Annotated in this window: 191 protein-coding genes and 8 pseudogenes (1 of these 199 running past the window's edge); 155 read left to right on the plus strand and 44 right to left on the minus strand. The window is 41.4% G+C overall.

The genetic code is table 11. The annotated features are described in order from the left end of the window. Positions 1 to 11: 11 nt before the first annotated feature. From uvsE to MUO15_RS17440, 5 genes and pseudogenes are all read right to left on the minus strand, one after another. Positions 12 to 979: pseudogene (gene uvsE / locus MUO15_RS17420) on the minus strand (UV DNA damage repair endonuclease UvsE). Between the two features lie 202 nt (positions 980 to 1,181). After that, on the minus strand, positions 1,182 to 2,153 hold the full coding sequence (locus MUO15_RS17425; RefSeq protein ID WP_245031306.1) for a nucleoside hydrolase: 972 nt from the start codon (positions 2,151 to 2,153) through the stop codon (positions 1,182 to 1,184). Between the two features lie 650 nt (positions 2,154 to 2,803). Further along, positions 2,804 to 3,853, minus strand: a complete 1,050-nt coding sequence (locus tag MUO15_RS17430; protein WP_245031307.1) for a C45 family autoproteolytic acyltransferase/hydrolase — start codon at positions 3,851 to 3,853, stop codon at positions 2,804 to 2,806. Positions 3,854 to 3,870: 17 nt separating this feature from the next. Continuing rightward, a complete protein-coding gene (locus tag MUO15_RS17435; protein ID WP_245031308.1) occupies positions 3,871 to 5,016 on the minus strand; it encodes a M20 peptidase aminoacylase family protein in 1,146 nt (381 codons plus the stop codon). A 23-nt stretch (positions 5,017 to 5,039) separates the two neighbouring features. After that, the gene (locus MUO15_RS17440) at positions 5,040 to 5,876 is read right to left on the minus strand and encodes a MurR/RpiR family transcriptional regulator (protein WP_245031309.1); all 837 of its coding nucleotides are present in this window, start codon (positions 5,874 to 5,876) and stop codon (positions 5,040 to 5,042) included. 195 nt (positions 5,877 to 6,071) lie between these two features. Between MUO15_RS17440 and MUO15_RS17445 the strand changes: the two genes are divergently transcribed. From MUO15_RS17445 to MUO15_RS17480, 8 genes are all read left to right on the plus strand, one after another. Next, the gene (locus tag MUO15_RS17445) at positions 6,072 to 7,517 is read left to right on the plus strand and encodes a YfcC family protein (protein ID WP_245031310.1); all 1,446 of its coding nucleotides are present in this window, start codon (positions 6,072 to 6,074) and stop codon (positions 7,515 to 7,517) included. A gap of 315 nt (positions 7,518 to 7,832) precedes the next feature. Further along, on the plus strand, positions 7,833 to 8,588 hold the full coding sequence (locus MUO15_RS17450; RefSeq protein WP_245031311.1) for a fumarylacetoacetate hydrolase family protein: 756 nt from the start codon (positions 7,833 to 7,835) through the stop codon (positions 8,586 to 8,588). Positions 8,589 to 8,599: 11 nt separating this feature from the next. Then, positions 8,600 to 9,355, plus strand: coding sequence for an HpcH/HpaI aldolase family protein (locus MUO15_RS17455; RefSeq protein ID WP_245031312.1), 756 nt, complete (start codon positions 8,600 to 8,602; stop codon positions 9,353 to 9,355). 162 nt (positions 9,356 to 9,517) lie between these two features. Continuing rightward, positions 9,518 to 10,381 (plus strand): DctP family TRAP transporter solute-binding subunit, encoded by an 864-nt coding sequence (locus MUO15_RS17460; protein WP_256464195.1) that lies wholly within the window; start codon positions 9,518 to 9,520, stop codon positions 10,379 to 10,381. Between the two features lie 30 nt (positions 10,382 to 10,411). Next, positions 10,412 to 10,897, plus strand: coding sequence for a TRAP transporter small permease (locus MUO15_RS17465; protein WP_245031314.1), 486 nt, complete (start codon positions 10,412 to 10,414; stop codon positions 10,895 to 10,897). Continuing rightward, the gene (locus MUO15_RS17470) at positions 10,894 to 12,162 is read left to right on the plus strand and encodes a TRAP transporter large permease (protein WP_245031315.1); all 1,269 of its coding nucleotides are present in this window, start codon (positions 10,894 to 10,896) and stop codon (positions 12,160 to 12,162) included. Before MUO15_RS17465 ends, MUO15_RS17470 begins: the two co-directional genes overlap by 4 nt. 33 nt (positions 12,163 to 12,195) lie before the next feature. After that, on the plus strand, positions 12,196 to 12,933 hold the full coding sequence (locus MUO15_RS17475; protein WP_245031316.1) for a FadR/GntR family transcriptional regulator: 738 nt from the start codon (positions 12,196 to 12,198) through the stop codon (positions 12,931 to 12,933). A 15-nt stretch (positions 12,934 to 12,948) separates the two neighbouring features. Beyond that, a complete protein-coding gene (locus MUO15_RS17480; RefSeq protein WP_245031317.1) occupies positions 12,949 to 13,992 on the plus strand; it encodes an Ldh family oxidoreductase in 1,044 nt (347 codons plus the stop codon). Between the two features lie 33 nt (positions 13,993 to 14,025). On the opposite strand, the gene MUO15_RS17485 is transcribed toward MUO15_RS17480, so the two are convergent. Beyond that, a complete protein-coding gene (locus MUO15_RS17485) occupies positions 14,026 to 14,175 on the minus strand; it encodes a hypothetical protein (protein ID WP_245031318.1) in 150 nt (49 codons plus the stop codon). A gap of 478 nt (positions 14,176 to 14,653) precedes the next feature. On the opposite strand from MUO15_RS17485, the gene MUO15_RS17490 reads away from it, so the two are divergent. The 3 genes from MUO15_RS17490 to MUO15_RS17500 all read left to right on the plus strand — a co-directional run bounded on the left by MUO15_RS17490 (position 14,654) and on the right by MUO15_RS17500 (position 17,315). Continuing rightward, complete coding sequence (locus tag MUO15_RS17490) at positions 14,654 to 14,833, plus strand: hypothetical protein (RefSeq protein ID WP_245031319.1); 180 nt, start codon at positions 14,654 to 14,656, stop codon at positions 14,831 to 14,833. Positions 14,834 to 15,299: 466 nt separating this feature from the next. Further along, a complete protein-coding gene (locus MUO15_RS17495) occupies positions 15,300 to 16,061 on the plus strand; it encodes a class II aldolase/adducin family protein (protein ID WP_245031320.1) in 762 nt (253 codons plus the stop codon). Positions 16,062 to 16,574: 513 nt separating this feature from the next. Beyond that, positions 16,575 to 17,315: an SDR family NAD(P)-dependent oxidoreductase gene (locus tag MUO15_RS17500; protein ID WP_245031321.1), complete on the plus strand. Its 741-nt coding sequence runs from the start codon at positions 16,575 to 16,577 to the stop codon at positions 17,313 to 17,315. A gap of 720 nt (positions 17,316 to 18,035) precedes the next feature. Here MUO15_RS17500 and MUO15_RS17505 read toward each other — a convergent pair. Continuing rightward, positions 18,036 to 18,194: a hypothetical protein gene (locus MUO15_RS17505; RefSeq protein ID WP_245031322.1), complete on the minus strand. Its 159-nt coding sequence runs from the start codon at positions 18,192 to 18,194 to the stop codon at positions 18,036 to 18,038. A 772-nt stretch (positions 18,195 to 18,966) separates the two neighbouring features. Between MUO15_RS17505 and dcuS the strand changes: the two genes are divergently transcribed. The 5 genes from dcuS to MUO15_RS17530 all read left to right on the plus strand — a co-directional run bounded on the left by dcuS (position 18,967) and on the right by MUO15_RS17530 (position 24,969). Then, positions 18,967 to 20,574 carry a DcuS/MalK family sensor histidine kinase gene (gene dcuS / locus MUO15_RS17510; RefSeq protein WP_256464145.1) on the plus strand — a complete coding sequence of 536 codons (1,608 nt, stop codon included), beginning with the start codon at positions 18,967 to 18,969 and terminating at the stop codon, positions 20,572 to 20,574. Next, entirely contained in the window at positions 20,571 to 21,284 is a 714-nt protein-coding gene (locus MUO15_RS17515; RefSeq protein WP_245031323.1) for a response regulator, read from the plus strand. Before dcuS ends, MUO15_RS17515 begins: the two co-directional genes overlap by 4 nt. A gap of 166 nt (positions 21,285 to 21,450) precedes the next feature. After that, positions 21,451 to 22,779, plus strand: a complete 1,329-nt coding sequence (locus MUO15_RS17520; protein ID WP_245031324.1) for a 2-hydroxycarboxylate transporter family protein — start codon at positions 21,451 to 21,453, stop codon at positions 22,777 to 22,779. Between the two features lie 119 nt (positions 22,780 to 22,898). Beyond that, entirely contained in the window at positions 22,899 to 24,050 is a 1,152-nt protein-coding gene (locus tag MUO15_RS17525; protein ID WP_245031325.1) for a CaiB/BaiF CoA transferase family protein, read from the plus strand. Positions 24,051 to 24,126: 76 nt separating this feature from the next. Next, a complete protein-coding gene (locus MUO15_RS17530; protein ID WP_245031326.1) occupies positions 24,127 to 24,969 on the plus strand; it encodes an HpcH/HpaI aldolase/citrate lyase family protein in 843 nt (280 codons plus the stop codon). 156 nt (positions 24,970 to 25,125) lie between these two features. Here MUO15_RS17530 and MUO15_RS17535 read toward each other — a convergent pair whose 3' ends face one another. Next, positions 25,126 to 25,692: a glycerol-3-phosphate responsive antiterminator gene (locus MUO15_RS17535; RefSeq protein ID WP_245031327.1), complete on the minus strand. Its 567-nt coding sequence runs from the start codon at positions 25,690 to 25,692 to the stop codon at positions 25,126 to 25,128. A gap of 304 nt (positions 25,693 to 25,996) precedes the next feature. Between MUO15_RS17535 and MUO15_RS17540 the strand changes: the two genes are divergently transcribed. The 18 genes from MUO15_RS17540 (at position 25,997) to MUO15_RS17625 (ending at position 44,838) form a co-directional block, all read left to right on the plus strand. After that, positions 25,997 to 26,773 (plus strand): SDR family oxidoreductase, encoded by a 777-nt coding sequence (locus tag MUO15_RS17540; protein ID WP_245031328.1) that lies wholly within the window; start codon positions 25,997 to 25,999, stop codon positions 26,771 to 26,773. A gap of 43 nt (positions 26,774 to 26,816) precedes the next feature. Further along, on the plus strand, positions 26,817 to 28,265 hold the full coding sequence (locus tag MUO15_RS17545; protein ID WP_245031329.1) for an FGGY-family carbohydrate kinase: 1,449 nt from the start codon (positions 26,817 to 26,819) through the stop codon (positions 28,263 to 28,265). Between the two features lie 48 nt (positions 28,266 to 28,313). After that, positions 28,314 to 29,756 (plus strand): FAD-binding oxidoreductase, encoded by a 1,443-nt coding sequence (locus MUO15_RS17550; protein WP_245031330.1) that lies wholly within the window; start codon positions 28,314 to 28,316, stop codon positions 29,754 to 29,756. A 289-nt stretch (positions 29,757 to 30,045) separates the two neighbouring features. After that, positions 30,046 to 30,705 (plus strand): ABC transporter permease, encoded by a 660-nt coding sequence (locus MUO15_RS17555; protein WP_305853252.1) that lies wholly within the window; start codon positions 30,046 to 30,048, stop codon positions 30,703 to 30,705. Between the two features lie 27 nt (positions 30,706 to 30,732). Beyond that, complete coding sequence (locus tag MUO15_RS17560) at positions 30,733 to 31,704, plus strand: ABC transporter ATP-binding protein (protein WP_245031331.1); 972 nt, start codon at positions 30,733 to 30,735, stop codon at positions 31,702 to 31,704. Positions 31,705 to 31,718: 14 nt separating this feature from the next. Then, positions 31,719 to 32,471: an ABC transporter permease gene (locus tag MUO15_RS17565; protein ID WP_245031332.1), complete on the plus strand. Its 753-nt coding sequence runs from the start codon at positions 31,719 to 31,721 to the stop codon at positions 32,469 to 32,471. A gap of 22 nt (positions 32,472 to 32,493) precedes the next feature. Continuing rightward, positions 32,494 to 33,399, plus strand: coding sequence for an ABC transporter substrate-binding protein (locus MUO15_RS17570; protein ID WP_245031333.1), 906 nt, complete (start codon positions 32,494 to 32,496; stop codon positions 33,397 to 33,399). A gap of 146 nt (positions 33,400 to 33,545) precedes the next feature. After that, complete coding sequence (gene asnB, locus MUO15_RS17575; protein WP_245031334.1) at positions 33,546 to 35,057, plus strand: asparagine synthase B; 1,512 nt, start codon at positions 33,546 to 33,548, stop codon at positions 35,055 to 35,057. A 518-nt stretch (positions 35,058 to 35,575) separates the two neighbouring features. Then, positions 35,576 to 36,127, plus strand: coding sequence for a DUF3231 family protein (locus MUO15_RS17580; protein WP_245031335.1), 552 nt, complete (start codon positions 35,576 to 35,578; stop codon positions 36,125 to 36,127). Between the two features lie 713 nt (positions 36,128 to 36,840). Continuing rightward, positions 36,841 to 37,137, plus strand: coding sequence for a hypothetical protein (locus MUO15_RS17585; RefSeq protein ID WP_245031336.1), 297 nt, complete (start codon positions 36,841 to 36,843; stop codon positions 37,135 to 37,137). Then, positions 37,138 to 37,881, plus strand: a complete 744-nt coding sequence (locus tag MUO15_RS17590; protein ID WP_245031337.1) for a DnaD domain-containing protein — start codon at positions 37,138 to 37,140, stop codon at positions 37,879 to 37,881. It abuts the gene before it with no gap. After that, the gene (locus MUO15_RS17595) at positions 37,860 to 38,081 is read left to right on the plus strand and encodes a replicative helicase loader/inhibitor (protein ID WP_245031338.1); all 222 of its coding nucleotides are present in this window, start codon (positions 37,860 to 37,862) and stop codon (positions 38,079 to 38,081) included. The genes MUO15_RS17590 and MUO15_RS17595 overlap by 22 nt, the downstream gene beginning before the upstream one ends. 99 nt (positions 38,082 to 38,180) lie before the next feature. Further along, positions 38,181 to 39,452 (plus strand): replicative DNA helicase, encoded by a 1,272-nt coding sequence (dnaB, locus tag MUO15_RS17600; RefSeq protein WP_245031339.1) that lies wholly within the window; start codon positions 38,181 to 38,183, stop codon positions 39,450 to 39,452. Between the two features lie 438 nt (positions 39,453 to 39,890). Continuing rightward, the gene (locus MUO15_RS17605) at positions 39,891 to 40,052 is read left to right on the plus strand and encodes an aspartyl-phosphate phosphatase Spo0E family protein (protein ID WP_245031340.1); all 162 of its coding nucleotides are present in this window, start codon (positions 39,891 to 39,893) and stop codon (positions 40,050 to 40,052) included. 110 nt (positions 40,053 to 40,162) lie between these two features. Further along, a complete protein-coding gene (locus MUO15_RS17610; RefSeq protein WP_245031341.1) occupies positions 40,163 to 42,259 on the plus strand; it encodes a putative bifunctional diguanylate cyclase/phosphodiesterase in 2,097 nt (698 codons plus the stop codon). 72 nt (positions 42,260 to 42,331) lie between these two features. Further along, the gene (locus MUO15_RS17615) at positions 42,332 to 43,018 is read left to right on the plus strand and encodes a Na-translocating system protein MpsC family protein (RefSeq protein ID WP_245031342.1); all 687 of its coding nucleotides are present in this window, start codon (positions 42,332 to 42,334) and stop codon (positions 43,016 to 43,018) included. 141 nt (positions 43,019 to 43,159) lie between these two features. Continuing rightward, positions 43,160 to 43,330: a hypothetical protein gene (locus MUO15_RS17620; protein WP_245031343.1), complete on the plus strand. Its 171-nt coding sequence runs from the start codon at positions 43,160 to 43,162 to the stop codon at positions 43,328 to 43,330. A 122-nt stretch (positions 43,331 to 43,452) separates the two neighbouring features. Beyond that, complete coding sequence (locus tag MUO15_RS17625) at positions 43,453 to 44,838, plus strand: DUF2254 domain-containing protein (RefSeq protein ID WP_245031344.1); 1,386 nt, start codon at positions 43,453 to 43,455, stop codon at positions 44,836 to 44,838. A gap of 302 nt (positions 44,839 to 45,140) precedes the next feature. Here the strand turns inward: MUO15_RS17625 and MUO15_RS17630 are convergent, their stop codons facing one another. Further along, positions 45,141 to 45,461 (minus strand): hypothetical protein, encoded by a 321-nt coding sequence (locus MUO15_RS17630; protein WP_245031345.1) that lies wholly within the window; start codon positions 45,459 to 45,461, stop codon positions 45,141 to 45,143. A 389-nt stretch (positions 45,462 to 45,850) separates the two neighbouring features. On the opposite strand from MUO15_RS17630, the gene cls reads away from it, so the two are divergent. From cls to MUO15_RS17650, 4 genes are all read left to right on the plus strand, one after another. Further along, positions 45,851 to 47,353: a cardiolipin synthase gene (gene cls, locus MUO15_RS17635; protein WP_245031346.1), complete on the plus strand. Its 1,503-nt coding sequence runs from the start codon at positions 45,851 to 45,853 to the stop codon at positions 47,351 to 47,353. 49 nt (positions 47,354 to 47,402) lie between these two features. Continuing rightward, entirely contained in the window at positions 47,403 to 48,194 is a 792-nt protein-coding gene (locus tag MUO15_RS17640) for an alpha/beta hydrolase (RefSeq protein WP_245031347.1), read from the plus strand. Between the two features lie 122 nt (positions 48,195 to 48,316). Then, a complete protein-coding gene (locus tag MUO15_RS17645; RefSeq protein ID WP_245031348.1) occupies positions 48,317 to 49,018 on the plus strand; it encodes a TVP38/TMEM64 family protein in 702 nt (233 codons plus the stop codon). 164 nt (positions 49,019 to 49,182) lie between these two features. After that, positions 49,183 to 50,163, plus strand: coding sequence for an MBL fold metallo-hydrolase (locus tag MUO15_RS17650; protein ID WP_245031349.1), 981 nt, complete (start codon positions 49,183 to 49,185; stop codon positions 50,161 to 50,163). Between the two features lie 329 nt (positions 50,164 to 50,492). Here the strand turns inward: MUO15_RS17650 and MUO15_RS17655 are convergent, their stop codons facing one another. Continuing rightward, entirely contained in the window at positions 50,493 to 52,739 is a 2,247-nt protein-coding gene (locus MUO15_RS17655) for an MMPL family transporter (protein WP_396266266.1), read from the minus strand. A gap of 184 nt (positions 52,740 to 52,923) precedes the next feature. Here MUO15_RS17655 and MUO15_RS17660 point away from each other — a divergent pair, with 184 nt between their 5' ends. The 4 genes from MUO15_RS17660 to MUO15_RS17675 all read left to right on the plus strand — a co-directional run bounded on the left by MUO15_RS17660 (position 52,924) and on the right by MUO15_RS17675 (position 55,958). Continuing rightward, on the plus strand, positions 52,924 to 53,562 hold the full coding sequence (locus tag MUO15_RS17660; RefSeq protein ID WP_245031350.1) for a TetR/AcrR family transcriptional regulator: 639 nt from the start codon (positions 52,924 to 52,926) through the stop codon (positions 53,560 to 53,562). A gap of 640 nt (positions 53,563 to 54,202) precedes the next feature. Next, positions 54,203 to 55,225 carry a DUF3231 family protein gene (locus MUO15_RS17665; RefSeq protein ID WP_245031351.1) on the plus strand — a complete coding sequence of 341 codons (1,023 nt, stop codon included), beginning with the start codon at positions 54,203 to 54,205 and terminating at the stop codon, positions 55,223 to 55,225. 248 nt (positions 55,226 to 55,473) lie between these two features. Further along, a complete protein-coding gene (locus MUO15_RS17670) occupies positions 55,474 to 55,632 on the plus strand; it encodes a hypothetical protein (RefSeq protein ID WP_245031352.1) in 159 nt (52 codons plus the stop codon). Between the two features lie 53 nt (positions 55,633 to 55,685). Further along, positions 55,686 to 55,958, plus strand: coding sequence for an HU family DNA-binding protein (locus MUO15_RS17675; RefSeq protein WP_245031353.1), 273 nt, complete (start codon positions 55,686 to 55,688; stop codon positions 55,956 to 55,958). Positions 55,959 to 56,081: 123 nt separating this feature from the next. Here MUO15_RS17675 and ppdK read toward each other — a convergent pair whose 3' ends face one another. Together ppdK and MUO15_RS17685 are read right to left on the minus strand one after the other, a co-directional pair. Further along, positions 56,082 to 58,748: a pyruvate, phosphate dikinase gene (gene ppdK, locus MUO15_RS17680; protein WP_245031354.1), complete on the minus strand. Its 2,667-nt coding sequence runs from the start codon at positions 58,746 to 58,748 to the stop codon at positions 56,082 to 56,084. Then, positions 58,741 to 59,565, minus strand: a complete 825-nt coding sequence (locus MUO15_RS17685) for a pyruvate, water dikinase regulatory protein (RefSeq protein ID WP_245031355.1) — start codon at positions 59,563 to 59,565, stop codon at positions 58,741 to 58,743. Before MUO15_RS17685 ends, ppdK begins: the two co-directional genes overlap by 8 nt. 488 nt (positions 59,566 to 60,053) lie before the next feature. Here MUO15_RS17685 and gltB point away from each other — a divergent pair, with 488 nt between their 5' ends. Together gltB and MUO15_RS17695 are read left to right on the plus strand one after the other, a co-directional pair. After that, positions 60,054 to 64,664: a glutamate synthase large subunit gene (gltB, locus tag MUO15_RS17690; protein WP_245031356.1), complete on the plus strand. Its 4,611-nt coding sequence runs from the start codon at positions 60,054 to 60,056 to the stop codon at positions 64,662 to 64,664. 19 nt (positions 64,665 to 64,683) lie between these two features. Beyond that, on the plus strand, positions 64,684 to 66,168 hold the full coding sequence (locus MUO15_RS17695; RefSeq protein ID WP_245031357.1) for a glutamate synthase subunit beta: 1,485 nt from the start codon (positions 64,684 to 64,686) through the stop codon (positions 66,166 to 66,168). 179 nt (positions 66,169 to 66,347) lie between these two features. Here the strand turns inward: MUO15_RS17695 and MUO15_RS17700 are convergent, their stop codons facing one another. Beyond that, entirely contained in the window at positions 66,348 to 67,559 is a 1,212-nt protein-coding gene (locus tag MUO15_RS17700; RefSeq protein ID WP_245031358.1) for a M20 metallopeptidase family protein, read from the minus strand. 157 nt (positions 67,560 to 67,716) lie between these two features. Here MUO15_RS17700 and MUO15_RS17705 point away from each other — a divergent pair, with 157 nt between their 5' ends. From MUO15_RS17705 to MUO15_RS17745, 9 genes are all read left to right on the plus strand, one after another. Then, positions 67,717 to 69,138: a YfcC family protein gene (locus MUO15_RS17705; RefSeq protein WP_245031359.1), complete on the plus strand. Its 1,422-nt coding sequence runs from the start codon at positions 67,717 to 67,719 to the stop codon at positions 69,136 to 69,138. A gap of 272 nt (positions 69,139 to 69,410) precedes the next feature. Continuing rightward, positions 69,411 to 71,468, plus strand: a complete 2,058-nt coding sequence (locus MUO15_RS17710; RefSeq protein WP_245031360.1) for a BglG family transcription antiterminator — start codon at positions 69,411 to 69,413, stop codon at positions 71,466 to 71,468. A 39-nt stretch (positions 71,469 to 71,507) separates the two neighbouring features. Further along, a complete protein-coding gene (locus tag MUO15_RS17715) occupies positions 71,508 to 71,993 on the plus strand; it encodes a PTS sugar transporter subunit IIA (protein ID WP_245031361.1) in 486 nt (161 codons plus the stop codon). Between the two features lie 2 nt (positions 71,994 to 71,995). Then, positions 71,996 to 72,280 (plus strand): PTS sugar transporter subunit IIB, encoded by a 285-nt coding sequence (locus MUO15_RS17720; RefSeq protein ID WP_245031362.1) that lies wholly within the window; start codon positions 71,996 to 71,998, stop codon positions 72,278 to 72,280. Between the two features lie 77 nt (positions 72,281 to 72,357). Then, positions 72,358 to 72,642, plus strand: a complete 285-nt coding sequence (locus MUO15_RS17725) for a PTS sugar transporter subunit IIB (RefSeq protein ID WP_245031363.1) — start codon at positions 72,358 to 72,360, stop codon at positions 72,640 to 72,642. A 57-nt stretch (positions 72,643 to 72,699) separates the two neighbouring features. Further along, on the plus strand, positions 72,700 to 73,959 hold the full coding sequence (locus MUO15_RS17730) for a galactitol-specific PTS transporter subunit IIC (protein WP_245031364.1): 1,260 nt from the start codon (positions 72,700 to 72,702) through the stop codon (positions 73,957 to 73,959). Between the two features lie 43 nt (positions 73,960 to 74,002). Continuing rightward, on the plus strand, positions 74,003 to 75,034 hold the full coding sequence (locus MUO15_RS17735) for a zinc-binding dehydrogenase (protein WP_245031365.1): 1,032 nt from the start codon (positions 74,003 to 74,005) through the stop codon (positions 75,032 to 75,034). A gap of 28 nt (positions 75,035 to 75,062) precedes the next feature. Then, entirely contained in the window at positions 75,063 to 75,221 is a 159-nt protein-coding gene (locus tag MUO15_RS17740) for a hypothetical protein (protein WP_245031366.1), read from the plus strand. A 28-nt stretch (positions 75,222 to 75,249) separates the two neighbouring features. Further along, positions 75,250 to 76,302, plus strand: coding sequence for a galactitol-1-phosphate 5-dehydrogenase (locus MUO15_RS17745; protein ID WP_245031367.1), 1,053 nt, complete (start codon positions 75,250 to 75,252; stop codon positions 76,300 to 76,302). Positions 76,303 to 76,367: 65 nt separating this feature from the next. On the opposite strand, the gene MUO15_RS17750 is transcribed toward MUO15_RS17745, so the two are convergent. Then, positions 76,368 to 77,249, minus strand: a complete 882-nt coding sequence (locus MUO15_RS17750) for a coiled-coil domain-containing protein (protein WP_245031368.1) — start codon at positions 77,247 to 77,249, stop codon at positions 76,368 to 76,370. Between the two features lie 464 nt (positions 77,250 to 77,713). Between MUO15_RS17750 and MUO15_RS17755 the strand changes: the two genes are divergently transcribed. Together MUO15_RS17755 and MUO15_RS17760 are read left to right on the plus strand one after the other, a co-directional pair. Continuing rightward, complete coding sequence (locus MUO15_RS17755; RefSeq protein ID WP_245031369.1) at positions 77,714 to 79,273, plus strand: BCCT family transporter; 1,560 nt, start codon at positions 77,714 to 77,716, stop codon at positions 79,271 to 79,273. Between the two features lie 586 nt (positions 79,274 to 79,859). Beyond that, positions 79,860 to 80,609, plus strand: coding sequence for a DUF6904 family protein (locus tag MUO15_RS17760; protein WP_245031370.1), 750 nt, complete (start codon positions 79,860 to 79,862; stop codon positions 80,607 to 80,609). Positions 80,610 to 80,782: 173 nt separating this feature from the next. Here the strand turns inward: MUO15_RS17760 and MUO15_RS17765 are convergent, their stop codons facing one another. The 4 genes from MUO15_RS17765 to MUO15_RS17780 all read right to left on the minus strand — a co-directional run bounded on the left by MUO15_RS17765 (position 80,783) and on the right by MUO15_RS17780 (position 85,713). After that, positions 80,783 to 81,706: a nucleoside hydrolase gene (locus tag MUO15_RS17765; RefSeq protein WP_245031371.1), complete on the minus strand. Its 924-nt coding sequence runs from the start codon at positions 81,704 to 81,706 to the stop codon at positions 80,783 to 80,785. A gap of 39 nt (positions 81,707 to 81,745) precedes the next feature. Beyond that, on the minus strand, positions 81,746 to 82,690 hold the full coding sequence (rbsK, locus tag MUO15_RS17770; protein ID WP_245031372.1) for a ribokinase: 945 nt from the start codon (positions 82,688 to 82,690) through the stop codon (positions 81,746 to 81,748). Between the two features lie 452 nt (positions 82,691 to 83,142). After that, the gene (locus tag MUO15_RS17775) at positions 83,143 to 84,267 is read right to left on the minus strand and encodes a M20 family metallopeptidase (RefSeq protein WP_245031373.1); all 1,125 of its coding nucleotides are present in this window, start codon (positions 84,265 to 84,267) and stop codon (positions 83,143 to 83,145) included. 18 nt (positions 84,268 to 84,285) lie between these two features. After that, positions 84,286 to 85,713 carry a YfcC family protein gene (locus MUO15_RS17780; RefSeq protein ID WP_245031374.1) on the minus strand — a complete coding sequence of 476 codons (1,428 nt, stop codon included), beginning with the start codon at positions 85,711 to 85,713 and terminating at the stop codon, positions 84,286 to 84,288. Positions 85,714 to 86,064: 351 nt separating this feature from the next. On the opposite strand from MUO15_RS17780, the gene MUO15_RS17785 reads away from it, so the two are divergent. The 9 genes from MUO15_RS17785 to xylE all read left to right on the plus strand — a co-directional run bounded on the left by MUO15_RS17785 (position 86,065) and on the right by xylE (position 97,379). Further along, positions 86,065 to 88,326, plus strand: coding sequence for a glycosyltransferase family 2 protein (locus tag MUO15_RS17785; RefSeq protein WP_245031375.1), 2,262 nt, complete (start codon positions 86,065 to 86,067; stop codon positions 88,324 to 88,326). A 293-nt stretch (positions 88,327 to 88,619) separates the two neighbouring features. Then, positions 88,620 to 89,015: a DUF2512 family protein gene (locus MUO15_RS17790; protein WP_245031376.1), complete on the plus strand. Its 396-nt coding sequence runs from the start codon at positions 88,620 to 88,622 to the stop codon at positions 89,013 to 89,015. Between the two features lie 142 nt (positions 89,016 to 89,157). Beyond that, positions 89,158 to 89,520 (plus strand): nucleotidyltransferase family protein, encoded by a 363-nt coding sequence (locus MUO15_RS17795; RefSeq protein ID WP_245031377.1) that lies wholly within the window; start codon positions 89,158 to 89,160, stop codon positions 89,518 to 89,520. A gap of 15 nt (positions 89,521 to 89,535) precedes the next feature. After that, positions 89,536 to 89,706, plus strand: a complete 171-nt coding sequence (locus MUO15_RS21735) for a nucleotidyltransferase substrate binding protein (protein WP_256464146.1) — start codon at positions 89,536 to 89,538, stop codon at positions 89,704 to 89,706. Beyond that, positions 89,694 to 89,939 (plus strand): nucleotidyltransferase substrate binding protein, encoded by a 246-nt coding sequence (locus MUO15_RS22245; protein ID WP_396266267.1) that lies wholly within the window; start codon positions 89,694 to 89,696, stop codon positions 89,937 to 89,939. The genes MUO15_RS21735 and MUO15_RS22245 overlap by 13 nt, the downstream gene beginning before the upstream one ends. A gap of 176 nt (positions 89,940 to 90,115) precedes the next feature. Next, entirely contained in the window at positions 90,116 to 92,029 is a 1,914-nt protein-coding gene (locus MUO15_RS17805; protein WP_245031378.1) for a BglG family transcription antiterminator, read from the plus strand. A 99-nt stretch (positions 92,030 to 92,128) separates the two neighbouring features. Continuing rightward, positions 92,129 to 94,081, plus strand: coding sequence for a PTS fructose transporter subunit IIABC (locus MUO15_RS17810; RefSeq protein WP_245031379.1), 1,953 nt, complete (start codon positions 92,129 to 92,131; stop codon positions 94,079 to 94,081). A 443-nt stretch (positions 94,082 to 94,524) separates the two neighbouring features. Then, entirely contained in the window at positions 94,525 to 95,688 is a 1,164-nt protein-coding gene (locus MUO15_RS17815; protein ID WP_245031380.1) for an endo-1,4-beta-xylanase, read from the plus strand. 266 nt (positions 95,689 to 95,954) lie between these two features. Continuing rightward, positions 95,955 to 97,379: a D-xylose transporter XylE gene (gene xylE / locus MUO15_RS17820; RefSeq protein WP_245031381.1), complete on the plus strand. Its 1,425-nt coding sequence runs from the start codon at positions 95,955 to 95,957 to the stop codon at positions 97,377 to 97,379. A gap of 58 nt (positions 97,380 to 97,437) precedes the next feature. On the opposite strand, the gene MUO15_RS17825 is transcribed toward xylE, so the two are convergent. From MUO15_RS17825 to MUO15_RS17835, 3 genes are all read right to left on the minus strand, one after another. Further along, complete coding sequence (locus tag MUO15_RS17825) at positions 97,438 to 98,595, minus strand: ROK family transcriptional regulator (protein WP_245031382.1); 1,158 nt, start codon at positions 98,593 to 98,595, stop codon at positions 97,438 to 97,440. A gap of 209 nt (positions 98,596 to 98,804) precedes the next feature. Next, positions 98,805 to 100,421: a glycoside hydrolase family 43 protein gene (locus tag MUO15_RS17830; RefSeq protein ID WP_245031383.1), complete on the minus strand. Its 1,617-nt coding sequence runs from the start codon at positions 100,419 to 100,421 to the stop codon at positions 98,805 to 98,807. 27 nt (positions 100,422 to 100,448) lie between these two features. After that, positions 100,449 to 101,660, minus strand: coding sequence for an ROK family transcriptional regulator (locus MUO15_RS17835; protein WP_245031384.1), 1,212 nt, complete (start codon positions 101,658 to 101,660; stop codon positions 100,449 to 100,451). Positions 101,661 to 101,788: 128 nt separating this feature from the next. On the opposite strand from MUO15_RS17835, the gene MUO15_RS17840 reads away from it, so the two are divergent. The 3 genes from MUO15_RS17840 to MUO15_RS17850 all read left to right on the plus strand — a co-directional run bounded on the left by MUO15_RS17840 (position 101,789) and on the right by MUO15_RS17850 (position 104,881). Next, a complete protein-coding gene (locus MUO15_RS17840; protein WP_245031385.1) occupies positions 101,789 to 103,087 on the plus strand; it encodes an ABC transporter substrate-binding protein in 1,299 nt (432 codons plus the stop codon). A 78-nt stretch (positions 103,088 to 103,165) separates the two neighbouring features. Next, positions 103,166 to 104,044, plus strand: a complete 879-nt coding sequence (locus MUO15_RS17845) for a carbohydrate ABC transporter permease (RefSeq protein ID WP_245031386.1) — start codon at positions 103,166 to 103,168, stop codon at positions 104,042 to 104,044. Between the two features lie 15 nt (positions 104,045 to 104,059). Beyond that, the gene (locus MUO15_RS17850) at positions 104,060 to 104,881 is read left to right on the plus strand and encodes a carbohydrate ABC transporter permease (protein WP_245031387.1); all 822 of its coding nucleotides are present in this window, start codon (positions 104,060 to 104,062) and stop codon (positions 104,879 to 104,881) included. A 16-nt stretch (positions 104,882 to 104,897) separates the two neighbouring features. On the opposite strand, the gene MUO15_RS17855 is transcribed toward MUO15_RS17850, so the two are convergent. Next, positions 104,898 to 105,527, minus strand: coding sequence for a YesL family protein (locus MUO15_RS17855; protein ID WP_245031388.1), 630 nt, complete (start codon positions 105,525 to 105,527; stop codon positions 104,898 to 104,900). Between the two features lie 128 nt (positions 105,528 to 105,655). On the opposite strand from MUO15_RS17855, the gene xylA reads away from it, so the two are divergent. The 3 genes and pseudogenes from xylA to MUO15_RS17870 all read left to right on the plus strand — a co-directional run bounded on the left by xylA (position 105,656) and on the right by MUO15_RS17870 (position 109,533). Then, positions 105,656 to 106,981, plus strand: coding sequence for a xylose isomerase (gene xylA, locus MUO15_RS17860; RefSeq protein ID WP_245031389.1), 1,326 nt, complete (start codon positions 105,656 to 105,658; stop codon positions 106,979 to 106,981). Between the two features lie 5 nt (positions 106,982 to 106,986). Then, positions 106,987 to 108,485, plus strand: a pseudogene (gene xylB / locus MUO15_RS17865) (xylulokinase). Positions 108,486 to 108,549: 64 nt separating this feature from the next. Continuing rightward, entirely contained in the window at positions 108,550 to 109,533 is a 984-nt protein-coding gene (locus tag MUO15_RS17870; protein WP_245031390.1) for an aldo/keto reductase, read from the plus strand. A gap of 49 nt (positions 109,534 to 109,582) precedes the next feature. On the opposite strand, the pseudogene MUO15_RS17875 reads toward MUO15_RS17870, so the two are convergent. Then, a pseudogene (locus MUO15_RS17875) lies at positions 109,583 to 110,700 on the minus strand (aldose epimerase family protein). A gap of 321 nt (positions 110,701 to 111,021) precedes the next feature. Between MUO15_RS17875 and MUO15_RS17880 the strand changes: the two are divergent. Beyond that, a complete protein-coding gene (locus MUO15_RS17880; protein ID WP_245031392.1) occupies positions 111,022 to 111,432 on the plus strand; it encodes an acyl-CoA thioesterase in 411 nt (136 codons plus the stop codon). 98 nt (positions 111,433 to 111,530) lie between these two features. Then, positions 111,531 to 112,703 (plus strand): iron-containing alcohol dehydrogenase, encoded by a 1,173-nt coding sequence (locus MUO15_RS17885; RefSeq protein ID WP_245031400.1) that lies wholly within the window; start codon positions 111,531 to 111,533, stop codon positions 112,701 to 112,703. A gap of 295 nt (positions 112,704 to 112,998) precedes the next feature. On the opposite strand, the gene MUO15_RS17890 is transcribed toward MUO15_RS17885, so the two are convergent. Both MUO15_RS17890 and MUO15_RS17895 read right to left on the minus strand, forming a co-directional pair. After that, entirely contained in the window at positions 112,999 to 113,550 is a 552-nt protein-coding gene (locus MUO15_RS17890; RefSeq protein WP_245031402.1) for a hypothetical protein, read from the minus strand. Positions 113,551 to 113,682: 132 nt separating this feature from the next. Then, on the minus strand, positions 113,683 to 114,105 hold the full coding sequence (locus MUO15_RS17895; protein WP_245031404.1) for a hypothetical protein: 423 nt from the start codon (positions 114,103 to 114,105) through the stop codon (positions 113,683 to 113,685). Between the two features lie 333 nt (positions 114,106 to 114,438). Between MUO15_RS17895 and MUO15_RS17900 the strand changes: the two genes are divergently transcribed. Next, positions 114,439 to 115,953, plus strand: a complete 1,515-nt coding sequence (locus MUO15_RS17900) for an AbgT family transporter (RefSeq protein ID WP_245031407.1) — start codon at positions 114,439 to 114,441, stop codon at positions 115,951 to 115,953. A 288-nt stretch (positions 115,954 to 116,241) separates the two neighbouring features. Further along, positions 116,242 to 116,358 carry a YjcZ family sporulation protein gene (locus MUO15_RS22010; protein ID WP_318036171.1) on the plus strand — a complete coding sequence of 39 codons (117 nt, stop codon included), beginning with the start codon at positions 116,242 to 116,244 and terminating at the stop codon, positions 116,356 to 116,358. 175 nt (positions 116,359 to 116,533) lie between these two features. On the opposite strand, the gene MUO15_RS17910 is transcribed toward MUO15_RS22010, so the two are convergent. Further along, entirely contained in the window at positions 116,534 to 117,379 is an 846-nt protein-coding gene (locus tag MUO15_RS17910) for a protein-glutamine gamma-glutamyltransferase (protein WP_245031409.1), read from the minus strand. Positions 117,380 to 117,853: 474 nt separating this feature from the next. Here MUO15_RS17910 and MUO15_RS17915 point away from each other — a divergent pair, with 474 nt between their 5' ends. From MUO15_RS17915 to MUO15_RS17955, 9 genes are all read left to right on the plus strand, one after another. Next, positions 117,854 to 118,603: a DeoR/GlpR family DNA-binding transcription regulator gene (locus MUO15_RS17915; RefSeq protein WP_245031411.1), complete on the plus strand. Its 750-nt coding sequence runs from the start codon at positions 117,854 to 117,856 to the stop codon at positions 118,601 to 118,603. A gap of 13 nt (positions 118,604 to 118,616) precedes the next feature. Continuing rightward, positions 118,617 to 119,900 (plus strand): four-carbon acid sugar kinase family protein, encoded by a 1,284-nt coding sequence (locus MUO15_RS17920; RefSeq protein WP_245031413.1) that lies wholly within the window; start codon positions 118,617 to 118,619, stop codon positions 119,898 to 119,900. 19 nt (positions 119,901 to 119,919) lie between these two features. Further along, complete coding sequence (gene pdxA / locus MUO15_RS17925) at positions 119,920 to 120,930, plus strand: 4-hydroxythreonine-4-phosphate dehydrogenase PdxA (protein ID WP_245031415.1); 1,011 nt, start codon at positions 119,920 to 119,922, stop codon at positions 120,928 to 120,930. A gap of 27 nt (positions 120,931 to 120,957) precedes the next feature. Then, complete coding sequence (locus tag MUO15_RS17930) at positions 120,958 to 122,328, plus strand: GntP family permease (protein ID WP_245031417.1); 1,371 nt, start codon at positions 120,958 to 120,960, stop codon at positions 122,326 to 122,328. A 530-nt stretch (positions 122,329 to 122,858) separates the two neighbouring features. Continuing rightward, complete coding sequence (locus MUO15_RS17935; RefSeq protein WP_245031419.1) at positions 122,859 to 124,676, plus strand: sigma-54-dependent Fis family transcriptional regulator; 1,818 nt, start codon at positions 122,859 to 122,861, stop codon at positions 124,674 to 124,676. A 135-nt stretch (positions 124,677 to 124,811) separates the two neighbouring features. After that, positions 124,812 to 126,008 (plus strand): iron-containing alcohol dehydrogenase, encoded by a 1,197-nt coding sequence (locus MUO15_RS17940; RefSeq protein ID WP_245031421.1) that lies wholly within the window; start codon positions 124,812 to 124,814, stop codon positions 126,006 to 126,008. A gap of 25 nt (positions 126,009 to 126,033) precedes the next feature. Then, on the plus strand, positions 126,034 to 127,386 hold the full coding sequence (locus MUO15_RS17945; RefSeq protein ID WP_245031423.1) for a GntP family permease: 1,353 nt from the start codon (positions 126,034 to 126,036) through the stop codon (positions 127,384 to 127,386). Between the two features lie 22 nt (positions 127,387 to 127,408). Further along, positions 127,409 to 128,869: a CoA-acylating methylmalonate-semialdehyde dehydrogenase gene (locus MUO15_RS17950; protein WP_245031425.1), complete on the plus strand. Its 1,461-nt coding sequence runs from the start codon at positions 127,409 to 127,411 to the stop codon at positions 128,867 to 128,869. Positions 128,870 to 129,195: 326 nt separating this feature from the next. Further along, positions 129,196 to 129,417, plus strand: coding sequence for a YczF family membrane protein (locus tag MUO15_RS17955; RefSeq protein ID WP_245031427.1), 222 nt, complete (start codon positions 129,196 to 129,198; stop codon positions 129,415 to 129,417). Here the strand turns inward: MUO15_RS17955 and MUO15_RS17960 are convergent. The 3 genes from MUO15_RS17960 to MUO15_RS17970 are packed head-to-tail and all read right to left on the minus strand — an operon-like array spanning position 129,414 to position 133,335. Continuing rightward, positions 129,414 to 130,508, minus strand: coding sequence for a GerAB/ArcD/ProY family transporter (locus tag MUO15_RS17960; RefSeq protein ID WP_245031429.1), 1,095 nt, complete (start codon positions 130,506 to 130,508; stop codon positions 129,414 to 129,416). The genes MUO15_RS17955 and MUO15_RS17960 overlap by 4 nt on opposite strands. Before the next feature lie 17 nt (positions 130,509 to 130,525). Beyond that, entirely contained in the window at positions 130,526 to 131,734 is a 1,209-nt protein-coding gene (locus MUO15_RS17965) for a Ger(x)C family spore germination protein (RefSeq protein ID WP_245031431.1), read from the minus strand. A gap of 23 nt (positions 131,735 to 131,757) precedes the next feature. Beyond that, positions 131,758 to 133,335 (minus strand): spore germination protein, encoded by a 1,578-nt coding sequence (locus MUO15_RS17970; protein WP_245031438.1) that lies wholly within the window; start codon positions 133,333 to 133,335, stop codon positions 131,758 to 131,760. A gap of 389 nt (positions 133,336 to 133,724) precedes the next feature. On the opposite strand from MUO15_RS17970, the gene MUO15_RS17975 reads away from it, so the two are divergent. The 22 genes from MUO15_RS17975 (at position 133,725) to MUO15_RS18080 (ending at position 155,792) form a co-directional block, all read left to right on the plus strand. Next, positions 133,725 to 134,642, plus strand: coding sequence for a proline dehydrogenase family protein (locus MUO15_RS17975; protein WP_318036172.1), 918 nt, complete (start codon positions 133,725 to 133,727; stop codon positions 134,640 to 134,642). 30 nt (positions 134,643 to 134,672) lie between these two features. Further along, on the plus strand, positions 134,673 to 136,220 hold the full coding sequence (gene pruA / locus MUO15_RS17980) for an L-glutamate gamma-semialdehyde dehydrogenase (protein WP_245031440.1): 1,548 nt from the start codon (positions 134,673 to 134,675) through the stop codon (positions 136,218 to 136,220). A 48-nt stretch (positions 136,221 to 136,268) separates the two neighbouring features. Beyond that, complete coding sequence (locus MUO15_RS17985) at positions 136,269 to 136,607, plus strand: hypothetical protein (RefSeq protein WP_245031442.1); 339 nt, start codon at positions 136,269 to 136,271, stop codon at positions 136,605 to 136,607. 125 nt (positions 136,608 to 136,732) lie between these two features. Beyond that, positions 136,733 to 137,995, plus strand: coding sequence for a PucR family transcriptional regulator (locus MUO15_RS17990; protein WP_245031444.1), 1,263 nt, complete (start codon positions 136,733 to 136,735; stop codon positions 137,993 to 137,995). A gap of 255 nt (positions 137,996 to 138,250) precedes the next feature. Beyond that, positions 138,251 to 139,867 (plus strand): aryl-sulfate sulfotransferase, encoded by a 1,617-nt coding sequence (locus MUO15_RS17995; protein ID WP_245031446.1) that lies wholly within the window; start codon positions 138,251 to 138,253, stop codon positions 139,865 to 139,867. A 188-nt stretch (positions 139,868 to 140,055) separates the two neighbouring features. Next, on the plus strand, positions 140,056 to 140,517 hold the full coding sequence (locus MUO15_RS18000) for a hypothetical protein (protein ID WP_245031448.1): 462 nt from the start codon (positions 140,056 to 140,058) through the stop codon (positions 140,515 to 140,517). A gap of 343 nt (positions 140,518 to 140,860) precedes the next feature. Beyond that, positions 140,861 to 142,030 (plus strand): acyl-CoA dehydrogenase family protein, encoded by a 1,170-nt coding sequence (locus tag MUO15_RS18005; protein ID WP_245031450.1) that lies wholly within the window; start codon positions 140,861 to 140,863, stop codon positions 142,028 to 142,030. A gap of 75 nt (positions 142,031 to 142,105) precedes the next feature. Then, the gene (gene fabG / locus MUO15_RS18010) at positions 142,106 to 142,870 is read left to right on the plus strand and encodes a 3-oxoacyl-ACP reductase FabG (RefSeq protein ID WP_245031452.1); all 765 of its coding nucleotides are present in this window, start codon (positions 142,106 to 142,108) and stop codon (positions 142,868 to 142,870) included. Between the two features lie 74 nt (positions 142,871 to 142,944). Continuing rightward, a complete protein-coding gene (locus tag MUO15_RS18015; RefSeq protein ID WP_245031454.1) occupies positions 142,945 to 143,394 on the plus strand; it encodes a MaoC family dehydratase N-terminal domain-containing protein in 450 nt (149 codons plus the stop codon). Then, positions 143,391 to 143,792 (plus strand): MaoC/PaaZ C-terminal domain-containing protein, encoded by a 402-nt coding sequence (locus MUO15_RS18020; protein ID WP_245031456.1) that lies wholly within the window; start codon positions 143,391 to 143,393, stop codon positions 143,790 to 143,792. The genes MUO15_RS18015 and MUO15_RS18020 overlap by 4 nt, the downstream gene beginning before the upstream one ends. Before the next feature lie 51 nt (positions 143,793 to 143,843). After that, on the plus strand, positions 143,844 to 145,049 hold the full coding sequence (locus tag MUO15_RS18025; RefSeq protein ID WP_245031459.1) for an acyl-CoA dehydrogenase: 1,206 nt from the start codon (positions 143,844 to 143,846) through the stop codon (positions 145,047 to 145,049). Between the two features lie 19 nt (positions 145,050 to 145,068). Next, positions 145,069 to 145,842, plus strand: coding sequence for an SDR family oxidoreductase (locus MUO15_RS18030; protein ID WP_245031462.1), 774 nt, complete (start codon positions 145,069 to 145,071; stop codon positions 145,840 to 145,842). A 36-nt stretch (positions 145,843 to 145,878) separates the two neighbouring features. Beyond that, positions 145,879 to 147,048, plus strand: a complete 1,170-nt coding sequence (locus tag MUO15_RS18035; protein WP_245031464.1) for a thiolase family protein — start codon at positions 145,879 to 145,881, stop codon at positions 147,046 to 147,048. 78 nt (positions 147,049 to 147,126) lie between these two features. Further along, a complete protein-coding gene (locus MUO15_RS18040) occupies positions 147,127 to 147,696 on the plus strand; it encodes a TetR/AcrR family transcriptional regulator (protein WP_245031466.1) in 570 nt (189 codons plus the stop codon). A gap of 84 nt (positions 147,697 to 147,780) precedes the next feature. After that, a complete protein-coding gene (locus MUO15_RS18045) occupies positions 147,781 to 148,182 on the plus strand; it encodes an acyl-CoA thioesterase (RefSeq protein WP_245031468.1) in 402 nt (133 codons plus the stop codon). A gap of 60 nt (positions 148,183 to 148,242) precedes the next feature. Beyond that, on the plus strand, positions 148,243 to 149,031 hold the full coding sequence (locus MUO15_RS18050) for an SDR family NAD(P)-dependent oxidoreductase (protein WP_245031470.1): 789 nt from the start codon (positions 148,243 to 148,245) through the stop codon (positions 149,029 to 149,031). A gap of 268 nt (positions 149,032 to 149,299) precedes the next feature. Continuing rightward, positions 149,300 to 150,979, plus strand: coding sequence for a long-chain-fatty-acid--CoA ligase (locus MUO15_RS18055; protein WP_245031472.1), 1,680 nt, complete (start codon positions 149,300 to 149,302; stop codon positions 150,977 to 150,979). Between the two features lie 131 nt (positions 150,980 to 151,110). Beyond that, complete coding sequence (locus tag MUO15_RS18060; RefSeq protein ID WP_245031474.1) at positions 151,111 to 151,974, plus strand: branched-chain amino acid ABC transporter permease; 864 nt, start codon at positions 151,111 to 151,113, stop codon at positions 151,972 to 151,974. After that, entirely contained in the window at positions 151,975 to 153,012 is a 1,038-nt protein-coding gene (locus MUO15_RS18065) for a branched-chain amino acid ABC transporter permease (RefSeq protein ID WP_245031477.1), read from the plus strand. Between the two features lie 3 nt (positions 153,013 to 153,015). Continuing rightward, positions 153,016 to 153,780, plus strand: a complete 765-nt coding sequence (locus tag MUO15_RS18070; protein WP_245031479.1) for an ABC transporter ATP-binding protein — start codon at positions 153,016 to 153,018, stop codon at positions 153,778 to 153,780. Then, on the plus strand, positions 153,773 to 154,480 hold the full coding sequence (locus tag MUO15_RS18075) for an ABC transporter ATP-binding protein (protein WP_245031481.1): 708 nt from the start codon (positions 153,773 to 153,775) through the stop codon (positions 154,478 to 154,480). The genes MUO15_RS18070 and MUO15_RS18075 overlap by 8 nt, the downstream gene beginning before the upstream one ends. 88 nt (positions 154,481 to 154,568) lie before the next feature. Further along, on the plus strand, positions 154,569 to 155,792 hold the full coding sequence (locus MUO15_RS18080) for an ABC transporter substrate-binding protein (RefSeq protein ID WP_245031483.1): 1,224 nt from the start codon (positions 154,569 to 154,571) through the stop codon (positions 155,790 to 155,792). A 421-nt stretch (positions 155,793 to 156,213) separates the two neighbouring features. Here the strand turns inward: MUO15_RS18080 and MUO15_RS18085 are convergent, their stop codons facing one another. Genes MUO15_RS18085 through MUO15_RS18095 form a run of 3 tightly spaced genes read right to left on the minus strand, consistent with a single transcriptional unit; the run spans position 156,214 to position 159,884 of the window. Then, complete coding sequence (locus MUO15_RS18085; RefSeq protein ID WP_245031485.1) at positions 156,214 to 157,416, minus strand: iron-containing alcohol dehydrogenase; 1,203 nt, start codon at positions 157,414 to 157,416, stop codon at positions 156,214 to 156,216. A 37-nt stretch (positions 157,417 to 157,453) separates the two neighbouring features. Beyond that, positions 157,454 to 158,983 carry an aldehyde dehydrogenase family protein gene (locus tag MUO15_RS18090; RefSeq protein ID WP_245031487.1) on the minus strand — a complete coding sequence of 510 codons (1,530 nt, stop codon included), beginning with the start codon at positions 158,981 to 158,983 and terminating at the stop codon, positions 157,454 to 157,456. A gap of 31 nt (positions 158,984 to 159,014) precedes the next feature. Then, on the minus strand, positions 159,015 to 159,884 hold the full coding sequence (locus MUO15_RS18095; RefSeq protein WP_245031489.1) for a R2-like ligand-binding oxidase: 870 nt from the start codon (positions 159,882 to 159,884) through the stop codon (positions 159,015 to 159,017). A gap of 124 nt (positions 159,885 to 160,008) precedes the next feature. Between MUO15_RS18095 and MUO15_RS18100 the strand changes: the two genes are divergently transcribed. Beyond that, a complete protein-coding gene (locus MUO15_RS18100) occupies positions 160,009 to 160,695 on the plus strand; it encodes a helix-turn-helix domain-containing protein (RefSeq protein ID WP_245031491.1) in 687 nt (228 codons plus the stop codon). 182 nt (positions 160,696 to 160,877) lie between these two features. On the opposite strand, the gene MUO15_RS18105 is transcribed toward MUO15_RS18100, so the two are convergent. Beyond that, the gene (locus MUO15_RS18105) at positions 160,878 to 161,291 is read right to left on the minus strand and encodes a hypothetical protein (protein WP_245031493.1); all 414 of its coding nucleotides are present in this window, start codon (positions 161,289 to 161,291) and stop codon (positions 160,878 to 160,880) included. Positions 161,292 to 161,437: 146 nt separating this feature from the next. Then, a complete protein-coding gene (gene rpoN / locus MUO15_RS18110) occupies positions 161,438 to 162,748 on the minus strand; it encodes an RNA polymerase factor sigma-54 (protein WP_245031497.1) in 1,311 nt (436 codons plus the stop codon). Positions 162,749 to 163,161: 413 nt separating this feature from the next. On the opposite strand from rpoN, the gene MUO15_RS18115 reads away from it, so the two are divergent. From MUO15_RS18115 to MUO15_RS18200, 18 genes and pseudogenes are all read left to right on the plus strand, one after another. Then, a complete protein-coding gene (locus MUO15_RS18115; protein WP_245036081.1) occupies positions 163,162 to 164,373 on the plus strand; it encodes an acyl-CoA dehydrogenase family protein in 1,212 nt (403 codons plus the stop codon). Between the two features lie 114 nt (positions 164,374 to 164,487). Then, positions 164,488 to 164,820: a DUF3870 domain-containing protein gene (locus MUO15_RS18120; RefSeq protein ID WP_245031500.1), complete on the plus strand. Its 333-nt coding sequence runs from the start codon at positions 164,488 to 164,490 to the stop codon at positions 164,818 to 164,820. A gap of 240 nt (positions 164,821 to 165,060) precedes the next feature. Continuing rightward, on the plus strand, positions 165,061 to 166,332 hold the full coding sequence (locus tag MUO15_RS18125) for a hypothetical protein (protein ID WP_245031502.1): 1,272 nt from the start codon (positions 165,061 to 165,063) through the stop codon (positions 166,330 to 166,332). A gap of 51 nt (positions 166,333 to 166,383) precedes the next feature. Next, positions 166,384 to 168,081, plus strand: a complete 1,698-nt coding sequence (locus tag MUO15_RS18130; protein ID WP_245031511.1) for a sigma-54 interaction domain-containing protein — start codon at positions 166,384 to 166,386, stop codon at positions 168,079 to 168,081. After that, positions 168,078 to 169,001 carry a ketopantoate reductase family protein gene (locus MUO15_RS18135; RefSeq protein ID WP_245031513.1) on the plus strand — a complete coding sequence of 308 codons (924 nt, stop codon included), beginning with the start codon at positions 168,078 to 168,080 and terminating at the stop codon, positions 168,999 to 169,001. The genes MUO15_RS18130 and MUO15_RS18135 overlap by 4 nt, the downstream gene beginning before the upstream one ends. Before the next feature lie 258 nt (positions 169,002 to 169,259). Continuing rightward, positions 169,260 to 170,408 (plus strand): acyl-CoA dehydrogenase family protein, encoded by a 1,149-nt coding sequence (locus tag MUO15_RS18140; RefSeq protein WP_245031515.1) that lies wholly within the window; start codon positions 169,260 to 169,262, stop codon positions 170,406 to 170,408. A gap of 4 nt (positions 170,409 to 170,412) precedes the next feature. After that, a pseudogene (locus MUO15_RS18145) lies at positions 170,413 to 171,182 on the plus strand (SDR family NAD(P)-dependent oxidoreductase); the annotation flags it as partial. A gap of 38 nt (positions 171,183 to 171,220) precedes the next feature. After that, the gene (locus MUO15_RS18150) at positions 171,221 to 173,185 is read left to right on the plus strand and encodes a TRAP transporter permease (RefSeq protein ID WP_245031517.1); all 1,965 of its coding nucleotides are present in this window, start codon (positions 171,221 to 171,223) and stop codon (positions 173,183 to 173,185) included. A gap of 17 nt (positions 173,186 to 173,202) precedes the next feature. Continuing rightward, positions 173,203 to 174,216, plus strand: coding sequence for a TAXI family TRAP transporter solute-binding subunit (locus tag MUO15_RS18155; RefSeq protein WP_245031519.1), 1,014 nt, complete (start codon positions 173,203 to 173,205; stop codon positions 174,214 to 174,216). Between the two features lie 32 nt (positions 174,217 to 174,248). Continuing rightward, entirely contained in the window at positions 174,249 to 175,874 is a 1,626-nt protein-coding gene (locus tag MUO15_RS18160) for a long-chain-fatty-acid--CoA ligase (RefSeq protein ID WP_245031521.1), read from the plus strand. Next, positions 175,861 to 176,724 carry a 3-hydroxyacyl-CoA dehydrogenase family protein gene (locus MUO15_RS18165; protein ID WP_245031523.1) on the plus strand — a complete coding sequence of 288 codons (864 nt, stop codon included), beginning with the start codon at positions 175,861 to 175,863 and terminating at the stop codon, positions 176,722 to 176,724. Before MUO15_RS18160 ends, MUO15_RS18165 begins: the two co-directional genes overlap by 14 nt. Before the next feature lie 24 nt (positions 176,725 to 176,748). Next, a complete protein-coding gene (locus MUO15_RS18170; RefSeq protein ID WP_245031525.1) occupies positions 176,749 to 177,522 on the plus strand; it encodes an electron transfer flavoprotein subunit beta/FixA family protein in 774 nt (257 codons plus the stop codon). A gap of 18 nt (positions 177,523 to 177,540) precedes the next feature. Beyond that, positions 177,541 to 178,518, plus strand: a complete 978-nt coding sequence (locus MUO15_RS18175) for an electron transfer flavoprotein subunit alpha/FixB family protein (RefSeq protein WP_245031527.1) — start codon at positions 177,541 to 177,543, stop codon at positions 178,516 to 178,518. Positions 178,519 to 178,524: 6 nt separating this feature from the next. Further along, the gene (locus MUO15_RS18180) at positions 178,525 to 179,370 is read left to right on the plus strand and encodes a 3-hydroxyacyl-CoA dehydrogenase family protein (protein WP_245036082.1); all 846 of its coding nucleotides are present in this window, start codon (positions 178,525 to 178,527) and stop codon (positions 179,368 to 179,370) included. Between the two features lie 449 nt (positions 179,371 to 179,819). Continuing rightward, complete coding sequence (locus MUO15_RS18185; RefSeq protein WP_245031534.1) at positions 179,820 to 180,968, plus strand: acyl-CoA dehydrogenase family protein; 1,149 nt, start codon at positions 179,820 to 179,822, stop codon at positions 180,966 to 180,968. Between the two features lie 12 nt (positions 180,969 to 180,980). Further along, positions 180,981 to 182,165: a thiolase family protein gene (locus MUO15_RS18190; RefSeq protein WP_245031536.1), complete on the plus strand. Its 1,185-nt coding sequence runs from the start codon at positions 180,981 to 180,983 to the stop codon at positions 182,163 to 182,165. A 251-nt stretch (positions 182,166 to 182,416) separates the two neighbouring features. Further along, the gene (locus tag MUO15_RS18195) at positions 182,417 to 183,196 is read left to right on the plus strand and encodes an enoyl-CoA hydratase/isomerase family protein (protein WP_245031538.1); all 780 of its coding nucleotides are present in this window, start codon (positions 182,417 to 182,419) and stop codon (positions 183,194 to 183,196) included. Between the two features lie 15 nt (positions 183,197 to 183,211). Then, a complete protein-coding gene (locus tag MUO15_RS18200) occupies positions 183,212 to 183,616 on the plus strand; it encodes a PaaI family thioesterase (RefSeq protein ID WP_245031540.1) in 405 nt (134 codons plus the stop codon). Positions 183,617 to 183,891: 275 nt separating this feature from the next. On the opposite strand, the gene MUO15_RS18205 is transcribed toward MUO15_RS18200, so the two are convergent. Beyond that, complete coding sequence (locus MUO15_RS18205; RefSeq protein WP_245031542.1) at positions 183,892 to 184,131, minus strand: hypothetical protein; 240 nt, start codon at positions 184,129 to 184,131, stop codon at positions 183,892 to 183,894. Between the two features lie 327 nt (positions 184,132 to 184,458). Here MUO15_RS18205 and MUO15_RS18210 point away from each other — a divergent pair, with 327 nt between their 5' ends. From MUO15_RS18210 to MUO15_RS18225, 4 genes are all read left to right on the plus strand, one after another. Continuing rightward, on the plus strand, positions 184,459 to 185,448 hold the full coding sequence (locus MUO15_RS18210; RefSeq protein ID WP_245031544.1) for a LacI family DNA-binding transcriptional regulator: 990 nt from the start codon (positions 184,459 to 184,461) through the stop codon (positions 185,446 to 185,448). A gap of 183 nt (positions 185,449 to 185,631) precedes the next feature. Beyond that, the gene (locus MUO15_RS18215; RefSeq protein WP_245031546.1) at positions 185,632 to 187,032 is read left to right on the plus strand and encodes a sucrose-specific PTS transporter subunit IIBC; all 1,401 of its coding nucleotides are present in this window, start codon (positions 185,632 to 185,634) and stop codon (positions 187,030 to 187,032) included. 63 nt (positions 187,033 to 187,095) lie between these two features. Beyond that, complete coding sequence (locus tag MUO15_RS18220; protein WP_245031548.1) at positions 187,096 to 188,538, plus strand: sucrose-6-phosphate hydrolase; 1,443 nt, start codon at positions 187,096 to 187,098, stop codon at positions 188,536 to 188,538. A gap of 18 nt (positions 188,539 to 188,556) precedes the next feature. Then, entirely contained in the window at positions 188,557 to 189,423 is an 867-nt protein-coding gene (locus MUO15_RS18225; protein WP_245031550.1) for an ROK family protein, read from the plus strand. Positions 189,424 to 189,475: 52 nt separating this feature from the next. On the opposite strand, the gene manA is transcribed toward MUO15_RS18225, so the two are convergent. Next, a complete protein-coding gene (manA, locus tag MUO15_RS18230) occupies positions 189,476 to 190,321 on the minus strand; it encodes a mannose-6-phosphate isomerase, class I (RefSeq protein ID WP_318036173.1) in 846 nt (281 codons plus the stop codon). 263 nt (positions 190,322 to 190,584) lie between these two features. Here manA and MUO15_RS18235 point away from each other — a divergent pair, with 263 nt between their 5' ends. The 4 genes from MUO15_RS18235 to MUO15_RS18250 all read left to right on the plus strand — a co-directional run bounded on the left by MUO15_RS18235 (position 190,585) and on the right by MUO15_RS18250 (position 197,281). Continuing rightward, the gene (locus MUO15_RS18235; protein WP_245031552.1) at positions 190,585 to 191,313 is read left to right on the plus strand and encodes a MurR/RpiR family transcriptional regulator; all 729 of its coding nucleotides are present in this window, start codon (positions 190,585 to 190,587) and stop codon (positions 191,311 to 191,313) included. Between the two features lie 130 nt (positions 191,314 to 191,443). Beyond that, positions 191,444 to 193,402, plus strand: coding sequence for a PTS 2-O-a-mannosyl-D-glycerate transporter subunit IIABC (gene mngA / locus MUO15_RS18240; RefSeq protein WP_245031554.1), 1,959 nt, complete (start codon positions 191,444 to 191,446; stop codon positions 193,400 to 193,402). 23 nt (positions 193,403 to 193,425) lie between these two features. Beyond that, on the plus strand, positions 193,426 to 196,041 hold the full coding sequence (gene mngB, locus MUO15_RS18245) for a mannosylglycerate hydrolase (RefSeq protein WP_245031556.1): 2,616 nt from the start codon (positions 193,426 to 193,428) through the stop codon (positions 196,039 to 196,041). A gap of 481 nt (positions 196,042 to 196,522) precedes the next feature. After that, positions 196,523 to 197,281, plus strand: a complete 759-nt coding sequence (locus MUO15_RS18250; protein ID WP_245031558.1) for a putative hydro-lyase — start codon at positions 196,523 to 196,525, stop codon at positions 197,279 to 197,281. A gap of 46 nt (positions 197,282 to 197,327) precedes the next feature. Here MUO15_RS18250 and MUO15_RS18255 read toward each other — a convergent pair whose 3' ends face one another. From MUO15_RS18255 to MUO15_RS18280, 6 genes are all read right to left on the minus strand, one after another. Next, positions 197,328 to 198,515, minus strand: coding sequence for an NRAMP family divalent metal transporter (locus MUO15_RS18255; protein WP_245031560.1), 1,188 nt, complete (start codon positions 198,513 to 198,515; stop codon positions 197,328 to 197,330). Positions 198,516 to 198,539: 24 nt separating this feature from the next. Further along, a complete protein-coding gene (locus tag MUO15_RS18260; RefSeq protein ID WP_245031561.1) occupies positions 198,540 to 199,310 on the minus strand; it encodes a LamB/YcsF family protein in 771 nt (256 codons plus the stop codon). Beyond that, entirely contained in the window at positions 199,311 to 200,321 is a 1,011-nt protein-coding gene (locus tag MUO15_RS18265) for a 5-oxoprolinase subunit C family protein (protein WP_245031563.1), read from the minus strand. Continuing rightward, positions 200,305 to 201,006, minus strand: a complete 702-nt coding sequence (pxpB, locus tag MUO15_RS18270; RefSeq protein ID WP_245036083.1) for a 5-oxoprolinase subunit PxpB — start codon at positions 201,004 to 201,006, stop codon at positions 200,305 to 200,307. The genes MUO15_RS18265 and pxpB overlap by 17 nt, the downstream gene beginning before the upstream one ends. A 308-nt stretch (positions 201,007 to 201,314) precedes the next feature. Continuing rightward, positions 201,315 to 203,231, minus strand: coding sequence for a TRAP transporter permease (locus MUO15_RS18275; RefSeq protein WP_245036084.1), 1,917 nt, complete (start codon positions 203,229 to 203,231; stop codon positions 201,315 to 201,317). A gap of 123 nt (positions 203,232 to 203,354) precedes the next feature. Beyond that, on the minus strand, positions 203,355 to 204,380 hold the full coding sequence (locus tag MUO15_RS18280) for a TAXI family TRAP transporter solute-binding subunit (protein ID WP_245031564.1): 1,026 nt from the start codon (positions 204,378 to 204,380) through the stop codon (positions 203,355 to 203,357). A 518-nt stretch (positions 204,381 to 204,898) separates the two neighbouring features. Between MUO15_RS18280 and MUO15_RS18285 the strand changes: the two are divergent. From MUO15_RS18285 to MUO15_RS18355, 14 genes and pseudogenes are all read left to right on the plus strand, one after another. Then, positions 204,899 to 206,430, plus strand: a pseudogene (locus MUO15_RS18285) (PrpR N-terminal domain-containing protein); the annotation flags it as partial. A gap of 66 nt (positions 206,431 to 206,496) precedes the next feature. Next, positions 206,497 to 206,610 (plus strand): helix-turn-helix domain-containing protein, encoded by a 114-nt coding sequence (locus tag MUO15_RS21740; protein WP_256464196.1) that lies wholly within the window; start codon positions 206,497 to 206,499, stop codon positions 206,608 to 206,610. 192 nt (positions 206,611 to 206,802) lie between these two features. Next, a pseudogene (locus MUO15_RS18295) lies at positions 206,803 to 207,806 on the plus strand (2-keto-3-deoxygluconate permease). A 31-nt stretch (positions 207,807 to 207,837) separates the two neighbouring features. Then, positions 207,838 to 208,379: pseudogene (locus tag MUO15_RS18300) on the plus strand (four-carbon acid sugar kinase family protein). Between the two features lie 20 nt (positions 208,380 to 208,399). Then, positions 208,400 to 209,167 (plus strand): four-carbon acid sugar kinase family protein, encoded by a 768-nt coding sequence (locus MUO15_RS18310; RefSeq protein ID WP_396266360.1) that lies wholly within the window; start codon positions 208,400 to 208,402, stop codon positions 209,165 to 209,167. Then, positions 209,130 to 210,125 (plus strand): 4-hydroxythreonine-4-phosphate dehydrogenase PdxA, encoded by a 996-nt coding sequence (gene pdxA / locus MUO15_RS18315; RefSeq protein ID WP_245031570.1) that lies wholly within the window; start codon positions 209,130 to 209,132, stop codon positions 210,123 to 210,125. Before MUO15_RS18310 ends, pdxA (MUO15_RS18315) begins: the two co-directional genes overlap by 38 nt. 251 nt (positions 210,126 to 210,376) lie before the next feature. Next, a complete protein-coding gene (locus tag MUO15_RS18320) occupies positions 210,377 to 211,393 on the plus strand; it encodes an asparaginase (protein ID WP_245031572.1) in 1,017 nt (338 codons plus the stop codon). A gap of 281 nt (positions 211,394 to 211,674) precedes the next feature. Beyond that, complete coding sequence (locus tag MUO15_RS18325) at positions 211,675 to 212,418, plus strand: IclR family transcriptional regulator (protein WP_245031574.1); 744 nt, start codon at positions 211,675 to 211,677, stop codon at positions 212,416 to 212,418. A 16-nt stretch (positions 212,419 to 212,434) separates the two neighbouring features. After that, positions 212,435 to 213,388 (plus strand): sugar kinase, encoded by a 954-nt coding sequence (locus MUO15_RS18330; protein WP_245031576.1) that lies wholly within the window; start codon positions 212,435 to 212,437, stop codon positions 213,386 to 213,388. Between the two features lie 13 nt (positions 213,389 to 213,401). Then, the gene (locus tag MUO15_RS18335) at positions 213,402 to 214,037 is read left to right on the plus strand and encodes a bifunctional 4-hydroxy-2-oxoglutarate aldolase/2-dehydro-3-deoxy-phosphogluconate aldolase (RefSeq protein ID WP_245031578.1); all 636 of its coding nucleotides are present in this window, start codon (positions 213,402 to 213,404) and stop codon (positions 214,035 to 214,037) included. A 5-nt stretch (positions 214,038 to 214,042) separates the two neighbouring features. Then, positions 214,043 to 215,191 (plus strand): galactonate dehydratase, encoded by a 1,149-nt coding sequence (gene dgoD, locus MUO15_RS18340; RefSeq protein WP_245031580.1) that lies wholly within the window; start codon positions 214,043 to 214,045, stop codon positions 215,189 to 215,191. A 97-nt stretch (positions 215,192 to 215,288) separates the two neighbouring features. After that, positions 215,289 to 216,647 (plus strand): GntP family permease, encoded by a 1,359-nt coding sequence (locus MUO15_RS18345; protein WP_245031582.1) that lies wholly within the window; start codon positions 215,289 to 215,291, stop codon positions 216,645 to 216,647. Positions 216,648 to 216,828: 181 nt separating this feature from the next. After that, entirely contained in the window at positions 216,829 to 218,154 is a 1,326-nt protein-coding gene (locus tag MUO15_RS18350; RefSeq protein ID WP_245036087.1) for a D-serine ammonia-lyase, read from the plus strand. A 226-nt stretch (positions 218,155 to 218,380) separates the two neighbouring features. Continuing rightward, positions 218,381 to 219,022: a YczE/YyaS/YitT family protein gene (locus MUO15_RS18355; RefSeq protein WP_245031584.1), complete on the plus strand. Its 642-nt coding sequence runs from the start codon at positions 218,381 to 218,383 to the stop codon at positions 219,020 to 219,022. Positions 219,023 to 219,118: 96 nt separating this feature from the next. On the opposite strand, the gene chbG is transcribed toward MUO15_RS18355, so the two are convergent. Both chbG and MUO15_RS18365 read right to left on the minus strand, forming a co-directional pair. Then, positions 219,119 to 219,856: a chitin disaccharide deacetylase gene (gene chbG / locus MUO15_RS18360; RefSeq protein ID WP_245031586.1), complete on the minus strand. Its 738-nt coding sequence runs from the start codon at positions 219,854 to 219,856 to the stop codon at positions 219,119 to 219,121. A gap of 17 nt (positions 219,857 to 219,873) precedes the next feature. Beyond that, positions 219,874 to 220,590: a GntR family transcriptional regulator gene (locus MUO15_RS18365; protein WP_245031588.1), complete on the minus strand. Its 717-nt coding sequence runs from the start codon at positions 220,588 to 220,590 to the stop codon at positions 219,874 to 219,876. Positions 220,591 to 220,768: 178 nt separating this feature from the next. Here MUO15_RS18365 and MUO15_RS18370 point away from each other — a divergent pair, with 178 nt between their 5' ends. From MUO15_RS18370 to MUO15_RS18410, 9 genes and pseudogenes are all read left to right on the plus strand, one after another. After that, entirely contained in the window at positions 220,769 to 222,094 is a 1,326-nt protein-coding gene (locus MUO15_RS18370) for a 6-phospho-beta-glucosidase (protein ID WP_245031590.1), read from the plus strand. Then, positions 222,091 to 223,427 (plus strand): annotated as a pseudogene (gene celB, locus MUO15_RS18375) (PTS cellobiose transporter subunit IIC). The gene MUO15_RS18370 and the pseudogene celB overlap by 4 nt, the downstream one beginning before the upstream one ends. After that, complete coding sequence (locus MUO15_RS18380; protein ID WP_245031592.1) at positions 223,424 to 223,753, plus strand: PTS sugar transporter subunit IIA; 330 nt, start codon at positions 223,424 to 223,426, stop codon at positions 223,751 to 223,753. The pseudogene celB and the gene MUO15_RS18380 overlap by 4 nt, the downstream one beginning before the upstream one ends. Continuing rightward, positions 223,753 to 224,055, plus strand: a complete 303-nt coding sequence (locus MUO15_RS18385; RefSeq protein ID WP_245036088.1) for a PTS sugar transporter subunit IIB — start codon at positions 223,753 to 223,755, stop codon at positions 224,053 to 224,055. The genes MUO15_RS18380 and MUO15_RS18385 overlap by 1 nt, the downstream gene beginning before the upstream one ends. A 152-nt stretch (positions 224,056 to 224,207) precedes the next feature. Beyond that, on the plus strand, positions 224,208 to 225,989 hold the full coding sequence (locus MUO15_RS18390; RefSeq protein WP_245031594.1) for a helix-turn-helix domain-containing protein: 1,782 nt from the start codon (positions 224,208 to 224,210) through the stop codon (positions 225,987 to 225,989). A gap of 126 nt (positions 225,990 to 226,115) precedes the next feature. Next, positions 226,116 to 227,282 carry a hypothetical protein gene (locus MUO15_RS18395; protein WP_245031596.1) on the plus strand — a complete coding sequence of 389 codons (1,167 nt, stop codon included), beginning with the start codon at positions 226,116 to 226,118 and terminating at the stop codon, positions 227,280 to 227,282. A 17-nt stretch (positions 227,283 to 227,299) separates the two neighbouring features. Further along, a complete protein-coding gene (locus MUO15_RS18400; protein WP_245031598.1) occupies positions 227,300 to 228,559 on the plus strand; it encodes a metal-dependent hydrolase family protein in 1,260 nt (419 codons plus the stop codon). Next, complete coding sequence (locus MUO15_RS18405) at positions 228,552 to 229,850, plus strand: M20 family metallo-hydrolase (RefSeq protein ID WP_245031600.1); 1,299 nt, start codon at positions 228,552 to 228,554, stop codon at positions 229,848 to 229,850. The genes MUO15_RS18400 and MUO15_RS18405 overlap by 8 nt, the downstream gene beginning before the upstream one ends. Positions 229,851 to 229,931: 81 nt before the next feature. Next, positions 229,932 to 230,686 carry the 5' portion of a DUF3100 domain-containing protein gene (locus MUO15_RS18410; RefSeq protein ID WP_245031602.1) on the plus strand. The gene runs 64 nt beyond the window's last position, so only the first 755 of its 819 coding nucleotides appear in the window; it begins with the start codon at positions 229,932 to 229,934; its stop codon lies off the right edge, out of view.

Consider the following 230,686-nt stretch of genomic DNA (forward strand, 5'->3'; position numbering starts at 1 on the left):
CCTTGTTTTCTCTATTCTCTCCATGTAAATGAGCTTGCGGTCTGCATAACAATATTTGGGTGCCTTCGTAGATCTTCAACCAATTTAAACAATGCCTCGTCCTTTTTTTTCGCTTCAATCATACAATCGATTTGTTCTGTTGTTCCGTTCGTCCTTTTCACAAAATCTAAGAACAGATCCATATCGATAAAATCAGCATGACTCTTGAATTCATATTCATTTTTGGGGCTTGAAATATGCATTTTTACCGGCAAGGGAGAGTAAGACCATGTGTTGAGAACACGCTCCCAATGGTTTTTCCAACTATCCTCATCATGGTTCGCCAAATGATGATGGAGATCAAAAACCTGCGGAATATTTAATTTTTCACATACATATAAGCAGTCCTCCAAGGTGTAGGAGGTATCATCATTTTCAATCATCACCAATTTCTGAATTCCCTTGGGTACCAAAGACCAATTGTCGATAAAGCGTTCTAGTGATTTCTCTTTATTTTGGTAGCGGCCTCCTAAATGAAGCACACAACGATGAGTTGGGGGATACCCATCTTATTAAGCAAAAGGTAGTGATATTTTAATGCTTTAAGAGATGTTTTAAAAATCTTTTTATCGGGAGAATTAAGAACGACAAAATGGTCTGGATGAAAATCCAACCGCATCCCTGCTACTTTGGAAAAGGATCCTAGTTCAATAAGGTCCTCCTTGATTTCTGATAAGTAATCCCACTCTTCTAAATCTTCGTGAGTGGCAAGTGGAATTAGTCGAGAGCTCAATCTAAAAAAATAAATCTCATTTGCTTTATTATGCTTTAATAACCGTAAACAGTTGTGAATATTCGATTTAGCAATTCTTTCAAGCTTTCTCACAGCTGCTTCTTTATCACGAATTTGTTTAAATCTCTTGTAAGTCATGGTTTGAGAAGGAGAGGCATTTTGGAGGTTTGTACTCATGGCTACATACCCAAGCCGAAACAATGTCATTTAGAATCACCTGGTCCATTTTTTCCTTAGTATAAACAGAGTGGGTTTTAGTTATGTAACCTCTAATAATAGATACTTGATCAAGAAAATTAAGGCTCTTGCTATCAAAGAACCAATAGATAATCGCAGCAAATCAATGCGTAAATGAACTCCCAAATAAAACTGAGAGGTCATCTATTAAAATGGATTATCAAATACCCAATCATTCCGGCAGCATAACCTTACTAAATTCTTCTATAAATGATTCGTAATGAAGTTTGATGGCAATACGCGTTTTTCCTGTTTTACTTGTTGGTCGAATGTCAATATAGGACATCCCCTTTGCTTCTATACCTTCAATCACATTTGCATCATAGTATATGTAATCAACGATGGTAGGATTTTTAATAAGTATGATGGTAAGAAGATCGTGAATAGGCGCACCTGGAATACCTGGTACAGTTTTTTTATAAAATTCGTAGTAGTACTCAAAGACAGGCGCCATCATGGAGGCATAGATATTCTTCCTGTTTTTGGAAATGGTGTCCACGATATCCGGAGTGATAACGGCAAATTGAGTGACATTTAACGGAGTTATCGTCAGGTTATGTGCAAACTTAAGAACAAAATTAGATGAAGTCGGATCTCCAAAGAAATTTGCTTCCGCCAATGCTGTTACGTTACCTGGAAAAAAGAATGCCCCACCCATTACATAAAAGGAATGAACCATTTTTATTTGATCTGGAAATAGGGCAAATGCAGTTGCTAAAGTAGTCGAACGGCCTGTGTCTACAATGATGATCTCATTTCTATATCTTTCTATGATGAGACGAATGGTGTCAAAAGGATAAATCTGATATTGCATATTACTAGGAGGTTGTATCGGACCGATTCCTTCCTCACCGTGAATTTCCGGGTAAAACGTCACACCCTCCCGTTGAATTGGCTGGGAAGCACCAGGAATAATAGGAATATCGTTTCTACCCGCTAATTGCACCAAATAAGCAGCATTGGCTGTAGCCTGGTCTTTAGTCACATTACCATAACTGGTGACGATACCAACCAGTTCGATTTCAGGATCCAGCATGGTGTACATAATTGCCAAAGAATCATCAATTCCAGGATCACAAAATAAAAGAATTTTTTTCTTAATAGGAAGCCCCCCTTTTCTATTCTGTATATTCCAAGACTCCATGAATCATGCCTGAAACAGGGGGGCAGTGATGAGCAGGGGCGGTTCGAGATCAATGAAAAAGTCTTAGCCCCCATTAAATTAAGAGAGTATGACTTAAAGGTTACACTCTCTTTTTCTTCAAAATTTAATAGCCCACTATATAATTAGAATTCTTCAAGGGGAATGTGAAAATTTCTCAACCTTAAATTGCGGATTTTTAAACAAAAGGAACGTACGTTCTGATATAATGGCTTTAGAGAAGGAAGGCATATTTTTCATTTTGTGATCTCCCCTGAAAAATCAAAATTACTACAGATCCTTCCTTCTCTCCTTCTACTTAATGTGTTGACTTGATTACACACTGTATAGATAAAATGAAATTCTGTAATGGGGGTATTTACATAGGTTTATATAGGTACTTGACTATCTTCAAAAAAATCACTAATTAAACGTCATGAGCAGAATTGTTATATAGGGAGTTATTACTTTACTATAAATGGGGGATGGATTAACCTAATACAGAAGTAAATATCATGATGATACTAAGGTTTTTTTGGAACAAAATTCATAAGGTGGAGGGCGAAATATGAAAAATATAACTATATTAGAACAGTTAATGTTCACATACTGCCTGCCACTCAAACAATTAGGTGGCAGGCACTTAAGTTTTTTCAGAATTGTTCACAGGGTCTTCCTTCACTCCAGAAAAGTTCATGATCAGTTAGGTTCATTACAATACTGAAAACGGTATCTATATTTTGACGTCCTGATTGATGAGGCAAACTGTGACGGCAGATAGAATCAGGGAAATGATCATGGTTAGAAAGAATATGAAATAGATCATTTTTTGTGATGTTTTCACCTTCCAGTTGTTCTAGTAGGCTATCAATGGTTGTGAGTCGAGTAAAGGAATTCGAAAGCGCATCTTCTAAAATTATTTCTTTCAGGTCTGCCGAGCAAATGTGATTGGTGTGAGTTACTACTCCTTTTTCAGAATTTATCTTGCCCGTGAATACAGGTGAAACTTCCATCCCTATCGTTTCTTCTGATTTGGAAGCAATCAAGAAATGAGCAGCTGATGCCATTTGGTTATGATCAACTTTTGAAATGGCTTCTTTTAATGAATAGGATTCGAGTACTGCTCTCAAACCTAAATGAATTGGTGTTTTAGGCTCCCAGGCATCTGTTACAAGTGCGTTGAGACAGACACCAATCCCTTCGCTATTACTGCCGATTTTTCCAATGATGCCAGCTTCGGTAATCATTTGTATGGAGGGGAATCCTTCTTGTTCAATATCGAGTTGAACAAGTGCATCGATTTGGGAACCTTTCCAATCCCAATTCTGAGCTAGCCACGTTTTGGATGTTTTTGGATTTGTTAACCCAAAGGAAGTGCAACCGTCTGGACCCGTTATTAGTGCAATTTCGCTTCTTGCGTTAATGGCTAAAATATCTTCAAAGCTTACACTGGCTCCTTTAGCCAATCCTTCCATTTCCTCAAGGTAATTTGAATTGTATTTCTCAATTGCTTTTAAGTGGAGTAACGCTTTTTCTTTTGAGTCTTTCCATGACATATTTGAGTATTGGTGGAACATCTTTTCATATGTCTGTAGTGTGGTATGGACTTTCTCTTTAGCTTTTTCACCATGTTTGAAGCCAATCTCATAGGATGATCCACTTAATTTTAGAATTTGCTTCCTGTCCTGGAACTTCTCATTCATAAACAAATTCACTCCTATTACGATTTTAGATTATGTGAGTTAGCTAGGTGGGCTAGGGTTTCTAAAACTGTATTGGTCAAAATTTGCACACCTGGCATTAACATTTGATGATCAAATGACATATTTGGATGATGTAATCCTGGTTTCAAATCACAACCTAGTCCAAGAACGGATGCTTTGATATGGTTCTTTTTCAATGTGTAAAAGTGAAAGTCTTCGCTGCCAGTTGTGGTTACAGGGTCTACTAAGTTCTCTTCTCCGAGGACTTTCCTTATCGAATCTGCCATAAATTCCTGTGCTTCTGGATCGACAATGGCCGATGCCATCATGGATTCTAATGATAAATTAATCGGTACATGATAATAATCCGAGATCGATTTGACAGCATCCTCAACAGATGTAGTTAATTTCTCAATCATGTCATTGGTTTGGGCACGTAAATCAATACTGAAGGTTGCATTCCCCGGAATGATGTTCGCACTTTCGCCGCCAGCCTGAAATTTAGTGAACTTTACCGAGTGTGGAATCATAGGATCTGCATGAATATGGTTTAACCTCTGAACTAATTCTGCACCGATTTCGATCGCATTCACACCGAGATGGGGGCGTGCTCCGTGTGTGTCCTCTCCTAGAACTTCACCAGTTATATGTCTTGCTGCACCGTGAAACAGTGCAGGTGTTGCCATACCACTTCTAACTTCCTGAATAGGGCGTAGGTGGACCCCATACAAAAAATCAACATCATCAACAACGTTTTCTTCAACCATCTTTAGTGCACCCGTACCTTTTTCCTCAGCGGGTTGAAAGATAAAACGAATCGTTCCATTAGGGATGTCTGCCATTTCTTTAATGGACAAGAGCACTCCAAGCACCATTGTCATGTGGGAGTCGTGGCCGCAAGAATGATTCGCTTGAAACTTTCCATCCACCTCTTGCCAGAGAGCATCCATGTCTGCGCGAATAGCCACAACTGGTTTTCCCTCTCCGATTTCTCCAATTACCCCTGTACAGTCGACAAAAGTACGGACGTTACAGCCACTTTCAACTAAAATATTTTTAAGATATTCGGTTGTTTCTGTTTCTTTCCAACTTATTTCAGGATGTGTATGCAGGTGTTCAAAAATTTTCATTATCCTTGATTCTATATTCCTTACTTCCACCATGATCAATTCTCCTTTACTAATGATTACAATTTAAATGTTTGCTTTAGTCGCTTTTCTTCCATTTTTAGTTTACTTTGCCTGGTTCGTTCTGGTTCTTGAAGTGATATGCCTGAAACAAGCGCATTCATAAACGAAAACACAATCGGTGCTGTTTCTGAATGGTTTCCTTTTGAAAAATAAACAGGAAACAAAATGTCAGCATAATTAGAAATAGGTGCAATTCCAGAATCGGTAATACCGATAATCACCCAGCCTCGCCGTTTAGCTTCTTCAGCTAGCATTAAGGTTTCAGTCGAATAAGCGTGAAAAGAGAAAACAATAAATACATGTTTTTGAGATCCGAATTCAAGATGTGCATCTAAATCAGGACGATATAATTTGGCATTAGTACCTATTGATTGAAGGGCATATGTTAGCCAGTGAGCCATCGAAAAATTATAACGCAGGCCCGAAATAAGTACATGTTCTGCGTTTGTTAAATACGTAACAGCCTCATTAAACTGATCTTCTCCTATATTTTTAGAAGTTGATTGGATGTTAACTTGATCATGCAACATGACTTGTTCATGAAAGGGACGCTCTTTATCATCTTCATTAGACAACGAATATTCTTCAAAGTTTCGTTTCTGGTTAAATACATACTCACGTACTTCTTTTTGAAGTTGACTGTACCCCTCATATCCCAAAGTAAGACAAAAACGGGTGATCATTGATTCACTAACCCCAAGAGACTCTCCAACCTTTTTGGCCGGGTTTGCTGCAAAGGCCGTTGGTTCCTCCAGTAAAAGGGTAGCTACTTTTTTTAATCCTTTTGATAGATCATCATAGGATCGTTCTACTTTCTTAAATAAATCGTCCACAAGCGTCCTCCTAATAAATAAAGGATAAATTTCAAAAATATATTGATTTAAAAGAAATACTTCATTATAATCTATCATAACTTGACAATTTTCACAATATTTTTACTTTTGTGAAGAGGATGTTGTTAAAGGAATAATGCTGAGGGGAGGATAATCGAGGAAAAACAGATTTTATATAAGGGAGGAGCTTGCTACATGGCTATTGAGAATAATACTTCTGAAATGCAAAACAATGAACTTCCTAAAAAAGGAAGGAAGAAATTTGCGATGCCAGATGCCTATATCATTATGTTGCTAATCATGCTTTTGGCAGCGCTTGCAACATATATCTTGCCTTCTGGCGTATTTGATCGAGTGGAACAGGGAGACATTACGGTTGTGGTTCCAGACAGCTTTCATACTGTTGATGGGAATCCCACGGGAGTCATGGATTTCTTTTTATCCATCCAAAATGGGTTGGTCGAAACAGCTGGTATCATTTTTTTAGTTTTAATTATAGGTGGAACATTTGCAGTGATAGAATCGACTGGGGCGATCAATGCTTCCATTATGAAGGCAGTCAATAAGACAAAGAACCGCGAACATCTACTCGTCATTTTTGTTGGGATTTTGCTTGCCATTGGGGGACTCACAGGGGCAATTTCGAATGCTGTTATAGCCTTTATTCCAATAGGGATCGTACTAGCAAAGGCGTTAGATTTAGATGCTATCGCAGGCGTTGCAATCATTAAATTAACAGCATATGTCGGATTTAATACGTCATTCATGAGTCCTTTTACAGTACTAATTGCACAGGACATTGCAGGACTTCCTTTATATTCAGGAATTATGTTCAGATCGATTATGACAGTGGTTATATTTGCTGTTACGATCGCTTATATTCTTTGGTATGTAAAAAGAGTAAAAAATGACCCATCGAAAAGTCTTATGGGGGCAAATCGGTTTCCAAAAGGCGAAGAGAACGTCGGTAAAGATGTCCAACTGGATTTTACCGGAAAGCATAAACTTATTCTGTCGTTCGTGGTCTTAGCCATTGTATTCTACATTGTAGGAGCACTTCAATTTGGCTGGTCACTTAACCACATGGCCGCCATTTTCCTGATTATAACGGTCGGAACCGGTATTATTGCCAAAATGTCACCAAATTTTGTTGTCAAAGAATTTATGGGCGGGGCAAAAAATTTAGTTTACGGGGCATTAATCATTGGGTTAGCCAGGGCAATCGTACTGGTTATGCAGAATGGGATGATTCTGGATACAATTGTCCATTGGCTAGCAGTAGCGATGGAACCCTTCTCCTCGGTTTTTGGCGCTATTGCCATGTTTATTGGAAATTCCCTTTTCGCGTTACTTGTATCCTCGGGTAGTGGGAATGCGGTTGTTATGATGCCAATCTTGACGCCATTAGCTGACTTGATGGAAGTACCTAGACAGGTTGCGGTTACAGCCTATCAGTTGTCTGATGGATTTATGAATAGTATTACACCTGCTTCTGGTGTGTTGTTAGCTTGTCTTGCTATTGGTGGGGTTCCATGGACGAAATGGGTTAGGTTCATGATGCCATTAATCGCTATGTGGTATGTATTATCTATGGTATTTCTGGCGATTGGTGTAATGATCGGTTGGGGGCCGAATTACTGATTGGATTGACTCTGGTGTCTATACCTAAACAGCCAGGATGAATTGTGTTCTAACTTGAGTAAGTAATAAAAGGATCCGATAACTCAGGGATAAATCCCTGTTATCGGATCCTTTTGAAATCTTTAATATTCTCCCTTATACATACTAGGGTATAGCATCGGTGTTCCCGACAGAAAATTAAAGGGATGTCAGTGTTTTATATACTTATTTTTTAAAATAAATTAAGAAGTTTTCTGAAAACTATTGTAATTATTCAAGCAGTCGAATACAATGGACCCATGGTCAGACCATCATACCTAAAAGGAGGATTTTATTATGTTTGTTAGATTCGAGAGTAATAATAAAGAAAGTTACGGGGTGTTGGAGGGTGAATCCATTAAGGCTATTAACGGCGATATTTTTGAAAGCGATTACTCGGTTTCGGATGAGACGTATTATGTCAATGAAGTTACTCTATTAGCCCCTTGCCGACCATCAAAAATTGTTTGTGTAGGTCTGAATTATAAGGATCATGCTGAAGAGGTGAGTCTTCCATTACCAGAACAACCACTATTATTCTTAAAGCCCAATACAACATTAATTGGTCCAAATGATGTCGTTAAATATCCTAAGCAAAGTGAACAAATAGATTATGAGGGAGAGCTAGCAATAGTTATAGGTGAAAAGGCAAAAGATGTGAAGCCAACTGAGGCCAATAATTACATTTTAGGTTTTACCTGTGCAAATGACGTAACTGCCAGAGACATTCAATTTGGTGATGGGCAATGGACAAGAGGAAAGTCTTTCGATACATTCCTTCCACTAGGGCCCGGTATAGTTGAAAATGTTAATCTTGAGGATTCAAATATTCAATTAACAGTAAATGGTGAGGTTAAACAAAAATCCAACTTAAATCAACTGATTTTTAAAGTGGATGAGCTAGTTAGTTATATAAGTGAAATCATGACTCTACTACCAGGAGATGTAATTATAACCGGTACCCCTCATGGTGTAGGCCCAGTAAATTCGGGAGATGTAATGAAAGTCAGCATCGATGGAATCGGCGAACTTGAAAATAAAATACTAGATTAAGAGGAGGATATATGAATAATTCGGATATTATTCAGTTAGGTACCTGGGTGCAAATAAACAATTCAACGGTTGTTGAGATATTAGGCAATAGTGGATTTGATTTCGCGGTTATCGACCTGGAACATGGCAATATTTCTCTTGAGACTCTAGAACATATGATTAGAGCAGCGGAAGTTTCATCGATTAAACCAATTGTCCGCGTTAATGAAAATAATGCATCCTTAATAACAAAGGTATTAGATTTAGGCCCAGACGGGATTGTCATCCCAAATATATCAACAAAAGAGGATGCCGTAAGAGCTGTAAACCATTCTAAATACCCTCCATTAGGAAATAGGGGATCTTGTCCTTGTATTCGAGAAGCCGGGCATATGAACAAGGACTGGAACACCTTTATGAAAGAAAGTAACCATAATAAAACAGTCATCGCTTTAGTGGAAGGTAAGGATGGGATAAATAATTTCGAAGAGATCGCTAGTGTAGAGGGGATAGATTTTCTAATGATTGGTCCCTTTGATCTATCGGTTTCCTTGGGAATACCTGGGGATTTTGAAAATCCTTTAATAGAGAGTAAGTATAACGATTTGATAGCAATAGCAAGAAAGTACGATAAAGATATTGTCGGAGTCGATTTTTCCACAGGCCTGGAAGAGATAAGAAGAGGGATCGATAAGTGGAAAGAACGAGATATTTCAACAATCATGACAGGTATAGATAAGTTAATACTTAGCCAAGTGGCAAAGCAGATCTCTAATCTTAAACATTAATTGGGGGCAGTGATAAATGAGAAAATTATTTATTTTAATGACTATAGTTAGTTTGTTTTTTGTAAGCGCTTGCTCAAGTGAAAGCTCCAGTGGGGACTCTAGTGGAACGGAAAACGTAGACCTAATTTTTGCTCATATATTTCCTGAGACTCATCCAGGGGGATATTCTTAGATAAGCTTGCTGAGGAAATGGAAACCAGAACAGATGGTGCGGTTACGATTCAGGTCAATCATAACGCTGTTTTAGGTAGTGAGGCGGACGAAATTCAACAGATTAGAGCAGGTAGTCTAGATGGTGCACTATTTTATGGTATCTCTAATTTCCAATCAATTGATCCAGTATTTGGAGTAGAAGAATTACCATTTATATTCTCTGGAACAGAACATGCTAGAAATGCTTTTGATGGTGAATTTGGAGATGAGATTGCTTCAATGTTGAGTGAACATCAATTTGAGGTTCTATCTTTTTGGGAGAATGGATTCAGGCATTTCACGAATAACATACGTCCTATAGTAGAACCAGCTGATATGGAAGGTATCAAGTTTAGAAGTGCAGAAATTCCACTGAGACTTAAAATGTTTGATTTATTAGATGCAGTTGCAATTCCAATGGGATTTAATGAATTATTTACTGCGCTTCAGCAGGGTACAGTTGATGGACAGGAAAATCCTCTATCCACAATCAATTCATCTAAGTTCTATGAAGTGCAAGATTATCTATCTCTTTCTGGGCATATTTATAATTCGGCTCCTCTTATTATTAGCCCACAGTCATTAGAAAAATTAAGTGATGAGCAACAAACCATACTAAAGGAATTAGCAGAGGAATTAAAAGTTGAACAAAGAAGCAAGCTTGATGAACAAAATCAGGAATTGGAAACATTCTTAAGTGAACAGGGAATGGAAGTTAACGAGATTAACCGTGAAGCATTTTTACAAGAAGTTCAGCCACTTTGGGAGACTTTCGCTGAAGAAAACGGAGAAAAAGTAAACGAGTTGGTAGAACTTATTAATAAGGCAGAGTAGTGATGTGATCTCAAAAGGGGTTGGGGAAGAATGAGGAGATTACTCGACTGGTCCGAGAAGAGTGTGAGTTTCTTAACGATTATATTATTTATTGCTATGACAATAATGGTTTTCACCCAGGTAGTTTTAAGGTTTGTTTTTGATTCAAGTATCATTTGGGCTGAAGAGTTTTCAAGGTATGCCATGGTTTGGTTAGCTTTCCTTGGAGCTACTATCGGTATTAGACATGAAGAGCATACAAGAATAGACTTTTTCTTGAAACTGCTACCCAAAAAACTCAAAAAGTTAATGGAAATAGTAAACAAAATATTATGCGTAATTTTTTTAGGGGTAATAACTTATTATTCTATCATCATGTTTGAGAGCACTTTCAGTCTGTTAACGCCAGCCATGAAGATTCCGATTGGATTAGTCCATTCTATTCTTCCGGCTACAGGTATTATTATGATTGTGTACATCTTAATTCAAATTGTAGATATCATTAAATTTGAAAAGGAAGGTGACCAAACAGTATGATTATATTCCTAATATTAGGACTGCTGTTAATTATGGGCCTTCCGGTAAGTTTTGCAATCGGTCTTTCCTGTTTAGTATTTATATTTACTCAGGATATAACTGTTACGGCAAGTATTATCTCACAGAGAATGATCAGTGGTGTAGATTCTTTCCCTTTACTAGCATTGCCTTTCTTTCTTCTAGCAGGAAACTTAATGGTTTATGGTACGACTCCAAGATTAATGAGCTTTGCTAATGCTTTACTTGGGTTTATCAAAGGAGGATTGGCGGGTGTCTCAGTTGTAGCCTCGGCGTTCTTTGGAGCAATATCTGGTTCAGGGGTTGCTACAGTAGCCGCTATAGGTTCTGTAGTTACTCCTGAAATGATCAAGAAGGGTTATGGTAGAGGCTTTGTAGCACCGCTAATAGCTGGTGCTGGTGTACTTGGAATGGTTATTCCACCGAGTATGGCAATGGTGGTTTTCGGTGTAAGCTCGGGGGTATCGATAGGAGACCTTTTCTTAGCAGGTATTATACCGGGATTATTAGTTTCCGTTTTCTTAATAGTATTTGGAATTGTTATTTCAAATAAAAGAAACTATGGGGGCGACGCGGAACAATTCGATCCAAAAGAGCTAGCTGTATCATTCAAGTCTGCTATTCTTCCATTACTATTGCCAATCATTATACTAGGTGGGGTTATGTCAGGTATATTCACTCCGACAGAGTCTGCTGTGGTAGCGGTAGTTTATGCTTTAATTCTGGCGACTGTAGTATATAGGGAGCTGCCAATTAAGAAGTTATTTTCTGTTATTAAAGAATCCGCAGTTAATAGCTCCATAATATTATTTATTATAGCGGCTGCTACACCATTTGGTTGGATCTTAACTACACAACAGATTCCAAATCAAATAGCTAATGTTATTACAAATGCGACTTCCAGTGGGTTTGTTATACTTCTGTTAATCAGTTTAATTCTGTTGGTAATGGGAACATTTATGGAGACAATTGCAACAATTATCATTATGACGCCGATTCTTTTTCCAATAGCTATGCAAGCTGGAATAGAGCCCCTACATTTTGGTGTGATTATGATGGTAAACCTTGCAATTGGTGGAGTTACTCCGCCTCTAGCAGTCGGTTTATTTATCTCAGCCAAAATAGCAGATATATCCGTTGAAAAAACGTTTCCTGATGTTTTATATGTTTTACTAGTAATGATACTCTCCTATGCAGTAATCGTTCTAGTACCGGCATTATCACTATGGATACCGAGTCACTTTTAGTAGGAAACTTAACAAAACAGAAGAGGTGCAGACATGGAATTCAAGCCAATAAAAAAGACATCACTGTCTGATTATGTAGTATCTCAGATCAAAGGCATGATTATAAAAAATGAAATTAAAATTGGAGATAAACTTCCTAATGAAAGAGAACTTAGTACACTATTTGATGTAAGTCGTTCTTCGGTAAGAGAGGCTTTAAGAGTATTAGAACTGCAAGGCTTAATGCGCAGGAGTAATTCGGGGACGTTTGTTACAGCCAATTTTTCAGAAATTATTGGAGAGTCCTTGACGTTACAAATCTTGCTTAATAGTGCAACCTACAAAGATATTCAGCAAACCCGAGTTATGTTAGAAAGAGAACTGGTTAGTTCAGCTTCTATTAAGCGTTCTGAAGAAGCACTCAATCGTATGAAGGAACAGCTTGAAAATATGGAACAATCTATAGCAACAAAAGATAAAGAAATGTTTATTTCAGCAGATATATCATTCCACAATGAAATTGCAGAGGCTGCAGATAATTCAGTATTAGTATTTCTTTATAATACCATCATTGACTTGATCTATAAGGTCCAAAGAAGAGTTGCCTATGACCAAGATGTATTGAATGCATCAGTAAACTATCATACGAAAATATATGAAGCCATTGCAGAAAGAAGTGTTAGGGAAGCTGAACAAGCATTAGTAGAGCATTTGGAGGATGTAGAGAAGAGGCTTCTAAGACTTAATGAAATGGATAAGATCGTTAAAGAGGAACTAAACAGCAAAATCTGAGACGGAGGGACTATCATGTACGTAGATGCTAAGAAGTTATATGATTTTTCAGTTAAATGTTTTAACCAGGCAGGAATGAGTAGTGAAGATGCTAAAACGGTTACTGATACAATGATAGTTGCCGACTCTCGAGGGATCCATAGTCACGGGTTTCTGAGACTACCTATATATATTGAACGAATAAAAAAAGGTTTTATTACGACGGATACTGAAATGGAAGTAGTAAAAGATCAAAACTCTATTTCGGTATTAGATGGTAAATTTGCTGCCGGCCAAGTAGTTGGTAAAAAAGCGATGGAAACCTCAATCGAAAAAGCTAGGGAAACTGGAATGGGGCTCTCAGTTGTAAGAAATAGTAACCATTTCGGAATTGCTGCCTATTACGCCTCGATGGCAGCTGAACAAAACATGATTGGAATTGCCATAAGTAATGTGGAACCTTTAATGCCAGCCATTGGTGGCGCGGAAAAGATCATTGGCAATAACCCAATTGCTATTGCTGCTCCTAGTAAGGAAGGGGAAAATCCCATTGTGTTAGATATGGCCTTGAGTAATGTACCACTCGGTAAAATCTTAGTGGCTAGTACAAAGGGAGAATCTATCCCCGAGGGCTGGGGTGTTGACCGTAAAGGCGAACCAACGACAGACCCCAATGATGTAAAAGACGGTGGTTTTCTTTATCCGGTAGGAGGACCAAAAGGATTTGGCTTGGCACTTCTTACAGAAATCCTAACGGGAGTGATATCAGATGGTCAATACTCTAAAAACATTCCTTCCATGTACAATCTAGAAGAAAAGCAATCTATCTCCCACTTTATGTTAGCCATTGATGTCTCTGTTTTCTTGGGCCCAGAGAACTATGCCGAAAAAATAGAAAATGTCATCTCGTTTGTAAAGGATTCGAAGAAAGCGCCTGGGGTAGAAGAAACATTTTTACCAGGGGAAATTGAATTCAAGCGGGAGGAAGCTAATAAAGATCAAGGTGTGCCGATGAGTGAAGAAGTATTTGCACAGCTTCTTAAACTATCCGGAGAGGTAAATATCCCTTTAAATGTTTAGTTTTGGTTAATACTAACTTATAGGGAAGCAAAGCTATGTGAGCCTGTCATAGCTTTGCTTTTTTGTTGCTACGATATCAGGGGTTGAAGAATTCATGTCGAGGGAGAAGATGATAGACATTGCAAAGGAAGTGAATGTTGTAATCGATTCTTCCATATTTGGAAGAGATGGGCTTTTCGCCATTGCCCCCCTTTCAAAAGTAGATCGCGCATTATAACTGATAACAGAATACCTAAAATATATTGAATTTTGTGTGTCAAAAGAAATTCAATTGCATGTTTCAAGTGAAAATGACGTAATAGTTTTTAATGAAAAAGAGGAAAGGAGTGAGTCCCTTGGATGGGTTTTACGACCCGGCTGTTTATAATTTTACTCCTTTGGAATTCATATCACAGGACGAATACATTATAGCAATCTACTTTCTGGTGTGTTGTTAGCTTGTCTGTCGATTGGTGTAATGGTTGGTGGGGCCGAATTACTGATTATAACTTGAAGATCATAATATCCACTTCTTTTTTGAAAGGGTTTTCGTCCGAGGCTTCGAGAGAGTAAAACCTGGTCTCAACTTAAAAGTGTTCGTTCAGCGGATGCTACTAATGCTTAACACGAGGTATAATTCATGGGTCGTTCATACAAATTATGATAAAGGAGGATGAACCCTATGCCTAAAGATTCAGAGAACACCCATTCCGAAACCACACCACATCGTGATGGTCAAAGAGAGCAGATCATCAATGATGATAGTGGAAAACAAATAGGTGTCACTGACGGTCGAGAGAAGCCCATTGAATTAGTAGCCGACGAGAAGATGAGGGAGTTCAAACGAAATATGGAGAAATAACCAGAAGATCAAAGTGACGTAATTCCGCAGTAAACCTTTTTTCTTTAACAATGAGTGAGATTTAATTCACCCCAAAAAACTAAGATCATGGGAAAAGCGTCTGAGCAAATGAAGCTCAGACGCTTTTTTGACATATTTCTTCTAAAAGTTATGATAATTTCCCGGAAATATCTATTCCAACATCCTTCGACGACAGACGTTGCCAATCGATTTGGGTGATTAGTTAGAGTGTTGATTTTTAAAAATGTATGTAAAAGCATTTATCTAATTTTAATAGAAACATGATATTGACTTACCAAAAATATACTGTAGGATATAACGTGTAAGTCAATTATTCAAAATATTTAGAATAGTAATGTTGGACGATACTTGGCCGCTGATGCCGTCGACAATGGTACTTAACTGCAAGTGATTTATCATGGTCAGCTTTCTATTGGCCAAGCCAGAAGAATAGGGGAGGAAAAGTATGACGACAAAAGATCTTAGTAAGCAACCGACGTTCGGTTCTGTTGATGAAGAACGTCAACATCTCAAACAACGTCTAGCGGGCGCCTTTCGTTTGTTCTCCAAATTTGGATTTGATGAAGGGGTAGCTGGGCATATTACGGCAAGAGATCCGGGTGAAAAAGATCACTTCTGGGTGAACCCATTCGGTATGCATTTTAGCCAAATTAAGGCTTCTGATCTTATTCTAGTTAACCATGATGGAGATGTTGTGGAAGGGGACCAACCTGTTAATCGGGCAGCATTTGCGATTCACTCGCAAGTACATGCTGCCCGTCCAGATGTGATTGCTGCAGCTCACTCCCATTCCATATACGGAAAAACGTGGTCTACACTGGGGCGTAAGCTAGATCCAATCACCCAGGATGCCTGTGCATTTTACAATGATCACTCGGTGTTTGATGATTATACGGGAGTGGTGCATGACCTTGAAGAAGGAAGACGCATTGGTAAAGCACTTGCTTCTCATAAGGCGGTCATTTTGCGCAATCACGGTTTACTTACTGTCGGGGAGACCGTAGATGAGTGTGCATGGTGGTTCATTACGATGGAACGTTCCTGTCAGGCACAGATTTTGGCAGAATCTGTTGGTAAACCTGTACTCATTGATGAAGAACATGCGGAGCGTACGAGTAAATATGTGGGATCATCTAAATCGGGCTGGTTCCAGTTTCAGCCTCTCTGGGATCGAATCGTGAAAGAACAACCTGATTTATTGGAGTAATCCTGCCTTAATCAGCCGCTCAAGAACGATTTATCAGCGCTCAGAAGCGATTTATCAGCGCTCAGGAGAGATTTATCAGCGCTCAGGAGCGATTTAACGGCGCTCAGGAGCGATTTAACGGCGCTTAGGAGCGATTTAACGGCGCTTAGGAGCGATTTAACGGCGCTTAGGAGCGATTTAACGGCGCTTAGGAGCGATTTAACGGCGCTTAGGAGCGATTTAACGGCGCTTAGGAGCGATTTAACGGCGCTCAGGAGAGATTTATCAGCGCTCAGGAGCGATTTAACGGCGCTCAGGAGAGATTTATCAGCGCTCAAGAACGATTTATCAGCGCTCAGGAGCAGTGTGGTCATCTTCTAGGAGAAAATGGTTTCTTTTTCTAGAGTAGTGTGCCCATTTTGATTATGGGCATTGGTGGCAGTGAGCTTTTTTAAAAGTCACTGTGAGAGATTGTGTACTGGGTTCGGTCTTTGTCTATACGTACAAGGAAATGTAATGGAGAGGGGGAAACCTATGTCTTTAAAAGGAAAGGTTGCACTTGTCACAGGATCTGGTACAGGGATAGGTCGTGCGGTTGCTATTGATCTTGCAAAAAAGGGCGCATCGGTCGTAGTCAATTATTCTAAGTCGGAAAAAGAAGCTCATCAAACTTGTGAGGAAATTAAAAATCTAGGAGTAGACTGTATGGTTTACCAGGCAGAAGTAAACGATGATGGGCAAGTGCGTAAAATGATCAATGCTGTGGTTGAGCATTTTGGGCAGCTCGATATTTTGGTGAACAATGCAGGTGTGACGTCATTTGTCGCACATGACGATCTTGAGGGTTTAAAGGAAGAGCACTGGGATCAAGTGATGGACGTAAACGTTAAGGGCTTATTTTTTACTTGCCGGGCTGCAGCTGAAGAACTCAAGAAAAACAAAGGTTGCATCGTTAACATTACTTCTGTTGCTGGTCTGACAGGTCGCGGCAGTTCGATTGCCTATTCGGCTTCGAAAGCAGCTGCTGTCAGTGTAACAAAATCGCTTGCCCGTGTGTTGGCACCCGAGGTACGTGTGAATAGTGTCGCACCCGGGGTTGTTTTAACGCGATGGATGGATGGTCAGGATGCATTCGTGGAAAAACATTCGAAGCGAACACCACTCCAAAGGACAGCACAACCGGAAGACGTTTCGGAGGTGGTCTTGTCTCTTATTTCTGGTGCAAGCTTTGTCACCGGGCAAACTGTAGTTGTCGACGGTGGAAATTACATTTGATTTTAGTAACACGAGGTTCTGCTAAACACGTAGAAAGTTATAAAGTAGTAGGAAATTTGCGATCCCCTTAGATAGTTGCTCCTGATTAGGGAAAGGTTATTCGTTGAAAATAGACACTCCCCGTTTTGGTTGACAGGGTGTCTATTTTCTTCTGTGGAAAATTTCAACACACTAAGGCATCATCGAGTGGGATGTGTAGGTCTGGTAGAAACGGTATCTAACCGCTTTAGCGTTATTAGAGATGAATCATTTGCTTCATTAAATATAGTTTTCAAATATCAGTAGTTTTAGATATCCTTTTGTGTGATGAAGTTTTTCGTAATCGCCTTGGCCCTAAGAGCACTAGGCTGGGAGAAAGGACTTGTGGCTGTCTCAATAATAGGTCGGGGATATGTTAACACTGTCAGCAGTGAATCTATGTTTAGGATTATTGATGGTTAGAGTTAGGCTATTATTTAGCTAAGGAGTTTGTACAAGATATAGGAAATTAGACTGTACGTGTGTGTAACTGGTAGGCTTTTAGGATTTGTCTAGGAGTACAGAATAGGTGGGATTGCCAGATAGGTCTAGGGATGAGGGAATACATTACATACAGAGCTACAGAATTTATTGTAATAGGTGGAGACTCTTAGAGGTCATGTTTGGAAAATACATTTGTTTATAAAGGTAAACATTTTGGCTTGCTATTGATACAGCTACATCAACTATTAACTAGAACATTTAACTAATTTTAGATGATTTAGGCTCCTGTTTTACATGGTCATATTCACAATAATGTTTTATTGCCATCCACTTAATGAGATCCCTTTCATCTTTGGTTAAATCCCTATCCAATTTTTGCTGAAACTCCTCAACTAAGTTCTGCTCTATATTTTTCATATGGATTAAACCTCCCCAATGGCTTTTAATTCATTATACCTAATTTTACTGAAAAATCAAACAACTATTTACTGTAAGTGTATTTACACATGGATATAAATTTTGCTTGTATTTAAACTTAGCTCTTTAAGTACAGTTACCTGACTGTTACATAGATTATAAGAGAGTAAGGCAGCAAAGTCCAACTTATATAAGCTGTTGCGTTCTGTAGCGGAATGAGTGGTGATCCAAATAAAGGGTATTCCAACACGTCAGCTACTCCTGGCTGTTCTGAACCAATACGTAACTTACTATCTCATTTAACTTTTGTAAAGGACATGGTATAATTAGCCAGAGATAGGCTGCACACAAGAAAAGGAGATCACTGCTCTAACTGCGATCCCCTTAGATAGTTGCTCTTGATTAGGGCAAGGCTATTCGTTAAAAATAGACACTTCCCGTTAGGTTGACAGGGTGTCTATTTTCTTTTGCGTGAAATGACCACAACTAAGGCAATCAACGATACATATCAGGTGCTATAAAGGCTATAGCACTATCAATGCTTCATAATGCTCCCATGGATTACTTTGGCTCTCTATAATAGGATCTGCATAATTAAATGGAATCGGCGGTGTTCCAAGCAGTCTAAATTATCTGAGTATTAACTGAATTTAGATTCTTTCCTTTTTAAAATCTTAAACGTTGTAAATCCGCATTTTCCTAATCCCACCCGAAATACATATAAAGTCTTTTAACCTGTAATCTATTAACTTCTAACCAGAGGTGAAACATAGTGCGCCAACCACGATTTAAGTTAAGTACCATCATTATGCTATTGGTCTGTCTCGTTGTGTTAGTGTCTTTGCTAATTACCGACCTTCTTATTACGGACTCGACGAGTGAAAATATCCACAATCAATTAGAGGAGAAAGCTTCAATCGTCTCCCGTACAGTTGCCCAATCTCAAATTGTGAAAAAAGGTTTGCAGGGTGAGGTAGATCAGGATAGGATCCAAGAGTATGCCGTGACGATACAGGAGGAAGCAAATGTCCTATTTGTTGTGGTAATGGATATGAACGGAATTCGCCTATCGCACCCTGAGCCTGATCGAATTGGGAGGCATTTTGTAGGTGGGGACGAGGGGCGTGTGCTTCAGGGGGAGGAGTATACCTCTTCTTCAACTGGAACGTTAGGGAAGTCTTTAAGGGCCTTCACCCCAATCTATGATCAGAGTCAAAATCAAATTGGTGCTGTTGCTGTTGGCATTTCTTTACAGGCTGTCCAAGAGTCGATTCAACAAAGCCATAAAAGGGTGATCATTGGTTCGATTGTTGGTGTGCTGGTGGGGATCATAGGGGCGTTTCTATTAGCTGACTATATTAAGAACAGCCTTTTTGGTCTTGAACCACATGCGATTGCGCGTATTCATGAAGAACGAAACCGGATGCTGCATTCTGTTCGTGAAGGAATCATAGCGATTGATAAAGAGGCCACGATTGTCCTCGTGAACAAGTCGGCTCGGCAAATTTTTCAAAAGGCAGGGTTGATGGATCAGGAGCCGGTAGGAATGAAGATCAATGACTTTTTACCAGGTACGATGCTGCAGCATGTGTTAGAAGAAGAAGTAACTGAATTAGATGAGGAGCAAACGATTAATGGTGTGTCGATTATCACGAACCGTGTTCCGTTAGTGGTGAAAGATCGAGTGGTTGGAGCGATTGCTACTTTCCGTGATAAAACGGAGGTAAATCAGTTAGCGGAACAGCTGACTGGTGTTCAGATGTATGCGGATACACTAAGGGCGCAGTCTCATGAGTTCATGAATCAACTGCACGTGTTACTCGGTTTAATTAAGATGGAGGATTATGATGAAGTGAACCAGTTCATTAGTAAATTGGTGAATCATCAAGCACATGAAGTGGGAAATGTCACGCGGCATATAAAGGATCCAGCTCTTGCTGGATTTATGATTGGTAAAATGAGTGCATCTAGAGAATCACATGTTCAGTTGACCATCGAATGTGAAACCGAGATTCCGCAGCCGAAAGATCTTGAGGTGACACATGAGTTGATCACGATACTTGGGAACATCATTGATAATGCGATTGACAGTGTATGGGAGAGTAATCAAAAGCAAATCCATGTCAGTCTTTCTTATGTCGATGATCTGTTGACCATTATTGTGACGGATACAGGAAATGGAATCGCCAAAGACAAACACGAGGAAATTTTTCAAAAGGGAGTATCTACAAAGGAAGGAAATCATCGCGGGTTCGGTCTTTATCTCACCAAACAAAGTGTGGAGAAAATGGCTGGATCGATCGATATGGATTCCTCTCTTGACAAAGGTACAACCTTTACGTTGATTATCCCCTATCAATCAGGAGGTGGGCGAAAGTGATCAAGGTTCTAATCGTTGAGGATGACCCGATGGTAGCTCAATTGAATAAAAGTTATATCGAGCAGATCGATGGGTTCATGTTTAGTGGTGTCGCTGCTAATACGGATGAGGCGGTTGAGCAGATGGCTCAAATAAAAATTGACCTGATGTTGCTTGATGTTTACTTGCCGGGTTTGAATGGAATTGAGTTTCTAAAGCGTATCCGTGAACAAAATCAGGATATCGATGTGATATTGATTACTGCTGCCTCTGACATTCACCAGATTCAGCAATCATTAAGGCTTGGTGCCGTGGATTATTTAATTAAACCGTTTGAATTCGAACGCTTTGAGAAATCGCTGACTCAATACAAGAACAGCCATTATAAATTAACGGACATAGACAAAGTCAATCAGCACGAGATCGATCGATTGCTCCGTAAATCAAGCCCTCGGCCAGAGGCACCGAAGATACAAGGATTACCGAAAGGCCTAACGAAAAATACATTGGCGACCATCAATCACATTATTCTCTCTAAGGAACCAGATTTTTTTTCAACGGATGACATTGCAGAAGCTGCCAATATTTCTAGGGTCTCTGTAAGAAAATACTTAAAATTCCTTAGTGAAATCGAGTATTTGGAAGAAACATTGATCTATGGTGTCGGAAGACCGATTTACCAGTATAAACTGAATGAGTCAAAGCGTGATCAAATTGACCATTATCTGTAAAGCAGCCAATCCCGGCTGCTTTTTTTAATTACAATAACATCATTAGTTTCACAATGTGTGAATTTTTTGTGAATTTAACTATCATGTGAATTAGTAAATGAAAGCGTTTACTAATGTTTGAGAACTCATCTGTCATTTTATTACTAAACAAAAAGGAGTGGTCGAGATGTCACAAACAGCTCAAGAGCTGAACTATGACAATCAATCGAACGGACAAGTCACGGAATTTCAGAACAAGAAAAAAGGATTTACGATATTTGAAATTCCTGTTTTATGGTTCGCCATTTTTACCGCTATTACACTGATCAGCCTGTACACTGGGAATCTACCAGGCGGCATGATCGGCAGTTTGCTCGTGATGATTGTACTTGGAGAACTATTAGGTTGGATAGGGGACCATACACCAATCGTCAAAACATTTCTAGGTGGAGGAGCTATCATTGCCATCTTCGGAGCAGCGTTTATGGTGTATGCAGGTTTGCTGCCGGATTCTTCGGTGACAGCCATGACGACTTTCATGAAAGATGGCGGTTTCTTGAACTTTTATATTGCGGCCCTGATTACAGGGAGTATTCTTGGAATGAATAAAACCATTCTCATGAAAGTAGGTCTACGTTACTTTTTACCTATCATTGGTGCGGTTATCGGGGCTATGGCTATTGCTGGTCTATTAGGCTCTCTAGTTGGATTCTCTTTACGTGATGCCGTTCTTGTCATTACGATGCCGATCATGGGTGGAGGCATGGGAGCAGGTGCCGTTCCGATGAGTCAAATCTATTCAGAAATGATGGGAAATGATCCAAGCTATTATATTTCTATGCTTGTGCCTGCCCTTGCGCTTGGTAACGTTTTCGCGATTGTACTGGCAAGCATGCTCAACCTACTTGGGAAAAAGGTACCTTCTCTGACTGGGAATGGTCAGCTCGTTCACGGTTTTCAATACAAGGAAGAAAAGCCGACTTATGATATCCAAAAAATGGGGATCGGTTTACTGGCTGCTGTAGCATTCTTTGCAGTCGGAACACTGCTGGGAGACTTCATCCCGCTTCACCCTTATGCGTTGATGATTATTATTGTTGCCGTTGCGAAAATTGTTGATGTAATTCCACATAACGTGGTTGAAGGGGCGAGCCAATGGTATAAATTTGTGGCCAATAACTGGACACTTGCCTTGCTATTTGGAATTGGAATCGCTTATACCGATTTGAACACGGTCATTGAAGCCTTGACCTTGCAGTACATTTTGACTGTCTTCGGTGTTGTATTAGGCGCGATCATCGGAGCGGGTCTGCTTGGTAAACTTGTTGGTTTCTACCCGATTGAAGCGGCTATTACGGCTGGATTGTGTATGGCAAATATGGGAGGAACAGGGGATGTTGCCGTTCTTTCTGCGTCAAGAAGAATGGAACTGATGCCTTTCGCTCAGATTTCTTCTCGATTAGGCGGTGCGCTGATCTTATTATTAGCCGGGTTAATCATCCCGCTTTTTAACTAAGATTTATGGAATACGTTAAGAAAATATAGTTTAGGAGAACTAAATCATCTGCCTTATCCTGTGGCGGAAGATTTAGTTCTTTACAGTTAAGCCATTTACTAATTCGGAGGTTGATGTTCATGTTGCCATTAGAAGGAATCACAGTTGTATCGTTAGAACAAGCCGTAGCAGCACCATTTGCTACAAGGCAGCTAGCTGATTTAGGAGCTCGAGTCATTAAAGTAGAACGGCCAGAAGTAGGGGACTTCGCAAGACATTATGATGAAACAGTGCAAGGAATGTCGAGTCATTTCACATGGCTTAATCGATCAAAGGAGTCGCTTGCTCTTAATTTGAAGGAAGAGGAAAGTCAAAGGTTAATTATGACTATCCTTCAGGAGGCCGATATTTTCATCCATAACTTAGCACCTGGGGCTGTCGATCGTCTTGGCTTTGGGTCCAATGATCTTAAGGAAAAGTTTCCCCACCTGATTACGTGCAGCATTTCTGGATATGGGGAGGATGGTTCTTACCGAGACAAAAAGGCGTATGATCTGTTGATTCAGTGTGAAGCAGGAGCTGTGTCAGTTACAGGTACAGAAGATACGCCATCAAAAGCGGGTATTTCGATAGCCGACATTGCTGCAGGTATGTATGCCTACAGCGGAATATTGACGGCACTTATCGCTCGTTCTAAGTCAGGAAAAGGGACGCATTTGGAAATTTCAATGTTAGAGGCTTTAGGAGAATGGATGGGCTATCCCCTTTATTATGCTGGCTATGGAGGAGAAGAACCAAAAAGAACCGGAGCGAGCCACGCGACCATTTATCCATATGGACCTTTTAACACGGCTGAGGGTAAACCAGTATTCTTAGGCATACAGAATGATCGAGAATGGCAGCAGTTCTGTGAACGAGTGATTGAAAAGCCAGAACTTAAGGACGATCCACTTTTTCACACGAACGCAAGTCGCCTGAAAAACAAGGATACCCTGGCGCCAATTATAGCAAGAGTTTTTGACCAAATGTCAGCCGACAAACTAGTTGAAAAGCTGGATGCTGAAAGGATCGCCAATGCAAGGTTGAATACAATGAGGGAATTTATGGATCATCCGCAATTAAAGGCACGGAATCGTTGGAGAGAGGTAGAGACACCCACAGGCAAAATTAAGACCCTCGTCCCACCTGTAACTTCCTCAGATTTGGAAACCGTGATGAACCCGATCCCGCGTGTCGGAGAGCATACAGACCAGATTCGAAAGGAGTTTGCTCAAGGAGTGAAACTTAGCTGATATCGATCGGCGGTCACCAAAGAAGAATTCCTTTAAACGTCTCAGAATCTATTATATGAGGAAAGTGGTGCTGACTATGAAAAAACGTTCCTATCTCTTTGTGCCTGCAAATTCGAATAAACTGATAGAAAAGGGGCTCACTTCCGAAGCAGACGCTGTGATCTTTGATTTGGAAGACGCAGTAGCCCTTTCCGAGAAAAACGTCGCCCGTGCCAAACTTTTGCATCATTTAAAAACAGTTAGGTGCTCGTCCCGACCTTTTGTCAGAGTCAACAGTACGGAAAGCGAGTATTTTGAAGAAGATGTGCGTACTTTTGCCGCACTCGACAACATAGGAATAATGCTGCCAAAAGCAGAGACAAAAGAGGATATTGCAAGGCTTGAAACCCTGCTTGACCAGGAAGATGTCATGAATAAACCGATCCTCCCGCTTATTGAGACGGCTAAGGGAGTGTGGAATGCAGCTGAGATTGCCTCAGCATCCCTAAAAGTTGAGGCATTGGCGTTTGGTGCCGTTGATTTCTCTCTCGACACCAATATCACCCTTTCAGATTCAGGAGAGGAATTGCTGTATGCACGTTCTCAGCTAGTGATTGCTTCTCGTGTAGCAGGAATAGAGGCTCCAATTGACACGGTCTATACAAATTTCAAGAACTCTGAAGGGTTTTTGCACGAAGCAAGGCAAGTCAAGGGGTTAGGGTTTCAAGGGAAGCTACTGATTCATCCCTCCCAAATAGCTTTAGCAGGAGAGATTTTTACTCCGAAAGATGAGGAAGTCGAGAAAGCCAGGCGGGTTATAAATGCTTTTCGTGAAGCTGAAGAAAAAGGAATTGCAGCTATTGAAGTAGATGGTGAAATGGTAGATTACCCTGTTGTAAGGCAAGCAAGGAAGATCGTGAATTCGTTTAGCGGGGACTGATTTCGGCGTGGGTTACGGAAGTGTTTTACATGTGAAGGCAGCCAGACCGTTTTAGTGGTCTGGCCGCCTAATATACTCGCTATTCGTGGTGAAATATGGAGAGCCCGATTTAGAGGAACCCGTACTAAATGCGATTATAACTATGAATGACTACTATTACATATACCACACGTCGTTATTTGTGGACGAGATAGCAACGGCGCCGGCCTGTAATGCTGTCACAACGTCATCTTTTTCGCAAACGAGTCCACTGGCAATAATAGGGGTGTTGATTTTATCTTTTACCCAGCCAATGGCTTTAGACATTCCACCTGGAAGGATTTCAATAAAGTGGGGAGTGGAGTTAGCAATCTGCTTATCAATACTACGAAATGAAATAGAATCGACTAAGAAAAATCGGTGAATGGTGTAGAAGCCGTAATTCCTGGCAGCGCGGACCATTTGAGCTTTGGTGCTAATAATGCCATCGGCTTTTGTACTTTCTTTTAAAAATTGAAGGGAAACTTCTTTATTGGATGTACCCTCTAGTAGGTCTATATGGACAAATGCTAGCTTATTATGAGCTTTGACTTTATCGACTATGTTACCGACATTGATGATATCACTGTTTAAGATAAAAATGATATTGCAGTCTGTTTGGATCGCTTCCTCTAGCCCTTCTTTGTCTTTGACTGCGGCAATGATCGGATTTTCTTCTAGAGCTTGTTTGACATTTTCTCTCATAAAAATCCCCTTATCTTAATAGTCTTCCTAGGATATTATATAGTAGTTTCGGATGGAATAAAAATTATAAGGGTTTTCATAGATGGTGAGGCGCCTCTTGATGGGCAGGGAGTTTTGGTTGTCTGATGGTGTCGAAGAAAGGGGATTTATGGAGAGGGGGCGGTTGACAGTCTCAGGGGGGAACCATATACTAATAGGAGATTAAGTTACTAAGAGCCGAGAGAAAAGTAACTTCCCCTGGGGGAGGTGTGCTTTTCTCTCTTTTTTATGGAATTAAATATACGGGAGGGAGTGACAGGCAGGTATGAATATGACAGATTTTACGATGGATTTCTTTTCATTGAAAGGACAAACAGCCATCGTCACTGGCGGGAATTCAGGGCTTGGTCGAGCCTTCTCACTTGCTTTGGCGAAAGCAGGAGCAAATTTATTTATCCCAAGTCTTACGGAGGATGATGGAACGACGAGAGAATTAATCGAAAGTGAAGGCGTCCAAATGGAATTCCTGCAGGTGGATATCACTGAAGATGGAGTGGCTAAGCGAGTGATAGATGGCTGTATGGAGTCGATGGGTTCGATCGATATTGTAGTCAACAGTGCGGGTCTTAATAAAGTGGCCGCCTTTGAGGATTTCGGCAGGGAGAAATGGGATCCAATGATGCAGGTGAACTTGACCGCTGCCTTTGAGATTAGCCATGAAGCTGCGAAGCAGATGGTTCCTAAGCGTCGTGGGAAAATCATTAACGTTTGTTCGATGTTTTCCTTCCATGGAGGACAGGGTTCCCCAGCCTATGCGGCTAGCAAGCACGGTTTGGCTGGATTGACGAAAGCGTATTGCGATGAATTGGCGCCATACAATATTCAGGTAAATGGTATCGCACCCGGATATTATGCAACAGACCTTACTCGAGAGACGAGAAAAGATCCGAAGGCGAACGAAAAAGTATTAGAGCATACCCCCGCTAATCGATGGGGAGAGCCTGTGGACTTAATGGGGGCAACAGTATTCCTGGCTAGTCAAGCATCCGACTATGTAAATGGTCATATTTTGGCGGTGGACGGAGGCTATCTCGTTCGATAGAGGCGACCCCCGAATTTCAACGCAAAGGGAATGTGATATCGGAATGAATGATAAATATATTATCGGAGTAGATGGGGGATCACAAAGTACAAAGATAGTTATCTACGACCTAAAAGGAAACATTGTAAGTGAGGGAAGACAATCATTACAACCTACGAACTCACCTGAGCCTGGCATCGTGGAACATCCTGACGATGATCTGTGGGAGTCACTCGTGAAAGCAAGTCAAGAGGCGATGGCCAGCTTCCCTGGTAAAAAGGAAGAGATTATCGGAATGGGGCTTTGTACGATTCGGTTCTGCCGATGCTTGCTCAAGGAGGATGGGAGGCTTGCTTCCCCGGTTATGAGCTGGATGGATGAACGGGTATCTAAGCCTTATGAGCATACTCATTCTGAAGTTGCCTATGTTACGACATCATCTGGGTATATCACGCATCGGCTGACGGACCAGTTTAACGATACGGCTGCCAACTATCAGGGAATGTGGCCTATCAATACTGATACGTGGGACTGGAGTGAGAAAGACAGGGTCTTTGACAGTTACAACATTCCCCGTGACATGTTGTTCACACTTCAGCATCCAGGAACGGTCCTTGGTCATGTGACGAAAGAGGCGGCAGAGGCCACTGGTGTTCCCGCGGACATTCCGGTCGTTGCGACAGCAAATGACAAGGCAGTCGAAGCGTTAGGAGCTGGCATGTTAGCTGAAGACACCGCCCTTGTTTCGCTAGGCACGTACATCGCTGGGATGGTACATGGTCATGTGAACCCAAAGAATACGACACATTTTTGGACTAATTTTGCTGCCATCCCTAATGAATATCTCCACGAAAGTAATGGGATTCGTCGTGGCATGTGGACCGTGAGCTGGTTTAAGGAGCTGTTCGGTGAAGAATTAACTGAAAAAGCTGAGGAACTCAACATATCTCCAGAAGAAATTTTAAATAAAGAAGCGTCCGAAACTGTTCCCACTGGTAGCGATGGGTTGATGACAGTTCTCGATTGGCTTTCTCCAGCGGACGAGCCATTTAAAAAAGGGATGATGATCGGCTTTGATGGGCGGCATACGAGAGCCCATATGTATCACTCCATTTTGGAGGCCATTGCCTTGACGATGAAAACGAATGTAGATGTGATGTGTAAGGAGCTGGACAGGGAACTGAAAAAGATTGTCATTACAGGTGGAGGCTCAAACGGAGATTTGATGATGCAGATCTTTGCGAATGTGTTTGGCGTCCCGGCGACACGAAACGTCGTCAACGGTTCTGCCAGCTTAGGTTCAGCAATCAGTGCAGCTGTTGCTCTTGATGTCTATTCCACTTATGAGGAAGCGATTAAACAAATGGTAGAGGTGAGGGATATTTTCTCTCCTGAGCAGGACAAGCATGTCTTTTACAATCGACTAAACCGAGAAGTCTACCAACAGATTACTGCACACACGGATGGCATTTTGAAAAAAGCGTATAACCTATTTCATGAAGATGTTTATTAAAAGACGTGTATTCATAAAACCTAATTTTCTACCAAAGGAGTGTTTTAAATGGGATTAACAAAACAAAAAATTGTAAGCGATATAGCAGCGTTCGTGCCTAAGGAACAAATCATCACAGATGAAGAAGTCCTAAAAGAAAATAGCGTTGACCGCTTCAGGAAGTATGAGACCATTCATGGTGTTTATACTCAGCCGCTTCCTGCAGCAGTGGTGAAGGTGAAAAGTGCCGAAGAAATATCTCAGATCCTCCAGTATATGAATGAGAACAAGATCAATGCCGTACCAAGAACAGGCGGTTCCGCTACAGAAGGTGGTCTGGAGACCGCGGTTGAGAACTCATTAGTTATTGATGGATCTGCCATGAATGACATCGTAAGCATTGATCCTTACAACATGCTTGCAACTGTAAAATGCGGTGTACCTTTGGAAGAACTGGAAGAGCAATTAAGAGAAAAAGGATTAACGACAGGGCACTCCCCGCAATCCAAGCCGCTGGCCCAAATGGGTGGGTTAGTAGCGACACGAAGCATCGGTCAGCTTTCTACGCTATACGGTGGAATTGAAGATATGGTTGTTGGGATCGAAGCCGTCTTCCCGAATGGTGAAATCACTAAAATTAAAAACATTCCGAGACGGGCAGCCGGGCCGGATATCCGCCACGTTATTATCGGAAACGAAGGGGCTCTTTGCTACATTACAGAAGTGACGGTGAAAGTTTTTCAATATAAGCCTGAAAACAATCTGTATTATGGCTACGTTCTAGACCATATGAAAACAGGATTTGAAATTCTACGTGAGGTGATGGTGCAAGGCTATCGCCCGTCCGTTGCACGCTTATACGATCCTGAGGATGCGAAAGACCATTTTGACTTTTCAAAAGGGAAATGTGTACTTATTTTCATGGCGGAAGGTCCAAAACCAATTGCAGAGGCTACCGGACAGGCGATTGAAGACATCGTGGCTCAATACGGCGAAAGTGAACGTGTTGAGAGCCGCCTGATCCAGGAATGGTTTGAAAACTTAAATTGGGACCCCTCTAAAGTTTTTGAAGAAAGAAAAGAAATCAAGGAAACTAACAACATCGGCTTTACAACTGAAGTGTCAGGTTCATGGGGAGTGATCCATGATATTTATGAGCGCTGCACCAAACGAATTCGTGAGGAAATCCCTCATATTACGATGCTCGGAGGCCACTCTTCTCACAGCTACATGAATGGGACCAACATGTATTTCGTGTATTACTATGATCTGATAGATATCAAACCTGAAGAAGAAATTACAAAGTACCACTATCCAATCAACAAGATCATCGTAGAAGAGACAATTAAAGCTGGAGGATCAATGGTTCACCACCACGGGGTCGGAAAGCACAGAACACCATGGATTAAAGATGAGTATGGGTCTTCCTACTATATCTTGGAAACTTTGAAGAGAGCCTTCGATCCGAATGGGATTATGAACAAGGGAACAATATTTCCGAAAGAAGACTGATCTAGGTTTTTTCTCCTCACGAACTTTACCGTTTTGTCTGAGGGGATCTAAATCATCGAGGAAAGTATAAATAGTGATGGAAGCAGGGTTTATGGATTTCTAATGATTCTGATGCCAAATAACTAGGCCAGTAAGCTTAGAAGTATAAAATAAGCGGTATGCAGTCGATTGCTTTCTGTACGTTCATTTTAAGCACATACCCCTTCCTTGCTGTTTTTATTTCTTTAACGTATCATTAAATTATGTCGTAAAATGGCGAATAGAATGAATAATTAGGACCAAGGAGGTGTTGACTATCATTAGTGAGTTAATTCAATACATTCAAGATAACTTTGACCAAGTACTTACACATACACTTGAACATGCTCAGTTAGTCGGAGTAGCCATCGTTATTGCCATATTAATTGGCGTTCCACTAGGAATCTATTTGACGACAAACGAAGAGCTGGCGGAAACTGTCTTACAAATTGCTTCCATATTCCTGACAATTCCGAGTATAGCATTGTTCGGTATTATGATCCCCATATTATCTCTAATCGGTCAGGGTATCGGCTTTCTTCCAGCTGTTATTGCCCTGGTTCTCTACTCACAATTACCCATTATTCGTAACACGTACACCGCTATCAATAATGTCGACCCCGATATACGGGATGCAGCGAAGGGCATTGGTATGACGACCTTCCAGCGTCTGACCAAGGTGGAAATACCAAATGGTTTGCCTTTGATTATGGCTGGTGTTCGTACGGCCACCGTATTAAATATTGGAATCGGTGCCATTGCTGCCTTTATAGGCTCTGGGGGTCTCGGGGTATTAATTAATTCCGGTATCAGCCGCGGAAATAATACTATGATTCTAGTAGGAGCCATTGTGGTCTCGTTATTAGCTATTATCGCTGACTTTGTACTGAAAATGATTCAGAAAAAATTCACTCCTAAAAGTGTTCAATAAGAGAAAAGAAAGAGAGAGGTGACCTAGATGATCGAATTTGACCACGTAACTAAAACTTACAATGGCGATGTTAAGGCCATTAATGATATCAGCATGACAGTAAACGATGGGGAATTTGCTATTCTCCTTGGTCCTTCTGGCTGTGGAAAGACAACAATGCTTCGGATGGTGAATCTTCTAGAATCCATCACAGAAGGAAATATCAGTATCCAAGGTAAAAATGTAAAAGACTTAAATAAAATCGAGGTTCGCCGCAATATTGGCTATGTCATTCAAAGCAATGGCCTTTTTCCCAATATGACGATTGAAGATAATATCATGATTGTTCCAAGCTTATTTGGTTGGGACCGAAAAAAACAACGTGATCGCTATAACTATTTGATGGACTTAGTCGGTATGAATCCAGATGATTTTCGTAAACGCTATCCCCATGAGTTATCAGGGGGGCAGCAACAACGTGTCGGTGTGGCTCGCGCAATGGCTGCCGATCCTCCCGTGATGTTGATGGACGAACCATTTGGTGCGCTGGATCCGATTATCCGAAACCGTATCCAGGATGAATTCCTTTCAATCCAAAAAGAGGTCAAAAAAACGATTCTGTTTGTCAGTCACGATATCGATGAGGCTGTAAAAATGGGCGATAAAATTGCCTTGTTGCGTGATGGAGAAATCATGCAATATGACTCCCCTGCCGAGATTCTCAATCATCCGAAAAATGAATTTGTTTCCGAGTTTGTCGGACAAGATCGTGTTTTAAAAAGCATGAGCCTTTATACGGTAAATGATCTTGTGAATGCTTTTGATTTAGAGGGAGACATAGAAGACATTGTGAACACTAAAACCGTTCATGTGGATACATCGTTACGTAACACCATATCCATGCTGTTAAACCAGGAAGCTGACCAGGTCGTCATTATCGACAACAATGGCGCGAGGCTTGGTAGTGTCACATTAGGCTTGATTGAGAAGTTTTTGCATAAAGAAGTTAAAGGCAAGTGAATGGAGGGATGAACATGAATTCAAAGAAAATCATAGCTGTTGCTGTTAAGCTGTTTTTCTGGTTACTCCTCATTGCCTTTTTCTGGTGGTCTTTTACCAATGATATGTTTTCGAGAATATCAGAGGAACCCGTCCAATTCTTTAACTTGTTAAGAGATCATCTGACATTAGTCGGAATTTCAGCTGGCATTGCCATTTTAACATCAGTTCCGCTTGGCATATTGATTACGCGAGCGTCGCTAAGAAAATCTGAATGGCTGGTCGTCAACATCGCAAACCTTGGTCAAACGATTCCTAGTCTGGCAATTCTGGCATTAGCCATGGGCTTTTTAGGAATTGGTTTGAAAGCTGCTATTGTAGCTCTATATATTTATTCATTATTGCCTATATTGCAAAACACCGTTGCGGGATTAGACTCAGTTAACCCGGAAACGAAAGATGCGGCTAAAGGTATGGGACTGACTCCATTACAAATCCTGTTCAAGGTAGAACTTCCGTCTGCGGCCTACTCCATTATCGCTGGTATTCGTACAGCCGTTGTATTAAATATCGGCACGGCAGCCCTTGCTTATTTAATCGGTGGTGGAGGGCTTGGTGTTTGGATCTTTACCGGAATTCAATTGTTCGATAACTCTTATCTGATTTCTGGAGCTGTTCCTGTGACACTCCTTGCGATCGGTGTGGACTTTCTATTCCGTGGAATTCAGTACCTTTTAGTGCCGAAAGGATTGAGGCTGGCACAACAGGCAGCTATTGAATCAGTTTAAAAAATTACAGGAGGTTTTTTTAATGAAAAAAATTATCAGTTTAATTGCCACTATTATGATATCTACTCTTCTTCTCAGCGCATGCTCAGGTGGGGATGACAGTAAAGAAGTGACAGTCGGTGCAAAGAACTTTACAGAACAATTTTTGCTGGCAAAAATGACCGAACTTGTTCTTGAAGAAAACGGCTATACTGTAGATATGAAGGATAACCTTGGCTCCTCAGCTTTACGTAAGGCCCTTGAAAATGGACAAGTAGATATTACTTGGGATTATACAGGAACAGGACTCGTGACCTATAATGGTGAAGAACCGATTGCAAACAAACAAGAGGCTTTTGAAACAATAAAGGAGATTGATAAAGAAAACGGCATCACTTGGACGAACATTTCTGATATTAACAACACGTACACTCTCGTGATGCGTCAAGAACAGGCGGATAAGCTTGGAATTGAAACGATCAGCGATCTAGCCGAATATGTAAATAGTCATCCAGGTGAATTAAAAATGGCGACAGATGCGGAGTTTGCTAACCGCGCAGATGGTCTTCCTGGTGTCCTTGAAACGTATGGCTTCGAATTTGGCAAAGATCAAGTTGTTTCGATGACCTATGGTTTGAATTATGAAGCTTTGAACAACGAAGAAGTAGATGTTGCTGTTGGCTTTTCGACAGACAGCCGAATTCGCGAATTTAATTTGGTTAGTTTGAAAGATGATAAAGAATTCTTCCCATCCTACAATGCAGCTATGTCTATGACGACAGAAGTTTATGAAAAGTATCCTGAAATTGAAGAGATTTTCAAACCTTTATCGGAGGCACTGGATAGTCAAACGATGATTGAACTGAACTACCAGGTGGATGTGGAAGAACGCAGCGTAACAGATGTTGCAGAGGAATACCTTATAAATAACGGATTCCTAGAAGAATAAAAAGAGGTAGTGCCGGTTATCTATGATAACTGGCATTATTTTTACTTAGTGTTCAGGTTTGACCCGAGCGCATTATGGTACATGAAAAGATTCAAGGGAAACAAAACAATAGGAAAACAATAAATCAATCTTTGAGGTGAACAATAATGTGCGGCATTTATGCCATGACAGGAAAAACAACAGAAAAAACTATGAATCAAATATTGGAGAGCATGCACCATCGAGGTCCAGATGAAGGCAAGGCGATCTCACTCAAGAATTTCCACCTAGGCCAACGTCGACTCTCTATCATCGGTCTCGAAGACGGTATTCAACCGATTGGAAGCAAAGATGATGACAAGTGGATTGTCTGTAACGGGGAAATTTATAATTATCTCTCTTTAAAGGAAGAGCTTTCTAGAACAACCAGCTTCTTGACTGCATCTGACAGCGAAGTTGCTTTGAAGATGTATGAACAGAAAGGGCCTGAAGGTGTTCGGGATTTAGATGGAATGTTTGCTTTTTTCATTGCCGATCAAAAGAATAACACCTTCATGGCTGCTCGCGATACACTTGGAATTAAGCCACTTTATTATGGGAAAGACGAAGAAGGAAACCTTGCTTTCTCTTCTGAACTTAAGACCTTGTACTTAGTTACAGAGAAAGTACACGAATTTCCACCAGGCTATTATTATACACCAGAAGACGGATTTGTTTGTTACCGTAAAATTAAAACTCCCCATGAAAGTGAGGTGTTTAATTCCACAAACGAAAAGGCGATCATGGCTGGGATTGAACGTGATCTCAAGAGGTCTGTGGATAAACGCTTGCTAGCTGACGTAGAGGTAGGTGTGCTGTTAAGTGGTGGTCTTGATTCTAGCTTGATTGCTGCATTGGCGGCAAAATTAGAAAAAGGCAATGCCCCTGTAAAGTCATTTTGTGTGGGAGCAGAAGGAAGCGAAGATATCGTCCGTGCGAGAGAAGTAGCTCAAGCCATTGGAAGCGAGCACTATGAATATATTTATAGTAAAGCGGAACTCATTGAAGTACTTCCTGAAGTTATTTATAACCTTGAATCGTTTGAGCCATCGCTGGTGCGAAGTGCGCTGCCAAATTACTTCGTCTCTCGTCTTGCTGCTCAGCATGTGAAGGTAATTTTATCTGGGGAAGGAGCTGATGAGCTATTCGCTGGGTATGATTACATGAAGGATTTCTCGGATACCAAGCAGCTGAACAGCGAAATCATTCGCGTTATTAACACCTTACATAACATTAACTTACAACGGGCTGACCGGATGAGTATGGCCCATTCCCTTGAGTTACGGGTGCCGTTTCTCGATCTTGAATTAATTGATTTCGCACTCAAGATACCTGCAGATCTTAAACTTCATAATAAGAAAACGATGGAAAAAAACATTCTTCGCAATTCTTTTAACAACGTGCTTCCTGAACATATTCTCTGGCGGAAGAAAGAAGAATTTTCCGCAGGAAGCGGTGCATTAGACATTCTTGATGCCTATGCTGAGGAAACCATTTCAGATAAAGCATGGAAAAAACTTGATGCAGAGGCACCCATTCGTATGCGTAGCAAACAGGAATGCCTTTATTTTCAAATATTTAAAGAACAATTTCCTTATTCTACAGCTATTAACACTGTAGGCCGCTGGGCAACATCCTAATCAAGACGCTTCTAAGATTTATCGGGAAACTCTTAAAATTATATTACGTTCTTAGGGGTACTGATCGAAGTGCGAATTTCCCTACTATTGCAAATCACATTTGTATTTTTTGTTTACTCCCTGTGCTAACAGATTAACTCCTTACTAAAGGAGAAGGAATATGTTAATAGGTTCGAATAAAGTTTTATAAATGAGTCCCACCTCCTTTAAAAAGAGGTGGGATTTGACTAGTGATTCTTTCTCCACTTTGTACCTCTACCTAACCCAGTTTACTCAATAAAACCTTTTTCTCTTAACACTGTAAGTACTCGGTTGATCATCAATTAACCAACACCAGGACAGGCTTTGCGAATCTTCTCTTCTTAAAATCAGTGTACTTCTTAATCCTAGCTTGTTTATTCTCTTCCCTGTCTGAACTAATCTGACTCTAGGTTCTAATTCCATAGGACATATTCTTGAATAAATTGGAGGTATTTTACAGATGATATAAGAACAATACCATGGAAAGAGGCGAAAAGATGACCAGAGCAATCGAAGCAATTACGAGCGTGGTAAGAAGTTTGGTTGACGACGAACCAAAACCGCCCTTGCATGTCGGGGAAGTCATGGCGTTATGGACAGCTCTAGCTTCATTTCAAGAAGCCCATTATTTATATGAAGCGGGACTAAATACCACTCAGGATCCAGATTTAAAGCAAGCTGTTCAAGGGGCATTGGATGCCTCCAAAAAAGATTCGAAAATGATTAAGGATTTCCTGAAAAAAGAGGGTGTGCCGTTGCCGGCGGTAAGTGAAGAAAAGCCGAAATCCAACCCTAATGATATTCCTCCTGGGGTGAAAATGACTGATAGTGAGTTGGCGAACACCATTTCTATTAAGCTTGCTGCTGTTATTTCTTTTTGTGGCACATCTATCGCTCAATGTATTCGGAGTGATGTGGGAATTATGTTTCTTGAAGTTCAAGCGGAGGTTTTAAAGCTGAATGCAACTTTTAAGGAACAGATGAAGAAGAAGGGGTGGCTTAAAATACCACCGTATTATTATCCTTCAGGGAGACCAGACCAGAGTTAGTTCAAAATTAGGGGGACGTCAATAGCGTATTTACGTTCCTCCCCGTGTGTAAAAGTTTCACCTTATGGGAGCACAGCACAGCATTCACAGACTAAATGCATGTGTTGCTACTCATCAATAAAGACGATTTGATATGAACAAGTCAAATCGTCTTTCACGCGAATGGTAGTACATAAGCTATAGGATGAGAGTCCTGACCGAAACGTATGTGAATCTATTATTCTATTCTTTCGTTGCCTTATTCGCCTTGCTTAATGAACTTCCTTACTTCACGCTCACCTTAATTTGTAAATACGCAAAAACTCCCCAAATACGAAAACACCTTAATAAATCGTGGATATATTTTTAGAATAGTCATCTTTTGAATTACGGCGTTTGAACAGAGTGTTCTTCGATTAACTTTAAAAGCTGTACTTTCCATTGGCATTTGATTGTCTAGTTTAATCGGTACCTGGACCCAACTATCTTAGCGTAGCAGGGTTCAGTATTTTATTCGTGTATCCAACTTGGTGTCGTAATCAATGTGATCGATTCTGTTAATGCCTGCTACCCGCTTCATATGGGGAGAGTGGGTATTTTTTATGTGGATAAAAAAAAACGAGATTGTTTGACACCTGGATCAATTACCGAACGATTATAGAACATGAAGGGGGTTATTTTTCAAGACAATTTGGAAAAGAAGCCTACATCAAATTTCTAAGGAGGAATTTTATATGGACTATGTCAAGGAAATTCATGCATTCTATGATCAGATTGAGGTGAATCCAGTTTCTGCTTCGGCGGTGGTGTTGTGGCACGCGATGATGAACTTCAATGCTAAAGCGGGTTGGAAGAAAGAATTTAAGGTGGGCGGCCCAGCATTATGTGTTAAGTCCAGGTTGGGGGAAACTACGTTCAAACGGGCACGTCAAGAACTGAAAGGAAAAGGGTACATTATTCACAAATCAGGGAAGCCAAAAGAGATGCCAACGTACATGATGATCTCATTGCAAAGAAAGGGGGTTAATTAAATGAATTATCTCAAGGAAACTATTGCGTTCTATGATCAAGTTGATCTGAAACAGCTCTCGTCATCAGCTGTTGCCTTGTGGGGCAGTCTTATGTATATCAACAATAAGACGGGTTGGAAAAAAGAATTTACCGCACCTGCCTCGGTGTTACGGGCGAAATCTGGACTGAGAGATAGTTCCTTCAAACTTGCACGAAAAGAATTGGATCAGAAGGGATTTATACGTTACAAATCAGGAAACTGGAATCACGCTCCCGGTTATCAAATGATCTCAATAAAATCGATGATCGACCACGAAACCAACTACCCTGCTAACTACTCTACTGACGAGTTACCTGACCACCTAGGTGACCAGCTTACTAGCCCATTATTTAAACAAAACAAAAAGAAACAAAAAGAAGTAGTGGCAGGTGAACGGAGTCCACATACTTTTTATGAACAAAATATGAGCATGCTGACGCCATTTATTGCTGAGAAGATTACCCAGTGGTGTGAAGAGATGTCGGATGAGCTTGTTATCGAGGCGATGAAAATGGCTATCGGCCAGAATAAGTTGTTTTTCCAGTACAGCGAAGGGATTTTAAAGCAGTGGAGAAAAAAGGGAGTACGGACGTTGCAAGCGGCAAAGTCAATGAAGCGGGAAGCGGGACAAAAACAAAAGCACTCACCCCAACACTCGAAAACGCACGCTATTTTGGACAAATTACTTGAGGAGGACGATCTATGGATAGACGTGAAGCCGTAGAAGTGTTGAAAACAATCAGTGAACTGTACCCGACCAAGTTTGAGATGACGGAACGTAAGGCGCGTGTATTAGTTCCCGAGCTTCTGAAAATGGATTATTCAGCTGTGATGAGCAGACTCGCCAACTATGCGATAGGCCATCCTTTTCCACCAACGATTTCTGAAATCGCCGTATATCCCCGGAAGAAAATGAGTATTTGACTAAAGTATGTAAGTGGGAAGAGGAATCTGCAAGTGTGCCAGAGGAAACGAAACGTCGTTTTCGTGTGAGGCTTAATCAGCTAGTGAAGGAGATGTCCTGTGATTCATAATCGTGAGGCTGAGCAGGCCGTGCTTGGAGCTATTCTTTTCGAGGGTACACTGATGAAGGACGTGTTTCTGCTGGCTGAGCATTTTGAAAGTCCAGACCATCAGACCCTTTTCCAAGCGATCAAAAAAGTTTACGAGAGTGACCAACCGATTACGATCGTATCCGTAACGACAGAATTAGGCGATCTTGTGGGGAGAATCGGGAGCGTTAGTTACCTGCTTTCACTGGCTGATTCCGTTCCGACAACAATGACGATTAAGCAAGATCAACGGATGGTACTGGATGCCTATCGAAATCGCAAAACGAGAGAAATGGCACTGGAGTACGCTGAAAAGCCATGCGATGAAGCATTGGATGAGCTCGTGGGTCAATTGGAGGGTTTGCGCGGTGTTAGAGTGGAGCAGAGCCTGCCGTCAACGTACGATCACTTGATCGAAATTGCCAATGAGATGGCTGATCCTCCCGAAAACGGCCAAACCGGTTTTTCGACGGGCTACATAGAATTCGATCAAATGACAGGCGGAATGCAGCGAGGAGATTTAATCATTGTGGCCGCACGTCCTTCGATGGGAAAAACAGCCTTTGCCCTGAACATGGCATCACATCATTGCAAGCAGGGAGGGTCAGTCCAATTGTTTAGCTTAGAAATGGGCACCAAGTCGCTTTTGAGGCGGATGATATCGATGGAAGCGGAAATTGATGGGCAAAAGTGGCGGTCAATGAATTTCTCGGTTGACGATTATAACAAGGCTATGACAGCCATTGGAGAGATCGCCCACTGGTCACTGAATATCTATGAACAGGAGCACACAGTTCATGACATCCGAACAAAAGTACGGCAAGTGATGCAGGAAGACCAGGGACGTAACCAAATGGTGATCATTGATTACTTGCAGCTCATGACAGCGAAGGGGCGTTATGAACGTCGCGATTTAGAAGTCGGGGCGATGACGAGAGAGCTAAAGCTTCTTTCCCGGGAATTGGACGTGCCGATCATCCTATTATCCCAGTTATCAAGAGGTGTTGAGCAGCGACAGGACAAGCGTCCGCTCATGTCTGATTTGAGAGAATCGGGGAATATTGAGCAGGATGCTGATGTGATTGGTTTTTTGTATCGGGATGATTATTATAATAAGAATTCGGAGGAGCGGGGGCGGGTTGAGGTTTTGTTAAGGAAGCAGCGGAATGGGCCAGTTGGGAGCATCAAACTGAAGTTCTTGAAGGAGTATGGGAAGTTTGTGGGTGGGGTAGTAAAAATATAACCTTATAGTTTTTCCTGCTTTAATAAAGCAAGCAATATGAACCTGGTCTAAACTAAAGCCAGCCGACGAGTTGAATGAATTGATTAAATCGGTTAGATCGGTATCATTAAGATCATGAATATAGAATAATATTAAACTTTTTTATAAATAAAGGAAAAATAGTGATCCATATTCTGCTGGTTTTCGATAGCTTAGTAAGGAAATAGTATGAAATCAGATTGTTTTAATAGTTCCAATGAATTAGCTGGGAGTATAGTAAAATCAGACTGAAGAATCGCTGTTTTCTTACCTAATCTAAAAGACGGTTATATTCAATGACAAAAGGCTTTATTGAACGAAGGATGTTCGATTTGCTGCCCGTATTGAACGTATGGATTGACATTCAGGATGTCTTCAAATTTTAACAACTATGAATAAGTTAAATTGGGAGGGAGACCTGTGGAAAATGAACTCCAAAAGGAAATCGAACACCTAAGGGAAGAATTATATGACCTGTATACAGTTCATAAAACGATGGCTCATCCTCAAGTGATTTGTCTGAGCCAATTATTAGATGAAAAAATAAGCACCTATCAAAAAATGAACGTTACGTGTTCCTAGAATATTTTTTACAAGTCTCAAAGGAACGATTATAAGGCAATAAATAACGCAGATTAAAAGGGTTTTGTTTCGAATGGGAGAGGCGCCCGGTGGGAATGGAGGGGATTGTATTGGAAGAATTAATAGGGACTTATAACTTTTGGTTTGTTGGACTATCCATTGTCATAGCCGCATTTGCCTCCTATACAGCCCTCGACCTTGGAGGGCGTGTCTCCCATTCTACTGGGTGGCGAAAAAAAGCCTGGTTGTTAGGTGGTTCGATTACAATGGGGATCGGCATCTGGTCCATGCATTTCGTGGGGATGATTGCTTTTCAACTTCCTATGCCAATGAGTTATGATCCTCTCCTAGTTTTTCTTTCCATGCTGGCAGCTTTTCTGGGATCATTTATTTCTCTGTTTCTTGTCAGCCATCGAACCTTAACACTTCGTCGTTTAATAGGGGGAGGCATTTTCATGGGGATCGCCATCGTATCCATGCATTACATCGGCATGGTCGCGATGGAAATGGTCACCATAAATTATGATCCTTTCTATCTGACGTTGTCAGTTCTAGTGGCGATCTTAGCTTCGATGACCGCACTCAAATTATCATATGAGCTTTCCAATCGCGTAAGTTCCGTTCAACTGTTTACCCTTAAATTGGCAAGTGCTATCCTTATGGGCGCGGCTATATCTGGTATGCATTACATTGGGATGACAGCAGCCACTTTTTATTCTATGCCACACGCAGCAGCGTCCCACCCTGGAACCATCAACTCCACACTGCTAGCTATTGGGATCGCTATCTTCACCCTCTTGATGCAGTCATTTCTAATATTTGGGACGGTCACGGATCGCAGGTTAGCCATCCAAGCAACTAAATTAAGAGAAATGGCCTATTTTGACCACTTAACAGGGTTATCAAACCGTAGGCGTTTTATAGAATACTTAGATAAATATATGAGAGAGGAGAGGAGATTTGCTGTATTTTTCCTTGATTTGAATCGGTTTAAAATCATTAATGATGCACTGGGGCACAATGCAGGTGATTTATTATTAAAAGGGGTTTCAGAAAGGCTTCGGTCCTGCATTAGAAAGGGCGACCTTGTAGCCCGTCTAGGCGGGGATGAATTTACCATTATCATGTCTGATATTCAATCGTTAAATGAACCAACGACCCTTGCCAAGAGGGTGATTAAGGCACTAGAAAAGCCATTTTTGATTAATAATAATGAACTTCATACAACGGTGAGTATTGGGATTGCCATGGTACCAGAAGACGGTGATTCTTCAGATGTCATTATGAAACATGCGGATATGGCTATGTATGCTTCAAAGCAACGAAGCAAAAGCAAATACTACTACTATTCTTCTACCATTGGCGAAAAGTCAGAAAACCGACTATGTGAGGAACAACAGCTGCGAGAGGGGATTGAACAGAATGAATTTTTCCTGGAGTATCAACCCCAAATTGATGCTTCCTCTAACCAACTTATAGGGGTTGAATCCTTAGTAAGATGGTTGAGGCCTAATGGAAAAATCAAGCCCCCTAACAGTTTCATTCCATTAGCAGAGGAAACAGCCCTTATTATTCCACTCGGTAAAAAGATTCTCGACATGGCTTGCCGCCAAGCAAAAGACTGGTCTGACAAAGGGTTCCCAACTCGTGTATCCGTGAACCTCTCAGCAAGACAATTTCAATCGGAAGACATTGTCCAGGTGGTCTCCTCTTTGTTGGAACAATATCAGTTGCGGCCTGAACTGCTTGAATTAGAGGTCACCGAAAGTATGACGATGGAAAACATAGAGCGCTCCATTTTGATCCTGAATGAGTTTCGAAGGTTAGGTGTGTATCTATCCATAGATGATTTCGGTACAGCGCACAGCTCCCTGCGCTATTTAAAGGATTTTCCTATCCAGCAGTTAAAGATTGATCGATCATTTATAAGGGAAATAAACTTAGATCCGAAAACAGAACGAATTACGAGTGCGATTATTGCCATGGGGCAACACTTAAATCTCGAAACCATTGCAGAAGGGGTAGAAACCGAAGAACAACTTTCATTCCTGCTTAATCAAAACTGCACGAATATTCAAGGTTTTTTTTTCAGTAAGCCGATTTCGGTGGAGAACATCGAAAAAAGATATTTTCAAAGGCAAACGACAGACATAGTAACCCCAATGCTTCAACTTGAAGCTCTTTGTTGTGCTTTTAGTTGCAATTGAAAGAAATGGGGATTAGAATGAAGGACTGAGACAGGAATAAAAAAGTTCGGTCTTTATAAAGGGATGAGAATCATGGAAAAGAAATCACTGCAATCAGAAGTAGCGAGTTACATAGGTAAGTTATTAAGAGATAACTTTGGGAAGGGACCTACATCTGTGTATGTTTCCATTGAGGGTCCATATATCACGATATATCTTCGCGAGTTTTTAGCTCCCATGGAACGCGTATTGGTTGGTCAGGACCATGACATGAAGGTGGAAGAGACACGAGATTTATTGATGACTGAACTTCTGCCTGAAATAAAAGCTTCACTTAAGCTTATGACAGGTCTAAAAGTGGACGAAATTTTCTATGACTGGTCACTATCTGACCACTCGGGTATGCTATTAGGTGTGCTTGCTAATGAGAATGATGTAGAGGAAGATCTGCCTCATTACCCGACTAAAGAAAAAATACATGAAGAGATCACACGTGTAAGTGAGCAGGCAGAGAAAGCACCTGAAAAGGTCGATTCCTATATGTTAAATTCACGAACGCTCTTAATTGTTCGGGACGGGATCCTTGTCAGAATAGAGAAAGAGTTAATTAACTCTGGATTCGGAGAGACGTTAAAACTGACTAAACGAAAGCTTGAAAAGACGCTATTAAGGCAGTCCTACTGTGAAAGTATTCTAGATCAACAAGTTGTTGATGTTTTTGCAGATTGGGACTTTCACAAGGATAAAAGCTATATACTTTTTATCCTAAAACCAAATTAATACTAGGTAGAAATGAGCTAGACTAATAGAGCTGGACATAAGCCGAAAAGATATCTTATCTTTTCGGCTTTTTTAATTGTTAGAAAACTATGAAAATAAGGCCTTGTGCGCTTTAAATCAGGAAATTATGAGGGAGATATTATGGCTATTACAATTATTGCTACAGATGAGAATGGACTTAGAATCGAAATTTCTAAAAATGAAAAGGAATTGTGTTTTCAGAGCTATGAAGAAGCCAGCTCTTTTATTGATCATCTAAAGGAAGCGAATGTTTTACCAGGGAAATATAATTTTGTTATAGAAGAAAGGTAAACCTTGGAAAAGGCTCGTTGGGAAGCAAGCTTTTTGACTTTTAATAAACAAGAGAAAGAAACGGTTTTTTCTTCTCTTCGAGGGGAAACCGGATTTATTACACGATCAGGAAGGGGAATAGTATGTTACTAGATTTATTACCTGTATCATTGAGGAAATATTTACAAATGTCGAAAAGACAACGGAAAAGTGAAATGCAGATGACGCTTTGGTACATGCCTATTATTTACATTGGACTAGCACTTTTTCTTGTTGCTGCAACGCTATTTATGGATCTATTTATAGACTTAGCACCCTACACCCATGAAATCTTTCACTTTAGTGCCTCAGTTACGAGAACACTAGTAAGTACATTAATCGGAGGTATTTTGACACTAAGTGCCTTCACATTAAACTCTTTACTCGTTGTACTAACTACATTCAGCGGCCAATTTTCACCGAGGATGCTGCTGAATTTTATTTCTGACAAGCAAACACAACACGCGCTTGGAATTTTTAACGGGAGCTTTATCTATGTACTCGTATTGTTTTTGTTTATCGGAAGTTCCGAGAAGGAAATATTCGTTACTGTGCCGGTTGTAACCATCGCTCTTGCTTTCATTGCGGCCGTTACATTTATTTACTTTATAAATCATGCGACAACTTGGATGCAGGTTCACAATATTACCTATAGTATGAAAGAAGTATCCGAAAAGATTATTTACAAGACGTTAAGAGAGGACTTAGAACCTCACCGCATTATAAACCCTGGTGACCTAATGGAAAAAGAGCGAGAAACGGCAACCCTAGTTAAAGTTAACAAATCTGGTTATTTGCAGCTTGTAGACTATCGAGCGATGATTGCAGAAGCAAAGAAGGATCAGATTATCATAGAGCTTCATTCTCAAGTAGGGGATTATATTTTGGAAGGGAACCTGTTCTTTAGCTTCTGGGGACCTGATGTTACAAATGTTGATAAAGGTAAATATATGAACATGATAGAGGTTGGACACAAAGAAACCGAGATCCAGGATATTCAAATGGGGATGCACAAGTTGGCTGAGATTGCTATTAAAGCTATAGGGAATGATGACCCTAAGACAGCTTCCAACACCATTCACCAGATGGCGGAACTTATGCTTTCCGTAGATAGCTATATTACATTTTCACCCTATTTGGCGGATAAGAACCAACAGGTGCGTGTCATTATGAAAGAAGAAACATTTGAATACTACATTTATCGTGGTTTTGGATTTATACGCCATTATGCTAAAGATAATCACTTGATCATCACTGAGATTGTTAGTGGATTAGCTATGGTGGCCGAGTCGATTGATCAAACAAAACATGAAGTAATCTGGAGGTTCGCTTGCAATACCCTGGATCACATTGAAAGGAAATTAATCTATGAGTTGGATAAAACTTTCTTGCTAGAAGAATTTTATAGGCTTGCTAAAATAACCAATCATATCGATGGATATCGTGAAATCGAGCGTAAATTTTATCCTTCAGCAAACGAAAATGTCTGAAAACATTTTTAAAACGGTGGTTCATGTTTTTATCTACTCAGCTGGTAGTATATTTAATCTCATCATGATTTTAACTGTAAATGCTTTAATGTTTGCTGCTATCTTTCCTATGAGTTTGTTTATGGAAAGGTGAAGGACCCGATGGGATGGAACTAGGCTCAACAAAACTAGTATTTTTACAGGGTATAGAGAAATAGAGGGTAGTAACAGCATTGCTGTTACTACCCTCTTAACTAAAATTCCTGCTTATCTCTACCCAAAGTTTTTTGAGACACCTTGGTGAACTCCTTTCAGCTCAATGATTAAGAGCTGCTGTTCTCTGATGGTTCTTCATCTAAGTCAGGTTCTTCAGCATCAGCGCCAGCATTTCCATTACCTTCTGATGGTTCCTCATCTAAGTCAGGCTCTTCAGCATCAGCACCAGCATTTCCATTAGATCCCTCATCAAGCAGACCATTTTCTTCAGCCCAAGTATTGAGCTCTTCTTCTGTATAAAATTGTTCAACGTCTGAGTCTGTCAAATACTCCTCTTCTGAACTAGTTTCTTCGGAAGCACACCCAGCTAAAACACCCATCGACAGTACTCCTACACCTACTGTTTTAAAAACATTTTTAAGTTCCATTGTACAACTCTCCTTTCTATAAATCATGTTACATTAGGACGCTTCCCATCATAATTCTGTAATAAACGTAACAAATTTAAAAATTGGAACGGGAAATTAAATTAATTCAGAACAACTCGTTTCATAAATCCTTTATTGGTAAAGACCAAATCATTGTCACAAGGCGAATCATCCTTTATTTAGTCCGATTGCTTGGATGTATAATAAAAAGAGTGAGGAGATTACATTCCGAAGACAAATGAAATGAGGCTGAAATTTTCCGTTCACAATCTGAGTATGAGAAACTGAAGAAATAGCTTGAGTAAAGAAGAAGATAGGCTTCTAGAATAGGGAAATTCGAACAGAGTACAAAAACGAAGTCAGAATAGCATTAAGGAGTATTTATATAAATGAAACAAATGAGACAAGTTGTTTTCGTCTGCTTATTGATTTTAACATTCTATATCATATTTTTGAGCGACCAGCCTTTTTGGATCAAATCTCTTGCGCTAGTTGCTTATCTATTGATTATTCTTTCCGTTTCGTATGTTCTAATGCTAGAAAACCGTTCTCCATACAAAACACTTCTATGGATATATGCCATTGTCTTTTTCCCCGTCATCGGTTATATATTTTTCGTTTACTCGGGACAGTTGCAGGTTAAAGGCCATCTATTTCAAAAGAAAAGAGAAGATAATAAAACATATTTGAAAGACCTGCTTCAACAAAGTCCATCCACCTATTTCGGGAAACTCGGGAAGGAAGAACAATTTATTTCTAATCTGATTAAGGGAGAGTCTCATTTTCCTCTCAGTTTTTCTTCCAGAACAAGGGTTTTAAAGGATGGAGAAGAAACATTTTCAGCTATGAAGGAAAGCCTAAAGAAAGCTAAAGAATTTATTCACATGGAATATTATACATTTCGGGATGATAAAATTGGCACGCAGATTACCGATATTTTAGTCGAAAAAGCACGATCGGGAATTGAGGTCAAAGTGATTTATGATGATGTGGGAAGCTTGAAAATATCAAAGGATGCTCTTCTCAGAATGGAAGAGGCCGGTGTAACTGTTGCCTGTTTTTTGCCGGTTAAATATGGATTTTTTAATCAAAAAATCAACTTCCGAAATCATCGGAAGATTATTGTCATTGATGGAGAAGCGGGATTTGTTGGTGGATTAAATATAGGTGATGAGTATCTTGGTCTAGATGAAAAGATAGGGTTTTGGCGTGATACACATTTAATGGTTGAAGGGGAAGTCATTCGCAGTCTCCATGCTATTTTTCTAGTTGATTGGTCATACCTAACGGATGAGCGGTTAGCACAGAAAAACTATATAAGTACCCCAAACCTCGAGAACAATCCTGGTGGTGTTCAAGTTGTCGCCAGTGGGCCAGACGCTAATAGAGGGATTATGGGGGATCTTTATTTTACAATGATTTCCTCTGCCAAACATTCCGTTTGGATTGCAACACCATACTTTGTCCCTAATAAAGACATTCGAACAGCCCTTTCTATGGCTGCAAAGAAGGGGGTCGATGTCAAACTAATGGTACCGGAAATTAGTGACGGTTTTCTAACTCAGTATGGGACCCGTTCTTACTTTGATGAGCTCCTTGATAAAGGGATTGACGTTTATATGTATCAGAAAGGTTTTATGCATCAAAAAATCATGATCGTCGATGGTCAATATGCTTCTATTGGTACAGCCAACGTCGATTTCAGAAGTATAAACCTAAATTTCGAGGTAAATGTCTTCTTATTTCAGATGGATAGTGTAAGACAACTGGTTAGTTATTACGAACTGGATATAAAGGATAGCGAGCAAGTCAATCAAGTCCTTTATAAAAACCGGGGACTCGTTACGAAAACGAAGGAATCGTTCGCGCGGTTATTTTCTCCTATCTTATAGGAGGAGGTTTACAGTATGAGGTAAATGAATTTTGTTAGGAGCGATTACCATGAAAATATGGGAATGCGAAAAGAATTACCAAAAAGGAGTCATTGTTATTGTTCACGGCTACGGTGATCACCACGGGCGATATATGTGGTTAAAAGACAAATGCCTTAGTCGCGGTTTCCATGTGGTGATGGATGATCTTCCAGGCATGGGAGGGACTACAAGAAGAGCAGGGCATATTGATTCCTTTGATGAGTACGTGGAAACCGTTTCTCGCTGGATTAAAGAATCAAAAAAATATAACCTCCCTATTTTCGTAATGGGACATAGTATGGGAGGACTCGCCACCGTTCGGGCACTAACAGAAAGAGAATTGCCTATTTCAGGTGTCATTCTATCATCACCTTGCCTTGGTCTTATTCATACCCCTCCGGACGTTTTACGAAGGCTGATAAAGCTGATGAATAAGTGGAAACCAGCTTTCCGTGTCCCCCTCAAAAATCCTTTTAAGAAAGGGCTCGCAACAAGAAATGAAAAGGTTCTGAAAAGGGATGAACAGGACCCCTTCATTGTAACAAAAGTTTCTGTACGCTGGTTTAAAGAAATGGATAAAGCAATGCAGAAAGCGTTTAGACATGTAAAAGAAGTTCCGGATGTACCTCTGCTCGTTTTACAGGGGGGGAGTGACAAAATTGTAAAAAAGCATGATGTTTATAAATGGTTCCGTCACCTATCTATCAATGAAAAAACATATAAAGAGTTTAAGGGACTTTACCATGAGGTGTTTAATGAACCGGAAAGAGAACAAGTTTTTGATCAGGCCTATGCTTTTCTTCAGTCACATGTTGACTGACACACTTAGGATCCTGGTCAGTAGACATTTTAAAGCAATAGGTAGATCATTGGTTTCTATCAGAATGTTTGGGATCAAGAGGAAGACAAAATCCATTCATTTTAAAGTTAGGGAGGCTAAAGGTGAATAATAGTAAAGTAAAGAGTTTTATCATTAAGAGTGCTGTTCTCTTAGGAATAGCAGGATTATTAGTGCTCTTAAATCAATTATTCTTTCATATACAACCAAAAGATATAAAAAAATGGACAGACGGGTTAGGGGTGTGGGCTCCCGTTGTATTCTTGATTATATTTACTGTACGCCCCTTTACACTCATTCCATTATCGATCATTGCTGTAGCCTGCGGTTTGTTATTTGGTCCATTTCTTGGATCTGTTTATATAATCATTGGAACTGTATTAGGGGCAGCATCCGCCTTTCTCGTTCTTAGGAGGTACGCCAAAGAAATTCATATTGAAGATAACGATAAAGAGAATTTGAAAAAGTTGAAAAAGGATGTGGAGGAACACGGGTTTAAGTCGGTATTAATGCTTCGATTACTTCCAGCTATTAACTTTGACTTACTCACCTATATTTGTTCCAAAACACAGGTGAATTCGTGGAAGTATCTTCTAGGAACATTAGTAGGGACACTGCCAGGCTCTATTATGTTTGGGGTGTTCGGTTCAAGCCTACTGACGCTTAAGCCGGTAAACTTAATTATACTTGCTGGGCTAATTATCCTCCTCATTGTACTAGGAGTTATAATGAAAAGAAGTATTGGAAAGCGTTATGACACGGAAGAACTTAAAGCGGAAGTGAAAGATTTAAGAAAAAACACCTAATAAAATTGTACTGGTGAAATTTAAGTGATACAAGTAAACACGTGGGGATAAAGGGGAGGACTGAACGGAGCACCTTCCCTGTATCATAGCATTATACTTATATGTTCTTACCTTCTTGCGCAATGAGCGAATTTAAATCTATTTAAAAAGGTGCGTGGTCATCCATGATTGAATCTCAAACGACTCCTTTCGAATTCTATCCAATCTCAGTCCCTACCCAGGATAGTTTAAGAACGGTGAACTTTTACCTTCTTTCTATTAAAAATCAGTTACTATTATTTGATGCCGGCTGGACAGGGGATGCATACTGGCAAGCTCTAAAGCAAACTTTAAAAGAAAGCCATTTCGAGCTTGAGGACATCACAGGTATTGTTCTCAGTCATCACCACATCGATCATTGTGGTTTAGTAAATCAAATAGTTGAAAAACATGAGATCCCTGTCTACGCTCACAAAAAAGCCTTTCCTCGATTACAAAGAGAGGAAACCTTTTTAAGGACCCGAATCCAGTTCTTTGAGGCCTTATACAGAAAGTTTGACTGTTGGGATAGAGGGGAGGCACAGGTCGATTATTTAAAACGTTCTTTAGAAAAGAATCGTCACCTTGCTGTAAAGGCAAATCTTTCACCGGTTGAGGAAGCTCCTCTTGATGGATTAAACGCTCTGCACTTCCCGGGACACGCCCCTGATCAAATAGGGCTTTGGGAACAAACCAACGGGATTCTATTTGGAGGTGACGTGCTCATTCAGCATATTTCCAGTAATGCGTTAGTTGAGCCAAATGAAAATGGTGAACGGCTGCCAACACTTCATCAAAGTGTCGAGTCACTTAAAGCTATTGCCTCCTTACCTGTTCAACTTATCCATTCCGGACATGGGTCTGTCATTCATGATCCCCAAGCTTTAGTTAAAAAACGGTTGAGTCGTATTGATCAAAAAGGAGATAAAATCATTTCCCTAATTGAAAAAGGTGCTTCAACAGGAAGAGAAATCGCTCTAAGTTATTACGGTTCTACTTACGATCAGCAGTTTTCATTAGTCATGTCAGAAATCATCGGTCAACTTGATTACCTGGAAATCAAAGGGAAAATTGATAAAACGATAAAAGACGGTATTTATCACTATTCACCAGTAAATAAAATCTAAAAAGACCATTCAGCTGAAAAAAGCCTCTCCATCGTTTATTAAACGATGGAGAGGCTTTTTCTACTTCGAAGGCAGCATTTGGAAAGGTAAAAGTAATGGCTTAATGTTTTCTATCTTTTGTCCGCTTTTTTCCTAATTATAAAGCAGGATGCAGAACGCGTAATCTTTAGATAATTATTCCTTTTCTGATAGCCTGTATTAGCTGCTAAACTGTAGTTGGTTATATTATTATAAGTAGGATGTAATTTCAGAAATAAAGTTTTACTTTTTGACTTTTTAGTTTTCAAAACTGATTCTAACTCCTTAACTACCTCAGGTTATGGGACCAGCTATTCTTTTTCATGGGCAGTAATTTTAGCCTTATTATTATCTTCTCTAAGCTTCCAAAGTTTCTCTGGCCAAAATGAAAATCTCCCTAAGACAGTTGTGATCGATGGGACAAGAAGCGGTCTGACGATAAACGTATCGAGTAAGATGCCGACTGCAGTAACTGTTCCAAATTGAACCAATACTTGCAGCGGCAGGACGGCCAGAACGGAAAATGTCCCTGCAAGAATTAAACCGGCTGAACCTATGACACTACTTGTTTCACTTACACCTTCGCGAATGGCTTGTTTAAGCGGCAGGTGTTTTCTCTTTTTCCAAATGCTTGAAACCATAAAAATATTATAATCCTCGCCTAATGCCACGAGAAAGACGAAGGCGTAGACAGGAATTAATCCTTGCATCGCATCGGCACCAAAAACAAAATTGAGGATTAACCATCCGAGTCCCAGTGCTGCGAGGTAGGATAATACAACAGTTCCTAACAGATAGATCATAGCAACGATGGAACGCAGGTAAATGAGTAACAAGACAGCGATGATGATCAGTACAGCCGGGATGATGATAGATTGATCACGTTTTGTCACTTGTTTTGTATCGTAAAGTGTTGCCGTTTCTCCACCAATCCACACGTTTTCAGCTGGATTTTCGATACCATTGCTTTCAAGCACATTCGCCATTTTATTTTTAATAGCTGGAATGGTCTGAACGGATTCTTCGGAATATGGATCAATAGACAAGGTTACTTCATGTTTCAAAAGGAATGGATTATTAGAGCCTTCTACAGGGTCACTGACTTCTTCTACGTTAGCGATAGAAGACAGTATGTTTTTAACATTTACTTCTTCTCCTTCGGTATTGACAATCACTTCAAGTGGAGCAATTTCTCCTGGTGGATAATGATCGGCAATAATCGAGAAACCTTCACGTGACGGCATATCTTCTGGGAAAGAGTCTAGTAAACCATACGTATAATCTATTTTGGGCACGAATAGTGCAAGGCCACCTAATAAAATCGTACAGGAAACGATAATGATCCAGGGTTTGTCTGTAGCCCATCGTCCAATCGCCTGATTGATGCGTCCTGAGGATTTGGGTCTGCGAATAGGCTTTCCTTTTGCTTGTTCGCGTTTTTGAATCATCTCTTCTGTACGAGGGATGAAAGGGACAAATGCCATTCGCCCCAGTATGGCCAATACGGCTGGCAGCAATGTTAACGCGGTGATTCCGATAATTAAAATAGACAGACTGAACGGCACAGCAAATCGGTCGTAGGAAGCATAATGCGCTAGCCCTAGGGTTAAAAGCCCTGTGACCGTGGTCAGTGCACTAATCATAATTGCGCCGCCCGTACCAGTGAGTGCTTTTTGTAAGGCTGCATACTTATCTGGTTCCATCCGCAGTTCATCACGATAGCGGGAAATCAAAAATAAGCAGTAGTCAGTCCCGGCACCAAATAATAATACGGTCATAATCGAAATCGCCTGGGCATCGACAACGATCCATCCTTGATCAGCCATAAAACCAAGTAATGGGCTGATTAATCCATAGGCTATTCCTACAGACACCAGCGGGACAAGCGCAAGGATAGGGGATCGGTACAAAATAATTAACAACACTAATACTAGGACGACCGTCGCGATTAATAAGGTTACGTCTGCGTTACTAAATAATTCGGTCGCATCCGTCTGGATACCGACCGGACCTGTAAACCGTACGTGCAAGCCATCGTCAGAAATGGCCTCATTAAAGCTCGACTTGTCTGTCCCGGCTATGATTCTCTCCTTTAATTGGTCCAGTGCTTTCTGCAATGATTCTGTCGAGGCACTCTCTTGGAAAAAGACCGGGGTGGTCAAGGCAGCGCCATCTTGAGAGCTTGCTTCAATTAAGGTTTGCGGTGGTGCTTTTGCAAATGGAGGAATGAACTTCTGACTACTCACTGGATCTTCCTCAAGACCTCCGTAAAGTTGTTGGATGAGCTGGTAATCCTTATCTGTCAGTCCGCCATTTCGGTGCCAGACGACCAGAAGCGGCACGCCCGAGTTATTAGAAAATTGTTCGGATGAAATCTTAGAAGCTTGCACTGACATGGCATCTTCCGGCAACAATTGATTCGATTTCGTTTCTTCTTGATTGACCTGTGGCCAAACAAAAGATAGGACTATAACTAACAAAAGCCAAACGAACACAGTTAACCATCTTGTTTTCGAACTCGCAACAATACGCCCCCAATTATTTAATAACTTCTTCAAAAGAATCTCCCTCCCTTTTTGGATATCGATTATGTTCTTCAAATAGGGCTGACTATTATGATTGCAGATGTAGTAATTATAATTATATATACTGGACAGTTAATTATCAAAGGTATCGTATTTCAGTTGAACAAAACCTCTATGTTATACTAGTTTTGACCCTTATTGTGTGAGGAGTAAAGTTATGGAGAGAAATACAAACCGTTCTCCGGGAAGACCACCAAACCACAAACATAAACAACCTACAGGCGAACGAATTTTAATTAAGGCATCTCAACTCTTTCTAGAAAACAGTTATCAGGATGTCTCTATGGATGATGTGGCCAAGGCATCTGATGTGACAAAAGCATCTGTTTATTATTATTACAAAACCAAGTCAGAACTTTATACCGAGACTATGATTCAGCTCATGTATCGGGTCCGAGCTCAGATAGTTAAATTACTACGCGAGGAAGAGCCTTTTTATACAAGACTTTTAAACGTGGCTGAGGCCTATTTGTCCGTGTCCATCGATTTGGATACTGAGCGCTTTATCTATAGTGCAAAAAATATGCTTTCCAATTATCAATTGGAAGCCATTCAAAATGCGGAAGAATCGATGTATCATGCAATGGAAGAGTTTTTTAGTGAAGCTATAGACCAAGAGGAGATTTTGCCTATTAATCCGACCTTTGCTGTTCATGCTTACATTTCTTTATTGAATACAGGCAATTATAAGAACACGGAGGGCCACATGATTTTCTCCTCGGCAAAAGAATCGGCAAGACAGATTGTAGGTTTCTTTTGGAAGGGATTGACAAACAGTACTTTCGAATATAAATAATCTCTTTTTTCTAAGAATTTAGTGCTGCATCTTGATTAGGAAAAAGTGTGCAGGCCTTGTTTTCGTGGTATATGAACATAGAAACCGTAACATTGATAAACTAATAAAGCCATCGGTGTTGTCGACTGATGGCTAACAATAGAGCAACCCAGCAAGAAGGCTAGGCTCTACAAAAAAATAACCCCCCTATTGCCAGGATAAAGGCACAAGGGGGTTATTTTTTATGCGATATTAGAATAATCAGTGTTGCAAATTTTAACGAGTACATTAAGGCTTCATCTCCCTTCATGGGAAGTGAGCCTAGCCCCCTTGCGAAGCCGATCTAGCGTATCCTCTCATACTGTCCGGGCTTTCATCATAGCGCTGCCCTTCGGAATAGGCAGTGCAAAAGAAAGTCTTGTGTATTTACGGAGATGTTAAGATAACGATGTTAAAAACCTTAGTTTCAAGTGTTCATATAGGGCTTAATTAGGATTCAGCCTCATTTGGACTTAACTCAATGTAAACGTAAATAAGTATAAAATGATGATATTCCAAAAGAAAGATAAGGAAGAAATTGGATTTAGTCATAATAATATACCTTTTTCTGCAAAGAATAAAATCCACAACTAAAAAATTTATTCATGGGAGGTATTTCATTATGGCTGAAAGTCGTACCAAGCTAACTTCTTCTGAATTAGCTTCTATTTGGTCTGGTTATATGAATGATAGTTTGTCCAAATGTGTCTTAAGTTATTTTTTAAAACATGTAGAGGATGAGGAAATTCGGTCTGTCGCCCAGTTTACTTACGACCTTTCAGCTACACATATAGAAAAACTAACAGCCATATTCCAGAATGAGGGGATCCCAACACCAACAGGTTTTACAAAAGAACATGATTTAAATTTAAATGCCCCTAAACTTTATACAGACATGTTCATGCTAAGTTATATCAATCATATGGCTAAGGTTGGATTACTTGCCTATAGTAGCTTTATCTCCATGAGTGCTCGAAAAGATATAAGATCCTATTTCATGGAAGGACTGCAAGAAACGTCAGATTTATATGACAACAGTTCAGAAGTACTCCTTTCAAAAGGATTATTTATTAGAGCACCTTATATTGCGTATCCAACAAGAACAGACTTTGTAGACTCAAGAAAATATTTCAATGGTTTTTCCTCTCTTGGTAAGGAACGACCATTAAACACGGTTGAAATATCACATTTGTTCATGAACACTCAAACCAACGTTATAGGAACTAAACTAGCACTTAGTTTTGCTCAAACATCACCGAATAAACAAGTTCAAAAATGGATGTTAAGAGGATCTGACATTTCAAAAAAACATGTTCAAATTTTCACCAAAACCCTTATTAATAACGATATACAGCCGCCCGCTTCATCTGATGTTAGTATTACAAATTCAACTACCCCGCCGTTTTCAGATAAACTAAATTTATTTCACATGAGTTTGTTAAGCAGCGCAGGGATGGGAAATTACGCAACCGCAGCAGCTGCAAGTCAAAGAAATGACCTAATGATAAATTACGAAAGGTTATCACTAGAAATTGCTCGATATGCTAAAGATGGAGGCGACCTCATGGTTAAAAATGGATGGTTAGAACAACCCCCGGGGACAATAGATAAACAAAAAATTATAAAAACGAAGGATTCGGAATAATTTCACCTCCTTGTAATCAGCTATATAGTATAATAATTTCTGAAATCTTTATCTAGTTCGAAATTAGCTGGATATGTTGCTGGTACGATCTTTATAAAGAATTTGAACATAGAACGAACTAATACGCCTTTCACAGTTTTATTTGGAGATAAATGGCTTCGGTAATCAGATAAACCGTCGTATATTTCATTAATATTTTGACAATAATGAAACTATGAACTGTACCTTTCATAAAAGGAGAAGGTTTGGTGATACCGATAGATTATAAATTGGCTGATATGGGAGTACAATTGAGTAAACATGAGCTTCAAACCCTTACACATGAAGAAGAATACTGGTTTCTAAACGAAAAGTTTGTCCAAGCCTTAAGAATTGTGGATGCTTTTTATCGATCTGTGTTAAGGTGATTTAAGTAGATTATGAATTAAAGTATGTTGTTATAAAAAAAGGAGAGATACTATTGAATAAAACAGAATTAGTTAATAAAGTTGCTGAGGTTTCTGGGTTATCAAAGGGGGATGCAAGCAAAGCCGTTGATTCAACTTTGGAATCTATTACAGAAGCACTTGCAAACGAAGATAGTGTTCAATTAATTGGTTTCGGTAACTTTGAAGTAAGAGAAAGAGCAGCACGTAAAGGTCGTAATCCGCAAACAGGTGAGGAAATAGAAATAGCAGCAAGTAAAGTACCTGCATTCAAGCCAGGAAAAAGCCTTAGAGAAGCAGTAAAATAAGATAACTTAAAGGGAAGGGGTGTTCCAAAAGTATAAATAATACTTGAGGGACACCGTCTTTTTTTATTTCAAAAAATGAAGAGGCTGCCTCCTACCCTTTTGGAACAGCCTCTTCATATTAATCTATATAAGCTCTTTCACACCCTGTTTCTGTTCATGTTTGATAGTGGCTTGAGCCGCTGCAAGACGTGCAAGTGGTACACGGTATGGGGAGCAGCTAACATAATCCAACCCTACATCATGGCAGAATTGTATCGAATGTTTTTCTCCTCCATGTTCCCCGCAAATCCCTGTTTTTAACCCTGGCTTTGTTGCTCTGCCAAGTTTAACGCCGGTTTCTACAAGCTTGCCGACACCTTCCTTGTCAAGAGAAGCGAATGGATTATCTGGGAGAACTTTTTTATCAATATAGGTTTGCAGGAACTTGCCCTCTGCATCATCACGACTATACCCAAAAGTTGTTTGAGTTAAATCATTTGTTCCAAAGGAGAAAAAGTCCGCCTCTTGAGCAATTTGGTCCGCAGTGAGAGCTGCTCGTGGAACTTCAACCATCGTACCAACGAGATAATCGGATTCCTGTCCGGTTTCTTCCATAATTTGTTCTCCCACGTTGACGACCAATTGACGCATTTCTTTCAACTCATTGACATGGCCAACTAAAGGAATCATAATTTCCGGCTTAACATCGATTCCTTTTTCCATCACTTTGGAAATGGCGTAGAAGATGGCTTTCGCCTGCATGAGGTAGATTTCAGGATAAATCATTCCCAGACGGCAGCCACGGTGTCCTAGCATTGGATTGGATTCATCTAACAGACGGACTTTTCTTAAAAGGTCTTCCTTAACCTTTAATTCCTTAGACTTTGGATCTAAGATTTGTAGCTTTGTCACTTCAACGATCAGTTCTTCCTTATCAGGCAGAAACTCATGAAGAGGAGGATCTAGTAAACGAATCGTTATCGGGTATCCTTGCATCGTTTCAAAGATTCCTTCAAAATCTTCTTGCTGCATGGGCAGTAGTTTCATAAGAGCGTGCTCTCGTTCCTCGTATGTCTCAGCAAGGATCATTTCCTGAACAAGTGGGATTCGGTCTGCATCCATAAACATATGTTCTGTCCGGCACAATCCGATTCCACCGGCACCAAATTCAATGGCTTTTGCGGCATCCTTTGAGTTGTCAGCATTGGCCCTTACGCCAAGTTTTCTCTCCTCATCTGCCCAGGTAAGTAACAGTTGAAACTCCTCCGAAAGCTGTGGCTCGATCATTGGGACTTCACCTAACATGATGTCACCCGTTGAACCATCAATGGTAATTCGATCGCCCTGGTTGACGATGACGTCTCCTACTGTAAACTGCTTTCCTTTTATATCAATAGATAAGGCTTCACAGCCGCAAATACAAGCCTTTCCCATGCCTCTTGCTACTACAGCTGCATGACTTGTCATTCCTCCACGGCTAGTGATTGTTGCTTGAGAGGCCACAATTCCATGGATATCGTCAGGGGTGGTTTCCGGTCGAACAAGAATCACCTTTTTGCCATCGTTCGCTAAACGTTCGGCATCATCTGCATAAAAAACGACCTGGCCTGTTGCTGCTCCAGGGGAGGCAGGCAGCCCTTTGGCTAATTGTTTCCGCTGATATGAATCATCAATTCGATGATGAAGCAGCTGGTTAAGTTGATCAGGGTCGACACGCAGAAGGGCCTCTTTTTTACTAATAATGTTTTCTTCTGCTAAGTCAACGGCGATGGTAATCGCTGCTTGAGCTGTTCTTTTACCCGTTCGAGTTTGAAGAATAAATAGTTCCCCACGCTCTACTGTGAATTCAATGTCCTGCATGTCTTGATAATGCTCTTCTAGTAGATTGCTAGTTTCAACAAACTGTTGGTAGACTTCCGGCATTTCATGCTGGAGGGTAGCAATCGGCTGTGGGGTACGAATGCCTGCAACCACATCTTCGCCTTGTGCATTTATTAAATATTCCCCATAAAGCTTCGATTCACCTGTAGATGGGTTCCGTGTAAAGGCAACTCCCGTACCAGAATCGTTCCCCATATTTCCAAAGACCATGCTTTGAATGTTCACGGCTGTGCCAAGGTGACCGGGAATCTTCTGAAGGCGACGGTACACAATAGCCCGCTGGTTATTCCAAGAATCAAAAACAGCTCGAATGGAAAGGAATAATTGTTCTTTTGGATCCTCAGGAAAATTCCTTTTCGCATGTCTTTTGACGATATCTTTGTACCCTTTAATCACTTGTTGCCAATCTGCTGCAGACATTTCAGGATCTGAATCATATCCTTTTTCTTCTCTCACTTCTTCTAAAAATTGCTCAAAGTAAAAGTTATCGACATCAAGAACAACGTCACTAAACATTTGAATGAATCGACGGTAAGAATCATAGGCAAAACGTGGATTTCCAGTAAGGTTTGCCAATCCTTCCACTGTTTTATCATTCATTCCAAGGTTTAAAACGGTATCCATCATTCCCGGCATCGAATGAACGGCACCGGAACGAACGGAAACAAGCAGGGGATCTGCGGGATCTCCAAGTTTTTTCCCTGTTTTTTCTTCAAGGATTTGAAGGGCTTCTACTACTTGGAGTTCGATCTCGGCAGGAATGGATTCGCCCGCATCATAGTATGAGTTACAGGCCTCTGTTGAAATGGTAAAACCATAAGGAACGGGTAAACCAATACGGGTCATTTCCGCCAGGTTGGCGCCCTTACCTCCTAAAAGTTCCTTTTTTTCACTGCTCCCTTGATCAAATGTATAAACAAATTTATTCATAGTTTATAACTCCCCTCTTTTTTAACATGGCTAATATTAGATCAGCCGTCTCTTCTACGGCCTTATTTGAGACATTAATAATTGGACAACCGATTCGTTTCATAATCGTCTCGGAATAATCTAGTTCCTCTAGGATTCGTTCTAAGTTTGCATAATTCGCATGGGTGTTTAACCCTAAACTTTTCAATCGTTCCTCGCGAATTTCATTTAATTTATCTGGTGTGATCACTAAACCGATACATTTACTTTTTGGAATATCAAAAAGTTCCTCCGGGGGATTTATTTCCGGTACCAAAGGGATATTTGCCACCTTAAACTTTTTATGGGCCAGATACATGGAGAGTGGAGTCTTTGATGTTCTGGAAACGCCCACTAGCACAATGTCGGCGTGTTTAATCCCGCGTATTTCCTGGCCATCATCATATTTGACCGCGAACTCAATGGCTTCCACTCTTCGGAAGTAGTTATCGTCCAGTTTCCTCATTAATCCTGGTTGACGTTCGGGGACCTTATGAAATTTTTCAATAAATGCTTCCATAAGTGGATTCATTAAATCCACTGCAATAATTCCTTCTTCTCGTGCTCTCTGATCAAGGTATTGCTTTAAATCTGGAATGACGATCGTGTAGGCAATGATGGAATGGCTATACTTTGCGACAGCAATGACATTATTAAGATCCTGGATATCTTCTACATAGGAAATGTGCTGGATTTCAACATCTGCTCCATTAAATTGACTTGTCACTGCTTTTACCATCAACTCAGCTGTCTCGCCAACTGAATCCGAAACTACATAGACAATTTCCTTTTTATTCACATCCGATCTTCCTATCCTTTAGGGTTTAGTGTTTGCTTGATTCCTGTAGCCATCCTTTCTTAAGAATTTGTTTGGTTAAAGAATTATGTCATACTAATATCTTTGAAACTGTGAAAATGTGTCATACTATTTAGTTGAATAGTATATTACCACTAATTTTAATTTGTTACAATCCTTTTTCTTTGTTTCTGTGTGATAAAGCTAAGGCGGAGAATATTTGGAATTGGCAAGTGAAAAGTTCCAGAAGTTCAGGGTTGTGGAAGGAAAACGTCCATAACACTAAACTTCGAGGAAGATGGATTTCATCATGTTTTTTGTATGATCGAGGGGAAAAAGAAGACAATAAGGAAAATGGAAAAATTATGAGTTGTTTTCAGATACGTGGTCATTTTGGCAAATAAGGGATGTAGCTTTCCTTTTCTAAGCTGCTTAGGGAGGAAGATACATATCCCACCGCGGTCACAACTAATAAAAGAAGGGATGCTGTTATGAAAAATCACGGATATCCTGCACCTCAAGGTTTGTACCATCCTGAGAATGAACATGAAGCATGCGGAATTGGGATGATTGCCAATATTAATGGAAATAAATCACATGATATTGTTCAAGATGCGATTACGATCCTTTGTAACCTCGAGCATCGAGGGGGACAATCGGCCGACATAAGCACGGGGGATGGGGCCGGTCTTCTAACGCAAATCCCGCATACTTTTTTCGAAAGGCAGTGTGATAAGGAAAATATTGTTCTGCCTGCCGCGGGAAAATACGGTGTTGGCATGGTCTTTCTCCCACAGGGTACGGAGGGGAGGAAAAAGGTGGAAAACCTAGTGGAACGTGTGATTGAGAGTGAAGGCTTTCCGTTTCTTGGCTGGCGTACCGTTCCTGTTAACGATTCCTTTGTCGGCGACCTTGCGAAGAAGACAAAACCTTTTATTCGTCAGGTGTTTATTGGACGATCTGATCAAATAAAGGATCAAATGACGTTTGAAAGAAGATTATATATTCTGCGAAAACGGCTGGAAAAAGAAATGGGTGTCTCAGAGATTGAGGGAGCTGAGGACTTTTATATGTGCAGCTTATCAACTAGGACGATTGTCTATAAGGGGATGCTTATCCCTGAGCAGCTCGATTCTTTTTATCGAGATCTAAATCATCGTGATTTTAAATCTGCTTTAGCGGTGGTCCATTCTCGTTTTAGTACGAATACCTTTCCGAGCTGGCAGCGTTCCCACCCGAACCGTTTTACGATACACAACGGTGAATTTAATACGGCGAGAGGCAATGTCAATTGGATGAGGGCACGGGAGGCTTTGTGTGAATCTGAATTTTTCAAAGGGGAGGAGCTTAAAAAAGTGCTGCCTGTTATCGATACAGATGGCAGCGATTCCTCCATGTTTGATAACTGTTTTGAATTCCTTCACTTGTCAGGCCGGTCACTTGCTCACACAGCGATGATGATGATCCCAGAACCGTGGGTGAACGATGAAAATATGAAAAAGGAAAAACGAGCTTTTTATGATTATCATAGTTGTTTAATGGAACCGTGGGACGGGCCGGCAGCGGTTGTCTTTACAGATGGCCAGCAAATCGGTGCTTGTCTCGACCGAAATGGGTTAAGGCCGGCGCGCTATTATGTCACAAAAGATGGGAAGATCGTTTTAGGATCGGAAGTTGGTGCGCTAGATATTGATCCCGAGGATATCGAGGTGAAGGAAAGGCTGGAACCAGGAAAGATGCTGCTGGTTGACTTGGAAAAGGGGAAGATTATTCCCGATGAAAAAATTAAACACCAGATTGCGGCCGACCACCCTTATCAAAAGTGGTTATCCAAACACTTGATTCATTTGGATGATATGCCCGAGCCTAAAGAGGGACAGCCTGAAAGATCCCCATTCAATTCTGAACAGCTCGTTGAACAACAACTGGCATTTGGCTATACGACGGAAGAATTAAACAAATTGATCAAGCCAATGATCACGGATGGAAAAGATCCGATCGGTTCGATGGGGTACGATTCACCTCTCGCTGTTTTATCGAAGCGCCCTCAACTTTTATACAATTATTTTAAACAGCTTTTTGCCCAAGTAACAAACCCGCCCATTGATGCCATTAGGGAAAAAGTTGTGACCGCCGTAGCAACGACCATTGGCGGGGAAGGAAATCTAGTCAGCCCCGAGCCAGAAAGCTGTAAGCAAATTCGCTTGGACACACCGATTTTGGCCAATCAGCAGTTGGAAAAGCTGCGCAGCTCGCAGGTGGAAAATTTTCAAGCCAAGACGTTATCCATCCTGTTTGAGGCCACTGACAAAAGTGGTCAGTTGGAACAGGCATTAGAAACGCTTTTTCAACAAGCGGATGCCGCGATGGATGATGGAGCCTCCTTATTGATTTTGTCTGATCGTGGCATGAATGTCCACCATGCTGCTATTCCTGCTCTGCTTGCGGTGTCTGGTTTGCATCACCATTTAATTAGAAGGGGCATGCGCACGAAGGTTAGTCTGCTGGTTGAATCCGGGGAACCGAGGGAAGTCCATCATTTTGCAGCTTTGCTCGGGTTTGGGGCAGAAGCGATTAATCCATATCTAGCGTTTGAAGCGCTGGGCGAGCTCATTCGGATCGGAGACCTCCGTGATGTATCCCTTGAAGAAGCTATCGAGACGTACATTAAAGCTGCGACCGATGGTGTCGTAAAGGTTTTATCAAAAATGGGAATCTCAACGATTCAAAGTTACCGTGGCGCTCAAATTTTTGAGGCAATCGGGATTGACGCAGGTGTCATAGAAAAATACTTTACTCGCACAGCATCGCGTTTAGGCGGTATTGGTCTTGAGACAATAGCAGAGGAAGTTTTAATCAGGCATAAACGAGCGTTTGAACATAAAAGGGGCGGCGAAAAAACGTTAGCATCCGGTGACGACTTTCAGTGGCGTAAAAACGCGGAGGATCATCAATATAATCCGGCAACGATCCACAAGCTCCAACAAGCCTGCAGTAAGAATAATTATCAAATGTTTAAAGAATATTCTACGATGCTCACAGACGCTAACCGCAATTTACAATCGATTCGCGGCCTGCTTTCTTTTAAGAAAAGAGGAAACGGGATCCCCATAGAAGAGGTTGAATCCATTGAAGACATTTGCAGGCGGTTTAAAACCGGGGCGATGTCGTACGGTTCAATCAGCCGGGAAGCCCATGAAACGCTTGCCATTGCCATGAATAAGATTGGTGGTAAAAGCAATTCGGGTGAAGGCGGAGAAGACCCTGGACGTTTTACCCGGGATGACAATGGCGATTGGCGCCGAAGTTCTATTAAACAGGTCGCTTCAGGCAGGTTTGGCGTTAATAGTCATTATCTTGTTAATGCAGATGAAATCCAAATAAAAATGGCGCAGGGAGCGAAACCAGGGGAAGGCGGGCACCTCCCTGGAAAAAAAGTGTACCCATGGATCGCTGAAGTGAGGGGATCAACACCAGGGGTTGGATTAATTTCACCGCCGCCACATCATGATATTTACTCGATTGAAGATTTAGCAGAATTGATCCATAACTTAAAAAACGCAAATCCGATGGCACGAATCAGCGTCAAGCTCGTTTCTAAAGTTGGGGTGGGCACCATTGCAGCAGGTGTGGCAAAAGGAAGAGCAGACCTTGTCTTAATCAGCGGTTATGACGGCGGGACCGGAGCAGCCCCTCGCACCAGTCTTAAGCATACAGGACTTCCATGGGAAATCGGCCTGGCTGAAACCCACCAAACCTTACTTATGAATCGCCTGCGAGACCGGATTGTTGTGGAAACAGACGGCAAAATGATGACAGGCCGCGACGTCGTCATCGCGACATTACTTGGCGCCGAGGAATACGGTTTTTCAACCGCGCCGCTCGTTGTTCTGGGCTGTATTTTGATGCGAGTATGCCACCTTGATACTTGCCCGGTCGGTGTGGCCACACAAAATGAAAAGTTGCGGAAAAAATTCATAGGTGAAGCTGATCATGTTGTCAACTTTATGCGTTTTATTGCCACTGAAGCGCGTGAACTAATGGCTGAGCTAGGGTTTAGAACGTTGAATGAAATGGTAGGAAGAACTGATGTCCTAGAAGCCAACAAAGCGATTGACCATTGGAAAGCCAGGGGTCTTGACCTAACACCGCTTCTTTACCAGCCCGATGTCCCGGAAGGTGTTAGCCGTTATGCCACTACCGAACAAGTTCATGGCTTGGATAAATCTCTCGATAGGCAAGAGCTCATCCCGTTGTGCCAGCCGGCGATTGAAAATCAGGAAGCAGTTGAAGGAACGTTTTCAATCAGAAACATCAACCGTGTTGCCGGAACGATGCTTGGCCAGGAAATCACGAAGCGCTACGGCATGCATGGCTTGCCAGAAGATACGATATGCTTGACGTTCAAAGGTTCGGCAGGTCAAAGCTTCGGCGCCTTTATCCCTGCAGGGTTAACGCTGAAGTTGATCGGCGATGCCAATGACTATGTAGGAAAAGGACTGTCAGGTGGAAAAATCATTGCCCGTCCATCAAAAAAATGCACGTTCAAGGCAGAAGAAAACATCATTATTGGGAACGTATCCTTTTACGGTGCTACAGCAGGTGAAGCTTACATCAATGGAGTGGCCGGAGAACGTTTTTGTGTAAGAAACAGTGGGGCCCATGTCGTCGTGGAAGGCATCGGTGACCACGGCTGTGAGTATATGACCGGGGGACGGACGATTGTGTTAGGCTCAACCGGAAAAAACTTCGCTGCCGGCATGTCAGGCGGAATTGCTTATGTGCTTGACGATGGGGATCGACCTTTCCGAACGAATTGCAATACAGAACAGGTTTACTTGCAATCGCTGACAGATAAAGAAGAAAAGGAAGAAGTCTACCGGCTGATCGAAAAACATGTCCACTACACGAACAGCGCCCGTGGGAAAAAAGTGTTAGATCATTGGAAATCCTTGCTGCCAAAGTTTGTTAAGGTCATTCCTAAAGATGATTTAGAAATGAAGAAAAGAATTAAACATCTGGAAGCGAGCGGGCTGAGTAAAAGCAAGGCAGCACTGGCAGCATTTGAAGAAAGTAAAAAGGCGGTAGAAGCATTGAAATAACAGAGTAGGAGGTGAGCAAATGGGAAAGCCGACTGGTTTTATGGAATATGAGCGTGAGCCAAGGCCTGAACGCGACCCTTTAAATCGAACGAAGGACTGGGAAGAATACACGCTTCCCATGCCGGAAGAAGAGGTGAAGGAACAAGGAGCACGCTGCATGGATTGCGGGGTCCCGACTTGCCAAACAGGGGCGATGATCGATGGGATGACGTCCGGTTGTCCTGTCTATCATTTGATTCCGGAGTGGAATGATCTCGTTTATCAAGAACAGTGGCAAGAAGCTCTCAAGCGGGAACATCAAATGAACAATTTCCCTGAATTTACGGGGATGGCTTGTCCAGCACCCTGTGAAGGTGCCTGTGTCCTAGGCATTAATGAACCCCCTGTAGCCATCCGGACCATTGAACTTTCTATTATTGAAAAAGGATTTGCGGAAGGATGGGTGAAACCGGAGCCCCCTTCCGTCCGAACCGGAAAAAGAGCAGCTGTTGTCGGCTCAGGTCCAGCAGGATTGGCGTGTGCCGCCCAGCTTAACAAAGCAGGGCATTATGTCACCGTATTTGAACGTGATGATCGGGTTGGCGGCCTGCTGACATACGGGATTCCCGACATGAAGCTTCCTTATCGTGTCGTTAAACGACGGGTGAACCTTCTCAAAGAGGAAGGGATCACTTTTGTCACAAACACAGAAGTGGGTCAAGATTATCCGTTAGAAAAGTTACAAAAGGAATTTGATGCTGTCGTTCTTTGCGGTGGGGCCACACAGCATCGGGACTTAGAAGTAGAGGGCAGGGAGTTAACAGGCGTGCATTACGCGATGGACTTTCTCCATCAAAACACGAAGAGCCTATTGGACTCCAGGCACGAGGATGGCCAATTCCTCAACGCCGAAGGGAAAGACGTGATCGTAATCGGCGGCGGTGATACAGGAACTGATTGCCTCGCTACATCCGTTCGTCATCAATGCAAAAGTCTAACCCAATTTGATATTTACCCTAAAAAAGGTGACGTTCGCGAGGAGGATAACCCCTGGCCGCAGTGGCCGATCATCCACCGAGTTGAATATGGCCAAAAAGAAGCGACGGCAGTATTTGGCGAAGATCCTCGCGCCTACGCTGTCATGACAACCAAATTCGTCGGTGATGAAAACGGCCATGTAAAGGAAGTCCATACGATCAACGTTGAAACTCATACAAATGATAAGGGGCAGCGCACAAAAAAAGAGATTCCCGGCACGGAAAAAGTATGGCCGGCCCAACTCGTTTTATTGGCGATCGGGTTTAATGGACCGGAACAAGGTTTTCTTAAGCAGCTTGGTGTCGAAACTGATAAACGATCAAATGTCAAAGCTGACTATGGAACGTTTACAACAAATGTCGAAGGAATTTTTGCCGCTGGTGATGTTCGTCGGGGTCAAAGTTTGATTGTATGGGCTATCAACGAAGGGAGAGCGGCTGCAAGGGAATGTGACCGTTATTTAATGGGGGAAACAGAATTGCCATAAACGATACAGAGGCTGTCCCACAAGTGATTTCCACTCAGGGGACAGCCCTCTTGCTTTGATAGGGATATGGCTTTTTCGCGGGTTAGAATGTATCCCCTTTATTTAATTAACTGACTATCATGGTTTGAGATTTTTGATCTTCCAAGCAGTTCTTGAAAAACTGCATCATGGCTTCTAGATTAATGAGCTATGTCTTCTTTCTCTTTTGTTTTTTCAATAAATAGATTGTGATTAAAAAGAGAGAGTAGCATTACTTTTCCTATCGTACCTAGTGTATTTTCATCAACATCGAACTTGGGATGATGATGGGGATAATCGGCGTTCACCTCTTTATTTTTCCCGCCTACAAAGAAAAATGTCCCCGGAGCGTCCTGAAGATAATAGGCGAAATCTTCAGCACCCATGAACGGCTCTTTTCTTTTTATGTCAAATTCAGCTAAGTGCGTTTCTGTAAGTTGTTTCAGTTCTTTAGTTTGAGCGGGGTGATTGTATAAGGAAGTGTGTCCATATTGATAGTCTACTTTGGCTTTTGCACCTGTTTGACATTCCAATCTTTTTACTAAATCTCTCAACTTCTTCTCTACTATGCTGCGAACATCTTCATCATAGGTTCTGACTGTCCCTTTAATGGAAGCTGAGTCAGGGATAACATTTAGTGCCTCTCCACTATGAAACGAACCCACGGTGATGACGACAGATTTTAAAGGATCAACGCTTCTGCTTGCGATCTGTTGAATACTAACCACTAGCTGACTGGCCGCAACAACAGGGTCTATTGCTAAATGGGGGAGGGCGCCGTGGCCTCCTTTTCCAAGGATGTCAATTTCAAACGTATCGGCAGCTGCCATCGTGTAGCCTTCATTAAATAAGATTTCACCTACCTCATTCTCTGACCAAACATGGGCTCCATATATGGCATCGACTCCTTCAAGACACCCATCAGCGATCATACGCTCTGCTCCACCTGGTGCAACTTCTTCAGCAAATTGGTGGATAAAGACAACGGTCCCTGCCAATTGATGTTTTACTTTGCTTAGTACCTTGGCTACCCCAAGAAGTGCGGCAGTGTGCACATCGTGTCCGCAAGCATGTGTCACCCCATCTATCCGTGATTTATAAGGCACATTCTTTTCATCCTGCATAGGTAACGCATCAAAATCAGCTCTTAATGCAACTGTTTTTCCTGGATGATCTCCTGTCAAATAACCTACTACACCATTTCCACCTACATTTGTTTTTACATCTAATCCTAGCTGTGTTAAATAATCAGCGATTAATTGTGGAGTTCTTTTTTCTTGGTTGGATAACTCCGGATGCATATGTAAATCTCTACGTAAATCGACCATCTCGGGATGTAAATCGTCTAATGCCTGAAAAAGTGTTTTAATCATAAGGACCTCCGCTATTCTTCGTTTTTAAACAATTGTAATTTTGCAAATATTCAGTATAGATTATATACTATACAATATCCTTTTCCCAATCAAACATAGATTGTTATTTTTCGTATGGGAAGGTGATTAAATATGAATGTGGAGGTATGATTATTTAATGAGTTCACAACCTGAACAAACTATGGAAACACAACAACAAAAAAAGAAGAAATGGGAGATGCCGGATACATACGTGATTCTTTTTTCGGTATTATTGCTAGCTGTCATAGCAACATATATTGTTCCGTCCGGTTCGTTTGATAGAGAAATGATGGATGGGGTAGAGCGAGTTATACCTGGTACATATAGTGGAGTCGAAGGAAATGCAACTGGATTCATGGATATCTTTTTAGCTCTTCAAGAGGGAATGGTGCAATCTGCTGGTTTAATTTTCTTAGTATTATTTGCCGGTGGAGCATTTGAAATTGTCGAGAGATCAGGCGCCATCAAAGGAGGAATATTGCGAGCTGTCAGCAAAACACGTGGAAAAGAGTTTTGGTTGATTGCGACAGTTTCGGTCTTGTTTGCCCTTGGTGGGGCAGTCGGTGCAGTAGCCAACTCAGTTATCCCTTTTGTGGCTATAGGCGTAATTATTGCGAGAGCGCTAAAATTAGATGCGATCGTTGCCGTGGCCATCACGTTTGGCGCCACATTCGCAGGATTCAATGTTGGTTTCTTAAATCCATATACAGTTGGAATTGCGCAATCCATTGCTGATATTCCGCTGTTTTCAGGAATGCTATTACGAGTCATCGCTTTCGTTGTCATCGTTAGCGTAACCATTTTATATACATGGATTTATGCTAAAAGAGTGCTGCGTGATCCCTCGAAAAGTTTAGTCGGTGTCTTGGATGAATCACAGGCTTCAAAGGAAGACTTAAGAGCACCTTTCACAGCACGTCATAAGTTCATCTTAAGTTTTGTAGGACTCTCACTTCTGTTCTTTATCTTTGCAACCATTCAGTTCAAATGGACAATCAATCATATGGCAGCCTTTTTTATTATCATTGGCCTCGTTTCCGGAGTTATCGCGGGGATGAATTATAATAAAGTGGCTATAACGTTCTTAGAGGGATGTCAAAAGCTAGTTTACGGGGCACTGATCATTGGGGTAGCCCGTGCCATCCTAATTGTAATGGAAAACGCAAAGATACTCGATACGGCAGTTAATGCCCTTTCTGTTCCTCTAGAAGGGCTGTCACCAGTCTTTGCTGCACTGGGAATGTTTGTCGCAAATGGTCTATTGAACTTTTTGGTGCCTTCAGGTAGTGGTCAAGCTATGATCGCTATGCCTATTTTAACTCCATTAGCAGATATGGTTGGAATTACTCGTCAGGTAGCAGTCCAAGCCTATCAATTTGGTGATGGGTTCACCAACAGTATTTTCCCTACGTCAGGTCCTTTGATGGCAAGTTTAGCAGTCGCTGGTGTTCCATGGATTAAGTGGGCCAAATGGATGCTGCCTTTGTTGCTGATTTGGGTAGTGATAGCTGTGATTATGCTTACGATAGGGGTATTAATTAATTGGGGACCAGTTTAAGAAACATACGAACATCAATGATTGACTCAATCTTAATCCCCAAAAAATCCATGAGTGGGAGTGGAAAGTCTTGTAGAGATCATTCTCTGGAAGACTTTTTTTGTGTGGTTAAGGATCATTACTTCTAATTTAATCAGATGTGACTGTGCATCAACTGTGTTTTCTAATGTAAATCACGATGTTGTACATAAAATGTACGTTCGCTTGGTATGAAAGCGTATTCATCGGGTGTTTTCTGAATGCTACAATAAATTATGAGAGGGGGGCTGAGGGTGTCGCTTGATGACAGAAGTAAGCGGATTTTGGATGAATTGGTCAGCAATCCAAGCATCACTAGCATGGCTCTCGAGAAGAAATATGACTTAACTCGTCGGCAGCTCGGATACAGTTTCAATAAAATCAATGAGTGGCTGATGACCAAGAGCCTTCCAGTGATAGAGAGAACGAGAAAGGGTCATTTTATCATTGAGCAATGTGTTTTTACGAAACTAAATGGTGAAGAAAGAAGTCCCGCCTTAGAAACAACTGTTCTTTCGGAAAATCAACGAGTTTATCTCATAATCATGATGCTCTTAAGCAGCGAAGAAGAGCTTTCCCTTCATCATTTTACGATTGAGTTGGATGTGAGTAAAAATACCATTCTTAGTGATATGAAGCGGGTACAGACCGAATTAAACGATTATGAGTTAACCATACGGTATACAAGGAAAGCTGGTTATTTACTTGAGGGTAAGGAGTTTCAGATTCGAAAACTACTTATTCATGTCACCTATCAATTGCTGCAAGTGCATAGTGGGCAAAATAAGATAAAAGAATTAGCCAATATTGAAACAGACCAATTACATGAATTTAATAAACGAATTGAAAACGTAGAGAGCAAGCTGAACTTGAAATTTACCGATGAAAAATTGGCAACGATGCCTTACATTCTTATCTTAATTTTAAGAAGGATTGAGCAAGGCAATGAAATCAACTCCTTTTCTATCGAGTATGAGGAATTATCCGATACGAAAGAATATCAGGCGACAGAGGAAATTTTCCATGACGCCAGGCAAATCCCTGTTGAAGAACGCTTGTTTATCACACTCCATCTATTGACGACAAATGTATATTGGTCGGAATATTTAACGGATGATGATGCGATCCCAAGATTGGTCCCGGCCATCGATAACATGCTGCGTTTATTTGAAAAGAGTGCCTGTATCTATTTACAAGACCGTGAGCAGTTGATGAATAAACTGCTGCAGCATATCAAGCCCGCCTATTATCGAATTAAATATCAACTTACTGAAACGATGGATATGCAAGATTCTTTAAACAAGGAATTCAAGGAATTGCACCATCTAGTCAAACGGTCGACAGGGCCTCTGAAGGATTTAATCGGCAATGATATTCCTGAGAGCGAAACAACCTATATCACTATGCTGATTGGTGGATGGATGACGAAGCAGGGTGACAGCATTGAGAAAAAGATAAAGGCGATTGTTGTCTGTCCCCAAGGAGTGTCGGTTTCAAGACTGATGTTTACTGAATTAAGGGAGCTATTTCCGGGATTTGTGTTTCTAGATTCCTTGTCTGTACGAGAATTTCTTGACTACGGGTTGGATTACGATATCGTTTTTTCTCCGACATCTTTGGAGACGGACAAAAAACTGTTTATTTCCAATGCTTTTCTTGGACACGAGGAAAAATACCGGCTGCGCAAACAAGTCATGCTCGAGCTGCACGGTTATATTCCAAGGGACATTAACGTTGATCATTTACTAGACATTATAAGAAATAATGCAGTGATTAAAAATGAAAAGACTCTGACCGAAGATTTACAAAAATATATTGATCGAGATGAAGAGGCGTCCGTTAAACAACCTATGAAAACTAGGGACATTAATCTAAATGACCTCATACCGGCAAATCATATCACAATTAGAAATTCAGTCGAATCTTGGGAAGAGGCCATCCATGTAAGTGCAAAGCCATTAGTTGAGGGCGGTAAAATTGAGCCGGAGTATGTGGATGCGATGATACGTCGTACGGGTGAGGATCCCTACATTGTCATTGGTCCGAACATCGCGATCCCGCATGCAGCCCCTGAAGAAGGCGTCAATGAAGTGGGAATGAGCCTTTTAAGGTTGGAAGAGGGCGTGAATTTTACAAAGGATTACAGCATAAATCTAGTGATTGTCATCGCTGCAGTAGATAAGCATCAGCATATCCATGCATTAATGCAGCTAATGAAGCTTGCTGGTTCGGAAACAGACCGTAATCATGTCATAAGCGCTGATTCAGTCGAAGAGATTCAGAAGATGATTGCATTATATTCCGTCGATTGAACAAGCCGCCATTATAAAAGCAGATCGTGAGGTTAGAAAATGAGTGAAATCTTTTTTGATGAATCTGTCATTCTACTTGATGTAGAAGGTATCGCGAAAGAAGAAATTTTAACAGTAATGGGCCGTAATCTCGTGGATAAGGAGCTTGTTAAAGAAAGCTTTATCCAAGCTATTATTGCAAGAGAAGGGGAATTTGCCACAGGTTTACCAACAGCCGGTATTTCTGTAGCCATTCCACACACTGATGTAGAGCACGTAAACAGAAAAACCATCAGCGTAGGAGTTTTAAAAAAAGCTGTTGATTTCGGGGTGATGGGGGATGAAAGTGAGATCACACCTGTGAAACTAGTATTTATGCTGGCCATGGATGAAGCACACTCCCAACTAACTTTGCTGCAACAGTTAATGCAAATCTTCCAAAGTGAAGAAACTTTGAAGTATTTAGTAAGTGAAAAAAATAAAACCAGCATTAAACATCTACTAGAAGAAAAATTAGACTTTATGGCATGTAAAGGAGATGAGTAAGAATGGAAAAGAAACAAGTATTGGTCGCATGTGGAGCAGGGATTGCAACATCTACGGTGGTTAATGGTGCTATTGAAGAAATGGCAAAAGAACATAATCTAAAGGTTGATTTAGTTCAAATCAAGATTGCTGAGGTAGGCGGCTATATAGATACCGCGGATTTACTCGTGACGACAGCGATGACGAAGAAAGAGTACTCATTCCCAGTTATTAATGCACGCTCATTCCTAACCGGTATTGGAACAGAAGATACGAAACAACAAATTTTAGATGAACTTAAAAAATAAGCAGTCTTTTCTAGTGAAAATCCTTTCATGTATGTAACGAATGACCTGAAAAATAGATTTGAAGGAGATGAGTAAGAATGAAAAAGAAACAAGTATTGGTGGCATGTGGAGCAGGCATTGCAACATCTACGGTGGTTAATGGTGCTATCAAAGAAATGGCCAAAGAACATGACCTAAAAGTTGACCTAGTTCAAATTAAAGTTGCTGAGGTAGGCAGCTATGTAGATACCGCGGATTTACTCGTAACCACTGCCATGACGAAGAAAGAATACCCATTCCCAGTTATCAATGCACGCTCATTCCTAACCGGTATTGGGACTGAAGATACGAAAAAGCAAATATTAGAGGAGCTACAGAAATAAAAAAGCTCGATTTTTGACGGAGAGGTTCGCTTTTAAAATGTGGGGAGGATGAAATAGATGCAAGGGTTTGTTGATATTATACAAGGCTTTTTAGATTTAGGAGCAACAGTAATCCTGCCGGTTGCCATCTTCTTATTAGGTTTACTATTCGGTCAGAAACCAGGTAAAGCTTTTCGCTCCGGTTTAACGATCGGTGTGGCTTTTGTTGGTATTTTCTTAGTTGTAGATTTACTTGTCAATAACTTGGGGCCTGCAGCACAAGGGATGGTTGATAGATTAGGAGTAGAATTAAACGTTATTGATGTAGGTTGGCCGGCGACATCGTCTATTGCCTGGGCATCAGTGGTTGCAGCTTTTATTATTCCCTTAGGTTTAGCTGTAAACGTTATCATGCTTGTTACGAAGACGACAAAAACGATGAACGTGGACATTTGGAACTATTGGCACTATACATTTATGGCAGCCATGGTCTATGCGATTTCAGGGAGTATCATCCAAGGTCTGATCGCTGCCGTACTATTTCAGATTGTTTGTCTTAAAGTCGCTGACTGGACAGCACCGATGGTCAGCGAATTCTATGAATTACCGGGAGTTTCCATCGCAACGGGTAGTACCATTTCCTACGCACCAGGGATTTTCCTCGTACAGTTGCTGCAAAAAATTCCTGGAGTGAAAAACTGGAATGCAGATCCTGACACGATTCAAAAACGATTTGGTATTTTTGGGGAATCCATTTTCATTGGACTGTTTTTAGGTGCAGCGATTGGTTTCCTAGCAGGATACAACGCTGGTGAAGTGATCGAAATTGGTATGGCTATGGCCGCGGTTATGGTACTGATGCCACGTATGGTGAAGATTTTGATGGAAGGTTTAATGCCTGTATCCGAATCAGCCCGTGAATGGTTATCCAAACGATTTGGTGATCGAGAAATTTATATCGGGCTTGATGCAGCCGTTGCCCTTGGGCATCCTGCGGTCATCTCAACAGCACTGATCCTCGTTCCGATTACAGTTGTCCTGGCCGTCATTTTACCAGGGAACGCGTTACTGCCATTTGGCGACTTAGCTACGATTCCTTTCATTGTGGCTTTTATCGTCGGTGGCGCCAGGGGAAATATTGTTCATTCCGTTATTGTGGGGACCGTTATGATTGCTTTGTCACTTTATATCGCAACAGATGTTGCTCCAATCTTTACAGAAATGGCGATCAATACTGATTTTAATATGCCAGAAGGATCCACCAAAATCTCAAGTATTGACCAGGGCGGTAACTTAGTGAACTGGATTATCTTTAAGTTGTTTAGCCTGTTTAATTAACCAAATTAATCTCACAAAAATGGATTGTACTGGAGGAGTTCAAATGAAAGCACTAGTAAAAACAGAACTCGGTTTTGGCCATCTGGAAATTCAAGATAAGGAAGAACCACATGTCGGTAAAGATCAAGTGAAAATTGAAGTGATCTATGCAGGAATCTGTGGGTCTGATATTCATACCTATGAAGGGCATTACAAAGTTGGCGTCCCCGTGACCTTAGGGCATGAATTTTCCGGAAAAGTTGTTGAAGTTGGGGAAGGGGTGACAGAGTTTAAGACTGGCGACCGTGTAACTTCAGAAACAACTTTCTATATTTGCGGTGAGTGTAAATATTGTAAGGCCGGTGATTTCAATCTATGTAATTATCGAAAAGGACTTGGCACACAACAGGACGGCGGCTTTGCGAAGTATTTAATTGCCCGTAAAGACAGTGTCCATCATCTTCCTGATCATGTAGATGATCGGTCCGCAGCCATGACGGAGCCTTTAGCATGTACACATCACGCTGTTATGAAAACCGAGATCATTGTGGGAGATGTTGTCGTTGTTATTGGTCCTGGCCCGATTGGTTTATTTACGGCGCAGGTCGCCAAAAGTCGTGGTGCTAAAGTTCTTATCACTGGTTTAACACATGACAAAGTTCGTTTAGATAAAGCGAGAGAATTAGGGATTGATTATGCAGTGGATACGCAGGAACAAGATATTAAAGAACTGGTGAACAGCCTGACAGATGGCTATGGGGCAGACGTTGTCTTTGAATGCTCGGGTGCTGCTCCTGCCGCTAAACAGGGACTTGATCTGTTACGTAAAAAAGGGCAATACGGGCAGGTGGGGATTTTTCACCAACCAGAAGTTTCCTTCGATCTTGAAAAAATCATTCAAAAAGAAATCCGCGTTGTAGGAAGCAGAAGTCAAAAATCAGCTGACTGGGCGCCCTCTCTTGAATTAATGAATAACGGAAGCGTCAATGCCAAAGCGATGGTGACACATGAATTTGATATTTCCCAATGGGAGGAAGCATATCAAGCTATTAAAAGTGGGGAAGCGATCAAAGTTTTGTTAACTCCTGTTGATTAAATGATTCTTAACGAAGTGAGGGGATAGGATGACAGATGCACTATTGGATTTTATGTTAGGACCCATGCGGGTTATCGGTGATGTTTATTATGAATACCAAGTTATCTTTAACACCCTTGTCGTAGGGTTCGCCCTATATAAAATGATTTTCAGAGGAAAGAAGACTCAACAATCATCAGCCAGTTAGTAAAGAATCGATAGAAAGGGGGAAGAAAATGAGAGCCCTTAATCTTTATGGTGAACAGGATATACGTTTTGAAGAATCACCAGAACCGATCATTGAACAAACAGTTGATGTCATCGTCAAAGTAAAAGCTGTTGGGATCTGTGGTTCAGATATATCCAGATACAAAAAGCTAGGGCCTTATGTAGAAGGGATGACATTTGGCCACGAGTTTGCAGGAGAAGTTACTGAGGTTGGATCAGGTGTTGAAGGTATTAAGGTAGGCGACCGTGTGACAGGCTGCCCAACGTACTATTGCGGTGAATGTCTAAACTGTCAAAAAGGTGAATTATCACGCTGTGAAAAACTAACCGTGATAGGAGCACGTCACCCCGGCGCCTACGCCGAATATGTAAAATTACCAGGAGAGCATATCGTCCCACTTCCAGACAATGTGGATTACGGTACAGCAGCATTGGTCGAACCATCTTCTGTTGTAGCCCACGGTTTTTACCGTACAAGTATCCAGCCAGGAGCAGAAGTAGCGGTTATGGGATGTGGAAGTATTGGGTTACTTGCGGTCCAATGGGCAAAAATTTTCGGCGCGAAGAAAGTGTATGCCATTGATATTGATGATTCTAAGCTTGAAGTAGCTAAACAAGTAGGGGCAGACGTATTAATAAATTCACTGGAAACGCCAGCACATGAGCAGATTCTTGAACACACAAATGGTATCGGGGTTGATTTAGCAGTAGAATCAGCTGGATCTCCCATCACTTCTGCCCAAGTATTCGCTCTTCCTAAAAAGGGCGGGGAAGTCGTCTTCATGGGGATTCCTTACTCAGATATTAATATTGAACGTTTTTATTTTGAAAGAATTGTACGTAATGAGTTAAAAGTATTAGGGTCGTGGAATGCGATTTCGGCTCCTTTTCCAGGCAAAGAGTGGCGATCTTCTATTCACTACATGAGCACGGGTCAAATTAACGTTAAACCGATGATTTCTCATCAGTTGGATTTGAAACAGGGGCCTGAAACGTTTGATCATTTGATTAATAGAAGGGGTTCTTATGTGAAGGTGTTGTTTTATCCTGAGAAAGGGTAAATATGGATAGGGACAGAATTGTGTATTTTTCACTACGCTGTCCCTTTTTGCACTGCACACTAATATTAATCAACTGGAATTAATTTTACTTTTCCATGCGTTTCTATGACATTTCCTTCTTCTGTAAAAAACACATAATCTCCACTACCATGATCGTCCCCTAATATTGTATTAACGATTGCATAGCCATCGGAACCATACACGAAAAAGTTGGTTCCACGACCAACATTGGTTACTTGATATCGTCCCACTGGTATATCGGATCCTACCATATACTGACCGGCAATTAGCGTAATAGGTTCAGTTTTCTTTTTATTAATTACATTTCCAATGTCCTCTAATTCATCTTCTCTCGTTTTAATTTTTCCTTCCAGTGTAGTTAGCTTATTTTCCTCCGTTTTAATTTTATCTTCAAGAGTATTTAAGTCGCTTTCCTTAGCCTTCCTCTCTTTTTCTTTATTCCCTATTTCATCGTTTGCTGAATCGACTTCTTTCTTCAATTGTTCAATCTCTTTTATGAGGGAGCCCTTTTTGTTTATATAGGATGAAACTTCGGCAAATTCCTCTTTTTTGCTGGTTAGGTTATCGCTTTCAACTTGTATATCAGACTTTATCTTTTTTAATTCATTTTGAGCCTCTAATAATTCTTTATTTGACTTTCTTTGAGAATCACGAATCTCGTCCTTCACCTGCTCGAATTCAATTTCTATTTTCTTTACTTCTTCCTTCATTTTCTCTTTTTCCTTGTAAATCGTAGATGCCCTCAAGGCTTCTTCAGGGGTAGGGGGTGGGGAGGTGGTTATACCGGCAATAAAACTAACAAAGAAAGCAGTTAAGATTATGGTATTACGTTTAAGTTTACCGGTTTTCAAAATGAGTCCGAGCAGTAACACGACAATCATTACGACAACACCAGAAAGGCCTACCATCATTAGAGTCATTGACATTGTCCAAACCTCCACTTATCTTCATTAAGATCATTATACTCACTACCCACAAAATGTATATAATTACTTTTTGAAAATTAAGGGTGTGCAAGATGGACATAAAGTTAGGGTGTTATGTTCTTGTGTTAGGTCGTTATGTCTCCTCGTTAAGGCAATATAAAGATAACTGGACCCGTCTTCACAAGTCGCAGGTGTTCTAATGGTGCTTGGAAACAGACTCCGCAGCGAATTATCGATCAACATTTGATTAAGGGTAGATTTGCTGTATAATGATAAGCCGCTGTCCAAATAAATCCGTATAAAAGGGTAGAAGCGGGCGGAGATTTTTGTACATAAACCAACAACTTAGGGGTGAACGGGAAGAAACACCGGAGTATGACTGCAAACACAAACATTGTGAGGTAATGGAAACTCGGCTAGGCAAAGCGTAGCAATCAGATAGATTATTTATATGGGGTGAATGGATGTCGAATGGTTATTGGATTTCTTTAAGGGAGAAAGTGAATTGGCCTGTTTTTATTTTAAGTGGCGGCCTCCTTCTCTTATTTGTACTACTTTCAATCCTTAGGGTAGATATGGTTAAAAATTACGTGGACATTGGTTTTGAATTATCGATTCGTTATTTTGGGGCTTATTGGCAGTTGCTTCTGTTAGCGACGTTTATTGTAGGGACTGGATTAGCTTTTTCAAAATATGGAAAGGTAAAGCTTGGGGACCTGAATAAACAACCGGAGATGAGTCTTTTTAAATTTATTGCCATAATCGTTACTTCAGGGTTAGGGGCTGGAGGAGTTTTCTGGGCTGCCGCCGAGCCTATGTATTACTTTATGGAAGTCCCGCCCATGCATACAGGGATTGTAGCTGGGACGAAAGAGGCAGTGGCACCAGCGCTTGCTCAAAGCTATATGTCATGGGGCTTCACGGCTTGGGCAGTTTATGGTGCTATCAGCACAATTGTGATCATGTATGCCCATCACAATAAGGGCATGCCTCTCAAGCCGAGAACACTTTTGTACCCTATTTTTGGCGAAAAAATTCGTAATAGTATTTGGGGAACACTGGCTGATGTTTTTTGTATTATTGGAGCAGCAGCTGGAACGATCGGCCCGATTGGATTTCTTGGCTTACAAGTGAGTTATGGAGTCAGCGCTGTGTTTGGATGGCCAGACACGTTTACTACACAGGTTTTCATCATTTTAGCTCTCATCACTGTTGTTTTAATCTCTACATTAACTGGTATTGAGAAAGGGATTCAATGGTTAAGTAAAGTAAACATTAGTATGGCTGTTGTCATTGCTTTCTTCTTATTGATCTTTGGACCGGGTGGGTTTATTATCGATTCTTTCATCTCATCCTTTGGGACTTATACTAGCGAGTTTATTTCGATTAGCACGTTTCGAACTGATCAGGAATGGTTAGGAAGTTGGATGCTCTTTTTCTTCGGCTGGTTCATAGGCTTTGGCCCGTTAGTTTCTCTGCTTGTGGCTAGAATTGCTGGGGGAAGAAGGATTAGAGAGGTATTCCTTGTGGTTGCCATCGTTGCACCCTTAGCAGCCAATTTTTGGTTTACGATTCTAGGCGGGACAGGGATTTTCCATGAGTTGAAGAATGCAGGCTCCATCAGTGCTCCTTTAATGGAGGGTGGGCTGCCAGCTGCGATCATCGCCATTGCAGAAAAGATGCCATTAGGTTCTATTATGCCGTTCATCTTCCTTATTTTAACCATGCTCTTCGTCGTAACTACGGTCGACTCAATGGCCTATTCAATCTCGATGAGTGTGACAGGGGCAGGGGATCCGCCGAAAGTAATTCGTGTGTTTTGGGCAGTGATTATGGCGGTGATTGCCACGATTTTAATTAAAATTGGTGGCGGTGGGATCGGAGCATTACAATCATTTGTCGTGATTGCTGCTGTTCCCGTCTCAGTTTTAATGCTTCCACTACTGTGGCATGCGCCCCGGATCGCGAAACAATTAGCTCGAGAACAAGGAATAATCGAAGGAAAATCTGAGAATAAAAGGTAAGTGTATGGCTAGTAAACTGTAGAACCTCGAGTCCTTCCGGAGAAGGATGTCGGGGTTCTTTTGTTTTGACTGAAATTCATCTGGAACAGGGTGATCCATTCAGTTAGAGGAAACATTATTGGAGAACATTCTAAAATTCCGTTTCACCTTCCCTAACACAAAGATTTAAAGGCTGTAATGAACATGTTATCTTTATCTTAATCAGAATAGTGGAAAAATTGGGGGGTGAAGAATGAAAAAAGCAAAAAATATTATTCCACCACATTTATAGTACTGTTTATCAGGGAAGTTTACGGTAAGAAAATTAGTAGGGGAGCAATGGGATACCGTTTATTTCAGCGAACGGGTAAGACGGTTAAAAAGAGCAAAGCCAGGAGGTTACATCTTCTTCGGCTTTGCTTTTTTGTTCAGCTCATCGTTCCGTCGTTGATGGGTGATTTAGTTAATTTATAACACACTATTATCCAGGTTATTTAATAGCTCTGGAATTTTGGATTTTTCACACACTAACGCTCCATTTGATTCAATGTATAAAAAAGTCTAGGCTAAAAAGTAGAGAAACTTATATCAGAACGGTGGTGACTTTATGATTTCTTTAGAAAACACGCCTAATAATGCAGGGGTAGAAGTTACTGGTGATTATAAGGACTTCGATGCTCTTTATGAATCCCTACATACTATTGTTGGAGAGGAGAAGGAGTTCTCATCCTATGATGGTGCACGCATGAGAGTGCTGGGTGTTTGCTACGACTTGCGCCATGCGATTATGGGAAATCGTTACATTAAATTTGTGGATAACGGGATGGATGAAGAAAAAATGCGGCACCTTTCTATTATTACAAGTAAAGAAAATGTCTACTTGTCGATCCACGTTCTATGGCCTGAACTTCTTTTTGTCACGATGGCCTTAAATGATTTCGTAAAAGAGTATGCAGGGAAAAAGTCCAAAAACACGTATCGGATGATGGAGGATAAATCGAACATTTGGGATGCTGCCATTGCGAATGTGAAGATGTTTCAATCGGCTATTGCTAAAGCTATTAAAGAAACGATTCCTGATACTTCATATAGTCGCACAATAAATCTGTTAATTAAAGATTATAGTTGGACGATCGGGTACACTACGCAGTATGTAGATCTTCTTAATTGCAGGTTCTGTGATATGGATGCTGAAGAACGTCTCAAGAAGATCACGATTATGGCGAAGCGTTTAGCTGAGTTCGGGAAAGAGTACAAGGAAGTACGGGCTGAGGTGGCGGAGGCTGCCAAGAGGTATAAATGTTTACCAGATGAGATTAGACTTAAGATGGATTATCCTGATGAAATTGACTGGTGATTGTGCGTTTTTCCCCAATTCGGTCCAACCAGAAAGAATTAGGAACTCATGGGCTTTGTAGTGTGATCCCGATAATGAAGAAGAGAAAAACCACGTCTTGATTTAGATCAGGACGTGGTTTTATATTTACGATGAAATCGTGTTCACATTTCTAATAAGGGAAGCATGACGGATCAGGTAATTCTTTGCAAGAAGTGTGTTACAAAACGGTCCACATCGATTTCAAGACAAACTTCGACGTTCCGCTTTCCTTGTTTAGCCTCATGCGTATTCCCTAATGACTCTCCCCGTTCCAAGTCAACCTCAACGTGCATCGGAACAGCTTTTACAAATGATGGATCGATCACAACACCGACAGCCAGTGGATCATGCAATGCACAACCTCCTAAAGAGGAATCAAACTGATGATAGGCGTCGATATAATAGTTACAGATAGTTTGCAAAAAGTCATTGTAAGCTGATTTGACGTTACTCCATTTGCCTACTTGCTCTGAACTTAATAGTGTTTGCATGGTCACATCCAGACCAACGAGTGTGACGGGAATGCCTGATTCAAACAGGACAGAAGCTGCTTCTGGATCAGCATATATATTTGCTTCTGCGTGGGGTGTGACATTTCCCGGGACAGTTACGGCGCCGCCCATGATGACGACACGTTTGGCTAGATGGACAATGTCGGGGTCTTTTTTAATCGCCGTCGCAATATTGGTCTGGGGACCGACAGCGATGACGGTGACCTGGTACGGATATTGTTTGATTTTTTCTATAATGAAGTCGGCCGCTTCAGATGGCAACGGCTTACGTTCCGGAAGTGGTAAACCGCTGTTACCAAGTCCGTCTTCTCCGTGGATGCGGGTAGCCTTTGCTTTTATATGGGTGCCTGATAATGGTTTATCCGCTCCTGGGATAACTGGTATCTCTCTGTTAACATTAAGTATATCAAGCACTTGAAGTGTATTTCGGGTTGCTTCCTCTTCTGAAACATTCCCAAATCCGGTTGTGATCCCTAGTATATTCAATTCAGGGGAGTGGACAGCGTACGCAATCGCAAGTGCATCATCAATCCCCGTATCTACATCTAAAATTACCTGCTCCATATTGTCACCTCTCCAAAATAATAATCTCTACCTCATTAACTAATTAACTGTTCCATTGTGGTTGAATGGAGGCGCATCAAACGCTTCAACTTCTTTCCTATCAGGCATTCCTGCTTGTGCACCAAATTTTGTAACAGCAAGGGCAGAGACTTTACTCGCAAAGCTTACCGCTTCAGAAAGCTCCTTCCCCAGACCGATAGCATAGCTAAGACCGGCATTAAAGGCATCGCCTGCCCCTGTGGTGTCCACAACAGGAACTTGATGAGCAGGGGTGGTTTTTACTGCGGATTCCTGACTTTTATACACAGCCCCTTCCGAGCCTAAGGTAGTAATCACATGGTCCACACCGGATTCCTGGACGATCTCCATCGCTTTTTGTAAATCAAATCTATCTTGGTCCATCTTTGAAAGGATGCCTAACTCAGATTGATTTGGTGTTATGTAATCGACGTTTTGTAATAATTTTTCAGGCAATGAACGCGCAGGAGCGGGGTTTAAAATGACAGTTTTGCCGTGCTTTTTTGCAATCTTAGCCGCTGTTGTTACCGTAGCAAGTGGGATTTCTAGCTGAAGGAGAACCAAATCTGCTTTTTCAATCAGTTCTTCATGCTCTTTTATATCGTCAGGCAGACAATCATCATTGGCGCCTGGAACCACAACGATCCGATTATCTCCTTCAGCTAACAGAATAGAGGCAATTCCTGTTGGGTTATTATCGACTTCTTTTACCTTCCCGGTTTCTACTCCGCTATCTTTAAGGGAACGTAAAAGACTCGTGCCAAAGGGGTCGTCCCCTATTGTGCCAAGCAAGGTTGTCTGAGCACCAAGCTTTGCTAAAGCTACGGCTTGATTTGCTCCTTTGCCGCCGGGAATAAAACTTGAGTGGTTGCCCATGATCGTTTCGCCTTCTAAGGGAGCGCGATCTGCTTCAATTACAATATCCATATTTAAACTGCCGACAACTACAATATTTGGCTCTTTCACGGGTTGTCCTCCTTTATAAACCGTTCTTAATTTTATACTATCTCTAACGGTTATTGGTTTCAATTCTCCAGAAAGTACACCACCATTCTGGGAAACTGTATAGGAAAGAAAAATCCTATGTAAAAAGGTTACGACTTAAGTGGTAACCTTTTTATAGACTACATGAACCATTGTCGTTAGTCAAATGAGATTTAAATGGAATTCTAGGGAACGTACTAGACATAAAGGAACAACATTGAGGAGGGCCTTTCTTCATAAGGTGCTTGTTGTTTTCTATTCTTCTGAGTTAAGACAGCATTTTTCTCTATTCTTTAACAATGGACGATGTTGATTATCTCTTCAGCCAGTCCTAAATTTAAAATGGGGTATTTTGGGGTTAATAGTCTGATAAAAAGAACCGGTTACTCAGCTAAGCAGTAACCGGTTCTAGCATAATATTTAAGTTTTCAGCATTATAGAGAACATATTAATTTGCACAGTAAAGCAGCCCTCTCAGGAATTTGATTTTTTAAGATATGTTCATTCCTAGCATGAATACCTGTACCAGCTGCCCCAAGACCATCTAGTGTTGGAACCCCCATATTAGCAGTAAAGTTACCGTCGCTGCCTCCTCCAACAGAAGCCTCCTCTAATTCCATATCTAATTCTTTTGCAACCTTTTCTGCATGTTCAAACATTTTTTCAGTAGTCTCATCCCGATGCATGGGAGGCCGCATAATGCCCCCTTGAACTTCTAATGTAGCCCCTTCTGCTTGTGGTGTTAATTCCTCCATAATATGTTCGATTCTCTTTTGTTCCTCTGTTGTCTCCATACGAAAATCGACGCCAATGGATGCGGAATCCGCCACAACGTTCAAGGGGCCGCCTCCTTCTACAACCCCTACATTTACAGTTGTTCCTTTTTCATAATCTGTTAAAGACTCTAAATAAATAATTTGCTCAGCTGCTTCTTTAATTGCACTAATTCCATCTTCATGATGGTTACCAGAATGTGCAGCTTTTCCAACTATATTAATGTGGTAACGGGCAGATCCTTTTCTCTCTGTCTTCAATGCGCCTGTTCCTGCAACTGGAGGCTCGGTCACTAAAGCATATGAGCTAGTTTTTGCTTCATTGTTAATAAGTTTTTTAGAGGAGGGGCTGCCTACCTCTTCATCACTTGTACAAAGGAATACAATTTTTTTATCTAATTGAATGGTTAAATCCTTACAAGCCTTTAATGCCCAGATTGCCTGTACGAGTCCGCCTTTCATATCAAGAATTCCTGGTCCATAAATCCGATTTTCGCCTTCTTTATAAGTTAACTCGTCTTTATCCCAAACTGTATCAAAATGGGATAAAATTAAAAGCTTTTCTTCTCCGTCTCCATATTCAAATCGAAGATGGTTTCCATATTTCTGTTCAGTAATTTCTGCTGCACGGTAACTAAAATATTTTTCAAATAACGTCTGGATTCTTTGGCCACACTCATCGACCAGTTGCTTATCATTAGTTGGGGAAGCACTCTCTACAATATATTTAATATCTTCAAGGATTAGCTCCTGATTTTCCGTCATATAGGCTTTTATTTCGTCCATAATAAATCCCCTTCGTAATTAAAATGGTCCATAATTAATAAATACAGCGATACTGACAAAAACGGCTCCTATTACTGCCCATATAAGAACTAATGGCCAAACAAATCTAAACCACTTCATCCAAGATACCCCTCCAATGGCCAAAACCGCCATTAAAATACCTGAGGTTGGGGTAATAATGTTGGTAATCCCGTCACCGAGCTTAAAAGCAAGTACCCCTGTTTGCCTTGTTATATCCAGCATATCAACTAAAGGAACAATAAATGGCATCACAATAACTGCCTGTCCGCTTCCCGAAGTAACCAATAAGTTAAAGAGCAGGTTGAATACGTATAAAGCTTGAGCACCCAGTACTGTCGGCAAAGTTTCCAAAGGCTCAAAAGCGTAATTAACAATAGTATCTAAAATATAGCCGTCTTCAAGTAAGAGGACAACTGCTCTAGCCATACCGATGACTAGCGCCCCGTAAACAAGACCTCTGGCACCATTCATAAACACTGAAACTAATTTATTAGGGGTAATCTTAGCAATAATGGCAACTGCAATGGCCATCATTAGGAAGATCGCAGATAGTTCATTTATAGACCATCCCATATTGTAGACACCAAAGAGAAATACACCGAGGAAAACAAAGAAAGTTAGAATAATGATTTTGTGAAGAGTCGTAAACGGTCCAAAGTCTTCCTCTTCATTCTCACTTAGTGCTGCAGTGAAAGGTGTAACTCCCATTTTACTGCTTGATGGGTCATTACTAATTCTTTTAACGTAAAGACAGATATAGGCGATGGTAACCACGAGGAGCACAACGAATGCTGCACCTCTTAGTACTGCCCCAGAAAAGAGTGGAAGTTCCGCTATTCTTTGTGCTATACCTGTAATAACAGGATCAAACGTACCTGTCGCAACCCCAACATACTGCCCTAAATAGACCATTGCCACTCCAGTTATGGCATCGAGCTTCAGGGCTCTGGCAAGAATAATGCCGATCGGAATGAAAGCGATCACGGCGTTACCACTTACTCCCGCAGTATCAAGAATCGCAAAAAGTGCGATCACTGATATAATCAGTAGATACTTTTTTCCTTTTGTTTTTTCTATCAGAGCGTTAATCCCAGAGTTAACTGCCCCAGTATATTCAAATACAGCTACAGTTCCTCCGATAATAAGTACCATAAATATCAAATGCGCGGTATCTACCAATCCGTTTTGGATAGCTAAGAATATATCCATGATGGAAGCAGGATTAGCTTCTGTGGCAGTGTAACTTCCTGGGATCACCTGGGTAATATCATCATCTGTTGTCTCTCTTTCAAAAGATCCTGCCGGAATAATATACGTAAAAATAGCCGCTAGTAATAGTAAACCAAATAATATAACAAATGCGTCTGGCATAGCTAAACGTTGTTTCCATGACCTTTTATTCGCTGAATTTCCGCTCTTTGCCACCTTGATTTTCATCTCCTTAATTATAGACTAATAGTTTTGTATAGTTACATACTTATCTAGAAATAGGTGTATTCCTGCTCTCGTAAAACTCTCCCTGTCAGCAAAATAGGATTTCCTAACTAGATAGTATGGAGCGTTTGATTATCATATGGTTTGACCCCACGACCCTAGAACAATTTTTTGTGTTACTCGTATTCAGTTTTGAGCAAAAAGTACAAGAATCTAATGAAAAGTGTTGTTTATCTTTTGTCAGGATCTATGTAGCCGTTTACTATATGTAATTGAAGATATTATTTGGAATGTTAGTAACGTAAAATAGTTTTGAGGTCAATTGATTAGATAGGAGAAGTTATGAAATTTAGAGACAGATGGAGCAAATTCTTAATTATATTAACGGTTATAGTGATGTGGATCTACTTAATCTGGCGAGTCACGGACACGCTCCCAGCAAGTTACGCACTTATTGCCGGTATCATACTCTTGTTGGTAGAGGGCATACATATCTTTCAAGGCACCCTTTTTTACTTGCTTTTATATCGCCCCTCCCGTTATCTGCCACCTGATCTTCCAGACGAAATCCCCCGGGTTGATCTGTTGATTGCAACATATAATGAATCAACAGCGCTGCTGCAGCGAACTGTCCTTGCTTGTAAGAACTTGGACTATCCAGGCGATAAATTTACTGTTTGGTTATGTGATGATGGCCGTCGTCCAGAGGTTCTGGAATTGTCTGGAAAATTAGGAGTCTATTATCTTGATCGCCCAGATAATAGTCATGCTAAGGCAGGCAATCTAAACAACGCGCTTGCTCATACATCTGGTGAGTTTATTGTTACATTGGATGCTGATATGTTGCCAAAACCACAGTTTTTGAAGCGGACGATTGGCTTTTTCAATGAAAACAATGTTGCTTTCGTCCAAACACCCCAATCCTTTTATAATGAAGATGTCTTCCAGTTTAATAGCTTTCAAAGCCGTAATATTCCTAATGAACAGGATATGTTTATGCAAAAAATTCAATCCGGCAGAGATAGATTCAATGCTGCTATCTACGTAGGGAGCAATACTATTTTTCGAAGGAAGGCATTAGAGGCTGTTGGGGGATTTGCGACGGGAACCATCACTGAAGATATGGCTACTGGAATGCTCATTCAGGCAAAGGGATACCGGACGATTGCTTATAGTGAAGTGCTAGCGCAAGGGTTGGCGACTGAATCGCTTAATGATTTATTATCTCAACGTATTCGATGGGCGAGAGGCACGATTCAAACGATGCGCAAATGGAACCCTTTAACGATGGATGGGTTAACTATCATGCAAAGGCTGTTATATGTAAGTGCATTAATGTACTGGTACTTCGGTGTTTTGAAGTTGGTGTTTCTTATTGCTCCAATTGCTTATTTGTTGTCGGGTACACCTTTAATAAGTGCTTCTATAAGTGGTATTTTAATTTTCTGGCTGCCTTATTTTGCCCTGACAAGTCTGCTTATTAAATATGGAACCGGAAAGCGAAATTCTTTTCTATGGAGTAATATTTATGAAATTTGCTTTACACCGGTATTAGCTTGGGCAGTCTTGGTTGAAACTCTCACTAAAAAGTCTATTGGATTTCAGGTTACTCCAAAGGGTGTGCAAACGAACAATACATCGTTGAATACAAAGTTTTTGTTTCCAATATTTATATTAATCCTTCTATCTCTTGTGGCGATGATTAAGGGCTTTTGGATGCTGAACCAAGCTAGTCAAATAAGTGCTGTGCTGATCAATTTATTTTGGGTGATCTTTAATCTTTTCATGCTTTTAGGTTCAGTTATGATCGGTTATGAACGCCCTCATCATAGGAATGCTCAACGTTTCTCGAGGAACGATTCTATACAAATAAATGGCGATACTAAAAAAATTCAAGCTCGTGCTTTAGATATTTCTGAAACGGGATGCTGTTTGGTGATTCAAAATCTGGAGCAGCTGAACGCAGAAGTAGAACTGATTTACTATGGAAATAATGAACACCGATTAAAAGCAAACCTAGTCTATTACGATACCCATCCCGAAGGTTTTCAAGCAGGTTTTAATTTCTCAAAAATGCCTGTCGATAAATTGCAACAATGGATTCTTGAAGTATATGGGGGAGAAGTGAAAGAAGCTGATTTCAAATTTGAGAAAAACACCGGTTTACTTTCAATAATGAAACGCTATGTTGTTAGTTTTCGAAAACCGACTCGTAAAAGGGTTCGCGCAGTACCTAGATTAAAGGTGAATGTTCCGTGTTCCATAGTGGTGCTATCTTTAGAACAACAGTCATCCATGAGCGAAATTGCAACATCGATTGAACATGGGGTTGAAGTGAAAACAACTCAACCTTTTGAAACCAATGAGGGGGAAATTTTGGACTTTAGCTTAAATGGTTGTCAATTTGTAATTGGACATATGGGTAACGTTCAAACTGGTGAAACGATTATCATTTGTATTCCCCACCTAAATAATATTGCCGTAAAGGCATTGGTTGTACGTGTCGCCTCCAAAGATGAGAAGTTAACAGTAGGGGTGAAGTTTTTAGATGAAGAAACTGGACAAGTACTATATCGACTGTTGAAAAATACCAAAGATGTATGAAAAGTTTACTTACGGATTTAAATTTCTCTGACTTTTAACTCTGTTTCACAGTGAATTTCGTTGCCTGCTTTCCACTTCTTGAGTGGAAAGGAGGTATTTTTTTATCCAGTTTTGGTAGGGCAGCCTTATTAGTCTTTGTCTTTTTAGGTATCCCATTCAATTTTGTTGATGCCGAAGTATATGTATAAGGAAAGTTTTAAATAAGTAGGTCAAAGAATCGGGTTAAAGGAGAAGAAAAGGGACAAAATAATGAGGGAAATAGTACATCTAAATACTGAGAGAAGGGGATCAATATGAAATATATCCAAGCATTGCTAATAAAATTTGTAATGATGACAGCTGTATTATGGTTCTTTTTAGGAGTATTTTTTGGGATTTCCTTAATGGATATTTTAATCACAAGCATTGCATTAACCGTTGTTTCGTTTGCTATTGGCGATCTGTTGATTTTACCAAACATAGGGAATACGACAGCGACGGTGGCTGATATGGGTCTTGCCTTTGTTGGTGTCTGGATTTTAGGTTCCTTTCTATTTGAAACACCTGTGTCTTTAGGGACGATTTCATTCTTCTTGGCAGTAGCTATTACGATTGGAGAGTTCTTTTTCCATGGCTATATGAAAAAGTTGATTTTACATGGTTTATCCTCAGAAGATAAAGCAAGCACGGACTTGTTTGCCGAAAAATAAACACCGCTCTGAAGAATGACGACTTCTTATGACAACACCATGATGTTTTAAATCGTGGTGTTTTTTAATGGGCTTTTCTAATTCATTCTCAACTTATATATAAAAGTATTTTACGCTTCGTACATCACTTTTGAAATCTAGAATGGAGTTTCAGGAGCTGGGTCATTATGAATCTGTTTTCGGTCCTTGTGTTACAATAGGAGGAAAAAAAGAGAGTGATAACATAATCACTTCTCGGACTTCTCGAGACTTTGTTTTAACACAGTTGAAAGATATTATCCAAAATGTCATAGACGGTGAGCAGGTCAGTGTTTATTTATTTGGTTCGTGGGCGAGAGAAGAAGAAAAACAAAGTTCAGATATAGATATTGCATTGGAAGCCATCCACCCAATATCTGCACTTAAATGGTTGGATTTACAGGAACAGGTGGCAGAGTCCCGATTCCTTACAAAGTGGAAATTGTTAACCTTGCCGATGCAAGCACTGAGCTTACCGAAAATGTAAAAAAGAGGGAATTCTATGGATAGGCTGCAACAACGATTAAGTTCAGCAGAGAAGGCTTTACATTCATTCCATCAACTTGTAACGATTGAATACCCGAATGAGGTAGAACGTGATGCTGCCATACAACGGTTTGAATTTACATTTGAAGCTTGTTGGAAAGCGGGGAAACAATCTTGTATGATATAGAAGGGATAGATCTGGCCTCTCCTAAAAGTGTGTTTCGTAGCTGCCGAGAGAATAAGCTTCTAAGTGACGAAGAAACTATAGATGCGCTAACGATGGCAAATGATCGTAACCTCACTGTACGTACATATAATGAAGCAGTGGCTGAAAAGACTCATTCTAAATTGAAGCTTTATTATTCTATTTTGTCTCAATTAGTAGAAAGAATGCGGAATAGGCTAAGTAAGGGACAGTGAGAAAGGTTTGTGAATGCAGACTAATATTACACGGCATGAGAATATAGATCTCTGGAAGTGGTTAATTCTGGCTAAATAGTGAGGCCGCTCTGCCCGAGGGGAAAGAAACAATTTGTCGATCTACCATCTTTGAGATAAAATGAAAGTGATTTCATAGTAGGTGGAAGGTGTATGGAATGAATGACAGGCAAAAAGAACTAGTACGTACGTTGATCCTGAACTCAAACGAATTTAGCCATGTGCAAGATTTATCCTTATCTCTCGATTGTTCAGAAAAAACGGTGCGTAATGACTTGAAGGTCGTGGAAGAGTTTTTGAGTGAATATCCCAGTGCTACACTTGTCCGTAAACCAGGTGCCGGTGTACATCTGTCCATCGAAGCGGAAGAAAAGTCCCGCTTGTTCGATCGGCTCTCGCAATCTAAACCGAAGTCTCAAGAGGATCGTCTGATTGAAATTACGTATCAGTTACTGGTCAGTGGTCGTCCTGTGACATTGAATGATCTGGCTGAGCAGTATTATATGAATAAACCTACGATTAAAGCCGATTTGAACCAGATTTCACGGTGGCTTGAGAAGTTTGAACTTGAGTTGATTTCTAAACAGCGTCTTGGCCATATCGTTAAAGGCGGAGAATTGCAGAAGCGCAATGCGTTAGCTCGTCTTCCGGAAATTGTCTCCTCTACTTTTACAAAAAGTACGGAGATGTTGAATCTATTCCCTGCGAGCGAAGTGAATGTCGTGCGTAAGCTGCTTGGTGACATGCAGCATCATTTTTCCGTTATTTCTACGGAGGGTGATTTTGAGAGCCTGCTTATTCATGTACTCGTGATGATTAAACGGACGACACAGCGATCTCCGATTACGCTTGAAGACTCGATGGGCTCGTCGATTTCTGAAACGGAGGAGTACGGGATTGCAACTTGGTTCTTGAACCGGTTAGAACGGATGCTTCGGATGTCCTTTCCAGAAGATGAACGAAAATACTTCACGAGACACCTTCTCAGTAGTAAGAGAAACCACTATTCATCCGAAAGAACTTCCAATATTCTAGTAGCTAAAGTTGTCGATCAACTGATTTTTCAATTAGAGAATGTTACGATGATTGATTTTTCGAATGACCGAACCTTGAATGACGGTCTCCATACTCACCTGGAATCGACCATCAATCGCCTTCATTATGGCTTCACGATTCATAATCCGATGTTAGATGAAATTAAGAAAATGTACCCGTATATGTTCAGTATGGTAGTTCTCTCTCTTGAGAAAGTCGAGCAAGCACACGACCTAATCATTCCGGAAGACGAGGCGGCTTATCTGGTCCTGCATTTTCAAGCCTCCATCGAACGGTTACAAAAACAACGAAATAAATTGAAGAAGGTGCTGATCGTTTGTGATTTGGGTGTTGGCATGTCTCATTTGCTGCAAGCGAAATTAGAACAAACGTATAAAGGATTCGATATCATTGGTTGTATAGGGGAATGGGAAATCGATGACGTATTGAATCAGTCATCCGTCGATCTCATCATCTCTACAAAACCACTACAAAACATCGAAGTCCCCATCATCGTTGTTTCGCCCCTTTTGGAAGCAGAAGACAAAAAACGATTGGATCAGTCCTTGAAAGCTATGGAACGAGGGAATAGTGAGGAAAAAGGGTTGGGTGCAATCGGACGCTTACTAGATGAAGAGTCCATCTTCCTTGATGTCAAACTTGAACATCGGTTTGAAGTCGTTGAAATGCTGGCAAATGGTCTAGTAGAGAAGGAAAGGGTCACGGAGGCCTTTCCACATAACGCCTTAGTACGAGAGCGCTCGTCTGCTACTTCCATTGGAGGTGGAGTCGCCATCCCCCATGCCCACCCCGAAGAAGTTCAACGTTCAACTGTCGCTCTGGCCATCCTTCACAAACCATTAGAATGGGGGAGTGAGCAAGTTTCGATTGTGTTCCTTTTGGCCATGACGAAGGAAGATAAAACGATGACAAAAACGCTTATTCAAACGATATCAAACATCAGTAGGAGACCTGACCTAATCCAAAAGTTAATAAGGGCACAAGAGGTTGCATCTGTATGCCGACTGTTACATTAATAATTCATTTTTACCGTAGTTCCGGTAAAAATGAATTATTTTTTATGAAGAAATCTGTCGTAAACTAGAGATACAAACAGAAGTGAGGGAGGAAACGTTATGAAAGTACTAGCTGTCACTGCTTGTCCAGTCGGGATTGCCCATACCTATATGGCTGCTGAAAATCTCCAGAAAGCGGGCGAAGAGATGGGGGTCGATATCAAAGTCGAGACGCAAGGTTCTATTGGTGTGGAAAATGAATTGACAGCGAGGGACATCGAGGAAGCAGATGGGATCATCATTGCGAGTGACAAAGAAGTATCCAAAGAGCGTTTTGCCGGGAAAAAGCTGATCGTTGTCGGTGTTCAGGAAGGGATCCGTCAGCCTGGAAAATTAATACAGCGTATTTTGGACGGAAATGTAACCGTTCACAAAGGAGACATGCCGTCAGCTGATGCCATCAAGAAACAAAAGAAGGAAAAGGAAAACCCGATCTACCGTCACTTGATGAATGGGGTCTCTTACATGATTCCTTTTATTGTCGTAGGCGGACTACTGATCGCTATTTCCTTAGCTTTAGGGGGCGAACCAACGGATGGCGGCCTGGCCATTCCTGAAGACTCGTTCTGGAAACAAATTGAAAGTTTAGGTGCCGCCTCGTTTAGCTTCATGGTGCCCATTTTAGCTGGTTTTATAGCGGTCAGTATAGCCGATCGTCCAGGTTTAGCCCCGGGTGTTATCGGTGGTTATATTGCTGCAAATGGAAGTTTTTACGGAAGTGAAGCTGGCGCTGGATTCATCGGTGGGATTATTGCTGGGTTTCTAGCAGGGTATGTTGTGCTGGGAATTAAGAAAATCAAGGTACCTAAATCCGTGCAACCGGTTATGCCGATCATTTTCATTCCGATTTTTGGTACATTAATTGTCGGAATGCTGTTCATATTTGTGATTGGTGCACCTGTTGCAGGTATTTTCGAAGGATTGACCCAGTGGCTTGAAGGGATGCAAGGCACAAGTTCAATCGTACTTGCTCTTATTCTTGGCGGGATGATTGCCATCGATATGGGCGGACCTTTTAATAAAGTGGCCTTTCTATTCGGAGCGGCCATGATTGCGGAAGGAAACTATGAGATCATGGGACCGATCGCGGTTGCCATTTGTATTCCGCCACTTGGAATGGGACTGGCCACATTTTTGAATAAGAAAAAGTATAATCAAGCTGAACGTGAAACCGGAAAAGCGTCCTTCACGATGGGGTTATTCGGGATTACAGAGGGAGCGATTCCTTTTGCCGCCCAAGATCCTGTTCGCGTGATTCCGAGTATCGTTGTCGGCTCAATGGCCGGATCAGTTGTGGCAATGCTAAGTAGTGTAGGCGACCGTGTCGCCCACGGAGGGCCGATTGTTGCTGTCTTAGGAGCTGTCGATAACGTGCTCATGTTCTTCGTAGCAGCGGCAGTTGGTGTAGTGATAACGGCCTTCATGGTAAACGCTTTGAAAAAAGACGTTGCCCCAGCAAGCGTATCAGCAGGTATAACAACCGATTCTACTTCAAATGGTGAAAATAAAGACTTGGATAATCAACCATCTGAAGAAAAAGAAGAAGCAGTAGAGATCACGAAACTGACTGATATCACAACACCTGAACTCATCGATACCGATTTGACTGGATCGACCCGCGATGAAGTAATTGACGAATTGATTCAAACGTTGGCTGCCGAAAACATATTGAATTCACCAGAACCATTTAAAGAAGCCATTTTGAATCGTGAAAAGGAAAGCACTACAGGACTAGGCATGAATATCGCCATTCCACACGGCAAATCTTCAGCCGTCAAAAAGCCCGCTGTCGTTTTTGGCATCAAACGTGAAGGTGTCGATTGGGATAGTATGGACGGAACGGACGCGAAACTGATTTTCATGATTGCTGTTCCGAAAGAAAGAGAAGGAGACGATCATTTGAAGATTCTCCAAATGCTTTCAAGGCGGTTGATGGATGAGAGGTTTAGGGAAGAGTTGTTGAATGTTTCTACGAAAGAAGAAGCTTATAAGTTGCTGGAAACGATACAGTAGGAAAAGCGAGCAGAGTAGATCTCTGTTCGCTTTTTAGCTTTTTAGAAAAGGGGGAGGTAACTTATCTCTTGGTAATGAGTTAGAAACTCGAATCAATTAGCACTTACATACACCGTGTATTTTTCGAAGGGGAGACCCAAGCTAATTAGGTAAGACATTGAACAAGGAGTCTAGGGACAGACGTTTTTTGGTAACGATCCCTGGAATGAAAAGTCAGGTATTAATTACTGGATCTATTTAACTATTTTTTAATTTTCTGATAATAACTTTGTTTGTTCAGTGGATAAACTAATGAAGTGCAGTTATAATGAAAGTGCTTACATAAAGAGGGAAGATCTTAATGTTTAGAAGGACTTTCCCCTTTAGCTGTAGCAATTAACTATAAAAGGGGGGGCAGAGCAATTTTATAAAGTTGTATCAATTTTTTTGAAAGGAGTTTTAAAATGTTAAAAGTTCTACGAAAACCTGTTTTTTGTGGGTTAGCTTTATCCTTAGTTTTACCACTGGGAGCTGCCGGCACAGCTAATGCTGAAGAGGCAAGTCATTCAGTTAGTGCGCTAGACGTGAAACCTATTGAAAGTAGATACGAAGATTCATTTGAAATAGGAGCTGCAGTGGAGCCTTACCAACTAGATGGAGTTCAAGGGGAGATGCTGAAACGTCATTACAGTAGTATTGTTGCGGAAAATGTAATGAAGCCGATCTCTATTCAACCAGAAGAAGGTCAGTTTAACTTTGAAGAGGCAGATAAAATTGTCCAGTTTGCCAAAGAGAATGATATGGATTTACGTTTTCACAACCTAGTTTGGCATAGCCAAGTACCTGATTGGTTTTTCATGGACAAAAAAGGTAACCCAATGGTTGATGAAACAGATCCTAAACAACGCGAAAAAAATGAAAAACTTTTACTAAAACGCTTAGAAAAACATATTAAAACAGTGGTAAAGCGCTATAAAGATGAAGTAGATGCATGGGATGTTGTTAATGAAGTGATTGATGAAAATGCTTCTAATGACCGAGGCCTGCGAGAGTCTCCATGGTACCTAATCACCGGTACAGATTACATTAAGACAGCTTTTGAGACTGCTAGGAAGTACGCAGGAGAAGATGCGAAACTATACATCAATGATTTCAATACTGAGGTCACACCAAAGAGGGATTACTTGTATGATCTTGTTAAGGATCTATTAGAGCAAGGGGTTCCAATTGATGGTGTCGGTCATCAGGCACATATTCAACTAGGCTGGCCTTCGATTGAAAACATTAGAGAGTCTATAAATATGTTTGCTAGTCTTGGATTAGATAACCAAATTACCGAGCTAGATGTCAGTATTTATGGATGGCCGCCAAGTGGTAAATATAAGTCTTACGAAGAGATACCAGATTGGGTACTTGAGGCTCAAGGAGAGCGTTACAATAATCTGTTTGAACTGTATGAAGATTTAGACGATAAGATCAGTAACGTAACGTTCTGGGGTATTGCTGATAATCATACTTGGCTTGATGACCGAGTAAGTGACGTTGAGGGTGGACCAGGAAAGGATGCCCCTTTTGTATTTGATCCAAATTACAATGTAAAGCCTGCTTATTGGGAGATTATTGATTAATAGTCGTCGAGTCCTTTCCAGGGAGCAAAGATAGTGTAGTAAAGTATCATTTCGATTCACAGGCAAAGGAAAACATGTTTCTTTGGAGAAAAGCAAAGCCGGGTGACTATAAACTGTCCGAGCGGCTTTGCTTTTTTACTTAACCTGCACCAAACTTAGTTCATCCACTGTACAAACTAAGTTACAATTGATACAATGACTTCATGAAAACGATTACTTTAAGGAGGGGAGGAAAGAGTAGCCTTTCGTTTCTACTCTGCTAGATAATGAAAAAACATAAACGTGTTTATATCGTATTAATTACTCTTGTTGCAACGTTGGGTGGGTTATTATTTGGTTATGATACAGCGGTTATATCTGGTGCTGAAGGTTCCTTACAGATTTATTTTGCTGAAAGTTTAGATTTAAGTTCACTTGCACATGGTTTAACTGTATCAAGTGCTTTAATTGGATGTATCATCGGCGGATTATTATCCGGGTATTTTTCTACCCGGTTTGGACGTAAATATACCTTAATCTTGGCAGCCGCTTTATTTTTAATTTCGGCCTTGGGTTCTGCATATCCGGAGTGGCTGTTTTTTACTTACGGCGAACCTAGTTATGCCCTTCTTTTCACGTTTAATCTATACCGTATTATTGGTGGGATTGGTGTTGGACTCGCGTCTGCTGTTTCTCCAATGTATATTGGAGAGATTGCGCCATCACGTATTAGAGGGCGCTTAGTCTCACTGAATCAATTTGCTATTATTTTTGGTATGCTCGTTGTTTATTTTGTTAATTGGGGAATTGCCAGAGGACAAACTTCACAATGGATTAATGAAGTTGGCTGGAGGTATATGTTTGCGTCTGAGGCAATCCCAGCACTTTTATTTCTCCTACTTTTATTTACTGTGCCAGAAACACCAAGGTATTTGGCTTCCCAAAATAAAAACGGAGAGGCGCTGAAGGTTCTATCTAAAATCTATGATAAATCAGTGGCAAAATCCACTTTGGCTGAGATTAATCATTCTTTCGATATGAAAAAAGGGAGATTGTTCTCCTTTGGTGTAGCCATTGTAGTAGTTGGAATTTTGTTATCCGTCTTTCAACAGTTCGTTGGAATCAACGTGGCATTATACTACGCTCCACGTATTTTTGAAAGTATGGGCGCTGGACGCGATGCTTCGATGTTCCAAACAATTATTATGGGATTAGTTAACGTGATCTTTACGGTTATCGCGATTGTGAGTGTGGATAAATTTGGCCGAAAGCCTTTACTAATTATAGGCTCGGTTGGGATGACGGTGGGAATGTTTGGCGTAGCCGGCATGGCTTATGCCAATGCTATAGGAATCGCAACACTCATCTTCATCATTATTTATACAGCTTCTTTTATGATGTCCTGGGGTCCAGTAGTATGGGTGTTAATTTCTGAGATTTTTCCAAATAAAATTAGAGGAAAGGCTGTTGCTATTGCCGTAGCTGCACAATGGGCAGCGAATTACCTTGTTTCCTCCACGTATCCAATGATGATGGAGTTTAGCGGGGGACTAACATATACTTTTTATGGAGTTATGAGTATTCTCTCCGCGTTATTTGTGTGGAAGTTTGTCCCAGAAACAAAGGGGAAATCATTAGAACAATTAGAGATGAGATTGAAAGATGGGAGCGCGAAAGGGAAATTTCAGAAGGCATCTGGGCATTCGAATTAATATTACCCCTTAATAAAGAGCCGTTTATGGTGGACGGCTCTTTACTAATTTTCTAAGTTTAAAATGTTGTTGTGATAAATTTTTCAACCATAAAGCGGGAAGTTCCTAATGAAGTAGAATAAGGGGTTAAAGAAGAAAATGTTATTTCTACTTCCTGTTTATGAAAGTCTAATGTGTTTCGGTTAATCGCCTTCCTGACAGGTTCGTTTAATAGGTTTTTAGCCAGTGCCAAGCGATTTCCGATAACCACTTTCTTGGGATTAAATATATTTAAAATATTACTTACTCCTGCACCGAGGTAATCACCGATTTTCTCGAATAGAACCTTTATCTCAGGGTTTGTTTCAGCCTCCTGGATGAGGGATTCTAGACTAAGTCCCTTAGACGGGCCCAGAGTCTTTTCAGCTTCTAATAATAAAGCTTTTTCAGAAGCATACATTTCCCAGCAGCCTTGACTTCCACAGGAACATTTCCTGCCGTCGATGTCGATCATCATATGTCCTAGCTCCCCGGAATATCCTTCTTCACCTCTATAGATCTTTCCATCAATAATCAGACCCACACCTATGCCAATCCCGGCACTTACGTAGACGATGTTATTTGACATGGAAGAGGAAGAGCTATATTTCTTTTCTCCATAGGCGCCCGCATTCGCTTCATTCTCAACCGTTACAGGGATATCAAATGTATTCTCTAACTCACCCTTTAAATGAACATTTTCCCATCCCAAGTTTGGGGCGAACAGAACCGTCCCTTGATGATTAACAATTCCTGGAACACCTACACCAATCCCGATAATTCCATAAGGGGAGGAGGGGGCATCTTCTATTAACCTTTGTATCGTCTTAATGATGATGGGAAGCACCTGTGCCAGGTCATACACCGAAATACTCTGTCTTTGTTCGGCTACCATTTCTCCATTTAAATTTGTTAATACACCTAAAATATAATTCACCCCTACATTGATCCCAATTGAGTATGCTGCTTTTTCGTTAAAAAGCAGCATAACGGGTCTTCTTCCACCGCTTGAAGACCCTGGTCCATACTCATATATAATCTCGTTATCAATTAACTCTGTCGACAAAGAAGATACTGTACCTTTAGCCATTCCTAGTTTCTTAGCTATAGACGTACGAGATAGAGGGGCATGGTCAATGATGGTTTGCAATATTTCAATCTTATTTTGCGATTTAATGGATTGTTGATACGAAGACATGAATTCATTATCCTCCAAACGATCTGTTCACTTATTTTATTCGTACATTGTATCATAAACTACTTATAATTCAGTGTTTAGTTTACCCGTACACAAATGAATATAACGGGTATTTAATGGAAATGATCGCTAATCCCATAGTTATCGAATGACAAAAATAACCCCAAACTGGACTTTGTTTGGGGTACTCTGCTATTTAGAGATAGATATTAAATAGGACTACTATCTTTATATAGGAAATAATCGAAGTCAGCATACTGGTTTTGCCCAGAGGTGTCTTGGCACTGCATTCCTACAAAAGCTCCAGTGAAGAACCCTCCACCTTCCACGTAATCATCCGACAGTTTATAGGCGTTGAAGGAGATCGGAATCTCGTTCCACGTTTTACCATCGAATGAATAGGAATAAGTATAGGTTGTTGTGTTGACATCTACTCTTAAATAAACGTATTCAACATGCTCCGGAATTTGAATTTTATTAGCAAGAGGCTGGTCAAAAGAAAAATGATCGCAAGTTGTCAGGTCTACTATTCTTGAATTTAACTCCTCGTCCCAAGTAATTTGAAGAGCTGTCCAATTTTTTGTATTATAATAGTTTACTAGGCCAGCTGCCTGTTGAAACGTATTGGGCTCAAAGGATACTTTAGTTTCGGCATAGAACTGGAAGTGCTGCCATCTGCGAGCAACAAAGGCTTGGATGAATCGGGAAGTTAGCGACTCCCTCCCGTAAATTCTTAAATGACTTGGACGTTCTTCGAGAGATACTATCTCGTTATCCAAAGGGATGCGTAGTGATTGGAAATGGTTATTCAATTTATTTGAATTAAAGTCATCCTTTTCATCATAGCCTTTATCCCATTGTACTTCCTCTATCATGGGGCCTTCTATCTCAGAAGAAGGTTGATTTCCCCCTACTACATAAGGCCAATCACTATTCCATTCCAGGCGTTGGATTGCTGTCTCTCTCCCTAGTGGGCAATAACCCCGTGGATCTAAAAGAGCGTCTGTTTCTTTAGGTAGGGGGCGGCCTGTGAGATGAACAAGAAACCATTCGTCTGTATGAGTATGGACAATGGAAGCGTGTCCTGCTTTTTGTAATGGGTTACGTGGGTAAGGCCAGGTTGTTATAAGTGGGTTATCTGGATGAACCTCATAGGGACCTTTGAGGCTGTTGGATCGTGCAATGGTCGCCTGATGTTCAAATTTCGTCCCGCCTTCAGCCGTCAAAAGGTAATAATAGTCGTTCATCTTGTAGATATGTGGAGCTTCAGTGAGCTTCACATCTGTTCCCTTAAAGATGATTTCCGGTCGTCCTACTAATTTTTGCTGAGAAGGGCTATATTCCTGGAGGCTGATCCCATAAAAGTTGTGATGACCAACGCGGTGATCCCAGACCATATTAACTAAGTATTTCTTTCCGTCTTCATCGTGAAACAGGGAAGGATCAAACCCGGAACTATTAAGGTAGATAGGATCAGACCAATCCCCGTCGATACTTTCACATGTAACGAGATAATTATGAGAATCTTTCCATTGACCATCGACGACTTTAACATCTGTATAAATGAGCCAAAATTGTCCGTCATGATAAGATAAAGCCGGGGCCCAGATTCCACCAGAATCAGGATTGCCTTTCATGTTCAATTGGTTTAAACGGTTTAATGGCCTAGAAACTAAACGCCAATTTTTCAAGTCTTTGGAATGGTAGATTCCTACTCCAGGAAACCACTCAAAAGTGGATACGGCAATATAATAATCTTCTCCTGCACGACAAATACACGGATCTGGATTAAATCCAGTTAAAATTGGGTTTAAAATTTTAGACATTTACAGATCTCCTTTTAATAATATTTATTAGCTTGAACTCACAGGTAAGGTGCTTGGAATATTTGATTTCAAAAAGCCTTCAAATGCAAATGCAGCAACTCCTAGTGCGGCGGAATGCGTTGTTAATTTTGAAAAATCTATTTTTAGATCATTTTGTTGGAACCATAACGAGTTATTTTTGGCTTTTGTACGCAGCGGTTGTTCCATCCACTTTTTAGCTTTTGCTATTCTATTTCCAATGATGACTTGTTTAGGATTGAATGAGTTGACGATATTAATGATTCCGACTCCTAAATACTCCCCGAGCGTTTGAAATGCTTGAATGGCGGTTTCACATCCTTCTTCGGCCAGTAGTATCATTGTATCGAGTTCATCTAGTTCACTGGATATGCCCAGTTGCTGCGAGTAACTTTTTAGAGCTTGTTCGGAGGCATATAACTCCCAGCACCCCACGTTCCCGCATCTGCATTTCGTGCCATTGACTTCGATGGTCATGTGTCCCATTTCCCCGGCAAATCCATTTGTTCCTCTGTACAATTGGTCATTTAATATTAAGCCAACACCAATACCGACTCCTACACTGACATATACGATGTCATTCTCATTTATTCCAGAGCCAAACACCTTCTCTCCGTAAGCGCCAGCATTCGCTTCGTTTTCTACAATAACTGGGCAATCATATTTAGCTTCCATTAAACTTTTTAAATTAACTTCCTTCCAACCTAAGTTAGGGGCAAGCAGAATATTTCCAAACTTACTTACCGAACCTGGTACGCCGATGCCAATCCCTACAATACTGTAGCGACTGGCTGGAACATAGGAGATGAGGGAATCTATGATCCCGAATAACTTGTCAATAATATTGTCAAAATCAGAGTTTAGAAGCGGAAGAGAATTCTCGCCGCAAATATCCCCCTCCAAGTCTGTCAGTATGCCAAGGATATAATTAACACCAATATCTATTCCTATTGAATAGCCAGCTTTTTGATTAAAAAGCAACATAACAGGTCTTCTTCCCCCACTTGATTCTCCTGGTCCTTTTTCATAGATTAACTCCTCATCCAAGAGTTCGATAACTTGTGAGGAAACGGTGCCTTTGTTAAGACCTGTCTTATTGGCGATCTCTGCCCGGGAAATGGGGGAGTGCTTTATAATAGTTTCTAAAACTAATGATTTGTTTCCATTCTTAATAGTAAATTGATTCCACGTCCTGTTTTCCATATCATCATTCACTTTCATTATTTTTTCCAATTGTATCACGAAAACCTTTGTTTATCCACTGGACAAACAAAGTTAATTCTGCTAATCTTTTATTAAACATTCTGAAAAGGGTGTCAGGTAAACAATTTATAGGAGGGGAAGTACAGATGAAAAAGAAAGCGATTACAACGCTCTTGTCTTTAGCTTTTATTCTGTTAGCGCTGGTTGGATGTAGTGGAGCTGAGGAGAGCAATTCAGCTTCAGATGGCGAAAAGACGATTGAGTTTATGCATCTGTGGCCTGAAGGAAGTTCAGCTAAGCATAACAAAATTGTGAGTGATATTGTTGCTGACTTTGAAAGCCAAAATGAGGGGATAACTGTTGACGTTGAAGTGCTAAGCAATGAGCAATACAAAGATAAGATTAAAGTATTAGCTACCTCTGATGAACTGCCTGATGTTGGTTTGACTTGGGCTGCTGGATACTTAAAGCCTTACGTGGAAGCCGGACAATTTGCTCCATTAGATGATCTGCTGGAGGGAGAGTTGGCTGACTCCTTCGTTTCGGGTACTACAGAGCCTTATGCGATAGATGGATCGACTTATGGCCTGCCTCTTGAGCTTAATGTTGCCAATATTTTCTATAATAAAGCTATATTTGAGGAGTATGGGCTCGAGGCCCCTGAAACATATGAGGATCTAAAAAATGTAATAACAACGCTAAAAGAAAACGAGGTAGCACCTATTGCCCTTGGAAATAAAGACAGCTGGACAGGTTCCATGTGGTATATGTACTTTGCAGATCGAATTGGTGGCTCTGAAGCATTAACGAAAGCAATTAGTGGAGATGGTTCCTTTGAAGACCCTGCACTTGTTAAGGCAGCTGAAAAAGTACAAGAACTAGCAGACATGGGCGCTTTTATCCGTGGAACGAATGGCATTTCTGACCAGGAGGCCAAAAGTATGTTTATGAATGAGCAGGCAGCTATGTATCTAATCGCAACCTGGGATTTGCCGAACTATACAACAAATGAACAGGTCCCGCAAGAGTTCCGGGATTCTGTTGGCTACTTTAAGTTCCCAACTGTAAATGGAAATGGAGATAAAGATAGCTTTGTGGGCGGACCAGGCGTTGGAATGTTTGTAGCTGAAAACTCTGACGTAAAAGCAGAAGCGAAAGAGTTTGTATCTTTCTTCATTAAGGAGTGGGGCGAAAAATCTGTGAAAGAAGCAGGCGTCATTCCAGCAACAAAAGTTGACGCTGAATCTATGGAGCTGCCTCAAATGTATGTCAATGTATTAAATGATCTGAACAATGCAAGCAACTTAACACTGTTTGCCGATGTTCAAATGAATCCAGATGCCGCTCAAGTTCACTTGGATCAGATCCAGGCTCTATTTGGAGGGGAAGTAACACCTGAACAATTTGCTGAAGCCCATGAGGAAGCTCTCTCAAAACAAGAGTAGAATGATATTACAAAAGAAGAGAGGAAAGGGTAACCCCGCTTATTGGATTATCCTTTTCTTTCCTTAGGGGGAAATGTAATGAACAAAGTCATGTCTAATAAGTGGATGATTGCTATCTATATTCTCCCAGCCCTCTTATTAGTTGGAATTCTGATCTTTATCCCATTAATTCTAACCGCATACTACGGGTTGATGGATTGGAATGGAATAGGGGCCATGGAGTTTATAGGTTTAGAAAACTATATTAATGCGATCCAGGATAAAAACTTCTGGGATAGTGCTCTCCATTCTTTTTTATTGGCAATATTTTCCACGTTAAGCTTGGCAATTTATCTCGCTGTATCTATGATTCTTGCTTCTAAAATAAAAGGGGCGGATTTCTTAAGAAAGATATACCTTATTCCTATGCTGCTATCTTCAGTTGCTATTGCTCAGTTGTGGATTAAGGTTTTTAATCCTACAAATGGTATATTAAATAGAATTTTACTATTCTTTGGAGTTGAAAAACCTCCGATTTGGCTTGCTAATCCTGATATTGTCTTGTATGCAATTTTCATACCTATCCTATGGCAATATGCTGGTTTTTATATTTTGATTTACTATGCAGCATTAAAAAATATTCCTAACTCACTCATTGAAGCAGCAAAGATAGATGGTGCTTCTCCAATCCAAATTGCTTATAAAATTAAACTTCCGCTTATTATGGGAGTTGTAAAAGTGACTATAGTGCTAGCCATTGTTGGTTCACTGAAATACTTCGATTTAATCTATGTCATGACAGGTGGAGGTCCAAATGGAGCTAGTGAGGTAATGGCTTCTTATATGTACAAGCTCGCTTTTAGCACTAATGACTTTGGTTATGGTAGTGCAATTGGATTTCTGCTATTAATTATTACATTAATTGTTACAGTGATTATTCGTAGATTAACGGCTAACGATGAGGAAGTTCAATATTAGAAGGAGGGAGTACCTTTGAATCGTTTGGGATATATTATTCTTTACTTATGTCTTGGGGTAGTCGCTGTTTTTCAAATACTACCGATCATCTGGTTATTTCTATTCTCACTAAAAGGTAATCGGGAGATATTCGCTGGATCACCTTTTGCCTTGCCGAAAGAGTGGAAGTGGGAAAACTATCTTAAAGTTTGGGAGGGTGGTATTGGGACTTACTTTTTTAATAGTGTCTGGATTACCGTCGTAGCTATTGTCTTCACATCACTTTTTGCCAGTATGGCTACCTTCGCTATTACAAGGATGCAGTGGAAATTTAACAAATTCGTACTTGGGTTGTTCATGGTAGGTTTAATGATACCGATTCATTCTTCGATCATACCGTTGTTTAGCATGTTTTTAAATGTAGGTTTAATCGACAACCCATGGTCAATTGTAATCACTTATACCGGGTATAACTTGCCTATTACCATGATGATTTTACTTGGTTTTTACTATACATTGCCACGTGAAATTGAAGAAGCAGCCGTGATTGATGGTTGTTCCATTCATAGAATGTTTTTTAGAATCATCTTACCGATGACCACTCCCGTCCTATCAACGATTGTGATTATTAATATGATTTATAACTGGAATGAATTTGTATTTGTTAATACGTTTATCAGCTCGGACAAATACAAAACACTCACAGTTGGGATACAGAACTTCATCGGGCAATATATGACCGATTGGGGAGCTATTGGTGCGACACTAGTCATAAGCTTATTACCTATTTTGATAGCTTTTATTTTCTTTAGTAATAAAGTAGTTGAAGGAATTTCATCTAGTGCGGTGAAAGGGTAATTCTCCCTCTTGGTTCCTAAGAATCATTTGATGCAGAGGGAGCTTGCATTTTACTAACATTTCGAAATGCATGAAGACTTAGCCACATCGTTACGAATGAATAACTGCTTATACCAAATATGAACCCTAGAGCGGGTAGATATCTCATAATGATAAACAGGGAAATGAGAGAGATAATGATCAGTAAACTTTGAATTGGGCTGATTAGCATAATGAGGAAAGAGTTTTTAAGTGTTTGTAAAATAGTAAGATCATAATGTACAAATACTGGGAAAGTATAGAAAATAAATAATACTGAAATAAGCATGAAAGAGAATAAGGGGATGTAAGTCCAAGTAAATATACTGCTTAATTGAACATAGTAAATGTCTATACTGATCAGAGAAACAATGATCAAGACAAAGGCACCTAAAAGGTTACTTTTCCAAAATTCAGTTTTGTAATAGTGAATAAACGATTTGAACAAAGGCGTATGATCTTTGCCTAAAATCCAATTTCGGATGATAGAGAACACGGCAATCGTAGAAGGAAATATACCAAAAATTCCTAAACCAGCGATGGTGAAAACGATCCATAAAACTTGTAAGAAAGCGAATCGCGTCACCCATTCCATTATTCTATATAACTGACTTCCAAAGAGATTCATAGAAAAATCGTGCTCCTTTTAAGTTGATCACTTAGACATGAATCATTATACACAAAAAAATGAAACAGTAAAGATTACTTACCCCAGGTAGACTACGATATTATTTAAAAATTCAGGAGGTATTACGAATGACATACTTTACTAACATTAATCGCATTCAATATGAGGGACCCAAATCGACTAATCCATACGCGTTCAAATTTTACAATCCAGAAGAAAAAGTAGGGAATCAAACGATGGAGGAATTTCTACGCTTCAGCGTTGCCTACTGGCACACCTTTACAGAGGACTTATCTGATCCTTTTGGTGTTGGCACAGCTGTACGGTCGTGGGATAAATACGAGGGGATGGATCTAGCTAAGGCTCGAGTGGAAGCGGCCTTTGAATTCTTCGATAAGATGAATGTTCCTTATTTCTGCTTTCATGATGTGGATATCGCCCCTGAAGGAAGCAATTTAAGAGAATCGAATCAAAACTTGGATACAATTGTAAGCATGATTAAGGATTATATGAAAGATAGTAAAACGAAACTTCTATGGAACACGGTAAATAACTTTACCCATCCACGCTTTGTCCATGGGGCAGCCTCATCAAATAGCGCCGATGTTTTTGCCTATGCTGCAGCCAAAGTGAAAAAGGGCCTCGAAATTGGAAAGGAGTTAGGTTCTGAAAACTATGTATTCTGGGGTGGACGTGAAGGTTATGAGACGCTTTTGAATACAGATATGAAGCTGGAACTTGATAATCTAGGCCGATTCTTCCATTTAGCGGTTAATTATGCGGACGAAATCGGGTATGACGGTCAATTTCTTATTGAACCGAAGCCTAAGGAGCCAACAACGCATCAATATGACTTTGATGTTGCTTCTGGCTATGCCTTTTTACAAAGATATGATCTTCAAGATCGTTTTAAATTTAATATTGAGGCCAATCATGCAACGCTTGCGGGGCACACGTTTGAACATGAACTTCAATATGCACGTGTGAATGGGCTGTTAGGATCTGTGGATGCCAACCAGGGCCACCCCCTTTTAGGTTGGGATACGGACGAATTTCCAACCGATCTATACGCAACGACGCTTGCTATGTATGAAATTATTAAAAACGGCGGTCTTGGTCATGGAGGACTGAACTTTGATGCAAAGGTTCGTCGTGGATCCTTTGCACCCGAGGACTTGTTCCATGCTCACATTGCAGGTATGGATAGCTTTGCTGTTGGATTTAAGGTTGCTCAGAAATTATACGATGACCGTGTGCTGGAGGAGATCATTGAGGAAAGGTACGATAGTTTTGGCAGAGGGATTGGAAAAGAAATTGTCGAGGGAAAAGCTAATTTTCATTCATTAGAAGACCATGCTCTGAAGTTAGATGCAATTCCACAAAAATCAGGCCAATTGGAAAAAATTAAATCTACCTTAAACCAGTATTTGTTGAGGGCCTATGCAGGGGAATGATGACAGTGAAACACGTAATCGGGATTGATTTAGGAACGAGTGCAGTGAAGCTTTTGCTTGTGGATCAGAAGGGAGAAATTAATTATGAGGTTTCAAAACCCTATCCATTGATTCAAGAGAAACAAGGATACAGTGAACAAGACCCGAATGACTGGGTCGAGGCGACCTTGAAAGGTATAAAACAGCTGCTGCGAGAAGGTCCTTGTTCATCTGAGGAGATCGAAGGAATCAGTTTTTCCGGACAGATGCATGGTCTGGTACTAATGGACGAACAGGGCCAACCATTACGAAATGCGATTTTGTGGAATGACACGAGAACGACAGCTCAGTGTCAGCAGATCTATGAAACTGTCGGGGAGAAGCGGTTACTAGAAATTACGAAAAACCAAGCTCTTGAAGGGTTTACGTTACCGAAAATTTTATGGGTGAAAGAGCATGAACCCCGTGTTTACGAGAAAGCAAGTACGTTTGTGTTACCGAAAGATTACTTGCGATACAAACTAACGGGTGAACTGGCTATGGACTATTCAGATGCAGCCGGGACGTTGTTATTGGATGTAGAGGCAAGTGAGTGGAGCGTAGAAATAGGCAAGGCACTCGAAGTCGATCGTGAGCTTTGCCCTCCGTTAGTCGCTTCTTATGATCAAACGGGGAACATTCTGCCACATGTAGCCGATGTGACGGGATTAGCTACAACTACGAAAGTCTTTGCTGGAGGCGCAGACAATGCTTGTGGAGCCATAGGATCGGGCGTTCTAGAGCAAGGGAAAACGCTATGTAGTATTGGCACATCAGGAGTTATTCTCTCTTATGAGTCAAGCAATCGTAAAGACTTTGGTGGTAGGGTACATTATTTTAACCACGGAGCTCCTAATGCTTATTATACGATGGGAGTGACCCTCGCGGCTGGTTATAGCTTGAGCTGGTTTAAAGAGGTATTTGCCAGTGATGAAAGTTTTGAAGATTTTGTTCAAGATGTAGAGACGATTCCACCAGGTTCAAACGGTTTATTGTTTACCCCTTATGTCTCAGGAGAAAGAACACCACATGCGGATGCTATGATCCGCGGCAGTTTTATAGGAATAGATAGCTCACACAGAAGAAAAGACTTCGTGCACGCCGTTATGGAAGGCATCACTTTCTCCTTAAATGAATCAATTGAGATTTTTCGGCAAAATGATAAGAAGGTTGATACGATCGTATCAACCGGCGGGGAGCAAATAATGAGTACTGGCTACAGATGCAGGCCAACATTTTCAATGCCGATATCATTAAACTAGCAAGTGCACAAGGGCCAGGAGTTGGCGCAGCCATGATCGCTGCCTATGGATGTGGCTGGTTCGGTACGCTGCAGGAATGTGCCGATCATTTTTTAAAGATTGATCAGAAATATACACCACAAAAAGATAAAGTACGCGAATATGAAGAACTGTTTGAAATTTATAAGGATGTCTATCATCAGACAAAAACCCTAAATAAACGATTAGCTCCTTATCGTGAATAAATGCACAAGTTTGCTTCCTTATGTTATGTAAAGGACTAGACTTTTAAATTGGAAGGTGGCAAAAATGAAATACAATCAACTGGGTACTACCGATCTGACTATTAGTGAGCTAAGTTTCGGTACATGGGCTATTGGTGGGAGTTGGGGCAAAACAGATGACCGTGAAGCGTTAGAGGCACTTCAAACAGCTATGAAAGCTGGTGTGAATTTCTTCGATACGGCGGATGTTTACGGCATGGGTCATAGTGAGGAATTATTGGCTGAAGCCACTAAAGGGAAAGAACAGGATATTCAAATTGCGACTAAATTTTGTCGGCAGGGAAATATCAATGAGCTACAAACATACTCCATGGAACAAGTATCGAATTATTTAGAAGACAGTCTTAAACGACTGAATCGAGATCATGTGGACCTTTACCAAATTCATTGTCCTCCACTTGAAGTTTTAAAAGAGGGCTCGGTCTTTAGGGTGCTAGAAAAACTAAAACAACAAGGTAAACTCCGTTATTATGGGGTTAGCGTGGAGTCAGTTGAAGAAGGAATGTATGTACTTGAACATACTAATGCTAGTTCACTGCAAGTAATTTTTAACATGTTTCGGCAAAAGCCGTTAGATAAACTATTCCCTGCAGCTATGGAAAAGGGAGTTGGGATTCTAGCACGGGTACCTTTAGCCAGTGGGCTGTTAACAGGAAAGTTCAACCATGAGCATACGTTTGAGGAAGATGACCACCGTCATTTTAATCGTAATGGAGATGCTTTTAACGTCGGGGAAACATTTGCTGGCTTAGATTTCGCAAAAGGAGTTGAGTTAAGTAAAAAACTTGATTGGATTGGAGGAGATCGTGGAAACATGGGAAGAGCAGCCTTAAAATGGGTTATGCAACAAGAGGCCGTAACGAGTGTCATTCCCGGTTTTCGTAACAAGAGCCAGGTAGAAGACAATCTTCAGGCATTGAATGTCAAGCCCTTTTCAACACAAGAATTGCAACAGCTGCAACAATTCTACCAACAGGAAGTACACGATTCCATTCGAGGAGTGTATTAAAAAGATCAAGATGATGGACTAAAAAGACAGGAGAATGACTCCTGTCTTTTTAGTTGGTTTCAAACGTGAAAGATGTTTGTTGCGAATAAGGCTCATCTGTCTTTAAAAGGATAGATGGAAATCCATTGTGATGGAGGGAGGCAGGAGCAGCCTGTGTTTCAAAACAAACGCCTAAATATTTTTCGGAACGTCTGCCTGCTAATTGATGCTCACTTGTTAAGTTGTTTGACGTGTACATCACCATTCCAGGTTGGTCTGTGTTTATGCGCATAACACGGCCGCTTTCATAATCCTTTACGACAACTGCCTCTTGCTTCTTTCGATCAAAAAGAAAATAATGATCATACCCCGATCTAGCAAGGAGATTTTGTTTGAAATTAGAATGTATTCCAGATGTTAAGGACCTTTCTTGTCTAAAGTCAAAAGGAGTGTTCTCCACAGGTCTAATTTTTCCTGTTGGTATAAGAGATTCATCCAACTCTACGAATTTATTACTATCAACCAAGACCCGATGTTTATGAATTGTACGTTTGAGATTTCCGCTTAAATTAAAATAAGTATGATTTGTTAGAGCAAGGGCTGTGTCTTTGTCACTCGCAGCTTGATAATCTATCGTTAGCTGATTAAAGTTATTTAATTGATAGGTCACCTCAACCAAAAGATTGCCAGGATACCCACCCTCCAAATCAGGACTTTCATACATGAATTTAACACCGACCGAACTGCTTGTTTGGAAAGAATGAGCCTTCCAAACTTTCGTATGAAACCCTTTAGGGCCCCCGTGTAAATGATTGGTCCCCTCATTGGCAACGAGAGGATACTTTTTTCCTTCAATTGTAAAAGAGGAGCCATCAATCCGACCTGCGACCCTTCCAATAATCGCTCCAAAAAATTTGGATCGTTTCTGTAGTCCTCATCGTTTTCATAGCCGAGCACTACATTTTCAATAAGTCCGTTCTGATTAGGGACAAGGATTTCAGTAATAATACCACCGTAGTTTAATGCGCTGACAGACATTCCCTGATCATTGGCCAAGGTAAACTTCTTCCATCCATTTTTTGAACATTCTTCACTGATTTGCATATACATGTCTCCAGTCTTGATATCTGTTATCGTCTCTGAATAAGCTAGTAGACTCTGTTCACTTTTTGCTTGAAGCAAAGTCATACCTAGATGTTTAAAATGTCCCCGTATGACTTCATTTTTTTATTTCGTTACTTCTTCCTTCAATGAGTCAAGTACTTCTTAGAATCTACCGTATCAATCAAATTCATTGCTCTTTGTTTGATTTCTTCATTTTGTACTTCATCATATAAAGGATGATAATTCTATTCAACCATCTGTACGGTTAAGATCATTCTTATTTAAAATTTATTTACATATATATGGAATAGGTTACTATAAGTATAGAATGTTATTCATAGAAAATATAGTGCTTTCCAATGATTGAGAGGGCAAAGCATCTGTTAAAAAGAGGGAGGGGAAGACATGTACAAAAAAGTAATCGAACCACGAGTCTCAGAGACAGACGGGGTTGGACACATCAACAATACGACGATCCCTATATGGTTTGAGGCGGCACGAAATGATCTATTCAAACTCTTTAATCCAGACAGTTCCTTCACAAATTGGAAAATGATCATTCTTAATATGAACGTAGATTATTTGAGTCAAATCTATTTTGGAAGAAACGTAACTGTACACACATGGGTTAAAAGAATCGGAAATTCAAGTTTGGACTTATATGAAGAGTTATGGCAGGGTGATCGGTTATGTGCGAGAGGGACAGCGACTTATGTGAACTTCAATCAGGAAAATCAGAAATCCGAACCTATAACGGATAGTATTAGAAGGCAGTTGGAGTCACATTTGTACGAAGGGGAGGAATCAATAGAGTGATAGGATATAACTGAATATGTAATTTGTAAGCGGATTCATTAACTTATCCAGAGAACCTATCGTTAATTGTTTTTAAAATAGAAAGGAGCGATGATTTTATGTATTCATTTATATCCCCACAAAATATCTACCATGGTGAACATTCAATAAAAAATCTAGAAACGATTACTAAAAGCTTGAGTGCCAAAAAAGTATTTGTGTTAACGGATCCGATATTAAAAGAACTTGAAGTCATTAACCCTATATTATCTATACTTGAAGAAAATGAAGTGGAATTTTATCTATCCACCAACGTAGTACCCGAACCGTCAGTTGAAGTTGGAAATCGAGTTGTTGAAGAGGTCAGAAGTCAAAAGCCGGATCTAGTCATTGGAATTGGCGGAGGCAGCGCACTGGATTTAGCAAAGGCTTCGGCAGTACTTGCGGCTAATGCTGGTCGTGTGGAAGATTACTTGAACCTAACAGGTGAAAGGCAATTGAAAGAAAAGGGTATTCCTACCGTGTTGGTCCCGACAACTGCAGGTACTGGAGCTGAGGTTACAGATATTTCCGTATTTTCCCTCGCGGACTCAAAAGATGTCATTACACATGAATTCCTGCTAGCTGACTATGCGATTGTAGATCCAGTTTTGACCTATACTCTTCCGCCAAAAGTTACAGCAGCAAGCGGTGTGGATGCTCTAACACATGCTATAGAAGCATTTACATCTGTCAACGCAACACCACTCACAGATACTTTAGCATTAGAGGCTATGCATCGGATTGTAGGAAATCTAAGAAGTGCTGTTTGGAATAAAAAAGCATATGAAGCCAGAAAAGAAATGTCACTAGGCAGTCTTATGGCGGGGCTTAGTTTTTATAACGCAGGAGTAGCTGGAGTACACGGACTAGCCTACCCACTTGGAGGGTTATTTAAAATCCCACATGGTGAATCTAATGCTGTACTTTTACCATATGTCTACCATTATATCTGGCCTTCGTGCCTGGACAAGATGTACGGCTTAGGTGAAGTGTTCTCGATATCTTATGAAGGGAAAGATAAAAGACAAGTTGTGCTGGAAGTAGTGCAAGCCCTTTATGAATTAGTAGAGGATGTGGGTCTGCCAACATCTTTATCGGTGTACAATATAACAAGGGAAGATGTTGAGAGATTGACACAAAATGGGCTAAAACAGACAAGGTTATTAGCTAGAAGTCCTATGCCATTTGGTGAAGCGGAAATCCGCAATGTTTATCGGCATGCATGGAATGGTTGGGGCAACAGATGGTAAGCAGCTTCGTTGATTGAGAAGACCCCTTATGAGAATCACGATTAAGTTTTAAAAGAATCTATCATGAAAATGGTTAGTAGCGATGGATACGGAGGATAAAACAACTGAAGAATTAGCGAAGCCTGGGTGGAAGCAAACCAGGACAAGGTTAACGAGTGGCTAGGTAAATAGATGACTTGTTCGAGAGTATCCTATATGGAGAGAGTTCATTGTGAAGCAATGCTTAAATTGTTTCGCGATGAACCTTTTTGACTTTGGGGTCCTCATTAGGACATGAATGACTTTCATTAGCTGCTCACTTCTTTCTCCACTTACCCAGATATTTCTTCCGATACTTGCTATCTTCTACTGTATCCACTAACTCCAACGCTTTTTGTTCGATTTCTTCATCTTTCACTACATCATATAAGTGCCGCAAACCTTGAATAATGTCACTTCGAATCAAGGTATAATTCTTTTCATTTTCACAGTTTCGAAAACGCTCCACAAGATGATCGACCACCACCTCCCTTAGCTTAGGACCAGCTAAACCTACTTTCCAAATGGCTTGCAGGCTGTGTCTTGCAGTAACAAACTTCGGATCCTTCGTGACTTCCCATACGGCTGGAAAGTCTTCAAGCATTCTCTGAGATGGGTCACTTTTTGATAAGTTAGCGAGGAATTGGGCAGCCCTTGATCGCTGATGATGATCGGGGTGGGTTAGGTCTCCTTTGAGCTGATCCCACACTTCATAAGCCCAATTTACCTGTTCATTGGTAGCTTCCATAATATTGGTATAAGCCTCGTATTGAATGTTCTTATCTTTTGATTTTAGATTTTCAAAATATATTTGGGTGTTCTTGTCCATTGAACTCACCTCTTTAGAAGAAATCTTTGAAAAGTTTCAGCTGAGGGGGAGTGTAACGTTCGAGGAAGAAAAAGTTGTGAACTTTGGCATTCATGTGATTGGAATTTATCCACGACAAAGAGGGTGTTTAATTTATTTTATCTTCTTTTTCAAGGTGAATATTTCTTGTTCATTCTCCCAAGTCTTGTTTGAAAGAAATTCAACATGTTCTTCAATCTTTTCAAAACGTTCATTTGTTTCTTTTCGAAAGTTTCTCATTTCTTGCTGAAAGCCCATCGAATCTTCTTTAAAGCTTGTCATCTCTTGCTGAAAGCCCATCGAGTCTTCTTTAAAGCTTCTCATTTCTTGCTGAAAGCCCATCGAGTCTTCTTTAAAGCTTGTCATTTCTTCTTTAAAGCTTGTCATTTCTACTTTAAAGCTTCTCATTTCTTCTTCAAAGCCCAACATATCCTTCTTAAAGCCTGTCATTTCTTCTTGAAATTTTTCTGCTGTTTCTTGATTTGACTTAACTTCTTTGTGCAGCTCTTTGATTGCTTGTAAAATTTCCTTTTCCACTATGATTCCTCCTCCCATTCTTACTCCATCTATTATAACAAGAAAAAAGAGAAGAGACCATTTTTATATCAAGGGGAAGACCATGAATGTTTCTTAGTAGTGGGTCATAAACATGCTCATTCATGTCACCCATAGAATGGCTATTTTTAATAAAGGTGAAGTTTCCCTCCGTGTCCTAATAAGGTTTTCCCCTTTAAATCGTACTAATATACTTGGTATTACACGTCGTGTATAATATTGAGCAGTTCAAACAGGTGTGCTTTGTACAGTGATGGAACGCACATACTAATTGTACTTGTTGAAATAGAAAACAACAGCTGAGAGGTGAACTAAATGAAAAAACAAGAGGGTAATACTAAATTATCCAAGCTCTTAAATGGAATTGAACGGGTGGGCAATAAATTACCCGACCCTTTTATACTATTTGTTTATTTGGCAGTCGGCGTTATTATTTTATCATGGATTATTTCCTTATTTGATGTCACTTTTACGCTGCCAGGTAAAGAAGAAGAAATGGCCATAAAAAACTTAATTTCTGGTGAAGGTCTTCAGTACATGTTGACGTCGATGCTAGATAACTTTGTTGGATTTAAGCCACTCGGCATTGTACTAGCGATGATGCTCGGGATTGGTCTAGCTGATAAAGTCGGCTTAATTGAAACATTTATTAAAAATACGATTTTAAAAGCACCAAAACCGCTCATTACCTATGCGGTCATTTTCACAGGAATATTAGGGAACCTCGCTGCGGATGCCGCGTTTGTTATTGTTCCTCCATTAGCGGCAATGGTTTTCTATAACGTGGGACGCCACCCATTAGCAGGACTTGCTGCCGGGTTTGCTGGGGTAGGATCTGGTTTTACGGCAAACATCCTCGTTACCAACACGGATGCTGTTTTATCAGGTATTTCTTCCGAGGTTATGCAAACACTTGATACGGCAGTTACCGTTACCCCAGTGGATAACTGGTATTTTATGATTGCATCAGTTGTTGTTCTATCGGTAACAGGGGCATTGATTACAGAAAAGGTAGTTGAGCCACGTCTTGGTGTCTATCAAGGAAATGTACAAAAGGAATTTGAGGATACCACACAAGTCGAAAGAAAAGGCCTTCGAAATGCAGCTATAGCCAGCCTAATCTATATTGGCTTGCTCGTACTTGCTATATCTTTGCCGAACTCAGCACTTAGGAACGAACAGGGAGGACTTGTTCCATCGCCATTTCTTGATGGAATTGTCCCGATCATTATGCTCTTCTTTATTACCGTTGCCGTCGCATACGGTGTGACGGTGAAGAAAATTGAATCCACCCGATCCATTGCTAAATTTATGGGGGAAGCGATGAAGGACATGTCCGGATTTATCGTCCTCATCTTTGCAGCCGCACAGTTCATCGCCTACTTTGAATGGACGAATATCGGATCATGGCTAGCTGTAAGCGGAGCCGAGTTTCTTGAGTCGGTAGGTGTGACCGGAATTGTAGTCGTCATAGGCTTCGTATTCCTAACAGCCCTGCTCAATTTACTCGTCTTCAGCGGATCAGCACAATGGGCACTAGAAGCCCCGATCTTCTTGAAAATGTTCTATTTCCTTGGTTATCATCCAGCATTTATCCAGGCTGCTTATCGTATTGCAGACTCATCAACAAATATTATTACTCCGATGAACCCATATATTATTATCGTGTTAGCATTCATGAGGGAATATGACAAAAAGGCGGGCTTAGGTACGTTGATTGCTCTGATGCTGCCATATAGTGTGACTTTCTTGTTAGTATGGATCGTCTTGTTATTAGCTTTTGTATTCCTAGGTATTCCGTTTGGCCCTGGTGTTGAAGTGTATTTATAGTGCACAGTTAAAACTGCCTTTTATGTATTTGTTACATTTGAATGGCGGCTGGATCCTTGCAAAGAAGGGGGAGAGGCCAGCCGCTGCCTCGACCGAGTGTTCTCGCACTCGGTCTCTTTAAATTAATGGTTCACCTACCCCAAGTTAGTTGATGACCAGTATGCTGAAAAATGTAAAATTATACCCGTGTACATATGTCTATGATAAACCTATTATTGGAAAAACTAATGCAATCGCCCTTTCAATACATGACTTTATACATACTCTGGTTAAGAAGGGGGTGTAATAATGAGTGGATATGCAGGTGGAGGATTTGCTTTAATTGTCGTCCTCTTTATTCTATTGATCATCGTTGGAGCTGGTGGATTTGTCGGCGGCTTCGGTGGTGGATACGGTGGTTATTAATTTCGAGAAAAAGGTGTCAGGATCTCAGGCACCTCCTTATAAAACCGTATGAGGTTGCTAATTAACTTTTTTAAGAAGGCTGACGGGAACTCTCGTCAGCCTTTTGTTTAGGTAATTTTCACTATTGGGCATTGACTTTTATAAAAAGGGAGCACAGTAGATGCTCCCAAAGATATTACTGATTATATGCCGCATATAAAAAAGACAAATAACGGTTAAATGAAATCGAAGTCTCATTATGTTTGATGATGATATAAGGTTGTTTACGAACAAAGGATTCTCTTGACTGCATTGAAAATTTCATCAAATCATCAAAAGATGGCCTTGTGACAAGGTTAGACAGATAGGCTGATTGGTTGGATCCCGTATTTCTCCTTTTGTTTAGGGCCGTAATGATTTGTTCAGCTGTTCGTTTGCCTAATCCATGCCCGAAAAACATGCCATCACCGAGAACAACAGCATTTTCTCCCCTCCACTGTGGGGTTGTGGGATCAAAGTCTGGGTTTTCAAAATAGACAACATCCCCTGGCAAAAAGTTAGGAATGTATGTGGAATGTATTCCAAGGTCGGGGTCAGAATGCCAGCTGTATATATAGATGTCTGGGAATAACTGATTAAAAGAAGTCTCCCCAATAACATTTAAAACGGCATGGTAATAGATGATGACCATGGCCCCTGCACATTCGAAGGCGTATTCTGAGCTGTTCACATAAATATCTTTTATCGCCTCAGAGGGCTTCACCCCTTCCTTTAGCCTGAATCCACCAGAATCCGTCAAATTCCAGTAACGAGGGTTACAACGAGATTTAGCAAAAACGGCAAATTGGACACTGCTACGCTTCATAGATACTGCACTTAATAAAATATTTTTTCGTAATTCAAGTTCAAAAGACAATTCGTCTATAGAGGAGTAGGAATATACGACCGGATCTTCCTTCATCCATCGAATGATCATACTTTCGATCCCATTAGACGGCCACATGTCACTTTGTTGAAAGGGCGAACCTGATAGCTGAATCATACTATACCTCTTTCCATGCTTAAGAATTTATAAATTAGCCTATGCCAACCACCCCTTCAGTGTTTATCTCACAAATAAAGCAACTGTTCTTAGTTTAATCGATTTTCCCCAAGGAGCATTTTTTGCTTGCTCCCTCACATAATCGTTCGACTAAAGCATTACTTACTTTCTGTCTTATGCAGAAAGGTAATTTTTTTGAATCAAGGTTGTGGTTTCATAAGCTATTCGAAAGGATCACATCCCTTAGCTAATAAGTGTCTACTAGAAAGCAATAAGGGTTATAGATAAATATGAAGCCGTTTAATTTTGGTAACCCGACCGTAGATGCATCTACATCTGCAGTGTTTTCTATTATCGCAAAGGAACACATCATTTAACAAAAGTGAACATTAATTAACGATAATTTATTGACCAATGGTTGATAAGGTATTATAATGTAACGAAATCGAACATAAAATAACAAGGATGAACAATATGCTGCAATTAGAAAGACGTCAACACATTATGAATAAGCTCGGAGTACAAGGAACAGTTCATATTGAACGAATTGCATCAGACTTGGGAGTATCCAGTATGACCATAAGGCGTGACTTGGCTTCCCTGGAAAAAGAGGGAAAGCTTGTACGCTCTCACGGTGGAGCCATCCTTCCTGAAAGAATGGCTCAGGAAATCCCTTATCAAACTAAACTCTCAAGTTATAAGGACGAAAAAGAGCTCATCGCAAAAAAAGCGGCTGAAATAATTCCTGCGAATGCAAAGGTTTTGTTGGATTCTGGAACAACGAATCTTGAAATCGCAAAGTTAATCAAGACGCGCGATGATTTGCTTATCGTAACGAATGACGCCAAGATATCCATGGAATTGTTGAACTCAGACTCTGAAGTGATTTCCACAGGTGGTAAACTTCAGAAAGATATTGGCGCATTTATGGGGACTCATGTACAAACGCTATTAAAGCAAATCAGAGTAGATATGGTGTTTTTAGGAGCTAATGCTATCGATTTGAATGGGGATATATCCACGCCTTCTATGGAAAAGGCTCTCATTAAAAAATTGATGTTGGAAAGCGCTACGATGAAATGGGTAGTAGCAGACCACAGTAAATTCAATCGACGAGCTTTTGCTCACGTGTGTCACTTGAGTACAATTAATGGAATTATTACAGATAACCAACTCGAACAAGACGATCGAAAGAAATTAGAACAAGAGACAAATCTTTATTAGGGAGGTGAACAGAATGGATGTAGTTGTTGTGTGTGATGACTTAACTGGTGCGAATGCAACCGGTGTCAAACTAACAAAAAAGGGGCTGAAGACTGCGACCGTTGTACATGGACTTCCTGTCCCCGAGAGTGGTTATGATGCTCTTTGTTTGGATACAGATAGTAGATATGTATCAGAGGAGCAAGCGCGCTCCCGTGTGAAAAGTGCTCTTGAATCCATTGAAAGTAATGGAAGGGCTAGAGTTTACAGCAAGAGGATTGATAGTACATTAAGAGGGAATATCGGAGCTGAAATAGAGGAGATGCTCGATTTTTCTGGTGAAAATTCAGTAGCAATTGTGGTGTCCTCTTTTCCTGAATCCGGAAGAAGTACTGTGGGGGGATACTTGTTAGTCGATGACGTTCCTCTACAGGAAACAGATGTAGCGAAGGACCCTGTCAGTCCGATCAAAACCTCTAAGGTAAAAGAAGTGATTCAAAATCAAACCAACCTCTCTATTAGTTCTATTGGTCTGGATATTGTAATGGAAGGACATGAATCTCTGGCAAGATCTCTGAAAAAACTAAGTTCGACATATAGGGTCATTTGTATAGATGCAGTAACTGATGAACATATTGACATGATTGCTAATGTAGTTAAAGAATGCTCACACCCAGTTGTAACCGTTGACCCTGGGCCTTTCACTGCAGTTTATTCAAGTAAGTATTTGGGTGGAGGAAAAAAAGATAAAAAGTACTTAGTTACAGTCGGGAGTGTCACTTCACAAACAGGTCAACAATTAGATTATTTCATCAATAAATGGAAGGTTAAACCGATTTATGCCAAACCTAAGGAGCTTGCTACCTTTAAGGAGAAGTGGCAGAAGGAAGTCGATCGTGTGGTTGCAACAGTGGAGAAACAAGCCGTCCAGGCAAAAATCATCTTAGTCACCACCTATCACCCGGGGCAGAAGCGTCTTGATCTAGCGGAAATTGCTGAAGCCGAGAATACGACGGAAGAAGGATTAGCTAAGAGAATTACCGATGGACTGGCTTCCATCAGCAGAAGAGTTTTGGAAAAGAATAAAGAAGACTTTGCTGGGTGTTATTTGAGTGGTGGTGATGTTACGGCATCTGTATGTTCGATCACGAGAGCACAAGGAATTGAACTTGCGGATGAGGTTATTCCCTTAGCTGCTTACGGAAAATTCGTAGGTGGGTATTTAGATGGTATGAATGTCATAACTAAAGGGGGAATGATTGGAGATAAGAAAACGCTCAGTACTTGTATGAACTATTTGGTTTCAGTAACTCATTAATATAGAGAGGAAGATTTATATGGAAAACACGGAAAACAAATCAATTATCGTAATACCAATCGGAGACCCGGCAGGAATCGGGCCAGAAATTGTCATAAAGTCGCTAGCAGAAAAAGAAATCTATGAAATCTGTAAACCTATCGTTGTTGGAGACCGTGACGTACTTGAGAAAATCATGGACGCAGTTGACGTGCACTTGGAAGTGAACGTTGTTAATAAATCCTCCCAAGGCAATTATCAATTTGGCACAATCGACTTGATCAATCTCGATAATATTGACATTGAGAAATACGAGATGGGTATTGTCTCCGGAATGTGTGGACAAGCCTCTTATGAGTACATTCAGAAGGCAATCCAAATGGTACAGGACGGGGAAGCGGGGTCGATCTGTACACCACCGATCAACAAGGAGTCCCTTCAAGCGGGAAAAGTGCCTCACATCGATCATACAGCGATGCTTTCAGCGTTCACTAATTCAGAAGATCCTATGACAATGTTTGAAGTGAATGACCTAAGAATATTCTTTTTGACTCGTCATTTATCGTTGAAAGATGCTATCGGGGAAATGACAAAAGAAAGAGTACACACTTACCTTAACCGATGTAAAGGTGCGTTGGAGCTATTAGGAATTGAAAGTCCTAAATTAGCACTTGCAGGGTTAAATCCTCATTCAGGTGAAGGTGGTCTATTTGGAAGAGAGGAAATAGATGAGTTAGTACCAGGTATCGAAGCTGCCCGACAAGATGGTGTAGATGTAACAGGTCCAGTTCCGGCTGACTCTGTATTTCACCAGGCACTTCATGGGAAATATGATGCTGTACTGTCCCTATACCATGATCAAGGGCACATTGCTGCAAAAATGGCAGATTTTGAACGTACCGTGTCTCTTACCAATGGACTCCCATTCTTAAGAACTTCAGTCGATCATGGAACGGCATTTGATATTGCAGGTAAAGGAATTGCGAGCTCAGTAAGTATGGTTGAAGCAATTAAAGCTGCTGCAAAATATACTCCATATTTCAACAAATAAATAAAATTTTCGAGGAGGGAAGTAATCATGGAAGCACCAGGTGGTCAAATAATCTTAGGACTTGTTATTGGTGTAGCATTATTAGTGTTCCTAGTAATGAAAACAAAGATTCACGCGTTCATAGCTCTGATTATTTCTGCTTCTGTCATCGGATTGATTGCGGGGATGACCCCGCCTTCCGTTGCAGAAGCCATCACAACAGGCTTTGGAGGAACACTTGGCTCAATCGGTATCGTTATCGGATTTGGAGTTATGTTAGGGCGTGTCATGGAAGTAGCCGGTGCATCTGAACGGTTAGCCTATTCTTTCGTAAAAATGCTAGGTAAGAAAAGGGAAGATTGGGCTATGGCTTTGACAGGCTATGTCGTGTCCATCCCCATCTACGTTGACTCAGCCTTTGTTATCTTAGCTCCATTAGTGAAAGCGATTTCCAGAAAAACAGGGCGTTCGGTCCTAACCTTAGGAGTGGCATTAGCAATAGGTCTTGTCGTCACACATTCATTAGTACCACCTACTCCGGGGCCTCTAGGTGTCGCAGGGATTTTTGGGGTTAGTGTTGGAGTCGTGATTCTATGGGGGCTATTATTCTCAGTTCCTCTTATTATTGTAGGGGTCCTGTATGCGAAGTGGCTTGGAAAGAAGATCCACCAAGTCCCTGATGAATCAGGTTTAGGATGGATTCGACCTGAACACGCATCTAATTATGAAGAATTTCTTGAACAGCAAGAAAATAAAAATTTGCCTTCATTATTTATATCCCTTGCTCCAATTCTTATTCCGATTCTTTTAATTTTCGCAAATACTTTGGTAACTGCATTGAACTTGAGTGAAGGTGTATTTGCTTACATGCAGTTCCTTGGTAATCCTGTCATTGCAGTAGGGATCGGTCTTATATTTGCGATCTATACGCTGACATCTCAAATGAATCGTACAGATGCAATTGATAGAATGGAAGAGGGAATTAAGTCTGCGGGTATTATCCTTCTTGTGACTGGTGCAGGTGGTGCATTAGGTAATGTGCTTAATGAAAGCGGTTCCGGTGATTATGTAGCTGAATTGATCGTCGGTTTCTCCATTCCACTTGTTTTGCTACCTTTCTTTGTCTCTAGTTTTGTTAGGTTGGTTCAAGGAAGTGGAACAGTAGCTATGATAACTGCAGCATCTATTACTGCTCCGATCTTGTCAGGAGTTGACGGTGTGTATATGCCATTAGCTGCAATCGGTGCTACAACAGGTTCATTGCTGTTCTCCTATTTCAATGATAGTTTCTTCTGGGTAGTGACCCGTATGTTAGGAATCAGAGATACTAAAGAACAAATTTTAACATGGTCAGTTCCGACTACTTTAGCTTGGTTAATGTCACTAATATTACTAGTTGTCTGTTCTTTGTTTGTCTAATAGAAGACAGGTCATATTCAACGGATGATCTAGGTTCTACACCATTTTAATGTACGGATACTTTATAACTTAATAAAGAGATCTTAATGTAAACTGGTTCCTGTGTGATGTAGGGGGCCGGTTTTTATTTTCCATTCATATAGTTAAAATTATAGAATGTCATGTTCGGCAGCTTCTCTAAATTTAAGGTCTTGAGTTAAATCAAAAACCGGAGTCTAAATCCAACTCAACTTATCTGTTCAGTTTAGTGTTCTCGGTCTTTATGAAAATAAATTACTTTTATGGGTAAATATGTGGTATGGATACACTGCATGGCTACCTTGTTATCCTAACAAAATGAATTATAATCAAGAAAAACTTGCAAATCACACCATCAACGATGATCATAAGTTTTGATGTGGACCAAAAACCAATATAACGTCTATTACTGTAGGAACTTTGCCCACTACCTTGAAGCAAGGGGATATGATTTTGTGCTTGTGAAAGCAAAGAATAATAATTAACTTTATTGAATGAAGGAGGTAAGGTTGATGATTCAAGATTTCGTTCAAAGTTCAGAACATGAGCTAGAGAAGGAAGAGCTGGTGAAAGTCGAGAGATGGATGATACCGAATCCCTGCTCTATTCCAAAAGATAAATCGTTACGAGAAGCCGCGAAAATGATCGAACATCTAAACGTAGAATGTCTGCCGGTGGTTGATGAGAATAAGCATCCTATTGGAATGGTCACATTACCAATGCTGCTGAACCGTTTTATTCATGGTCATGCGGAAGACTCTGTAGCAGGTAGCTGCACAAAAAAGAATCATTCTGTCATTCGTTCGAATGTATCTCTTTTAGATATATCCTCAATGCCTTCAGACCATTTCTCTATCGTTGATGAGCAGGGTAGTTTGATAGGTGTTGCATCAAGAAGCGAAATTTTGAAAGGGCTTTCTTCATACATTCAAGAACTTAATCAGATGGAGCATACAGCAGAAATTTTAAATGTCATTTTAGAAAGCGCCTATGAAGGTGTTGCTGTAGTGGATGAAGATGGGATCTTGCGGGAGTTTAATGAAGCGTATAGCCGTTTTACTGGGATTGCGGCAAAAGATGCCATTGGGCGACATGTTCAGGAAGTCATTGATAACACCAAATTACCTGACACAGTGCAAACCGGCATGCCTGAACGAGGGGTTGTCCAATATATCCAAGGTCAGGCCATGATTGTCCACCGTATCCCAATATGGAAGAATGATAAAGTTGTTGGAGCTATCGGTATGCTGATTTTTGAGGGAGTCACAGAAGTATATCGTATTTATGAAAGACTGCAGGAGAATTCGCTTCATAAGAAACCAAAGCAATCCCCATCCCAAGCCAAACTAAAGGAGAGCAGTTCCATAACACTTGATCAGATTATTGGCAACAGCGAAAGTACGGCTCATATCAAGCGCTTAGCCAGAAAAGTTGCCAAAACGGAGGCAACCGTTTTAATTACTGGTGAAAGTGGAACTGGAAAGGAGATGTATGCCAAGGGTATTCATCATCTTAGCCCTTTTTCATCCGGTCCTTTTATTAGTTTGAATTGTGGGGCGATTCCCGAACATTTATTTGAATCAGAGTTATTCGGTTATGAAGAAGGCGCTTTTACCGGGGCAAAAAAAGGTGGGAAGCCAGGTAAATTCGAGTTAGCTCAACATGGCACATTGTTTTTGGATGAAATTGGTGAAATGCCGCTTATGATGCAAACCAAATTGTTGCGAGTTCTTCAGGAAAAAGAAGTGGAACGTGTCGGTGGCCATCAACCATACGAAATCGAAACAAGAATCATTGCGGCTACCAATCGTAATCTAAATGAGATGATCGAAGCAGGAGAATTTCGGGAGGATCTCTATTATCGAATAAATGTGATCGAGATTCCTATTTCCTCTCTTCGTGAACGGACAGAAGACATTCCCCAATTGGTCACCTATTATTTATATGCTATCTGCAGCAAGTATCAAATGTCTGTGAAGGTTTTAGCCTCAGAGGCAATGGCAGTATTCCTGCATTACCACTGGCCCGGAAATATAAGAGAGCTAGTGAATACACTTGAAAAGCTTGCTATTTTAGTTGATGGGAATACCATTAACACCCATCATTTACCTGACTATATGAGAGATAAAAAGACTGTCAGACAAGAATCAAGTGATAATGCAACCCTAATGAAGCAAGCAAGAAACCTGGGAGATGAAAAAGAAAGAGAGCTTATTCGGACAGTATTAAGAAAAACAGGAGGAAATAAATCAAAGGCAGCGGAACAACTGGGGATTCATCGGACAACTTTATATCAAAAAATGAAAAAGTATGATCTGAGCGAACTGTAGTGTAGTTATTTCACGATAAAATGTAGTGAAAACACTACACATCCTATTCTTAAGTGTCAGTATAATCAGTCATTTAAGTTGGCACGCTTCTTGCATTTAATAGATGTGAACCTATTAAAAAGGAGTGTAAGTTAAATGGAAAACTATGCTGTCCTTCGTATGCCGCGGACGATCACCTATGGCCGCCATGCACTTGAGAAGGTTGGTAAGGAAGCAGCTGCAAGAGGGAAAAAGGCGCTTATTATCAGCGATAAAGTGATGGACTCTCTAGATTATGTAAGTGAAGGGCGGGACTATCTTACAAAAGCCGGAGTTGAAAGTGTCGTTTATTTAGGGGTTGAGTCCGAACCAACAGATACCTATGTTGATGAGGCTCTAGAATTATTTAAAAAGGAAAACTGTGATCTTGTGATTTCGCTTGGAGGCGGAAGCTGTATTGATACGGCGAAGGCCATTGTTGTCCTCGCTACGAACGGTGGTTATATCGGGGATTACATGGGCGAGAAGAAAGTGGCTGAGGTCGCACCGATCCCACATATCGCCATTCCAACGACTGCCGGAACTGGCTCAGAGGCAACAGATGCGACAATCATCACGAACACTTCCAATGATGTAAAAATGATGATTAAACAACCAGCATTTATGCCGGATGCTGCAATTGTAGATCCACTGTTGACATTATCTTCACCACAGCACGTAACAGCAGCAACAGGAGTTGATGCCCTTAGTCATGCAGTAGAAGGTTATATTTCTAAGCGTTCTCATCCGATGACAGATATGATAGCGCTGTCAGCAATGAAGCTGATTGTAGAAAATATCCAAGCAGCATATGAGAATGGGGATAATCTTGACGCAAGGGAAGCCATGTCACTAGGGTCTTTACAGGCTGGTATTGCCTTTTCGAATTCGTCTGTATGCTTAGTGCATGGGATGTCCAGACCAATTGGAGCACTATTTCACGTGCCTCACGGGTATTCGAATGCGATGCTATTGCCAGCAGTTTTAGAGTTTAGTAAAGAACACTCTATTAAAAGATTGGCTGATTTAGGAAGATTTTTCTCACCAGAAGCTGAACAGTATTCCGAGAAAGAAGCTGCCGATTTAGCTGTTTCTTCTGTGAAAAATCTATGTTTACAGTTGAATATCCCCAATTTAAGTGGATGGGGTATTGATAAACAAGCATTTGAAAGCGCTACCGGAAAAATGGCTTCAGATGCATTAGCAAGTGGCAGCCCAGCAAATAATCCGAGGGTACCGACACAGTCAGAAATCGAAGAACTCTATAAAGTCTGTTATGAGTATAAGTTTTCAACAGAAAGTACAGTAAGCTAAAGAGGAATTAGGGGGAAGAGGTTTCATGGACTTTGTGGGATTGCTTGGATTGGTTGCATCACTTGCTTTATTAATTTATCTCACGATGAAAGGGATAAATATTATCATTGCGGCCCTTATAAGCTCTGTTCTTATCGCTGTTACGGGAGGATTGAATCTGGAAACAGCGATTATGGATAGTTATATGGCAGGTTTTACTGATTATTTTGCATCTTGGTTTCTAGTCTTTTTACTAGGAGCGATTTTCGGGAAAATTATGCAGGAAACGAAATCAGCAGAAAGTATTGCACAATGGATCAAAAAAACGTTAGGTGCAAAGCGTGCCGTATTTGCTGTTGTGGCGGCAGCTGCCATTATGACGTATGGAGGGGTTAGCCTATTCGTTGTTGGTTTCGCCGTTTATCCGATCGCCGTCTCGTTATTTCGGACAGCGAATCTGCCCCATCGGTTTATCCCAGCTGCTTTAGTGTTTGGTTCCATATCCTTTACAATGACTGCACCCGGTTCTCCGGAAATTCAAAATATCATTCCTACCGAATATTTTGGGACAACTCCTACAGCCGGTGGATTTATCGGCGTGCTCAGCGCACTGCTTGTTATGGTTATCGGTGGATTGTGGCTAGGAAGAATGGTGAAAAAGGCAGCTGAAAATGGGGAGACGTTTGCACTCCCGACAGAGTTTTCAACAGCGAATAGTGAATCGGCCGCAGCCCTTGAACAGGAAGAGCAGCAAGATCGCATTCCTGAAGTGGTAAAAGACGTACCCCATATTATTATTGCGATTTTACCGCTTGTTACTGTCATTACCTTATTAAACATTTTGGGGCAATATATGAACCCTACTACTGCATTGTTGATCGCATTAACGACAGGGATCTTTTTAGCATGTATACTGATGAATAAGTTTCTGGAAGAGTTTTGGGACTCCCTTGCCACAGGTACGCAAAATGCACTCATCGCACTAGCAAATACTTGTGCTGTAGTAGGTTTTGGCAGTGTAGCTGCACAGGTGGCCGCTTTTGACAGTTTAGTAGACTCTCTTGTGAATATGCCAGGCCCACCTTTATTGGGGCTTGCGATAGGGGTTACCGTTGTTTGCGGAATTACAGGATCAGCTTCTGGCGGATTAGGAATTGCCTTGCCAATTCTGGCACCCATTTATATGAGCCAAGGCTTGGATCCTGGCGCGATGCATCGTGTTTCCGCGTTAGCATCCGGCGGTATCGATTCACTTCCGCATAATGGCTACGTTGTTACGACAGTTCGGGCTATTTGTGGAGAATCGCATAAAAGAGCCTATAAACCTATTTTTGCCGTAAGTGTCGTCGTGCCTTTATTGATCATGTTCTTAGCAGTATTCTTATATTCTATTTTTTAATCTATTTTAGGAGGAATTTGATATGAGTCAAACAAAAGTAAAAACACTTCAAAACTACGTTGGTGGAGAATGGATCGACGCTAAATCAGACGAAACTGAAGCGGTATATAACCCTGCAACAGGCGAAATTATTGCACATGTACCTATTTCATCACAAGAGGATGTAGACCACGCTGTAAAAATAGCGGATGAAGCTTTTAAAGACTGGAAGGAAGTACCTGTTCCAAAACGTGCTCGCATTTTGTTTAAGTATCAGCAATTACTTGTCGATCACTGGGATGAGCTGGCAGAAATCGTAACCATTGAAAACGGGAAAAACTTTAAAGAGGCACAGGGTGAAGTATTACGTGGCATTGAAAATGTTGAATTTGCTTCTGGTGCTCCATCACTCATGATGGGTGAACAATTACCTTCCATTTCAAATGGCCTTGACTCAGGTGTCTACCGTTATCCAATCGGGGTTATTGGTGGAATCACACCATTTAATTTCCCAATGATGGTTCCTGCTTGGATGTTCCCAATGGCAATCGTGACAGGAAATACATTCGTACTAAAACCATCTGAACGTACGCCATTACTTGCCAATCGCCTGGCAGAATTACTTGAAGAAGCTGGCTTACCTAAAGGTGTATTTAATATCGTACACGGGGCACATGATGTGGTAAATGGCTTATTAGATCATAAAAATGTGGCGGCCATTTCTTTCGTAGGTTCGCAGCCTGTAGCTGAATACGTATACAAACGCGGTACTGAAAATCTTAAACGTGTCCAAGCACTTGCTGGAGCTAAGAACCATTCCATTGTCTTAAAAGATGCGAACCTTGATAATGCGACAACGCAAATTCTTAATGCTGCCTTCGGTTCCGCCGGCGAACGATGCATGGCCGCTTCTGTCGTGGCCGTCGAAGACTCCGTTGCCGATGAATTCATTGAATTACTCACGGAAAAAGTAAACGAAGTGAAGATCGGAAACGGATTAGATGAAGGTGTATTTCTTGGACCAGTTATCCGTGATAACCATAAAGAGCGTACCCTTCAGTATATTGAAACAGGGGAAAAAGAGGGCGCAAAACTTGTTCGTGATGGCCGAAACGATGAAGACGCTCAAAGAGAGGGCTATTTCGTAGGACCGACTATTTTCGACAATGTCACAACGGAAATGAAAATCTGGCAGGATGAAATCTTCGCACCTGTTCTCTCGATTGCACGAGTGAAAGATCTTGATGATGCTGTTGAACTAACCAATACGTCACGTTTTGCCAATGGTGCCTGTCTCTTTACAAATGACGGCGGAAGTGTACGTCAATTCCGTGAAACCATTGATGCAGGGATGTTAGGTGTCAACATTGGTGTACCAGCTCCTATGGCATTCTTCCCATTCTCTGGCTGGAAAGATTCCTTCTATGGTGATCTTCATGCCAATGGAAAAGACGGACTTGAATTCTATACACGTAAGAAAGTTCTTACGACTCGCTGGGTGTAAGGGAGAAACTTAGAGACGGATTCCGTGCTTATTGTACGGGCCGTCTCTTTTTTAGAAAAGGGATGTTGTAACCACGAACCGAGCAGTTACTGAGAAACCTTGAATAGAGTCATTCCCCGGAAGAAGTACTTAGTCAAACTTGAACGTTAACAGGGGGTGATTCGCCCTATGGGCAGCGATTTGGTGAATAGAAATAGCCACCTTTTTCATTCAAATAAACAGGTGGCTATTTCTATTTCTGCATTAAGGATTAAACAATAATGCTTCATAATCAGCATAAAATTTTGTTTTGAAACAGATGATAATTAAAAATGCGGGTGGTTGGCATGAAAATCATTTTAATCTTTCTATTTGTGTTTATCGGAATGACATCGCTTCATTATGGAATGGATGTGTTAATGGGGGTTGACCGAAGTATAGCTATGACCAATATCTATAATCCTTTTTGGGTAATGACACCCTTTGGCTACTTGCTTATAACTGTACTACTCTTAAGTTTGGTAGTCAGCCCGATCATTTCTTTTATCAGAAAGAAGTTCAAAGATTAACGGGACCTAAAACTCTTTCGGATCAATGCAATGACGAGTAAAAGTAACGGGACCCCCATTTGTAAGGGGAGACTAATATAATAGGTGGTGACCTTAAGTCCTTCTTTAATGTGACCAGCGTAATTATTGGCCACCATCATTGATGAAAGTAAAATGATAATACTGAAGGGTAGAACTAACCTGGTATATGTGGAGACACGGAACAGTTCCGTAGCACTTATTAACGCAGCGTAAAAGAAAACGGCGATCTTAAAAAAACCACCAATGATGAGTGTCAGTACGACAACGACATCTAAACGTTGAAAGAATCCGGTCATATTAACCAGTCCGATGGCAGAGAGCAAAGGAAAGGTGGAACGGGTGGCTACATAAACACCGAGAACAGCAACCTCCATGGCGACAACCCAGATTAAAAGGATACCGCTGAAACTCATAGCTGACCAACCCACCCTGAGTCCTAGTTTGGGGCGGTTTAAATAAGGAAATAATACAGTGAACGCGATCATTTCTCCAAAAGGAAACGTGTAGGTAATTGGCAAAGTTGTTAATATTGGTTTCCAACCATTTTCCAATACGGGAAGAAGATCATTGACCTTGATCATGCCGGATACCAATACCATAATTGTGCCAACGACCCCTACGGCCATTAAGACAAAGAAGAAAATTTCGCCCGTTCTTGCCAACACTTCGATTCCGTGCCAGAGTACAAAGGCCACAGACAGAATCATTATGGCATTGATTACAAACATGGGTGTATAAACGTAAGTGGAGGCAGTCAACAATTCACCAAAATCGCGCAGGTCTCTTCCCGCAATATATAGAAAGTAAAAAAGGTATACGATCCCGACCAGCCCGCCTAGATATTTTCCGAGTATTTTCTTTGCATATTCCGTTAAGGGCAGATCGGGATAGAGACGGTAAAGCGCATAGTAGGCAAGAAAAAGAGTCATGCCCACGATTAAACCGAGCAGAACGGCTAGCCAGGCATCCTTTTCGGCGCCCAGTCCAGGCCCGATCACAATGGCAGTGCCAAGTTCAAATAAAAACATTAATATAAACAATTGGCCTCCGCTGATTTTAACCTTTTCCATGCCTGCACCTCCCTTTGTTACTTTTTCTGTAAGATTAATGGTTGCTTCCGGAGCCCTATGCCACGGATGAAAAATTTAACGTTTACTTGGACCTCCATGTCAGCAAATGTTTCGTCCCATTGTTTCGCCATTTCTTTCCATGCCTTGGGATTAGCGCGATTGATTGCTTCGCCAAAACCAAAGATATCGTTTTTCTGTTCTTGGGCGGTCTTCACTGCTGTGGTTACTTCTTGTTTAATTTCTGATTCGAATGTGTTATTAAGTTGGAAGATCTGTTTAGGCTGGGTGAGGTCAATCGGACATGTGATCTCTTCCAGGTGGCCTTCACCGCGAATCGATATGGTCATCTTAGGTTTGCCATGCGCAACGGATACCTTTAATTCTGTACTAGAACGAAGGACTTCAACTGCCATGGTGCTTTTGTTTTCCTTACATTTTGATGACAATACTGTTTTTTTAATTTTATTTTGAATCCATGCAACACCACGGGCTTCCTTATCTTCTAGCCAGCCCTTCAGTTTTCCATCTTTGAAGAGAGCTAATCCGCTAACCTTAACAAGGGTGGTCGGTACTGCTCGTTTAGTGTTTGCTGATGTCTGTCCTTCAGTTAAATTTCCAGCGATAGAAATCCCACCTAATGAAAGTCCCTTGCTTTTACTAGAGATGGTTTGAACCACATCATTGATGTTCCGCTGAGGTGTTTCTCCCCATACTTTTTCTGTTTTTTGCACAGTCTCCTGAATCTTCATGGCGGGTATCCTTTCCAACGGAGTAAGTACACTTAAAATCGGAAGGGCCTGTCCCTCCTTTGCTACGAGCACGAGGGCTGTCGAGCGAAAATCGTAATATCTTTCGGTGAAATCCAAAATCTTGGGGAGGCCGCCTTCCGTTGCTAAATCCTCGCCGATGACAAGGACCACAGTGTGCGAAAAACTAAGTAGACGCGGCACCTTTTTTGATATTTTCCGTACAGTTTCAAATATGGTACTCCCTGTTTCACTATAGGTAGTAACGGCTGTGCCTTGGCCTTGTCCCCTTTTTCCACCGGCTACTTGCCCTGGATTCACAATCTGGAATGAAACACGGTATAAATTGTCCTCCTCCATCTTATCGATCCCCATTCCCATCACCAATGCAATGTCTCCTGATTCCCGATGATCCCAACAGCCTGTTAACAGAACCAGCCCCGACAAAAGGCATAACAGCAAAAACATATGTTTTATCATCTCATCACCACTTAATTCCTTTCCTAAGCAGAGTTGTTTGTATCCGGCGGAGTTGGTTTTTGCCCTTTATCTTGCCGTTTGAGATTCTGTTGGTTGATCAGTTTTGGCCTGAGAAGTAAGGACCATAACGGCTGGCGTACAAGGGTATCCTTAATATCCGACCAAACAAACGGAGCAAAAGGACTTAAATAAGGGATCCCGAATGAGCGTAAACTGCTCAAATGCGCTATGAGAATAAACAAGGCCATGGCCACCCCATACAGACCAAAGCTTCCTGCTATAATCATCATTAAAAAGCGTAGTAGTCGCGCTGGAACCCCAATCGTGTAAGAAGGGAAGGCAAAGCTTGCGATCCCTGTCAGCGAGACAACAATCACTGTCGCGGCAGAAACCAGTCCAGCTTGCACAGCGGCTTGACCAAGTACAAGTCCACCAACAATGGAAACAGCCTGCCCCACGGCACGCGGCATACGAACCCCAGCTTCACGTAAAATCTCGAAGGTGATCTCCATCAGCATGACCTCGACAAAAAGTGGAAAGGGTACGCCTTCATTTTGCGCAGCCAAGCTGATTAGTAGAAGTGTGGGAATCATTTGCGGATGAAAAGTGGTTAAGGCAATATAAAGTGCTGGCGTGAGTAAGGTAATAATATAGGTTGATAGTCTTAACAAACGTAAAAATGAGCCAATAAAAAAATGTTGATAATAATCGGCAGGAGATTGAAAAAACTGAATAAATAAAGCTGGTATAACTAACACAAAAGGCGTGCCATCTACTAAGATAGCTATTCTGCCCTCAAGTAAATTCCCTACAATAGCATCTGGACGTTCAGTATTATAGATAGTTGGGAATGGCGAGTATGGGTGGTCTTGGATAAGCTGTTCAATATAACCAGATTCTAGAATGCCGTCGATATCAATATTATCCAAACGTCTTTTTGCCTCTTTAAGAACCTTCTCATTAGCAACACCCTTTATGTACATAAGAGCAACATCCGTTTGGGTAGTACTTCCGATTTGCCTCGTTTCAAGCCATAAATTTGGGGTTTTGATTCGGCGGCGAATCAGGGCTGCATTTGTCCCAATCGATTCAGTAAATGCTTCTTTTGGTCCGCGAATGACGAGTTGGGAAGTAGGTTCTGATACCTGTCGAGTTTCTCCGCCTTTTGTATTGCCAGTTAGTATCTCCGCACAACCATCAATCAAAATAGCCGTATGTCCCGATAAAATTGCCAGAATTAATGTGTTCCATTCTTGAATGACTTTAACTTCCCCAACCGAGATGGCATGGGTATTAATAAATTCAAAAACATTTTCCTGATTGACTTCTCCCTCTTCGGAAGATTCAACCTTTATCGACTCCAATACAAATTCATTAACGATCTTTTCATCCACTAAACCACCCATGTAGATTGCCGCTGCATTTAGGCAAAGGTCATCACCTATCGAGAATTCGCGAATGACTAAATCACTGCTATTGCCGAGTTCCATTTTGATTTTTTTAAGATTATTCACTAACTCATTGTCAAAGTGATCTTTCTCTGTACCGGTGTTATTATTTTTATCTAAATTATTGTTATCACGCTTTCCTTCTGAGGTCATTGAATCTTCTCCCGTTCTAGTACTATGAACTCATTATTGACAGAGAGGGGAGTGCTTTAAACATATTAGATATTTATTGGTGTTATTAGCACATTTGTAAGTCTTCACTACCATAATTTATCTCCGAAATTGTTTTAATTCGTGAACAATTTTTGGAAAAGAAAAGCAACCTGGAATCCTTATGTTTACTTGAAACCCTCAGTGGATAAACATGAAGTGAACCATTTGTGTAATTACCATAAAACCATGTAGGAAAGTTTGTGGTTGGAGCACGTTGTCTCCACCCTGGGATAATCGTTATAATTTTCTTAACAGATGAAATTCAATACATTCCATCTGAAAACCACATGGTTACAGTTAATAGATGAAGATAAAGGAGTGTGATGATCTTGGAAGCCATTAGTAAGAACTTTTTCTTATACCTTTCCAATAACAAGTTATTAGATCGCTTAGCTAAGCGTTTTGGAACAAGTTTTGGGGCTGACAAGATTGTAGGGGGAGAAACATTTTCTCAAGCAATTCCGTTGATTAAGCAGCTGAACCATGATGGGTTGCAAGTTACTGTTGACCACCTTGGGGAATTCGTTGAATCAGAGGCAGAATCAAGAAAGCGCTGTCAAGAAGGGATTGAGACGATCCAGGCGATTGCTCATCATCAATTGAATTCCGAGATGTCTTTAAAATTGACTTCACTTGGCCTTGATATTAGCAAGGAATTGGTCATGGAAAACATGGAACGAATACTTGAGGAAGCTGAAAAATATGATATTACGGTGACCATTGATATGGAGGATTCTTCTAGATGTGAGCCGACCCTTGAGATTTACAAAGCATTAAAAGAAAAACATGCAAATTTGGGAACGGTGATACAATCCTATCTTTATCGTTCCAATGATTACGTAGATGAGCTGCAGGCTTACGATCCTTATTTAAGACTTGTAAAAGGAGCCTATAAGGAATCGGGCAAGGTGGCTTTTGTTGATAAGCAAGAGGTTGATGCAAACTTGAAACGTCTCATCGAGAAGAATCTGTTGAACGGTCATTATACGGCCGTAGGGAGTCATGATGATGCTATTATTGATTTCACTAAAAAATTGGTGAAAGAGCATGGAATTTCAAAGGATCAATTTGAGTTTCAAATGTTATATGGCATGAGAAATCAGACGCAATCTGATCTGGTGAAAGAAGGGTACACTGTAAGGGTTTACCTTCCTTATGGTGAAGATTGGTACGGGTACTTTATGAGGCGTTTAGCTGAAAGACCTGCGAACATCGCCTTTGCTGTCAAAGGAATGTTCAAGAAATAATTTTTCAAAAATGGAGAGGGGAATTTCATTATGGTAACTGCTTACAAACATGAACCATTTACAGATTTTACAGTTGAGGAAAATAAAAAAGCTTTTGAAGAAGCGTTGAAGCAAGTGAAAGAGGAATTAGGTCAAAAGCACGATTTACTTGTGAACGGGGAACGGATCCGTACTGATGAACAAATCGTTTCCACGAACCCTGCTAATACAAAACAGGTGGTTGGTTCTGTATCAAAAGCGAATAAGGACATTGCTGAAAAAGCTGTTCAATCGGCTGCAGAAGCCTTCAAAAGCTGGAAAAAGTGGGATCCGAGAGCACGTGCAGAGCTGCTTTTCCGTGCCGCTAGTATTATTAGAAGACGTAAGCATGAATTTTCCGCTTATTTAGTATATGAAGTAGGTAAACCATGGAAAGAAGCGGATGCTGATACAGCGGAAGCGATTGACTTCCTAGAATATTACGGACGTCAAATGATCGAATTGAAAGACGGTAAGCCTGTTGAAAGTCGTCCAGGCGAACAAAACCGCTACATTTATACGTCTACAGGGGTAGCTGTCGTTATTCCACCTTGGAACTTGGCTTTTGCGATTATGGCAGGAACAGCCGTTGCACCGCTTGTAACAGGAAGCACTGTAGTCATGAAGCCTGCTAGTAACAGTCCTGTTATCGCAGCTAAATTCGTTGAGGTACTTGAAGAAGCTGGTCTACCTAAAGGCGTCTTGAACTTTGTACCAGGAAGCGGTGGAGAAGTCGGTGACTATCTTGTTGATCATCCAAAAACAGCACTGATTTCCTTCACAGGCTCACGCGACGTCGGAACTCGTATCATTAAACGTGCCGCTGAAATTCAAGAAGGCCAGAATCATCTGAAACAAGTAATCGCTGAAATGGGCGGTAAGGATACCGTCGTTGTCGATAGCAATGCCAATCTAGAAACGGCTGCTGAAGCGATTGTCGTGTCGGCCTTCGGTTTCTCAGGGCAGAAATGTTCCTCAGGATCTCGCGCCGTCGTCCATGAAGATGTATATGATGAATTGCTCGACATGGTTGCGAAACGCACGAAAGAACTGACAGTTGGCGACGCTTCCCAGGGTAACGTTTATATGGGACCTGTTGTTGACCAAAGTGCTTTTGACAAAGTCATGAGCTATATCGAAATCGGTAAAGAAGAAGGACGTTTAGTAACAGGTGGTAAAGGCGATGATTCTAAAGGATATTTCATCGAACCGACGATCTTTGCTGACCTTGCTCCAGATTCCCGCATGCAGCAAGAGGAAATTTTTGGCCCAGTCGTCTGCTTTACTAAAGCAAAAGATTTTGACGAAGCGATTGAGATTGCCAACAACACAGAGTATGGCTTAACAGGAGCCGTCATTTCCGATAACCGTGAACACCTTGAACAGGCGAAATACGATTTCCATGTCGGTAACCTGTACTTCAACCGTAACTGCACCGGTGCCATTGTCGGCTATCAACCGTTTGGCGGGTTCAAAATGTCCGGTACTGATTCAAAAGCCGGTGGTCCAGATTACTTGGCGCTTCATATGCAAGCGAAGACGATCTCAGAAATGTATTAAAAGGCTATTTTAATCAAAGCTCTCCCGATATGGGGGAGCTTTTTTAACGTGAAAGTAGTGAGAACCGGTAAAAGAGTTGTGAGCGCTGATAAAAGAGTTGTGAACGCTGATAAAAGAGATGTGAGCGCCGATAAAAGAGTTGTGAACGCTGATAAAAGAGTTGTGAGCGCCGATAAAAGAGTTGTGAACGCTGATAAAAGAGATGTGAGCGCCGATAAAAGAGTTGTGAACGCTGATAAAAGAGTTGTGAGCGCCGATAAAAGAGTTGTGAACGCCGATAAAAGAGTTGTGAGCGCCGATAAAAGAGATGTGAGCGCTGATAAAAGAGATGTGAGCGCTGATAAAAGAGATGTGAGCGCTGATAAAAAGAGAAAGTGCCGTAAATGAGCTAGTTAGTATATAGTAGAGGCACAAATGTTTTCCTTTCTCTTTCCACTATTACTCGCTATAATAGTGTGTAATTAGGTGGCCCATGTAGTAACAATAGCCTACTTGGAAAGGTAAGGATTCATATGGAAGCAAAACAATTGATCCTCCAAGTAGAGGACATTCATAAAGCAACTGAATTGATTAGTTCGAAATTGCGTAAGCCTGTCATTATAGAAAATAAAAATTTTGAATTGATTTCTTATAGTTCCTCCATTGACGAATTTGATCAAACCCAGCAGAAGACCATTCTTTCAAAAAAATGTCCGATTTTTATTATCGATCGGCTGAAGAAGGAAGGAATCGTGCAAAGGCTTGAAAGTCACCCCGATCCGATACGAGTTCATCCTATCGAAGAATTAGGGTTTCATCAGCGTGTCGTGGTGGCTGCCAAGCATCTCGGCCATACAATGGGATATATTTGGGTTCAGGAATCTGACCACCTCCTAAAAGATGAGGAGCTTAGCTTCCTTGAGGAAATTACCCCGCATCTTGGCAAGCTGATCTATGATGTTTATGAAAGGATCAATGCTAAAGAAGGGAAAAGAGAAGAGTTGTTATGGAAGCTTCTTCATCATGAGTACGGAAGTGAAAGTCAAGTCCGTCATGACGCATCCCTAGCCAAACTCACCTTACCTGAGCGTTTTTCCGTTGTCGTTTTTTCCCTGGCAACACCTCAGCATAAATACATGCTCGATTACCTTGAAAAGACAATTTACCAATCATCCAGTAAAAAACAAATTCACTATTTAAAAACAGAATTCCAAATGATTTTAGTCCTTTACGGTGAGACAGGTGAAGAGTTCTCTTCGCGCAATTTAGCCAGGGAAATAATTGAAGAGGTAAAAAATGAAGCAGGAGAAGACCCATTTTACAACTTTTTAATCGGGGTAGGGAAAGAATACACGACTTTAGATTATTTGAGAAAGAGTTTTCTCGAAGCACTTGAAGTGATTGAAATAGCAAACTTTATAACCCCTCGACCTGAATCCATGCCTCGAGAGTTCACCAAGCTGGGGATTTACCGTTACTTAGCAACACTCTATGAAAAAAACAGTTCAGAAGACTATTACAGTGATGATTTATTAACACTCATCCAGAATGATACAGAGAAGCAGACCGATTTACTCCGTACCCTTGAAGTCTATTTGGCCAATAATGGCAAAGGGAAGCAGACAGCCAATCAATTATTCATCCACCCCAACACGTTAAATTATCGAATTAAAAAAATACAAGAACTCACGACGATTGATTTCAATGATTTCAATATGAAAACCTACCTATATACTGAATTGTTGCTGCTTAATAATGTGGAGGCTTATTATCAACGTTATAGGGATGCTTTGTAACTGGGCCCCAACCAGTTGAATTTTAAAAGGTAAAGGTTTAATTAATTGACATAGTGGGAAAAAAGACTCCATCACCGGTCTAGTATTAGGACTGATGATGGGGCTTTTTTGAATTGTTTTTTTGGTCAAAGGTTTAAAACAGTAGTTAGGTTAGACCGAAAGTGCTGATTACATAGCTTCTAAACTAGTATGTTAGGGCGCACATATACCTTTAATAGACCATTAGTATCAAAAACTTAAGGAGAGGGAGATTCCGTGAAAAAGATAGGGATAACAATTTTTGGCCTGGCAATGATAGTCCGTGCCATTTTAATTTTTCTAGAGATGAACGAAGACCAGCGAGTGGGTGGAGGAACACGTACAGTATCAGCGGACACGGAGCTGATTAATGAACAAGATTCAATAGAAAATGTAATCAATACTACATATAGCCAGAGAAACTACAATTTTAATGATCCATTGGTCATCCCTGATCCTTATGGGATTGCGCCTTTAACTGCACTGGTCAAGTTTGAGACAGAGGAACCGTTAGAAATAACTGTAACAGTTAATGGAAAAGAGGATGCTGCAGATATTAGCGAGACATTTTCAGGGTATGAGAAAAGTCATGAAATCCCTGTTTTAGGTTTATATCCTGATTATGAAAATACCGTTATGATTGAGGGGAAAAGAGAAGATGGGACTGTTATAACAAAGGGACTCACCATTAACACAGATCCGCTCCCAGAAGATTTCTTGACAACAGAACTCATCGAAGCGGATAGGGAGAAAATGGAGAACGGGCTTACGTTTATTATTCCAAGTAGTATGTACGCCTATGCTGTTGATAGCAATGCCGATGTACGTTGGTATTCAACCCTGCCAAACAGCCACGTATTTAAGAGAATGGAGAATAGCAATCTCATTTTTTTAACAGAGAAAACAGATAAATATAATCAGCTGGTCGAAATGAACATGTTAGGTCAAGTTTCTAATGCTTATGTAGTGGAACACAGCAATTATGAGGGATGGGGGGTCATTCACCATGATGTAATAGAGTTGCCAGGTGGAAACTTGTTGGCCACGACCCATGACACTTCCCAGTATATTGAAGATGAAATGATTGAAATTGACCGCCAATCTGGGGATTTGGTAGATCAGCTTAACATGAGAAACATTCTTCCAGAAGACTTTTATCAAGAGTATGATGGGCCTTCAGAAGAGGATGGCGATTGGTTTCACCAGAATGCGATCTGGTACGATGAGTTGGAAGGGGACATTCTCGTATCGAGCCGCCACCAAAGCACAGTCCTCGAGATGAGTTACCCTGAGGGAGAGATTGACTGGATATTAGCTGCCCATGAAGGGTGGCCGGAAGATTATCAACAATATTTACTAGAACCAGTGGGACAAAATTTTAAATTTCCTGGTGGCCCACATGCCGTGATGACACTACCTGATCAGGATAATAATGAAGCAACAAAAGATATTTTATTGTTTGATAACAATATAGCCATTACAAGAGGGGACGAAAGTGTGAGTGAAGAATACAGCCGTGGGGTCCAATATCGCATTAATACTCAGGAAATGACGGTCAAAGAAATTTGGGCTTACGGTGAACAAAGGGGCAAATCATTCTATTCAAGCATTGTAAGCGATGCCAACTTCCTAAGCGAAACAGGGAATCGCTTAATCACGTCGGGGTACACTAATGGGAAAGACGGTAATATGCGGAGTATTATTGTCGAGGTAACCGATGAGAAACCGGCTCAAGTCGTCTATGAATTGAAAGTGACCGGGTTTGAGAAAGGAAGTCACCGGCAGATATATCGTTCGGAACGGATGCCGCTTTATCCGGAGGGCTGGAACTTTAGGTTAGGACAGAAAGACTAAACTGTCTTAGGTCTGCACGTAATAAATTTAATTAAACGTTTGACCAATTCGGGACACTATAACACTATTCGCTATAACTTGAGAAGATGTACGGAATGACCCATTAGATGTGGTTCTCGCTCTTTCACCTAAATCCAAATCCTTGTGCATAGATTAGTAGTACAAGGCAACGAGTTGGGAGCGATTTTGTGGGTAAGAAGAATAAATCTAAAATGTTCGTGGCATTAGCATTTTTAGTTGTGATTATTATTCTGATAGGTGTATTTTTAATAAGTCAGTCCCCTAGTCAGCAAGCCGAAGAGGTCGTGCAATCTTTCTATGAGTATGAGCAAGAAGCTCAGTTCGCAGAGTCTTGGGATCTGTTTCACCCATTAATGAAAGAAAAATTTACTAAAGGGCACTACATTCAGGATCGTGCTCATGTATTTATGAATCACTTTGGTGTTACCACATTTTCCTACTCATTAGGCAACATGGAAAAAGTTGAGGGCTGGTCAATGACAAAGGATGCTGACCCTATCGAAATTGTTTATGCCACGACGGTCATTCAAAATTTTAAAGGTAAGTATGGTACATTCGATTTGAATCAGGAGGTATTTGTGACTGAGGAAGAAGGAGAATGGCTGATTTTATGGGATTATAACAAATGAATGGATTCTGCTGGGGAGACTCTGAATGGCATATTAGTCATTCAGAGTTTTTTCGTGGGACAGTCAGTGGGGGATTTAAGAAGTATAATATACCTATTGAATGTAATAGTGATTCAAAACAAGCAACGTAAAACGGGAAAAAAATAAGTACGATTATGGACTTGTATTTCAGTTATTCGTCATAATAAGACATACTTATGGGTTGTATTTTCTGAAATTTTAAAATAGTATAGAAGCATAACATACTAACCAGTAGGTATGTAAAGATGAGTCAAATCATTTCAGCCCGAAAAAGCTGACCACATTTGTATGAAAAAATACTAAAAAGAATGGGGATAGTTTCATGCATTTACGTTTAACAGATGAACAACAAATGGTACAAAAAACGATACGAAAGTTTGTGGAAAAGGAATTAATGCCTTTAGAAAATGATGTTTTACGAAACGAGAGGGAGGGAAAGCCGAGTCTTCCTCCAGAGAAAATGAAGGAATTGCAATTAAAAGCAAAAGAAGCTGGTTTCTGGGGGATTAATACTCCGGAAGAATATGGCGGGGCTGATTTAGGACAGATGATGATGGCAATCGTCCTCATGGAAGTCGCTAAAACGTTCGTTCCGTTCCAGTTTGGGGGATCGGCTGATAACATTTTATACTATGGAAATGAGGAGCAAAAGGAAAACTACCTCATTCCTACGATCAATGGCGAGAAGAAATCTTGTTTTGCGATGACTGAACCGGATGCCGGCTCTGATACAAGGAATATTCGAATGACGGCTGTGAAAGACGGCGATGAATGGGTGTTAAATGGGGAAAAAACATTTATCACCGGCGGTAATGAAGCGGACTTTGTTATGGTGATTGCGATCACGGATAAAGAGCTGCATCAGTCCTCTTCAGGTCGAAAAGGGGTGACCTGTTTCATTGCTGATCGATCTATGGGCTGGAAATCTGAATACATTGATACGATGGGAGAGTGGGGTCCTGCTGGGCTAGTCTTCGACAATGTACGTGTTCCAGAGAAGAATATATTAGGTGAAGTAAATGGCGGGTATGATCTGGGCCTTGAGTGGATTGGCTTTGCGCGATGGATCGTTGGTGCGCGTGCTGTCGGTGCGTCTGAAAGATTATTGAACATGGCGATCGATTATGCGAATGAACGTAAAACATTTGGCAAACCGATTGCTGCTAGACAGGCGATCCAGTGGCAAATTGCAGACTCTGCAGTGGAAATCGAAGCCGCCAAATGGCTTGTACTCAATGCTGCCTTTACCCTCGATCAAGGTGAAGATAACCGCCATGCTGCTTCAATGGCGAAATTGTACGGTTCCAATATGGGGAATCGGGTTGTTGACCGTGTCCTTCAGATCCACGGGGGAATGGGCTATACAAGGGAATTGCCGATTGAGCGTTGGTATCGTGAAGCGAGACTGTGGAGAATTTATGACGGCACGGATGAAATCCAGCGTTTAATCATCTCCAGAAATCTATTAAAAGGACATGTGAAGTTAGGATAATTTTTTACTCAATCTAATAGACTAGTAAAACTAGTATGACTAGTACAACTTATTTTTATACTGGAGGAATGACATATGGCAGGTAGATTTGATGGAAAAGTAGCTTTTGTAACAGGGGGAAGTCGTGGAATCGGTAAGGGTATTGTCCAACGGTTCGCTGAAGAAGGAGCCAAAGTAGCCATTATTGATGTAAATGAAGAGGCGTTAAATGAAACGGTTGGTGAGTTCAAGGAAAAAGGCTTTGAAATTTTTCAGCAGGTGGCGGATGTTGTAGATTTTGAGCAAGTTGAATCAGCTGTGAAAGAGGCCCATGACAAGTTTGGATCGATTGATATATTGGTAAATAATGCCGGGGTTATCCGCGATAACATGTTATTTAAAATGACCGATTCAGACTGGGAAACAGTCATGAATGTTCATTTGAAGGGTTCTTTTAATGCAGCACGTGCCGTTCAGAAGTATATGGTCGAAAATAAATACGGGCGTATTATCAACATTTCCTCAACCTCTGCTCTCGGTAACCGAGGCCAGGCAAACTATGCTACGGCAAAAGCAGGACTCCAAGGGTTTACGAAAACGCTTGCTATTGAATTAGGCAAATTTGGGATTACGGCAAATGCAGTGGCACCAGGTTTTATTGAGACGGAAATGACAAAAGAAACGGCGGCTCGCATCGGTATTTCGTTCGAGGATTTAGTGAAAGCAAGTGTTGACAACATTCCTGTCGGAAGAAGCGGGAAACCAGAGGATATTGCCAACGCAGTAGCCTTCTATGCTGATGAGAATTCATCGTTTGTCAATGGGCAAGTATTGTATGTAGCTGGAGGTCCAAAGGATTAAAGGGCTATGTGTATAACAAAATTCATGATTAATTAGGCAGCTGTTCAACATATATTTAAAGTGAGGTGGTAGTTGTGTTAAAGCATGGCATTGGAAAAAGGTCTAATAAAGTAAAGAACACAGTTGAAAGAGGGGCTGTGAAAAAGTTTGCCGAAGCTATCGGCGACTTGCACCCCATTTTTATTTGTGAGGAAACTGGAAAACAATCGAGGTATAACCATAACATCGCTCCCCCTACGTTTCCCAGGGTGTTTGACTATGGAACCATCGAGGAGTTGAACTTGCCTTCGAAGGGTTTGATCCACGGAGAACAAATCTACCATTATGAACGGCCACTAATGGTTGGAGAAGACATCCAATGTTATTCGGAAGTGAAAGATTACTATGAGAGAAATGGAAAAAGTGGAGAAATGGGATTTCTACTTTTGAAAAGGTATGGAGAAGATCTCGAAGGAAATCTCATTTTCACAGAAGAGCAGGTTGTCATTATAACTGAAGCGGTGCGGAAGGAGATGATGGTGTGAAGGAACTAAAAGATTTACAAATCGGTGAATCACTTCAGGATGTAACCCTTTCGCCAGTTTCCAGGCTTGACCTAATTAAGTATGCGGGTGCTTCAGGCGACTACAACCCGATCCATACCATAGATGAGGAGGCAGAAAAGGCCGGCTTACCTGGCATCATTGCCCATGGAATGTGGACGATGGGCAATCTCGCAAAACTTTTCACCCCCTATTATGAAGAAGGGTTTATTGAAGACTACACGATTAGATTTAAAGGGATGGTCTTTTTAAATGACGTGGTCACATTGAATGCGACCTTGGATGATAATGAGGAAGAGAAAATGAAATTTAAAGTGAACGCGACCAATCAAGATGGAAATGAAGTGATCAAAGGAAATGTGGTGCTTTGTAAAATTTGAACACTAAGCTCTACATAAATGGTTGGTTATTTATAAGGAGGTGCTGAATGTATGAACTTTGAATATACAGAAAAAGTTCAAGAATTGCAGAGAAAATTGAATGCATTTATGGAGGAATACATTTATCCTAATGAGTCGGTTTATGAGGAACAGCTTAATAAGGAAGCACGCTTTGCTTCCGTTCCACCGATCATGGAAGAGTTAAAGGAAAAGGCGAAAGAAGCAGGATTATGGAATTTATTTTTGCCTGATAGTGAGTATGGAGCTGGGTTGACAAACGTGGAATATGCTCCCTTATGTGAAATCATGGGTCGCTCAAGCATTGCTCCGGAAGTTTTTAACTGTGCCGCGCCCGATACAGGCAATATGGAGCTCCTTGAGCGGTATGGTTCCAAGGAGCAAAAGGAAAAGTGGTTAACTCCATTATTAGATGGGGAAATCCGGTCTTGTTTTTCCATGACGGAACCTGACGTCGCTTCATCGGATGCCACGAACATTAAGACAAGTATTATTCGAGATGGTGATGAGTATGTCATCAATGGGACGAAATGGTGGTCATCTGGAGCGGGAGACCCGCGATGTAAAATAGCGATCGTGATGGGCAAAAATGATCCAGATGCTCCTAAGCACGAGCAGCAATCGATGATTCTTGTTCCTCTCGATACGGCTGGGGTTGATATTAAGAGAACTCTTCCGGTCTTTGGTTATGACCACGCCCCACATGGTCACGCTGAAATTGAATTCAAAAATGTGCGCGTTCCCGCTGCCAACCTGATATGGGGAGAAGGGAAAGGGTTTGCCATTGCCCAGGGAAGGCTCGGGCCGGGAAGAATCCATCATTGTATGAGGACAATTGGTGCCGCGGAGAGAGCATTAGAAGATATGTGCAAACGTGTAAATGAACGGGAGGCTTTTGGTAAAAAGCTTGCTGATCAAGGTGTGATTGGAGAATGGATTGCGGATTCGAGAATTGATATAGAACAGGCTCGGTTACTTACATTAAAAGCCGCCTATATGATGGATACAGTTGGAAATAAGGAAGCGAAGGCAGAAATCGCCATGATTAAAGTCATAGCTCCCAACATGGCACTGAAAGTAATCGATCGGGCGATTCAAGCCTTCGGAGCAGCAGGCGTCAGCGATGATTATTCATTGGCAGCCAAATGGGCAAACATTCGAACATTACGTTTAGCGGATGGACCTGATGAAGTCCACCGTAGAGCAGTTGCGAAATATGAGCTGAGAAAGAACCAATAACGATCAAGGGGGAAAGTCCGTGCATATAAAGGAACTGTTTGACCTTTCGGGGAAAACCGCGATTGTAACTGGTGGAGGTAGAGGGTTAGGAAAACAGATCGCTGAAGGATTTGCCGAGTCAGGGGCTAATGTTGTTGTCTGCTCAAGGAAGGAAGGGGCATGTCAGGAAGTCAGCGAACAACTGACTAAATTGGGCGTGAAATCACTCGCATTAAAATGTGATATCACGAATTCTGATGATATCCAACATGTAGTGGATAAGACCGTGGAGCAATTCGGGCGCATTGATATTCTTGTGAACAACAGTGGTGCTACTTGGGGAGCTCCTGTTGAAGAGATGCCGATAGAAGCATGGCAAAAAGTCATCAATGTAAATGTGACGGGAACATTTCTGATGTCCCAAGCCGTCGGAAAGGTCATGCTTGAGCAAGAGGCAGGAAAAATTATTAATATTGCTTCTGTTGCAGGGCTAAAAGGCTCAAACCCAGAGTATATGGATACCATCGGCTATAATTCCAGCAAAGGAGCGGTCATTACGTTTACGAAAGATTTGGCCGTCAAATGGGGGCCAAGGGGTATTTATGTAAATGCCATTGCCCCAGGATTTTTCCCTACTAAAATGTCCAAGGTATTAATTGAAAAAGGGGAAGATGCTTTCCTAAAAGGGACACCCTTAAGAAAGTTCGGTTCAGAAAATGATTTGAAAGGTGCGGCGGTATTCCTTGCTTCCCCTGCATCAGATTATATTACTGGAGATATTATGGTCGTAGATGGTGGTTCTCATGCGATGTAATCACCTTAATAAACAGTGTAAGGGAGCGGAAAATAGATGAAAAGAGATGCAGTAATCGTATCAGCTGTTCGAACAGCTATTGGCAGACAAGGTGGAACGCTGGCTTCCATACCAGCCCATGTCTTAGGAGCAGAAGTTATCAAAGAGTCGATAAAACGTGCGGGAGTTTCACCAGAGCTGATTGAAGATGTGATATTTGGGAATGTCTTGAGCGGCGGAGGAAATATTGCTAGATTATCCGCCTTACAAACAGGACTTTCTATCCATTTGCCTGGATTGACGGTTGATCGTCAATGTGGGTCAGGATTAAATGCTGTAAATCTAGCAGCACAGGCCATTCGGTCAGGGGATGGGGATGTGTACGTGGCAGGCGGAACAGAAAGTATGAGTCGAGCACCCTATTTAATGGAGCGTCCTGAGAAGGCGTATAGCCCCGTACCCCCTAAATTTAGAAAATCACAGCTGTCACCTGAGGAAATAGGCGATCCGCCAATGGGGATTACGGCTGAAAATCTCTCAGATAAATACAAGGTTAGCAGAGAAGAACAAGATGAATTTGCTTACCAAAGCCAGCAGCGAATGGCAAGTGCGATAGAAGAGGGACGGTTTGAAGAGCAGATTGTACCTTTGAGTGTCCCCGTTCGAAAAAGAGATCCGATTGAATTCAAAACGGATGAACATCCAAGACCGCAAACAACTCTGGAGGCTTTATCTAAACTCAGACCGGCTTTCCTTGAAGGCGGGTCAGTGACCGCTGGGAATAGTTCTGGTTTAAATGATGCAGCTTCTGCGCTGACATTGATGTCCAGAGAAAAAGCGGAGGAATTGGGATTAACTCCTTTAGTCACTGTGCGCGAATCTGCAGTAGCAGGAGTGGACCCAAATATCATGGGGATTGGTCCGGTTCCTGCGACGAAGAAGGTTTTGCAAAAGTCAGGGCTTACGCTTGAGGATATGGACATCATCGAAATCAATGAAGCCTTTGCCGGGCAGGTGCTTGCCTGTAATAGGGAACTTGAGATGAACCTCGATAAAGTCAACGTCAATGGCGGCGCGATTGCCCATGGACACCCGCTTGGCGCAACAGGAGCCATATTAACAACGAAAGCGATTTACGAACTGGAACGGTCAGGTGGCAGATATGCTCTTATCACGGCATGTATCGGCGGCGGTCAGGGAATTGCAACCATTATCGAACGTGCATAATACCTGGGTAAAGCTTTAAATAGAGTGGTTTAGATATGATATACTTTTATAACATATCTAAGTGAGGGGAACATTCTAATGAGACAAAAGATTATAGATAAGAGTATTGGTTTATTTGATAGAAAAGGGTTCACGGAAACATCGATCCAGGATATTGTGGATGAACTCGAGGTGACAAAAGGAACGTTTTATTACTATTTCAAAAGTAAACAAGAACTGCTTCGTGATATCCACCTCGGCTTTATTGAATATTTGCTGAAACACCAAGAAGTTATTATAAGTGATGACTCTAAGGATAGCAGGACAAAACTTCACGATGCGATTTACATGATTATTCACAGCATTAAACATCGGAAGCAAAGCGCCAGAATTTTTTTTAGGGAAATGCGAAATCTTGGCCCTGAGTACCTTGAACAGAATGTGGAAAAAAGGGATCAGTTTCGAAAGAATTTGCAGGGGCTCATAGAAGAAGGGATAAGCAAAGGGGAGTTTCAAAGTGATCTGAACGCCGATATGATTACTCGCGGTATTCTTGGGGTGACGAACTGGAGTTACTATTGGTTCAATCCTGAAGGAAGCGTTTCAGATGAAGAGCTTGCCCACATTTATCTTGAGATGATTTTAAATGGGATTAATAAAAAAGATTAACCCCATTTGGAGCATCCTGTAAGCATGAATAAAGGTAGCATACTGACTAGTTGGTTTGTTCAATGAAGATTGGAGGTGAAATTCATGAGCTATGATATAGATGTCACAGTAAGGTTTTGTGAAACAGACGCTGCTGGGCATGTGAATAATACGAGTTACTTCATTTATTTAGAAGAAGCACGCGGGAAGTATTTTGAAAATGTTCTACCGGATAATGAAACGTCGGGAAGGTTTATTATAGCTGGGACGGAGTGTAACTTTCTGAGTCAAGCCTATTTTAATCAAAGATTGACTGTTTCCACATGGGTTTCGAAAATAGGGACGAAGAGTTTCCGTTTCAACCATAGCATTAAGGCAGCTGACACGGGAGTCTTGATTGCTGAAGCCGAAGCAGCTATTGTTTGTTTCAATTATGAGGAGCAAAAGAGTGAACCTATCCCATCATCGATCAGGAAAGTGTTAGAAGAACAGCTAGTGGCCAATTAGCGGTGGCACACTTTTGGGTTATGATCACAGAACGACGAATAGAAAGGATGGTGGACAGAATTGAATAGATTTATAGATTCCATAGCGGTTGTGACAGGAGCAGGTAGTGGTATCGGTGAGCAGACAGCCATTCAATTGGCTAATCAAGGAGCAAGGATAGTATTAGTTGGGCGCACATCCTCTAAGCTTGAGAGAGTGGCAGATACAATCAATAACGCTTTGCCTGAACCCGTTGCAGAAGTTTTTACTGCTGATGTGACAAAGGAAGAAGATGTTCAGGAACTTGGACAATTTATTCAACAAAAGTATGGCGACCTCCATGTGTTGATTAATAATGCCGGGGCTTCAGGTAAATCTACTATATTAGAGATGGAAGCAAGTGAATGGGAGCGGATTCAGGACACAAACTTAAAAAGTGTCTTCCTCGTATCGAAAATACTTGGTAAGATTATCATAGAAGGCAGTGAGCAAGCGGGACAGAACGGCAATACAACGAACCGTTCCATTGTCAATGTTGCTTCGTTGTCAGGTCATAAGGCGGGGGCAAAGATTCCCCATTACAGCTCTTCTAAAGCAGCGGTGATTAATTTTACAAAAGCGTTAGCAGTGGAGTTTGCCCCCTATGGAATACGGGTCAATTCCGTATCCCCCGGGTTTGCTGAAACACCACTGACTGAAGAAGGATTAAAGAATAAGCGATTTGAAGAAGCCATTCAGAGGAATACAGCGTTGAACCGGGTTGGTAAACCAGAAGAAATTGCCAGTGTCATTTCATTTGCAGCCTCGAGTGGGGCTTCTTATATGACAGGAACCGATCTATTAGTAGATGGTGGATGGCTAGTTACGTAAAGTAATAGAATAAAATGCACCTAAAATTTACAGAAAATTATCTTTATTCAAAATACAGGTGTCTCTTTTTGAATTAAAATGATAGCGTTTTCAAAAGGTTTTGATGATTTGGTAGTTGGAAGTGCCTTGTTTATATTTGCACGTGACGGAAACTTTACGTGAGGGGAAGAGCCGTTTAAATAGCGGGTCATCCATAAGGGAGCCGTTGCCTAGTAAGCTACTCGGTCATCTACCAAAAAATTTCCGATAGTAAAAAGGAGAGATACTCATGCAAACCCGCCACTTTGAATTCTGGCCAAAATTATCAAAGTCCATAACTTTTCCTGAGACTCCTCTTATTGATAATCTAACGGTTTCTGCGGCCAGATATCCTAATCACGAGGCGATTTATTATTATGGCCAAACTATAACGTATCGTCAGCTGATGAAAGAGGTTGAATCTCTGGCTGGATACTTGCAGCAAAACTTAGGGGTTGCAAATGGGGAAAAAGTATTGTTGTTTATGCAAAATTCTCCTCAGTTTGTGATCGGTTATTATGCGATTTTAAGAGCGGGAGCTGTTGTGGTCCCGATCAACCCGATGCTGAAGACCAATGAGCTTGAATTTTATGTGAAGGATTGCGGAATCGAAAATGGAATCATCGGTCAAGAGCTGGTTGAACAAGTGCAACCTTTAGTGGATAGCACCTCACTCCAAAACCTTGTGATCGCATCTTATTCGGATTACAAGGGGGAAGATTTTGACGAAATGTTACCGGCAGAAGTGGCCGCTCCTCGAGCATCCTTTGATCATCCCCATTTCTTCTTGTGGGAGGATGCCATACAAGCAGGGGCTAGGCCTGGCAATCAAAATAGCAATGCCGATGACCTTGCTGTTCTCCCTTATACTTCGGGAACAACTGGTCTTCCTAAAGGGTGCATGCATACGAACCGAACCGTCCAGGCGAATACAGTGGGAGCGTATCACTGGTCTCGTTCGACAACTCATTCGAAGAGTCTTATGACATTACCATTGTTTCACGTAACGGGTATGGTCCACAGCATGCATATGCCGATTTTCAGCGGAAGTACCATGGTGATTATGACGAGGTGGAACCGTGAAACAGCAAGGAGACTGATAAAAGAACAACGATGTACGCACTGGGTGACCATTAGTACGATGTTAATTGATTTCCTTGCCAATCCTGATGTGAAAGCAGAGGATCTTACTTCATTGCTAGGCATTTCTGGAGGAGGAGCTGCCTTCCCTAAAGCTGTTGGAGAGAAGCTGTATCAACTAACTGGCCTTGAGTTTGCGGAAGGCTATGGTTTGTCCGAGACGATTGCTCAAACACACTTTAATCCACCTGAGCGCCCGAAAATGCAATGCCTAGGAATCCCTTCGTTTGATGTAGATTCTCGTATTATAGATCCAGTAACAAATGAAGAAGTTAGAACAGATGAAATAGGGGAAATTGTTGTTAATGGCCCCCAGGTTATGGTCGGTTACTATAATCGGGAAGATGAAAATGAAGCGTCGTTTATCGAACTTGAAGGGAAATCTTTCTTCAGGACAGGTGATATAGGTCGTGTTGATGAAGAGGGATATTTCTTCATTGTCGACCGTGTCAAACGAATGATCAACGCTTCAGGGTATAACGTTTGGCCTACAGAAGTGGAATCCTATCTATATGATCATCATGCTGTCAAGCAAGCCTGTGTGGTTGGAATCCCCGATCCACGCAAAGGGGAGAACATTAAAGCTTTCGTTATTTTGAATGAAGAGTTCGAAGGAGAAATAACGGAAGAGGAAATTATTGAATGGTCTAAGCAACATATGGCTGCTTATAAATATCCCCGTGTTGTTGAATTTAAAAAGGAATTTCCGACAACGAACAGCGGTAAAATTTTATGGCGTAAGCTGCAGGAAGAGGAAAAAGAAAAAGTCGAGGGGACAAATAAGTCGTAATCGACAAGTTGCTGGGTAGCTGGCAATTAATAATTGTTTAAGCAAATGGGGTCAGTATTGCCCATAAGCAAAAGCAAGTTCAATCTGGCCTCATTTTACTTTGAAAAATAAGTGGCTAAAGGGGGAGTAAAATGGATATTTTAACACAGCAACTTTTTAATGGGTTAACAATAGGAAGTGTTTATAGCCTGGTAGCTTTAGGTTTAACCCTCGTTTATGGTATTTTACACATTCCTAACTTTGCCCATGGAGCTTTGTATATGCTTGGGGCTTATATAACGTTAACATCAATGCTTTTATGGGATTTTAATTACTGGCTGGCCATGGCCATTTCCGTTCTAGTCGTTGGATTGCTTGGTGTATTAATGGATCGCCTTGTTTTTCATCAGTTGAGAAATGCACCTCCTATACACGACAAAATCGCTGCGATTGGTATATTATTGTTTCTCGAAGCCTTAGCTCAGTTAATTTGGGGAGCTGATTATCGTAGTATGGATACGCCTTACGGGGAGGTTATCAATGCTTTTGGTTTAACTGTGACCATGCAAAGGGTTCTCATAAACATTGGGGCGATTGCTGTCATGATTATGTTATACCTGTTTTTGAAAAAGACATTCATTGGTTCAACGATTATCGCGATGGCTCAAAATCGTCAAGGCGCCCATCTGGTAGGAATTAATACAAATAAAGTTGCCATGTTGACCTTTATGATCTCTGGCGCGTTAGCCGCTATTGCTGCTTCGCTTTCGGCACCTATTAATCTGGTTTTCCCTGGCATGGGACACCTGGTTATTTTGAAAGCCTTTGTCATTATCATTCTCGGAGGCATGGGGAGTATTCCTGGTGCGATTCTCGGTGGCTACATTCTCGGCTTCAGCGAGAGCCTCGGTGCTACTTATATATCAAGCGATTATAAAGACATCATTGCCTTTGTGTTATTAATCATCATTCTATCATTTAAGCCAAAAGGGTTATTTTCCAGGGAGGGATTCTAAATGTCATCACTTCTAAGGAAAAGAATAATAATCATTGGCTTAATTGCCATCGCCGGGATTTTTCCGTTTATCACGCAAAATGAGTATTGGCTTCACATTTTAACCTTATCGTTTATCTGGATGATTGCCGTATATGGACTGAATTTACTAGCAGGTTATACTGGCTATTTGTCTCTAGCTCATGCGGGTTTCTTTGCAATTGGGGCTTATTCATTAGGTCTGTTAACAGTTAAAGCTGGTGTGGGTTACTGGGCTGCCCTGGCTCTAGCTTGTTTGATTACTAGCTCCATTGGTTTGTTAATTGGATTAATTGCACTTAGAACAAAAGAACACTTTTTTGCAATCTATACACTATGTGTCGGATATGTTATCTACCTAGTTATTGACAAATGGGATAGTTTAACAGGAGGGGTTCGCGGTTTGATCGGCATTCCCGCGCCTTCTAATATAGGTCCGATCTCCTTCCAGAGTCCACTCTCACAATATTATCTTATTCTATTTTTCCTTTTACTCACTGTTTTTGTTATGTATCGAATCGTTCACTCTCTCACTGGGCGAACATTCATTGCGATTAGAAATAGTGAAGAACTGGCGCAAACAATAGGAATATCAACAATGAAAAACAAGTTAACCGTTTTTGTCTTATCCACTTTTTTCGCAGGTTTAGCTGGTGCATTGTATGCCTCCTTCATCCGATTTATTGGTCCAGATATCGGCTACATCACCATTATCTTTGATTTTCTAACGTATTTGCTGGTGGGAGGAATCGGCACACTGGCAGGTCCGATAGTTGGAACGTTCCTTGTTGTTTGGGTATCCCAATCCCTTCAGTTTTTACAAGATTCTCGAATGCTCATTTTCGGACCTCTCTTAACATTGCTTATCATCTTTTATCCAAGGGGAATTGTGGGAGCCCTTTTTGAGTGGAAGATGAAACGATCTTATAAAAAGAAAAAGCAATCCTCAAAAGCCGGGCATTCGAAAGGTCAATATACTGATTCTCAATCAGAATCTGAGCAAAAGGTTAAGGAGGGGTGAGTCTTGTTCTTAGAAACGAAGAATGTAACGAAACAATTCGGTGGCCTAGTTGCTGTAAACAACGTCGACTTCTCCATAGAGAAAGGGAAGATTAACGCGATTATTGGACCAAACGGGGCGGGGAAATCAACTTTCTTTAATTTGGTTAGTGGAACCTATCCCCTAAGCTCTGGCCAAGTTACTTATAAGGGGAAGGATATCACAAAGCTTCCTTCTAATAAGATTGCCGAACTTGGCATAGCAAGAACGTTTCAGACGACCAACCTATTTGAACAATCTACTGTCCTCGATAACGTTATTGTAGGCCATCGATTACGTACAAAATCAAACCTAGTTGATGCTATTTTAAGGACGAAACGATTTAAGAGGGAAGAGCAAAAATGCAGGGATAAGGCGATGGAGGTTTTAGAGTTTGTCGGATTAACAAGTATTGCTGACAAAATGGCTGCCAATGTCACACAAGAAGAGAAAAAGCGTGTGGCCTTTGCCCTTGCTTTAGCCACTGATCCCGAAATCGTTTTCCTAGATGAACCGGCAGCAGGTATTAACCCAGATGAAACGGAAGGCCTTGCTGAATTGATGAGAAAAATGGTACAAAAAGGAATTACTGTTTGTTTAATTGAGCACAAAATGCAAATGATTATGAAACTGGCTGACAACATTATGGTTTTAAACTACGGTGAAAAGATTGCTGAGGGCACCCCAGATGAAATTATGAACAACCAAACAGTTATAGAAGCTTATTTAGGGGGCGACGCCAGTGCTTAACCTTTCAAACCTATCTGTCAAATATGGCAGCTTTACCGCAATAGAGGATGTGAATGTCGAGGTGGGGGAAGGTGAATTTGTTGTTTTACTAGGTTCGAATGGCGCAGGAAAAAGTACGATATTCAAGGCGATCAGCGGTCTTGAGAAACCTAGTGGAGGGAAAATTATCTTTGAAGGTAACTCGATAGGTGGTCTGTCACCGGAGCGTCTTGTCAAATCAGGAATTGTTCATTGTGCGGAAGGCCGAGAACTATTTCCAAGGATGACCGTCCATGAAAATTTGATCATGGGAGCATACGTTCACCGAAAAAAGAAAAAGGAAATCAAACAGTCAATAAAGGATGTCTATGAGTTATTCCCGATTTTACATGAAAAAAGAGAGGATGCTGCCGGGTCCTTAAGTGGCGGACAACAGCAAATGCTGGCAATTGGCAGGGCTTTGATGGCAAAACCGAAACTGATGCTGTTAGATGAACCATCGATTGGTTTGGCTCCTTTAATTGTTGAACAAATGTTTGATGTAATTCAACAGATTAATAAAGATGGTACTACGATTCTATTGGCAGAGCAAAATGCCAATGCGGCATTAAAAATTGCCAATCGAGGCTATGTTTTTGAAAATGGTTCCATCGTTGTACAAGGGACATCTGAAGAACTGTTTACGAATGATGAAGTGCGCAAGGCATACATCGGTGCCTGATGCTAATTTCTACTTAGGAAGGGGGCTGATCCTTTACTAGCATTGCCCATTAGGTTATGTGAATACCATTTTAAGAGGAGGAATTAGAATGAAGCAGTTCCGATTACTAGCCTTATTGATTGTGTTAGCCTTTGCGTTTGTTTTGGCAGGATGCGTTGAAAACCCAGATAATGAAGAGGCTAGTGGTGGTGAAGTAGAAACGGAAACAGAGGCTCCTGCTACGGAAGAAGGGGAAAAGGTAGTGAACATCGGCTATAGTGGTCCACTGAGTGGTCCAGCGGCTTACTATGGGGAACGTACACTGAATGGTCTTCAAATGGCGGCCGAAGAAATTAACGAAAACGGTGGTTTTGAGGTTGATGGGCAGACGTATAAACTTAATCCAGTTGCACTAGATGATAAGTATTTACCTAATGAAACGGCAGCGAATGCAAAAAGGCTACTGCAAGAAAACGAAACACCAATTATATTTTCACCCCACAGCGGTGGAATAAAAGCCATGCAAGTGTTTAATGAAAGAGAAGACTTCCTGATTGCAGCATACTCGAGTGAACCCGCTATCACAGAGGCTGGAAACTCCCTGACTGTCAGAATTCCTCCTCGATATGATGGGTACATGGAGCCTTTCACCACTTACTCTATGGAGCGATTTGGTAAGAAAATTGCTGCTATCCCTACCGCATCACAGTACGGTAAAGACTGGACGGAAACATTATTACCTTACTGGAAAGAGCAAGGAGGAGAAGTCGTTTACAATTCTTCCGTTGATTTTTCCAAGGATACGGATTTCTTCACGATGGTAACGAATGCATTAGAAGAAGAACCTGATGTATTATTTATTGGAGGTCCATCTGAACCAACAGCAAAATTAGCAGAACAAGCCAGGAAATTAGGATTCGAAGGCGGATTTATTATCATGGACCAAGCCAAGCTTGATGAGATGAAGAATGTAACAGGTACGTATGAAACCTTTGAAGGGGCTATTGGAGTCATGCCGCTAGTCAATGCAGATTATCCAGGTACCCCGGAATTCGTAGAGAAATATAATGAGAAATACGGTGAAAACCCAGGGTCAGAAGCGGGCTTCCACTATATTGCAACCTATATCTTTATGGAGGCCATGAAAGCAGCTGGCACCGTTGATGATCCAAAAGCGATTCGAGCACATATCGAAGAAGGAATAGCTCAAATACCTGAAGAAAAACAAGTCTATTCCATTTCTGGAATTGGAGAAGATGGAGGATTTATAACAGGATTAAGTGTCGCAGCTGTTGAAGATGGAGAAATTGTATCCATCGAAGTTGAAGAGTAGGGTATGTCAGTTTACAAAAGTAAAAAAGCCAATCGGTGCACTCCTCGCATCGATTGGCTTTTTGTATTTATTATTCATATCGACTTGTGCTCAAGTGAAAGTATACAGAGGGGGCGGAATTAGATGAGTAAGCTAGTAGAACGCAACTGAATCTGAAGTTGATGGCGCGATGGTGCGTGCATGGAAGTGGCAGGTGAATGAGATTCTCCCCTAAATCTCATTGATTCCTACCAAGCCATTGAGGATTCTACCTAAATTTGGACTTATTCTGTCAAAAATTTCTGGTATTCTAACTAAATTCAAGTAGATTCTTCCCTAATAGCAAAAAGGATCAAATCCAAACAGCTGGATTTGACCCTTTTATAAACTACCGCTAGAAAAGCTTCAAGACTAGGATTGGGCGCTTCCACTACCCAAAATCCTATAAAGTAATCTCGGATCCCGAAACTTCCTTTACAACTCTTCCGATAATTTCTTCTGGAATACGGAAGAAGACACCAGAAGGATCTGATTGGACAGCGGTGACAATCTCTTCTAATTGATTAAGATCAATGTTTACTTCTTCAAAAGTGCTCGCTAGCCCAATATGACTTCTGAGCTCACGAATATAGGTTGTCACTTGTTGAAGACACGTTTCGGGAGAATCTGAGATATTTTCAATCCCGAGAGCTTCTGCGAAACCGTTGATTCTTGGTAGATACATAGCTGGCAGGCTTTCCATCACATTTGGTAAAAGAACAGCATTTGCCAGACCATGAGGGATTCCGTACCTGGCTCCTAGTGCATGGGCAATGTTGTGAACGGGTATCGCATTTAGGGCGAGACTGAATGCAGAGATAGCCATCGAACTGGCCATTAGCATATTCGCCCGAGCCTTAATATTCTCGCCTTCATGAACAGCTTTTGTAATGTTTTCTGTGATCATTCTGGTAGATTGCAATGCATAGGCATCTGTCATTGGGTTGGCATCAGGAGAAAAATAGGCTTCAACCGCATGTGTCAGGGCATCGAATCCAGTGAATGCCGTGATTTTTGGAGGCAGTCCAACGGTTAATTCCGGATCCAGGACAGCCAGATCTGCATTAATAAAAGGGTGAATGATGTTTACTTTCACGTTGGCATTTTCATTATAAATAACAGAAATCGGGGAGACCTCTGCACCCGTTCCTGCGGTTGTCGGTACCGCTACATGTGGAATGAAGCTCGGCTGTACATCCGGCCAGGATTCAAGTACATTTCCTAAGAGGTGCTCATGGATATCTGAGAACTTGTTGTGCAGCATCCATTTTACCCCTTTGACTGTATCTAGCACACTGCCGCCTCCAAGGGCTAATAAAGCATCACCATTATTTTCTTTGAAAAATTGGACGGCTTGGTTGATGACAGACGATTTTGCATCCTGAACAATGTCATCAAAGACACCTGCGAGTTCGACATCCCCAGGCATCAGTTCAAATAACTCCGTGATTTTTTCTGTCACGCCTGCCTCTGTTAACCCTTTATCTGTGAATAATATGACCCTTTTCCCGCCGAGGCCTTTGATCAATTCTGGAAGCTTTGTACGCGAACCAGCTCCGTTATGGATAACAGTTCGGACGGAAAATTGGAAATAAGATGTTACCATAAGATCACCTACTTTTTTAGATTGGGCAAATTCATCATTACGAGTCTGTTCCTAAAAGAATTCCATACCATGCTCTTTTCTCAAGCTCAGGAACAAGAGAGGTATGAACATGCTTCGTTTGTGTATATTCGTCAAGGGCATGCCGACCAAGTTCACGACCAAAGCCGCTTTGCTTATAGCCACCAAATGGGGCATCACTTCTAAACATATGCCAATCATTGATCCAAATGGTCCCGGCTTTTAAGTCCTTTGCGATTTGTAGTGCCTTGTTGACGTCTTTGGACCAAACTCCGGCTGCAAGTCCGTATATCGTATCATTGGCAAGTTTAACTGCTTCTTCTACATCGGAATAACGAATGACAGACAGAACAGGACCAAAGATCTCTTCCTGTGCAATCTTCATGCTATTGTCTACATCAGCAAAAATGGTTGGTTCTACGTAAAAGCCATGTTTCAGTTCTGCATCTTCCGCGCGTTTCCCGCCACAAATTAAGGTGGCGCCTTCCTGTTTGCCTGTTTCAATATAACTGAGTACCCTTTCCAATTGTTGCTCTGAAATAAGTGGCCCCATTCCTGTTGTCTTTTCCAGAGGATGTCCTAATTTTATTGTAGAGGCGGCTATCTTCAGTTTTTCAATCACCTCATCGTAAATGGAATCGTGGACCAATACCCGTGTCCCAGATTCACAAATTTGTCCGGAATGAAGGAAAACACCGAACAAAATCCCCGGAATGGCTGTGTCTAGATCAGCATCTGGTAAAACGATCGCAGGCGATTTGCCCCCTAGTTCAAGGGATACCTTTTTCACCGTCCCCGCGGCTTGCTGCATAATGTTCCGTCCCACTTCTGTAGAGCCGGTAAAAGCTACCTTGTCCACCTCAGGATGTGTCACGAGTGCTTCTCCCGTGCTTGAACCAGGACCTGTCACAACATTGAAGACACCTGCTGGAATTCCGGATTCAACAGCCAATTCCGCTAATTTTAATGTAGTCAGTGGTGTGTAGGAGGCTGGTTTAATCACGATGGAATTGCCCATGGCGAGCGCCGGAGCAATTTTCCACATCGCGAGAATCATCGGAAAGTTCCAAGGTGTGATAGCTGCGCATACACCAATAGATTCTCTCCAGACTTGATTATCGCTCGGGCCTGGAAAAGTTTTTGTCGGTAAAGATTCTACATACCTATACTCACGTGCGAATTTTGCTGTTTCCTGAAGGAGCTCAACAATTTGCAGGATATCTGAATTGGCAATTCGATTGACTGTACCGCCGGAACTAATGGACTCGAGGTAAACGAGTTCCTCTGTGTGTTCAGCAATTTCGTTTGAAAAATGGATCAGAGTACGTGCTCTTTCTTGCGGTGATTTTTTCGACCAAATACCAGAGTCGAAGGCCTGGCGAGCTGACCGGACGGCTACATCAACATCTGCTTTCGTTCCTTTTGCTACATGAGCACATACTTGTCCTGTTGCAGGATTTGTGATCTCGAACGTTTCACCATTTTTGGAAGGGTTCCAGCTTCCATTGATATAAAGCGGGAAATGCAGGATATCCGTTTTCGTTGACATCAATAAACCTCCTCGTTTTTTGATTTACAATTCACACACTTTCCTTCGGCTTATAGATTTCCTCGATCGTTTTTCCTCTTGCCCGGGCAACTTTTTCAAGACGGATCGCTAATTGGTTTTGCGAGAACCTGACCGTTTCCTCAAGCGGAACATCATAAGCAGATTGTTCGGCACCTTCCTGATTTAATTGCAGTGACAATGGCGCAAGGTCGTTCAATTTTTGTGTGATGTGGTCATACAAATGTGGGTGTTCGCAGACAAGGCGCTGCAGTAAGAAGGTCCCGTAAGCAATATGCCTCGACTCGTCCCGCTTCAAATACTCAATCCCTTTCATTAGACCAGGCATCTTGCCAAATGAATCAAGCATTCTATAAAATGACCAGTAGCCTGTTTCTGCAAGAACTCCTTCAACAAACATGTTATACACGACGGCAGCTTCCGCGAGTGCTTCAGGAGATTCGTCGGTATGGAGGCGGTTCATCGCCTCAGGTAAAATCTCGTAAAAAATCTGCTTATACGTATCACTATGGAAATGGGAGAGATCCCCTTGTTCCCCAATCACGTTCAAAACGATGCGAAAAAACTCAGTATGTTTGGCTTCTTCAAATAGAAATGTTGTCAAAAACATTTCCTCTTCAATCCGTCCTTGCTTGGCGATTAACATGATCTCCGGTAAGAGATCGAGCGTAACGGCTTCTTCACCTGCCTGAAACTGGGAGATGAGCCGTAGGATGGACTGTTGCTGGGGTGCCGTTAACGTCTTCCAATCTTCTTTGTCTTGTGTGAAATCAATATCCCTTGGGTCCCAAACACCTAATCTTTTTGCCTTTTGATACAATCGAAATGGGAACGAGTCTTCCTTGAGGCCACGTGCGCTTGTCGTCAAAATTTGGTCTCTCATTTTTCAACCCCTCTGCTAAATTTTGAATTTACTGAATATTTTTGCTAAAATGTAAGCACTTACATTGATCATAGTATAAGTTTACGACCATTTATATCCCTGAAAATGTAGGGAGGGGAAGCCGATGAACGCTGAGTTGATTGGAAATTATGTGAAGGGGATTAATCCTGCAGAGCAACATGATAAGAAGGTGCACACAGCTGTAAAGGGTTTTGTTGAGTTGTTTCCGTTTTTACGTGTATCGTTATTTGGGTATTCACCATTAAGTTTTATCGGTGAGGGGATCATCAGAATGGACGGATCGGGAGTCTATGGAATGAGTGATATTCGGGAAGACATCAGAGCGATCCCGCCCGTCTATTCGGTTGTTCACTCCAAAAGAGCGATGTTTGTCAGTAATGCAGAAGAGGAAAATTCTTTACCTGAAAAGTATGTCCACCGATTTAAATTATCTTCTCTGATGATCGTGCCAGTCATACAGTCTTCAACAGTCATCGGCGGCATTTTCTTGGACAGATATACCGGAGCTGGACTGCCAACAAGAGAATTGATCACCTCCCTGGAGCAGTACGGGAAATGTTTGGGGCAACTTTTATATGAACCAAGCGATAAGAAGGTACACTTAAGCAAGCGTGAAACGGAGGTGCTGCAAGAGTTGGCTTTTGGTTATTCGATAAAAGAAATTGCCGGGTCGTTTGGAATTAGTCCGTTTACGGTCAGGGATTACGTTGGCTCTGCCTTGAGAAAGCTGAATGTAAAACATCGTGGTCAGGGGATAGCCGAGGCAATCCGGCTGGGGTTAATTCATTAATTTTCATCCTTTTTATAACGAAAGAGGTTATAAAGGAGTGTGTGTAAACGGATAGATATGAGGGATTATCCAACATAATAAACAAAATGACTGAGCAAAAGGCAAAAGAAAAACCGTTTAAGAATGATGATGGCATGGCAATCTGTGAAAGTATGCAATATGGGGGATGAAGATCCGATTAATTAGGTTTTATTTTCTAGTATGTCTTTTATAATGGCAATATGAAAGGAAGCCCATGCCCTTTCGCGAAAGTGGAGAATGACACTCATTGTTAGGATTAGTATATAAGATACAACGAAAACCACCCCCCATGGGAGCATCCCATTACTAAATATAAACTCTTGTAATTGTGCAGAAAATAGAAATAACAGCCATGGTCCGGTAGAAACCAAAATAGGGATAATCCCTGATCCGTTCTTTTCTTTTATCATGCGATAAAGTATTTTTTCTAATGTATCTGAATCAATGGTTAAATAGAAGCGTTGGATATCCGTCACTTCTTTAATTTCTTCGATTTTATTAAAGGAGTGGTTTCTTTCACATGTCTTTTTAAGTTTAATATAAAACTTATGCGCATCACCACGAAACACAATCATTGATCCCTCCATCGAGTTTCTGCGTAATAACAGAATTAACATATCGCTATCTTTTTATGCATTCCCTCCGTCTTTTTCAGGTAACCAAAAAGAGTGGAGTCTGATCTAGAACTCACTCTTTTCACTGATTCAATTAAATGTCCTTTTTAAACCTTACGCTTTGATGATGATAAAATATTTAATTCTTCCCTATACTTGGCGATCGTTCTCCGTGACACGTTAACTTCCTCCTGGTCCCTAAAGTATGCGGAGATTTTTTGATCAGAAAGTGGTTTTCTCTTATTCTCGTTCTTAACCAATTGCTGTAACAATGCTTTTACTTTAGCCGCAGAAGTGCCGGTCTCGTCTTTTCCAAGTTTGGAAGAGAAAAACATTCGAAGCTCAAATGTCCCCATAGGTGTTTGAATGACTTTATTTTTTGTTGCGCGGCTAACCGTTGATTCGTGAACATCGATTTCCTCGGCGACATTCTTTAACGTAAGCGGTTTAAGCGAGGCAACACCGTTAGTTAAAAAATCAATTTGTTTATCAATCATGACCTCGGTAATTTTTAAAATGGTCAAGCGGCGTTGTTCTATACTTTTTACTAACCATAAATATTTTTGATAGTGTTTATTTAGGTAGTTGGATGCCTCGTTGTTTTGTCCTAGGTATGTTGTGTACTGTTTGTTCATATTTACTGTTGGTATGAACTTATCGTTAAGGGAAATGGTGTATTTCTCTCTCACCTTTTCTATGATAATATCTGGAACTTGATATCTTATGGGTGTACGATAAATATCAGCGCAAGGTTTAGGATCAAGACTTTGAATGAGAGTAACAATGGATTTAACCTCTTCAAACGGTATTTCCAGGGAGGAGGAAATTTCCTTCCATTTGTTATTAGCAACTAGCTCAAGATAATCGGTAATTACTTGCTCAGTCATTCGATCGTTAGGGTGATATGCTCGTAATTGTAATAATAGACACTCTTTTAATCCTCTGGCTCCAACACCTGCGGGCTCAAGTTGTTGAAGGAGGTCGATGGCGTATAGGGATTTTTGTTCAGTAACATTTAATAATTGGGAAATATCTGATGTACTTAATGGCAAATAGCCATTTTCATCCAGGTTAAGAATTAGATAACGCAATATAGTCCGTTCTCTTTCCTCAATATCAAGAAATTGTGCTTGTTCTAATAAATGCTCCCACATCCCTTTATCTTCACTTTTCAGATAATCAAGCGGGTTTACTTCGGAATGGGTATTTAGGGATTTTGAATGACTTTTAGAAACGGGATAGTCTTCCCTGAAGGAGATGTCATGATTATTTTCTTCTAGTTCAATTAGTGGGTTTTCCATTGCTTGTTCCTGAATGAACTGTTCCATTTCCACCGTACTATATTGAAGCATTGTTATCGCTTGGTTTAAGTCGGGCGTCATCACCATTTTTTGTTTTTGTGAAAGTTCTAATTTCACTTCTATCACCCCTTTGAATACGCTTACAAAAAATACAACTGTAAAAGAGATCCAATTGTAGATCTTCTGAAATCTTCTTCTGATCAGTAAAGGCCAATAATGCTGACATCTTACTAAAAAAAGGCTTATGTTTATTATATATGTTTTTGTCGATCATTTCATTTTGAAATTTTAAACCTAGACAGAAAATTAAAATAATTATATAATGGTACTACAATGTTCACTCCTAGAAAGATCACCTCTTTCATGACCAGTGAATCCGAAGTTTCGTTTAGCAAAATGAATGACTACGACTGTGAATCTTCGTGCCCTCATTAGCGTGGGGAATTTAACGTGGATCTAAGCCAGTGATATCAAGCTTTCTTTGATATGGCTGGCTTTTTTAATTTAAAAAAATTGGAGGGATTTGAATGATGAATTTTGAATTAACGGAAGAACAGGAAATGGTTAGAAAAATGGTGCGTCAATTTGTCGATAAAGAAATTAATCCTTATATACAGGGTTGGGATGCTGAGGGACATTTTGAGCCGTCGATCATGAAGCGTTTAGCTGATCTTGATTTAATGGGGGTCTGTATTCCCGAACAATATGGCGGCAGTGGAATGGACTATAATACGCTGGCCATTGTATGTGAGGAGTTAGAACGCGGGGATACAGCCTTCAGAACGGCGGTATCTGTACACACAGGGTTAAATAGTATGACACTATTACAATGGGGAAATGAAGCACAAAAGCAAAAATATCTCACCCCGCAAGCGAAAGGGGAAAAGGTAGGAGCTTTTGGGTTAACAGAACCAAATGCTGGCTCTGATGTTGCCTCACTACAGACAACGGCTGTCAAAGAGGGAGATCATTATATTTTAAATGGGCAAAAAACTTGGATCTCGCTTTGCGATTATGCCGATCACTTTCTCGTTTTTGCCTATACGGATAAAGATAAAAAGCATAGAGGAATCTCCGCCTTTATTGTGGAGCGGACCATGCCTGGCTTCTCCTCCAAAGCCATTAAGGGAAAATTGGGGATTAGAGCAGGAAACACCGGAGAAATATTTTTTGACAGCGTGAAGGTGCCAAAAGAAAACCTTCTTGGGGAAGAAGGGGAAGGATTTAAAATTGCTATGGCTGCTTTAGATAACGGTAGATTTACGGTAGCTGCTGGTGCGTGTGGTCAAATTCTTGCATGTATTGAAGAAAGTATTAACTACTGCCATGAAAGAAAAACTTTTGGAAAAGAAATCGGGAAGCATCAGTTAGTTCAGCAAATGCTGGCCAAAATGGAGGCAGGTTACCAGATGTCCCGGCTACTCGTCTTTCGTGCCGGCTCCTTAAAGAATCAAGGGAAGCGGAATACAAGAGAGACATCACTGGCGAAATGGCAGGCTTGTGACTATGCTAATGAAGCGGCCAATGACGCTGTCCAAATTCATGGAGCTTACGGATATTCAAATGATTATCCAGTTGAACGGTTTTTAAGAAACTCTAAGGCACCTGTTATCTATGAGGGCACAAGGGAGATTCATACCGTGATGCAAGCTGAATACCTTCTCGGATACCGATCAGATAAACAATTGTCCAACTCTTTACCCGTTTGGCCATTTGAAGAAGCGAAAGAAGAAGTGAAATAGAAGAAAAAGTATGACTATGTGATGAGTTTCCTATGATCTACTTTAAAAAGAAGGAATTTTCAAATTTAAAAGAGAATGTTTTAAAGTAGATTACTCATAAAAAGGGGTAGAAAAATGGGAAACTCACAGATACTTTTTATTGCCGGCCATGCAAGACTGCCAGAAGGTATGGCAGCCCAAAACATGTACGAAACCATTACGGTTACTGCTGAGGTAGATCGTGTATATGGTGTCGTTTTAGAGGCATCATGTACACTTGCTACGGAGCATGGCAGAGACTATATTGGGAAGATCTTAAAAGGGTTTAGTCTGCGCCATGATATAGAGGAAGTTATTAAATGCATAGAAGAACAGTATTATGGAAAGGCAGCAAATGCGATTATTGCTGCCCTAAAGGATTTACACTATCAATTTCAGCAAGTGAAACAGGTACAGCGCCCCTGCTAAAGGGTACAAATAAAAATGTATTAATTCAAAACAAGACAGAGCTTTCACTGTAAGGATCAGTGAAAGCCATCGTTTTTGTGTCAGAAAAAAGAATGGGTGAGATGGGTGAAAACGACCTATTTGTTTAGCATTCAGAAATGGAAAGTAATCATCATCTTAACTATGTGCTTTCTCTACATATTTCATTTCTTTTTTCCAGCGAAATCACTTTTTTACCTATTGTCAGGTTGTGGGATTTTCGTGTTTTTAATAAGTTCGTTTTTTGTCCGTGGGATCCCAAAGTACATTACCCTGATGTTACTATTACTAGGTTTTATAATTAACGGAATGTACAAAGAACAACCATTTGCTGCCAGCCTTCAGGGGATTCAACAGAATCTGCCACTTTTAACTTTAATCATCCTTGTGCCGATGCTGTCCATTCCGTTAAAAACAGGCGGTTATTTTCATTCACTCCATTATTTTTTAAAAAAGTGGGAGAACAATCCTAGACTTGCTTTCTTCGGTCTTTCTAGCTTTATTGCGTTAATAAGTCCGATCTTAAACATGGGCTCAGTCAAGATGGTCCATGAAATGGTTGAAAAATTAACTATTAATCCAATGATTCTGGGGAAATCTTATTTAATTGGATTTTCATCTGCTATGCTTTGGTCGCCTTACTTTGCTTCAGTTGCTATAGTTTTACACGAAGTAGGAGGAGAGATTAGCGGATACATAGGAATAGGGCTGACCGTAGCTGTCATTCAATTAGGAATCGGGAATCTATTATTCAGGAACTCCTCTAAAAAGTTGTATTTACCTAGTGATGAGAAGGAAGGCAGGGAAGGAAGTAAGGCTTTGGCTGTTGGGGAAGAGGAAGGAGATCCAAGCACCCATGTGAAAAGTATTGCGAAACTTCTTGGAATGCTCGCGGCTTTAATCGCTTCTTTATTAGTACTAGAGTATCTTACTCACATTTCCATGCTAATGCTCGTCAGTTTAATAGCAATCATTGTGCCAATCTTGTGGGGCACACTCACTTTCAAGTGGAAACAATTGTTCTTTGAGTGGAAAAATTACACCCGGTCTGTTTCACTGATGGATAATGAAATCACGTTATTTTTAAGTGCCGGATTATTTGGAAGCGCTATTACAAATACGGTGTTTGCTGATCGTATTCAAGCTTTTCTGATGGGCTTTGCCGAAGCTTCTTTCCTATTATTTGTTCTTGCTATTTTTGTGATTGTGCTCATGTTTGCTTTCATTGGGGTTCACCAGATCGTAGTCATCCCGATTCTGGCTGCACAAGTTTCAGCGGCAAGCCTTGGTATTTCCCCAGAATTTTTGGCTCTCATTTTCATTATGTCCTGGTCAATGACGGCTGTATTGTGTCCGTTAAATGCGATTAACATTATTGTAAGTAAATGCCTGCGGCGCAACGGGCTGACTGTAGGTTTTCGATGGAATGGAGCCTATATTATGAGCTTGGTCAGTTTGGTCATCGTCGTGATTACAGTCTACGGTTTTTTGTGAAAAACGTCATTTTCCACCGAGAGAAGTTCTAAAAACGGAGGCGATGAAACAGTGATTCTAATTGAAGTAGTCGAGCAGATTCCCCTACCAGCTGTCGTCATTAATCAAGATGGTCTCGTTCTTTCCTACAATCATTTGATGGAATCTAGTTTACAGGGAGGAATGGCAAGAGGTATAAGCCTGCAAGGTGCTTTTTCACGATGGGAAACGAGCGCCCATTCAAAAATTATAATGGCAGAGTCCAAGGGGAAACGCTTCGTTTTTATTGAGGGACCATTGGACGGTACGAATGATGTCTTGCTGATCGGTACAGAAACATCGGAGCTGTCTGCACTAGTAAACGAGAACAAAGAGCTTAAAAATTTAACCCGGGAGTTAGATGCCATTATCGAAAATTCATATGACGGTATCTATATCACTGATCACACAGGGGTTACATGGAAAACGAATTCAGCGATCGAGAGAATCACAGGTATCCCGAAAGAATATTATATCGGTAAACATGTGGATGCCCTGATTAAAAGGGGAATCTTAAAAAGCTCCGTCACTCCGAAGGTCGTCAAACAGCGGAGGACGGTTTCGCTCGTCCAGGATAATTATGCCGGAAAAGAAACCTTAATCACGGGTACCCCGGTGTTTAATGAAGAAGGTGATGTTGAAAAGGTTGTCACCAATATTAGAGATTTATCAGACCTGAATGAGCTGCAAGCTGAGTTGAGTAAAATGAATAAGTTAAATGATAAGTACAAAAAGGAATTGGATTTACTAAAGAATAAGTCAGATCGACTAGATGGTATTGTCGTAAACAGTGAGCGAATGAAAATGATTTATGACACGGCTGACCGAATAGCTGATGTTGATGCGACCGTATTAATATTAGGTCAAACCGGTGTCGGGAAAGACATTCTTGCCAAACACATATTCACAAACAGTGTACGCTCTAAGGAAGGGGAATTTATTAAAATAAATTGCGGCGCCATACCGGCCGACCTCTTAGAATCGGAATTGTTCGGTTATGATCGTGGTGCCTTTACCGGAGCTAATCGTCAAGGGAAGCCAGGGATGTTTGAGATGGCAGACAAAGGCGTGCTTTTTTTAGACGAAATTGGTGAATTACCGTTAATGCTTCAGGTTAAATTATTGAGGGTTCTTCAGGAAAACGAGATTCAAAGAATTGGCGGAACAAAGCCGAGAAAAATAGATGTTAGAATCATTGCCGCTACGAACAGAAATCTGAAGGATATGGTAGAAAAAGGAGACTTTCGTGAGGATTTATATTACAGACTGAATGTGCTGCCAATTTTCATTCCACCGTTGAAAGAACGTCGCGATGACATTTTACCTTTGATCCAAACCTTTCTAAAGCAAGCAAATGAAAAGTACCATATGAGTAAAAAGATAGACAGCAAGCTAAAGGATTTCTTTTTTACCTATGACTGGCCCGGGAATTTGAGGGAACTTTCTAATCTTATCGAAAGATTAGTTGTAACTACACCTACCGATATCATACAGTTGGAAAATCTCCCTTCTGAGTATAGTGAATCTAACGAAACAGTCGCAGGTCCCGCTTCGATTGTGTCCTTAAAGGAAGCAACAGAAATGGCGGAAGCGAAAGTATTGCGCTTAGCTGTAGAAAAATACCAGAACACTTACGAGATGGCGAAAGCATTAGAAACAAGTCAGCCGACGATTGTTAGAAAACTGAAGAAGTACAACCTAAATTGTAAAAAAGGGGAGGGCCACGAATGAACATAGGTGTTGCTGGTGCAGGAGCAGTAGGTTGTTATTTTGGCGGATTGCTAAAAAAGGCGGGCCATCATGTGACCTTTTTAGCCAGGGGCAGCCACCTTACTGCCATGAAGGAAGATGGTTTATTCATTCAGAGGGAGCAGGATACCATACATATTACGAATGAATTCACCAATGATCCAAGTGATCTAGCTGATTCGGATCTCATCTTATTCTGTGTAAAGTCGAATGATACAGAAGGCATGGCGCAACAGCTCCGAACTAGTTTGAATAAACACGCGCTTATTGTAACCATGCAGAATGGCGTAGAGAATGAGGAAATGCTTAAAGCGATTTTTGACACCGACCGAGTGCTATCTTCCGCCACTTACGTCCAAGCTTTTGTGGAAGCGCCAGGAAAGATCCGCCAACAAGGGAGAGTGAAACTCGTTGTGGGGGAATTAGGGCAATCAACAACTAGTGAGTGTTTAGCAATTGTAGAAGAATTTCAAAAAGCCGGAATAGATACGGTTCATTCTGCTAACATCCTTGAGAGAAAATGGCATAAACTGCTATGGAATGCCACTTTTAATCCGTTATCAGCCGTTTCAAGTGCTCGAGTAGGACAAATTTTAGACGATGAAAATCTACGAAAAACAGCAGGGACTATATGTTCTGAAGTAGTAGAGGTGGCGGTGAAAACGGGGATTCCACTTGATCGAGAAGCAACAATAGCCAAGATCTTCTCCAATGCGGAACTTGCTAGAGATCATCAAACTTCGATGCTGCAAGATCGTCTTCAAGGAAAGCGCATGGAAGTCGAAGCCATGTGTGGATTTATCGTCAGACAATCAGCTGACCTTGATGTTTCCGCGCCTACCCTCCACTCCATTTATAGTATTCTAAACTTTTTTGACCGAAAATATGTTGAGGCTAAATGATTTGATTCATTTTTGAATTAAATCATTCATTTTTAAATCAACATGATCCCCTTTAAAATGTCAAATTGATTTGTTTTTGAATTGTGGTCGCACATAGGCATAGTTAAAGCTCCCTGCTAGCGCTAAAAATTATTACTCTAAATCCCTAAAAGGCTGCAGTGTGCAGTCTTTTTTTATATGTTTTTGACCGAAAAGAAAAGTTGGCATGATTATTGCATTATTAACAGGGACGATAAAAACAGGAAGGGTGTTTCTAACATGCCGGTTACAGCGACAGATGAATTACAGCAAATGAAAACGATGATTAAGAACTTTGTAGAAAATGAAGTAGAACCGTATGCACAACAAATTGAAGATGAGGATGCGATTCCCCAACATCTAGTTGAGCAGGCGAAGGATCTTGGTTTGTTTGGCATGAGCATTCCAGAAGAATACGGAGGAATTGGTCTAAACACAGTCGGGAAAGCAACAGTGCTAGAACAGTTCGGTAGAACGCATAACGGTTTTGTTTCTTTAATCAGTGCTCACACTGGAATTGGGAGCACCGGTTTAGTGAAGCTTGCTTCTGAACAGTTGAAACAGAAGTATCTACCAGAGATGGCTGCTGGAAATAAAATTGCCGCATTCGCTTTATCGGAACCAGGCGCTGGCTCTGATGCGACAAATTTATCGACCCAGGCTGAGAAAAAAGGGGATCAGTGGATTGTTAACGGGACAAAACATTTTATTACCAATGCCCCCGTAGCAGATGTGTTTACGGTATTCGCATTAACGGATAAGGATAAAGGTGCTAAAGGCGGAATCACAGCATTTTTAATTGAAAAGGACTTTCCAGGGCTCATCGTTGGTAAAAAAGATAAGAAGATGGGGCTGCGAGGATCCTATACCGCCCAAGTCATTTTTGACAACTGTATTGTTCCGGAAGAAAATGTCATCGGTGAAGTAGGAATGGGTTACATGAACGCTTTGAAGATACTTGGTGAAGGCCGCATCGGTTTGGCAGCGAGAGCGGTGGGTTCATGCGATAAGTTAATCGAACTGTCAGCAAGCTATGCCAAAGAACGCATACAGTTCGGACAGCCGATTGCTAACAATCAAGCCATCCAATGGATGTTAGCTGACATGGCTACCGAGACGGAAGCTGCCCGGACATTAACAATGATGGCAGCTGAGAAGGTAGACGACGGGAAGAAGGTGATTAAAGAGGCATCAATGGCTAAACTGTTTGCTTCAGAAGTATTTAATAAGGTGGCCGATAAGGCTGTTCAGATCCATGGTGGGATTGGCTACATAGGGGAATACCCTGTCGAGCGTTTTTACCGCGATGCAAGAATTACGAAAATTTATGAAGGTACAAACGAAATCCAGCGGCTACTCGTAGCTAGAAAAGTATTAGAAGAGAATTAGGTGTTTGTTATGTACTACATTTGAGTTATTTACCTTAAAGAACGATGTTTCCCTTATTACCGGCGGTGGCAGCGGGATCGGCCGCCAGATTGCTGAAGCGTATGCTGACGCCGGCTGTTCCATCGCCATTTGTTCAAGAAAATTAGAAAATTGCCAATCGACTGCCCAAGAGTTCCGGACAAGAGAATGGATGTGACAGCATACAGATGCGATATCACAAACGGATTCGATGTGAAAGAGGTCGTAGAGGCAGTTGTTAAGGAATATGGAAATATCGACATTCTTGTCAGTAACAGTGGCACAACATGGGGAGCAAAGGTAGAAGAGATGCCCCATGAGGCTTGGCAAAAAGTGATGAATATTAATGCCACAGGTACATTTCTGATGGCAAAGGAAGTGGACAAATTAATGATACAACAGCAATCTGGCAAAATCATTAATATTGCCTCGGCTGCTGGATTGAAGGCAGAGCCGCCGGAAGTGCTTAATGCAATAGGGTATAGCACGAGTAAGGCGGCAGTCATACATCTTACAAAATATTTAGCTAGGAAATGGGCGCAGCATGGGATTTATGTTAATGCCATTGCTCCAGGATTCTTTCCGACGAAAATGACTAAAGTTGTATTAGAAAAGAAAGGTGACCAAATTAGAAACAAAAACCCACCTCAACGGGTCGATGATGAAAGCGCTATCAGAGGGACTGCATTACTATTGGCTACGAAAGCTAGTGACTTTGTTATGGGACAAGTATTGAGTGTTGATGGGGGAGTACACTATGAAACGAAAAAATCTTATTTTGGAGGTGAACGTAAATGGGTGCTGAAAAGACAGCAACTAAGAAACTGGACACTACAATCAAGGAAAAGCCAGCATTTGTAGAAGAGCTATGGAAAGATAGGAAAGAACAATGGAACGGGCCGAGAATCTTTGTTTTGATAATCAGTCTATTGGCTATTGGATTATCAATCTTCCATATCTATACAGCAGGCTTTGGGACGTTATCTTCTTGGCAGCAAAGAAGTGTCCATGTTTTATGGGCCATATTGTTAATCTTTCTACTATTTCCATTTAAAAAAGGAAAAAAGTTTGGATTAATCGATATTTTAGTCGTGCTTCTAACCTTGGTCACAGCTTTTTATATGATAACTGGTGCCGAAGCGATTCAAAGTCGTCAAGGGAACATCAATAACAGTGACGTCATCTTTGGAACGATTTTTATTGCCCTTGTGCTGGAGGCTACTAGGAGAACCAATGGGATTTTGATGTCTGCAATCGGAGTTTTCTTCCTAGCTTATATTTTCCTTGGAAGATACTTTCCGGGTGCATTGGCACACCCCGGAGTAAGATACGAAAAAATGGTTGACCATATGTTCAACGGTACACTCGGCATATTCAGTGCACCAATCTATGTCAGTTCAACAGTGTTGATATTGTTTGTCATTTTTGGATCATTCTTAATGAAATCCGGTGGAGGGCAATTTTTTACAAACTTCGCCTTTGGCCTGTTCGGGAACAAAACGGGTGGTCCAGCTCTATCAGCAGTAGGATCTAGTGCTTTAGTGGCGACTATTACTGGGAACGGTGCTGCAAATGCTGCAATAACAGGTTCTTTTACAATACCGTTGATGAAAAAACTAGGATATAGCAAAAGATTTTCTGCTGCTGTTGAGGCAGTTGCCTCTCAAGGTGGTCAAATCATGCCGCCAATCATGGGGGCATCTGTATTTATAATGGCTGAAACAGTAGGGATTCCCTATATTAAGCTAGCTCTTTATGCGCTTATTCCAGCCATCATTTACTTTTTCATTGCCGGTATGGTTGTTTATTTTCATGCCAAACGTTTAGAAATGGCAGGTATCCCGAAAGAACAACTTCCAGATCTTAAGCAAATAATCCTTAAGCAAAGTTATTTATTTTTACCGATTCTGCTTATTATCGGGTTAATGATCTATGGCTATAGCCCAATGAAATCTGGTTTCTATGCAATTCTGGCCACCGTTATTTTAAGCTGGATTCGTAAAGCAACAAGGATGAATCTTCTAGATATTTTAGCAGCGTTAGAGAATGGTGCAAGAAGTGCCCTTATTGTTATAGCTGCTTGTGCCACTGCTGGAATTATTGTTGGAGCGGTATCGTTAACAGGCTTAGGTATAACGTTTTCCAGATTTGTTATTGATGTAGCTGGGGGACAAATGCTTCTCTTGTTACTCCTCGTTGCGGTCGCTTCTATTATTATGGGAATGGGAATGCCGACTGTGTCTGCCTACGTAATCCTTTCCGTACTAGGAGCCCCGGCATTGATCGATCTCGGGGTTAACATCGTAGCAGCTCATATGTTTGTATTTTATTTCGGTGTACTTTCCGGCTTAACCCCTCCTGTAGCTATTACGGCTTATACGACGGCCGGGATAGCCGGAGCTAATCCGACGAAAACCGCTTTTTACGCAATAAAAATTGGATTAGGCGGGTTCTTTATTCCATTCCTGTTCGTCTATAATCCTGAATTGCTCTTACAGGGTGGGGATACTGCCCGTATTTCCATAGCTTTACTAAGTGCCTTTTTAAGTTGCATGTTCTTTGCTGGCGCTTTAGAAAATTACTTCCTCGGGAAATTGGGCATAGTTAAAAGACTTCTCATGTTTGCTAGTGCAATATTGCTTGTCACACCAGGGATCTGGGGAGATTTAATTGGTCTAGCTACCGCGATTTTCTTAATTATTTGGCAGAAAAAATTCACAGCGTTTGTAGCAGAGGATTCACAAAAAATGAGTGGATAACAGAAAGGTGGATATTTATGAGAAAAATGCTAGTGAGTATTATGTTGCTCGTTTCTTTTACACTTGTGTTGGCGGCATGTGGTGATAGCGAAACATCATCAGGTGGATCTGGTGATAAACCATCGGCGCCTGATAAGTTCTTAAAGATTGGTAGTGGACCTATGGGATCAGGTTGGTACCCAATCACTACGGTGATGTTGGATGTTTATATGGATGGTTTTTCAGGCTTGAATGTTTCCCAACTTGAAGGGGGCTCAACTTCCAACTTGGAATCGATAGAAATAGGGGATATTCAAATGGGATTAAACTATACCTCTGATTTCACTTCAGCACTTGAAGGTGGAAATGGATTTAAAGAACCTTTGGAGAATATTTCTGCCATTGGAGCATTGTATCCTGTTTATCAAACGATTGCTACGACCACAGATCATGAAGACATTAATACAATTGAAGATATTGTAGATAAACATATTTTCCTAGGTCCAAAAGGTGGCGGAGGTCCGGTAGCATTCTGGAAGATGATGGCGGAATATGGAATTGATCAACAGACAATTGAAGAAGCTGGAGGCCAGATTTCCTACGGCAATTATTCTGATGGTGCCTCCATGTTAAAGGATAATAATGTTGATGTGTATGTTGGCGGGGGTGCACCATTTATTCCTGCTTTACAAGAAATCGAAATCACAAAACCTATTAAACTAATTCCTATTGATGAAGAAAAACTTAATAGTATAGAAGAAAAAGGGATAGGGGTTTCCTCTGGAGAGATTCCAGCTGGAACTTATAAGGGGCTTGACGAACCGACCCCTACTTACACAATGGTAACCATGCTGACGGCAAGAAGCGATATAGAGGATGAATATGCTTATAATCTAACAAAGCTGTTTTGGGATAATATACCGAAATTTGAAGATCAAATCCCTGAAAGAGCCAAGCATTTCACAATCGAAACAGCACTCGATGGCATTGATCCCGAAACATTACATCCAGGGGCTAAAAAATATTACAAAGAAGCTGGAGTTCTAGAGTAAGCCTGGTGTAATGAGGAAGGGGGAAAGTTCTGTTGAATAACTTAGAAGAGCGAAAGTGGTATGAATCATACCCATCAGAAATGAAGAAAGATTTAAAGTATCCGGAAGTATCACTATATTCTCTTTTAAAGAGGACGGCAGAAAAGTATGGAAGTCGTACGGCCGTTATATTAGAGGACAACCAAATCTCTTATCAAGAATTAATAGACAAGGTGGACCGACTCGCGGGAGCCTGGGATGATATCGGTTTAGTAAAAGGAGAAAGAATCGGGTTGATGGTGTCCAACCATCCTGACTACATTATTGCTTACTATGCGGCACAAAGGCTAGGACTGATTGTAGTCCAAATTAACCCACGTTATACAGCCCGTGAACTTTTGCAAATTGTAAGTGACTCGAAGACGAATTACCTTGTGGCAGAGCAGGCTAACCTAAAAACTGTTTATCAGGTCGATGATATGCAAAAACTAAACCGCATTTTTGTATCAGGATCTGAGGACAATGACCATCATTCATTAGATTTTCTGATAGAGAATTCCACCCCGTTAAGGAAGGAGATACCTATTTCCGTTAAAGAAGATGTGGCAGTGATCCAGTATACGGGTGGTACATCGGGAAAAATGAAAGGAGCCATGTTAACACATCTTAACCTCGTGGCAAATATCATCCAAAGCTATACGATGTACGGGAAAAGGATGCTGTTCGGACAGGAGGTTGTGCTTACCGCCACCCCGCTCTACCACGTGTACGCTATGACAAGTGCCATGAATCTAGGAATCTACATCGGTGCTTCATTACTGCTAATTAGAAAATTTGAAGTAGATGATGTCTTGAATAAAATTAAGAGATATCAGCCGACGTTCTTTCCTGGTGTTCCAGGAATGTATAATGCCTTTGTTAATCATCCTGACGTGGAGTCGTACGGCCTTCATTGCTTAAAGTTTTGCTCGAGTGGTTCAGCTCCTTTACCGGTTGAAATTATTAAAAGATTCGAGAGTCTGACTGGAGCAGTTATTGGGGAAGGATTCGGATTGACCGAGGCCTCCCCATCTACACACCGTAATCCAACGACTGGTGTTAGAAAAGTAGGAAGTATAGGTATTCCACTCCCAGGTACTGACAGTAAAATCGTTGATGAAGATAGCAATGAATTACCGGACAACTGTGTTGGGGAGTTAATTATCAAAGGGCCACAAATTATGAAAGGGTATTGGCAGAACGGCGATGAGACAGCACAAGCGTTACGGAATGGCTGGTTATACACTGGGGATTTAGCAATGTCTGATGAAGAAGGATATTTCTATATTGTAGGCAGAAAAAAAGAAATGATTATTAATGGCGGTTTTAATATCTATCCGCAGGAAGTTGAAAGTGTTTTATATGACCATCCAGATGTTAAAGAATCGGCAGTTGTCGGCATACCAGATCGTGAGAAGGGCGAAATCGTGAAAGCCTATGTCGTTGCTAAGGATGGTCATACAATTGATCTTGAAGAATTAAAAGGTCATTGTTACCATAATTTAACTCGATATAAGGTTCCTAAACGATTTGAGATTTGTGAGGCATTACCTAGAAATACAGTAGGGAAGCTTTTAAAACGGAAATTGGTTGAGAGAGAAAAACTGAAGGAGGAGGAAGAACATCATGCAGGTGGATAATATCAATGAAGTGGCTGTGATCGGCGCAGGCGCAATGGGTTCACAGATCGCAATGGTTTGTGCTCTTGAGGGATATAGCGTCATTCTTAATGATATCGAGGAAACCAGCTTAACAAAAGCGAAGGAATCTCTTCAGGGTCACATGAACCGACGCATTCAAAAGGGCAAGCTAACCGAGCAACAAGTGGAGGATGCCTTTGGACGACTAACTTTCGATGCCAATCTTGCGTCTGTTAAGGATGTGGATCTTGTCATCGAAGCGGTAGTGGAGAAGCTTGATGTGAAAAGAGAATTGTTTTCAACACTTGATGAAATCACTCCAGACCACACGATTCTCGCTACAAATAGTTCAACTATTGTCAGCTCAAAAATCGCTGATGCAACGACGAGGCCAGATAAGGTTTGTAATGTGCATTTCTTCAACCCTCCGCTAGTGATGGAACTAGTCGAGGTTGTCAAAGGCCCGCACACGTCTGATGAAACCGCAGAGACTGCTTTTGCTTTTGTTGAAAAAATAGGGAAGGCCCCTGTCCTGTTACAGAAAGAGATTTCCGGATTCATCGCCAACCGTATTCTTGGAAAGTTAATGGATGAAGCACTCTTCCTTTTGGAAAATGGATACGCGACCCATGAAGAGATCGACACTGTTTGTACAAAAGCTTTAAACCATCCGATTGGCCCTTTTGCCTTAATGGACTTAACGGGCATTGACGTGAACTATTTTGTCAGAATGCAGCGGTATCAGGAATCTGGAAACGAATCAGATAAACCTGCAAAGATCGTAGAAGAAAAGGTGGAAAAAGGTGATCTTGGACGTAAAACAGGCAAAGGCTTTTATCAATACAGCTAAACCGGACTTGGAGGAGGATCAACTATGAATCTATTTGTACTAATGAAACGCACGTTTGATACTGAGGAAAAGATTGTCATTGAAAATGAAGGGATTGCCGAAGAGAGTGCTGAATTTATCATTAATCCTTATGACGATTACGCCATAGAAGAGGCTGTTCAACTAAAAGATGAACATGGCGGGGAAGTGACTGTCGTAACGATAGGCGGTGAGGACGCAGTAAAGGAACTGCGGACCGCACTTGCGATGGGAGCAGATAAAGCCGTGTTAATTAATACGGAAGATGATTTAGAAGACGGGGATGCATACACAACAGCTAAGATTTTAGCAGAATTTTTCAAAGAAAAAGAGGTGGATCTGATATTGGCTGGAAACGTCGCTATTGACGAGGGAACAGGCCAAGTGGGTCCAAGACTGGCTGAATTTCTCGGGATGCCTTCTATTACTACGATAACGGACCTTGAGATAGAGGGAAGAAAAGCCGTGATTGAACGGGATGTGGAAGGTGATGTTGAAAAGATTGAAGCTGAACTGCCTCTGCTAGTTACGGCACAGCAAGGGCTAAACGAGCCTCGTTATCCTTCCCTTCCTGGGATCATGAAGGCGAAGAAGAAGCCGCTTGAGGAGCTGGAATTAGATGATCTTGACCTTGAGGAGGAGGATGTCGAAGCTAAAACGGAGACAGTAGAAGTATTCCTTCCTCCTGAAAAAGAGGCGGGAAGAATACTAGAAGGAGAAGTGAATGCACAAGTAAGCGAGTTAGTGGCATTACTACAAAAGGAAGCAAAAGTAGTCTAATAGAGGGGGCATAAACATATGAACAAAAAAGTAGTAGTACTGGGAGAAGTTAGTGAGGGAAGCCTGAGAAATGTCTCTTTTGAAACGATAGCGGCAGCTAAAGCAGTTGCCGGTGATGGGGAGATCGTAGCTGTACTAGTTGGCGAAAGCGTGAAGTCATTTGCAGATGAAATGATTCATTATGGGGCAGACCGTGTCATTACGGTTGAGCATGAGAATCTTAAAAACTATACATCTGATGGCTATACACAAGCATTAAGCCATGTAATCGAATCAGAAAATCCAGAAGGGCTCATTTTTGCCCATACTGCTTTAGGAAAAGACCTTGCTCCAAGACTTGCAAGCAAGTTAGAAACAGGGCTCATTTCTGATGTTACAGAGATTGAGCAGCAGGGGGAAGATGTTCTTTTCACAAGGCCTATCTATTCTGGTAAAGCCTTTGAGAAGAAAACCATCAAGGATGGGACGATTTTTGCAACGATTCGTCCTAATAATATTGAACCACTTGAAAAGGATGAAACGCTTACTGGCGAGATAATCTCAAGTGATGTAGAGATTAAAGACCTGCGAACGATTATAAAGGATATTATCCGCAATACAACCGACGGTGTGGACTTATCAGAGGCGAAAGTAATTATCGCGGGCGGCAGAGGCGTTAAAAGTCAAGAAGGTTTTGAGCCGCTGCATGAATTAGCTGATGTTTTAGGTGGGGCTGTAGGAGCTTCCCGTGGAGCATGTGATGCAGAATACTGTGACTATGCACTGCAAATTGGTCAAACAGGGAAGGTTGTAACACCAGATTTGTACATTGCCTGTGGAATCTCCGGAGCCATTCAACATTTAGCGGGAATGTCCAACTCTAAAACGATTGTGGCGATTAACAAGGATCCTGAAGCCAATATCTTTAACGTAGCCGATTATGGAATTGTTGGCGATCTGTTTGAAGTGGTTCCGTTGTTGACGGAAGAATTCAAGAAATTGAAGGTCGGTGTGTAAACAGTGATTCATCATGTGAGTGTAATTGGTGCGGGGACAATGGGAAGGGGGATCGCCTTCTCATGTGCCCTCGCTGATTTATCCGTTTTCGTTCAAGACATTTCTGAAGAAAGCCTTGAGGATTGTAAGCAATATATCGAAAAACAATGTCAAAGAAGTATTCAAAAAGGGAAGATAACAGAGGAGCAAGCGAAACAGCTACGAGAAAATATTCACTATTCCCTCAGCATTAAGGAAGCGGTAGCAAATGCCGACTTAGTCATAGAAGCTGTGCTCGAAATAATGGATGTAAAAGTGGAGACGTTTAAACAGGTCGACAACTATGCACCGAAGCACGCTATTTTAGCAACGAATACGTCGACGATGAGTCCCACTGAAATTGCTGCACAAACCAATCGTCCAGACCAATGTATTGCGCTTCACTTCTTTAATCCAGTACCTAAAATGAAACTCATCGAGGTCATTTGCGGACTCGAAACATCAGAGGAAACGATTGCGACATCCTTCCAATTTGGTGAAAGTATCGAGAAGGAATGCGTCAGAATCAATGAATTCCCAGGGTTTGCCGTCAGTCGAATGAATTGTCTGATCGGAAATGAAGCGATGAATATGGTCATGGAAGGCGTTGGATCAGCTGAGGATATCGACAAGGCGATGAAGCTTGGATTAAATCACCCCATGGGTCCGTTAGAATTGGCCGATTTAGTTGGCTTAGATACAAGGCTGCGTAATATGGAGTACTTATATCAAACATTGGGAGAAAAATATCGTCCCTGTCCGATTTTGACAAAGTATGTGAAAGCAGGTCATTTAGGTAAGAAAACGGGCAGAGGATTTTACAGCTATTCTTAAAATGAGTGTTTAAAAAGTTGCCAAATGAGAAGGTCGACTAAGGTCGCCACGACATGCGAGCAACGTCGACACTAGAACGTCCTGTGTATCGCAAGAAGGTCGAGGCGGCGTAGCTTTGAGCACCAAGAAAATCTTCCCCGAATTGGCATCGCACGAAGGAAAAGTGTCCTTCTTTTCCAAGGAACGGACTTGCACAGGACGTGCTGACTTCTACGTTGTGCACAGGACGTGCACGGTTTTAGTAGAAGTTCCACTGCTGCCTCATGATACGTGAGTAGCGAGGCCCCTTCAGCGAATATCCTTCTTCGCTGCCTTGCACCGAGGAATTTGCTTCCACGAATAAGCTTGTAGACGCAGGTGCACACGCTCTTCAAAAGCAAGCCAACGAAGTGATTCGCCTCTTATCATTTGGTGACTTTTTGAACAACCTCTTAAAGGGAGTGGAGCAGATGAATTTTGATTTAGAGGAAGACATTCAATTTCTAAAAAAGAATGTGCGTGATTTTGTTCAAACAGAAGTAGAAGCGGTCGCGATGGATATTGAAAAAGAAGATAAGATCCCTGAGCGAATAATTGAAATGTCTAAAGAAATGGGACTGTTCGGCCTAAGTATCCCTGATGAATACGGCGGATTAGGGATTGGAATGGTAGGCAAGTGTGCTCTATATGAAGAAATAGGGGCAACCCACAATGGGTATACAACATTGATTGGTGCACATACAGGAATTGGCACAGTGGGAATTGTTGAAATGGGAAATGAACAGCAAAAACAAAAATACTTACCAAAACTTGCGAGCGGTGAATTCATAGGGGCCTTTGCTCTCACAGAGCCAAGTGCTGGGTCGAATGCAACGAATTTGAAAACCACAGCTGTTAAAAAGGGAGATCACTATATTTTAAATGGCACGAAACATTACATTACCAATGCAACTGAAGCAGATGTCTTCACGGTGATGGCGGTGACGGATGCTAGTAAAGGGGCGAAAGGAATCACCTCTTTTATTGTTGAAAAAGATTTCCCTGGCTTTCAAGTAGGTGCGATCGAGCCGAAGATGGGGTTGCACGGTTCACAATCCGCTGAAATTATTTTAGAAGATTGCAAGGTTCCAGCTGAGAATGTGCTCGGAGTTGAAGGGCAAGGCTACGTCAATGCCTTAAAAATACTGGCTAACGGCCGGGCTGGTCTGGCAGCGAGAAACCTTGGTTCCTGCCAAAAGCTGTTAGATTTATCGATGGAATATGTCCAAGAGCGTGAACAGTTCGGCGTACCTATTATCGACCACCAAGCGGTCGGTCACATGGTATCTGAAATGGCTGTCGAGATTGAGGCACTGCGATCATTCACCTATCGTGTGGCATGGATGGTGGATGAAGGGCAGAAAGTTATCAAGGAAGCAGCGATGCTGAAGCTATATGGATCAGAAGTCTATAATCGCGTAGCTGATAAAGCGGTTCAGGTTCATGGAGGGATCGGGTATATCTCCGATTACCCAATTGAACGATTTTTCCGAGATGCACGTATTACTAGAATTTATGAAGGTACATCAGAAATTCAAAAGAATATTATCACTGGACAACTGAAAAAAGAGTATAGCTAGGAGGAGAATTACATGAGAGACGATATTGTTATTGTCAGTGCCGTGAGAACACCTATTGGCGGCTACGGCGGCTCGTTGAAAGGGATCTCGTCTGGCCACTTAGCTTCTATTGCGATAAAGGAATCGATCGAACAGGCTGGTTTATCACCCGAACAAGTAGATGAAGCGATTATTGGTGAAGTAAGGCAAACAACGGAGTCTTCGAACGTAGCGCGAGTAGCCGCGTTACGGGCAGGAATACCGGAATCATCTCCCGCCTATACGATTAACCGTTTGTGTGCATCGGGAATGCAGGCTGTGGCTTCAGGCGTCCAGCAAATTGCCTTTGATCAAGCGGATATTGTTGTCGCGGGTGGAACGGAAAGTATGAGTCGCTCCCCTATTTACCTTAGAAACTCAAGGTTTGGCGGTGACAAGACGACATTGGTCGACTCAAACGCAGAAGCTGGTCAACAACCGCAAGAAATCTACGGCAACAACCTTGGGATGGGCATGACGGCCGAAAATGTTGCTGAAAGATATGCTATTTCTAGGGAAGATCAGGATGCCTTTGCGATTGAAAGCCAAAGACGAGCTTCACAGGCAATTGAGGAAGGAAAGTTCAAGGATGAAATCGTTCCTGTAGAAGTAAAAGAAAAAAAGAAAACCTTTGTTGTAGATACAGATGAGCATCCTCGTCCGCAAACAACGATCGAAAAACTGGCGACACTACGACCGGCCTTTAAAGAGAATGGCACAGTAACGGCAGGGAATGCGTGTGGGCGAAATGATGGTGCCTCAGCCTTAGTGATTATGAAGGAATCGCAAGCTGAAGCATTAGGTCTTACCCCTCTTGCACGCATTAAGAATTGGGCGACGGCCGGTGTTTCACCGGAAGTAATGGGAATCGGTCCCGTTCCCGCTGTGAAGAAGTTGTTAGAGAAAACCTCTAAACAAATACAAGACATCGGATTAGTCGAGTTAAATGAGGCATTTGCCTCCCAAGCTTTAGCCGTCATTCGCGAGCTCTCTTTAGATCCGGAAAAAGTAAACGTAAATGGTGGGGCAATAGCGCTTGGCCATCCGGTTGGTGCGAGCGGAGCACGAATTATTACTACACTTTTACATGAGATGAGAAAGAGAGAAGAACAACTTGGGATTGCAACCTTATGTGCAGGTGGCGGCCAAGGTATGGCCATAATGATTGAACGCGTTTAATTTTGAAAAGTACAAGGAAAGGGCAAGAGTTCATGGAGGGCCTAAACGTATGACGATCAATCTTCTTTCTTTGACTATATGGGCTATAGGAGATATATAGGGACGAAAAAGGTAATGTAATCATAGCGTTAAACGTGAACCAGGAGGTATTGGGTGCAGAAGGGACGATCCCAGCAGTGGTATTTGCAACATCAGAGGTTTATCCGTTCAAATAACCACAACACCTCAATTAAAAGGAAAGGGATGACAACATGCCATTTGAAAACATAGAATTAACAACTAAAGATCAGCTTGCCTACATTACAATCAATCGACCTGAGGCACGTAATGCATTAAATAAAGAAACGTTAGATGAGATGGTCGAGGCTTTAGGAAGAGTAGCCGAGCAAGAGGAAGTAGGAGCGGTCGTTTTTACAGGTAAAGGGGAAAAGTCCTTTGCGGCAGGTGCTGATATTAAGCAGCTAACAGAAAAATCTGCGCTTGATGCTTTAAATCCTCAAGGAATGCAATACGTCTATGATAGGATTGAAAGTTATGAAAAACCAACGATCGCAATGATTAACGGGTATGCCCTTGGCGGTGGTTGTGAATTAGCGATGGCCTGTGATATCCGTGTTGCCTCTACCAATGCAAAACTAGGACTACCTGAGCTTAACCTATCGATAATTCCGGGTGCTGGCGGCACACAAAGACTAGCAAGATTAGTCGGAAAAGGGAAGGCTCTTGAGATGATTTTGACTGGAAAAATGATGGATGCGCAAGAGGCGGTACAGTTTGGACTAGTCTCCGAGGCAGTAGCACCTGAGGATTTAGCTGCGAGGGTGGAAGAAGTCGCATCAACTATCTTATCTAAAGGTCCTTTAGCTGTAAAACTTGCAAAACTATCCGTTCATATGGGTACAGAAACAGATATGAAAACAGGTCTCATGCTTGAAAAGCTTTCCCAGGCAATTTTGTTCAACTCGGATGATAAAAACGAAGGTACACAAGCATTTATTGAGAAACGCAAAGCAGTCTTTCAAGGGAAGTAGTGAAGGGGGGTTGGGATGACTACCAAGGTAATTGATGAGGTGCGGGAAAGCTTTGAATCCAGTCCATTTTTCTCGCACATCGGCTTCGAGATCCTCAATTTTGAAGAAGGAAACGTTTACCTCAAACTGCCGATTAAAGAGCAGTTATTAAATGTGAATGGAACGCTTCATGGCGGGGTTCATGCAACAATGCTTGATTTGATCCTAGGTATGGCAATCCGCTCGACTACGAAAACCCGTTGTACAACGATAAATCTTAATGTGAATTACCTTGCTCCTTCCTCAAGTGGAGATGTGTTTGCAAAGGGAAGGATTTTGCAACAAGGGTATCGGACTGTAACGGCAGAGGGTGAATTATATGATCCCGAAGAAAAGATGCTTGCGAAAGGGGTAGGGACGTTTAAGCTTATTCGTGATTGAAGAATAATGGAGAAGGAATGATATGAAATTTCGTTGGGCGAAAACGACCTATGGGGTGGTACATCTCCTTTGGGGGAGAAAAGCCACAAGTTGCCAAGTATATATCGTTTTCACCAACCCTGTGAGTGAAATAGTTTCAAAAAAAGGGCTATCAGCTAATTGCCGATAGGCCTTTTTTTTGAGTGATATAGATTGATGTTGACCAACAAGCTTATCCTGCCGTTCATGAACTTTTTCAATTACGAGAGTGTCCATTTTTTGACACACGCTTACTTTTAAATAAAGTATCTTGATAATAAAAGTAAATAGGGACCAATTAAAAGTAAGACACTAATATAGATTAGTTTGCTCTTTCCTAACATCATTGCAAACGCCCAACTGAATAAGCTACATAGAAAAGTGAGGATGACAGTAGTTATAATGCCGTATTCTTGGAAGAAGATAGATGAGAAAGATAGGAAACCACTGACAACAAAAATCCAATAAACGCCCCAATAAATTTTCGTTTCCATCACCTCTATGACTCCTTTCATTTATAAGTTAGAACAAATAATTTACAAAGACCAGAAAAGTACCACACAAGTAAAACTTACCATATAAATATTTATTTGTATAAAGAATACAGTCAACCCCAAACATTAACGTATGACAGATTTTATAAGTCGTGCAACCCCAGTGGGTTTAACCATACATAAGCCATAACAATAATGGAAGCACGAGATGTTTAAAATATTGTTACGAACAAGAAGGGAAAATTTTATAAGCATCGTCGTCCTCTCATAGACATCCCGACCCTTTTCCCATAAAATGAATATAGATATGAAAACGATGGAGGATCAAGTATGACGACAATCAATGACATCGCAAAAATGGCTAACGTATCACGGACGACGGTATCACGTGTTTTGAATAATAGCGGGTATGCGAGTGAAGACGTAAGGAAACGCATCCTAAAGATTGTTGAAGAAACAGGATATATGCCTAGCGTCTCTGCTAAGTCATTACGCACAAAGAAATCAGGGGTTATCGGTGTGATCCTTCCAAAAATCAGTACGGAGACAGCGAGCCGCGTCGTTGGTGGAATCAATGAAGTAGTGGCCAAAGAGGATTTTCAAATTTTACTTACGGATACAGAGCTTGATAAAGAGAAAGAAATTGAATATGTGCGGTTGTTAAAGAGCCGTCACGTGGATGGGATCATTTTGCTTTCAACCAATGTGAATGATCGATTAATTCAAGCGGTAACTGAAACCAATCTGCCGTTTATTTCTCTTGGACAGGCGTTACCTGGCTTTACATCTGTTGTCTATGATGATTATCATGCGGCTGTTGATATGACGAACATGCTCATTCAGAAAGGCCATGAAAAGATTGCTTTTATTGGAGTTGGGGAAGATGATCCTGCTGTTGGAGTTTTGCGGAAAAATGCTTACGTGAATACCTTAGAGAAGCATGGTTATGCCATCGATGATCGTTTCATGGAAGTGGGGGACTTTAGTATTGAATCGGGTTATGAGGGGATGAAGAGAATCCTTAAACGTTGTGGCGACCAGTGCCCGACAGCTGTTTTTGTTGTAACTGATCGGATGGCAATTGGTGCGATGGAATATTTGAAAGAACAGGGCTACCGGATCCCAGAAGATATCGCCGTTACGGGGATAGGTGCATCTACCATGTCGAAATATGTTTCCCCATCATTAACAACGATACAATATCACAATAAAGAAGCGGGGAGAAAGGCTGCTGAACTCTTACTTGCCCAGATGAAAAATCAAAAAACGGATGATAAATTTGTGCAAACCTATAGACTGATCAGCAGAGATAGTGTATAGTACCAATTAATAGCTTGTGTGTAATCGATTACACACATATTTTTTTAAAATCAATGTAAACGCTTATATTTTTTTGTTGTATGTGTAATCGATTCCTTATTTATTGTTATAAATACTATCTTTCATTTTTTTAATCAATGTGGAATCGATCACACAAAATGTATAAAAGGAGGATTTATTACTATGGCTAGTAACTCGGAAATTGCCAAACAAGTCATCAAGTCCGTAGGTGGAGAAGAAAATATCCAATCTATTGCTCACTGTGCTACACGATTGCGTATTATGGTGCATGATCGTGAAAAGGTTGATGTGGAAGCTGTTGAGGGGATTGATAAAGTAAAGGGTGCTTTTTATAACTCTGGTCAGTATCAAATTATTTTTGGTACAGGGACAGTGAATCGGATTTATGAAGAGGTCACCAATCAAGGAGTCACTGGTACATCAAAGTCGGAAATGAAAGAGGAAACAGCTAAGCAGGGGAACGCTTTTCAAAGAGCGATCCGTACGTTTGGTGATGTGTTTGTGCCGATCATTCCCGTGCTCGTAGCCACGGGTCTATTCATGGGGCTACGCGGCCTCCTCACGCAAGAAGCTGTATTAGCGTGGTTTGGTTTAGCGCCTGAAGATATTTCGGAAAACTTCCTCCTTTTTACACAAGTGTTAACAGATACTGCCTTTGTTTTCTTGCCAGCTCTTGTGGCCTGGTCGACATTTAGAGTGTTCGGCGGGACCCCGATCATCGGGTTAGTTCTAGGACTTATGCTTGTTTCCCCTTCATTACCAAATGCCTGGGCAGTGGCAGGTGGAACAGCAGAGCCGATTTATTTTCTAGGCTTCATTCCCGTCATTGGCTATCAGGGATCAGTTTTACCAGCGTTTTTCGCCGGGATTGTAGGTGCTAAATTTGAAAAATGGTGCCGGAAGCGTGTACCTGAAGCACTCGATCTGATCGTAACTCCGTTTCTTGTGTTACTTGTGATGATTACATTGTCACTTATGGTTCTTGGTCCGATCCTGCACTTAGTAGAAAATTGGATTTTCTCAGGAACGCTTGCATTGCTAGGTCTGCCTTTTGGGTTAAGTGGACTTATTATTGGGTTCTTTAACCAAATTATTGTCATTACTGGTGTTCATCACATTTTCAATTTTTTGGAAATCCAATTGCTTGAAAACTTAGGATATAACCCATTTAATCCCATTGTCACAGGTGCTATCGCAGCCCAAGGTGGAGCGGCTTTAGCTGTCGGAATGAAAACACAGTCTAAAAAACTAAAAGCTCTTGCCTTTCCTTCCTCAATCTCCGCTTTTCTCGGTATTACCGAGCCAGCGATTTTTGGTGTCAACTTACGTTATGGGAAACCATTCATAATGGGACTGATCGGTGGCGGTGTGAGTGGTTTCTTGGCGGCTATTTTAGGACTTAAGGCAACAGGGATGGCGATTACAGTTATCCCCGGAACACTGCTTTACTTGAATGAGCAAATTTTTTATTACTTGCTTGTTAATATTGTAGCAATTGGAGTGGCCTTTGGATTAACGTATATGTTTGGGTTCAATGATAAAGATCACAATATCAACGAGTAATTATATTGAAAAAAGACCTAGTAGCGTCTACTGGGTCTTCTTTTTCATGAAGGTGGGAATGAAATGAGTAACGACCAAAGTTTAAGAGAGCAAGCCTATCAAGCTATTGAAAAATACGAGGGAGTCGTTCGGCAGGATCCGTACCGGCAGTGTTTTCACCTTTCTCCTCCTGTCGGCTTACTGAACGATCCGAACGGCTGGATCCAGTGGAAGGGAATCTATCATTTGTACTTTCAATGGATGCCTTTTCATACAGGCCATGGAGCGAAATTTTGGGGACATTACAGTTCACGCGATTTGGTCAATTGGACACTCGAGCCCATCGCTCTAACGCCGAGTGAATGGTATGATAAAAACGGCTGCTATTCTGGCAGTGCCATAACCGATCAAGGAAAATTGAAAGTGTTCTATACCGGTAATGTTAAGGATGAGAACGGGAATAGGGAGACCTATCAATGCTCGGCAGAATCAGATAATGGTGTCGATTTTGTGAAAAATGGTGTGGAGATCTATCTTCCAAAAGGATATACCGCCCATTTTCGTGATCCGAAAGTTTGGAAGCATGAAGATCACTGGTATATGGTGGTTGGTGCCCAGAGTGCAGATCACTATGGATGTGTCGTATTATTTGAATCAGCGGATACGAAGGAATGGGTCTTCAGAGGGAATCTATCACATTCAACGAGGGAAGAGTTCGGTTATCTAGGCTACATGTGGGAATGCCCGGACTTTTTTTCATTGGATGGCGAAGAGGTGCTGATCTTTTCACCACAAGGTGTGGAAGCTGATGGGATCGACTATAATAATCTCTATCAGACAGGTTATGTCATTGGTGAACTCGATTATAGACAAGCGGAGTATAAGCATGGTCGCTTTGTAGAGCTAGATCGAGGCTTTGAATTCTACGCCCCGCAAACGACGTGTGATGATAGAGGAAGACGACTGCTTGTCGGTTGGCTGGGCGGTCCTGATCACAATGAAAAGAGCCAGCCGACCCATGATTACCACTGGATCCACAGTATGACAATCCCGAGAGAACTGCGTCTTGAAAAGGGAAAATTGATCCAGAAGCCAGTGGAAGAGTTGTCAGAATTACGGGTAAAGCAATGGTACGATGAACAAATAGTAAAATCAGGAGTCTATGAGATTGAAAGAGTGTCTGAAGTTCACATAGAAGGGGAGTCCCTTGAAGGATTCGAGCTGACTTTATTCAGCTATATGCAGTTGATCTATGATCAGGATACTGAACTTTTAACGTTGAAGCGTCCTGACTTTGCAGGAGGAAATCTTGAGTCACGCAGCTGTCGCCTGCCTCAAGGATTAAAGCAGCTGCAGTTGTTCATCGATCGTTCATCTGTTGAAATTTTCATCAATGGCGGTGAAGAAGTGTTCACGTCAAGGATGTTTGCTGATCCTGAGGAACAAAGGCTTGAACTTAAGACTAGCAACTCAACTTCAATGAATGTACAGGCTTGGAGTTTAAGAGAAGACGCGATCCATATATAATAGGGAGGAAATGATGGGATGAAATTAGGTGCAATTGAAGCTGGCGGAACGAAGTTTGTCTGTGCGATTGGCAATGAACAAGGGGATATTTTTGAAAAAACAGTCATTCCGACAGAGCATCCGGATGTAACGATGCCGGTTGTTTATCAGTTTTTCAAAGGCAAAGGGGTCGAGCGTATCGGGATTGGCAGCTTCGGCCCCATTGATGTAAATGAAGCGAGTGACAGTTATGGAACGATTCAAAACACTCCGAAGATCGACTGGGTGGATTTTCCACTTGCCAAAAGGCTTGCTGACCAGTTACATGTGCCTGTAAAGGTGGACACCGACGTCAATGTAGCTGCTTTGTCTGAGGCAGAGTGGGGAAATGCAACCGATGTGGATTCTTGTCTCTATATTACTGTAGGCACGGGCATTGGAGCTGGAGCGATCGTGAACGGGACCACATTAAACGGATTGTCACATCCTGAGATGGGACATATTGCCGTGAAACGTCATGATGACGATTCGTTTGCAGGAGCGTGTCCTTATCATAATGATTGCTTAGAAGGAATGGCTTCTGGACCTGCACTTGAGAAACGTTGGGGGAAAGCAGGCAAGGAATTGGCCGACGATGAGAGAGTATGGGAAATCGAAGCACATTATTTAGCCCAAGCTCTCGTTAATTATATTTATATCTTGTCACCAGAGCGGATTATTATGGGTGGCGGTGTGATGCAGCAGGAACACCTTTTTGACCTGATTCGAAAAAATGTAATGGAAAGCTTAGCGGGTTATGTAAGCTCACCGTTTCTATCTGCTGAAAACATAGATCGATATATTGTTCCTCCTGGATTGACAGATGAGGCGGGAGTCAAGGGTGCACTTCTTTTAGCATCTAAATGAAAATAAGCCACATTCCAATTGGTAAAAGGGAATGTGGCTTATTTTTGTATCGTTACTTATTTGAATGTGAAGTAATGAGTGAAGCTCTTCCCTCTACCGTGTAGGACTCAACGGTTGCAGGGATGATGAAGTGATCCCCTTTGCTGAATGGAAACACCCCTTCATCTGTGATAATGTTGCCTTCACCCTCTAAAGCACTGAACAGTTGATAGTTCTCGTAAATGATCGGATTACTTTTCCCATCTAAACTTAGGTGATGAACAGTGAAATAGGCTTCCTCCACTAACTTCTCAGTACGGACACCAGCCTCTAGTGCATGATCGCGTTCAAGAGATGGATTCACGTGCGGCACATTCGTCACATCAAGTGAACGATCTAAGTGCAGTTCACGTTTCTGACCATCTTTGTCTGTACGATCGTAATCGTAAACACGGTAGGTAATATCCGAACTTTGCTGGGTTTCCAAAATTTGAATCCCTTCCCCGATCGCATGAATCGTCCCGCTTGGAACATAGTAGAATTCCCCGGGCTGGACAGGGATACGATGAAGCAGTTCGTCCCATTGCCCATTCTCAATCATTGAGGCCAGTTCTTCTTTGCTGTTAGCATGGTGGCCAAAGATAATTTCGGCCCCTTCCTCACAATCAATCACATACCAGCATTCCGTTTTCCCATAGGTTTCATCTTCAACATTCCTAGCATACTCATCGTCAGGATGAACTTGAACAGATAAATCCTTTTTTGAATCCAATATTTTTACGAGTAATGGAAACTCATCGCCTTCTTCATTTCCGAAAAGTTCTCTATGATTATTCCAGGCTTCAGCTAACGTTTTTCCCCGAAGCGGTCCATTCTTTATCAGGTTTGATCCGTTAGAATGTCCAGAAATCCCCAGCATTCGCCAGTGGTTTCCGAGGGTATCTCGTAATTGAAAATCTCTTTAAGTTTCGTTCCGCCCCATAGGCGTTGTTTAAATTCGGGTTGTAGAAAAATGGGTTCATTGTACATTTTTGTTTAACACCTCTTTGAATAGTTCAACTCATTAAAGGTCATTGTATCATAACACCGCTTTCTCACAGGAAAATATTTTTGCAAGCTGCCGTATTATAGCATGTTATAATAGGGCTACTTTTTAACACGAACGATAGAGGTGAGTTAACGATGAACTTACAAGATCGTGCTCATAAATATGAGTACAAATTAAATGATACGGATGACCAAGTTGTCGATTATATACTTGAGAATAAATCAACTGTGGTTAGCATGTCGATCCAATCATTAGCCAAAACACTGTATACGGTGCCTAATACGATCACGCGGTTATCAAAAAAGTTAGGGTACGACGGGTTTTCACAGTTAAAAAATAGTCTTAAGGAAGAAGTACAGGAACAGGAATCAAACCACGACACCAGTATTCAATACAATATGAAACGTACACTCGAGCTGCTGGATCATGATAGGCTCGCTGAAATCGCGAAAAAGATTCATCAGGCTAATCATATCTACGTTTTTGGTGTTGGGGATACCGTCCCATTTTGCGAGATTCTCTCTACCCATCTTAAAATTGGCGGGAAAACGGCTGAGTTTTTCTTACACCGTCATGATGCGGTTTATGCGATTAACCATGCCAACAAACAGGATGTTCTCTTTTTGATCAGCATGTCTGGTGAAACGAAGCAAATTGTAGAAATGGTCGACTTAGCCAAGTCAAGAGGTGTCACAATCATCTCGTTAACCCACTTTACACGCAACACATTACAGGCTAAAGCTGACTATAAATTTTTCTTCTATTCCCCTAAGCGTATGCTTGAGAACTATAATACCTCTGATAAAACTCCAGTCATGCTAGCCCTTCAAGTATTATCTACTATCATTTGGGAAAACGTATAATGTGTATAAATACACATGAAAACGGTTTCCTTCTGTTTGTTCGTGTACTTTTTTCAAAATAAGCAAACGCTTACTTTCCCTATGCTAAGCTGAGGTCAAGTTTCAATTATGCACTTGAGGAGGCAAAGTGATGAGATTACAAAGTTTGACCTCATCTAACTTAATAACTACGAATCAGTCCTTTTCTACCAAAGATGAAGCGATTCGTTATTTGGTAGACCAGCTGAATAACAATGGCAAGCTTCACTCCAAAGAGGATTTCTACCAGGCCGTTCTTGAAAGAGAGTCTTTATCTCCTACCGGTTTTGAAGGAGGATTAGCCATTCCTCATGGTAAATCCACGGCGGTAAAGGAAGCGGCCTTTGCGGTTGCTACGCTTGAAACCCCTTTAGAGGATTGGGAGAGCATTGACGAAGAGAACAAGGTTGAGCTCGTCATGCTATTAGCGATCCCGGAAAATGAAGCTGGATCAACGCATCTTAATTTGTTGGCTGAATTAATGACAAGGTTAGCAGATCCAGCTTATAAAGAAAGACTTATGAAAGCGAAAACAAGTGAAGAGTTCTTCATAGGTCTTGATCATGAAGAAGAGCAGCAGGAAGCAACTGAACAACAAGTTGATAAAACAATTCTTGCTGTTACGGCCTGTCCAGCGGGAATTGCTCACACGTATATGGCTGCAGAAGCTCTGGTCAGGGCAGGGAATGAATTAAATGTAAAAGTTATCGTTGAAAAACAGGGAGCTAATGGCATCGAGGATCGCCATTCGAAAGGTCAAATCGCCCGGGCTGATGCGGTGATTTTTGCAGCAGACGTTGCTGTGAAGGATCGGGAAAGATTCTCACGCTTGCCACGAGTTACGACAACGGTTGCTGCGCCTTTGAAAAATGCCAAAGGGATTCTTGAAGAAGCGATAGAAAAGTCGAATCAATCCCCAAAGGCAGCAGAAGATGTTCAAGAAGCGATAGAGGACGACGAGCCTGAGAATAAACCGTTTAAGACAGAGATAAAAGATTCGATTATGACTGGTATTTCATATATTATCCCGATTATTGTAGCAGGGGGAATGACGCTTGCCTTTGCTGTATTAGTCTCACAAGCGTTTGGATTACAGGATGTGTACGCAGAAGAAGGTTCCTGGCTTTGGCTGCTCCGTCAATTAGGTGGGACGATGCTTGGCACAATCATGGTTCCCGTGCTATCTGCTTACATGGCGTACTCTATTGCCGATAAACCGGCACTTGGACCAGGCTTTGCTGCTGGTATCGCTGCGAACTTAATCGGCAGTGGCTTTTTAGGTGGTATGCTCGGTGGTCTCCTAGCTGGTTACATTATTAAGTTTTTGAAGAAACATGTGCAAACATCTGGCACGTTTGCAGGATTTGTAAGTTTCTGGCTCTATCCTGTTGTCGGTACACTTTCAGTCGGCGCGATTATGTTGTTTGTTGTTGGAGAGCCTCTGGCTGCCCTGAACAACGGACTAATCAGTTGGCTTGAAGGGTTATCAGGTGGAAATGCTATTTTGCTTGGAGCGATTCTCGGTGCGATGGTTTCCTTTGACCTTGGTGGACCTGTCAATAAGGCTGCCTACACGTTCTGTATCGGAGCGATGGCAAGTGGAAATATTATGCCGTACGCTGCCTTCGCCTCTATCAAAATGGTTTCAGCTTTTGCTGTAACAGGGGCTACGATTGTTGGTAAAAAGTACTTTACGAAACCTGAACAAGAAGTTGGGAAGCAAACGTGGCTTCTTGGCTTAGCTGGGATTACTGAAGGTGCTATTCCGTTTATGATCAATGATCCGATCCGGGTTATTCCTTCATTGGTTGCTGGTTCAGCAGTGACAGGCGGAATTGTGGCTTACTTTGGAATAGGATTAAATGTTCCGGGAGCAGGAATCTTTTCACTAGCTCTATTAGATGGCCCACCATTATTTGCAGCTGCTAGTATTTGGCTCGGATCTGCCTTGATAGGTGCATTTATATCCATGGTATTACTGATTATTACACGTAAAAATAAACTGAAAAAGCAACCTAGAACAATGACACAGGCTGAAGAAAACGTACAAATGGAAACAGCTGTGAACTAATAGAAGTAAGGAAGGGATTACGAATGAAGCAGGTGCACATCGTCCCCCACATGCATTGGGATCGTGAATGGTATTTTTCTACCGAGGAATCACGTATTTTACTCGTTAATAATATGGAAGAAATCATGGACCGTTTGGAAACTGATCCTGACTATCCTTACTATGTCCTAGATGGACAGACATCTATTTTAGAGGACTATTTCGCTGTCAAACCTGAAGCAAAGGATCGTGTGAAGAAACTTGTTCAAGCAGGTAAGCTCATCATCGGTCCATGGTACACGCAAACAGATGAAATGGTAGTAGGCGGCGAGTCGATCGTAAGAAATTTACTGTATGGAATCAAAGACAGCAAGGAATTTGGCAATCCGATGATGATCGGCTATCTACCTGATTCGTTTGGACAATCGGCGCAGATGCCTCATATTCTTAATGGGTTTGACATTAAGTACACCATCTTCTGGCGTGGTACGTCAGAACGGCACGGGACCGATAAAACAGAATTTCATTGGGAGACAAAGGATGGATCTAAGGTTCTTGTGCAACTGCTGCCACTTGGTTATGCAATCGGAAAATATTTGCCGCAGGACGAAGCGGCTTTACAGCAACGCATGGAGAAATATTTCCCGGTACTTGACCGCGGAGCTACAACTGATCATCAGTTACTTCCAAATGGTCATGATCAAATGCCGATTCAAAAAGATATTTACGAGGTTATGGAGAAATTGAAGCAGCTCTATCCAGATCGTGAGTTTTTCCTAAGTAAATACGAAAATATCTTTGCTGAACTAGAAAAACAAGCAAATCTTGCGACATTAAATGGTGAATTTTTAGACGGTAAGTATATGCGTGTTCACCGTAGTATTTTTTCAACACGGATGGATATTAAAGCAGCCAATACTCGTGTTGAAAACAAGATTACCAATCTACTAGAACCGTTAGCTTCAATGGCTTATGATTTAGGCTTTGAGTATCATCACGGGTTGATCGAATTGATTTGGAAGGAAATTATGAAAAATCACGCCCATGACAGTATTGGCTGCTGTTGTTCAGATAAAGTCCATCGTGAAATAGCGAATCGCCTGTTTTTGGCAGAAGAAAAAACAGACCAGCTGATCGAGTTTTACAAACGGCAGATGGTCGATTCTATGGAAACGAGCCATGACATGGATCGCTTAACCCTGTTCAACTTTCTTCCTTATGAACGAGAAGAGGTAGTAACGATGGAAATCATCTCGAAGTACAGTGCCTTTTCGTTGGAAAATGAAGAGGGAGAAGCTGTCGAATATGAGGTCCTTCAGGCCGAAGAAATTGATCCTGGCTTGATTGATAGACAGATTGTTCATTATGGGAATTATGAGCCTTTTATTCAGTATAAAATCCAGCTTAAAGCAACACTTCCGGCAATGGGCTATCGAACTCTTTTTGTCAAAGAGGGTCAAGAGTCCCGTGGTCATAGTAAACAGAACAAACAGTCGATAGAAACCGATTATTACAAGATTTCCGTGAATAGCAATGGTTCGTTAAACATTTGGGATAAACAATTAGAGAAATCTTTTGACCAAGTCCTTTTACTGGAAAATGGCGGCGACGATGGAGATGAATATGATTATTCTCCACTTGAGAACGAAGAGTTAATTTTCAGTGACGATGTGGAGGCTGATGTTGCACTTGAACAAAACGATTACGCTGCATCCATTGATATTCGCTACTCTATGGATGTACCAAAGGATATCAAGGAGCGCAAGGCTGGAGAGAGAACAAGTAAAGTGGATGTACACTTTAACCTTTCCATCTCAAATCATAAACCAATCATTGAGGTTACGTGTGAATTAGACAATTTTGCTAAAGATCATCGGTTGCGTACGTATATTCCAACAGGACTTAGCTCGTCCTTCTCTATTGCTGATAACCAGTTTGGCCATATCAAAAGGGATGTTTATGATGCGGCTATGGATGTGTGGCAAGAGGAAAACTGGAGTGAACGTCCGGACCCAATCTATCCGATGCTGAATTTTATCGGATTATCTAATGAGCGGTATGGTATAAGTGTTCTGACAAACAGTACGAGGGAGTACGAAATCGTAGGGGAGTACTATGATACGATTGCTTTAACGTTATTTAGAAGCATAGGTCACTTAGGTAAAGCTGATATGATACGCCGACCAGGTAGACCTTCAGGGATTAAGCTGCCGACGCCGGATTCTCAAATGATCGGAAAACTTACGCTGGACTTTGCCTTATATCTACACAAGGGGAGTACATTACAAGCAAATGTGGCCAAAGTGGCCAAAGAATATCTAACGCCTGTTCATACGTATAATAAGATTCCTTATAATGCGATGAAATTAAATGAATCAGGAGTTAAGACACCTCTATCGTTTCAACTTTTGAAAGAGGAAGGTACACACGCTGTGCTAAGTACACTGAAAAAATCTGAACAGGATGACACTTTGGTCCTAAGGGTATTTAACCCATCGGATGAGGCTTCTGAAGCTATCTATCATTTTGGTGACGAAGTAAAAGAAGTTTACCGAACCAATTTGAATGAAGATCGACAGGAAGAACTCATTCCAGATCAAGGGACTCTGACTGTGCCATTAAAGGTAAATCAATCACAAACGATTTCGATAAAAAGATAAGGAGTGAAGGCCAGAGAGCAAATCTCTGGCTTTTATTATTTAGAGGGAGTAGGAGGGGCCCAATCTATGGGCAGCTTATCTGTGATTATTGGATAGTTTTTTCGATATTCTAATGATAGAATCATAATAGCAATAGCAACTACATAAGCAAGGAGGAAGCTGAACTCCCTGCAAGAAAGGGGGGAAGCTTATGACGACATACGAAGCATTTAGTCTATCGCGGTACTGACATTGATTGTAACGATTGTATGATTCGGGAATGGATTCGATCCAAAACTGAAAAGATTATTCCCAAAATCATAGGATTCTCCCCGATTTTCCAATAATTCTACCCAAAATTCAAAAGATTCTACCCAAAATCACCAAGATTCTGCCCAAACGTTAGATACCACTCTCCAGCCAAAAAGAGTTTCTAATTTAAGTTACAGCGGTCTTCTTTTATAATGATATTAACCAGATAATAATAAATGGAGGCTGTCGTATGAAACCGAAACAGCAACGTGAAAAATTTCGCTCAAACGAATACACAGGAACAACATCTGGTATGTGTGACAACTACTTACAAGCTAACATGATCATTTTGCCGAAGGAGTATGCCTTTGAATTCCTGCTATTTTGCCAGCGGAATCCTAAGTCATGTCCGATAGTTGATGTACTCGAAGCGGGTGTCACTCACCCCCGGATAGCTGACGCTGATATTCGAACCGATTTGCCTAAATATCGCATTTATCGTAATGGGGAACTAGAAAAAGAGGTCGTTGATATTACAGATGAGTGGCGAGACGACTTTGTTACGTTTCTAATTGGCTGCAGTTTTACTTTCGAAAAGGCGCTAACGGAGGAGGACATCGGGCTCCTTCACCAGGAACAAGACAGGGTCGTTCCGATGTACAAAACGACTATTCCTTGTGAGAAGTCAGGCCGCTTCGAGGGAAACATGGTTGTCAGCATGCGTGCTTTGAAAGAGGACGAAATCGAAAAAGCAGTCCAAATTACTGAGAAATTCAAGACCTCCCATGGTGGACCTATTCACATCGGGAATCCAGCAGAAATTGGCATTGCTGATCTTCAAAACCCCGATTATGGGGAAAGTGTTTCGTTTAATGAGAGTGAACGAACACCCGTGTTTTGGGCCTGTGGTGTAACACCGCAAAATGTAGGCCTCAATGTCAAACCATCAATCATGATTGCCCATGCACCCGGGCACATGTTAATTACTGACCAACTAGAAGAACAGTAAAAAAGAAGTCAACAAACGTGTGCGTTCTGTTGACTTCTTTTTGTATTTAACTGAATAATTGCGGGATGCCGTTAATAAGCGTGATAACACCCATATAGGCCATTGCGACAACGATGATTGCTCCAAATATTGTCATCCAGGATGGGTGCCGGTAGTCGCCGACAATTTTTGTTTTATGTGCAGCAACTAGCATGACACCTAAAGCTATTGGTAAAATTAATCCGTTTACTGAACCAACTAATACTAAGATACTTACAGGCTGACCTACAAACACGAACACAAGGGTGGAGATCGTGATAAAACTGATTGTCAGCCATCTGTGGTATTTTTCTAGTACGGGGCTGAACGACCTTAGGAATGAAACGGACGTATAGGCAGCTCCTACAACGGAAGTGACAGCTGCAGCCCACATGACGACACCGAAAATTTTATATCCGACCTGTCCGGCTGCGTGCTGAAATACGGACGCGGGCGGATTGCCATCGTCTAAAGGCAGGCCTTGGGCTACCACACCTAGAACGGCTAAGAATAAAAAGATTCTCATGATTGATGCTACCCCAATGGCGTAAACAGAGCTTTTGGTAACCTCAGGGAGGGCTGCTTTCCCTTTTAACCCAGCATCAATCAAACGGTGTCCGCCGGCGAAAGTAATATAACCGCCGACCGTTCCTCCGACTAACGTAACGATAGCTAAGAAGTCGATGGTGTCGGGCGCGAACGTTTTGGCAACGGCTTCACCTACAGGGGGCTGGGCTGTGAACATCACATAAATGGTAAGAGCAATCATGACAAATCCGAGAAGCTGTGTGAAGCGGTCCATTAGACGACCCGCTTCTTTCACTGTGAAAATTCCAATCGCTAAAACACCACTGAGGATTGCTCCCAGTTTAGGGTCTATGCCGAGCAAAACGTTCGTTCCTAATCCCGCTCCGGCGATGTTTCCAATGTTAAAAGCGAGTCCGCCGGCGACAACCAGGGCGGCCAGGAAATAACCTAATCCCGGGAGTACGTCATTTGCGATGTCTTGGGCACGTTTTTCACTGACAGCAATGATTCGCCATATGTTCATTTGTGCTCCGATATCAATAATAATGGATATGAGAATAACAAATCCAAAACTCGCTGCAAGAGTTTCAGTAAATACAGTCGTTTGTGTTAAGAAGCCTGGTCCTATGGCTGAAGTAGCCATTAAGAAAGCGGCACCAATCAAAATACTGCGGTTGGTTGTTTTCATCGGATTCTACTCCTATCTATGATGTTATAGTATATCTTGGATTTTTTTAACTGCAATATCCGCTTCTCTAAGCGATGCTGAAATATTTTTAGCAAAGTCGAGCGCGGTCACACCGTCACCGTGAATACAAATCGTATCAGCCTGTATCTCAACATCTGAACCCTGGGCGCTCATCACTTGTTTCTCTTTTACCATACGAATGACTTGTTTGATTGCTTCTTCTGGGTCGGTAATCAGGGCATTTGATTCGGTTCTTGATGTAAGTGATCCATCCATTTGGTACGTACGATCAGAAAAAACTTCGTTCGCTGTTTTTAGTCCAACTTTTTCCCCTGCTTTAACGAGTTCGCTTCCAGATAAACCGAATAAAATCATGCCTGGGTCAACGTTATAGACCGCCTCTGCGATGGACTCAGATAATTCAGCATCTTTCGCAGCCATATTGAATAGGGCTCCGTGCGGCTTAACGTGCTGGATGCGACCGCCTTCTGCTTTTACAAAACTGGATAGGGCCCCGATTTGATAAACGACTAAATCATAGGCTTCTTTAGGCGAAATGGCAATATTCCTTCGGCCAAAACCTGCCAAGTCTTGAAGGCCCGGGTGAACCCCAATTCCGACATTCTTTTCGAGAGCGAGCTTGACTGTTTTCCTCATTGTTGATGGGTCACCTGCGTGAAAACCACAGGCAATGTTTGCTGAGGTCACGTAATCGAGAATTTCTTCATCACGCCCCATTTTGTAGGCTCCAAAACTTTCGCCCATATCACAATTGATGTCTACTAAATAACTCATTTAAACGTCCTCCTGTCCTTTTAATGTAATCGATCTCTTTAAGAGTTGAATCGCCTTTTCCTGATGGATGAAAGCTTTTTGAGCATCTTCCAATGTTACCTCTGTGAAGGTAATTTGATCACCTGGTTTGAGCTGACTTACAAGAGGCAGATCAACGGAAGCAATCTGTCCAATCTTCGGGTAACCACCTGTTGTCTGCCGATCAGCCATTAAGATAATTGGATTTCCGTCAGGCGGAACTTGAATCGAACCAAATGCCACAGCCTCCGAGATGAGCTCTTTAGGATTTTGTAAGGAGAGGGTTGTTCCATTCAAACGGTAGCCCATTCGATCTGATTGGGAGGAGATCGTAAAAGGTTCCTTATAAATATTCTGCTGGCTTTCTTCATTAAATAACGCATACTGGGGTCCTTTAATTAGTTGGATCAGTGGTTGGGAAGAATAGTCAGGGATCATATCGGCCGACGGTGTCCAATCCGTTTCATAAAAATGGCCGTCTTGCATTTGTTTACGCATATGGGCCAGTTTACTTGTCTGCTCCTGATCTGGTGGTCGGATCGAAATCTCATCACCGGATTTTACTGCCCGTCCTTGATATCCTCCAATTTTTGCCCTTATATAGGTCGACTGACTGTCCATAACATTTGGTATATCCATGCCGCCAGCTATCGCGATATACGCTCTGCACCCTGACTGACTTTTACCAAATTTTAAGACGGAACCTGCCTTTACATAGATTGCTCTCCACATATGTACTTTTTCACCGTTAATGGTGGGGGACAGGTTCCCACCGCAAATGGATAGGAGGACGTCTTCTTGAAATTCGATAGCAGGTCCAAGCAGCGTGGCCTCAAGCGTCGCTTCCGCTTCATCATTACCTACTAGTAAATTCGCTATTCGATGTGCATATGGGTCCATGCTGCCGCTTACAATGACACCATATTTTTGATAGCCTGTCCGCCCTAAGTCTTGCACACTTGTCAGCAATCCTTCCTTAATTATTTTCATCATTAATAGACTCCTCCCAGTTGTGGTACTCTTCTTCGGTGATTTCTTTAAAAGTAATCAAATCCCCGGCACGCAGTAAACTTGGAGTCTCTTGTTCTGGAGTGAATAACCTCATTGGCGTCCGGCCAATCAATTGCCAGCCACCGGGTGTTTCAATAGGATAGACGCCAGTCTGCATCCCAGCAATTCCTACCGTTCGTTCAGGAATAGCGAGCCTAGGTGAGTCTCGTCTCGGTGCAGCAATTTTTTCGGACATCCCACCGATAAAAGGAAAGCCAGGCGCGAATCCAATCATATAGACGGTGTACTGACCACTGCTGTGGATGTCAATCACTTCTTTTGTTGAAAGGTTATTATGCTCGGCAACAAATTCTAAATCAGGTCCAAACTCACCGCCATAACATACAGGAATCTCAATCGTCCTGACTGATTCCGCTTCACCTTCTTTCACAGTTGAAAGCAGGGACTCAACCTTCTTTTTAACTATTGTGTAGGGGAATACATCATCAGTAGCTAATTGAAGAGGATCATAAAAAAGCGTAACCGTCGTGAATGCGGGTATGTATTCAACCATCCAATCAGGTTTTTCTTGATCGAATAGGTGGGAAAGAATGCGTACTTTATTTTGTGCATCTTCATTAATCTCATCACTAATCGTAATAACAATGGCCTGATCACCAAGGGGGATAACGAGTAATTCACTGTTTCACCTCAAATCGGTTAGAGTTTTCTGAAATTATTTTAATTATAGATCATTGTACAATATGTGACAAATAGCTTGTTAATCTTCCATAGTCTTGACATACAATGCGGTATTCAGGCATTTAAACTGCATAATGTACTATTGTTATAAAAAGTAGGGGAACTTAAAATAGCTAAAGTGGAAGACTTTTCAGGGATCATCCTTGCCTGTTAGATTGCTTGAATAAAAAAAGTCTGATCCGAGATGTTCGTACACCTGGATCAGACCCTTTATTACTTATTATTAACCGTTTATTACGAGGTCGTTGCTTCTTGTTGTCCTGGACCACTCTTATTATTTCGAATAAATTGCAGAGCTGTCACTACAGCAAAAACAGCTAAGCCTGCCAGAGAGATAACATACTCAGGATAGACGAGCAGCAACCCGCCAGCGAATAGAAAGATACGTTCAAGCCAATTCACCTTGCTGACAAAATAGCCAATCATGGCAGCACTGATGCTGGCCATTCCTAACAAGGCCGTAACGACGGCAATCGAAACATTCACGAAGTTGGCATCCCCCTGCAAGAGCAAAATCGGCTGGGAAACAAACACATAAGGAATAATGAATGCAGCGATAGCTAGTTTTACGGCTGTGACTCCGGCCTTCATTGGATTCGCCCCTGCGATCCCTGCTCCTGCATAGGCCGCTAAACATACAGGCGGTGTGATATCGGCTACGATTCCAAAATAAAACACAAACATATGAACAGCAATGACCGGAACGTCAAAGGCTAACAAAGCTGGTGCAGCCATTGTTGCTGTTACAACATAGTTCGCTGTCGTAGGGAGTCCCATACCTAGGATAATACAGGCAATCATCGTAAAGAACATGACGAGGAAAAACTGTCCTTGCGCCAAGTCAATAATGCCCCCTGCAATTTTTGGTCCTAGTCCCGTAGTCGTTACCGTTCCTGCAATAATTCCAGCCGTCGCACAGGCGGCAATGACAGGAAGAGCTACTCTCGCGCCTTCTTCCAGCAGCTTGATGATGCCTCTTAAGGACATTCGTGTATCGTTCCGGAAAAAGCTAATCACAAAGGCTGTCCCTATCGCGAATAACGCAGCATAAGTTGGTGTGTAACCAACAAGTAAAAAGCCGATAATGATGACTAATGGCAGGAATAAATCGATTCGTTTGGCCAGGTTTTTCGTTTTCGGGAGTTCCTCTTTTTTAAGACCCATAATTCCTTGCTTCCGCGCTTCAAAGTGAGTACCTAGGAACACCCCGGCAAAATATAAAACGGCCGGAATAATGGCTATGACAATGATCTCATTATAAGGAATTCCAGTGTAGGAAGCCATGATAAAAGCGGCAGCCCCCATAATAGGCGGCATGATTTGTCCACCTGTTGAGGCAGAGGCTTCAGATGCAGCTGCAAAATGTGGCTTGAATCCAGCGTTTTTCATCATAGGAATGGTAAACGATCCTGAGCCGACTGTATTTGCTACTGAACTTCCGCTTACCATCCCTTGCAACCCACTTGCAGCAACAGCCGCTTTCGCTGTCCCACCTGTGTAACGGCCTGTTAAACGTAAGGCAATATCATTAAAGAATTGCCCGATATTCGTTTTAACTAAAATGACCCCAAAGAATAGGAATAAATAAATGTAAGTAGATGAAATTTGAATGGGTATGCCAAAAATGGAACTGGAACTATAGAACATCTCTGTTGCCAGTGTAGGCCAGTCATAACCGGCGTGACCGATGACTGGGATAAATTGCCCGAACAGGCCATAAAGCAAAGCCGCGATCGCAATAATGACAATCGGGAGTCCAACTACACGGCGCGTCGCTTCAAGTAATAAAAGTATCCCCGCCGTTGCGACGATTTGATCCATGTACGTAAAACCAAAAATAATCGCTTCATTAATTAATCGTTCATAATTGTAGATAATATAGTAGTTAGAAAATAATGCGGCAATCGCTAAGAGTGCATCATACCAAGGTACACCTCGTTTTTTTGTCAAGGAAGACTTGAATGGATATAAGAGATAGACCAAACATAAGCCTGCCCCTAAATGGAGGGCCCCCTGAACCAGTGACACATAGGATCCTCTAAAAGCAGTGTATAGCTGAAAAATAGTTAAAGCTCCGCCGAGGATTAATGTCACCCAGCCCCATGGTCCTAAATTTGTACGAAAGGCGCTTTCTTTGTCATACTTAGCCATAAGTTCATGTTTATCTATTTCCTTCGTTTCCTTTGCAGACACTGTTCTACCCCCTTTTCACATTGAAAAATAATAGTGAGGTGAAAGAACCGGACATTCTTTGTCCGGTTCTCAAGCCAACTACTATTCGATAATCCCTGCTTCTTTAAAGTACTTCTCAGCACCCGGGTGAAGAGGAAGGTCCTTAGCGCCGGTTAGCGCGCTATCTTCCGTAATTAATTTTGCCTGGGCAATCGTCATATCGCCCGCTTTTTCATAAAGTGTCTTCGTAATTTTGTAAGCCAAGTCCTCACTTACTTGATCTTTAGATGCTACTAGCAAAGCCATAGCTGTAACGGTTTGGACAGGCTCGTCTTGCCACTCGTATGTGCCCGGTTCTACCGTATACGCTTCATATTGACTATTTTCAGTGACTTCTTTAAGTGCCTCTCCTTCAATATCAAGGAAATTAACCTCACCTGTAGCAGCAGCTAGCTCATCTGTTGTAGATGAAGGGACCCCGACAACGGCAAATGAAGCATCAATCGTACCATTTTGCAGCTTACTTTTAGCATCGCCGAAACCTTCTTCGTACGCTTCGTAATCGCCTTCTTCAATCCCGTAGGCCGATAACACGAGCTCAGCTGCTTCACGTGTTGCCCCGCCTGGAGGCCCAATCGCAACACGCTTTCCTTTTAAGTCCTCAATTGACTCAATGCCAGTAGAATCTAATGTAACAACTTGCAATGCTTCAGGGTAAAGGGAGCCGATCACACCTACATTGTCCATCTCTTTACCTTCAAACTCTCCTGTACCTTCTGTCGCATTAATCATCGTTGTATTTTGAGCAATTCCAAGTTGGAAATCACCCGACTGAATTTTAGCGATATTCTCTACAGAGGCACCAGACTCTACAGAACTGACGTCAAAACCATCTACATCGATATTATCTGTCCAAAGGTTTGCCATCTCTCCACCTAATGGATAATAAACGCCTCCCACACTACCTGTTCCCATGGTTAAGTTTGTCATCGTTTCTCCGCCGTCACTTCCACCATCACCACTGTCTGAACTGGAATCACCGCCGCCTTTTCCACTCTCGCCACAGGCACTTAGGATCATGCCGATAGCTAAGACGAATACGAATAAAAATAGCGTTTTTTTCTTCAAAAAAATACCCCCTTAATATTTTTGTTCATATTTAAAACATAATGATAGATTTACCAATATGTTTAAAACATAAAGTTGTAGCACATCGATTCGTCATTTTTGAAAACTTGTTCACAAATTCGTGACTAACGTGTACAGCGAGGTAGATTATAAAATCATCTAATCATTAGGTTTTAAGAATAATAGAATTTAGATGCACCAAGAATCTTCTACAGATCAATATAAGGCGACTATTTATGTAGTTCTTGAGAACTGGTCAGCCGCGATTATAAAATTAATTACTTTATACGGAGCTAGCGTATCAAGTCATTTTTATTATATGTGGTTGTACTCGGAATATAACTTGCTTGCAGGAAAGCAAATGATCCTTGTAATGCTTCCTATTTCAAAAGCCGTATGTTCTTGATTCCCCTACATATTTATGAAATAATTGGGTTGTTGAAAAATGCAACAAGTGGCGAGGGATAATTATGATAAAAGTGCTAGTTGTAGCCCCTTACCAGGGACTAGCGGAAGCAATGAAACTTTGGAAGTTTGAGCAGGGTCAATTAATCATTGATATTCATATTGGAAACTTAGAAGAAGGGGTAAAGATTGCCCGTAACGCAGAATCACAAGGATATGATGTGATTATCAGTCGTGGAGGTACAGCCTCTTTAATTGAGGAAGCTGTCGGATTGCCAGTTGTGGATATAAAAGTAACGGGATATGATATGTTACGAGTTTTTACTTTGCTGAAAGGGATGCGAGGGAAAGCGGCCCTAGTCGGGTTTCCTAATATCTCTCAAGGGCATCTACGATATGCAGTATTTTGGATATGGATGTTAAAACAGTAACCATTCAAAGTGGAGAAGAAGTTGCTGGGCACTTGAAGGTATTGAAGCAGGAGGGATATGGGGTAGTCATTGGTGATGTAGTAACTGTTCAAAATGCTGAGAAAGTAGGGCTTCAAGGTATATTGATCACCTCAGGAAAAGAGGCAATCATGGAAGCATGTGATGAAGCGAAAAGAATGTATAAACTTTTTGATAGGCTACATCGCCATAATTCGTTGCATGCTCAGTTATTGGATACTCTACCGCAGGCTCTTCTTATGGTAGATGCCAATGCAGAGATCATTTTAGAAAATAAAATCTTAAAAGAAGTATTGGGAGCAAAAGATGTAATGGAACTGGCTATGATCAACCAGATGTTAAGTCAAGTCCTTGAGCACAAGTATAGTCAATGGAGTAAAGTTGAAATAAATCATACTATGTACGAGGTCTACGGGTATTTAGCAGATAAAAAAGAACAAATTGTGTGTTTTTTATTTCAAAAATCGTACTTCAATAAACATGTAGAAGGAATGCAGGTAGCCACACATACGTCTCATGTACCCATTTCTGGGAGTAGTCCGATAGCCGTACAGATGGAGGGCAGTTTAGTGGATTATGCTAAGGTGGATTCTTCCATATGGTTGGAGGGAGAACCAGGTACTGGGAAAATGACTTTTGCTCATAATCTACATTTTGAAATGTTTGGTCAATCTGCTCCCATCGTCTTAATGGATGCAGAGTATTTATCTTCTCAGGATCTTAAATCATTGATCGAAAGTGAACAATCCCCTTTATTCGAACGAGGTACTTTCGTCTGTAATAATATTCATAAACTTGACTTAGATGCCCAAGGTCTCATGCTGAAATTGCTCTATCGATTATCAAGCCAATTTCGTATCATTACCGTTTCTGATCATTCAGTACATTCTCTTTTAGAACAGGGGCTATTTAGTCATGATTTGTATTATAAAATCGCAAAGCTGAATATGCATTTTCCTCCGCTGAAGGAACGTATGGAAGATATACAGGAATTGATACAATCGTTTATCACAGAAGCTCATACAAAAAGCGGTTGTGAAACAATTGGAATACGGCCTAAAGCTTTAGAAATGCTCCAGAACTACCATTGGCCGGGCAACATTGATCAATTAAAACAAGTTACGGAAGAGTTAATTCTAAACAGTAGTGGCTACTACGTTGAACCATCAGATGTTGCTAAAGTGATCAAGAAGTTAAAACAAGATCATTCTATCGAAGAGGATTCATCCGAAAAACTCCACATAAAGGGCGACCTAAAGCATATGGAGAAAACAATTATCCAAAAGGTTATGGAGCAAGAAGGTATGAATCAATCAAGAGCAGCTAAAAGACTTGGAATAAATAGAACGACATTGTGGCGCAAGCTTAATTCATAAGCTTGCGTTTATTGTTGCAAAAATAAACAAAATTTTATACATATAGGATAAATATGATTTTGTTTACTCCCTCTTGTGATTTATTGTTGCATATTATAACTGTTTATTTTATCATGAAAACATGAAAACGCTTTAGTTATATTTATTGTTTCATTATTAAACAATAGTGCTAAAATGAAGGAGGAAGAAAAGATGAAAATCAAAGCAACTTTGGAGAGGATTCCCGGCGGTATGATGGTGGTACCGTTGCTATTAGCAGCAGTACTTAATACAGTCGCACCCGATTTACTACGGATCGGTAACTTTACCCAAGCACTGTTTGTAGATGGTGCAAGTACATTAATTGCTTTGTTCCTTTTATGCACGGGAGCTCAAATCAATTTGAAGACTGTAGGGGTCAGCCTTGGTAAAGGGCTACACTTCTAACGACTAAATGGGTAGTGGGAGCCGCTTTTGGACTATTGGCATATTTCTTTGCTGGTGAAAACGGGCTTTGGCTAGGTCTTGCTCCTATTGCCATCATAGCTGCAATGACGAATAGTAATGGTGGTCTTTATATTGCGGTAGTGGGTCAATACGGTAATAAAACAGACCGAGCCGCTTATTCATTGCTCGCTCTAAACGATGGACCTTTCTTTACGATGGTAGCCTTATCCATTTTTGGTGCGATGGGATTTGTTGATGGTTTATTCTCTATCACTTCATTTATCGCAGTTTTACTACCTATTATTGTAGGTATGGTGCTAGGTAATCTTGATGAAGAAATGAGATCGTTCCTTGACCAAGGAAGCTCCATGCTCATCCCGTTTTTCGCTTTTGCACTTGGTATGGGCATTGATTTTAGCAAAATTATTGAAGGTGGCTTATCAGGAATCCTACTAGGTGTAGCGACGACATTTGTCACAGGTACAGCAGGATACTTTGTATTTAAAGCATTCAAATGGAACCCTATTGCTGGGGCAGCTGAGGGATCAACAGCTGGAAATGCTGTCGCTACACCTGCGGCGATTGCAGCTGCTAACGCAAGTTTTGCTGGGGTTGTTGAACTAGCAACAGTCCAGGTCGCAGCATCTACTGTAACGACAGCGGTACTACTTCCGCTTTATGTTGGGTTTTTAGTCAAACGGTTAGAGAAAAAAGGTGTCAAATTACCTGATGACTATGCAGAAGATTATAAACGTAATGCCACAGCGTAGTTAGTTTTCTATGGAAGTGAGGAGTTGCAGGATGAACTATAAATTTGGGATTATTGCTGACGATTTAACTGGGGCTAATGATAGTGGTGTGCAATTGACGGAGAAAGGCTTGGAAACCTCTGTATTTTTCCGGATTCCTGGCCAAGATCAGAAACTAGATGAAACCATTGTCATTGATACAGATTCAAGAGCCCTTAGCAGAGACCAAGCCTATCAAACTACTAAAAAATCAGCTCAATTCTTATTTGAAACTGGTTATCAGCATATTTATAAGAAAATGGATTCGACGTTAAGGGGATATATAGGAGTTGAACTACAGGCGATGAAGGAAATTTTTAACCCGGTCTTTCTTGTAGTGGCTCCTGCCTTCCCCCTTATGGACGGACGACGGAAAAAGGTGTCCATTTGCTGAAAGGAACACCCATTTCGGAAACTGAGTTGGCAAAAGATCCAAAACATCCTGTAAATGAAGCACGAATCAAGTCGGTCATTGAGGAGCAAACGAACGAGAAAGTTGCGGAAATTGATTTGCAGTTACTTTCGGGGATACAGAAGCCTGGCAAAAGAAATTAAAACGACTAGAGCAAGAGGGGATTCATTATCTAGTTTGTGATGCACGAACACAGGGTGATTTACAAGAGATTGCAGAACAGATTAATAAATACACTGAACAAGTTATATGGTCAGGATCGGCTGGTCTGGCTGAGGTTCTTCCAGATGTCCTTAAAATTGGCAGGGAAAAGGTTGATTCAGAAACAACTCCTCCGTCCCAGGTTTTTACAGTATGTGGAAGTCTTTCTCGTACTACACAAGACCAAATCAAATATGCTATTGAGCAACAAGATGTGCAATCTGTAGAAATAGAGACAGAACAAATTTTTCGAGACGAATGGGATAAATATAAACAGATATATATAAATCAGTGTATAGAGGCATTTAAAAATCAAAAAAGTGTTGTTTTATATGTACCTTCTACACAAGAGACGCGGGAGAAAGTTAAGGTAGTAGCAAAGCAAATGGAAATGACACCAATGGAGGTGGGAAGCAGAATCTCACAAGCATTAGGTGCCGTTACAAAAGAAGTGATCGAACAGGTTCCTGATTTAAGTGCTTTAGTTTTGACTGGAGGAGACACTGCAAAGCATGTGGCTTATTGTTTAGGTGCAACTGGATTCAGACTCACCCGTCAACTTGAAGCGGGTATTCCTCAAGGAAGCCTACTTGGTATAGATCAGCCTATCCAAGTCATTACAAAAGCTGGAGCCTTTGGGGAAATGGAATCAATATATACAGCTATTCAACAGTTGAAAGGAGAAAGTGAGAATGAATCAGAAACCAATCATCGGTATCACTATGGGTGATGCAGCTGGGGTGGGGCCGGAAATAATCATGAAAAGCCTGACTCACAAACGTATTAACGACCAAGCCATTCCGTTAGTGATCGGGGATCAAAAAATGCTTGAGCGGGCTGCTCAGGTGCTTAACATTGATATCACGTTCAAAACAGTACAAAAAGACGAGGAATTCCAAGTGCAAAATGATGAGATTCTCTGCCTTGATCTAGATCTCTTACCGAAAAATCTAGCCTACGGAGAGGTATCTGCTGAAGCAGGACATGCCGCATTTGAATATTTGAGTACGGCCATCGAACTTGCGAATAGGGGGCGAATCGATGCGATTTGCACCGCTCCTCTAAACAAGGAAGCACTCCACAAAGGCGGGCACCTTTATCCTGGTCATACTGAGATACTGGCAGAACTAACAAATACGAAAGATTTTTCAATGATGCTTTCCTCCCCTAAATTAAAAGTAATTCACGTCACAACCCATGTGGGGTTACTCGATGCGGTGAAGATGATCAACCCAGATCGTGTCTATGATGTCGTACGCATGGCACATGAAACACTAAAAAGTGCAGGCAACCATCAGCCAAAAATTGCTGTGTGTGGGATAAACCCACATGCTGGTGAAAATGGTTTGTTTGGGAATGGGGAAGAAGGAGAAAAAGTAATTCCTGGAGTGAAGCGTGCCCAACAAGACGGCATTGATGTACAAGGCCCCTTGCCGGCAGATACCCTATTCTTTAGGGCTGTAAGAGGTGATTTTGATATTGTAGTGGCTATGTACCATGATCAAGGGCATGGACCAATCAAGGTTCTTGGGCTTGATGCAGGAGTGAATATCACAGTCGGTCTTCCGATTATCCGCACAAGTGTGGACCACGGAACTGCATTTGATATCGCTGGAACAGGGATAGCTGATGAGAAAAGTATGCTTGAAGCCTTAAATCAAGCGATTGAGTTAGCTCCTAAAAAATAGGGTTTTGACAGTTGAGTTGATCCTTTTACCATAATAAGTTGATCTATGAGTTATATAGGGAGAATAAAGTCCATGGCTCGGATATTATCTAAAAAGTCATGGGCTTTTTTGTTCTGTGTTTTTTTCAAAGTTTTCGTTTAATGAGTACTTTATTATGTAAAATTCATTGTTTAATTGACAGAAAATTATTGTCGGAGTATATTCACTCTAGTTATTGTATATTTGCTGATAAAACTCGGGAGGTTTTACATATGTTATATAACAAGGTGGTTGAAATACATAGAGGAGGAAGAATGGAAAGTTCTCACTTTGGTCACGCTGCGGTTGTGAATGCAAATGGAGAACTATTACACTATATCGGGGATAAGAACCGAGTCACCTATGCTCGTTCCTCTGTTAAACCCATTCAAGCACTTCCGATTGTAGAAACAGGGGCGGCAGATTATTATAACTTGCAGGATAAAGATTTAGCACTGTTCTGTTCTTCACACAGTAGTGAAGAACAGCATACTTCAAGGGTGTCTCAATTATTAAAAAGAGCCGGTCTATCTGAGGGGAATCTTCAGTGCGGAAGCCATATTCCATTTTCGGATGATGTTTACCGTTCTTTGATTCAGCAAAAACAAGAACCAACACCTCTCTATAGCAATTGTTCTGGAAAGCATACTGGTATGCTGCTCACTGCTAAGTACCTCGGGGAATCATTGGATGATTATTATAAACAGGAACACCCTGTCCAACAACGAATTTTAAATGCGATGGCGGGAGCAGCTGACTATCCTAAAGGAAAAATAGCAATTGGATTGGATGGCTGCGGGGTCCCTGTGTTTGGATTGCCGCTCCATAAACTTGCTCATACTTTTGCAAGACTTGCTCGTCCAGAGGTGTTTGATGAAAAGCGTGCGGATGCGGTCGGACGTATTACGGTTGCGATGACAAGCCATCCTGAGATGGTGGCAGGGACAAATCGATTCTGTACAGATTTCATGAACGTGGGGGGAGGAAGATTTTTTGCAAAGTTAGGGGCAGAATCTGTTTATTGCATTGGTGATAAACAAACTGGGCTCGGGATAGCTGTGAAAATAGAAGACGGTGATTATAAGCGGGCTTTATACCCGTTTGTAATGGAAATCCTAGTTCAATTAAATGTACTTACAGCTTTGCAGGTGCAAAGCTTGGAGAAGTACTATCAGCCTAAGATCCGAAATGCAAGGAATGAAATCATTGGTGAAATCATTCCTTCTTTTGTACTGGAAAAGTCGCAATGAGGACAGTTATCGTAAGAGTGTTTTAGACTAATAGAGTAAAGAAGAAAAGTCGATGGCTTTCGTTCACTTCACGAAAACCATCGACTTTTCTCTGTCTTAAAATGGTTAAGAAGCCCTGTGATCATAGTCCTCCGTTGATATGACATGTCGCACTAGAACAGGTTGAAAGATTCATGTTGTATTTTGTCTATTGATGAAAGCGGTTTATTGTGCTAAGATTTACTTTAAATTCATATATAAGAATCTGATTCACATATGTGAATCAGGGAAGGTGTGAAGCGATGACAGTTAAGTCTGCTGATCGTGTCATAAATATACTAGATTTGCTAAAAGAGTTTCCGGAAGGACTGACACTTAAGGAAATCGCTGATAGACTATCACTGCCGCAAAGCAGTACCTTTCATCTGCTGCAAACGATGGAGATGAGACAGTTTTTGTCGGTAACGGAGCGAAAGACCTACAAACTCGGTCCGAAGCTGATTCAGATCGGGACAAGAGCGCTGGAAACATTGGATGTGAATGCTGAAGCGCAGCCGTATCTTCGACAGTTAATGGAGAACGTAGAGGAGACCGTTTTTATGGCGGTCATGTTAGAAAATGAACTTGTCTATGTTGCCAAGGTTGATAACTATCGATCGGTTCGCACAAGTGCGCAGATCGGGATGAGGAAGCCGATGTACTGTACAGGGCTCGGGAAAGCCTTTCTCGCATTTTTACCAGAACAAGTCAAAAACAATATTCTATCACAAATTGAGATGCCAGCGATTACAAAAAATACGATAACGGATCAAGATGCATTAAATGAACAACTGTTAGAATTTCGCAGACTTGGTTATTCCATTGATGATGAAGAGAATGAGGGCAGTCTTTATTGTTTGGCTGCACCCATATACAATGCAGCTGGTGAAATGACTGCGGCTGTCAGTGTGGCTGGACCAAAAAACAGAGTGTACCCACGCCAATCGGAAATTGTTAAAGAGTTATTATCTACCGCAAAGGCGATTTCTGAACGGACTGGGTTTTAGAGAGGAGGCGAACGTTATGGATGTGATTACACTTGGGGAAACGATGGTCCTGTTCACTCCGAAATCTTCCGGACTTATGCGTTATGCTGGTGATTTTTCAACAAAAGTTGCCGGTGCTGAATCCAATGTGGCCATTGGGCTTGCCAGGCTCGGCCATCAGACAGGCTGGATCAGTCGGCTTGGAAAGGATGAGTTCGGCGAAAAGATCCAATCCTTTATACGAGGTGAAGGGGTCGATGTCAGTCAAGTTACGTTTGATGATTCTGCATCGACGGGGCTTTATTTTAAGGAAAAATTAACGGCCAACGAATTAAGGCTGAAGTATTATCGAAGCGATTCGGCGGCGAGTCGGATGTCAGATGATGACTTAGATGAAACGTATATTTCGAACGCGAGGTTTCTTCATGTAACAGGCATTACCCCGGCACTAAGTGAGCATTGTTTTGAAACCGTTTTAAAAGCAATGGAGTATGCCCATAGAAATGGTGTGACGGTTGTCTTTGACCCTAATTTGCGGCGTAAATTATGGACTGATAGCTATGCTAGACAGGTGCTTCGGAAGTTATCAGGGATGGCTGATATTGTTTTGCCAGGGATTGATGAAGCAGAATTTATATTTGGTCAATCAGATCATGAGTCATTGGCTCAAGCGTTCTTTGATAATGGGGCGAAAACGGTAATTATGAAGCTTGGTAAGAAGGGGGCCTATGTTCACTCGGACCAGTCAAAAGGTTTCGTCGAGGGATTCCCTGTTGAACAGGTGGTGGACCCCGTTGGAGCTGGTGATGGCTTTGCTGCCGGATGCCTGTCAGGTTTAATTGACGGACTTGGCTTGAAAGAAGCCGTTAAACGAGGGAATGCTGTTGGGGCAATGGTGACAATGGTTGATGGTGATGTGGAAGGATTGCCTGGGAAAGCAAGACTCACCGAATTTATGAACAGAACACATCGAGATGATGTCGAGAGATAAGGAGGCTGACCGTATGGCAGACACATTGCAGCAAATGATGGAACATAAGCTGGTCGCGGTTATACGTGGGGCGGAAGGCGAGGATGTATTATCCATCGCACGTGCCCTTCATGAAGGTGGGGTTTACATGTTAGAAATTACAGCAGATACGCCGGAAGTGGACGGTTTAATCAAAAAGGTGAAGGATGAATTCGGCTATCAGATGATTGTCGGTGCAGGTACTGTTCTGGATCCGGAAACGGCTAGGGCAGCAATCATGGCAGGGGCCGACTTCATATTTTCACCGACAGTCAATAGTGAAACCATTCGTCTGACAAAACGCTATGGAGTTGTAAGCATTCCTGGTGCATTGACACCGACGGAAATTTTAACGGCCTACGAACAGGGAGCCGACCTGATTAAGGTATTTCCAGCGGGTACGGTGGGGCCAAGCTATATGAAGGATATCCACGGTCCCTTACCACACATACCGCTGATGCCGACCGGTGGTGTTGATTTGTCCAATGTTCGTGAGTACTTTGAAAAAGGTGCTGTCGCAGCCGGGCTAGGAAGTGCCCTCGTTAACACAAAGCAGCCGATTAATGCAGGTACATTAAAAGGGATCACTGACAGAGCACAACAATTTGTAGAAGCGATAAAGGATGTGTAATCGTTATGAAAATTACTAATTTTAAACTGTACCAAGTACCGCCACGCTGGTTGTTTTTAAAAATTGAAACAGATGAAGGGGTCGTTGGTTGGGGAGAGCCTGTTGTGGAAGGTCGCGCTCACACAGTGGCAGCTTGTGTCACTGAGCTGATGGACTACTTAATTGGTCAAGATCCACGCAAAATTGAAGATCATTTTCAAGTTTTATATCGTGGCGGGTTCTACCGTGGCGGTCCGATTTTAATGAGTGCGATCTCAGGCATAGAGCAGGCACTTTGGGACATTAAAGGTAAGTTTTACAATATGCCCGTGTACGAAATGCTCGGTGGGGCTGTTCGGGATGACATTCAAGTTTATTCCTGGATCGGCGGGGATCGTCCGCAAGATGTCGGTGCAGCAGCTAAAGAAAAGGCTGAAGCCGGCTTCACGGCGATCAAGATGAACGGAACCGAGGAAATGAATTATATAGACAGTTATTCGAAGGTGGATGCAGCAGTTAATAGAGTCGCTGCAATTCGTGAAGCAGTGGGAAACGAGTTTGGGATTGGCATTGATTTTCATGGTCGTGTACATAAAGCAATGGCTAAAATACTTGTGAAGGAACTTGAGCCCTACCGACCGATGTTTATTGAAGAACCAGTACTCGTTGAAAACCTCGAGGCATTTAAGGAGATTGCGAATCATACAACAACCCCCATTGCGACAGGTGAACGCAATTATACACGCTGGGGATTTAAGCAAATGTTGATAGATGGCACCGTTGATATTATACAGCCTGATCTGTCACACACAGGGGGGATTCTTGAGGCGAAAAAAATCGCCACGATGGCAGAAACGTTTGATGTAGCTGTCGCCCCTCACGCGCCGCTTGGGCCAATTAATCTCGCTGCTTCTCTCCAGGTGGATGCTTGTACACCGAACTGTATTATTCAGGAACAAAGTCTCGGTATCCATTACAACAAAGGCAGCGACCTGCTTGATTATCTTGTTGACCCGACGGTGTTTGAATATCAATCAGGATCAGTCAAAATGCCGAAAGGAGTCGGTCTTGGTATTGAAATAAACGAAGACCGTGTTAAGCAGGCAGCTAAAGAAGGCCACCAATGGAAAAATCCAATCTGGCGTCATGGGGATGGCACAGTAGCGGAGTGGTAAAGGGATCGCTGTTTTGCCTTAGGTGTTGGTAAGAGTTTATTGAAAGCGTTTTTAATCCAATCGATATCGTTACGAAAGATGGAAGGGGAGAAATTAAATGTCTACAACAGGGTTAATTTTGCTGGCCGCTTTCGGTGTTGCACTATTGTTATTTCTTGTTATCCGCGTAAAATTGCAGGCGTTTATTGCATTAATTGTTGTTAGTTACGTTATTGGTCTTTTGGCTGGGATGAGCCCTGCGGAAATTTTTACAGCCGTGCAGGACGGCATGGGCGGAACCGTCGGAGAGATTGCTGTCATCATCGGTATCGGCGCCATGTTTGGGGAAATACTGAAAGTCTCTGGTGGGGCTGAAAGATTAGCGATGACACTGATGAACAAATTTGGCGAAAAGCGCGTAAACTGGGCGCTTGTGCTAACTGGTTTTATCATTTCAATACCTGTCTTTCTTGATGTAGCTTTTGTTATTTTAGTGCCGATTTTATACAGTCTAGCACAGAAAACAGGGAAATCATTGCTATTCTATGGTATCCCGTTGCTAGCCGGTTTAGCGGTCACGCACAGTTTTGTGCCGCCAACCCCTGGACCGATCGCTGTTGCTTCATTATTAGGAGCTAACATCGGATGGGTGATCTTATTTGGTTTGCTTGCAGGGATACCAGCAGCCATTATTGCCGGTCCGGTCTTCGGTACCTATATTTCTAAAAAGATTCACGTTGAAGTACCAACGGTGATGCTTAAGAACATGGCTGAAGAAGCCAAAGATAAGAAATATGATAAAGAACTTCCGAGTTTCGGCATGATTGCTGTTCTAATTTTACTGCCGCTTTTTCTTATTCTATTAAACACATTTGCTGGTGTGCTGCTCGCTGAGGGCAGTACACTGCGAACCATCGTGACATTTATCGGAAACCCAGGAGTAGCGCTGACGATTACGGCGCTGTTAACCTTTTATTTACTGGGTACACGACGTGGTTATTCTAAGGAAGAGATCCAGGACATCGCAACAAAATCTCTTGAACCTGCAGGGATCATCATTTTAATTACTGGTGCAGGTGGCGTTTTCGGTCAAGTGTTAGTTGAAACCGGGATCGGAGATGTATTGGCTAATACGATGAGTGATCTGAACATGCCGATCCTCGTGTTTGCTTTCCTTGTTGCTTCAGCTGTACGTATTGCACAAGGTTCGGCTACGGTTGCGATGGTTACAGCAGCCAGCTTAATTGCGCCAGTTATCGATACACTTGGTATCGAAGGCCCCATGCTAGCACTGCTCGTTATTACTATTGCATCAGGTGCAACCATTGCTTCACACGTTAACGACTCCGGTTTCTGGATGGTCAGCCGATTCTTCGGTATGTCTGAGAAAGATACACTGAAATCATGGACGGTTATGGAAACGATCATCGCCTTTATCGGATTTGGTGTGTCACTAATTATTAGTATGTTTATTTAATAGTAAGTGAGAATTGTAAGAATTGCGGCTCGGACAAATGTAATGTTCAAGCCGCAGTTCTTTTTAATTTGATACATATCGAACGACGGGGAAGGTGTAAAATGTTTTCAGGAGGGAAGAACAATATATAGATTGGATTGGAGGTTTTTTTGTGGAACCATTTAATGTACTAGGAAAATCAATGGAAGATTGGGAGGATCAATTTCCTTTGTTACCAAGCATAACCAGGCTTGACCCCGTGTTTTGGGCTAATTCAAAATATAAAGAGATGGAGCAAGTTCCACCACTGCCTGTGAACGAGGAAGATATGTTCGAGGCGGAGCGGCTTTGGGATCGCTTTGCTCCCTTTTTAGCCAAAGCATTTCCGGAAACAGAAACGGCTGAGGGAGTAATCGAATCACCCTTAAGAGAAATTTCCACAATGAAGGATCACATACAGGCGCATTATAAGCAAACTTTTGAGGGGGGTTTTTATTTAAAATGTGATAATGAACTGCCTATTGCAGGTTCAATCAAGGCACGTGGAGGTGTCTACGAAGTCTTAAGCTATGCAGAGAAACTTGCTCTCGAAAACGACCTGATCTCAAAAGGCGATCATTATGAGGCGTTTCTCGATCCAGCATTTAAGCAATTCTTTAGCCAATATACGATAGGCGTAGGCTCAACTGGTAACCTTGCCTTAAGCATCGGTACAATCAGTGCTAAGCTTGGATTCAATGTTGAGGTGCACATGTCTAGGGATGCAAAACAATGGAAGAAGGATCTGTTGCGAGCACGAGGTGCAAATGTTTATGAATATACAGGGGATTTCAGTGAAGCAATTACAAGTGGAAGAACGAACACCATACAGGACCCAAAAGGATACTTTGTTGATGATGAGGATTCAAAGGATTTATTTTTAGGTTACAGTGTGGCGGCATTAAGGCTCAAGAATCAGCTAGCTGAAGAGAACATTTCAGTTGATCAAGATCACCCTTTATTTGTTTATCTGCCATGTGGTGTTGGGGGATCCCCGGGCGGCATTACCTTCGGATTAAAGCACGTTTTCGGAGATAACGTCCATTGTATTTTTGTTGAACCGACTCATTCACCGTCTGTATTACTTGGAATGATGACAGGAGAAAATGAAAAGGTGAGTGTGCAGGATTTTGGCATAGATAACCACACGGAAGCAGACGGTTTAGCTGTTGGTCGTCCATCACGTTTTGCTACTGAAGTTAGCAGTCACCTTGTCAGCGGCATTTATACAATAGAAGATGAGGAACTTTATAAGTTATTAGCATTACTGGCAGACAGTGAAACGATTCATGTTGAGCCATCTGCTACGGCTGGACTCTTGGGACCGCTAGTAGTACAAGAGTCGAGCTATATAAGAAAACATGATCTTCAGGCAAAAATGGCTCAAGCCACTCATATTGCCTGGGCAACGGGCGGCGCACTCGTTCCCGAAACAGATATGGAAGCATTCTATCAAAAAAGTAAGTCATTACTGGAAATAGACAGGTAAATACCCATAATAAAGGGAATAGAACCAAAAACCCCCACCTCAGGTCATCCAAATTCTGGATGACCTGAGGTGGGGGTTAAATGCTTTTATGGGAATATAATCCTAATCCTTTTTTTACCGTGATTCTACCTATTGACGTGTGAAATAATCGCTAATAAAATGTGGGAACGAATTTTAAGAGCAACCTCTTTTATTTCGATATTTTTTAAGAGGGGAGGGGATCGTTATGCTTTATCGAGCTACGGTTTACCTTCTTGGTATGGTCATCAATTTCCTTGGGGTTACGCTCATCATTAACGCAACTCTCGGTGCCGGTTTCTGGACAGCGTTTTTTATTGGTATTTCTGATAAACTTGGTTTTACCGTAGGATTCTGGTACGGAGTGTTTCAGTTTTTCATCATTTTTATAAACGCTAAGTTAATGAAGCAGCTGCCGGAAGTGCGAGCGATTATACCTGTGTTATTGGAAAGTATTATTTTGGACTTTTGGCTTGAAATTGTTTTTGCAAATGTAGACCTATCAACAGCACCATTTGTATTGCAAGTAGCTACGTTACTCGCAGGGGTTGCTATTGTGGGGCTGGGAGTCGCTATTTATATCCTTCCGCAATTCCCAAGGGCACCCGTCGATCAACTATTCCTGGCAGTCAGTCATCGATTTAATTTAAGCTTGCAATTAGGCCAAACTGTAGTGGCAGTCATCATGACGAGTCTTGCTATCGTTATTGGTGGACCAGTCGGTATTGGAACACTAACACCGATGCTATTTCTCGGACCAATGATCCAACTCTGTTATACGTACGCCTATCCAATGTATTACAAACTTCATCCAAGCGGCGAACAAGAACTGCAAAAAGAATTCATGTAATATATATGTAAAATGCTACCACCTCAGGTCACCCAGTATTGGTCACCCAGTATTTGGATGACCTGAGGTGGTTTTCTATAGTAATGTGTACAGCCGTTAAATGGAACGATAATGGGTTAGCTCAAACGTATGCTGGTTTTTGTATGTCTCTTTTAAGGTTTTATCCGTCAACAAAGCTAGTTCATCCACCCGTGGATAATTAAATGATGAGCCATTCATAATACTTTTATCTAAATAAGCAGGGTGAGTCATCACTTCAATAGATTGAGCATCAGAAAACTTTTCTGCTAATTTAATAGGCTCTTTTATTGTGTCTATTTTGTATTCAAAAGCATCGGTTTTTCTAATGGCGTCTAGATTAGTAGTTTCTGGATCAAATACTCGGCGTACGGGCAGATCGTATTCTTCTGCAAGGTCGATAACTACTTCTGTTAGTTTTCCATAGGAATGAATATGGTGATGACTATCCAGGTGTGTAGGTTGAATACCGTTTACAATGGCCTGTTTAATCTGGGCCTTCCATTCCTCGTAAACCTCCCCTAAATCGATATCAAAGAAACCCAGATAGTATTTTAAGTTGCGAAAATGACCATTCTCATCTGTTACGGTTTGGAGATGTTTGAGAATAGGGCTTCCAGCCGTCAACGTTAAGTGTATTCCCACACCTATATTAGGGTTTTCTTTTGCTAACTGATAAGCATGGGAAGCGCCTGGCATGTTTGTCATTAGTGTCGTAGATGTTAATAATCCATGTTGAAAGGCATCAATGATACCAAAGTTTATGCCTCTTGAATAACCGAAATCATCCGCATTAATTATAAGTTTTTTTCTCATCGTTTTTTCCTCACATTCTATTCGTAATTTCTTTCAATTAAAAATTCTACTCGATCACCACGAAAATAAGCTTCTGAGTATTCAACAATTTCTTCTGAATCTAAGAAGGTTTTCGTTGTGATTTGAAAACAAGGAGAACCTGAAGAAATGTTAAGGTTTCCGGCAACCTCCTCATCCGAAATGACAATTTTAATCTGTTCTTCCGTTCGATTTATTTGATTGCCTTTCTCTTTTATAGATTCATATAAGGAATGGCCCACCATTTCTGTGGTTAGCTCTGGAACAAGATCCCGTCGAACATAAGCAACCTCAAATTGAATTTCCTCATTATCAGCCAATCTTGTTCGTTTAACCTGGTGGACCTCGGTCCCCTCATCGACATTTAGAATCCTACTAATTTTGACCGCTGGGACTAACAACTGAAGGTCGTTGACTTCAATTTTTGGCTTGAGACCTTGGGATTCTAACTGCGCAGCATACTGAAGTTTACTTGAACTGAGAATCTGCTTTACCTTTCCTTTTGCAACAAAAGTACCTTTTCCCTGTTTACGATAAATGTGACCTTCCATAATGAGGTGATTGAGAGCTGTGCGAACAGTCGTCCGGCTGACATTGTATATGTTGCAAAACTCAGCCTCGGTCGGGAGGTTTTTACCTGGACGGTAATAACCATTATCGATTTTTTCTATAATATCTTTTTTTATTTGACTATGAAGTTGATCATTTTTGGACATAACATTACTCCTTCAAAAACAGCTTAAACTAACGATGTATGCGCTTAAAAATAGCATAACATGATTAGCTAGATTGTGGAATAAATTTGTTATTACAATCTGGTATAGACATATTTGTTATGATCTGTTACTATTCATCTAAGAAAACGTTTTCAAGTAAATTGAGGGAGGTTCAATCATGAGTCTAAAAGTTGTCATTATTGGTGGGGGATCGAGCTACACACCCGAAATTATTGATGGAATGATTAAGCGCCATCATCAATTCCCTGTTTCAGAAATTGTCTTAGTTGACATCGATGAAGGGGAACGAAAACAAGAGATTGTAGCTAATCTAGCTAAACGAATGATCGAAGACGCTAAAGCTTCTATACAAATTCGCTACACAAAAGATAGAAGGAAAGCTTTACAGGGAGCCGATTTTGTGACAACGCAAATTCGAGTTGGTGGACTTAAAGCCCGGGCACTTGATGAAAGTATCCCGTTAAAACATGGAATGATCGGTCAGGAAACCAATGGAGCGGGGGGGGTTTTTAAAGCATTTCGTACCATCCCTGTCCTACTTGAGATTGCTAGTGACATTCATGAAATCTGTCCAAACGCTTGGCTCGTGAATTTTACGAATCCAGCTGGAATCGTTACCGAAGCTGTTATGAAGCATAGTCAACATCAAAAAGTTATTGGAGTCTGTAATATTCCCTATAACATGAGAAGCGGTATTGGCGAGATTTTTAATGTAAGTGCTGATCGTGTCATGATCGAATTTATTGGACTTAACCATTTTGTATTCGGAAAACGAGTGTTTATTGATGGAGTTGATCAAACAGATGAGGCTATGCGACATCTTATTGATGATGATCTTAATTATTCACCGGCTAATATTGTTTCTCTTCCATGGAACAAGAATTTCTTGCAATCACTCAACATGCTTCCAAATCCTTATCATCAATATTATTTCCAGCATGAAGAAATCTTGGCAAAGGATCTTCAGGCTTATAGGGAGAACGGGACGCGTGCAGAAGTCGTTATGGAAGTCGAAAATAAACTTTTTGAAAAGTACAAAAACCCGAACCTTAAGGAGAAGCCTCAGGAGTTGGAGGAACGTGGAGGGGCCTATTATAGTGAATCTGCCTGTAGTTTAATGTCATCTATTTATAACAACTCAATGGATGTCCAAACGGTCAATACTTTAAATAAAGGAAGTATTCCAGATTTACCATCTGATGCTGTCATTGAAGTAAATAGTGTAATTTCAGCAAGTGGTCCTATGCCGTTAGCTATTGGCCCTTTACCTGATACCATAAGCGGATCGATTATACAATTGAAGAAATTTGAACAGCTCGTTATTGATGCTGCCGTTACGGGTGACTACAGAAAGGCTTATGCCTCTATCATCATGAATCCACTTGTCACTTCAGATGAGAAGGCCCAAATGGTATTAGACGAACTTTTACAAGCTCATAAACCATATTTAGCCCAATTTGATAAGGAGGTAGTGAACGTATGAAACAAAGTGGATTTATGAACCTCGTCGAATCGAAATTAATGCCTATTGCTGGGAAAATCGGATCGCAACGTCATCTGGTTGCGATCCGTGATGGCTTTGTTGCTATTATGCCGCTTATTATTATTGGGTCACTAGCCATTTTAATTAACAATTTTCCGATACCTGGATTTCAAGATTTCATGATGAATGTTTTTGGCCAGGATTGGAAATCCGTTGGTGGCGCTATTTGGAACGGTTCGTTTGCTATATTGAGTTTACTGGTAGCAGCTGCCATTAGCTATAAACTTGCCGAGTCCTATGGAAGTGATGGATTATCAGCAGCACTCGTTGGTGTCGGTGCATTTGTTGTTCTTACCCCGACCACCGAAGATTTTGGCCTTGCAATGACTTGGTTAGGTGCACAAGGGTTATTTGTGGCCGTTTTAACAGCCATAGTGTCAACGGAAATTTTCCGTCTGTTCTCCCAGGCAGAGAAACTAAAAATCAAAATGCCAGCTGGTGTACCTGATGGTGTAACAAAATCATTTAATGCTCTGTTACCAGCGGCTGTTATACTCTTTATTGCTGGTTTATTTAACGCAATTATTGTAAATCTTACAGGACAAAGCATCCATGAACTAGTATTTACATCTATACAGGAACCTTTACAAGGGTTATCCAACACACTAGGTTCAGCTATTATATTCTCATTCCTTAACCAGCTTTTATGGTTTTTCGGGCTTCACGGGACGAATATTTTAGGACCGATTATGGAATCTATTTATCTTCCATTGATCCAAGAAAATCAGGCCTTATTTTCCGAAGGCATGAGTGCGTTTGATGTACCTTATATCGTGACCAAGCCATTCTTTGATGCCTATGTATTTATGGGGGATCGGGAGCTACACTTGCTTTAATTATTGCGATCTTTACCGTTGTAAAATCAAAACATTACCGAACCGTTGGGAAGCTTTCTGCAGCTCCTGGTGCGTTTAATATTAACGAGCCTATGCTGTTTGGCTTACCGATTGTCTTAAATCCAATTATGTTCATTCCATTTATTTTGATCCCAATTATAATGACGGTTGTAGCTTACTTTGCCCTTGCACTTGGCTTCGTACCGAAAACCGTTGCTATACTGCCTTGGACAACACCACCGATTATTAGTGGTTATCTTGTTACAGGAGGGTCCTGGAGTGGAGTCTTATTGCAACTGGTTAACTTGACCATGGCCACAATCCTTTACATTCCATTTATCATGGCTGCCGATCGCGCAAGCTTAAAAAATACTGGAAGTGAAGACTTCTCATCAGAAAATGAACCTAGCTCAGAACAAAGGAGAAATGCACAATGACTAAAACGATTAACATTGAACAAGTATCGTTTGAAATAATTTTACATGCTGGCAATGCGAGATCTTCTGCGATGGAGGCACTCCAAGTAGTTAAACAAGGAGACTATAAACAAGCAGATGATAAAATGGAGGAAGCTGAATCTGAACTTCATAAAGCCCATCAAACTCAAACGTCCCTTTTACAAAAAGAAGCAACAGGTGAGGGAGCTACACCTTCCGTCTTACTTATCCACGCACAGGATCATTTAATGACGGCGATGACGTTAAAAGATATGGCCAAAGAAATGATTGATCTATATAAAGAAATTAGAGGAGGAAAAGAATGATGAAAATTGCTCTTGTTTGTTCAGCAGGTATGTCTACTAGTATGCTCGTTCAAAAAATGCGCCAAGTAGCTAAAGATAAAGGGTTAGAAGCAAATATTGATGCCTATGCCGAAACAGATTTAACTAAGCATATGGAGGATCTTGATGTTATCCTGATCGGGCCTCAAGTGCGTTATCTGAAAGCACAGATTACTAAGAAAGCCGAGCCATTTGGTACACCTGTAGATATTATTGATCAGATGGCATACGGTACGATGGATGGAGAAAAAGTTTTAGGACAAGCGGAAGAATTAAAAAAATAATAAACACCATATACTACCTCAGGTCAACCAGTATTTGGATGACCTGAGGTTACTTATGTTAAAAAACTAGATCGTTCTAAAAAGGTGAATGGTTTTCAAGGTTGAACATGTGTTACCTTTGTTAGTAACTATACATGTTAGGAGATGGCGTAATGGAAAGTGAGAAACGGCTGATGAGCTTAATCAATTCCGTGCGTGTTTTAAACTCAACAAGAGACCTTTCAGAAGTATTAAACCAGCTGATTAAAGAGGTGCATAACGTAATTGGTGGCGCCAATGCCAGTGTATTGTTTTTATATGATAAACAACTGGACATGCTTTATGCCAAAAGTGCCATCGGATTTGATATGGAGTATATGAAGCATGCTTATTTACGACCAGGGGAAGGAATGAGTGGTCGGACCTTTTTATTGAAAAGAGGAAAGATCTTTTATTCAGAGGATGATACCACACACGGGATGTCTAATGTCTCACCCGAAACCGAACACTTTTATGCTAAGTCTCTAGGCAGAATGGAATACCCGATGAGTGCGATTTGCGTGCCGTTGATATCAAATGATGACTGCATTGGAGTGCTGACGGTCGATATTTATTCAGAGGATATTCAGTTCGATGAGTCAGATTTACAGCTGCTTGAGACGTTCGCTGGGCAAGCGGCCATTGCGATTGAGAACGCCACGCTTTTTTCACAAAATGAGCGCACGAAGAAGATCCATGAAGAATTATCGAAGGTGTCCCTTTCGAAGGGAGGCTTGAGTGACATCACCAAATCGCTCGCGGGTTTAATGGGGAAACATGTAATGGTGTTCAATGAATTCAATGAGTCATTAGCGATATCAAGTCCGGAAGCAGGCCCGTTAGCAGATGAACTTAGTAAAAGCTTCGGTCCGTTACTGGAAACGAGTATCACTAAGCAAGGTTTCTCGTCTCATCGCACAAGTTTGTTTCAAAAAGACCATTTTATTTATTTCTTTCCCATTAAGACGGAAAAGCAGACGCTCGGTCTCCTGACCATCATCACGGAAGATTTATCCGAACTGGACCCTTTAGATAGGATCGCTATTGAACAAGCGATTACGATTTTCGCGATGGAAATCGACCGGCAGGAACGTCTTTTGGCAGAGGATTTTAGTCATTCGGGCTCGATTTTAGAACAGTTGATCCATGCCCCATATGATGAGCTGTCTTCTAATCATTTAGCAAAACTCAACTTTCCCGAACACAAATCTCATCACTATGTCATCGCACAGCTCTATATCAAAAATCCGCTGCTTGCTTTTGAAAAGATTAGTGAAAAGAAGCAGCAACTGATGCGGATCATCTATCGAGAGGTTTCGAGACTTCCATATAAGACGCTTGTGTATGATAAAAATATGGAGGTTACATTGATGTTCACGGTTTCCTCTTCAATGGATGAAGAGCAGGTGTTCCAGCATTTAGAGAAACTATTTTCAAAAATCATTCGAACTTCCAATGAGAAACTGGCGCTCGATAACTTAGCAGGGTTTGGTCAAGTCGTGGAAAAATTGAAGCACGTTCACTTGTCATACAGGGATGCGAAACGTTGTGTACAATATTTGCAGTCAGCGTACAACGGGAAATCATTGTTGACGTATAAACAGCTCGGACCGTATCGATTGTTTTTAAAATTTGATCGAAAAGAATTACAAGAATACGTCGACGAGATTTTGGGGACTATTATCAGTTATGATCACGACCATGATACTGAACTGCTGCAAACGCTGCGAGTTTACTTGGAATCGAATCAGAATATGGAAAAGTGCTCTAAGGAACTGTTTGTCCATGTTAATACAGTCAAGTACCGTTTGAAAACGATCTACGGAATATTGCATATTGAAAAGTTAACAGGTAGGGAAGCATTCGAACTACAGTTAGGGCTCCGTATTCTTGAGTATTTGAATGCAAAAATGTAACCCATTATAGATAACCGACAAAATTCTAACTCATTTTTTGTCGGTTATCTATATATTTTATCTATTTGAATTATCTTATAATTTTGACTACTAACTTTTAAAACTAAAGGAAAAGGATGTGTAGGAATGGCGCCCATATTTATTGTATTGATCCTAGTTTCTATTATTGCTTTAGGGGAAGTTCTCTCACTGTCATCGAGAGCAAAGATTCCTACATTATTAGTAGTTGTAGCTGTTACTTTTGTGTTGCTGCAAACCGGTATATTGCCGGAATCTTATATTGAAGCATCGACCTTCGTGGCTGCCGGCGGTGTGCTCGTTCCCGTATTAATCGTACACCTGGGAACGATGATCCCGTTATCTGTCATCAAAAAGCAGTACAAGGCAGTCCTTATTACATTGATAGGTCTCCTAGTATCTGTCGGAGCAATGCTCATCATCATTTCCCTTATTTTCGATTATAAAACAGCCGTAGCTGGAGCAGGCCCGCTAACTGGCGGAATTATCGCCTACATTGTTACGCAAGAAGGACTAACAGAAGCCGGTTTCACTTCGCTTGCCGCGATTCCGGTTGTTGTGTTTGCGCTGCAAAACCTTGTTGGCATGCCACTTACTTCTACGCTGTTAAGTAAGTATGCTGTGTCGATAAGGGATGATTTTTCTAGTGAAAATTATCCTGATCAACAAGATGATGAAATGGAAAGGGCAAGTAAGAACAAAAAATTGCTGCTTCCAGACCGCTTTATGCAAAGCAACTTCTTTCTGCTGTTCCTATTGTTTATTGGCGGGGCGCTAGCTACTTGGCTAGGTGAAATAACCGGCATCAATTATAGCCTCTGGTCGCTCGCTATCGGGATCATAGGGTTTGCTTTAGGGTTTTATCCTGACAAAACACTCGATCGCTCTAATAGTTCAGGACTTGCGATGGTGGCATTGATCATCGTCGTTGTTAATTCACTCGTTGGCATCACTTGGGACCAAGTTGTATCTTCGCTTGTAGCAGTATTATTCGTGATTGTAGTAGGGACGACAGGTCTAGTTATCGGTGGAATGATAGGAGCGAAAATTTTCAAATGGAAACCGACTAAGGCAGTACCGATCGTACTGACGGCACTGTACGGCTTCCCTGGAGATTATTTGATCGTAGAAGAAGTAAGCAGAAGTATTGGACGTAATGAAGCCGAACAAAAAAGGATTATGGATGAATTACTTGCGCCAATGTTGATCGGAGGTTTCACTTCAGTCACTGTTGGATCAATCGTTATCGCAAGTATTCTAATAGGTACACTTTAAAAAAGGAGAGATTGCTAATGGCCTATACACTAATTAAAAATGGAACGTTGCTCGATGGCCAAGGAAATGAGCCGGTCCCTGGTGCAGCTGTACTAATTAAGGACAATTTTATTGAGCTAGTAGGAAAGTCAGCAGAAATATCAATACCAGAGGATGCCACTGTGATCGATGCGACAGGCAAATATATTTTGCCGGGCTTAATCGATACGCACGTGCATATGGCGATGGAGTTGAGAAATATTCAAGACGCGATTCTGACACCTTTTTCCTATCGTTTTTATGAAAGTGTCCATTATTTGAAACGAACATTGGATGTCGGCATCACCTCTGTTCGTGATGCCGGGTTTTCAGATGCCGGTATGAAAAAAGCTGTAGAAGATGGCCTTGTGGATGGACCGCGCATGCAAGTAAGCATCAATCCACTAACGATTACCGGGGGACACGGAGATAATTGGAATCGTTCTGGAGTAGACACAACGATGCAGACGTATCCGGGAATGCCGAACGCGATTTGTGATGGCAAAGAAGCTGTTCGCAAAACAGTGCGTGAAATGCTGCGTGCTGGAGCCGATGTGATTAAAGTCCATGCGACAGGAGGAGTAACGAGTCCAACTGACCACCCAGAGTTTACCCAGTTCTCACAGGAAGAATTAGAAGTGATGGTGGAAGAAGCTCATTTTCGTAAAGGTATAAAGGTGATGGCCCATGCCCAGGGAGCAGAAGGTATCAAGAATGCTATCCGAGCAGGCATCTACTCTATTGAACATGGCATCTATATCGATGATGAAGCAATTGAACTGATGCTCGAGAATGGTACTTTCCTTGTCCCTACCTTGCTCGCCCCTATTTCCGTGCTAGAGTCGAGTGAGAAAGATGACAAGATGGCACCATATGCTGTCGAGAAATCCAAGGAGGTCGTTGAGGCCCATAGGGCAAGTGTTGCTAAGGCTTATAAAGCTGGTGTAAAGATTGCGATGGGAACAGATGCAGGGGTAATGGCACACGGGACCAACCTCCGCGAGCTTGGGCTGATGTGTGATATCGGCATGTCACCGATGGAAGCTCTTGTAGCCACTACTAAAACCGCGGCCGAGTGCCTTGGCTGGGAAGATCAAGTCGGAACAATCGAAGCAGGAAAACTTGCCGATGTCATTTTGACCGATGTGGATCCTCTTAAGGATATCCGTGCATTAGAAAACAGTGATCATATCACAATGGTTATGAAAAATGGCTCCGTCTATAAAAATCTAGCGGAAAGGAAGGGTGCACATGTCTAATAGTTGGGATTTATATACGAGATTAATAGAAGACTACAGTCCATCCCTTTCCTCTGGTGGCATCGATGGGGATAGGATTGCAAGAAGGCTGCATGAGATTTCCAAGATCGGTCTTACGGAAGATGGAGGAAGCCGGAGAGTTGGCTTCTCCCAGGAGGAAAAGCAGGCGAAAACATTGGTTAAAGGATGGATGAAAGAATTAGGTCTTTCTATCACAGAGGATGGTGCTGGGAATGTATTCGGCCGCCTAGAAGGGAAAAATCCTTCCCTGCCGGCGATTGTCAGTGGCTCTCATTTGGATAGCGTACCAAATGGCGGTCATTTTGACGGGCCCCTTGGTGTCCTTTCTTCGCTAGAACTAGTGGAAGCCTGGAAGGAAAACGGTTATCAGCCGACAAGGCCGTATGAAGTGGCAATTTTTTCCGATGAAGAGGGGTCTCGTTTCAACAGTGGTCTGACAGGAAGCAGGGCGATGACCGGTGATGTCGATATGGAACTTCAGCAGGGACTCGTCGACCAAGATGGGAACTCATTTGAACGTGTGATGAGTGAAGTTGGGTTATCTGCGGAGAGTTTCGCCGGTGCTGCTCGAAATCTGAACGAGGTGGCATCATTCGTCGAGGTCCATATTGAACAAGGGAAAAAGTTAGACGAGCAAAACCTTCCCGTAGGTATCGTATCTGGCATTGCAGGCCCAAGCTGGCTCGAGGTCGAATTTTATGGGAACGCAGGCCATGCCGGAAACACACCAATGACCGATCGCCAAGACGCATTAGTGGCTGCTGGGGGATTCATTAGCCGCATTCATAGTCTGCCGGGCCAGGTGAGTGATTCTGCCGTCGCTACTGTCGGGAAACTTCACGTCTACCCGAATGGAATCAATGTCATCCCGGGAAAAGTCGCCTTGCATGTCGATATTCGCGACATCCATGAAGACACACGAACAGAGCTGACTCAATTAATTATTGAGGAAGCAGAGAAGACTTCCCAAAATTACGGAGTTCGGTGCAGTCATAAACAAACGTTGCAAGTCACTCCAGTACCGATACAGTCTGATATCAAACAATACCTGCGCCAGGCAATGGAACAGCATCAGATTCCCGCGACAGAACTACCAAGTGGTGCCGGGCATGATGCATTAATCATCGGAAGCCACCTTCCAGTAGCCATGCTATTTGTGAAAAGTAAAGACGGCGTAAGTCATAACCCTGAAGAGTGGTCATCTTTAAATGACTGCGTTCAAGGTGTCCATGTATTGAAGGCATATGTGGAATCAATTGATCAGGCATAGCATGCAATAGTTAGTCAGCCAAGTTATAAAGAATCTGCTTAAAAAATAACAAATAAAGACAACAGATGAGGAGGCGGGCATATGTCTGAAGTGCAAAAAAATCTATGGAAGGATTGGCGTCTGCATGCACTTATATTTGTTATTGTAGTGATAACAGAGTTGATCGGCACACACGAATTTTCTGTTGGGCCAGGGGTTATTCTGTTATTGCCTATGCTTTATGCGATCATTATAGGTCTTGCTCTGTATTTCACCCCAATTGTTAAAGAAAAACAATCTAAACATGCCGAACCTCTAATTGTTCTAGGGGTCACGCTGTTAATTGCAAAAATTGGTGTGATCATAGGTCCGTCATTACCGCAAATTATTGCCGCCGGACCTGCCTTATTGCTGCAAGAGTTTGGAAACCTGGGGACCATTTTCATAGCCCTGCCGATCGCTGTCTTTCTTGGCTTAAAAAGAGAAAGTATTGGCATGACGCACTCAGTGGCTCGTGAACCCAATGTCGGGCTGATCATGGACAAATACGGATTTAATTCCCCGGAAGGGCGGGGAGTTATGGCCATTTACATCTTTGGAACAGTGTTTGGTGCCGTATTTATGGGCCTCATCTCTGGATTTTTAGCGACCATTACACCAATCCACCCGTTATCCTTTGCGATGGCATCAGGGATCGGCAGCGGCAGTATGATGGCAGCAGCCAGTGGCTCACTTGTAGCCGCCTTTCCTAGTATGGAAACGAATATCCTTGCCTTCGCCGGAGCAAGTAACCTCCTGTCATTATCGACCGGTTTGTACATGAGTATATTCATTGGATTACCGTTGACGGAAAAATT

Source organism: Halobacillus amylolyticus (assembly GCF_022921115.1).
GTDB classification, from domain to species: Bacteria; Bacillota; Bacilli; order Bacillales; family Halobacillaceae; genus Halobacillus_A; species Halobacillus_A amylolyticus.

What these genes read in the sequence shown, in the direction of transcription:
- MUO15_RS17425 (WP_245031306.1), bottom strand. Translation starts at nt 2,153, where the DNA reads ATGGAGTCTTGGAATATACAGAATAGAAAAGGGGGGCTTCCTATTAAG.
- MUO15_RS17430 (WP_245031307.1), bottom strand. Translation starts at nt 3,853, where the DNA reads ATGAATGAGAAGTTCCAGGACAGGAAGCAAATTCTAAAATTAAGTGGA.
- MUO15_RS17435 (WP_245031308.1), bottom strand. Translation starts at nt 5,016, where the DNA reads ATGGTGGAAGTAAGGAATATAGAATCAAGGATAATGAAAATTTTTGAA.
- MUO15_RS17445 (WP_245031310.1), top strand. Translation starts at nt 6,072, where the DNA reads ATGGCTATTGAGAATAATACTTCTGAAATGCAAAACAATGAACTTCCT.
- MUO15_RS17450 (WP_245031311.1), top strand. Translation starts at nt 7,833, where the DNA reads ATGTTTGTTAGATTCGAGAGTAATAATAAAGAAAGTTACGGGGTGTTG.
- MUO15_RS17455 (WP_245031312.1), top strand. Translation starts at nt 8,600, where the DNA reads ATGAATAATTCGGATATTATTCAGTTAGGTACCTGGGTGCAAATAAAC.
- MUO15_RS17465 (WP_245031314.1), top strand. Translation starts at nt 10,412, where the DNA reads ATGAGGAGATTACTCGACTGGTCCGAGAAGAGTGTGAGTTTCTTAACG.
- MUO15_RS17470 (WP_245031315.1), top strand. Translation starts at nt 10,894, where the DNA reads ATGATTATATTCCTAATATTAGGACTGCTGTTAATTATGGGCCTTCCG.
- MUO15_RS17475 (WP_245031316.1), top strand. Translation starts at nt 12,196, where the DNA reads ATGGAATTCAAGCCAATAAAAAAGACATCACTGTCTGATTATGTAGTA.
- MUO15_RS17480 (WP_245031317.1), top strand. Translation starts at nt 12,949, where the DNA reads ATGTACGTAGATGCTAAGAAGTTATATGATTTTTCAGTTAAATGTTTT.
- MUO15_RS17485 (WP_245031318.1), bottom strand. Translation starts at nt 14,175, where the DNA reads ATGGCGAAAAGCCCATCTCTTCCAAATATGGAAGAATCGATTACAACA.
- MUO15_RS17490 (WP_245031319.1), top strand. Translation starts at nt 14,654, where the DNA reads ATGCCTAAAGATTCAGAGAACACCCATTCCGAAACCACACCACATCGT.
- MUO15_RS17495 (WP_245031320.1), top strand. Translation starts at nt 15,300, where the DNA reads ATGACGACAAAAGATCTTAGTAAGCAACCGACGTTCGGTTCTGTTGAT.
- MUO15_RS17500 (WP_245031321.1), top strand. Translation starts at nt 16,575, where the DNA reads ATGTCTTTAAAAGGAAAGGTTGCACTTGTCACAGGATCTGGTACAGGG.
- MUO15_RS17505 (WP_245031322.1), bottom strand. Translation starts at nt 18,194, where the DNA reads ATGAAAAATATAGAGCAGAACTTAGTTGAGGAGTTTCAGCAAAAATTG.
- MUO15_RS17520 (WP_245031324.1), top strand. Translation starts at nt 21,451, where the DNA reads ATGTCACAAACAGCTCAAGAGCTGAACTATGACAATCAATCGAACGGA.
- MUO15_RS17525 (WP_245031325.1), top strand. Translation starts at nt 22,899, where the DNA reads ATGTTGCCATTAGAAGGAATCACAGTTGTATCGTTAGAACAAGCCGTA.
- MUO15_RS17530 (WP_245031326.1), top strand. Translation starts at nt 24,127, where the DNA reads ATGAAAAAACGTTCCTATCTCTTTGTGCCTGCAAATTCGAATAAACTG.
- MUO15_RS17535 (WP_245031327.1), bottom strand. Translation starts at nt 25,692, where the DNA reads ATGAGAGAAAATGTCAAACAAGCTCTAGAAGAAAATCCGATCATTGCC.
- MUO15_RS17540 (WP_245031328.1), top strand. Translation starts at nt 25,997, where the DNA reads ATGAATATGACAGATTTTACGATGGATTTCTTTTCATTGAAAGGACAA.
- MUO15_RS17545 (WP_245031329.1), top strand. Translation starts at nt 26,817, where the DNA reads ATGAATGATAAATATATTATCGGAGTAGATGGGGGATCACAAAGTACA.
- MUO15_RS17550 (WP_245031330.1), top strand. Translation starts at nt 28,314, where the DNA reads ATGGGATTAACAAAACAAAAAATTGTAAGCGATATAGCAGCGTTCGTG.
- MUO15_RS17560 (WP_245031331.1), top strand. Translation starts at nt 30,733, where the DNA reads ATGATCGAATTTGACCACGTAACTAAAACTTACAATGGCGATGTTAAG.
- MUO15_RS17565 (WP_245031332.1), top strand. Translation starts at nt 31,719, where the DNA reads ATGAATTCAAAGAAAATCATAGCTGTTGCTGTTAAGCTGTTTTTCTGG.
- MUO15_RS17570 (WP_245031333.1), top strand. Translation starts at nt 32,494, where the DNA reads ATGAAAAAAATTATCAGTTTAATTGCCACTATTATGATATCTACTCTT.
- asnB (WP_245031334.1), top strand. Translation starts at nt 33,546, where the DNA reads ATGTGCGGCATTTATGCCATGACAGGAAAAACAACAGAAAAAACTATG.
- MUO15_RS17580 (WP_245031335.1), top strand. Translation starts at nt 35,576, where the DNA reads ATGACCAGAGCAATCGAAGCAATTACGAGCGTGGTAAGAAGTTTGGTT.
- MUO15_RS17585 (WP_245031336.1), top strand. Translation starts at nt 36,841, where the DNA reads ATGGACTATGTCAAGGAAATTCATGCATTCTATGATCAGATTGAGGTG.
- MUO15_RS17590 (WP_245031337.1), top strand. Translation starts at nt 37,138, where the DNA reads ATGAATTATCTCAAGGAAACTATTGCGTTCTATGATCAAGTTGATCTG.
- MUO15_RS17595 (WP_245031338.1), top strand. Translation starts at nt 37,860, where the DNA reads ATGGATAGACGTGAAGCCGTAGAAGTGTTGAAAACAATCAGTGAACTG.
- MUO15_RS17615 (WP_245031342.1), top strand. Translation starts at nt 42,332, where the DNA reads ATGGAAAAGAAATCACTGCAATCAGAAGTAGCGAGTTACATAGGTAAG.
- MUO15_RS17620 (WP_245031343.1), top strand. Translation starts at nt 43,160, where the DNA reads ATGGCTATTACAATTATTGCTACAGATGAGAATGGACTTAGAATCGAA.
- MUO15_RS17625 (WP_245031344.1), top strand. Translation starts at nt 43,453, where the DNA reads ATGTTACTAGATTTATTACCTGTATCATTGAGGAAATATTTACAAATG.
- MUO15_RS17630 (WP_245031345.1), bottom strand. Translation starts at nt 45,461, where the DNA reads ATGGAACTTAAAAATGTTTTTAAAACAGTAGGTGTAGGAGTACTGTCG.
- cls (WP_245031346.1), top strand. Translation starts at nt 45,851, where the DNA reads ATGAAACAAATGAGACAAGTTGTTTTCGTCTGCTTATTGATTTTAACA.
- MUO15_RS17640 (WP_245031347.1), top strand. Translation starts at nt 47,403, where the DNA reads ATGAAAATATGGGAATGCGAAAAGAATTACCAAAAAGGAGTCATTGTT.
- MUO15_RS17650 (WP_245031349.1), top strand. Translation starts at nt 49,183, where the DNA reads ATGATTGAATCTCAAACGACTCCTTTCGAATTCTATCCAATCTCAGTC.
- MUO15_RS17660 (WP_245031350.1), top strand. Translation starts at nt 52,924, where the DNA reads ATGGAGAGAAATACAAACCGTTCTCCGGGAAGACCACCAAACCACAAA.
- MUO15_RS17665 (WP_245031351.1), top strand. Translation starts at nt 54,203, where the DNA reads ATGGCTGAAAGTCGTACCAAGCTAACTTCTTCTGAATTAGCTTCTATT.
- ppdK (WP_245031354.1), bottom strand. Translation starts at nt 58,748, where the DNA reads ATGAATAAATTTGTTTATACATTTGATCAAGGGAGCAGTGAAAAAAAG.
- gltB (WP_245031356.1), top strand. Translation starts at nt 60,054, where the DNA reads ATGAAAAATCACGGATATCCTGCACCTCAAGGTTTGTACCATCCTGAG.
- MUO15_RS17695 (WP_245031357.1), top strand. Translation starts at nt 64,684, where the DNA reads ATGGGAAAGCCGACTGGTTTTATGGAATATGAGCGTGAGCCAAGGCCT.
- MUO15_RS17700 (WP_245031358.1), bottom strand. Translation starts at nt 67,559, where the DNA reads ATGATTAAAACACTTTTTCAGGCATTAGACGATTTACATCCCGAGATG.
- MUO15_RS17705 (WP_245031359.1), top strand. Translation starts at nt 67,717, where the DNA reads ATGAGTTCACAACCTGAACAAACTATGGAAACACAACAACAAAAAAAG.
- MUO15_RS17715 (WP_245031361.1), top strand. Translation starts at nt 71,508, where the DNA reads ATGAGTGAAATCTTTTTTGATGAATCTGTCATTCTACTTGATGTAGAA.
- MUO15_RS17720 (WP_245031362.1), top strand. Translation starts at nt 71,996, where the DNA reads ATGGAAAAGAAACAAGTATTGGTCGCATGTGGAGCAGGGATTGCAACA.
- MUO15_RS17725 (WP_245031363.1), top strand. Translation starts at nt 72,358, where the DNA reads ATGAAAAAGAAACAAGTATTGGTGGCATGTGGAGCAGGCATTGCAACA.
- MUO15_RS17730 (WP_245031364.1), top strand. Translation starts at nt 72,700, where the DNA reads ATGCAAGGGTTTGTTGATATTATACAAGGCTTTTTAGATTTAGGAGCA.
- MUO15_RS17735 (WP_245031365.1), top strand. Translation starts at nt 74,003, where the DNA reads ATGAAAGCACTAGTAAAAACAGAACTCGGTTTTGGCCATCTGGAAATT.
- MUO15_RS17740 (WP_245031366.1), top strand. Translation starts at nt 75,063, where the DNA reads ATGACAGATGCACTATTGGATTTTATGTTAGGACCCATGCGGGTTATC.
- MUO15_RS17745 (WP_245031367.1), top strand. Translation starts at nt 75,250, where the DNA reads ATGAGAGCCCTTAATCTTTATGGTGAACAGGATATACGTTTTGAAGAA.
- MUO15_RS17750 (WP_245031368.1), bottom strand. Translation starts at nt 77,249, where the DNA reads ATGTCAATGACTCTAATGATGGTAGGCCTTTCTGGTGTTGTCGTAATG.
- MUO15_RS17755 (WP_245031369.1), top strand. Translation starts at nt 77,714, where the DNA reads ATGTCGAATGGTTATTGGATTTCTTTAAGGGAGAAAGTGAATTGGCCT.
- MUO15_RS17760 (WP_245031370.1), top strand. Translation starts at nt 79,860, where the DNA reads ATGATTTCTTTAGAAAACACGCCTAATAATGCAGGGGTAGAAGTTACT.
- MUO15_RS17765 (WP_245031371.1), bottom strand. Translation starts at nt 81,706, where the DNA reads ATGGAGCAGGTAATTTTAGATGTAGATACGGGGATTGATGATGCACTT.
- MUO15_RS17775 (WP_245031373.1), bottom strand. Translation starts at nt 84,267, where the DNA reads ATGGACGAAATAAAAGCCTATATGACGGAAAATCAGGAGCTAATCCTT.
- MUO15_RS17785 (WP_245031375.1), top strand. Translation starts at nt 86,065, where the DNA reads ATGAAATTTAGAGACAGATGGAGCAAATTCTTAATTATATTAACGGTT.
- MUO15_RS17790 (WP_245031376.1), top strand. Translation starts at nt 88,620, where the DNA reads ATGAAATATATCCAAGCATTGCTAATAAAATTTGTAATGATGACAGCT.
- MUO15_RS17795 (WP_245031377.1), top strand. Translation starts at nt 89,158, where the DNA reads ATGGAGTTTCAGGAGCTGGGTCATTATGAATCTGTTTTCGGTCCTTGT.
- MUO15_RS21735 (WP_256464146.1), top strand. Translation starts at nt 89,536, where the DNA reads ATGGATAGGCTGCAACAACGATTAAGTTCAGCAGAGAAGGCTTTACAT.
- MUO15_RS17805 (WP_245031378.1), top strand. Translation starts at nt 90,116, where the DNA reads ATGAATGACAGGCAAAAAGAACTAGTACGTACGTTGATCCTGAACTCA.
- MUO15_RS17810 (WP_245031379.1), top strand. Translation starts at nt 92,129, where the DNA reads ATGAAAGTACTAGCTGTCACTGCTTGTCCAGTCGGGATTGCCCATACC.
- MUO15_RS17815 (WP_245031380.1), top strand. Translation starts at nt 94,525, where the DNA reads ATGTTAAAAGTTCTACGAAAACCTGTTTTTTGTGGGTTAGCTTTATCC.
- xylE (WP_245031381.1), top strand. Translation starts at nt 95,955, where the DNA reads ATGAAAAAACATAAACGTGTTTATATCGTATTAATTACTCTTGTTGCA.
- MUO15_RS17825 (WP_245031382.1), bottom strand. Translation starts at nt 98,595, where the DNA reads ATGTCTTCGTATCAACAATCCATTAAATCGCAAAATAAGATTGAAATA.
- MUO15_RS17830 (WP_245031383.1), bottom strand. Translation starts at nt 100,421, where the DNA reads ATGTCTAAAATTTTAAACCCAATTTTAACTGGATTTAATCCAGATCCG.
- MUO15_RS17835 (WP_245031384.1), bottom strand. Translation starts at nt 101,660, where the DNA reads ATGAAAGTGAATGATGATATGGAAAACAGGACGTGGAATCAATTTACT.
- MUO15_RS17840 (WP_245031385.1), top strand. Translation starts at nt 101,789, where the DNA reads ATGAAAAAGAAAGCGATTACAACGCTCTTGTCTTTAGCTTTTATTCTG.
- MUO15_RS17845 (WP_245031386.1), top strand. Translation starts at nt 103,166, where the DNA reads ATGAACAAAGTCATGTCTAATAAGTGGATGATTGCTATCTATATTCTC.
- MUO15_RS17855 (WP_245031388.1), bottom strand. Translation starts at nt 105,527, where the DNA reads ATGAATCTCTTTGGAAGTCAGTTATATAGAATAATGGAATGGGTGACG.
- xylA (WP_245031389.1), top strand. Translation starts at nt 105,656, where the DNA reads ATGACATACTTTACTAACATTAATCGCATTCAATATGAGGGACCCAAA.
- MUO15_RS17870 (WP_245031390.1), top strand. Translation starts at nt 108,550, where the DNA reads ATGAAATACAATCAACTGGGTACTACCGATCTGACTATTAGTGAGCTA.
- MUO15_RS17880 (WP_245031392.1), top strand. Translation starts at nt 111,022, where the DNA reads ATGTACAAAAAAGTAATCGAACCACGAGTCTCAGAGACAGACGGGGTT.
- MUO15_RS17885 (WP_245031400.1), top strand. Translation starts at nt 111,531, where the DNA reads ATGTATTCATTTATATCCCCACAAAATATCTACCATGGTGAACATTCA.
- MUO15_RS17890 (WP_245031402.1), bottom strand. Translation starts at nt 113,550, where the DNA reads ATGGACAAGAACACCCAAATATATTTTGAAAATCTAAAATCAAAAGAT.
- MUO15_RS17900 (WP_245031407.1), top strand. Translation starts at nt 114,439, where the DNA reads ATGAAAAAACAAGAGGGTAATACTAAATTATCCAAGCTCTTAAATGGA.
- MUO15_RS22010 (WP_318036171.1), top strand. Translation starts at nt 116,242, where the DNA reads ATGAGTGGATATGCAGGTGGAGGATTTGCTTTAATTGTCGTCCTCTTT.
- MUO15_RS17910 (WP_245031409.1), bottom strand. Translation starts at nt 117,379, where the DNA reads ATGATTCAGCTATCAGGTTCGCCCTTTCAACAAAGTGACATGTGGCCG.
- MUO15_RS17915 (WP_245031411.1), top strand. Translation starts at nt 117,854, where the DNA reads ATGCTGCAATTAGAAAGACGTCAACACATTATGAATAAGCTCGGAGTA.
- MUO15_RS17920 (WP_245031413.1), top strand. Translation starts at nt 118,617, where the DNA reads ATGGATGTAGTTGTTGTGTGTGATGACTTAACTGGTGCGAATGCAACC.
- pdxA (WP_245031415.1), top strand. Translation starts at nt 119,920, where the DNA reads ATGGAAAACACGGAAAACAAATCAATTATCGTAATACCAATCGGAGAC.
- MUO15_RS17930 (WP_245031417.1), top strand. Translation starts at nt 120,958, where the DNA reads ATGGAAGCACCAGGTGGTCAAATAATCTTAGGACTTGTTATTGGTGTA.
- MUO15_RS17935 (WP_245031419.1), top strand. Translation starts at nt 122,859, where the DNA reads ATGATTCAAGATTTCGTTCAAAGTTCAGAACATGAGCTAGAGAAGGAA.
- MUO15_RS17940 (WP_245031421.1), top strand. Translation starts at nt 124,812, where the DNA reads ATGGAAAACTATGCTGTCCTTCGTATGCCGCGGACGATCACCTATGGC.
- MUO15_RS17945 (WP_245031423.1), top strand. Translation starts at nt 126,034, where the DNA reads ATGGACTTTGTGGGATTGCTTGGATTGGTTGCATCACTTGCTTTATTA.
- MUO15_RS17950 (WP_245031425.1), top strand. Translation starts at nt 127,409, where the DNA reads ATGAGTCAAACAAAAGTAAAAACACTTCAAAACTACGTTGGTGGAGAA.
- MUO15_RS17955 (WP_245031427.1), top strand. Translation starts at nt 129,196, where the DNA reads ATGAAAATCATTTTAATCTTTCTATTTGTGTTTATCGGAATGACATCG.
- MUO15_RS17960 (WP_245031429.1), bottom strand. Translation starts at nt 130,508, where the DNA reads ATGGAAAAGGTTAAAATCAGCGGAGGCCAATTGTTTATATTAATGTTT.
- MUO15_RS17965 (WP_245031431.1), bottom strand. Translation starts at nt 131,734, where the DNA reads ATGATAAAACATATGTTTTTGCTGTTATGCCTTTTGTCGGGGCTGGTT.
- MUO15_RS17970 (WP_245031438.1), bottom strand. Translation starts at nt 133,335, where the DNA reads ATGACCTCAGAAGGAAAGCGTGATAACAATAATTTAGATAAAAATAAT.
- pruA (WP_245031440.1), top strand. Translation starts at nt 134,673, where the DNA reads ATGGTAACTGCTTACAAACATGAACCATTTACAGATTTTACAGTTGAG.
- MUO15_RS17990 (WP_245031444.1), top strand. Translation starts at nt 136,733, where the DNA reads ATGGAAGCAAAACAATTGATCCTCCAAGTAGAGGACATTCATAAAGCA.
- MUO15_RS18005 (WP_245031450.1), top strand. Translation starts at nt 140,861, where the DNA reads ATGCATTTACGTTTAACAGATGAACAACAAATGGTACAAAAAACGATA.
- fabG (WP_245031452.1), top strand. Translation starts at nt 142,106, where the DNA reads ATGGCAGGTAGATTTGATGGAAAAGTAGCTTTTGTAACAGGGGGAAGT.
- MUO15_RS18025 (WP_245031459.1), top strand. Translation starts at nt 143,844, where the DNA reads ATGAACTTTGAATATACAGAAAAAGTTCAAGAATTGCAGAGAAAATTG.
- MUO15_RS18035 (WP_245031464.1), top strand. Translation starts at nt 145,879, where the DNA reads ATGAAAAGAGATGCAGTAATCGTATCAGCTGTTCGAACAGCTATTGGC.
- MUO15_RS18040 (WP_245031466.1), top strand. Translation starts at nt 147,127, where the DNA reads ATGAGACAAAAGATTATAGATAAGAGTATTGGTTTATTTGATAGAAAA.
- MUO15_RS18045 (WP_245031468.1), top strand. Translation starts at nt 147,781, where the DNA reads ATGAGCTATGATATAGATGTCACAGTAAGGTTTTGTGAAACAGACGCT.
- MUO15_RS18055 (WP_245031472.1), top strand. Translation starts at nt 149,300, where the DNA reads ATGCAAACCCGCCACTTTGAATTCTGGCCAAAATTATCAAAGTCCATA.
- MUO15_RS18060 (WP_245031474.1), top strand. Translation starts at nt 151,111, where the DNA reads ATGGATATTTTAACACAGCAACTTTTTAATGGGTTAACAATAGGAAGT.
- MUO15_RS18065 (WP_245031477.1), top strand. Translation starts at nt 151,975, where the DNA reads ATGTCATCACTTCTAAGGAAAAGAATAATAATCATTGGCTTAATTGCC.
- MUO15_RS18080 (WP_245031483.1), top strand. Translation starts at nt 154,569, where the DNA reads ATGAAGCAGTTCCGATTACTAGCCTTATTGATTGTGTTAGCCTTTGCG.
- MUO15_RS18085 (WP_245031485.1), bottom strand. Translation starts at nt 157,416, where the DNA reads ATGGTAACATCTTATTTCCAATTTTCCGTCCGAACTGTTATCCATAAC.
- MUO15_RS18090 (WP_245031487.1), bottom strand. Translation starts at nt 158,983, where the DNA reads ATGTCAACGAAAACGGATATCCTGCATTTCCCGCTTTATATCAATGGA.
- MUO15_RS18095 (WP_245031489.1), bottom strand. Translation starts at nt 159,884, where the DNA reads ATGAGAGACCAAATTTTGACGACAAGCGCACGTGGCCTCAAGGAAGAC.
- MUO15_RS18100 (WP_245031491.1), top strand. Translation starts at nt 160,009, where the DNA reads ATGAACGCTGAGTTGATTGGAAATTATGTGAAGGGGATTAATCCTGCA.
- MUO15_RS18105 (WP_245031493.1), bottom strand. Translation starts at nt 161,291, where the DNA reads ATGATTGTGTTTCGTGGTGATGCGCATAAGTTTTATATTAAACTTAAA.
- MUO15_RS18115 (WP_245036081.1), top strand. Translation starts at nt 163,162, where the DNA reads ATGAATTTTGAATTAACGGAAGAACAGGAAATGGTTAGAAAAATGGTG.
- MUO15_RS18120 (WP_245031500.1), top strand. Translation starts at nt 164,488, where the DNA reads ATGGGAAACTCACAGATACTTTTTATTGCCGGCCATGCAAGACTGCCA.
- MUO15_RS18135 (WP_245031513.1), top strand. Translation starts at nt 168,078, where the DNA reads ATGAACATAGGTGTTGCTGGTGCAGGAGCAGTAGGTTGTTATTTTGGC.
- MUO15_RS18140 (WP_245031515.1), top strand. Translation starts at nt 169,260, where the DNA reads ATGCCGGTTACAGCGACAGATGAATTACAGCAAATGAAAACGATGATT.
- MUO15_RS18150 (WP_245031517.1), top strand. Translation starts at nt 171,221, where the DNA reads ATGGGTGCTGAAAAGACAGCAACTAAGAAACTGGACACTACAATCAAG.
- MUO15_RS18155 (WP_245031519.1), top strand. Translation starts at nt 173,203, where the DNA reads ATGAGAAAAATGCTAGTGAGTATTATGTTGCTCGTTTCTTTTACACTT.
- MUO15_RS18165 (WP_245031523.1), top strand. Translation starts at nt 175,861, where the DNA reads ATGCAGGTGGATAATATCAATGAAGTGGCTGTGATCGGCGCAGGCGCA.
- MUO15_RS18170 (WP_245031525.1), top strand. Translation starts at nt 176,749, where the DNA reads ATGAATCTATTTGTACTAATGAAACGCACGTTTGATACTGAGGAAAAG.
- MUO15_RS18175 (WP_245031527.1), top strand. Translation starts at nt 177,541, where the DNA reads ATGAACAAAAAAGTAGTAGTACTGGGAGAAGTTAGTGAGGGAAGCCTG.
- MUO15_RS18185 (WP_245031534.1), top strand. Translation starts at nt 179,820, where the DNA reads ATGAATTTTGATTTAGAGGAAGACATTCAATTTCTAAAAAAGAATGTG.
- MUO15_RS18190 (WP_245031536.1), top strand. Translation starts at nt 180,981, where the DNA reads ATGAGAGACGATATTGTTATTGTCAGTGCCGTGAGAACACCTATTGGC.
- MUO15_RS18195 (WP_245031538.1), top strand. Translation starts at nt 182,417, where the DNA reads ATGCCATTTGAAAACATAGAATTAACAACTAAAGATCAGCTTGCCTAC.
- MUO15_RS18200 (WP_245031540.1), top strand. Translation starts at nt 183,212, where the DNA reads ATGACTACCAAGGTAATTGATGAGGTGCGGGAAAGCTTTGAATCCAGT.
- MUO15_RS18210 (WP_245031544.1), top strand. Translation starts at nt 184,459, where the DNA reads ATGACGACAATCAATGACATCGCAAAAATGGCTAACGTATCACGGACG.
- MUO15_RS18215 (WP_245031546.1), top strand. Translation starts at nt 185,632, where the DNA reads ATGGCTAGTAACTCGGAAATTGCCAAACAAGTCATCAAGTCCGTAGGT.
- MUO15_RS18220 (WP_245031548.1), top strand. Translation starts at nt 187,096, where the DNA reads ATGAGTAACGACCAAAGTTTAAGAGAGCAAGCCTATCAAGCTATTGAA.
- MUO15_RS18225 (WP_245031550.1), top strand. Translation starts at nt 188,557, where the DNA reads ATGAAATTAGGTGCAATTGAAGCTGGCGGAACGAAGTTTGTCTGTGCG.
- manA (WP_318036173.1), bottom strand. Translation starts at nt 190,321, where the DNA reads ATGCTGGGGATTTCTGGACATTCTAACGGATCAAACCTGATAAAGAAT.
- MUO15_RS18235 (WP_245031552.1), top strand. Translation starts at nt 190,585, where the DNA reads ATGAACTTACAAGATCGTGCTCATAAATATGAGTACAAATTAAATGAT.
- mngA (WP_245031554.1), top strand. Translation starts at nt 191,444, where the DNA reads ATGAGATTACAAAGTTTGACCTCATCTAACTTAATAACTACGAATCAG.
- mngB (WP_245031556.1), top strand. Translation starts at nt 193,426, where the DNA reads ATGAAGCAGGTGCACATCGTCCCCCACATGCATTGGGATCGTGAATGG.
- MUO15_RS18250 (WP_245031558.1), top strand. Translation starts at nt 196,523, where the DNA reads ATGAAACCGAAACAGCAACGTGAAAAATTTCGCTCAAACGAATACACA.
- MUO15_RS18255 (WP_245031560.1), bottom strand. Translation starts at nt 198,515, where the DNA reads ATGAAAACAACCAACCGCAGTATTTTGATTGGTGCCGCTTTCTTAATG.
- MUO15_RS18260 (WP_245031561.1), bottom strand. Translation starts at nt 199,310, where the DNA reads ATGAGTTATTTAGTAGACATCAATTGTGATATGGGCGAAAGTTTTGGA.
- MUO15_RS18265 (WP_245031563.1), bottom strand. Translation starts at nt 200,321, where the DNA reads ATGATGAAAATAATTAAGGAAGGATTGCTGACAAGTGTGCAAGACTTA.
- MUO15_RS18275 (WP_245036084.1), bottom strand. Translation starts at nt 203,231, where the DNA reads ATGGCTAAGTATGACAAAGAAAGCGCCTTTCGTACAAATTTAGGACCA.
- MUO15_RS21740 (WP_256464196.1), top strand. Translation starts at nt 206,497, where the DNA reads ATGGAGAAAACAATTATCCAAAAGGTTATGGAGCAAGAAGGTATGAAT.
- pdxA (WP_245031570.1), top strand. Translation starts at nt 209,130, where the DNA reads ATGAATCAGAAACCAATCATCGGTATCACTATGGGTGATGCAGCTGGG.
- MUO15_RS18320 (WP_245031572.1), top strand. Translation starts at nt 210,377, where the DNA reads ATGTTATATAACAAGGTGGTTGAAATACATAGAGGAGGAAGAATGGAA.
- MUO15_RS18325 (WP_245031574.1), top strand. Translation starts at nt 211,675, where the DNA reads ATGACAGTTAAGTCTGCTGATCGTGTCATAAATATACTAGATTTGCTA.
- MUO15_RS18330 (WP_245031576.1), top strand. Translation starts at nt 212,435, where the DNA reads ATGGATGTGATTACACTTGGGGAAACGATGGTCCTGTTCACTCCGAAA.
- MUO15_RS18335 (WP_245031578.1), top strand. Translation starts at nt 213,402, where the DNA reads ATGGCAGACACATTGCAGCAAATGATGGAACATAAGCTGGTCGCGGTT.
- dgoD (WP_245031580.1), top strand. Translation starts at nt 214,043, where the DNA reads ATGAAAATTACTAATTTTAAACTGTACCAAGTACCGCCACGCTGGTTG.
- MUO15_RS18345 (WP_245031582.1), top strand. Translation starts at nt 215,289, where the DNA reads ATGTCTACAACAGGGTTAATTTTGCTGGCCGCTTTCGGTGTTGCACTA.
- MUO15_RS18350 (WP_245036087.1), top strand. Translation starts at nt 216,829, where the DNA reads ATGGAAGATTGGGAGGATCAATTTCCTTTGTTACCAAGCATAACCAGG.
- MUO15_RS18355 (WP_245031584.1), top strand. Translation starts at nt 218,381, where the DNA reads ATGCTTTATCGAGCTACGGTTTACCTTCTTGGTATGGTCATCAATTTC.
- chbG (WP_245031586.1), bottom strand. Translation starts at nt 219,856, where the DNA reads ATGAGAAAAAAACTTATAATTAATGCGGATGATTTCGGTTATTCAAGA.
- MUO15_RS18365 (WP_245031588.1), bottom strand. Translation starts at nt 220,590, where the DNA reads ATGTCCAAAAATGATCAACTTCATAGTCAAATAAAAAAAGATATTATA.
- MUO15_RS18370 (WP_245031590.1), top strand. Translation starts at nt 220,769, where the DNA reads ATGAGTCTAAAAGTTGTCATTATTGGTGGGGGATCGAGCTACACACCC.
- MUO15_RS18380 (WP_245031592.1), top strand. Translation starts at nt 223,424, where the DNA reads ATGACTAAAACGATTAACATTGAACAAGTATCGTTTGAAATAATTTTA.
- MUO15_RS18385 (WP_245036088.1), top strand. Translation starts at nt 223,753, where the DNA reads ATGAAAATTGCTCTTGTTTGTTCAGCAGGTATGTCTACTAGTATGCTC.
- MUO15_RS18390 (WP_245031594.1), top strand. Translation starts at nt 224,208, where the DNA reads ATGGAAAGTGAGAAACGGCTGATGAGCTTAATCAATTCCGTGCGTGTT.
- MUO15_RS18395 (WP_245031596.1), top strand. Translation starts at nt 226,116, where the DNA reads ATGGCGCCCATATTTATTGTATTGATCCTAGTTTCTATTATTGCTTTA.
- MUO15_RS18400 (WP_245031598.1), top strand. Translation starts at nt 227,300, where the DNA reads ATGGCCTATACACTAATTAAAAATGGAACGTTGCTCGATGGCCAAGGA.
- MUO15_RS18405 (WP_245031600.1), top strand. Translation starts at nt 228,552, where the DNA reads ATGTCTAATAGTTGGGATTTATATACGAGATTAATAGAAGACTACAGT.